Raw genomic sequence first — 228,952 nt, forward strand, 5'->3', positions numbered from 1 at the left:
CAGCTGCGGAGGAGCGATTTAAGAAGGCTTCTGAAGCGTACAGCGTGGTGGGGGACAAGGAAAAGCGCGCTGAGTACGACGAGCTCAAGCGGATGCTCGCCAGCGGGGCTTACTCGGGCTTTGGCGGCTCGGGCTTTGGTCGTGCAGGCGGTGCAGGTGGCTTCAGTAGTAGCGGCTTTAACGTCTCTGATCTTTTTGGGAATGACGCCACCAGCGGCGGATTTGGGGACGTCTTCAGCGGACTCTTTGGCGATGATCCGACCGCCGGCGCCTCCCGCAGCCGCTTCGGAGGCCGGGGTGGTCGGGCTGGACGCCGCACCCAGCGCAGCCGCGGGGCGGACGTGGAGACAGAGCTGACCCTCGAGTTCCGCGAAGCTACCAAGGGTGTGACCGTGCCGATCCGCCTGACCAAGCCCGAGCCGTGCGAAAGCTGCCACGGCTCCGGTGCTAAGGCGGGCACTTCGTCCCAGAACTGTGGCACCTGCAACGGCAGCGGCATGGTCAGTGAGAACAGGGGAACCTTTGGGTTCTCCCGCCCGTGCGCGGACTGCTCCGGCACTGGCTCGGTGATTAAGGACAAGTGCCCGGATTGCTCCGGCACGGGGCGGACTACCCAGTCCCGCACGATCACCGTGCGCGTGCCTGCGGGCGTGGTCGACGGGCAGAAGGTGCGCTTGGCCGGGCAGGGCTCGGCGGGGCAGCGCGGCAAGCCGGCGGGTGACCTCTTTGTGACGGTGCACGTGAAGCCCGACAAGGTGTTCAGTCGCGACGGTGACGACCTGAAGCTAACCGTGCCAGTGAGCTACCCCGAGCTGGTACTCGGCGGCGCGGTGACGGTGCCGACTCTGGCCTCCAAGGTGCGGGTGCGCATTCCTGCGGGCACGCAGGACGGCACAACGCTGCGCGTGCGTGGCCACGGTGTGAACAAGCGCAACGGCGCTAGCGGAGACCTGCTGGTGACCGTGAAGGTGGCCGTGCCGAAGAACCTGGACGAGGGTGCGATGAGCGCGCTACGCAAATACTCGGAAGAGGAAAAGCGATCCGGATTCGACCCCCGCGAAGGATGGGAGGGCAACTGATGAGTACTAGTAAGAACGGCGGCGAGCGCGAGGTTTTCGTTATCTCCGTCGCCGCGCGGATCACTGGAATGCACGCCCAGACGCTGCGCACGTATGACCGGATGGGTTTGGTGACGCCCCAACGCACCAGTGGCGGCGGCCGCCGCTACTCGCGCGAGGATATTGAGCAGCTGCAGGAGATCCAGCGCCTCTCGCACGAAGAGGGCGTGAACCTGGCGGGCATCAAGACGATCATCGCCCAGCAGAACCGGTTGGACGAGCTGGAAGAGGAAAACGCGGCGCTGCGCCGCCGCCTGGCGGAGATGCAAGCCCGCGTGGAGCGGGGCGAGGGCGCGGGCGGACGCTCGCGTGGTGAGATTGTGCACGTCCCGCGCTCTACCTCTGTGGTCCTGTGGGACCGGCAGAAGCGGCGGTAGCTTGCGCTAGCTACAACGGCGGTAGCTAGAGGCTGATCTGCCCGGTGACGATCAGGTACAAGGCGCCGATAGCGGAGGCCACGACGACGGCGCTGATGATCCACTCGAAGGTGTTGAATACGCGCCCGCCGGCCTTAATACGGGTGACGACATAAACCACCAGGCCGGGCACGATAAGTAGCGTGCCGAGCAGGACGAACTGCAGCTCGGCGGCGTACAGCAACCACAGGGAGTAGCCGAAAGCCACGGCGCTGATGAGTAGGTGTCCGCGGTTGGTCCTCTTGCCGACCTCGGGCCCGGAGATGTCGAACTTCGAGCCCGCGTCCGGGTGCTTGAATCCGTGGCCACGGGTGGCCAGGAACAGCAGGTACAGGCTGGAGAACACGTAGGGCACCAGGTACAGGGACGTAGCCAGCTGCACCATCGTGGTGTAAGTGGATTCATTCAAGTAGAAGACGATGATGAACGCCTGGATAACCACGGCGGACAGGAACTGCGAGACGTACGGGGCGCCCATGTCGTTGGTGCGTCCCACGGCCTTCGGCAGCAGCCCATCCTGGGCCATCAGGGTGATCGGCTCGGCGCATAGCATCTGCCAGGAAACGTACGCGCCCAGCACGGAGATGCACAGGCCGACGGAGATCAGGCCTGCGCCCCACGGGCCGACAACGTGCTCCAGGACGGTACCCATGGAGTTATCGCCCATAGCGGCGAGCTCCTCGCGGGAGACCACGCCGAAGGACAGGAAGCTCACGGCGGTCAGCAGGAAGAACACGGAGACGAATCCCAGGAAGGTAGCTAGGGAGACATCCTTGCGGTGGCGTGCGCGCTTCGAGTACGTGGAGGCGCCCTCCACACCGATGAAGGCCCACACGGTGAACAGCATCATGCCCTTGACTTGGTCGCCGAGGGAAAGTGCCTGATCCTGGTTCTCGCCGAAGGTGGCGGCGCGACCCCAGAAATCAGAGGTGAACACGTCTGTGTTGAAGCCGACGAAGGCCACCAGCACCAGGAACGCCAGGATCGGCAGGATCTTCGCCACAGTGGTGATGACGTTCATGATCGCCGCTTGGCGCACGCCGCGGGAAAGAACCAGGAAGATTCCCCAGGTAAGTGCCGATACGCAGACCGACTGCACCAGCGGATGATCGCTGCCGAAAATGGGGAAGAAGAAGCTCAGCGAGCTGAAGAACAGCGTCGCGTAACCCACCTGGGCGATGATGGTGCCCAGCCAGTAGCCCCACGCGGAGGCGAAGCCGACGAAGTCGCCCAGGCCGGCGCGCACGTAGGAGTACACGCCCGAATCCAGGTGCGGCTTGCGCAGTGCTAGGGCCTGGAAGACGTAGGCGATGCACAGCATGCCCACGCCGGTGATGCCCCAGCCGATCAGGGCGGCACCCGGCGAGGCGACAGACGCAATGTTCTGCGGCAGCGCGAAGATGCCGGCACCGACGGTGGAGCCAATGATCAGGCTGACGAGCGTGCCCATGCGGACGGTGCGTGGGTCGTCCTTGACCAGCACTTCAGCAGTGGAGGCCTGCGGATGAAAAGCCTCGGCAGCATCCTGAGTAGATGGGGTATCCCCATTATTAGAGATATTCACGGTTAGTACCGTACAACGCACTGGTTGGTTAGGCCAACCTGCTGTCCTCACTCGTGCTCGGCTGCCAACCCAGCGCAGGTGCCACGTGTGTGGCGAAACTCTTCAACAGGCGAACATTGGCCTCTACGCCCAGCTGATTCGGGATAGTGAGCATCAACGTGTCGGCTTCGGCCACTGCGGCGTCATTAAGAAGCTCTTCGATGAGCTGGTCGGGTTCACCAATGTAGGTTCGGCCGAGGGTGGAGCGGTAGCCGTCGATCACGCCGAAGTGGTCGCGGGTCATGCCATGGGTGCCGACGATTGCCCGGTCCTCGGCGCTGGTGATGGGGAAGATGCTGCGGGAGACGGAGGTGCGCGGGGTCCAGCCGTGCCCACTGCTGACGAAGGACTCCTTGAAGACTTGGAGCTGCTGTGCCTGCAGGTCGCCGAAGCTGTCGCCGTTGCTCTCGGTGAGGAGGGTGGAGCTCATGAGGTTGACGCCCACCTGCCCCGCCCACTTGGCCGTTTCGCGCGTGCCCGCGCCCCACCAGACGCGGCGGTCCAGGTTGGGGGAGTGCGGGAGCACGGGGATGGAGGCGCCGGGCTGGTACATGTGCGGGTATTGCTTCTCTGCTGAGGGGGCAGTGGCCATGCCTGCTCCGCGGATGGCGGCTAGGTAGCGCAGGAAGTGCTCGCGGGCGATGTCGGCGCCTCGGGGGTCGGTGGAGCCGGTGTGGCCGAAGGCCTCCCAGCCGCGTTCGACAGCCTCGGGGGCTCCGCGGGAAACGCCGAGGGCGATGCGGCCGTCCGCGATGAGGTCTAGCGCGGCGGACTCTTCGGCGAGGTGGAGGGGGTTTTCGTAACGCATGTCGATCACGCCGGTGCCGACCTCGATGTTCTGGGTGCGGGCGGCGATTGCGGCTAGTAGGGGCATGGGGGCGGCCTGCTGGGGTGCGAAGTGGTGGACGCGGAAGTAGGCGCCGTTCACGCCCAAGTGGTCGGCCTCTACTGCAAGTTCGATCGACTGGTGCAGCATGTCGCGGGCGCTGAGCATGTGTGGGTGAGCGGACTGAGGGTTGAGGGAATAGTGGCCGAAGCTGAGGAATCCGAAGGCTTTCATGGTGCTAGTGTACGTGAATGTAGTTGACGTATCAACTAGTTGGGTGGGGGTTGGGTTGGATTGGCAGAGCTGGGCTGGCGGGGCGGAAAGCGCAGCCGGTATAACAATGATTGTTCTGAAGTGATTAAGAGGGGTGCCTGGTTTGTCGGCTGCAGTAATAAGGAGCAAAGAAGATCCGGAGCGGTATCGGCCGGATCCGTCGCTGAAAGTAGCGCTGACGACCCCGCGGATCCTGGTTCGGGAGATGCTCGCCGGGCTGGTGGTGGGGCTGGCGCTGATCCCGGAGGCGATCTCTTTTGCCGTTATCGCGGGCGTGGATCCGAAGGTAGGGCTTTTCTCGGCTTTCATCATGGCGGTAACAATTGCCTTTGTCGGCGGTCGCCCGGCGATGATCTCCGCAGCGACGGGTGCAGTGGCGCTGGTGGTCGCACCGATTGCCCGGAACTACGGCATGGATTATCTGATCGCCACCGTGCTGCTGGCAGGCGTGTTCCAAATCGTGCTGGCGGTTCTGGGGGTGGCGAAGCTGATGCGCTTCATCCCGCGGAGCGTGATGGTCGGGTTCGTAAACTCCCTGGCAATCCTTATCTTTTCGGCGCAGATCCCGGAGCTGATTGATGTTCCTTGGCTGGTCTACCCGCTGGTGGCGCTGGGGATCTTGCTGCTGGTGTTCTTCCCGAAGTTAACTACGGCCATTCCGGCGCCGCTCGTTTCCATCGTGGTCGTCACGGTGCTGGTGGTGGTCTGTTCCATTTCCGTGCCGACAGTGGGCGACAAGGGTGAGCTGCCGCGCAACCTGCCGGAGTTGTTTATCCCCCAGGTGCCGTGGAAGTTGGAGACGCTGCAGATCATCGCGCCCGTAGCTTTCGCGATGGCGCTGGTGGGGCTGATGGAGTCCCTGATGACGGCGAAGCTGGTGGACGAGATCACCGATACCCACTCCAACAAGACGCGCGAGAGCTTCGGTCAGGGCATCGCAAACATTGCTTCCGGCCTGTTCGGCGGAATGGGCGGTTGCGCGATGATCGGCCAGACGATGATCAACGTGAAGGCGTCGGGCGCGAGGACTCGCATTTCTACCTTCATGGCGGGCGTTTTCTTGCTCTTCCTGCTGCTGGTGCTGGGGGACATCGTGGCGATCATTCCGATGGCGGCGCTGGTCGCGGTGATGGTGATGGTTTCTGTGGGCACTTTCGACTGGCATTCGATTAAGCCGTCGACGTTGAAGCGGATGCCGAAGAGCGAAACCTTCGTGATGGTGCTTATCGTTGTGGTGGTTGTGGCCACCCACAACCTGGCGATCGGCGTGGTGGTAGGTGTGATGATGGCCAGTGTGATGTTCGTGCGCCGCGTGGCCCACCTGATTGATGTGCGTCGCGAGGTTGATGACGCCGCAGCTTTGGTTCGCTACACGGTCGAGGGACAGCTGCTGTTTGCATCTAGCAACGACCTCACCACGCAGTTTGAGTACGCGCAGGACCCAGATCGGGTTGTTATTGATTTCTCGAAGTCCAACATTTGGGACGCTTCTTCGGTGGCTGCGCTGGACACCATTGAGAACAAGTACCGGCAGCGTGGGAAGACGGTGGAGTTTGTGGGGATGAACGAGTTCTCCTCGGCCTTCCATACGCGCCTGACGGGCGAGCTGGGTGGCGAAGGCTAGTGGCAGATCTGACAGGCCAGGAACAGACCGGGGTAGGCGGGGCAGTGCTGAAGTTTGATGCCCTGAAGTCTGAGGTCTTCCCCAGAAGTGAGCTGTTGGCGCTGGCCACGGAGCGAGGCTTGGTGGCCATAGAGTTTGCACACGTGTGGCAGGGGCGAGAACTGCCACCTGCCGAGGGCGCGGCCGCCCAGCATTTGGAGGAGGCTGCGAGGCAACTGGGGGAGTACCTCGCGGGGGAGCGCCGAGAGTTCACCGTGACCGTTGACCTCGGTGGCGTGACCACTCCCTTCCGGCGCCGGGCGACACAGGCCCTGGCGCAGATCCCGTATGGGGAGACCATTACGTATGCCCAGCTGGCGGCATTGGCGGGCAATCCGCGCGCCGTGCGCGCTGCGGCGTCGGCGTGCGCGCGCAACCCACTGCCGATCCTGTACCCCTGCCACCGGGTGATCCGCAGCGACGGGAGGCTCGGTGAGTACCGGGGTGGCGCGGAGACTAAGAGGGCGCTGCTGGAGATGGAGCGCGCGCTCTAATTTTGCACATTCACCTCCGGGGACCACATGTAGGAACTGTGGGCGTCAGTCTCCCCGCGGCTCATGAGGTAGAGGTCCAAGATTCGGCTCCAGCCGTAGCTGCTCCAGCTGCCGGAATCTGAGCTGCCGGAGTCGGGGGCGCCGGAGTTAGGGGCAAAGTCTGGCGACGCCGGATCCTTGCCGTGAACCCCAAACCCCGGGGTGGTGGTCAGCCGGATCATGTCGCCGGGCACATGTTCGTTTGTGACCTGGCCGTGGCTGCTGTGTTCGTTCGGCGGTCCATCTGCCTGCGTATTCAGTTGGAGATCCTCTGAGTGCTGTGCGTGTACGCCGGGGCTGCCCCAGAAACGCACCTCGTCGGCGATGAGGCCCTCGCTGCCTTTCGCCGCGGCCTCCCCGACCACGACCGAACCATAGCTATAGCCCACCACCTGCAGCTTTGCGTCCGGGTTTAGCTCGCGCAGCTGGCGCTGGTGCTCCCGCAACGCCGCAGCGCCCTCCTTCGCCGGTGCCCGGGAGATCGCGCCGGGCAGATCCCCCGGAGCCGGATAGCCGTGCCACGCCACGACCGCCACGTTTCTGCCGTGCGCCACCGCATCCGCAGCTGTTGCTCGGGCCCACGCCTCTGTGCGCGCAAGTGCGTCCGGACTGTTCGACCCCACGCCGCTGACCAGCGTAATTACCTCATCTGCGCTCTCGACATCGCCCACGGTTACCACTGGCCCGTGCGGCGTATCCACTCTCTGCACCGGAGGCAGGGCCTGGGGTCCCTTGACTGATGACGCCCCCTCGACCTCACCGACACCAACATCACTTCGGGGCGGCACGACTGTGCTGCTGATCGCGGAGATTGCGGCGCCGGACACCCGATCTAGCACGCTGGCCAGCTGGATAGCCCCACGCAGAATATTGGTCAAGACCAGCGCCAGATTCTGGGCGGCCTCGCCAATGCCGGGGATGAGGGCCAGGTGGCGGGCGGAGACCTCCCCGTCTTGGTGTACCGACATCAATGCCCCGCGGGCCAGCCCCACGGTCATGCGCACTACCAACCGGGTAGGACTCAGAACGTCGGCGTGGGTGCCTGCCACCTGCCCGATGGTGCGACTGCTGAAACCGGCGGTATCCAGTTGGTTTGCGGCGGAGTCGGTGGCGTGGCCGGCAGCGTCCGCAGCCTGGCCGGACCAATCTTCGCCCCATTTGGCCTGCTCCCGTGCGCTCTCCGCGTGGCGGGACGTCTTTTCTCCATTGCGTGTGAAGAGGTCGGCGGCAGAGCGCAGAGCCTCAACGTTTGCGCCTTTTAGGGCGTCTACTGTGACTGTCATCGGCTAGCCCCCGCGAAGGCATCGGAGCCGTCGGTGTCGGCGGTGGATACGTTGTCGGCGTACACGCTGATGGTGCGGCCCATGTTTGACAGCTGGCGGCCGAACCCAGTTAATGCTGCGTGCAGCCTCTCTGCGGCCGTATCGATGGCCCGCGTGGTGGCGCCGCCCGGAATGTCCGGTGCCGTTGCGTTGGCCACTGAATACCCCGCCGAGGCACACTGCACGCCGTCCTCGTTGATCATTTCGCAGCGCCCGTGGACCGCCCCTGTATCCAGCGCCATCGTGTCCAGATAATTCAAAAACCCCATTGTCGAATAATTCACGTGCTTACCCCCTGAAGATTGCGACCTGCTTTCTGGGAGTGAGTGTAGGGAGGCTAGGGGCGTCAACAAAAGAAAAAGTTCTAGGGGCTGTGGATAACTCAGCTTTATCCACAGGGCCAGCGAGATGCCGTGATGAAAAGGGGGCGCGATGTCGGCAATGTCGCTAGGGTGGACTACATGCGTATCGCTGTCATCCAGATGAAAGCCGAACCGGACGTGGAAGCCAACCTGGCTCGCATCCTGAAGTACATCGCGTCCGGCGCGGCAAATGGTGCCGACCTGGTCGTTTTCCCTGAAGCGGCCATGTTCCCCTTCGATAACGGGCGGCTGGATACTGTCGCCCAGCCGCTGGATGGGCCCTTTGCCCAGGCGATTATCGATACGGCTAAGAAGCATGGCACCACCGCCGTCGTGGGCATGTTCACCCCGGCCGACACGGTCTACCGCACCCCGAGTGGGCAGCTGGTGGAGGAGCAACCCAGCGACTCCCCGGAGGCCAACCAGTTCCGTCGCGTGAACAACACCTTGCTGGTCGCCGGACCGGACTACGTGACGCACTACGACAAGATTCACACCTACGACGCCTTCGGCTACCGCGAATCCGATACCGTCAAGCCGGGTAAGCGCCGGGTGGTTATCGACGTCGGCGGCGTGGGTGTGGGCCTGGCGACCTGTTACGACATCCGCTTCCCCGGCCACTTCGTGGCGATGGCAGCGGCGGGCGCGAAGGTGATGGTTGTGCCTTCTAGCTGGGCCGATGGCCCGGGCAAGCTGGAGCAATGGCGCGAACTCACCGCAGCCCGCGCGCTGGATTCCGCCAGCTACCTGATCGCTGCGGGCATGGCGCGTCCGGGCTCGCCGGAGCGCTACGGTACTGCGGATGGGCCCACTGGCATCGGCCACTCCGTGGCCATCGGGCCGAACGGCGCCCGACTGGCAGAGACCGGTTACGCAGCCCAGGTGCTGACCATCGACATCGACCCGAACTACGTGGACAAGGTGCGCAAGACCCTGCCCGTTCTGGAAGGCCACCACACCGACCGCGAGCTCGGCGTGGGCGTTGATCTGGTCGGTGATGTGGAAGAAGCGAAGTAGCTGAAGTAGCTGAATTAGTTAGGCACGTCGAAGCGCAGCTGCTCGCGCTCCGCGCCCGCACGGAGGAAAGCCTCCACAGTGTGGCGCTTCATCTCCGGGCCACCCGTAATAAGCACCTCGGCATCGCGCCACGAACCGCGCTCGGCGGCCACATCCCCCACCAGGCCGCGGGCGGTGTAAGCCTCAAAGCCCTCCGGGGCAGGCGTATCCTCCTGCACCACCAGGTACAAATCCAGCCAGTCGAAGGCATCCTCGAAGCCCACCAGCCCCTGCCACTCGTAGAGCTCGTCCGGGTTCTGCGCGCCGAAGAACAGCTGCACCATCGGCGGGCGCTCCTCCGACTGGATCAGGTCCAGCAGGATCGCTCGCGCCGGCGCCAGACCCGTGGAACCGGCCACCATCACCACCGGCTTCTCACCGGAAATCTGCAGGTCGCCATATGGATTGGCCACCACCCACTGCTCGCCGGGCTGGGAACCCTCCACGATCGCGCGGGAAAACGGCCCGACAGCGCGGACGTGAAACTCGACCAAACCGTCTTCGTTGAAAGGAATCGCGGGGGAAAGTGCCCGCCACAGCTGCGGAGTGTGCGGCGTGCGGACCTCCACATGCTGGCCGGACCAATACGGCAGCGGCGGATCCATCTGCGCGCGGATCACTGCGATGGCGTCACAAGGATGAACCACCTCAAGCACCTGCGCGGCAGAGGTCGCAGGAACGTCGGCTTCCTCGTCCTCTAGTGCACCGTAGGCAAGCAGGCTACATCCGAGGTTGATTGTGTCGCTGAGCTTTTTTGTGACGCCCATATACTCCCCAACAGCCTCCACCAACGCGGACTCTAGCGCCTCATAATGCTTAGACCCCACGCCGAACTTTCGGAAATCCTTGCCGGTGGCGACCAGGAACTCGGCTTGGTCGGTGGCGAACTCGCCGCCAGTGGTGATGCCGCGCAGGACGAAGCGGATGGTGCGGTCCAGGTAGGCCTCGTCCAGCTCCATCGTCTGCGTGAAATCCGGGGTGGGGTTGGCGTACTCGGTGCCCGCGACGTGGGGAAAGTGTACCGCCCGGGGTTTAAGATCCATTGCGCGCAACTTCGTGCGGGTGAGCTGAACCAGGTCGTGGCGGTGTTCTTCGATGAGCGCGAGGAACTCTGCGAAGGTGTATTCGTCGGACGAAGAGTGGCGTGCCACGAACTCGAAGTCTCCTTGTTCTACAGGGGGTTCTACAGGGGCGGGCTGAGGCAACCGGGTGAGGGGCCGGTCGGTTGTTCCTCATTGTCGCACCCGAACCTGTGAATTGGAACTCCCCTATTGGAAAGCAGGATTGCCGAGCTGTTGCGGGGCAGTGTGGTACTCGATCGGGGTATCGGAGAAGTTGATCGGGTTGCGGACGCTGCGCATGCCCTCGACCTCGACGATTGGATCCAGGCCCAAGGATTCTGCGAACTCGAAGGCCTGCTTGATGTTGTTCACCGGGCCGGCGGGAACCCCGGCGGCGCGCAGCTTCTGGAACCACTCCTGGGCGCCAGCCTGTGCCAACGCACCCTCGATAATCTCGGCCAACTCGGCACGGTGAACGACACGGTCGCTGTTGGTGGCGAAGCGGGCGTCATCAATAAACTCCTCGAGCCCCAGCACCCGACAGGTCCGGTGATACAGCGAGTCGTTGCCTGCGGCGATGGCGAGGTCGCCCTCCTGGGTCTTAAAGACCTGGTAGGGGGAGATGGAGGGGTGGGTGTTGCCCATTGCCTTGCCGATAACGCCCGCGCCGACGAACGCGCTGGCCTGGTTGGCCAGGGAAGACAGCAGGGTGTGCAGCAGGTTGATCTCGATGTGCTGCCCCTTGCCGGAGGAGGTACGGGAGTGCAGGGCGGCGAGGATGCCCATGCCCATGTGCAGGCCGGTGAGGACATCCACCAGCGCCACGCCGACTTTGACGGGGTGGCCCTCCTCGCCGTTGATGGACATGAGGCCGCCGACGGCCTGCACCATCAGGTCGTAGCCGCCGATGTCCGCACCCTTGCCGGAACCGAAGCCGGAGAGGGAGGCGTAGATTAGGCCCTCGTTGTGCTGGCGGAGCGTTTCGTAGTCCAGCCCCATGCGCTGCATCGTTCCGGGGCGAAAGTTCTCCACCAGGATGTCGGCCTCCGCGGCGATGCGGCGGGCCTGCTCGCGGCCCTCGTCGGTGGAGAGGTCGATCTCCACGGACTTCTTGTTGCGGTTCACGCCGGCGAAGTAGGTGGACATGCCCTGCGCGTTGACGGGCGGTGCCCACGAGCGAGTGTCGTCGCCGACGCCCGGGCGTTCGATCTTGATGACCTGCGCGCCCATGTCCGCCAGCATCATGGTTGCGTAGGGGCCGGCGAGGACGCGGGAGAAATCGGCCACGACGATGCCTTCGAGGGGGCCCATAGGTTCCTTTCTGGTTGGGGGTTGAGGGAGGAGTGGGTGAGGGCTGGGGGAGTTTGGCTTAGCGGAATGCGCCCTTGCCGGTGAGAGCCTGGCCGATGATCAGCTGGTGCATCTCGGCGGTGCCCTCGTAGGTCAGCACGGACTCCAGGTTGTTGGCGTGGCGCAGCGGCGAGTACTCCAGGGTGATGCCGGAAGCGCCCAGCAGGGTGCGGCATTCGCGGGCGATCTCCAGGGCGACGCGGGTGGAGTTCAGCTTGCCGACGGAGACCTGGTGCGGGGCGAGCTCGCCCTTGTCCTTCAGGCGGCCGAGCTGCAGCGCAAGCAGGACGGACTTGTTAAGCTCGACGGACATGTTGGCCAGCTTCGCCTGGGTGAGCTGGTAGCTGGACAGGGACTTGCCGAACACCTCGCGGGTCTCGGTGTAATCGATGGCAGTCTCCAGGCTGTCGCGGGCGGCGCCCAGAGCACCCCAGATGATGCCGTAGCGGGCCTCGTTCAGGCAGGTCAGCGGGCCGCGGAGGGTGTCGATCTTCGGCAGGCGCTGGGAATCCGGCACGCGGCAGTTGTCCAGCACGATCTCGCCGGTGATGGAGGCGCGCAGCGAGAGCTTCTTGTGGATCTCCGGAGCGGTGAAGCCCTCCATGCCCTTCTCCAGAATGAAGCCGGCGAAGCCATCCTCGGTGCGAGCCCACACGACGGCCACGTCGGCGACGGGGGAGTTGGTGATCCACATCTTGGTGCCGTTGAGGACCCATTCGTCGCCGTCGCGGGTTGCGCGCGTCTTCATGGACGCCGGGTCGGAGCCGGCATCGGGCTCCGTCAGGCCGAAGCAACCCAGGTACTCACCGGCGGCCATCTTCGGCAGGTACTTTTCCTTCTGCTCCTCGGAGCCCCAGTGGTGGATGGCGAACATGGCCAGGGAGCCCTGGACGGAAACGAAGGAGCGCAGGCCGGAATCCACGGCCTCGATCTCCATGCAAGCCAGGCCGTAGGCGACGGCAGAGGCGCCGGGGCACTCGTAGCCTTCCAGGTGCATGCCCAGTGCGCCGAGCTGTCCGAACTGCGGGCCGAGCTCCTTGGCGGGCAGGGTGCCGTTGTCGAACCACTCTTGCACGTTGGGCTTGAGGGATTTGTTGGCGAAGTCCGCCATGGCTTCTTGCAGCATGCGCTCTTCATCGGAGAGCAGGCTGTTGAAGGAGGTGAGGTCAAGCGGGGAGGAAGTCATGCCAGTTGGTTCCTTACGTATATAGGTAGCTGTATACTGATTTGCGTAGTCTTGAGTGTAGGGGAAGTTGTTTCGTTCCGAAAGGCTTTTGCGAAAATTCTTTCATGCCCCGCATGGGAAGGCGCGCGCGTTAGGGGTTGCGTATGTCGTGGGGCTGACTAAAATCAGAGCCATCAGCCTTAGCCGTTGACCCTCCATTGATCAGGAGAGCGCCGATGACTAAGGCTTTCATGCTCCTGGGGGATTAGTGAAGGGGAGGAAATGGGGGCTCAGCGGCCAGTGGTGACTGCAATCTCGGTAAGAGCGAAGAGTTCTGGTGGAACTCTGAGTTTCTCAGAGAAATTGTCAAGAAACGCAAAGTTGCTCTCCGGCGAGGTGAAGAATTAGAGACGCAAAACGGCTACATGTTGAAGTCCGCGCCTTTGAAGAAGTTATGCCGTGGCACGATCAGCGTCGATGATCTACGGCTTGAGGATTTCTATCTGGATATCATCCAAAAAGGCGTGGATATGAGGATCGGTCTCGATATAGCCACCATGGCAGAACGGGGCATTGTCACACAGATAATAATGATTTCAGGAGACAGTGATTTTGTGCCTGCGGCGAAGCATGCCCGACGTGCTGGCATTGATTTTATTATCGATCCACTATGGGCACGTATTTCGGATAGCTTAAATGAACACGTCGACGGAGTCCGAGAATGTGTAAGACGTCCGCCTTTAAATGAAGAGGATCCACTACACACCGAGTGTCGTGAGAAGCGGCAACCACAGGATTCCGAAGACTTGGAGTTGTGACGTTTAGCTGTGAAACTGAGTTTCTCAGCTATCGTCCTGAGCAGCCCTGCCGCCCAAGCCGAAAGGAACCCCCAATGCCCGACGCGCCCCACCCAGAGTCCGCGCCGCGGTTCCCCTTTCCCGTCGACCAGCAGCCCGGTAGATCCCACCACCGCACCGTCGACCGGATCGCGAACATCCTGGAGTTCGTGGCCCGCAACCCGCAACCGCGCGGACTCACGGACATTTCCAAGGCCATCGGCGCCCCGGTAAGTTCCACCCAATCCCTGGTGAATGGCCTGGTCGCGGCCGGATACCTGGAGGAACGGGATAAAGCCTTCCGCCTGGGGCTGGCCCCGTACCTGCTGAGCACCCTCGCCGGTAGCCGCCCCGTGGATCAGGTCACCCACGAGATGCTGGAAGACGTGGTGGAAGAGACAGGCTATATCGCCGTGTTGGCGTCATTGGTAGGCGACAATGTCTACTACCTCGACTACGCGCTGTCGGACCCCGAGTTCGAGTACCTGGCGCAGAACCGTCTGCAGCGCCCGCCGCTCGAGACGTCGGCGGGATGGGCGATCCTCTCCGGTCTGGGGCACGAGCAAGTGTGGGGGATTCTGGCGGCGTCTGAGAGCTCGCAGGAGACCATCAATAAGTTCCAGCGTTGGTACCCAGACATGCGCGCGACCGGCGAATGCGTGGCCCCCGGCGTGGCTTTGAACGGCGCGGATGGTGTGGCCGTGCGCGTCGAGAGCCAGGGAGTGGCGGTGGCCTCGGTGTCCGTCATTGCCTCGACCGAGCAGATCGCGCGCGACGCGGATCGGATTATTGAGGTCTTAAGACGCCACAGCGCCCGCTGGAACCGTTAGCGGCTTAAGCTGAGTTCGTCGTTGAAGAAGTGGCGGTGATTCGCCAGTCCTCTCCCTGGGGGAGGGCGTGCAAGATGGTTTCAAAGGCGCTGGAGATTAGTGCGGGGCGAAAGCTTTCCGCGTAGTACGCCTCCTTGGAAACCTCTTTTCCACCGGAGAATGCGGTGATCTTCCCTCGTTGCTTCATGTGGTGACGAGAGGTGGTCTGTTCGAGCAATTTGACGGAGCTGGCCCAAGGTTCGTCCTGTTCATATGCGTTGACGCTTCGCTCGCAAGCGGAGATAGCTTCGATATCGGAAACTGAAGGTATGCCGAAGTCGGAAATCGCGCTCATACTGATGGAGTGGAGAGCTGAGAGCGCGGAACTTGGCAATGCGGAGTCCCACACGGCAAATAACGGGCGAAGAGGGAAGCGATCCTCTTTCGATCGCACGGTTAAGTGTGCGCGAATAGTCTGCAGATCTTCAATAGTGTCGTGGGTAGCATCATTAATTTCCCAAAGGCTAAGAGGGATTACCTTTCCGTCGGAATCGCCGGTGTAGGAAAAACTCAGGGATAATTCGGCCCAGCGAAACCGGTCGAAAAAGAGGTCGGGATCCACCTTCTCTTCGGTGAAGGTGGATGCTTGCAGGACAACGTAGCGATCCTTGTACGGTTGCGTCCCTTAGTGTGGTGTAACGCTTGCTGATGGTGGATCCCGGAAAGTAGTGGGCGGCCACCGCCAGTTAGCCTTTCAACTCAACTACCACATCTCACCGAAAGGCCTATGACGATGACCGCTGCACCGTATTCTATCGACCCGACAACCTATCTGGATGATTTGCTGGCCCAAGCGTCTCCGGATTTGATGCGCCAGATGCTGCAAGGGTTTATCAACCAGATCCTCTCCGCCCAGGCTGACACCGTCTGCGGCGCCGAATACGGGGTTGTATCCACCGAGCGGGTCAACCACCGCAACGGGTATCGCCACCGCGACCTTGACACCCGTGTCGGCACGATCGACGTGGCGGTGCCGAAACTGCGCCACGGCGCGTTCTTCCCAGACTGGCTGTTAGAGCGCCGCTCACGAGCAGAACGAGCCTTATCGACTGTGATCGCCACGTGCTACCTTAAGGGGGTTTCCACCCGCAGGATGAATGATCTGGTGGCTACACTTGGGATTTCCAGCATGTCGAAATCGCAAGTCTCACGCATGTCAGAAGAACTCGACGACATGGTCGCAGACTTCAAAAACCGCCCACTAGACCCCGGCGGGTACGCCTTTTTATCGTGCGATGCGCTCACGATCAAAGTCCGTGAAGGCGGCCGGGTGGTCAAATGCTCAGTGCTGCTTGCCACCGGAGTCAACGCCGACGGGTATCGCGAAATGCTCGGCATGCACGTCGCCACCGCGGAATCCAACGCGTCGTGGAAAGGCTTCTTCCAGGACTTAAAAGCCCGCGGACTTACTGGGGTATTCCTTATCACCAGTGATGCCCACGAAGGCATCCAGCACGCCATTTCCGAAGTGCTGCCCAATGCGTCGTGGCAGCGGTGCCGCACCCATTTCGCGAAGAACCTCTACGAAAAGGTCCCGAAAACACAATGGCCGATGGTCTCTGCGATGTTCCAGACAATCTTCCAGCAACCTGACGCCACATCCACTTGGGCTCAAGCCCGCGAAGTTGTCGACCTACTGGAGCCGAAATTCCCTCACGTCGCGGCGTATTTGGAGGAATCACTCGATGAAGTACTGGCGTTTACCGCAGTGCCGAAACCAGTCTGGACGAAGGTGTGGTCAAACAACCCCACAGAACGGTTAAACCGAGAGATCCGCCGGCGCACCGACGTCGTCGGCATTTTCCCAAACCGTGAATCCATCATCCGGCTTGTCGGTGCGGTCCTAGCCGAGCAACACGACGATTGGATCCAACAAAAACGCTACATGTCACTGACCGCACTCGAACACACCAAGCACCTCATGCACCACCCAGGAGAACATCGTGACGACCACCACCAGCTAACCGCCTAACCAAGCCCCGAACTTCATATCGAGCCGAAAGCACAAACGGCTACACCACTACACCGGACTTGACCTCCTTGTACATGGACTAAACGCTAATGGATGCTCTGCAGCTTAAACAGGTTTGACGGGCACGCGCCAGCCTAAGCGGCCAACTCCGGCACCCACAACACCAGCTGGGGCCACAGTAGGAAGGCCAGGGCGATGACCAACATGATCACGACATAGGGGAATGCTCCCTTGAACACAATCATGGGGCTGATGCGCACGGCCTTGGAGACCACGAACACGTTCAGGCCCATGGGCGGGGTGACCATGCCGGTCTCTGCCAGTAGGACGATGAAGATGCCAAACCAGACGGGATCGTAACCCAGGGCTTCGACGATGGGCAGAGTTACCGGCACGGTCAGGGCGATGATGGCGATCTGGTCCATGAAGAACCCCAGGATCAGGTACACCGCGCCGATCAGAGCCATGATTACCAGCGGGTGCAGAGAGGACTCGCCGATGGCGCTGACCAGCTTCGGGGTGACGCGCGTTTCGGTGAGGAAGTGGCCCAGCACGTGCGCGGACATGATGATGGCGAAGATCATGCCGGTGGTCTTCACCGTCTCCAGCACAGTTTCGCCGAACTTCTTGGTATCCCAGCGGCCCTTCGCGATCACCAGGATCAGCGCGGCCAGCACGCCCAGGGCGGCAGCCTCTGTGGGCGTGGCGATGCCGGTGAAGATGGACCCGACTACCGCCAGGAAGATCAGCAGCAGTGGGGAAGCCTTCAGCAGCTGCAGCCCCTTCTCTGAGAGGGGAACCGGCTCGCCCTGCGGGGCGCGGGAGCGGTCCTTCAGGAAGCCGATGTACATCACCATCACCAGGCCCAGCGCCACCACCACGCCTGGAAAGAAACCAGCGATTAGAACGTCGCCCACGGGAGCCTCCGCGGTGATCGCGTAGAAGACCAGGATGATCGACGGCGGGATCATTGCCGCCAGCGTGCCGACAACTGCAACCAGGCCGGTGGCGGTGCCTTTGTGGTAGCCCTCCTCGATCATGCGGGTGGAGGACGTCTGCGCCAGCGTGGCCGCGGCGGCGGTGGACGAACCCGAGACGGCCGCGAACGCGGTGCCCGCGCCGACGGAGGCGATGGCGGTGCCTCCGGGGATGCGGCCGACGAGCGCCTTGGCGGCGTCAAAAACAGAATCCAAAAGACCCGACATCAGCATCAGCTGCGCCATCAGGATAAACAGCGGCACGGCGGACAAAGAGTTGGAACGCACTGCAGCGAACGGTGAGGTCTCCATGGTGGCGATGGCCAGCTCGACTCCGCCAAGAGCGATCAGGCCGACCGTGGCCGTGCCGAAGATGGCGAAGCTGACGGGGACGCGCAGGATAATCAGCGCGACCAGCAGCACAACGATAGTAAGCGCAAGCATGGTTTAAACCTCTTCCTCGCCGGGGTCGTAGTCGGTGTAGGGGCGATCCCACGGGGTGATCAATTCGCGCACAAAGTCCAGCGCGGCGACGAAGGCGCACAGGGCGGCGGCGATGGGCACGATCACGCGGTAGGTCCAGTCGGGAGTGGCCAGGTCAGCCATGCCGGGCAGGGTGGCGTGGCCCAGGGAAAACGCCATGTAGGTTTCGTTCCACCCGCCGATGAAGACGAAGATCATGGAGATCACGACGGCCAGGTGGATGAGCAGCAGGATGGCCTTCTGCACCTTGGGCGCGAACTTGCTGAACAGCGACTCCACTGCGATGTGCGTGCCCGTGCGATACGTGGTGACCAGCCCGAAAAACGCGGTGATCGGCAGGAGGTAGCGTTCGGTGACGGAAATATTCCAGCCCAGGGGAGCGCCGAAGAACTCGCGCGCTACGATCTCCGCCAACGTGACTAGCGCCAGCCCGAGGATGGCCGCGCCGGCGATCCAGGCGCACACTGCGGAGACCGCGTTCTGGATCTTGTCGAAGCCCGGGTGGTCCTCGGTGTGGTAGCCGTATGTGCTGCGTTCGGCGGTGCCGTGGTGGCCGATGCGGATGAAGTTGCTGCTGGTCATGATTGCTGCTCCTTTGCTTCCGCTCGGGCCTTCGGGTCGGTGACGCCCGCACCCGCGCGATCTGCATGGCGCTTCAGCGCGTCCTCGAAGTCGTCGACGACCCGCTGGGCGGGGTGCCCCTTGGATTCGGCGACTTCGATCCACTTGTTTAGGACGGGCTGAGATATGTTCTCCCACTCCTTGGCCGTTTCGCCGTCGGTGACGTCGTAGAAGTGCACGCCGGCATCCTTCATCTTCTGCACGGACTTTTCGCGCGCTGCGTTGAGCTCTTCGCAGACGGACTGCTGGGACTTGTCTGCAGCGTCGGTGAGCGTCTTCTTCTGCTGGTCGTTCAGCCGGTTCCAGGTATCCAGGTTGATGCCGTAGAAGAAGGTGAAGTTGCCCTGTTGAGCGCCGTAGGTGCTTGCGTGGACCACGTCCTCCAGCCCGTAGGGGGTGATGGAGATCGGGCTGGCGAGCGTGCCTTCGACGGTGCCGCGAGACATTGCCTCGTACATGTCGCCGATGGGCATGCTCACGCCGGCGGCGCCGATCTCGTTGATCACGCGGTCCAGGGCGCCGCCGGTGGAGCGGAGCACCGCACCCTGGAAGTTGTTCGGGTGCGACGGATCCTGGCCGGCCGTCATGGCCTCGTAGCCGGGGATGGAGCCGGTCCAGAGCGGCATGAACTTCATGGGCTCGAGCTCTTCTTCATAGAGGACGCCCCCTGGCTTCACCAGGTCACGCAGTGCATAGGCGGTCACGCATGCATCGGAGCTGAACCCCGGAAGGTCGCCCACGCTGCTGAGCGGGAAGCTGGAGCTGACGTAGGAGGGGGAGATGACCGCCATGTCGACTACGCCGCTGCGCACGACGGAGGGGATGTCGGCCTGCTTGCCCATCTGCCCGGAGGCGTAGTACTCGATATCCACGGAGGGGTCTTCTTCGAGCCGGTCGAGGAATGGTTTGGTGCCGCCCTTGCCGACGGGGTGGGTAAGCGAGTAGCTATCCGCCATCTTTAGTTCTGCGATACTGCCAGGGGCGTAAGGTTCCGCGGAGGAGCTGGAGCAGGCGGTGAGCGCGCCGGGCAGAGCGGCCGTCACGGCGACTGCCGCGATGGCGGAGGCGACCCGGCAGGTGGGGCGGTTTTTGTGGAGTCGGAGCATGGTCCCTTCACCCTCTCGATACGGATACTTGTTACGGATATAGGTAAACTATTCCCGATTTGGATAAGCTTCATCTAACCCTCTATGTCGACGAAAGGCGATAGTTTTCGTCGGGAAAAGTAGATCGGGGGTGGTCTTGTGGGGTAAATCACACTGATATACGTAAATTGAGCGGAATAGACTCAAGGCTGTGGTGGTTGAGTCAGGTGTACTCAAGTAAAGTCGGGAGCGTGCAATCGCGACCGGCATGAAGCCGTAGGAGGTAGATGTAGAAATGACGAGCTTCAACCCCACCACAATGACCCAGTCTGCAATGCAGGCTGCACTCCAGGATGCCTCCGCCAAGGGCAACCCGGACATTCGACCGGCGCACCTGCTCGTTGCGCTGCTGGAGCAGGAAGATTCCATCGCCCTGCCAGTGCTGCAGGCCGCAGGCGTGGAGCCGCAGACAATCTCGGTGAAGGCTAAGAACCTGGTCGCCGGATACCCGCAGGCCACCGGTAGCGAGATGGCAAACCCGCAGTTCAACCGCGATGCGCTGAACGCGCTGACCGCTGCCCAGGAGCTGGCGGAGCAGCTGGGCGATACTTATGTTTCCACCGAGGTCCTGCTGGCCGGTATTGCCAAGGGTAACTCCGACGCAGCCAAGGTGATGCACGACGCAGGGGCCACCTTCGAAGCTATCCGCGGTGCTTTCGAATCTGTTCGCGGCAACCGAAAGGTCACCACCGAGGAGCCGGAAGGGCAGTTCCAGGCACTGGAGAAGTACTCCACCGACCTGACTGCACGCGCCCGCGAAGGCAAAATCGACCCCGTGATCGGACGTGACCAGGAGATCCGGCGAGTCGTCCAGGTGCTCTCCCGTCGCACGAAGAACAACCCTGTGCTCATTGGCGAGCCTGGCGTCGGTAAAACCGCAATCGTCGAAGGCCTGGCGCGCCGCATCGTCGCCGGCGATGTGCCCGAGTCCCTGCGCGGCAAGAAGCTAATCAGCCTGGACCTGGGCTCCATGGTCGCCGGCGCGAAATACCGCGGCGAGTTCGAGGAACGACTGAAGGCTGTGCTGGACGAGATTAAGGAAGCCGAGGGCGAGGTCATCACCTTCATCGACGAGCTGCACACCATCGTCGGTGCCGGTGCGGGCGGCGATTCCGCCATGGACGCCGGCAACATGATCAAGCCGCTGCTGGCCCGTGGTGAGCTGCGGCTGGTTGGCGCAACCACCCTGGACGAGTACCGCAAGTACATCGAAAAGGATGCCGCACTGGAGCGCCGCTTCCAGCAGGTATACGTCGGTGAGCCATCGGCGGAGGACACCATCGGTATTCTCCGTGGCCTGAAGGAGCGCTACGAGGTGCACCACGGTGTGCGCATCCAAGACTCCGCGCTGGTGGCGGCTGCGACTCTGTCGGACCGCTACATCACCAGCCGCTTCCTGCCGGATAAGGCCATCGACCTGGTGGACGAGGCTGCTTCTAGGCTGCGCATGGAGATCGATTCGCGCCCCGAGGAGATCGACAATGTGGAGCGTGTGGTTCGCCGTCTCGAGATTGAGGAGATGGCGCTGGAGAAGGAGACCGACGCTGCCTCGAAGGACCGTCTCGAGCGCCTGCGTAGCGAGCTGGCTGACGAGAAGGAAAAACTGGCCGGCCTGACTGCCCGCTGGGAAAACGAAAAGGGCAGCATCGACAGCCTGCGCGAGCTGAAGGAAGAGCTGGATAACCTGCGCCGCGAATCTGAGATCGCCGAGCGCGAGGGCAACTTCGCCAAGGTTGCCGAGCTGCGCTACGGCCACATCCCGGACGTGGAGAAGAAGCTGGCCGAGGCCGAAGAGACCGTGGCCGAGCAGCAGGAAGGCATGATGCTGACCGAGGAGGTCACGCCGGATACTATCGCCGACGTGGTTTCCGCCTGGACTGGCGTGCCCGCGGGCAAGATGCTGCAGGGCGAGACTGAGAAGCTGCTGAACATGGAGCTCGTGCTGGGTGGTCGCGTGGTTGGCCAGCATCGTGCGGTCGATGCAGTCTCTGACGCGGTGCGCCGTGCGCGCGCCGGCGTGGCGGACCCGAACCGCCCGACTGGTTCCTTCCTGTTCCTAGGCCCGACGGGCGTGGGTAAGACGGAGCTGGCGAAGGCTCTGGCCGACTTCCTGTTCGACGACGAGACCGCCATGGTGCGCATCGACATGTCGGAGTATGGCGAGAAGCACTCCGTCGCCCGCCTGGTCGGTGCCCCTCCGGGATACGTCGGTTACGACGCCGGTGGCCAGCTGACCGAGGCCGTCCGGCGCCGCCCGTACACGGTGGTGCTGTTTGACGAGGTGGAAAAGGCTCACCCGGACGTGTTCGACGTGCTGCTGCAGGTGTTGGACGAAGGTCGCCTGACCGATGGCCAGGGCCGGACCGTGGACTTCCGCAACACGATCCTGATCCTGACCTCTAACCTTGGCGCCGGTGGCACCGACGAGGAAGTTATGGAGGCGGTGAAGCGCGCCTTCAAGCCGGAGTTCATCAACCGACTGGACGACGTGCTGATCTTCGACCCGCTGTCTGCTGAGCAGCTGAAGTCCATCGTGTCTATCCAGGTGGGAGCTCTTGCTGAGCGCCTTGCGGCCCGTCGTTTGATCCTGGATGTTACTGATGACGCCCAGTCGTGGCTGGCTGAGCATGGCTACGATCCTGCCTACGGCGCCCGACCGCTACGCCGCCTGATTCAGAAGGCAATCGGCGACCAGCTGGCCAAGAAGCTGCTGGCCGGCGAGGTGCGCGATGGCGACACGGTGCGCGTGGACATTGACCGCAGCGGTGATGCTGGTGCGGATGCTGGCATGGCTGGCGCTAACAGTGCTGGCGCGGCTGATGCTCCGGGGCTGGTCATTACGTCGCTCGGCGCCGTTGGAGATGAGGGCTAATGTCTAACGCTTTTGACAGCCCAAAGCTACTCTGAGCGTCTGGTTTGTTTTGAGTGAGGTTGGGAAAGCCAGGGGATTCCGGCGCGAAAGTTGGCAAACGTTTGGCTGCAAAACTAGAGTGTGAGGCACGCCACAAGGCGACCGAGGTGGTGCGCCTAGCGTGGCCACCCTTGTGCACACCCGACCTCGACTCAAAGGAGTACTCACATGACCGTCTATGCTGATCCCGGTACCGAAGGTAGTATCGTCAATTTCAAGGAGCGCTACGGCAACTTCATCGGTGGCCGGTGGGTGCCACCTGTCGATGGCGAGTACTTGGACAACGTTTCTCCCATCAATGGCGAGGTATTTTGCCAAGTCCCACGCTCAAAAGCTGCGGACATTGAGAAAGCAATCGACGCGGCAGAGAAGGCTCAGCCCGGCTGGGGAGCGACCTCCGTACAGGACCGCGCCGCCGTCCTATTGGAGATCGCCGACCGCCTGGAAGAAAATCTAGAGATGATGGCCGTCGCTGAGACTTGGGATAACGGCAAGGCGGTGCGCGAAACCCTCGCCGCCGACCTCCCGCTCGCGGTCGACCACTTCCGCTACTACGCTGGTGCTCTCCGCGCCCAGGAAGATCGCACCTCCCAGATCAGCGAAGACCTCATCGCCTACCACTTCAACGAGCCACTTGGTGTGGTCGGGCAGATCATCCCCTGGAACTTCCCGCTGCTGATGGCTGCGTGGAAGCTTGCCCCCGCCATGGCCGCTGGCAACGCCATCGTGCTGAAGCCCGCCGAGCAAACCCCGGCCAGCATCCTGCTGTTCGCAGAACTCATCCAGGACATCGTTCCGGAAGGTGTGCTGAATATCGTCAACGGCCTGGGTACAGAGGCGGGCACCGCGCTCACTGCCTCCGACCGTATCGACAAGATCGCGTTCACTGGCTCCACGGAAGTCGGCAAGATCATTAACAAGGCGGTTGCGGAGAAGCTCATCCCCGTCACCCTGGAGCTCGGCGGCAAGTCCCCGTCGGTGTTCTTTAGCGACATCATGGACCAGGACGACAAGTTCCGGGAAAAGTGCGTTGAGGGCTTGGCCATGTTCGCGCTGAACCAGGGCGAGATCTGCACCTGCCCGTCCCGAGCTCTGGTGCAGGAGGATATCGCCGAAGATTTCCTAGCCCTGGCCATCGAGCGTGTGAAGTCCATCAACGTCGGAAACCCACTGGACACGGACGTTATGATGGGCGCACAGGCTTCCCAGGAGCAGATGGACAAGATCACCGGCTACCTGCAGTCCGGCCCCGAGGAGGGTGCGCAGGTGCTGTGCGGTGGTGGTGTAAACGAGATCTCGGGCCGCAGCGGCGGTTTCTACATCGAGCCCACCATCTTCAAGGGCACCAACGACATGCGCCTATTTCAGGAGGAAATCTTCGGCCCGGTCCTGGCCGTGACTACCTTCAAGGACTTCGATGAGGCCATGCGCATCGCCAACGACACGGAGTACGGTCTGGGAGCGGGCGTATGGTCCCGCAACGGCACCACTGCATACAAGGCTGGCCGCGCGATTCAATCGGGCCGCGTGTGGGTGAACAACTACCACAATTACCCAGCCCACGCGGCCTTCGGTGGCTACAAGAAGTCCGGTTTGGGGCGTGAGACCCACTTGATGATGCTCGCGCACTACCAGCAGACCAAGAACCTGCTGTGGTCCTATTCGGATGAGCCGTCGGGGCTGTTCTAGCTCTTTTCTTATGGACGCCACCCCGGCCCCCACCGCACTCGTTGTCAGGGCGGGAGGCCGGGGTGTGTCGTATTTGGCGAATTATTCCGCCTGGTCAGCAACCTCGACGTTGTAGTGAACGTCGTTGCCATCGACCTTGTCTGCGGTGACGTCAACGCTGTACGTCTCGCCAGAGTCGTGCAGCTTGCACTCAATCTTCGCGCCCTCTTCGGCCTTCAGGCCACTGGGGCATTCGATGCGCTCGGGCTTGCGGCCAATCTCCTTCTCCAGGGAATCGGAGATGCCCTTCTCCACGTCTTCTTGGGCTACTTCTCCTCCTCCTAGCAGCGAGCAGGCGCTCAGGCCGGTGACAGCCAACGCGCCGGTCAGAAAAGCTGCGCCGAGACGCTTGGAGAAGCGGGCGGAGTCAGCGGAAGTGCGGATGTTCTTCATGTAGGGCAGTCTCTTTCTCTCGTTTGCGATGACTGTTGACGGCTAGCGCCATGCTGTTGTGCCTCATCAGGAATCCGGGGTGGAACTATCAGGCATCCGGGGAATGGAATGCCGCCCGTCGGCGAAATGTTCCCAAGCGTGCAGCACGCTGCACAGTTCGAACTTAACCGATGCTGAGTATTTTTGTCTGGGAAACGCAGGCGTCAATAAGAGAGTGCGATAAAATACCCAGAGCAACGGAGCGCACACGGCAAAAAGAGAATGAATAGAGAATAGAAGAGGGAGCCTCCATGGACTTTACGGTCTTTGACCTGCTGATGGATGTCGGCATGATTTCGGTGCTGCTGATTATCGGCACGTTTATGAGGCGCCACTTCGAATGGTTTCGCAACCTGCTGATCCCCGCGCCGATCACTGCGGGTCTGCTTGCGCTGCTCCTCGGCCCCGAAGTGTTGGGTCTGCTGCCGTTCTCCGGCGCGCTGGGCGATTACTCCACCCTGCTGATCGCTGTGGTGTTTGCCTCCATGCCCTACAGCATGAACTTTGCCTCCAACGATGCCTCGAAGGCGAAGAACATGTGGGGCTTTTCCACCTCCATGTTCCTCGGCCAGTGGGGCATCTTCATGCTGCTTGGCCTGCTGGTTTTCGCGCCGGTTTTCGATACTCCAGAGTGGTTCGGCATGATGCTGCCCGTCGGTTTCGTCGGCGGGTTCGGCACTGCCGCGGCCGTCGGTGGCGCGTTTGGGGATATGGGTGCGGACGCCGCCATGTCTCTGGGCTTCACCTCAGCGACTGTCGGTACGTTGGCCGCGATCATCGGTGGAATTATCTTCGCGAACTGGGGTATCCGCACCGGGCGCACGTCCACCCTGCCAGAGAAGCTGCCATGGGAGCTGCGTTCCGGGCAGATCGAGGACGAGGCCAAGCAGCCCTCCATCGGCCGCGCCACCACGAACCCCTCCTCGATCGAGCCCCTGGCCTTGCACGCCGGCTTCATCGCCGTCACCGTAATGTTTGCTTACATCGGCCAGCAGATCATTGGCCACTTCTTCCCGGAAGTATCGGTGCCGCTGTTCGCCCTTGCCTTCGTGGTGGGCATCGGCGGCAAGGTATTCCTGCACGTCATCAAGCGACCGAAGTACTTGGACCAGCAGACGGTGAAGTCCATCTCCGGCGCGTCGACGGACTTCATGATCGCCTTCGGTATTGCCTCCATTAAGCCGGACGCGGTGGCGAGCTACCTAGTTCCGCTGGCGATCCTGTTCGTGCTGGGTATTGCCTACTGCTGCCTGTTCTTCTTCGTTATTGCGCCGATGTTTTTCGGCGATCAGTGGCTGGAGCGCGGCATCTTCGGCTGGGGCTGGGCCACCGCCGCTGTGGCTACGGGTATTGCGCTGCTGAAGATCGTGGACCCGGATCTGAAGTCCGGCACGATGAACGAGTACGGCATTGCCTACGTGGGCTATGCGCCGATCGAAATTGGCATGAACATCCTCGCCCCGATCGCCGTGATAGCCGGCCTGACCTGGGGTATCGGAGGCATAGCGACAGTCGCCGCGGTGGGTATTATTATCTTCGCTGCAGTGCGGGGCTGGTTCCCGGAGAGAACAGGGAAACGGCCGGGCAAGGGGAAACGTTCCGGCAAGGCGGCCGCGGCGGGATAGCGTGCGCAACATCGGCGGGCGCGAGGTTCTACACTAAGCAACTATGAGCAACTCTTCTGCCCAACAGCAGCCCGCCAGCCCCTTCGTCTCCGGTGAGGAGATGCTGGAGGCTTTCCAGCGGGGCGAACGCATGACCGTGATCGACTCGCACTGGGCGCGCACCGAAAACAGCGCCTGGGAGGCATACGTGGGGCAGCACATCCCCGGTGCCATGTTCTGTAACCCCCTGATGCACCTGGCCTCTATCCCGTCCCGCCACAAAGGCCGCAACCCTCTGCCCGAGCCGGAGCGGCTGCAGAAAAGCTTTGACGATTGGGGCATTACGGATGGTCGTCCTGTTTATATTTATGACGCCGGCGCCAACCTCTATGCGGCTCGCGCATGGTTCATTTTCCGTTGGGCAGGTGTGCAGAACGTCCGCATCCTGGACGGTGGCACTAGCTCTTGGGAGTCCGCGGGCGGCGACGTTGCCGGCGGTATCGGAGCCCTGCGCGGCCGGGGTAACGTGGCGGTGCGCCCGGGCAGCATGCCGACCCTCGACCTCGAGGAAGTAGAGCAGTGGCGCGAGGAGCGCATCCTGGTGGATGCCCGCGAGCCCTCCCGCTATTCCGGCAGAAAGGAACGCTTCGACCACCAGGCGGGCCGCATCCCCGGGGCGATCAACGTCCCGGTCAAGGAGCTCTTCAACAACCACAGCGAGCGCGACAGCAGCGCCAGCGGCCATGTGAAGACCCCGGAGGAAATCCGGAAGATCCTCGCCGAGAATGGTGTGACCAGTGGCGATGACGTGTGCGTGTACTCCGGCTCTGGCCTGCACTCCTCCCTGTTTATCGCCGCGATGGAATACGCGGGCCTGCCAGGCGCGAAGAACTTTGTAGGAGGTTGGTCCCAATGGTCCGCTTCCGCCTCGCGCCCCATCGAGCGCGACTAAACTGCAGGAGTATGGATCCCAACTTTTCCCTGGATCCCCGTAGGCCTGGCCAGCAGCGCGAAGTGGCTGCGCAGAACCACTCTGCGAAGTTTCCCGTTGTGACCCCGCTGGCGGGGACAGCCGTCAGCCTCGATTCCGTCCCCGACCCGATCCTCGCCACCGGCACCATTGGCGCCGGTGTGGCGGTGATCCCCGACGCGGGCGTGGAGGTTGTGCAGATCCTCGCGCCCATCGGGGGAGTGATGAAGCGCGTGGCGCCGAACATGTTTGTTATCCAGACGCAGTCGGTGCCCGGCGGTTCTCACGCGGAGACGCTGGCCGACCAGCCGTCGATCTTCATGCAGTTGGGGGTGGATACCGGGCGTCTCAACGGCCAGGGCTTCGACGTGCACGTCCAGGAGGGAGACCTGGTGCGTCAGGGAACTCCCGTGTGCACGTGCGCTCCTCGGGAATTGGGCCGGATGGGGTTCGATCCGGTGGTGATGGTGTTGGGGTTGCAGATGGGGGCGTCAGAAATAAAGCTAGACGTGTTCTCCGGTGAGCCTGTGATGGACGGCGACAACCTGTTCTGGGTGTAAAGGGGGTGCTTGGGCAATGACACGGAGGATTTTTAGCATCCTGTCGGTGGTCGGCATGATTCTGGCGCTGTCGCGGGTGGTGGAGATCTTCACGCCGCAGCAGTTGCAGAGCATCGCCGGGGTTTATTTTGCGGTGTTGGCAGTGCTGCAGGTGTGGCCACTGGCGGCCACTCAGCGCAATAGTTATGGGCACCGGCGGCACCCCGTGAACCGCCTGTACACGCTGATGAGCAGCATCGGGCTGGTCGGGACGGCGCTGCTGGCGATGGTTTTCTATGTGACTTCGCCGTTGTGGTTGATTGTCGTCGCGGGGATGCTGATGATCATGGGGATCGTCGGCGCCGCGGTACTGGCTTTGTTCGCCGCGCCGTGGGACGACTGGTCCACCCGCCGGGGCCGCGATGTCGACGATGAGCTTTTCCTGCGCGACGACGAGCCCGTGGAGGACGTCTGGGACAAGAGCTTCCGGACTTAAGTGGCGCTGGGCGGGAACTGGGCCGGCACTGGGCCGGCACTGGCTGGGTGCGTGCCTATAGCCCGTGCTTCCGGTTGATCAGCCAGTGCATTGTCGCGGTCGGCAGCACGCGCGAGAGCGGGAAGACCACCGGCGCCATCGAGCCGGTTGCGTACAAAGGCTTGGGCCGGGCCGCGGTGATGGGCTTCAGGATTTCCTCGGCCACGCGCTCGGCGGAGATGCCGTTGGCCTCGTTGTTGTCCAGGTTCGTCAGCATGGTGGTGAACTCCGCGCCGTAGGGTCCCTGCAAGTCCACGTACTTCGTGCGCCGCGTGGAAAGCCCGGTGTTGATGGAGCCGGGTTCCACCACGGTTATGCCTACGCCGAAGGGCTGGACTTCGCGCCGGGCGGCGAAGGCGAATCCCTTGATCGCGGCCTTCGAGGCGACGTAGCTGCTGCGGTAGGCCAGCGGGAAGCTGCCCAGCATGGAGCCGACCATCACGATGCGCCCGGCCCCTTGTTGCCGCATTGTTGGAAGGATTTTCTTGGTGACGCCCACTTGTCCCAGAACGTTGATCTCAAATAGACGATGTAGGGCATCGTCGGGGAGCTCTTCCAGGGGGCCAGATTGGCTTTCGCCTGCGTTGTTTACCAGCACGGTCGGTGGGCCGAGGGTGAGGGCGCGGGTGGCGAACTCGTCAATGCTGGCGGGGTCTTCGAGGTCGAGGGGTAGGTAATCCACCCCGTCGATGGGGTCGGTAATGCTGTCGGGGTTGCGGCTAGTGCCGATGATGCGGTCGGGGACGTAAGTTCCCGTGCCGGTGCCGCTTGAGTCGCCGGTAGTTGCGTCGGCCTTGAGCTCCGCGAGGGCGGCGACCGTTGCCCGGCCGATGCCGGAGGAGGCGCCGGTGACTATGGCCACTCTGCCGTTGACGGCGGGCAGTGAGCGAGAAGGGAAGGGGAGGATGCTGGAAAGTTTTGCCATGCTCATTATTTTGGCTGCTGGAATGGGGGGATGCGGGCGGAATGAGATTTTCCGCATTGTCAGGATTCTTTAGTGATCCGTCGCACTACGGCTATGATGTGGGAGAAAACTGCATACATTTTTGCCGCTTTTAGCTGTGGTGGGAGAGGCTCGGCGCTCGTCACGCGCCGGCCGCCGACGGAGCAATTCCTCCCCGGGACACTCTCAGGCCCCAAGTACCGTCACAGTGAGGCAACTCTGGAAAGACCTGCGCGCAGTCGTGTGCACGCGGGCGCCGAAGGAGAAAAGCCGGGTTGACCGGGTGAAGCTCTCAGGCACAAGCGACAGAGTGGGGAGGGCTCCTTTTAACGACCGTGCACTTCCGACCGGAAAGTCCCTATAAAGCTATGTCTTCTGCAGCTACTCGCCGTAATTCAGCCCCCTTCGTTCAGCGCCACATCGGCCCGAACCAGGCCGATACCCAGGAGATCCTCGATTACCTGGGCTACGAATCTTCCGTCGCGCTGGCCGACGATGCCCTCCCGAAGTCCATCTGCCAGGCTGGTCCGATCGGCCTGCCGGAGGCGCTGGATGAAGCGGACACCCTGGCCGCCCTGCGTGCTTACGCTGACAAGAACGTGCAGAAGCAGCAGCTGATCGGCAATGGTTACTTCGACACGATCACCCCGGCCGTGATCCGCCGCAACGTGGTGGAGAATCCGGGCTGGTACACCGCCTACACTCCCTACCAGCCGGAGATCTCCCAGGGTCGCCTTGAGGCCCTGCTGAACTTCCAGACGATGGTGCAGGACCTGACCGGCCTGCCGGTGGCTGGTGCTTCGCTGCTGGACGAGGCCACCGCCGTGGCCGAGGCTGTGCAGCTGATGGCTCGCGGCAATGCGAAGGCCGCCAAGAAGGGTGGCGTGGTGCTGCTGGATTCCTCCCTGCACCAGCAGTCCATCACCGTGACTCTGGCTCGCGCTGAAGCAGCGGGCATCCCGGTGGAGGTCGTGGACCTGGACGGCGAGGACGGCGCCGGTGAGAGCGCTGCCGCTGCTTTCGAGGGCCGCGAGAACCTCGTCGGCGTGGTGCTTTCCAACCCCGGCTCCACCGGCCGCGTCCGCGACCTGTCCGGCCTGATCTCCGCCGCGAAGGAGGCCGGCGCGCTGGTCACGGTTGCCTGTGACCTGCTGGCTCAGGTTCTGGTGACCTCCCCGGGCTCCCAGGGCGCCGACATCGCCGTCGGCTCCGCTCAGCGTTTCGGTGTGCCGCTGTTCTTTGGTGGCCCGCACGCGGGCTTCATCTCCTGCACCGAGGCGCTGCAGCGTAAGTTGCCGGGCCGCATCGTGGGCGTGTCCGTGGATGCCGAGGGCACCCCGGCCTACCGCTTGGCTCTGCAGACCCGTGAGCAGCACATTCGCCGCGACAAGGCCACCAGTAACATCTGTACCGCTCAGGCTCTGCTGGCCGTCGTCGCCGGTTTCTACGCGGTCTGGCACGGCCCGGCTGGTCTGCGCGCCATCGCCGAGGGTGTGCACGCCCGCGCGACCGCCCTGGCCGTTGCCCTGTCCGAGGCTGGCCTGACGCTGGCGCACGATACCTTCTTCGACACCGTCACCGTTGACGTGTCTGGTTCTTCTCTTGGGGACGCCCCCACGGCTCTGCGCGCCGCAGCCGAGGCAGGCTACAACCTGCGCCAGGTTAACGATTCCTTCGTCGGCATCTCTGTCGGCGAGTCCACCACGGATGGGGACATTGCCAAGCTGATCGAGGTGCTGGGCTCCCGCACCGGCGAGGTCAACTCCGCGAGCTTCGACGTCACCGCCGGCCCGCTGGGCGAGGCCGGCGTGCTGCGCGCCGAAGATGAGGAGATTCTGACCCACCCGATCTTCACCGCCATCACCTCCGAGACCCAGATGATGCGCTACATGCGCAAGCTGGCCGACCGCGACCTGGCGCTGGACCGCACGATGATCCCGCTGGGCTCCTGCACCATGAAGCTGAACGCGGCCGTCTCCATGGAGCCGATCACCTGGCCGGGCTTCGCCGGTATCCACCCGCACGTCCCGGCCGAGCAGGCGCAGGGCTGGCTGGAGCTCATCGAGGACCTGGAGGAGCGCCTGGCGAAGATCACCGGCTACGCCAAGGTTTCCGTCCAGCCGAACGCGGGCTCCCAGGGCGAGTTCGCCGGACTGCTGGCGATCCACCGCTACCACCAGTCCCGCGGCGACGATCAGCGTGACATCGTTCTGATCCCGGCCTCCGCGCACGGCACCAACGCTGCCTCTGCAGCGCTGGCGGGTCTGAAGGTCGTGGCTGTGAAGAACGCCGAAGACGGCTCCATCGACGTGCCGGACCTGGAGGCCAAGCTGGAGAAGTACGGCGAGCAGACCGCCGCCATCATGCTGACCTACCCCTCCACCCACGGTGTGTTCGAGGAGCAGGTGCGCGACGTCTGCCAGAAGGTCCACGATGCCGGCGGCCAGGTGTACGTCGACGGCGCTAACCTGAACGCCCTGGTCGGCCTGGCCCAGCCGGGCGAGTTCGGCGGCGACGTATCCCACCTGAACCTGCACAAGACCTTCACCATCCCGCACGGCGGTGGCGGCCCGGGCGTTGGCCCAGTGTGCGTGGCCGAGCACCTGATCCCGTTCCTGCCCACCGACCCGAACGCCGACGTTATCGATGGCGATGCTGCACTGCAGACCGGCCAGCCGGTCTCCGGCGCACAGTACGGCTCCGCTGGCGTGCTGCCGATCACCTGGTCCTACATCGCACAGATGGGCGACGAAGGCCTGACCGAGGCCTCCCGCATGGCCCTGGTGAACGCCAACTACGTTTCCCGCAAGCTGGAGGATTACTTCCCGACGCTCTACAAGGGCGACACTGGCCTGGTGGCCCACGAGTGCATCCTGGACCTACGCGAACTGACGAAGGCCTCCGGCATCACCGCCGAGGACGTATCCAAGCGCCTGATGGACTTCGGCTTCCACGCCCCGACCTTGGCCTTCCCGGTCGCCGGCACCCTGATGATGGAGCCCACCGAGTCGGAGGACAAGGAAGAGCTGGACCGCTTCATCGAAGCGATGATCACCATCCACGGGGAGATCCAGGAAGTTATCGACGGCAAGGTCACCGCCGAACAGTCCATTCTGCGCCACGCGCCGTTTACCGCCTATTCTGTTGTGCGGGACGACTTCGAGGAAGCTGTATCCGGTGGTCACTTCAGCCGTGCCAAGGCCGCATACCCGGTGGCTAGCCTGCGACACACCAAGTACTTCACCCCCGTGCGTCGTATCGACAACGCCTATGGCGACCGCAATCTCGTGTGCACCTGCCCGCCCCTGGAAGACTTCGCAATTAACGAGGACTAGGGTCCGCTGGAGCTAAGGGCGTCACAAAGAGAAGAAGGAGAACAAGACATGACCGAACTTAAGAAGACCGCGCTGCACCTGGTGCACGAGAAGTTGGGCGCGCGATTTACCGACTTCGGCGGCTGGGACATGCCTCTGAAGTACAGCAGTGAGCTGGACGAGCACCACGCTGTACGCAATGCCGTGGGCGTATTCGACCTCTCCCACATGGGTGAGGTTCGCGTGACCGGCCCGCAGGCAGCGGAGTTCCTGGACCACGCGCTGATTTCGAAGCTGTCGGCAGTGAAGGTCGGCAAGGCGAAGTACTCGATGATCTGCACCGAATCCGGTGGCATCATCGACGACCTGATCACCTACCGCCTGGGCGACAACGAGTTCCTGATCGTGCCGAACGCGGGCAACGTGGACAACGTGGTCTCCGCACTGCAGGGCCGCACCGAGGGCTTTGACGTGGAGGTTAACAACGAGTCCGATGCGACCTCCATGATCGCCGTACAGGGGCCCAAGGCCGCGCAGGCGATGCTGGAGATCGTGGAGAACGTCGTGGATGCACCCGAGGCATCCGGCGCGGGCGAGACCGTTGCCGAGGCTATCGAGGGGCTGGGTTACTACGCGGCATTCAGCGGTGTTGCCGCAGGTCAGCCCGTGCTGGTGGCCCGCACAGGCTATACCGGCGAGGACGGTTTCGAGCTGATCGTGGCTAACGATGGTGCGGAGACCGTGTGGACCAAGGCTATGGACCAGGCTGCGCAGCTGGGTGGCCTGCCGTGTGGCCTGGCCTGCCGCGACACCCTGCGCCTGGAGGCTGGCATGCCGCTGTACGGCAACGAGCTATCGCTGAAGCTCACCCCGGTCGATGCTGGGCTGGGCATTCTTGCGGCGACGAAGTCTAAGGACTCTTTCGTTGGTCGTGACGCCATCGTTTCCGCCAAGGAAAAGGGTACCCAGCAGGTACTTATCGGGCTGGCGGGCGAGGGTCGCCGCGCTGCCCGTGGGGGATACGAGGTGTTTGCCGGTGACGGCGAGAAGGCCATCGGTGCCGTGACCTCCGGTGCACTGTCGCCGACGCTGGGCCACCCGGTGGCATTGGCATACGTCGCGAAGTCCGCAGTGTCCTCCGGCGCGGCCGCTGAGGGTGCGACCGTGGAGGTAGACATCCGCGGCAAGCGCTTTGAATACAAGGTTGTGGCGCTGCCGTTCTACTCCCGCGAGAAGTAACGCAAGAAGTAACGAAAAGGGTTGTCTGCCCGCTGGTGTAAGGTTTGGGCAGACAACCACAGAAGTAACCACACAAGGTTTCACAAGAGAGGCTTAAAACAATGACTGCACTGCCAACTGACTTCCTGTACTCCGAAGAGCACGAGTGGGTTAACACCTCCGCTGTTGTTGAGGGCGAGACCGTGCGCGTGGGCATTACCCACATCGCCGCTGAGGCGCTGGGTGACATCGTGTTCGTCGAGCTGCCGGAGGTTGGCTCCGAGGTTGAGGCCGGCGAGGCTTTCGGCGAGGTTGAGTCCACCAAGTCCGTTTCCGACATCTACGCACCGGTTTCTGGCGAGGTTGTGGCTGTCAACGAGGCGCTGGAAGACAACGCTGGTCTGATCAACGAAGATCCATACGGTGAGGGCTGGCTGTACGAGGTCAAGGTGACCGAGGCCGGCGAGCTGATGGAGGCTGAGGCTTACCAGGCGGCTAACGAGTAAAACAAGACCCTATGGTCGGTTCCATGTTCGCATTAATCCTCGGCTTGGCCCTGTTGGGCCTTGCCGTGTGGTTACTCCTGCGCGCAAAAGATAGCACCGGTGAGGGAACCGACGGGTATGCCAGGGGGAACTCCTACGAGGCCGCGGATTGGTCCACGGATGAGGGCTACGTTGATGGCAGCTTCGAGGACGACTCCGAGGGGGAGCCTGAGGGCAACGAATGGCCCGAGGGCGAGGGCGGCGAGTGGTCCGAGCTGGACGACGAAGAATGGTCCGCAGGATGGGATGGCCCGCAGTTTGACTCGTGGTCCGGGGATGATGACGAGTCCGGCGAAGACTACGACTACGAGGATGACGCGGACGATTACCAGGCCGATAGTGCAGACGATGGACTAGGCGAAAGTCCCGCAGACGATTGGGCAGAGGAACCGTCGGAGGATTGGTCCGACGATGAGCCTGCAGAGGGGGAGAGCCCCGTTTCCCCCACGCCTGCGGCTGCGCCTGCGTCCGGGCCCGCGTCAGCAATGGCGGCTTTCGGTTTTCCCCGCAGGCGGCGTCGCCAATGGGCGGCCGACAACGGCTTTGAGTACACGAAGGAAGACAGCGAAGTCGCGCGCGACTGGCCCATCACCATCCTGGGGGATCAGCGGCGCGGGGTGCCGACGCTGCGCGAGGTTGTCAGCGGCTTCGTCGACGGGCACCAGGTGCACATCGGAGACGTGGGATCATCCACTCTGATGGCCATGCGCCGAGTGGAAGAATCACCAGTTCAAGTACTGTATTCCGTTGATGCTGCCCAGCCCGCTGGCATGCGCCGCACCGACCTTCTGGACCAGCCTCCGTTCGCCGCGTACACCACCGACGTCCGCGCGTTGGACCGCATGCTGGACGCCCGCGTGGAGGACTCCCTGGCTGCGCTTTCGCAGGTCGCGCGCGACGTTGCGTGGGGGCAGAACTGGACGGTCGTGCGGATCTCCCGCAAGCTCGACTTCCACGTGTGGCAGAAGATTCTGCCGCGGCTGCGCTCCCTGGTGGATGCAGCGATGGTGCTGCCCCCGGCGCAGACCAGCGCGCCGTTGGAGATGCTGTCTGCCGACCAGTTGCGTCCCCTGCCGGGCGGTCCGCTGCAGGTGAACACCGCCGACCCGGTGAACCAGGAGGAGATCGAGGAACAAGCCGCCGAGACCTCCTCCCGCCGCGCAGCACACCTGCGGGCCGTGCCCGATGGTGCTGCCGATACTAATGCCGAAGGTAGCGACGACACCGCCTCAGCCGCCGCAGAGTTCAACCCCGCGCAAGACAACACTGTCCGCACTGAAGAAGCTGCCGCGCACGCGGAAGTGCCGAACCCGGAGCGGCCCGACATCACCCGCCCCGCCGAGCCGGTGACCTTCCCCTCTCGCACGCACACACGCTGGGAAGGCGGAGACCCGGATAGCTTCGAAAGCTTCGCCGTGGGCGACTACGACGACCCCGCGGAGGATGATGACCTCCACGCGGGACGGCGACGTCGCCGCGACGGAGGCATCCCGCGCCTGGGCGAGGATCCCGAGCACATGAGCTCGCACAACTCGCAATATGCGCAGGTCATCCGCGTCGAGGCGGAAGAGGCCACTATTTTCGAGGAATTCGAGGAGACTAAGTCCACTGCAGTGCGTCTGTCTCCTGTGACGCAGCGTCGGCGGAGCGGTGGGCGTCATCGTGCGCCAGAGGCACGCCACGCCCGCCCCGAACCCATCGAACCGATTGAGTACGAAACCGTCGACGGCGAGGTCGTCGAAGACGACCAGCAATAGCAAAAAGGAGCAACCGCAATGATCGATGAATCCAAGAAGCAGCGCCTCGCTGAGCTCGTAAAGGAGCTGGCGGTGGTGCACGGGCGCGTGACCCTTTCCTCCGGCAAGGAGGCTGACTACTACGTCGACCTGCGCCGTGCGACCCTGCATCACGAGGCATCGCCGCTGATCGGCGAGCTGCTGCGCGAGCTGACCGCCGATTGGGGCTATGCACACGTCGGCGGGCTGACCCTGGGTGCGGACCCGGTGGCGACGGCGATTATGCATGCAGACGGCAACCCTATCGACGCCTTTGTAGTGCGCAAGGAAGCCAAGAAGCACGGCATGCAGCGCCGCATCGAAGGCCCGGATATTGAGGGCAAGCGGGTGCTCATCGTCGAGGACACGACCACCACGGGTAACTCCCCGCTGACCGCCGTCGCCGCTGCCCGCGAGGCTGGCGCGACTGTCGTTGGCGTGGCCACCGTCGTGGATCGCGCGACCGGCGCTAAGGATGTTATTGAGGCCGAGGGAGTCGAGTACCGCTCGCTGTTGGGCCTGTCCGACCTGGGTCTTTCCTAGGTATTTTTGATGACGCCCACCTCCCCCGAACCACACGATAAACCCGGACCGACGGAGTGGCTGGAGCATCCCCGTGGGGTGCGTAGCTGGGAAGAAGAACACCCCGACCAGCCCCGCCCGACGGATGCGCGCTTCGACCCTGAGCTGCTGGATGCCGGGGATAGGCGCAACGTGGTGGATGCTTACCGATATTGGAAGCAGTCCGCGATCATTGCGGATATTGATACCCGTCGGCATGCGCTGCACATTGCCATTGAGAACTTCGAAAACGACTCGAACATTGGCACCGTCGTGCGCACTGCGAATGCCTTCGCGGTGGATACCGTGCACATTGTTGGGCGGCGGCGTTGGAACCGGCGCGGGGCGATGGTTACTGACCGCTACCAGCACTTACAGCACCATGCGACGGTGGGAGAGGTGCTGGAATTCGCTGCCCGGGAAGGGCTCGTAGTGGTGGCGGTGGATAACACCCCGGGGTGCGTGCCGCTGGAAACCGCGGAACTGCCGGAGCGCTGCCTGCTGCTGTTTGGCCAGGAGGGGCCGGGCGTGACCCAGGAGGCGCAGGATGCTGCGCGGATGACGGTCTCTATTGCTCAGTTCGGGTCGACGCGGTCCATTAACGCCGGTGTGGCGGCGGGGATTGCGATGCATGCGTGGATCCGCCAGCACGCGGACCTGTCTCAGGCCTGGTAAATGAGGTGTCTCCACGTCTGGTAAAGGAGGTGTCTCCAGGTCTGGAATGTGGGGATGTCGTGGGCCTGGTAGCTGCGCTTGCCCCAGGCTTGGTAGTTGCGCCCTCCGTGACTCCGCAAATGTCGTTAGAACGGGAATGCATGGGAATGCGCAGGGCGTTGGGGGTAGGAATTGGGGCTCTGGTGAGCAGAATGTCGTTAGAACGGGAATACGTGGGCGCGCGTAGCGGTCTTCGAAAAATGAAAACGCTCTGAACTGCACGTTTGTGTAGTTGGGAATTATGGTCTTTAACGCATTCCCGATCTAGCGACATTTGACTGCTGGGCAGCGCAGTTCCGGGGGAGGACTAGACTGTTCTGCAGAGCGCTACAACCGAGTGAGGTGTGCAGAGTGTTTAATCTTCCCGGCAATAGGAAGCGGGGTAGCAAGTCGTCGCAGGTAGAAGACATTTCTGCGGCGCCGCAGGAATCTGCGGAGGGGGCGGCTGGGCAGGCAGCAGGGGCAGCCGAGCAGGCTGAGGCAGCCGAAGCCTCGCCAGCAGAATCCCCCAACCCCAACCAGGAGCTCATCGAACGCTGGGATCACCGCGCGGACCTCTCCTACCAGGCGGTTCACGAGCGCCACGCCAGCCGCCTCTGGGGTATCCCGCGCACCACGCTGGGAGTTATCGCCTGGCCGCCGACCACTCGCGACCGCATGTTCGTCCGCTGGCACTACTGGTGGCAAGCTCATTACATCGACAACCTCATCGATGCCGCCATCCGCCGCCCCACCCACTCCCGGATTTTCGCCATCCGCCGGCACCTCCGCGCCATGCGCATCCGCAATCTCCGCCCCTTGACCGCCAACCACTACTACGACGACAAAGCGTGGCTGGCTCTGGCCCTGCAGCGGGTGGCGAACACTCCGAAGATCCAGGCAAAACTCGGCACGCCCCGCGAGCTGGAACCCCTGGTGGAGAACATTTTCGAGGGCGTGGATAGCCTCACGGGTGTGCTGCCGTGGCGCACGCAGGAGACTTTCTACAACGTCCCCACCAACGGCCCCGCCGCCATCCTGGCCGCCCGCAATGGCGATATCGAGACGGCGGAGCGCCTGATCGACTGGACCTTCGACAACCTCATCAACGAAGACGGCCTGGTTATGGACGGTATTCACATGCGGATGGCCGGCCCGGAGCCCGTCACGGCGGTGCATCCTTATTGTCAGGGTGTGATGCTCGGCGCTTGTGTGGAGCTCGCCCTCGCGCGCAGGCGTGCGGCTGGGGTGGAGGACCGCACGGTTTCAGATGTGGGCGTCAAAGAAATAACCCGCATCCATGGCCTGCTCCGCGCGATCGAGGTGCACCTTACCGACCGCGACGGTGCGATCAATGCGCGCACTGCGGGCGGTGATGGCGGACTGTTTAATGGCATTCTTGCGCGCTATCTTTCTCTTGTTGTTGAGTGCGTGCCGACGCCAGGTCGGCACGGCACGGAGGCGGTGGCCATAGCTCGGCGGATTGTGTTGGCGACAGCCGAGCAGGTGTGGCGCTTCCGCCTGGAGGTTGATGGGCTGCCGGTGTTCTCTGCCGATTGGTCGAAGGATGCGACGATGCCGCAGGCCGGTGGTCTGGTGGGCGCGACGATTGCGGGGGCGGTAGCGAGCTCCGATATTGCGGAGCGGGATCTATCCGTCCAGCTTTCCGGGTGGATGCTGATGGAGGCGGCGGCGCGCACCATCGCGGCGGAGTGACGCTCGAGTGGTGGGTGAGTAGCGAGAGACGGGTAGACGAGCGGCGGGGGATAGCGTGCAGAGAGGGCACGTGGGCATAAGGGGGAGTGCTCGCCGGAGTGACTGCACGGCGTTGAATTTGTGGGCATAATTGTGGGCGGAGACTTACCTGCCCTATTCCAAGGAATTGAAGGAGCATCGAAATGCCTATTGCAACCCCCGACGTCTACCGCGACATGCTGGATAATGCGAAGGAGAACGGCTTCGCATACCCCGCCATCAACTGCACCTCTTCCGAGACCATCAATGCTGCTCTGAAGGGCTTTGCGGATGCGGAGTCCGACGGCATCATCCAGTTCTCCACCGGTGGTGCCCAGTTCGGTTCCGGCCTGGCCGTGAAGAACATGGTTGCAGGTGCGGAGGCCCTGGCTGCGTTTGCTCACCAGGCTGCTAAGCACTACGGCGTGAACGTTGCTCTGCACACCGACCACTGCCAGAAGGAAGTTCTGGACGAGTACGTCCGCCCGCTGATGGAGATCTCCCGCAAGCGCGTGGAGGCCGGCGAGAACCCGCTGTTCCAGTCCCACATGTGGGACGGCTCCGCTATCCCGATCGACGAGAACCTGGAGATCGCTAAGGATCTGCTGGCTGACGCGCAGAAGGCCAACATCATCCTCGAAGTGGAGATCGGCGTTGTCGGTGGCGAGGAAGACGGCGTGGAGGCCAAGGCCGGCGCTAACCTGTACACCACCGAAGAGGACTTCGCTAAGACCGTTGATGCTCTGGGCACCGGCGAGCACGGCCGCTACCTGCTGGCCGCTACCTTCGGCAACGTCCACGGCGTGTACAAGCCGGGCAACGTGAAGCTGCGCCCGGAGGTTCTGGACATGGGCCAGAAGGTTGCAGAGAAGAAGCTGGGACTTTCTGAGGGCTCCAACCCGTTCGACTTCGTCTTCCACGGCGGCTCCGGCTCCGAGAAGGAGAAGATCGAGGAGGCCCTGCGTTACGGCGTGATCAAGATGAACGTGGATACGGACACCCAGTACGCCTTCACCAACCCGGTTGCCCGCCACATGTTCACCAACTTCGACGGCGTGCTGAAGATCGACGGCGAGGTCGGCAACAAGAAGGTTTACGACCCGCGCTCCTACCTGAAGAAGGCTGAGGAGGCCATGTCCGTCCGCGTGGTGGAGGCCTGCAACGACCTGCACTCCGCTGGCACTTCCGTCGCTAAGTAGGTTTCGCTAGCACGATGGCAGAACAGATTCGTCACAGTCGAGATCTCTTCGGCGCGGAGCACCCGGAGGTGCGCCTGCCGCAGGAGCTGGCAAGCTCCATTCCGGTGGAAGGTGCTGCAGGTGCTGGCGGTGGTGCAAGTACTGCACAGTCGCGTGAGTCGCTGGAGGCCGCGGTCTCGGAGAACCTGAAGGATTCCGGCGCATGGGCTGCCTTGGCCGAGGTGCTGCTGGCCGAAGGTCAGCCCGTGCAGGCCTACGCCTGCGCCCGCACCGGCTACCACCGTGGCCTGGACGCCCTGCGTGGAAACGGTTGGCGCGGCACCGGCCCGGTCCCGTGGAACCACGAGCCGAACCAGGGTGTGCTCCGCGCTATCGGCGCGCTGGTGCAGACCGCCCGCGCTCTCGGCGAGGACGATGAGGTCGTGCGCTGCCTGAACCTGCTACACGACTGCGACCCGGCGGCAGCCCCAGCCCTGGGGCTGGACGGCTCCGGCAAGAAGGCCGAGTCCAAGCCCATCACCGAACCCGGCGCCACCCCGCCCGCCGAGGGCTAACCTGTGCCTGAACGGAAATGAACCAACGCCGTTCTTTCTCTCTGCCAGCCCCGAGCCGCGGAGTGAACCGGAACCTCTGCATCGTCACGCTAGTCGTGGCGATACTTTGGATGTCCAGCATCCTCTGGCCCGCAGAACCCACAGCCGGCTGGCCTTTCGTGGCCGAAATGCAGGCCAGTGCGTGGGTCGCCGGTGTGCTCGCCGCGGCGGGTATCGGCATCCTCCGTTCGGTACGCCGCGCGGCGCTATGCGCGGTACTGGCTCTGCTGGCGGTCTTGATCGTCCCGCGCGTACCGGCGCCCAATTTTTCGGACGCCACCAACCCGACCCGCGTATTCTCCCTGAACACCTACTGGGGCAAGGCCGACGATAAGCGGATTGCCCGCGCGATCGACGAGCTCAAACCCGATGTGGTCTTCCTCCTGGAGACTAATACGGAGGAAGTCGCGAGCGTGGCGGACAAGACCGGCTATCTCCCTATGACCCAGCCGCGACCTGGCAACGATCGGGCGGATAATGTTGTGGCGCTCGTGTCGGCGTCATATAAAGAAGAAACAGGGGCGCACGGCAACATGGTCCGTGGGCTTACTCGCTTCCAGACTCCGCGCGTGAACGCACCGCTGCACGGCAACAGCGAGTTCGTGGGCGTGCATGCGGTAGCGCCGGCGAAGGACGACCGCCCGGCGTGGGAGCGCGACCTAGCGAACCTTAGCGAGTGGGCGAACTCCCGGCGCCACCTGGTGCTGGCCGGCGACTTCAACGCAACGCGCAGCCATCCGCGCTATCGCGACTTCGAGCTCAGCGACTGCACGGGGCACCTGGCGCACACTCCAACGTGGCCGGCGGTGTTCCCGGTGATTCGGCTAGACCACATCATGACCACCGGCGAGTGCCTGGGTGGCGGCACGAAGCGGATTCTGGGTACTGACCATCTGGCCGTGTGGGCGGACGTAACCACCTAAACTGGCGGGCATGGCAGAACCACAACCGCGGCCCCGGACCGCGAAAGAGATGTGGGGCGAGCCGGCCAACCGCCTGCGCCCCGGAGTGCGCGCCGCAGCCCGGAACCTGCGCCGTATCGCGCCGGTGCAGGGTGCAATCCGCGTGCGCGAGGGGATAGTCTTCGCCATCCAGTGCGCTATCGGCGCGGGCCTGGCGCTGCTCATCGCGGAGCAGATTTTCGACCACCAGCAGGCTTTCTTCGCGCCCATCGCGGCGGTGCTGAGCCTGGGTGTGAGCGCCGGCAAGCGCTTGCGGCGTGGCTTCGAGCTGGTGCTCGGCGCCTCCGTGGGCGTGGGCATCGGAGACCTGGTGATCAGCAACATTGGTAGCGGATACTGGCAGGTCTCCGTGGTGGTGCTGTTCGCCATCATGGTGGCGACGTTCGTGGATAAATCGGTCTCCGTGGCTTTCCAGGCTGCAAGTTCCGCGGTGCTGGTGGCGACGATCCTGCCGCCGGGGTCTTCCGGTTCGTGGGACCGCATGATCGATGCGCTGATCGGTGGTGTGATCGGCATTTTGGTGCTGGCGCTGGTGCCTAACTCGCCGCTGCGTCCGGCTAGGCGGGAGGTCTCCACGCTGATCTCGAAGGCTTCGCTGGTGCTGGACGATGTGGCGCAGGGGATGGAGGAGCGCGACACGGCGAAGATCACCAAGGCTCTGGAGATCGCCCGCGGCACTCAGACATACGTGAATGCGCTGCTGACGAACGTGGGCGGCGGGTCGGAGGTTGTGGCTGTTTCGCCGATTTATTGGACGGCCCGGCGGCATGCGAAGTCGATGAACCGCATCCTGGTGCCCGTGGATAACGTGATGCGTAATACGCGCGTGTTGGCGCGCCGGGCGGAGATCATGATGCTGGACGAGGTCGAGCCGCCGGAGGAGATGATCGAGCTGATGCGCGGCATCTCTAACGAGCTGGGCCAGCTGGGTGCGTTGTTCGCCGAGGGCGGTACGCGCGGCACCCGCGACGAGGCGGTGGAGATCCCGGAGATCGTCCGCGCCCTGCAGAAACTCGCAGCGGAGGCGGACCTGGCCATCGCGGAGGGTACAGGTTTGTCGGGCACGGTGGTGTTGGCGCAGTGCCGCTCTATTATTGTTGACGCCCTTCAGGTCTGTGGCTATTCGCGTGAGTCGGCTATGGCGTTTCTGCGGCCGACGGTGGATCGGCCGTGGCAGCCGCCAGAGGTGTGGGACGACCTGGAGGAATAAGCAGGGGCTACGAGTGGAACCTTAAGAGTAGCGATAGTAGATTCTTAAAGAAGTTGGGGAATTGTTCCCCACAACGACTTAACGTCGTCTCGCTCTACTTTGAGGTCCCTCTTATGATGTTTCTTCGTTCCCGCCGCGCCATGACTGCTGTTGCGGCTGCATCTAGCCTGGTGCTGACCGCCACGGCTGTCCCACAGTCCCCGTTCTCCCCAGTAGCCGCTCAGGCTGCCACGGCCAACAAGACGCAGGATACGAACCTGCCGCTGAAATGTACCCTGTTCGCTGCGGGTGGCCCCAAGAATAAGATCCCGTTTGTTGGACGTGGTTTCATGGAGAATCGGGATTTCACGGGAAATTTTCACGTGACGATGCCTGGGCAAGGTTGCGTCCCTTAGTGTGGTGTAACGCTTGCTGATGGTGGATCCCGGAAAGTAGTGGGCGGCCACCGCCAGTTAGCCTTTCAACTCAACTACCACATCTCACCGAAAGGCCTATGACGATGACCGCTGCACCGTATTCTATCGACCCGACAACCTATCTGGATGATTTGCTGGCCCAAGCGTCTCCGGATTTGATGCGCCAGATGCTGCAAGGGTTTATCAACCAGATCCTCTCCGCCCAGGCTGACACCGTCTGCGGCGCCGAATACGGGGTTGTATCCACCGAGCGGGTCAACCACCGCAACGGGTATCGCCACCGCGACCTTGACACCCGTGTCGGCACGATCGACGTGGCGGTGCCGAAACTGCGCCACGGCGCGTTCTTCCCAGACTGGCTGTTAGAGCGCCGCTCACGAGCAGAACGAGCCTTATCGACTGTGATCGCCACGTGCTACCTTAAGGGGGTTTCCACCCGCAGGATGAATGATCTGGTGGCTACACTTGGGATTTCCAGCATGTCGAAATCGCAAGTCTCACGCATGTCAGAAGAACTCGACGACATGGTCGCAGACTTCAAAAACCGCCCACTAGACCCCGGCGGGTACGCCTTTTTATCGTGCGATGCGCTCACGATCAAAGTCCGTGAAGGCGGCCGGGTGGTCAAATGCTCAGTGCTGCTTGCCACCGGAGTCAACGCCGACGGGTATCGCGAAATGCTCGGCATGCACGTCGCCACCGCGGAATCCAACGCGTCGTGGAAAGGCTTCTTCCAGGACTTAAAAGCCCGCGGACTTACTGGGGTATTCCTTATCACCAGTGATGCCCACGAAGGCATCCAGCACGCCATTTCCGAAGTGCTGCCCAATGCGTCGTGGCAGCGGTGCCGCACCCATTTCGCGAAGAACCTCTACGAAAAGGTCCCGAAAACACAATGGCCGATGGTCTCTGCGATGTTCCAGACAATCTTCCAGCAACCTGACGCCACATCCACTTGGGCTCAAGCCCGCGAAGTTGTCGACCTACTGGAGCCGAAATTCCCTCACGTCGCGGCGTATTTGGAGGAATCACTCGATGAAGTACTGGCGTTTACCGCAGTGCCGAAACCAGTCTGGACGAAGGTGTGGTCAAACAACCCCACAGAACGGTTAAACCGAGAGATCCGCCGGCGCACCGACGTCGTCGGCATTTTCCCAAACCGTGAATCCATCATCCGGCTTGTCGGTGCGGTCCTAGCCGAGCAACACGACGATTGGATCCAACAAAAACGCTACATGTCACTGACCGCACTCGAACACACCAAGCACCTCATGCACCACCCAGGAGAACATCGTGACGACCACCACCAGCTAACCGCCTAACCAAGCCCCGAACTTCATATCGAGCCGAAAGCACAAACGGCTACACCACTACACCGGACTTGACCCTGGGCAAGTAGAAGTCGGTGAGGTTTTTGAAGCTAGCGTAAGCATGGATTCGCTTTCCGCCTCGCATTCACTGTTGCGACAGTTGGGCGGTAGCCCCAGTTTCGAAGAAGGTAGCGCGGCCAATAAAGTGCGTTTCGCAGTGAAGGGCGATGTTGATCTGGTCGAATCCAACCCGCCCGCCACGCTAAAGAATGGTGTTCTAACCGTTGAAAAGATGATGCAGCCGAGTAAGTCGGGAGACACGGTAACGATTGCTTTCGCGCCTCTAAAGCTGAAGTTCAAAGCGAAGAAGGCTGGGTTGGTTGAGATCCAGACCCCAGAGGCTTATAAGACACCGGATAGTCATGGTGGTGTCAGGAACAACAACATGTTCCATGGGGAGGGGATTGCAGGCACTGTTTTTGGAAAAACTCCAGGCTTGCGAGTGACTTGTTTGACTGATCGTTTTACGCCGCTGGGTGCGACCCAGGTAGGTAAAGATGCTGAGTTCAATGAGCCTAAATACTCCGCCATTGAAGTGAAGCAGCAGGATACCGCTGCCTCGAAGAACACCGCGCAGGCACCGGAAGGTACCACCTATGCGAAGGGTGCAGAGGCTCCAGAGTGGGCGACCGTCGGTCAGGACGGCACCGTAACCGTAAAGCCGGGACTGGATGTGAAGCCCGGCGACTACACCGTCCCGGTCGTTGTCACCTACCCCGATACCTCCGCTGACAACACCGTTGTGAAGGTGAAGGTCACCGTTAAGCCGAAGAACGAACTGCACACCCCGAAGTACACGGATGTGACGGTGGTGCAGGACAAGGAGGAAACCTCCGCTAAACCATCCGACGCTGGAGAAGGCTCCACCTTCGCTGCCGGAGAAGGCGCCCCGACCTGGGCGACCGTCAACGCCGACGGCACGGTTACCGTCAAGCCCGGCATGGACGTGAAGCCGGGCGAGCACCCCGTTCCGGTCAAGGTGACCTATTCCGACAAGTCCGTCGGCAACGCAACGCTGACGGTCCACGTTAAGCCCAAGCCTGCTAACGAGGTGCACGACCCGAAGTACACCGACATTAAGGTAAAGCAGGGGGATGAGGAAACCGCAGCGGCTCCGAAGGACGTCGCCGATGGCACTAAGTTCGCCCCTGGTGAAGGCGTGCCGGAGTGGATCACCGTCAACGAAAACGGCACCATTGAGGCGAAGCCCACCCTGGAGACCGAGGTCAAGGAGTACACCGTCCCGGTCACCGTGACCTACCCGGATGGGACCTCCGACAAGACTGAGCTGAAGGTGGAAGTCACCAAGAAGCCAGACAACGAGATCCACAATCCGCAGTACGACGACGTGACCGTCAAGCAGTTGGATACCGAGACCGTAGCGGCTCCGAAGGACGTTGCTCAGGGAGCGAAGTTCGCCCTCGGTGACAACGCGCCGGACTGGGCATCCGTCGCAGAGGACGGCACCGTCACCGTGAACCCGGGGCTGGATGTCCCCGAAGGTGATTACACCGTCCCGGTTGTTGTGAGCTACCCGGACAACTCCGCCGATAAGACCGAGGTTAACGTCCACGTAAAGGTGAAGCCCGCCAACGAGCTGCACGATCCGAAGTACACCGATACTTCCGTCGTGCAGGAGAGCACCGCTACCGTGGCTGCACCGGCGGACATGCCAGACGGTACCAAGTTCGCTGCTGGTGAAGGCGTGCCGGAGTGGATCACCGTCAACGAAAACGGCACCATTGAGGCGAAGCCCACCCTGGAGACCGAGGTCAAGGAGTACACCGTCCCGGTCACCGTGACCTACCCGGATGGCTCCACCGACAACACGTCGGTGAAGGTGAACGTGACCAAGAAGCCGGACAACGAGATCTACTCCCCGGAGCTCGGCAGCATCACGGTGAAGGCCAACCGCACCGCGAAGACGTCGGCCATTGAGGGGCTGCCGGCTGACACGAAGTTTGCCCTTGCAGACGGTGCGCCTAGCTGGGCAACCATCGGCGACAAGGGTGTCGTGCAACTAAACCCGGGCGGTGACGTTGCGCCACAGGATTACGACGTTCCGGTCACTATCACTTACCCCGATGGCACCGAGGACACCGCGACCTTGAAGGTCACCGTCACGGAGCGCGATATTGCCGAGGTGCACGACCCGGCCTACGCGCCGATCGAGGTTGTGCAGACCGAAACCGGCACCGTTGCCGCGCCGACGGACAGCACTGCTGATGCGGAATACTCCCTGGGTGCAGGTGCTCCGAAGTGGGCCACGCTGAATAAGGATGGCAGCATCGAAGTCAACCCGGACCTGCACGTCGAAACGGGCGAGTACAATCTTCCCGTCACTGTTGTTTACAAGGACAACTCCTCCGACCGCACCACCGCCGTGGTGACCGTCACCAAGAAGCCTGACAACGAGATCCATGACCCGACCTACTCGGACGTGACCGTGAAGCAGGGCGACGAAGTGACTGCTCCGGCTCCGGCCGATGTGGCTGAGGGTGCGACCTTCGAGGCTGGCGAGGGTGTACCGTCTTGGATCACCGTCAACCCGGACGGCACCGTCACCGCTAAGCCGGGTCTGGAGGTTGAGGCCAAGGAGTACACGGTTCCGGTGAAGGTCACCTACCCGGATAAGACGGGTGACGACACCACCGTGAACGTCACCGTGACCGTCAAGCCGACCAACGAGCTGCACGATCCGACCTACTCGGATGTGACTGTGAAGCAGGGCGACGAGGAGACTGCTCCGGCTCCTACTGATGTGGCCGAGGGTGCGAAGTTTGCTGCTGGCGAGGGTGCCCCGGAGTGGGCGACCGTTAACGAAGACGGCTCCGTAACCGTGAAGCCGGGCCTGGAAGTGGTCGACGGTAAGTACACCGTTCCGGTGAAGGTCACTTACCCGGATACCTCGGCTGACGACACGACCGTGAATATCACCGTGACCGTGAAGCCCGCTAACGAGATCCACGATCCGACCTACTCTGACGTGACGGTGAAGCAGGGCGACGAAGTGACCGCTCCGGCTCCGACTGATGTGGCTGAGGGTGCGACCTTCGAGGCTGGCGAGGGCGTACCGTCCTGGATCACCGTCAACCCGGACGGCACCGTAACCGCCAAGCCGGGCACCGATGTTGAGGCCAAGGAGTACACCGTTCCGGTGAAGGTCTCCTACAAGGATGGTTCCGGCGACGACACGACCGTGAACATCACCGTCACCGTGAAGCCGACCAACGAGAAGTACGATCCGACCTACCCCGGTGCCGACGTGAAGCAGGGTGGCGAAACCACCGTCGCCCCGCCGGCTGACGTGGCTGATGACGCAGAGTTCGCTCTTGGTGAGGGCGCCCCGGAGTGGGCCACCGTCAACGAGGACGGCACCGTCACCCTGAAGCCGAGCAAGGAAGTTGAGCTGGGCGACTACGACGTCCCGGTTGTCATCACCTACCCGGATGGATCGACCACTACCACGACGCTGAAGGTGACCATCAAGGAGCAGGACAAGCAGAATGACAACACCGGCAGCACCGGCTCCGGCGATGGCCTGTTCGGCTCCTTGGAGGGCTCCAGCAGCATCACCGGTTCCAGCCCATTCGGTACGTTCCTCGCGGCCCTGTTCGGAACGATTGCCATCGGCGCAGGCCTGTTCGGCCTGTACAACTGGGCCCGCGACCACGGTTACGTCCGCTAACCGCGGGCGCGCTTAATTGCGCACGAACTGTCCATCCCGCAGGTGGCGGTAAAACGTCACCGACTTCAACGGGCGGGGATGGCGCACCCCATCACGGGTAACCGCCAGATCCACCCCACCGGCCTGTAAGGCCCGCCCCCGCAGCACCGTCGGAGAGACGGTACTGCGGGGCTTCTTTATGCGCCCAAACCAACCCTTACGGGGCAACGGCGGACGCTGCACCGCAGCCAAACCCGGAGCATCCGGGGTGGGAACCAGGCGCACACCATTGTTGAAATCGCTGGTGCCCGCCTTTGCCTGCTCATACAGGATCTCGGAATCGACGATCACCTCGCCGATCATCTCCGTCGCATTTTCGGATGCACTCGCCGAGCTTGCCGCGCCTTCTGAATCCGCCGAGCCAGCCGGGTTAACCGGCCCGGTGACCTCCGCCGCTCCCAACGTCACCACGCCATGGTCGTCGCGAATCACCGGAGTCGGCACAGCCGGGGAAGCCAGCGCGAAGGTGAGGTGTTCGGCGGGGGAGAAGGTGGCGTCCAGACCCCACGAAAGAGCAACCGCCGAAGAACCAGAAGGGATAAAACCGACCTCAACCCACAGGGCATCGATGCGCATCAACTTGGAAACCACGGCGGCCAGAGCAGCGTCGCTACCCTGCACGATCACGCGCACGCGCTCGCTGACCTCGTGCGGATCCGGCTGCGGGGCGCCCAAGTGGGGAGCGTCGGGGCGCTGCATCATCTCCTCCAGCGACGGAGTGGAACCTACCACGAACCGCTCCAGATCATCCAGGAAACGCAGCTCCTTGCGCTTCGGCACAGCGGACAGATCGAGGCACTCCACGGCCTCGCCCGGCAGTACAGGATCGCGCAGCCGATCGCTGGCGGGAACATCGCAACGCAACATAAACAACATAGAAACCCACCATAGCCGTGCCACAAGCACCGGCGAGGTACTAGAATGGAGAAACGTCTAGGTGCCCCGCCCGATTTCTAACTGAAGCTACAGCAGCGACAGAAGATGCAGTGAATGCATGGCGCGGGGCTACACCCATGAGTACAGAAGTACCAACGCAGAGGACGTGTTTTAGTTTCCATGGCATCGATCATCGTCGTAGGCGCCCAGTGGGGCGACGAAGGTAAGGGCAAAGCTACCGACATTCTGGGCGGGAAGGTCGATTACGTAGTCAAGCCCAACGGCGGCAACAACGCCGGCCACACCGTCGTCGTCGGCGGCGAAAAGTACGAACTCAAGCTGCTGCCCGCAGGTGTGCTTTCCGAAAACGCCACGCCCATCATCGGCAACGGCTGCGTGGTGAACCTGGAGGCACTGTTCGAGGAGATCGACGGGCTGGAGGCTCGCGGCGCAAACGCCTCCCGCCTGCGCGTTTCCGCCAACGCGCAGCTGGTGGCGCCCTACCACGTGGCCATCGACCGCGTGGCCGAGCGCTTCCTGGGCAAGCGCGCCATCGGCACCACCGGCCGCGGCATCGGCCCGACCTACGCAGACAAGGTCTCCCGCGTGGGCATCCGCGCCCAGGACCTGCTGGACGAATCCATCCTGCGCCAGAAAATCGAATCCGCACTGGATCAGAAGAACCAGATCCTGGTGAAGATCTACAACCGTCGCGCCGTCGACGTGGACGAGGTCGTGGAATACTTCCTCTCCTACGCCGATCGCCTCAAGCCGATGTTGATCGATGTGTCGACGGAGCTGAACCAAGCTCTGGACGCCGGTAAGTCTGTGCTGATGGAGGGCGGCCAGGCCACGATGCTAGACGTGGACCACGGCACGTATCCCTTCGTGACTTCCTCTAACCCCACCACTGGCGGCGCATGCGTGGGCACGGGCATTGGTCCGACGCGCATTACCGCATCGCTGGGCATCATCAAGGCCTACACCACCCGTGTGGGTGCGGGCCCGTTCCCAACGGAGCTGTTCGACAAGTGGGGCGAGTTCCTGCAGACCACCGGCGGCGAGGTTGGCGTGAACACCGGGCGCAAGCGCCGCTGCGGCTGGTATGACTCCGTGATCGCCCGCTACGCCTCCCGCGTGAACGGCTTCACCGACTACTTCCTGACGAAGCTGGACGTGCTGACTGGCATCGGCGAAATCCCGATCTGTGTAGCCTACGACGTGGACGGTGTGCGCCACGACGAGATGCCGATGACGCAGACCGAGTTCCACCACGCAACCCCGATCTACGAGACCATGCCCGCGTGGGACGAGGACATCACCGACTGCAAGACCTTCGAGGAGCTGCCGCAGAAGGCGCAGGATTACGTCAAGCGTCTGGAAGAGCTGTCCGGCTGCCGGATCTCCTACATTGGCGTGGGCCCGGGCCGCGACCAGACCATCGTCATCAACGACGTCGCGGAGAGCTAGGGCAGGGCTAGGGCGCTGCGCTAGAGCGCGCTAGAGCGCGCGCAGGAAGTCGGCCAGCAACTCCGCCGCCCGGGTGAGGTTGGCCTGGAACTGCTCCGGCTGCTCCGCCTTGTCGCGGCTGAAGGTCAGGCAGTACTCGATGCTGGTGGCCTTCGGCGTGTAGTTCACGCCGAAACCATTGGGGATGGTGGGGGCGAAAACATAGCGGATGATGTGTGCATCGCTGCCGATTGAGGTGGTGGACAGGAAGTCCGTGCGGGCGGCTTTGACGCCCGGATCCGCCAGCAGCGCCAGGGGAGCGCCGGACTGCTTCTCCGAGGTGAAAGACAGCGCCCACAGGTGGCGATCGATGCCACGACCAGTCTTGCAGCCAATCACCCAATTGCGGTGGGCATTCAGTGCCTCCTGCAGGGCCTCGACGGTCGGCTTGCCGGCAACGAGCTGCTTAGAGAAAGCCACGGCCTCCGGGGTGACCGCGCGCAGGCATTCCGTGCGGCCGGCCTTGTACTCGCGCATATCCACGGCCTCGTACACCGCACGGATGCGGCCGAAGGTCAGCTGTTGAGCGATGGAGAGAATCAGCTGGCTCATCGCATCGGCGCTGAACTTGAAAGGCAGCTCCTCCTTCGCCAGTTTCGGCACCTCGATGATTTCTACGGCGTATTCGTCGCCGGTGGGGATGGAGGCGGCAGGCGCAACCGGGGATAGCTCCAGCGGGGCGACATCGGCTGGGGTGGCATCCGCGTCGGCGTTTGCGGCCGTAGGGGCGTCACTATCCACAGCCTCCTGCACCCGGCGCACCGCCTCCACGAGCGTGGCTCCATCGACCGTCGAATGCTCCACGTGTATGGCCGCAAAATTGCTGGCCAGGTTGATTTCATACGTCAGCGGCTTGTACACCCAGGCGTGGCCGGGGGCGAAAGTGAGGTCGCGCAGCAGGTCGGCCTCGGTGGCCTGCGCATCGTCGATCAGGTGCAGCGCGAAAAGTTGATCGCGCAGGGTGGCTTGAGTCTCCGCGGGGAGCGGGAGCTCGGCCAGGGCCGCGGAGCCGAGGTAGGAAAGGCGGGCGTCGAGGGCGGGCTCGGCAGTCTCGCCGGTGCTGGCGGCGCTCCCGGCGGTGTCGGAGTTAGTACGCAGCACCTCCAAGGTGGCGCGCAGCTGCTCCCGAGAGGCTAGGCGCCCCTGCTCGTCCGTGATGCGCAGGTCGAACACGTGGCCATCCACGATCACGCCGATGCTGCGGGATGCGGTGCCGAGCTCGCTGAAGGTGACCTCATCGCAGTCTGGGCGGGGGATGCGCAGCGCGCCGTTGAAGCAGCGCCACTGGTTGGCGTCCAGCGGATTGCCGCGGCCGTCGACCTCCTCCGGCATCGAACCATCGGCCTGCTTCAGGTGCACCAGCGCCAGGGCGCGCAGGATGTCCACGGCACGATCCAACCCAGAGGTCCCCGTGCGCAGGTTGATCTGGAAGCCCACGTTGGAGGTGGTCTGTAACGGCGTGCGAACGGTCAGGTAATCGCGGAGCCAGCGGTCTGCCAGCCAGCTGCTGTTCGCGGCGTCGCGGTCGGCGGCGAAGGCCTCCAGGGCGGACTGCAGGGCGGGGCCCTGGTTGGCTTGGAAGTCCTCGATGGCTCGCTCCGTGGCGGCCAGCATATCGGCATCCGCGACGGCAGAGACCGCATGGCGGAGCGCGGGCAGCGTGGCATCCAGCGGTGGTACGGGGAGAGGCTTGAGGTGAGCGCGATTATCCTGCATGACCTCGAGTCTACTGAGGAGCTACGGGGGTGAACGCCGGAAAGATCTGAATATTTTTAAAAGGAAAATACTTGTTCGACAACGTGATGCACGTCACTCGCTTAAGGTTTGTCTTAAATTTGCAAACGCAAGCCCCGGCTACGAGGAGTGAAACTATGCCGATCCAGAGCCCACAGCAGGAAATCGACATTCCGAACAGCACAATCTACGACGTACTTTTCGGCAACATCGCCGAAGAAGACCTCGGTCGCATCGCCATCACGGACGACGCCACGGGATCGCAAACCACCTACGGGGAACTCAAGGCTCTTATTGACGCCTTCGCGGGCGCCCTGGCCGACCGCGGAGTCAAGCCAGGCGTAGTCGTCGGGCTGCACTGCCCGAACAGCCTCGCCTTCGCGGTCGCCTTCCACGGCATTCTCCGCGCCGGGGCAACTGTTACTACCTTGGGGTCACTACTGAACGCTCACGACGTGGCAAAACAGCTTAAGGACTCTGGTGCGACGTTTGTGCTGACGACCAAGCTGCTGGGGGAAGCGGGCGTCCTAGGTGCAGAAGAGGCAGGGATCGACCCGAGCAACATCATCGACCTCACCGACGAAGCAACTGGCCTCAAGGCGCTCGTGAGGGAGGGCCGCCCCGCGCCCGAAGTCACCATCGACCCGGCGACCCACGTGGCGGTGCTGCCGTACTCGTCGGGCACCACGGGCGTGCCGAAGGGCGTGCGGTTGAGCCACCGCAACCTCGTGGCGAACATTCTGCAGATCGGCGTGCGGCTCGGCCCCAACGGCCTGGACCGCGACTCCGTGGTGATGTGCGTGCTGCCGTTCTTCCACATCTACGGCATGAATGTCCTGCTGAACTCCTGCCTGTACGTGCGCGCCCACGTGGTGACCATGCCCAGCTTCGACCTGGAGAAGTTCCTGGCGGCACATCAGAAGCACGGCATCACGTTTACCTTCATCGCCCCGCCGATCGCCGTGGCGCTGGCCAAGCACCCGCTGGTGGACAAGTTCGACATCGGCTCCCTGGAGACCGTACTTTCCGGCGCGGCGGCCCTGGATGGGCAGCTTGCAAACGCGGTAGCCAACCGCCTGGGCGTGCGCATCCTGCAGGGCTTCGGCATGACGGAAACCAGCCCCGTCACCAGCGTGAGCGACGTCGGAGTTACGCCACTGGATTCCATCGGCCTGCCGGTCTCCAACACGGAGGTGAAGATCGTGGACATCACGACAGAAGACCTCGCGGAGATCCACCCGCCCGCGAACGAGGGCGAGCGTTCCATCGAAGGTGAAATGTGGGTGCGCGGCCCGCAGGTGATGCTCGGTTACCTCAACAACGAGGAAGCCACCGCCAACACCATCACCCCCGACGGATGGCTGCGCACCGGCGACATCGCAAACCTAGACCACCTGGGCAACGCCTACGTGGTCGACCGCATGAAGGAACTGATCAAGTACAAGGGCTACCAGGTTGCCCCGGCCGAGCTGGAAGCGCTGCTGATGACGCACGAGGCCATTGCCGATGCGGCCGTGGTTGGTTACCTGCGCGAATCGGACGGCGAAGAGCTGCCGCGTGCATTCCTGGTGCTGCAGCAGGGCGTGGACCCGAACGACCCGGCCGTGAGCGCGGAGGCGCTCATGGAGTGGGTTGCCGAGCGCGTGACCCCGTACAAGAAGATCCGCATGGTCGAGTTTATTGACGCGATCCCGAAGTCCAGCACGGGCAAGATCCTGCGCAAGGATCTGAAGAACGTGCCCGTGGCAGCTAAGGCCTAGCAGCGCTAGAAATCCCAGTCGTCCTCCTCCGTTGATTCCGCCCGCCCGATCACGTAGGAGGATCCGGAGCCGCTAAAGAAGTCGTGCGTTTCGTTGGAATCCGGCGCCAGGGCGGCGATGATTTCCGGCTCCGTTTTCGCCGCTTCTTCTTCGTATTGCGGCGGATACCCCAGATTCATCAGCGCCTTATCCGCGTTGTAGTGCACGAAGGCCATCACGCCGTCGATCAACGATTTCTCGTCGGGTAGGGTCCCGCCGTACAGGTCTCCGGAATACTCCTTCTCCAGCTCCAGAAGTTCCTCCACTAGCGCGAACGTGAACTCCTCGAGTTCCGCCGAGCGCTCCGGGTGGGCCTCCAGCCCTCGCTGGAATTTGTATCCCGAGTAGTACCCGTGGACGGCCTTGTCCCGCAGGATCAACCGGATCATGTCGGCTGTATTCATCAGCGTGCCCCGGCAGCTAAACCAAAGCGGTAGGTAGAACCCGGCGTACAGCAGCAGGGAGGACAGTAGCGTGGCGGCGACCTTCCGCTTGAGTGGGTCGTCCCCGTAGTAGTGCTGCATCACTGCCGTCGCTCGGCGCTGCAGGGCTGGGTTACCGATGGCCCAGGTATAGGCGGCGTTGATTTCCTCGCTGCTGCACATCGTGCTGAACACACTGCTGTAGCTGCGCGCGTGAACGGCCTGCATAAAGGCGATGTTTGCGTAGACCGCTTGTTCGTGTTCGGTGCGGGCATCCGGGATCTGGCTGATCTCACCAACGGTCGCCTGCACAGTATCCAGCAGCGTGAGCCCGGTGAATACCTTGGTGGTCAGCTCGCGTTCTGCGTCCGTCAGTGCGTTCCAGGTTGGCAGGTCGTTGGACAGCGGTACTTTCTCTGGCAGCCAGAAATTGCTGGTCAGCCGCTGCCAGATCTCCAGGTCCTTCTGGTCGTCCAGCCGGTTCCAATTCACCGGCCGCAGTGGCCGGGCGGGGTCGTGCGGCCATTGGGGTGGGGTTTGGGAGCGCATGAGGTAGCTCATTGTTTCCTTTCTGATTCTTCTCGATCGTGTCGTTCTGCTTGTGTCTTATTGCTCTGTCTTATGGACGCCACATCTTCCCGCCAGTCCGATCCCAGAACTCCCGGATGCCTTCCCGAACACGGGCAACATCGCGGGCTGTGCCGAGCAATTCAAAGCGATAGAGCTCCGGCACCTGGCACTTGGCGGCGATTGTTGGTCCAGCGCAGCAGTATGCCGTACCGAAATTCCTGTTTCCGCTGGTGATCACACCCCTGATGAGAGAGCGGTTATGTGAATTGTTGAGGAAGGTGATGACTTGCCTGGGCACCGCCTTCCGCGGGTCGCCTCCGCCATAGGTTGGGGTGATGAGCACATAGGGCTCGTCGACGATGAGCTCCGGCTCCTTGCGCCGCAAGGGGATGCGGCGGGCGGGAATGTCCAACTTGTCGACGAATCGGCGGGTGTTTTCGGAGGCAGAGGAGAAGTAGACGATGCGCGGCTGCGAGACCGCGATTGGTTGCATTGGGGGAGAGGTCCTTTACAGCTTGTTGCTAGTTGGAGCTGGTTGTTCGTTGGGGTGAATATCCATAAAACTAGCTCCAAAAGTTCAATGACACGAACTTTACAACAACAATGTATTGAACTTTTGTGTAGGGTGCCTGGTGTAGCCAACTTCACATCGCGCGACCGACAGCGCGGTGCGGAAAAACCGCCAGAGAAAACCAGAAAAAGAAAGGACAGAGCTCATGGCGAAGCTAACCCAAGAAATGAAAGACATGATCGATGCACAGCTGCCCTACCTGGCAACTGTCACCGATGGTGAAACGCTGCTGCCGGACATTGGTCCGAAACGCAGCCTGCGCGTGTGGGATGACGAAACGTTGATCTATAACGAAAACACCGGCCGGCAACACCTGGAAAACCTACGGGCCGGTTCAAAGGCCGCTGTGGCGGTCGTGGATTGGGCAGAGCTAGACGGGTACCGGTTTATCGGTCCAGCAGAACTGTTCCACGAAGGGCCGGTGTGGGACGCGGCGGTGAAGTTCGCCGAGGAAAAGGGGCACAACCCACCGAAGATGGCGGTGCTGATCCACATCGAGCAGATCTACACCCTCATGCTCGGCAAGAACGCTGGCCGGTTACTGGCCAGCGATGACGAGTCCCTGATGGTGGACTAAAAACCGTACTCGCGGGCGGTGATAGCTGCCTGGTTGACGATCCACTCCACCATCTCCTGGGTCGGAGCTCCGGAAATCGCCTGGTTGGAGGGGTTGTTCATCACTCGGCGGACCACACCCTCGACGATGATCGCCACCTTCCACAGACCCAGGACGTGCCAGTAGGCCAGCGCCTGCCGCTCGCGGTCGGAGGTCTTGCCCGTCTTCTGCAGGTAGCGCTCCGCCAGAGCCTCGGGGGCGGGGAAGCCCTCGGCCAGCGCGGCCTCGAAGCCGGGCAGCTGCAGGCCGTTCTTCACCGGCCAATAGGCCAAGAGGGAGCCGATATCCGCCAGCGGGTCGCCGAGTGTCGTCAGCTCCCAGTCCACAACCGCGTTGATCTTCCCGGTCGCCGGGTCCGCGATAACGTTGCCGATGTGTAGGTCGCCGTGCACCAGCACGGTCTCATCCTGCTCGGGGATCTTCGCCACCAGCAGCTTCGTCAGCTCGTCGAGCGCGGGAAGTTCACGCGTCTTCGTCTTGTCCCATTGCCCCGTCCAGCGCCGTAGCTGCCGTGGGGCGTAGGGCTTATGCGACGCCAAGTCGTCCAAACCAACCGACTTCAGATCGACACTGTGGATCGCCGCCATCGAGTCGATCAGCCCGTCGGCGATCTTGCCGCGCACCTCGGGCGTAATGCTGTCCGCAACCTTCATGGAGTTGACGGTCACCCCGTCGATAGCGGACATGGCGATCACCGGCACGTCGGCTACCTGCTCTTCGCGGTTTTCCTCCCAGTCGGTCGAGCTTCCGTAGATCTTCGGCACCGGAACATCCGTGTTTTCCAGCGCTGCCATGATCTTGCCCTCGCGGACAACGTCGTGGGCGCTGGCGGTTAGTTTGCCCAGGGGCGGACGGCGCACGACCACACGCTTGCCCTGGGAATCTGTGGCCAGGTAGGTCAGGTTCGATTGCCCTGCGCCGATCCGCTGCAGGGAGATGCCGTCCGCGCCGCCTTCCAGTCCGGCTACGTCGTGCAGCCAGCTGGCCAGGTGGGCGTCAGAAAAAGAGCTAGAGTTACTTGTCACGGTACTTCCTCAATTCTGCTCGGGCGATGGTCATGCGGTGGACCTCATCCGGGCCATCGGCTAGGCGCAGAGTGCGCAGGCCCGCCCACATGGCGGCCAGGGGAGTGTCGTCGGTGACGCCCTCCCCGCCGTGCACCTGAATCGCTTGATCAACGATGCGCAGCGCCATCGCCGGGGCGGCCACCTTGATGGCGGCGATCTCCTGGCGGGCAGCCTTGTTTCCAACGGTGTCCATCATCCAGGCGGCCTTCATGGTCAGCAGGCGAGCCTGCTCGATGTCGATGCGGGCCTGGGCAATCTGATCGCGGATATTGTCACGGCTGGCCAAAGGCTTGCCGAAGGCGGTGCGGGATAGGGCGCGGGTGCACATGAGCTCCAGGGCACGTTCGGCCATTCCGATGGCGCGCATGCAGTGGTGGATGCGGCCCGGCCCCAGGCGATCCTGGGAGATCTTAAAGCCCATGCCCTCGCCGCCGAGGATGTCCTTATCCGGCACGAAAACGTCCTTGAAGTGGACCTCCGCGTGGCCTTCGCGGTCGTGGTAGCCGAACACCGGCAGGTTCCGCACGATTGTCACGCCGGGCGCGTCCGCGGGCACGGCGAGCATGGACTGCTGGCGGTGGATCTCCGCATCCGGGCTGGTCTTGCCCATCACAATCATGACCTTCAGGTGCGGGTGCATGCCGTTGGAGGTAAACCACTTGCGGCCGTTCAGCACGTAGCCGCCGTCGGTGCGTTCCATGCTCATGCGCACGTTGGTGGCATCGCTGGAGGCTACGCCCGGCTCCGTCATGGCAAACGCGGAGCGGATTTCGCCGTTGAGTAGCGGTTCCAGGTACTTCTCCCGGTGCTCGTCTGTGCCGTAGAGCTCGAAGACCTCCATGTTGCCGGTGTCCGGGGCGTTGCAGTTGCAGGCCTCGGGGGCCAGGTGCATGGAGCGGCCCATGATCTCCGCCAGGGGCGCGTATTCGGCATTCGTCAGGCCCGGGCGGTTGCTGTCTCCGCCAGCGCTGCCATTGTTACCAGTGCCACCAGCGCCGCCAGTTCCGAGGTGAGGGTGGAAGAGGTTCCACAGGCCGCGCTTCTTCGCCTCGGCCTTCAAATCATCGAGAATGGCGGGGAAGTGGTGCGGGTCGCCGGATTCGCGCATCTGTTGCTCGTACACGGCCTCGGCCGGGTAGATGCACTCGTCCATGAATTCGGTGAGCTTGCCTTGGTATTCCAAGGACCGTTCGCTGTGCTGGAAGTCCACTGTTTTCTTACCTTTCGACGCCAGATTGTCCGCCAGCGGGCTTATCAGCAGCGCCGGACTTTCCGGGGGTAGTCACGTCGATGGTCTTGTTGCCCACGAGCATTCCGCCGTCGACTACGAGGTTCTCGCCGGTGAGCCAGGAGCTGGTGGGTGCGGCCAGGAAGGCGATGGCGTCGGCGATGTCTTCGGGCTCGCCGATGCGGCCAGCGGGGATCAGAGTGGAAGTGGAGTCTTCGTTTTCCTTCCACAGCGCCTCCGAGAGCTTGGTGCGCACTACGCCGGGGGAGACGCTGTTTACGCGGATGCGTGGCGCCAGTTCGCGAGCCATCTGCTTGGTCAGGTGTAGCAGGGCGGCCTTGGAGGCGTTATACAGGCCGATGTAGTCCTCCATGGTTAGGGCGCCGATGCTGGAGACGTTCACGACTGCGCCGGCGGGGCCGCGGTCAGCGCTGCCAGTGCCGGCAGTGTCGGCAGCCTTACCGAGGCCTGCCTCGATGGCGGCGCTGGTCCAGATGACTGGCCCGATGGTGTTGATCTGGAAAACCTTCGTCATGATTTCCGCGGACTGCTTGTGCACGGGGCCGAAGGCGGGGTTCGTGCCCGCGTTGTTGATGAGTACATCTAGACGACCGAATTCCTCGACCGCTTGGGTGCAGGCCTTCTTCGCTGCCTCCGGGTCCGCAACGTGGGCGGCGATGCCGATCACGCGGCCAGCGTCGGGGTTTTGTTTCCGGGCGGCTGCCTGCAGTTCCTCGGCGGCGGGGCCGACGGTTTCTGGCTTACGGCCGGTGATGACCACGTTCGCGCCACTGGCCGCGAGCTGCAGCGCGGTGGCGTGCCCGATGCCGCGGGTACCGCCGGTGACAATGACGGTCAGGCCGGCGTAATTGTACTTACTCATTCAGGGGTCCTTTGCGAGGGTTGGTATGGGAGTTGGGATTGAGCTTGAGCTGTGACTTGCATCATAAGCAGGTGGTGGGCTGCAAATGTGAAGGATCGCAAAACTAAAGACATTCGGGTGTGAGTGAGGGAGACTGGCCTGAGGTCTTAGAAAAGTTTGGAGTTCTAGAAAATGGGGATTTTGTACCTGGTTCGCCATGGGCAGGCGAACTCTGGCGGCTTGCACACCAGCGATGTCGCAGACGGCGCGATGGAGGAAACCTACGACCGCCTGACACCCCTCGGGCACGAGCAGGCTGTAGCGACCGGACGCAGCTTGGCTGTGCGCATTGGTGGGGCGGGGGAGAGTGCGGCGCGACCGGTGGTGTTGTCTGGTCCGCTGGGGAGGCAGCTCAGCACTGCCGAAGGCGTTCACGCGGAACTGAAGGCCGCTGGCCTGGAGCCGCAGGGTATCCGCACTGTGGAGCAGTGGCGCGAGTTTAGTTCCGACGACGTGCTGGCCCCGTATTTTCGCGCCCACCCCGACAAGCTCGCGGAGATCCGCCGGGCCTACGAAGCTGCGCGCGACACCCCTGGGGGAATGAAGGAGCACAACCGCCTGCTCGGCCGTGCTATTGACACCGCCTTACGAGAGTGGCGCTTTACCCCGGCATTCGACTCCTTCGCCGCGCAGGTAGAGCACGGTTTTTCGGACGCCATGTCCCTTGCCATGGGCGATCAACCAGTTGTGGTAGTTACTTCCGGCGGGCCGATCTCCATATGCGCGGCGGAGCTCATCGGTGCCGATTGGACGCGGCTGATTAACAACATCTTCACCGCCTCGGTGAGTGTGTTTAGCGTCCGGAGTGTGGGCAAAGCCCAGCTTCTGAGCTTTAATGAACACGCGCACCTGGACATTCCGGACGCATCGGGGAGCCGCCCGCTGCGCCGCTATCGTTAGAGACGGCGCCGGCTAGGGGATTCCGGCTAGGGGGGCGCCGGGTTTGCCTTATAGCTCCCCGGGTTTCGTGTCCTCCATGCCGACCATGCGGAAAGTCATGAGGCTCAGAGTCTTGATCGTGCGCTCCACAATCTCGTCACGGTTTTCATCGGTGACCTCGTAGAAGCCCTGAATAAAAGTGGCATGGCAGAAGCGGGTGAACATCGCAGCAATAGCGGCAGCGGTGTACTCCACATCCTCCAGCGGCGGAATCATGCTTTTAGCAATCATCGCCTCCAGCATCCGGCGGTTGCGGCCAACCATCTGCTTAGCGATCTGCATCTGACGATCCGCGAGTTCCGGGCTGAACTGGGAAGATTGCGCAACCAGGTTCATAGCCCCTGCGTTGTTCGCGTAGAAGCGCACGAACTCACGGTTGCTGTGGATCACCGTAGCGCGGGCGTCATCAATGCTTAGCAAGCTATCGTCGAGCGTGGGGTTCAGATCTTTCTCGACGCTGGCTAGCACGTTCATGAGGAGGTCCTGGCGGTCCTCGAAATACGTGTATAGGGTGCCGACAGAACAGCCGGCCACCTCCGCAATCTTCGTCAGCTTAGTGTGGTGGTAACCATCGGTAGTGAACACCTTGCGGGCGGCATCTAGGATATCTGCGCGACGGGCCGCAGCTTTGGGAGAGAGTGATTCTTTTGAGTGAGTAGCTGCGGTGCCACGTGGGTAATTATTTGAAGCTTCTCGCGAGCTTCCATTGTCGTGGGCCATAGGCTTCATTGTATAAGACTTAAACCCTATTAACTAAACAATAATGAAAGATTTTCGGACTTCGATGAGTCAAGATATTAACTCGGCGAAAGCAGATAAACCGCGCGTTGTTGCGGATGTAGATACGGGGATTGACGACAGCCTGGCGCTGATCTATCTGGCTGGTCTGCATTCCGCCGGGGAGATTGATTTAGTGGTCACGACCAGCGCGGGGAATACAACCGCACGGCAGGCAGCCGTGAATTCCATGGAGGTTCTGCGGCTTGCCGGGGTGGGGGAGGTGCCCGTGGTGGCGGGAGCGCGGTCGCCGATGGAAGTTCCATTGACGACGACTCCGGAAACCCATGGAGAAAAAGGTTTAGGCTATTATTTACCTCTGGATAAGGGGGTTGTGACAGGCGCAGTTGAGAGCGCGCAGGCAGCGGTGGATGCGTGGCGTGGGGCGTCGCACATTCTGATTGCCGGTCCGGCTACGAACCTCGCCTGGGCGCTGCGGCATGCGCCGGAGGCTTTGGGCGGCAATCGGGAAAGCGAGGCTGGGGGTGGCACGGCTAGAGGTGGCGCGGCTGGTGCCGAGATCACCCTGATGACCGGTGCCTTTAATTACCCCGGCAACACAACACCGACGGCTGAGTGGAATGCCTGGGTCGACCCCCACGCGCTGAAGGAAGTTTTCGCCGCTCCCGCCACCACTCCTGCGTCCGCCGATGCTCCCGCCTCCACCCGCCCGCTGCCGACGATCTGTCCGCTCAACGTTACCGAGCAAGTCCTTCTCTACCCCGAACGTTTACACAGGTGGCAACAGGCACTGCGCCCCACGCGCCCTGAGCTGGCCGCCCTCCTCGGCGACGCCCTCCGCTTCTACTTCGAATTCCACCAGTCGGTCGGCGTGGGCTATTGCGCGCAGATCCACGACCTCGCCGCAGCCATGGTGATGCTGCGGCGCGTCCCTTGTTCCTTTTATGACGCCACCGTGGACGTCGAGGCAGACTCTTCCCTCATGCGCGGCACCACCGTGGCCGACCGGGTTGCAGAGGTTCCCGTCGGTGAAGGAGCTGCGACCAGTGGGGCAGCAGAGGCTCGCGGTCCGTACTGGGATCGCCCGGCGAATGCCCGGATTCTCGAGTCTCTGGACCCGGCTGATGTTTTTGCAGAATTCGAGCGGGTGGTCTGCGGACGGAGTTCGTGCGGATGATGTGCGGACAGTATTTAGAGGGCTGTAGCCAGGGCTAGAAGGCCGGTAATTAAGGGCTTTGAGGGGGTAAATGTCGCTAAAACGGGAATACGTTAAAGGTAATAATTTGCATTAGTCAAAACTCGCAGGTCAGAGCGTTTTAAATTTTCCGGCTCCGCGCTGAGAGCTTGCGTATTCCCGTTCTAGCGACATTTGAGTGACATTTGGACGACATTTGGAGCCGGAGGGGGTTGTTCGGCGGGCCGATGACGTACGTATTCCCCGTTCTAGCGACATTAAGGGGAGATTTGGCCGAAATTTGGCGCTGGAGGGGGCTGAATTGGCTTGGAAAAGCAAAAGCGCCGCGCCGGGACTTCGAAAAGTCACTGACGCGGCGGGTACGCGGCGGATCTGTGGGTTGCGTCCCTTAGTGTGGTGTAACGCTTGCTGATGGTGGATCCCGGAAAGTAGTGGGCGGCCACCGCCAGTTAGCCTTTCAACTCAACTACCACATCTCACCGAAAGGCCTATGACGATGACCGCTGCACCGTATTCTATCGACCCGACAACCTATCTGGATGATTTGCTGGCCCAAGCGTCTCCGGATTTGATGCGCCAGATGCTGCAAGGGTTTATCAACCAGATCCTCTCCGCCCAGGCTGACACCGTCTGCGGCGCCGAATACGGGGTTGTATCCACCGAGCGGGTCAACCACCGCAACGGGTATCGCCACCGCGACCTTGACACCCGTGTCGGCACGATCGACGTGGCGGTGCCGAAACTGCGCCACGGCGCGTTCTTCCCAGACTGGCTGTTAGAGCGCCGCTCACGAGCAGAACGAGCCTTATCGACTGTGATCGCCACGTGCTACCTTAAGGGGGTTTCCACCCGCAGGATGAATGATCTGGTGGCTACACTTGGGATTTCCAGCATGTCGAAATCGCAAGTCTCACGCATGTCAGAAGAACTCGACGACATGGTCGCAGACTTCAAAAACCGCCCACTAGACCCCGGCGGGTACGCCTTTTTATCGTGCGATGCGCTCACGATCAAAGTCCGTGAAGGCGGCCGGGTGGTCAAATGCTCAGTGCTGCTTGCCACCGGAGTCAACGCCGACGGGTATCGCGAAATGCTCGGCATGCACGTCGCCACCGCGGAATCCAACGCGTCGTGGAAAGGCTTCTTCCAGGACTTAAAAGCCCGCGGACTTACTGGGGTATTCCTTATCACCAGTGATGCCCACGAAGGCATCCAGCACGCCATTTCCGAAGTGCTGCCCAATGCGTCGTGGCAGCGGTGCCGCACCCATTTCGCGAAGAACCTCTACGAAAAGGTCCCGAAAACACAATGGCCGATGGTCTCTGCGATGTTCCAGACAATCTTCCAGCAACCTGACGCCACATCCACTTGGGCTCAAGCCCGCGAAGTTGTCGACCTACTGGAGCCGAAATTCCCTCACGTCGCGGCGTATTTGGAGGAATCACTCGATGAAGTACTGGCGTTTACCGCAGTGCCGAAACCAGTCTGGACGAAGGTGTGGTCAAACAACCCCACAGAACGGTTAAACCGAGAGATCCGCCGGCGCACCGACGTCGTCGGCATTTTCCCAAACCGTGAATCCATCATCCGGCTTGTCGGTGCGGTCCTAGCCGAGCAACACGACGATTGGATCCAACAAAAACGCTACATGTCACTGACCGCACTCGAACACACCAAGCACCTCATGCACCACCCAGGAGAACATCGTGACGACCACCACCAGCTAACCGCCTAACCAAGCCCCGAACTTCATATCGAGCCGAAAGCACAAACGGCTACACCACTACACCGGACTTGACCGATCTGTGGCCATCCAGCAGCCAGCCGGATAAGCAACGGCTAGCTGACCAGCCGGAACGGCCAGGTAGATGAAGCGGCCAGCTAACCAGCGGGTGGTCTGCGGGCGCTAGACGAAACTAGACGCGCTCGCGGGCCTTCTTAGCGGCAGAAACCAGAACCTCCAGGGAGGCGGTGGTCTCTTCCCAGCCACGGGTCTTCAGGCCGCAGTCCGGGTTAACCCACAGCAGGGAGGGATCGACGGAATCCAGGGCGGCAGTCAGCAGGTCATCGACCTCCTGCTGCTTTGGAACACGCGGGGAGTGGATGTCCCACACGCCCGGGCCAACGCCCAGCTCGTAGCCCTCGTCCTTCAGCGCAGCCAGAACCTGCATGCCATTGCGGGCGGCCTCGATGGAGGTCACGTCGGCGTCCAGGTTGGAGACCGTGTCGATCAGCTCGTTGAACTCGGAGTAGCACATGTGGGTGTGGATCTGCACCTTGTTCTCCGCGCCGGAGGTAGCCAGGCGGAAGGAGCCAACGGCCCACTTCAGGTAGTCCGGCTGCTGCTCCTTGCGCAGCGGCAGTAGCTCGCGGATGGCAGGCTCGTCCACCTGTACCACGCGGGCGCCAGCGGCGATCAGGTCGTCGATCTCGTCGCGCAGAGCCAGCGCAACCTGGTCGGCGGTCTCGCCCAGCGGCTGATCGTCACGCACGAAGGACCAAGCCAGCATGGTCACCGGGCCGGTCAGCATGCCCTTGACCGGCTTGTCGGTCAGGTCGGCTGCAACCTTGTACCAGTCGACAGTCATAGCGTGCGGGCGGGAAACGTCACCGAAGATGATCGGCGGGCGCACGCAGCGGGAGCCGTAGGACTGCACCCAAGCGTGCTCGGTGGACAGGTAGCCGTCCAGCTGCTCGGAGAAGTACTGCACCATGTCGTTGCGCTCCGGCTCGCCGTGCACCAGCACGTCCAGGCCCAGCTCTTCCTGGCGCTTGATAACGTCCGCGACCTCGTCCTTCATGGCCTGGGTGTAGGCTGCGTCGTCGATCTCGCCCTTGCGGTGCTTCGCACGCGCTTGGCGGATCTCCGTGGTCTGCGGGAAGGAGCCGATGGTGGTGGTCGGCAGCGGCGGCAGGTTCAGCTCTGCCTTCTGCGCCTCGCGGCGGGCCTCGATGGAGTCGCGGCGACGGTCAGCGTCGGTCACGGAATCCTGGCGCTCGCGCACGGCGGCGTTGTGGGTCAGGGTGGAGTTCTTGCGATCCTCGATGGCCTCGCGAGTCTCGGCGAACAGCTGCTCGTCGGCCTCGGTCTGCTCGCCGCGCAGGGTGCGGGACAGGGCAGCGACCTCGCGGATCTTCTCGGAGCCGAAAGCCAGCCACTTCTGCACCTCGGGGTTCAGGTTCTGCTCGCGCTGCAGGGAGTAAGGCACGTGCAGCAGGGAGCAGCTCGTGGAGACGGCAACCGGGCCGCGCTCCTTGAGTCCCTGCAGGGTCTTCAGTGCTGCGTCCAGGTCGGTGCGCCAGACGTTGTGGCCATCCACAACACCTGCGGCCAGCAGTTCCTTGCCGGTCCAGGCGGGCAGCTCGGCGGCGGCAGCACCACCGGTGACCAGGTCCACGCCGAAGGCAGCCACACCGGAACCGCCCAGCAGCTCGATGGCAGCGTTGCCGTCGCCGAAGTAGGTCTGGATGAGGAGGTTGACGCCCTCATCGCCAGCACCCGCAGCCTCAACCAGCTTCTCGTAGCCAGCGCGGGTGCGCTTCAGCAGATCCTCGTTGGCGGTCGCATCAGCGTAGGCGAAGTCGGTGACCAGGATCGGCTCGTCGAACTGTACCCACTTAACGCCGCGGTCCGCGATGCGCTTGAGCAGGCGGGAGTAGGCGTCAAAAATTTCCTCGAGGTGAGCAAAGGCATCAGAACCATCGACGGTACGAGACAGCGCCAGGTACGTCAGCGGGCCAACCAGCACGGGGCGAACGGCCTCGCCTGCGCGGGTGACCTGGTCGCGGATGTCCTCGAGGAAGGCGGAATCGTCCAGCTCCACGCGGGAGTCCTTGGCCAGCTCCGGGACGATGTAGTGGTAGTTCGTGTCGAACCACTTCGTCATTGCGGATGCCGGCAGCTCCTTGGTGCCGCGGGCGGCGGCGAAGTAGCGGTCGATGAAGCGCGGCAGGCCGTCGTTGTCGTGGTCTGCGATATCGGCAACGCGCTCGGGCAGCAGGCCCAGCAGGGCGGTGGTGTCCAGCACTGCGTCGTAGAAGGAGCGGCCGGAGAACGCTGCGGAATCCAGACCCGCGGCCAGCAGCTCGTCGGTGTAGTCGTTGACCAGGCGAGTTGCGGTGGTAGCCAGGTTGCGGCCGGTGGAGTTATCGCGCCAGTAGCCCTCGAGAGCCTTCTTTAGCTCGCGGTCGGGTCCGATGCGCGGTACCCCGGCGACGGTTGCGTTGAAAGTCATTGTCTTTCCTGTCTTCCTTTTCCTATTGGCCCCGCCTGGCGGGGCTGTGTCTAGCTGTAAAGCTGTATGGAATTCTTGCCAGTGCGGTTCCCGCGCGGGTGCGCCTTTCCCGGGGCTCCAGAAGGCGCACACAAGTGGCGAGGCATTGCCTTTGCCGGTGCGTGGGTCGCTTGCTCAACTATTTAAGAATAGACAGCTTGGTCTGTCAACTAGATCACTTAAATCGGGGTTCCATAACCCCCGCCCCCGCGCCCGAAAGTCCACCGAATTGCCCTGCCGGAAGCCCTGCGATTTGTGCATCGGGTCCGCAGGCTGTAAGCATTTAACCAACATCAAAACCACTGGCCACGCGGGGTGATGCGCGGGTGGAACGTCGAGGTGACATAGACGTTGCACCCAGCCCGCGCCGGCCGGTATGAAAGCTAGCGAAAATTGAGGTTTCACCCCATGCGCCCCCTGTCACAAAAAGCCACTTATGTACTGCTCGGTCTAGCCGCAATCATCATTGTTGCCACCTGGCTGACCCTCGTCATCTGGCAGCCCAGCGACTCCAACTACGAGTCCCTCGCAGACTCCAAGAGCTCCACCATCGCCCTGGTCGGCTTCGTCGTTCCCGCCATCCTCGCGCTGATCGCCGTGATCCCGCGCCTGCCCGTGCGCACCCTCGCGCTCCTGCCGGTCGCCCTGGCCATCAACGTGATCCTCGGCCACATCATCGGCAACATGGGCCTGCCGCTGCCGCTGTATTTGGATTCCATCGGCACTGTGCTGGTCGGCGCCCTGGCTGGCCCGTGGGCGGGCCTGGTCACTGGCGTGCTGTCCGCCCTGGTGTGGGGCACGTTCAACCCGACGGTCGTGGGCTTCGCTGCGGCCTATGCCTTCGTCGGCGTCTGCGCTGGCCTGCTGGGCAAGTGGTGGGCCGGCGCGTATTGGAAGATCGCCCTGTCCGCGCTGGTTATCGGCTTCCTGACGGCCCTGCTCTCCGCCCCGATCGCCTCCTTCATTTTCGGCGGCACCGCAGGCACGGGCACGGGTCTGCTGGTCACGGCCTACCGCTCGCTGGGCTTTGAGCCGATGACGGCTGTTTTCCTGCAGTCCTGGACGTCCGACCCGATCGATAAGCTGATCGTGTTCACCATCATTTACCTGGTTATCCGCGCCCTGCCTCAGCGCACGCGCCGCACCTTCGCACCGGCGGGCAAGGATGGCAGCACTGCTGCCGACAACACCGCCGCAGCAGACAAGGCCGCATGAACCCACTGACCTACCTCACCCTCGCCGCCAGCGGGGTGATTTTCGTCCTCGTCGCCGATAGTCTCGCCGTGAGCGCTATCGCGTGGGGTTTGTGCGCCCTAGTGGCTCTTTTCTTCGCGACGCCCCGTCGTCCCTTCCTAGCAGCCAACCTTTTAGGGCTACCGGCCTTTATCGGCTTCGGTTTGATGTACGCCCCCTTCGGCCAGGAGCCGGGCTGGTGGATCATCACCCGCGACGGCCTCCACATCGCGCTGTCCCTCGGTAGCCGCTTCCTGGCTGCCACCACTATCGGACTCACCATCGGCAGCTTCGTAAACCTTGATCAGCTGATGCGCACCGTCCAGCCCCGCTTGCCCGCCAAGCTGGTGTACGTCGTCGGCGCGACAGCCCGGCTGCTACCACTGGCCCGCGCCCGCTGGCTGACAATCCAACAGGTCCGCGCCTCCCGCGGCGTGGACGTTTCCACCTTGGGGGCGAAGTGCCGCATGATCTTGCCGCTGATTGTCGGCATGGTGGACGATGCTGCCACTCGCGCCCGCCCGCTGCAGCGCACAGGCATCGGCGAGCCCGGTCCGCGTACCGTACTGCGCCCCGTCCCGGATACGGCCCTGGACTGGGGCGTCCGCCTACTGGCCATCGCTGCCCTGGTGGTGGGATGCTGGTGGGCAGTGCACTAGCTGGGCTGTGGGCACCAGCAAACGACCAGAAAGATCCTGTGCGAACAATGCCTTTGAATACCTTCATTTGGGGAGATAGTGGCGTCGGACTATCCGAACATGCCTGGGCGCACGCAGAAAAGACGGGCGCGGCGTGGGTTGGCAACGAGGCCAGCGCGCACATCTCCCTGCTGCGCAACACGGTCGCTGAAGAGCTCGCGTTCCCCATGGAGCAGCGCGGGGTGCCACGCGCCGAGATGCAGCAGCGCGTGGAGGCCGCCCTGCGCTTGTGGGGGTTGGAGGGCCAAGCCGAGCAGAATCCCGCCGCCCTATCCACCGGCCAGACCCGCCGCGTGGCCATCGCCGCAGCTCTGCTGGCTCGTCCCGACACGCTCGTGCTGGACTGCCCCCTCGATGGCCTGGACGCCGCCGCCGTCGACACCCTGCGCCGCACCATCGCGGACTTTCCGGGGTCCGTCACCGTTTATGATCGTGCGGGTTCGCCCTTAAGTGATGACGCCCCCTCGCACCAGCGCCTTTTAGCTGATGGCACCCTGACCGATGCCCCCGCACCGAAACCTGCCGCCGAATCGGCGGCTCCGGATAACACCAAGCAGGGGAGCACGGGGACGGCCCTGCTGGCACGGGATGCGGTTTTCCGCCGGGGTGGCGTCGGCCCCATAAACCTGGAGGTCCCCACGGGGCGGGTAGTACACCTGGCCGGGCCGAACGGGTGCGGCAAGACGACCCTATTTTTGGGCGCGCTAGGGCTGCTGAAGTACCGGGGGACGCTGCGCGCGGAAGGACTGAAGGGCTGGGCGCCCACGCAGATGGATCAGGCAGTGACCTGCCGGACCGTGGCAGAGGAATTGGCTGTGGGAGCAGGCGAGGAGCTGGCCGCAGCGGCAATTGACTTCGCCAGGTTGGGCAAATGGGCGGGTACGCATCCGTTGGACGTGCCCGCGGCGAAGCGGCGGATCGTCCTAGTAGCGGCGGCTATGGTGCGTGGCGCGGACCTGGTGATGCTGGATGAGCCGACCGTGGGGCTAGACGCGCCGGGCTACAGCGAGCTGGCGGAACTGATGCACCGCTATGTGGACGGCGAGTATGCCCGGCTAATCGGGAGAGGCGGAGCGGGCGCGCCGACGGTGCTGTGGACCTGCCATGATGCGCGCTTCGCAGCGCAGGTCAGTGACCTGCGGATTGATATGGCTGGCTAGTCCGTAATTTCGATCGAGTCGCCATTGCGCTCGACCTTCTTGGCGGGGGTCATCGGATCGCGCGAAGGACCTTCCACTACGTCGCCCGTAGCGACGTCGAACTTGGACATGTGCTTCGGGCAGACCGCTACGGTGACGTCCCCGGACTTCTCAATCGAGTTGATGGTGCCGCCGGCGTGCGGGCAAGTGGTAGAAAACGCCTTGTACTCGTTCTCACCGGGGCGAGAGAGCACCCAGCCGTCTAGGATCGTCGCGCCGCCGACCTCCAAGTCCGCGGCATCGGCCTTCGCCACAACTTCCTCACTAGCGCAGGCAGCCAGCAGGGCGCCGGAGGCGGTGGCAGCAGTAGCTACTGCCACGCCGCGCAGAAAAGAGCGGCGGGAACAAGGCAGGGAGCTGTGACGCTGGAGGTTCGGCTGCATTTCACTCATAAAATAGATCATTCCATCAGGTCGCACGGGCTACAAGCCCGCGCGCGGCGGGGCTAGCAGCGTAAATATGTGGGCATAAGTAAGGTGAAAGACTATGTACACTCCCGAGGCAATTGGCACTCCACTGACACCTTCCTCCCTAGAGGTTCTTCTGCTCGGCGCCAGCGAGCTGGGGCGGGAGCTCGCCATCGCTCTGCAACGCCTGGGCGTGGAGGTGCACGCTGCGGACCGCTACGCCGGCGCGCCCGCACACCTTGTGGCGAACAAGGCCCACGTGTTGGACATCCACGACGGCGATGCCATCCGCCAGCTGGTTCGCGAGGTCGGCCCGCACTTCGTCGTCCCGGATTCCGAGACCATTCCCGCCGATGTACTCCAGGAGCTAGAGGCCGACGAAGTGGCCTCTGTTGTGCCGACAGCCCTGGCCAACCGTCTGACCATGAACCGCGAAGGCATCCGCACCTTCGCTCACGACAAGTTGGGCCTGCCGAACAGTGCTTTCCGTTTCGCCTCCACCGCCGACGAGCTCGCCCGCGCCGCCGAGGAAATCGGCTACCCGTGTGTGGTCAAGCCCGTCATGAGTAGCTCCGGCGCAGGCCAAAGCTACGTCGGGGGAGTAGACGAACTAGAAGCAGCCTGGAACGCGGCGCTGAAGCATTCCCGCACCAACGCCCAGCGGGTCATGGTCGAGCAGTACATCCCCTTTGACTATGAAGTCACCATCCTGGCCGTGCGCTCCATCGACCCCGCCACCGGTCGAGAGGCCACTTGGTTCTGCGAGCCCATCGGCCACCGCCAGGACCGCGGCGACTACGTGGAATCCTGGCAGCCCGCGCACATGTCCGAGGACGCGCTGGATACCGCTCGCAGCATCGCCGCCCGCATCGCCACCGCCTTGGGGGGCCGCGGAGTGTACGGCGTGGAGCTGTTCGTCAAGGGCGATGACGTCTACTTCTCCGAGGTCAGTCCCCGCCCGCACGATACCGGCATGGTTACCCTCGGCACCCAGCGGTTCTCTGAATTCGATTTGCACGCACGTGCCATCCTTGGGATGCCGATCGATACCACGCTGATCTCCCCGGGGGCCTCCGCGGTTATCCGCTGCGAGGATAAACATGACGGCGATATCGAATACGTGGGCGTCAATAAGGCAATGGCAGTAGAAGAAGCCAACGTCTACCTATTCGGCAAGCCCCGGGCACTCACGCGGCGGCGAATGGGAGTGGCAGTAGCCACCGCCGAAGACATCAACCAGGCCCGGCAGCGCGCCGAAGAAGCCGCCGGGTACATCGAGGTGCGCCCGACGGTTTTCGCAGAAGGCGGGCAGTAGACCTAAAATCCGAGGTATGGGACATAGCGCAACCGACCTCAACGAAACTCGAATTCTGCTGTACTACTGCTTCACCCCGATCGACGACCCGACCGCGGTGATGCTGTGGCAGCGTGCGCTATGCGAACAGCTGGAGCTTAAAGGCCGCATCCTCATCAGTAAGCACGGCATCAATGGCACTGTTGGTGGATCGCTGGCCAGCTGTAAGCAATACGTGCGCCGCACTCGCGAGTTCCCTGGATTCAAGAAGATGGAGTTCAAGTGGTCCGCGGGATCTGCGGACGACTTCCCGCGCCTGTCCGTGAAGGTACGCGACGAGATCGTGGCCTTCGGCGCTCCCGATGAGCTGAAGGTGGACGAGAACGGTGTGATTGGCGGCGGTGTGCACCTGAAGCCGGAGGAAGTGAACAAGCTGGTGGAGGAGCGGGGCGACGAGGTCGTCTTCTTCGACGGGCGCAACGCCATGGAGGCGGAGATCGGCAAGTTCAAAAATGCCATCGTGCCCGATGTGCGCACCACCCACGACTTCATCAGCGAGATTGAATCCGGAAAGTACGACGACCTGAAGGACAAGCCAGTCGTCACGTACTGCACGGGCGGTATCCGCTGTGAAATCCTGAGCTCGCTGATGAAGAACCGCGGGTTCGAGGAGGTTTACCAGATCGACGGCGGAATCGTCCGCTACGGCGAAAAGTACGGGGACAAGGGCCTTTGGGAAGGTTCCCTGTATGTTTTCGACGGGCGCATGCACATGGAATTTAGTGATGACGCCGCTACGCTGGGCCGCTGCCGGGCATGTGGGCACGCGACCAACGACTTCCACAACTGCGTGAACGAACAGTGCCGCGAGCAGATCCTGCTGTGCGAAGAATGCGCCGCGGACCCGGAGAGCGCGACGTGCGGGCGCAAGGAGTGCGCCGAGGTCGCGGCGGAGATGGTGGCGCGGTAGTGGCGGGGTGCCGGCGGGGATAGGGGAAATGTCGCCGCTGGGCGGGGGAATGTCGCTAGAACGGGAATACGTGCCGCCCCGTGGGAGGTAATTCCCCGTTGGGTGGGGTAAATGTCGCTAGAACGGGAATACGTGCCGCCCCGTGGGTAGAAATGTCGCCGCTGGGTGGGGGAATGTCGCTAGAACGGGAATACGTTAATAGCAATGAGTGTCGAAAATGTAAATCTGCAGTTCAGAGGCTTGTGAGAATTTGAGGAGGCCAGCGCGCGCTGACGTATTCTCGTTCTAACGACATTCACGCCTCCACGCGCGCGGTTGAACCGCTGTGGAGAGGTGGCGCGGTAGAAAAAGTGCGCCGAGTTCGCGGCGGAGATGGTGGCGCGGTAGCGGCGGGGTGCCGGGCTAGAGTTTCAGCTCCATAGTGACGTGGGGGATGCCCTCCTCGTCGAAAGGCTCGCCGACCGGCTGGAAGCCGAACCTCGCGTAGAAGTCCTGCGCCTGTGTCTGGGCGTTTAGGGAAACGCGGGCGACCTGAGTGGTCGGGTCTAGAGCGGCGGCGCGGCCCTTGCAGACCTCTAGGGCCTGCTCCATGATCTGGGTAGCGATGCCACGCCCGCGGACATCCTGGGCCACACACATACGGCCAATGTGCTGGTCATCCGGCTTGCCATACACGCGCGCCGTGCCCACCAGGCGCAGGGGAGATCCCGGATCCGGCTGACCGAAGGGGTACTCCGGGCCGCTGCCTGGGTGGATGTATGCCAGCACGTGGTGGGTGTTCGGGTGCGGGTCGATGTCGTCGATCTCCGCGAAGGGGGTTTGCTGCTCGTGGACGAACACGTCCACGCGCAGCTTGTACAGCGGGTGCAGCTGCTGAGCGGGCATCGCTAGCAGCGCGCGCCCGGTGAAGTGAACATCCGGGAACTCGGCGGCGCCAGAGGCTGAGCTGGCGGCGGGGGAGGGGGTGTTGGCCACAGTCTTCGGTGTCCTTGCCTAGTGTCTTTGCAGAGAGTCCGTATTCAGACGTTCTTGCCCTGGGAGTGGCGCAGCATCTCGTCCCACTCGCGCACCTTCTTACGCTCGCGGCCTTCTGCCTCGCCGAGCTCGCGCTCGTGCTTATCCAGGCTGTACCAGCCTTCCCACGTGGTGTGGGCGATGCCCTTCTCCTCGAGGAAAGCCTCGACGGCCTCCAGATCCGGCTTCTCCGGGTTAAAGCCGATGCCGTTGGCAGCATCCTCCAGCAGGTTGGCGACGGCCTCGTTGGCGTCACCCTTCGTGTTACCGATCAGGCCGACCGGGCCACGGCGGACCCAGCCGGTGGTGTAGACACCGGTCAGGCGCTCGCGCTTCTCTGCCTCCGGGTCGGCGGAACCCGGAACGCCAGCGATTCCATCGGCGGTCGGTCCCTCAGTTAGCACGCGGCCACCGACGTTCGGAAGCACGTTCTGACGCTCATCCCACGGCAGGCCCGGCTGCTCGTCGGACTTGTAGCCCACGGCGCGGTAGACCGCGCCGACCGGCCACTCGGTGAGCTTGCCGGTGCCAGAGACAGAGCCATCGCCATTGAGCTCGGTTCGTTCGGTGACGAATGCGGTCACGCGGCCTTCGGCGTCAGTCTTAACCTCAACCGGGGACTCGAAGAAGTGGATGTAGAGCTTGTGCGGAGCGCCCTTCGGGTCGGCGATGGCGTACTGCTCCAGGCGGGTGCAGACCATGTCCTGAATCTTGGACGCGCGGCGGGCCTCCTCGGAACCCTCGTCGTACTGGATGTCCTCCGGGTCGATAACGATCTCGATCGTGTCGGAATCGTTGAGCTCCTTCAGCTCCAGCGGGGTGAACTTAGCCTGCGCCGGGCCACGGCGGCCGAAGACGTGGATTTCCTTGGCCTGGTTCTCCTTCAGGGAGTCGTAAACGTTGTCCGGGATCTCGGTGACCTTCAGCTCCTCGCCGGTCTTAGCCAGCACGCGGGCGACGTCCAGGCCGACGTTGCCCACGCCGACGACGGCGACGGAGTCTGCGGACAGGTCCCACTTGTCCTCGAAGTACGGGTTGGCATCGTAGAAGCCGACGAACTCGCCGGCACCGATGGTGTGCTCGCCGCCGGGGATGTTCAGCGGGCGGTCGTCGGTGGCGCCGGTGGCGTAGATAACCGCATCGTAGAACTGCTTGAGCTCGTCGACGGTGATGTCCTCACCGACGTTGATGTTGCCGAACAGTCGGATCTCGGGCTTATCCATCACCTTGTGGAGGGACTTGATGATGCCCTTAATGCGCGGGTGGTCGGGGGCAACGCCGTAGCGGATCAGGCCGAAGGGGGCCGGCATGCGCTCGTAAATGTCGACGCTGACGTCGGCCTCAGACTTCGTCAGCGCGTCGGAGGCGTAGATGCCTGCCGGGCCGGAGCCGATGACTGCAATGCGAAGAGGGCGATTCTCGGGCATGTCAGGTGAAAATCCTTCTTATTCGGGTTGTACTTCGGTTATTGGGTAAACCGCGGTGCTGAGCTCGCGCGGTGCGGTTTGTCGCTGCGCCGCGTGAACCGCATAAAGCGTTCGAACTGCTCATGAATTTACACATTCTAATGTAGCGAAATTCCACGCAGGGTCGCTAAATCGGGTCACCGCGGGTAACTCCCCGAACTATAGACAACTCTGTCTATAAAAATCAACATTTCGCTTGAATTTGGGCGAGAACCCATCTAGGCTGAACCGGGCAATGTAGACAGACAGATCAGTCTAGACGGAATTTGAGGCACCATGAGCACCGGAACGAGCACCGAGGAAAAGCCAGCGCGCCCGCGCCGCAAGAAGCAGCGCAAGCCACAGGGGCAATGGGCTGTGGACGGCCGCGAGCCGCTCAACGACGACGAGCGGGTAAAGCAGGAAGATCCTGGAATTAGTGTGATGCAGCGCATCCGCGACATCTATTCCAAGGAGGGCTTCGACTCGATCCCCGCTGAGGACCTCGCGCCGCGCTTCAAGTGGGTTGGCATGTATACCCAGCGCAAGCAGGGGCTCGACGGTGAGAAGACGTCGACCCTGACCAACACGGAGCTGCAGGACAACTACTTTATGATGCGCATCCGCCTGGATGGCGGCGTGGTTAGCTCCGAGGGGCTACGCACCATCGGCGAGATCTCCGAAAAGTACGCGCGCAATACCGCCGACTTCACCGACCGCCAAAACGTGCAGCTGCACTGGATACGCATCGAAGATGTGCCGACTATCTGGGACGAGCTGGCGAAGGTCGGCCTGGATTCCTTCTTTGGATGCGGCGACGTCCCGCGCGTCATTCTCGGCTCCCCGGTCGCGGGCATTGCCAAGGATGAAATCATCGACGGCCGCCCGGCTATCGAGAAGATTAAGAAGGAGCTGCTGCCGGACCCCGAGTTCGGCAACCTGCCGCGCAAGTTCAAGTCCGCGATCTCCGGCCACGCCCGCCAGGACGTAACCCATGAGATCCAGGACCTCGCCTTCATCGGCTCCGAGCACCCGGAGCACGGCCCCGGCTTCGACGTCTGGGTCGGCGGTGGTCTGTCTACCAATCCGATGCTCGCCCAGCGCCTGGGCGTGTGGGTTCCGATCGACGAGGTTCCCGAAGTCTGGGCTGGCGTGGTTCGTATCTTCCGCGATTACGGCTACCGCCGCATGCGCAACCGCGCCCGACTGAAGTTCCTGGTGGCCGACTGGGGTGTAGAGAAGTTCCGCGAGGTTCTGGAAAACGAGTACCTCAAGCGCCCACTACTGGACGGTCCGGAGCCGGAAGAGTATCCGGGCTACCGCGACCACGTCGGCCTGCACGAGCAGAAGGATGGCCGCTTCTACCTGGGTGTTAAACCCACTGTCGGTCACACCGATGGCAAGCAGCTGCAGCAACTGGCCGACCTGGCGGAAAAGCATGGCACCACCAACATTCGCACCACCCCGGACAAGGAGCTGCTGTTCCTGGATCTAGAGCGCGAGGCTGCGGAGGCGCTAGCTGCAGACCTGGAGGAACTCGGCCTGTCCGCCAAGCCCTCGGCCTTCCGTCGCGACATCATCTCCTGCACCGGTCTGGAGTTCTGCAAGCTCGCACACGTCGTCACCAAGCAGCGCGCCATCGCCCTGGTGGATGAGCTGGAGGATCGCCTGGGTGACCTCGACGTGCCGCTGAAGATTAGCCTCAACGGCTGCCCGAATTCCTGTGCTCGCACCCAGGTGGCGGATATCGGCCTGTCTGGCAAGATCCTCACCACCGACGAGGGGGAGCGCGTGGAGGGCTTCCAGGTGCACCTCGGCGGAACCATTGGTCTGGAGCCGCACTTCGGCAAGAAGGTGCGCGGCAACCAGGTCTTTTCCAAGGATCTCGGTGACTATGTGGTGCGAGTGGTGGAGAACTTCAAGTCTCACCGCACCGAGGGCGAGGAGTTCCGCGATTGGGTTGTCCGCGCCGACGATGAGCTGCTGGTGTAGTTGATGAGTGTTCCGGATAAAGACTCTCTGCCGAGCGTGAACGAGCAGGTCGGCGGCCGTGTGGGGCACCCGAATGCCCGTCGCGCGACAGTGAACAACTGCCCCTACTGCATGTCTCAGAACCTGTTCCCGGATGCGGAGACCGACAATGCCTGGCAGTGCCGCGAGTGTATGCGGGTGTTCTCCGTCAAATTCCACGGACAGCTTCTGTAGCAGACCCTTTATTGACTCACTGATTTATTGACGCCCCCAGCCCCCACTCCTGAGGGGTTGTTCGTGGCCTTTGTGCAGGTCGCGGTGGTGTGGCGTCACAAATAATCCTGAACCCGGTTGTAGGGATGGACAGATTGGTCTATTGTGGTGAAAGCCATAACAGACCGATCGGTCTGTCTAGGGAATAGCTAAGAGTTCCCCCGAGTTCTTAAGAAGCACACTTCGACAAATTAGACATCAACCCCGAGAAGAGGAGCTCATGAGCCTGGTAGATGCGACCGGCCTGCTCGGCGGGAATTCGGATGACTTCCGAGACCCCGCCGAGAGTCCGCAGGGTGCGCCAACCAAGACCACACCGCTGAGCGACGAAGAGAGAGCCGCTAACGAGCAGCTCGTCGCCGAGTGGAACGACAAGCTAGAAGGCGCCAGCGCTGAAGAGATCATGGAATGGGTAGCCGAGCACGTGCCCGGCAAGGTTGCCGTGACCATGTCCATGCAGGACACCGTCCTGGCTGAGCTGGCGGAAGGCCGCCTGGCAGAAGACCGTGCAGAGCTGGTGTTCCTGGATACCGGCTATCACTTTGCCGAAACGCTCGAGACCCGCGATAAGGTCCAGCAGCGCTACAACCTGCCGCTGGAGAACATCACCCCGGTCCTCAACCGCGAGGAGCAGGACAAGGTCTACGGCCCGCGCCTGTACTCCCGCGACAACACCGCCTGCTGCCGCATGCGCAAGGTCGAGCCGTTGGCCCGAATGCTGAACCCCTTCAACGCCTGGATCACCGGCGTGCGCCGCGTAGACAACGCCCTGCGCGCCAACACCCCGGTGCTGGACGTGGACCGCACCGGGCGGCTGAAGATCAACCCCATCGTCGCCTGGAGCGACGAGGACGTGGAGGCGTACATCAACGACCACGACCTGATCATCAACCCCTTGACCAAGCAGGGCTACCCGTCGATCGGCTGCGAAACCTGCACCTTGCCAGTTGCCCCAGGACAGGACCCCCGATCCGGCCGCTGGGCCGGCTCCAACAAGACAGAATGCGGACTTCACACATGAGCAATGAAAACACCACCGCCCTCTCGCCGCACCTGGCGAGCCTCGAGGCGGAAGCAATCGAGATCCTGCGCGAAGTAGCAGGCCAGTTCGACCGCCCCGCGCTGCTGTTTTCCGGCGGCAAGGATTCCGTCGTCGTCCTGGAGCTAGCGAAGCGCGCCTTCCACCCCGCACCGGTTCCCTTCGAACTGGTGCACGTGGATACCGGCCACAACTTCCCGGAGGTCATCGAGTTCCGCGACAAGATCGCCGCGGACCCGAAGGTGACCCTGCACGTAGCCGCCGTCCAGGACTGGATCGACAGCGGTGCCATCCAGGAACGCCCGGACGGTACCCGCAACCCACTGCAGACCGTGCCGCTGGTGGAGACCATCCAGAACCGCGGCTACGACGCGGTGCTCGGCGGCGCCCGCCGCGACGAGGAGAAGGCCCGCGCCAAGGAGCGCGTGTTCTCCGTGCGCGATAGCTTCGGCGGCTGGAACCCGCGCCGCCAGCGACCCGAGCTGTGGGGCCTGTACAACGGCCGCCACCAGGTGGGCGAGAACATCCGCGTGTTCCCGATCTCCAACTGGACCGAAGCCGACGTGTGGGACTACATCCGCGACCGCGACGTTGAGGTCCCGGCGATCTACTACTCCCACCAGCGCGAGGTCTTTAACCGCAACGGAATGTGGCTGACCCCGGGCGAGTGGGGTGGCCCGAAGGAAGGCGAGGAGCTCGTCGAAAAGACCGTGCGCTACCGCACCGTCGGCGACATGAGCTGCACCGGCGCCGTCCTTTCCACCGCCACGACCATCGAGGACGTGATCGACGAAATCCGCCAATCCACCACCACCGAGCGCGGCGCCACCCGTGCCGACGACAAGCTCAGTGAGTCCTCCATGGAGGATCGCAAGAAGGAAGGTTACTTCTGATGTCCACCAACCTGCCGACCCTCCGCCTGTGCACCGCCGGCTCCGTCGACGACGGCAAGTCCACCTTCGTGGGCCGCTTGCTGCACGATACGAAGTCCATCCTGGCCGACCAGTATGAGTCCGTAGAGCGCGTTTCCAACGCCAAGGGCCTGGAGAACCCGGATCTGTCGCTTCTGGTCGATGGTCTGCGTGCCGAGCGCGAACAGGGCATCACCATCGATGTGGCCTACCGTTACTTCGCCACCGACAAGCGCAGCTTCATCCTGGCCGACACCCCGGGGCACGTGCAGTACACGCGCAACACCGTCACGGGCCTGTCCACCTCGGAGCTCGTCATTGTTCTGGTTGACGCCCGCAACGGCGTGATCGAGCAGACCCGTCGCCACCTGACCGTGGCTGCGATGATGAAGATCTCCCACGTTATCGTGGCCGTGAACAAGATCGACGCGGTCGATTTCAGCGAGCAGGTCTTCAATGATGTGAAGTCCGACGTGGATGCGCTGGTCTCCGAGCTGGGTCTGGCGCACGTCGACGTCATTCCGACCTCCGCGCTGCTGGGCGATAATGTCGTCGAACGCAGCCAGAACACCCCCTGGTACACGGGCCCGTCCGTGCTGGAGATCCTGGAGACCACCGAGCCGGCGAAGAACATCGCTGACGTGGAGCGCGGCCTGCGCTTCCCGATCCAGATCGTCATCCGCGACCACGCCACCGACCACCGTGGCTACGCAGGCCGCATCACCGCGGGCAAGGTGTCCGTCGGCGATAAGGTGCTGGCCGATGGCCGCGAGGCGATCATCGAGGGCATCGACGGCCCGGCAGGGGAGCAGCAGACCGCCACCCGCGGCGAGTCCGTCTCCCTGCGCCTGGACCGCGACATTGACCTGTCTCGCGGGGACATCATCGCCGCCTCCGACCTGCCGGAGCCTCAGCAGTCCTTCACTGCAACGGTCTTCCACCTGTCCGAGACCCCGGTGCGCCTGCGCAGCAATGTGCTGGTGCGTTACGGCACCGCGCTGGTGCGCGGCCGCGTGGATGAGGTCATCCGTCGCGTGGACATCTCCGGCCGCAACCGCAGCGAGGAGGAGATCGCCCACGGTAGCGCCGACGAGCTGGCCCTCAACGACATCGCGGAGGTGCGCGTGACGGTGGCCGAGCCGCTGCCCGTCGAAACCTACCGCCGCGGCGGTCGCGTGGGTTCCCTGCTGCTGATCAACCCCGGTAGTGGCGACACCCTGACCGCAGGTCTGGTGAACTAACATGACTCGGCCGGCACCCATCATCTGCTTGGCGCATGGATCCCGCCACCCGCAGGCGGACCAGGCGGTCTTCGAGATCGCCGAGCGCATTTCCGAAAGCACTGGGCTGCCGGCCTTCGCCGCCTTCCTGGACTTCCACCCCGCCACCCTCACGACGGTCGCCCACCGCGTTGTCGCGGCCGGCTACTCGGAGGCGGTAGTGGTTCCTTTGCTGTTCACGCAGGCTTTCCACGCTCGCTTCGACGTTCCTGCCGCAATTGCTGAGGCCGTTGACTCTATTGACGCCACCTCGTCCGCCCGCCTGACCCTCCACCTCACTGATGGCTTGGGAACCGGTGCGGACATGGAGGAGCTGGTTGCCGACTTCACGGCCCAGTACCTCGCTGGCAGTAGTGCTGACAGCACTGACAAGCTCGCGCTGTACTCCGTGGGCTCCAGCCAGCCGGGTGCGAACGAGGCCGTCGCCGAGTTCGCCGGCCGCGTCGGCGCCCGCCTGAACATGCGCAGCACCCGCGCCTTCGTCGCCACCGGTAACAACCCGGGCTGCGACACGGAGGCGCTGCTGAAATTCGCAGATGAACGCACCGTCACCGTCCCGCTGTTCGTCAGCCCCGGCCTGCTATGGGACAAGGCCAAGATCCGAATGCCAAATGGCTGGAAGTGTACGCGCCACCTCGGTGACGCCGTAGCCCCAGTCGTCATCAACCGCGCCTGTCGCGCCCTGCAATAAGCGCACTAGTCGCTCTAGCCCTTCTACCACTCACAGATAGCCCTCATAGACAGCAAGGACTAACCCCTCATGAAGATCTTGATTTTTGCCCTCGTTGGCGTGGCCGCCCAGTTGGTCGACGGCGCACTGGGCATGGCATTCGGCATCACCGCAACCACCCTGTTGATTTTCTCCGGCCTGGGCCCCGCCCACGCCTCCGCCGCTATTCACTTGGCAGAAGTCGGTACCACGTTGTTCTCCGGCCTGTCTCACTGGCGACTGAAGAATGTCCACTGGCCGACCGTACTGGCTCTCGGCGTACCGGGCGCGATCGGCGCATTCATGGGCGCCTACGTGCTCAGCAACCTTTCGACCAAGGCAGCCGAGCCGGTTGTGTCCACCCTCCTGGTGCTGCTCGGCTCCTACGTCCTAGTACGCAGTGTGGCCGTGCCGTGGAAAAAGAACGAAGATACCCAGCCGGTATCCACCACCCGCCGCTCCCGCTTCGGCCTGGCAGGGCTGGGCTTGGCCGGTGGTTTCCTGGATGCCTCCGGTGGCGGTGGCTGGGGGCCGGTTACAACCTCCACCCTCATGAGTGTGGGCAAGGCCGAGCCGCGTCGCATCATCGGCACGGTGAACACTGCCGAGTTCCTGGTCGCAATCTCCGCCACCGCTGGCTTCGTTACCGGCATGGGGTCGGAACTGGCGGACAACTGGCAGCCAGTCGTCGGCCTGCTGGTCGGCGGCGCCATCGCCGCACCGATCGCCGCGTGGATCGTAACTATTATGAAGCCAGAAGTGCTTGGTGGAGTTGTCGGCGGCTTGCTGATGCTGCTGAACTCCAGCCGCCTGGTGAACTACTTCGGCTTCCTCGGCGTGGTCGCCGTCATCCTGATCGGCCTGGCCGTGATCGTCGCCCTCGTCGTCGTGCGCAAGCGCTCCCTGCTGGAACGCTCCCTGACCGGGGACGATGCACCGGAAGACTCCCAACAGGCCACCGCGGAAAGCGATGTGGAGGCCACCTCGGGCCGGACAAGTGGGCGTCACTACGAAGGAGAGGGAACGAAGGTACAACAGCGCGAGAAAGAACGCGCCAGGGGGTAGGACGAGGGCGAATCTTCCGTGTAGACCTCGCCACCTAGGGGCTGCCAAGGCACAATGGAAGTGAACTGAAACTCCATTGAGGAAGGTATGTGATCTGTGTCTATCGCGTCGTCTACTGCGTCCCGAGGAACTGGCACGAACGCCGTCATCTCACCGATAGCGAGCGCAGCCGCGCGCCGCTCTGACATCTTGGAGGCGCTGGGGGAGGCAGAGGCAGTCGACATCTTCGACACCATCCGCCCTTCCGCACCCGACTTTGCCGCTGCCCTCGACGCGGCCTACGGCGCTCAAGCCAGTGCCAGTGCCAGTGCAGGAGCTGGCGCCGTGCTGCTCGGCACCGGCGAGATCAACTTCGACTCGCGCCTCGCCGCCGCCGCGGGTGCCTCCCACTACCTGCTCGCGGGCAGCCCGGCGGATGCCACGGCGCTGCAATTGGCCTCCGGGCAGCTCGTCCGCTCCGGCCGTAAGCCTGCCGGTATCTCTTTTATTGACGCCAACGCCTCCGCAGGTGCCGCCGCAGCGAACGCCGTCGAGGCGGAGGGGCAGGCGATTCGCCACATCGCGCTGGAAGGCATTGCGGAAGCAGCTGCCGGCACCAATGGGGAGAGCGCTGCTAAGGAGCCGGTGATTGGTCCGGAGCTTTTCGAGCGCAACCTGCTTATAAAGGCCCGCGAGAAGGATGCACACATCGTGCTGCCGGAAGGTGACGACGACCGCATCCTCACCGCTGCTGACCAGCTGCTGCGCGCCAAGGTATGTCGGCTGACCATTCTGGGTAACCCGGACGAGATTGCCGGCCGTGCCAAGGAGCTGGGGTTGGACCTGTCCGGCGCCACGCTGACCGACCCGAGCGAAGACAACCAGTTGGAGGAGTTTGCCACCGAGTTCGCCGAGCTGCGCAAGCACAAGGGGATCACGCTGGAGCAGGCGCGGGAGACGATGCAAGACATCAGCTACTACGCCACGATGATGGTCCACAAGGGCATCGCCGACGGCATGGTTTCTGGCGCGGCCCACACGACCGCACACACCATTAAGCCCTCGTTCCAGATCATCAAGACCGCACCGGGAGCGTCGGTGGTCAGCTCCATCTTCCTGATGGTCATGGATGGTGTGCTGTGGGCATTTGGCGACTGTGCCGTGAACCCGAACCCTACTTCCGACCAGCTGGCAGAGATCGCCGCCGTGTCCGCCAAAACCGCCGCGCAGTTCGGCATTGAGCCAAAGGTAGCGATGCTGAGCTACTCCACCGGAACCTCCGGTGCAGGCGAGGACGTGGAGGCAGTCGCCGCCGCCGTGAAGAAGGCTCAGGAGGACAACCCGGATCTGCCGCTGGATGGTCCGCTGCAGTTCGATGCCGCAGTGGTGGAATCCGTCGGCCAGAAGAAGCTGCCGGGCTCTGACGTGGCCGGGCAGGCAACCGTGTTCGTGTTCCCGGACCTGAACTGCGGAAACATTACCTACAAGGCGGTTCAGCGCACCGCCGACGCATTGGCTGTGGGGCCGATCCTGCAGGGGCTGAACAAGCCGGTGAATGACCTCTCGCGTGGCGCGACCGTGCCAGACATTGTAAACACCGTGGCGATTACGGCAATCCAGGCCAACTAGCCGGAACGTCGGCGATCGAGGCGCGAACCACCCCGCCCCCGCTGGCCGAGCGGCAAAGGTGCCAACAGAAGAAGAGAAAAGAAGAGAGAAGAATCGTGACCAAGTACGTACTCGTCCTTAATTCGGGCTCTAGCTCCATCAAATTCCAAGTCCTCGACCCGGAGGCAAACGCGACGGCGGACCCGTTTGTCTCCGGCATCGTCGAGAAGATCGGCGAGAAGAAGGGGCACATCCAGATTCAGACTGAAACGTCGAAGATGGAAGACAATCGCCCTATCCTCAGTCACTCTGTTGGCCTAGAACGCGCCTTCGGCATGATGACGCTACTGGGCGTCGGTCCCCAAGACCTAGACCTGGTAGCAGCAGGGCACCGCGTGGTCCACGGTGGCGCGACGTTCACAGAGCCCGTGCTGATCGACGACGAGGTGATTGAGCAGCTCAAGGAGCTCATCCCGCTGGCGCCGCTGCACAACCCCGCCAACATCGACGGCATCGAGAACGCCCGCGCGCTGCTGGAACACGTTCCGCACGTGGCCGTGTTCGATACCGCGTTCTTCTCCACGCTGCCGGAACACGCTGCGAACTACGCCATCAAGAAGGACATCGCTGACGAGTACAACATCCGCCGCTACGGCTTCCACGGCACCAGCCACGAGTACGTCTCTTCCAAGGTGCCGGACCTACTGGGCAAGCCCGCCGAGGAAATCAACCAGATTACCCTGCACCTGGGCAACGGTGCCTCGGCCGCCGCGATTCGTGGCGGGGAGGCTGTAGATACGACGATGGGATTGACGCCACTAGCCGGTCTGGTGATGGGCACCCGTTCCGGCGACATTGATCCGGGCATTATTTTCCACCTGGCGCGCTCCGGCGGGATGACGGTGGATCAGGCGGATAAGCTGTTGAACCGCGAGTCCGGTCTGAAGGGTATGGCTGGCGTGAACGATTTCCGCGAGCTGAAAACCTTGATCGAGGACGGCGATGAAAATGCTCAGCTGGCCTACGACGTGTACATCCACGCGCTGCGTCGCTTCATTGGGTCTTACATGCTGATCCTCGGTGGCGTGGACGCGATTGTATTCACCGCAGGCGTGGGCGAGAATGCGGTGCAGGTGCGCCGCGATGCAATGGCTGACCTGCAGAACTTTGGCATTGAGATCGACGAGGCCCGGAATGAGAACTCTGAGGGTATTGTCGGCGCGCGAGAAATCTCGACCGACGATTCCAAGGTGAAGGTTTACGTGGTTCCGACGAATGAGGAGCTGGCGATCGCGCGCCAGGCGACTGCGCTGGCCGAGCAGCAGTAGGGGGGGCTGCCTGGGCTAACCTTGGCCTGCTGGGGCGCTGGGATTTGGGTGTCCGCTGGGGCTGAAATGTCGTTAGAACGGGAATACGTTAATGCAGATAATTTGCATTAATGTAAAAGTGCAGGTCAGGAGCTTGCGATTTGTGGAGACTGTATTTGCGGCTTCATGGATTCCCGCTCTAACGACATTTGCCGTTCAGGGGAGGGGCAAGTGCGGGGCGTGGCGTGGGACCCAGGCGCGCAGCTGGAAAGGGAGACCAGACGCGCAGCTGGAATGAGAGACTAGGCGCGCAGCTAGAACCAGGTGCGGGGGCGGATCTGGTTTGCCATGTCCACCAGGTCATAGCGGTGCCGGGCGAAGGGAGCCTGGCGAGCCAGTTGGCGCAGGCTCGCTTCCAAGCCGGTGCGCAGGCCGCGCTCGGTAAATTGCACGTCGAACAGGGGAGCCGCAGCTGCCTTCCGGTTGACCTGAGAACCTACGTTTGCCCTGTTCACGGCACTGCGCTTGCGCTTGCCCTTGGACTTGCGAGAGCCGCGGCCACTGCCGGCCCCAGCATCACCACCCTTAGCGCCACCAGTAGCCCTAGCACTGCCGGCGCCAACACTCGCGTCACCAGTTCCAACTCCGGTAATCCCCGCCGCGCCGTCCGAGCCATCGCTAGCGCCGCGCAGCCAATTCAACCCCGCGCTCAGCACAGCGATGCGGACCTGTGGCAGGCGCGGCTCGTTGGTCGGCAGCGTCTCCAAACGTCTAGCCGCACGGCGGATGCGGGACTCGGTGAGGCTGTTGGCGTCAGAAATAAGCAACAAAATGGACGTCAACCGTGCCAGACGATTGTGCCGCGAGGCCTGTGGCAGCCGGTCCAACGCAGCCACCGCCGAATCGACCATACCCTCCGCGCGCAGCTGCCTGGCCAGGCCAAACGCGCTGGAAACAGTGGACTGGTTCGTGGCCCACACCAACCCATAAAGGCGCATGGCGTGGAAGCGCAGAGAAACCGGATCCAGCGTGACGTGCTCCCAACCGGGTACCCCGGTGTAATCCTTCACCGGCAGCTTCTGCGCATAAGCAAGGGCGGAAGCGGCGCGGGAAACGTGCTCGCTCAGCAGCTTCGTGGAATTCACACCCTGCTGTTGCAGCAACAACTCATCGGTGGCGGCCAACGCCAACTTCGGCGCAGGCTCACCAGGCAATATGTAAAGCACTCGGTTGAAGAACTTCTGTGCCTCCGCGAACTGCCCCGTCAGCAGCGCCGCCACGCCAGAGTGCCACTGGAAGCGCCAGTCTTTCTCCAACCACGGCTTCAGCTCGTCCAGTAGATCGTGGGCCTCGCGGGTCTGGCCCACGTCCAGCAGCGCACGCACCATCGTCAGCGGAATCTCCACGGAGTGCTTCAGCTCCGGCTGGGCATAAGCAGCGCGCAGGGTATCCAGCAGGTCCCCGGCCTCGGTGAAGCTGGTGGCGGAAAGCAGCCCATACCCCGGGTCCTGCGAATCGGCCAGCGGGGTCGGCAGGGCGCTCACAACCTCCGGCACGGAGATCTCCACGGAGCGCACCACGCCGTCGACCAGCTGGTCGGTGCGAAACACAATGTGCTTGGTGCCGAACGTACTGCGCTGCGCGGTGAACCGAGTGTACAGGTGCGGGTAGTGGCGGCCGTCGCGGATGGCCAGGATCTCCCGCAGCACGCCGATCAGCTGGTTGGCCATGGCGGTGGCGGAACTAAAGCGAGCCTCCGGATCCTCGTCCGTAGCCCGCAGCAGCAGGCGGTACAGGGATAAGTACTCGCGGAACAGCGGCTCCTCATCCGGGGTGGGCAGCCCCGGGGCGTAAACCCCGTCTTCCACCGGCAGCTTCACAATCAGTGCGGCCAGGGTGCGGCCGACGGTGTAGATGTCACTGGCCACAGTCGGGCCGGTCTTGGCGATCTCCGGAGCCTGGAAGCCCTTGGTGCCGAATATGTGCCCGAACGCGCCGATGCCCGTCACCGCACCCAGGTCGATCAGCTTCACCTGATCCTCGGTGATCAGGATGTTGTCCGGCTTCAGGTCGTTGTAGACCACGCCGCGAGAGTGCAGGTAGTCCAGCGCGGGCAGGATCTCCAGGATGTAGCCAATCGCCACGTCCAGGTCCAGTACCCCGGCCGCCAGCTTCCGTCGCTGCCCGCGTAGCGATGGCCCGCCGACGTACTCCATCACAATGAAGCCGCCGGGGGAGCGCGGGTCGTCGATGAAGTTGAAGATCTTCACGATTCCGGGGTGCGTGATGTCCGCCAGGAACGCCCGCTCGGATTCCGCGACCGCGCGCTCTTGTTCGTTTTCCGTGGCCATCATGCCCTTGAGCACCACGTAACGGTCGGCGACGTTGTGGTCGATGGCGATGTACACCCAGCCCAAACCGCCGTGCGCGATGGGGCCCAGGATCTCGTACTGGCCTGCAATGATGTCGCCCGATTTCAGCGTCGGCGCTTCCACGCCTTTCTCGATCGCTGCGCTGGGGTCGATAACTGCATCCTCGGGGTTCGTCGGCGCGATGAACGGCAGTTGCACCATGCCGTCGGCCACGGAAGCGCCGGAGCGGTACGTGCCGCGCCTCTTGCGGAACGTCGATAGCGCCTCGATGCGCGAGCGCTCGCCGGAGTCCATGGCGTTCGCCGGGGTGCCCACGGGGTCGGTGTGTTGCTCCGTGGCGTCGGTATCTTCGTCGTCGGCAAAAGGGTCGAAGGGAACGGCTTCGGTGTGCTCTTCCGGCTCGCTGTCGGCGAAGGGGTCAAATTCTACGGCTTCGGTGCGCTCTTCCGGTTCACTGTTGTTGTTACTCTGCATCGCCGTTCGCCGCCTTTCGCCGAATCTTGTTGAGCTCCTTCGTCTCTTCCTCGGTGCGGTACTTGATCGGTAGTGATGACGCCGGCCCTAAGTAATCCGCCAGCCACGTGTTATAGAGGTTCTTCCACGTTCCGTCGCGCCGAATCCTCTCCATGGTGGAGTTCACTTGCATCACCAGTCCGGTCGTATTCTTGGGGAATCCCGGCGGGGAAATAGCCACCGAGTAGTAACTGGTTTCCGGCGCGTCTGCTACCAGGGTCGTATAGGGGTCCTGGGCTCGTAGGCCGGTGAGGATCGCGTCATCGGTAAAGATGGCATCGGCTTGGAAGCGCTGCATGGCCATCAGACAATCCGTCCACGCCTGGGTTAGCAGCAATCGCCCCACGTCGTACTGTTTGACCCGCACCGCGGAGGTCGAGTCGCGAGTCACACACACGGTCTTGTTGTGCAGGTCGTTGAAGCTCTCGATCTGAGAGTCGCTCAATACCAGCAGGCGCGAGTGAACCTGCAGATAGGGGATTGAAAACTCTAGCTTCGATTGGCGGGAAAGAGTCGGCGACATTGTGCGCACCACAATGTCCACGTCGCCGCTCTTCAGCGCCTCGGCGCGCTCGCGGCTTTCGACGTAGCGGAATTCGATTCTGTTCGGGTCACCGAAAATGTCTCGTGCGATCTCCCGTGCGAGGTCCACTTCGAAGCCTGCGACGTCGCCAGAGACCGGGTCGCGGAAACCCAGTCGGTTCAGAGACTGGGCCACGCCCACCACCAGACGACCCCGGCGCATGATTTGCGGCACGCGCTCCTTCGGCTCGCGGGTGTCTGGCTTGATGGAGCCAAAGGGTTCTTCGTCGCCAGTGTTGTCGATGTCTGTGTTGGTATCCGCTGCGGCGTCACCGTCGCTGGGGACCTCGTGAGGTTGCACATACGTCGCGCCGTAGGGCAGATCGTCGCTGGCATTGTGCTGTACGGAGGGCCATTCTGGTAGGCGGGGACTATCCGTGGAGCAGGCCGAAGTGAGGGTGATTGCCGCGGTGGATAGGGCGGCGACTACAGGTTTGAACGCTTGTTTTCTCATTAGAGGAACTCCTGCAGTCGGGGCCTAGTGCCGAAGAACACGCACAGTGCGGATAGAACCGTCAGAGCTAGCACGAGGTTGGTCACGTGCCCCGCGGCTGTGCGGCCTTCCACCAGGATGTCGCGCAGTTCGGCGCGGGTGCTGCTAATGAGCTCCTGCATTTCGTTGTCCACGACTGTGAAATCGGACGTATCCTCACCGGTGGTGAGCGGGTCATCCTTGCCGTCTCTGCCGTCACTGTCGGTCTTGTCTTTGCCGTCCTTGTTTTCTTCGGGGACCTTCGTATCCAAAGCCGCAGCCAGTGCCTCGGTGTAACGGCCATTCTTCAGCTCGGAAACCATCTTCGCGTGCGATTCATCCCACGAGCGCAGTGCTTCCCGGGCGGTATCGATGCGCTCGGGATGGCTCACTTGGTTGCGCAGACCTTCTAGCTTGCTGTCGATGTCGGCCATGGAATCCGAGAACTCCTGCTGGCGGTCTTCGCCATAGTCGCGCTGAATCAGGCCCAGTGCTTCCTGGGTGCGCGACTGCTGCACAGAGATACGCACTGCCGTGAGCTGCTCGAGCGGTCGCACGGTCCCCTGAACGTTTTGGTTGCCCGCGTGCCATGTCAGGGCAGCGCTTAGTGACGCCCATACGAGGGCGAACAGCATAAGCCCAGTAGCCCCCACATATCCCAGGTTGAGGCGCCTATTGGTTAATGCCGCGAGCCAGAATTGGGCGATCACCAGCATGATGATTGCCGCCACGATGCCGGAGAGCGGGAACCATAGGGGAGAGGAGAGCTTCGCTTGCTGAGTGGAGACCTCCTCCGAGGTGCGAGAGTAGAGCTCCTGGGCAGCTGGCAGCATGGTGTCCTGCATCAGCGTGGACGCCTGAGCCAGGTAGGAGGCGCCGACGGGGTTGCGCAGACGGTCGTGCGTCTGCGCGTTGGACATCAGCTTCAGATAGTCCGGCATGGAGTTCTGGATCTGCAGCACCAGTTCCATTTCCCGGGACTCGATGTCATCGATGCCGCTGGTGGCGCGGATGATGGCCATCGAGGCGCTGGACATTGCCGCGTCGTAGTCCCGAGTGGCGGCGTTGGTGGTGGACTTGCGCAGGAAACTGGTGGTGGCCACCGAGTCGGCCACCGAAAGGGAATTGAAGAGTTCCTGGGCTGCATCCGATAACGGCTCGGTCCGGCTGACCAACGTGTTTAGTTGCGCCTGGCGGTTCTGCGAGCTGTAGACCATTGCCCCACCCGCAGCGAGGATGGCCAAGACCAGGATCGTTGAGACGATGGTGAGCAGACCGGGGGAGGTGGAGGCGAACTTGAAGAAACGGCGCGGTGCCTCGAGCGCCGGGTTCATTACCCCTTTGAACGAGATCCCCTTGAACGAGCTGCCACGACCGGTGGGGTGCTCTTCGCTGTCCATCCACCGGTCTGCCTCAAACGCAGTCACTGGGGGCATAGCCATAAAGTATATACAGCCTAAGGAAACGTGTGCCCACAAAGTCTGCTTAAACTCCCCTTATTGTGGCAAACTAGAACGCATGATTACGGTCAGTTCCCTAACCAAAGCCTATAAAGGCAACACGGTAGTCAACGATTTGAATTTTGAGGTCACTCCCGGAATCGTCACCGGGTTCCTAGGCCCCAACGGTGCCGGCAAGTCCACCACGATGCGAATGATCGTGGGGCTGGATGAGCCGACCAAGGGAACTGCCCGTATCGATGGCAAGGCGTATTCCGAGTACCAGCGCCCGCTGGAGAAGGTCGGCACGCTGCTGGACGCCAAGTGGGTTCACCCCAACCGCAGCGCCGCAGCGCACCTGCGGTGGGTCGCTGCTGCCAATGGCTTTTCCAAGAAGCGCGTTGATGAAGTCCTGGGCATCGTGGGCCTGAGCGATGTAGCGGGCCGCAAGGCCGGCAAGTTCTCTCTGGGTATGGGCCAGCGCCTAGGCCTGGCCTGTGCACTGCTGGGCGACCCGGAGGTGCTGATCCTAGACGAGCCTGTAAACGGCCTGGACCCAGAGGGTATCCGCTGGGTGCGCGATTTCGTCCGCGCCCTGGCGCGGGAGGGGCGCACCGTGCTGATTAGCTCCCACCTGCTCAGTGAGATGGCACAGACCGCCGACCACCTGATCGTCATCGGTAAGGGGCGCCTGGTGGCAAACCAGAGCACCCACGAGTTCATCAAGTCCACTTCCGAGGTATCCACCGTCGTGCGTACCGACCACATCGCGGAGATGAAGGCCGCGCTGACGGAGGAGTCGGTGGCGTTCCAGGAGGGTAAGGATCTGGATGGTCGCCCGACACTCACCATCCCGCAGCAGGAAAGCGACTGGATTGGTGCCCTGGCCTACAGCTACGGCCTGCGCCTGCGCGAGCTGTCGGAGAAGCGTCCGAGCCTGGAGGATGCATACCTGCGTATGACGCAGGAGCACGTGGAGTACCACGCCAGCGTGGAGCCCGAGAAAACCGAGGCAAGCAAAACTGAGCCTGCAGGTGGGCGTCATAAAGAAAAAAGCGCACCAGAAAGCAGCGCTAAGGAAAACAGCGAGGCAACCGGCAACGCCGTGCGCGTGCAGAAGGAAGGGGACAAGTAATGGTGAACCTGATCAAATCGGAGCTTATTAAGATCCGCAGCACCAAAGCCCTGTGGTGGACCTCCGGGCTGATTCTGTTCTTCTCGCTCGGCTTCGCGCTGCTAAACGGCGCCATGACCGGCTCGCTGCTGACCAGTGATGAAGCGAAGAAGGACCCAGAGCTTTACATGTCCGTCGCGGCGGGCATCGGTTCCGACATGGGACTTAGCGGCTTCCTTTCCTTCGGCATGATGATCGTGATGATCCAGGCCGTGATGCTGGTGACCACCGAATACGGCGCGAACACCAGCAAGACCACTCTTCTGGCGACCCCGACGCGCTGGCAAGTTCCTATCGCAAAGTTTCTGGTCTACGGCGTGATCGCCTCGATCCTCGCATTGATCTCCAACGTTCTAGGAACGATTCTCGCCAGCTGGTCGCTCGGCTGGAAGCTGGAGGAGGAAGAGCTGCTGGGCAAGGTGGGCCTCGGCGCCGATGGTCTGTGGGAGCAGATCGGGCGCATCGAGCTTTACCTGCTGCTAACCATCGCCGCTGCCATCGGCGTGGGCTACTTGGTGCGCAACACCGCCGGTGGCATCGCAATCATGCTGCTGTGGAACCTGGTGATCGAGGGCACGCTGGTGCAGCTGGTACCGAAGATTCGCGACTGGCTGCCACCGTACATGCCGTTCACCAACGCTGACGCCTACACCGGCATGCGGGATCTCGACGGGGCGCCGTGGGGTCAGACCGGCTCAATCTTGTACTTCGCCGCCTGGTGTGTGGTGCTCTTCGTTGTTGGCCTAGTGACGCTGAAGAAGCGGGACGCCTAACGCGCTTTTTCTTAGTGACGCCCCTTCGCCCCACCGGCTCTGAGATGCCAGGTGGGGCCTTTATTTTTGCGGGGACTTTTGGGGTGCTAGTCCGGGTTGCGCTGCAGGTCGTCGACGAGGGACTCCGCAGCTAGGGAAAGATTTCGCAGGGCGGGCACACCACGGCGTAGTTTAGCGATATCGCGCGCGTCCATCCGGTCTGTGGCCTTGGTGATGATGAGCGCCCACTCGTCGGTGATGGAGTTCATCATGTCCACGCCCTCATCCGTGAGGTAGAGATCCTGAGCGCGCTTGTCCTCTGGGTTGGCCTGCCGGCGGATCAGCCCGCCGTTGATGAGGCGGCGCACCGTCGCCGAGACGTTAGAGGCACGGAGGAAGCGCAGGCGTGCAACATCGGAAACACCGCAGCCCGGGTGCTGGGAAATAAACTGCAGGACCTCGATCTCCGATTGGGAGATTTCCAGCGACTGGTTGGGTCGCTCCATCAGGCGGCGGGTGGCGGAAAGAAAGTCATACACTGCCGTGGCAATCTCGGAGACGTCGATCTCCGGCAGAATTTCGGGTGCCTTACGGCCGCGTACCGGGGGATGGGAAGGCGTCTGTGGCGGCTTCTGGGGTGACGGGGTCATCGGGCGAAACTTTCTTTTTAGCGTGCGTATGTAAGTAACTTGTGATTCACCCTATATGACGGCAAAAGTGCTATTGCACTAATCGGCGATAATGAAAACAATGAACGCGCAAACCTCGTGAAAACCTTGCGCAAACCTAGTGCTTTGCCGCAGCTTTCTTACTGCAGCGCACTCGTCAGGCGAGCCACGTTATCCACGTACTGCTTGTGCAGAGGCCGGGTGCTCCACTGTTCGGCGGTCAGCAGCGCGGAGCGCTCCCGGTAGTCGTCGGTCAGGGAGCGCAGGGCGTCCAGTAGCTCGCCCTTGCCGACCATCAGCGAAATCTCGTAGTTCAGGCCGAAGCTGCGCATATCCATGTTGGAGCTGCCCATTACGGCTACCTCGCCGTCGGCAATGGCGAACTTAGAGTGCAGGACCTTCGGATAGGGGTACAGGTACATGTGCACTCCGGCCTTCAGTAGTTCCGAGTAGTAGGAGGCCTGTGCGTGGCCCACCATCGGCTGATCGGATTTCTCGGAGACATAGAGCTCCACCCGAACTCCCCGATAGCAGGCGGTGGTCACGGCCTCCATGAGGGACTCGTCGGGGATGAAGTAAGGGCTAATCAGCTTGAGGGTGTGCTTGGCGTGGTGGGCAATGGAGGTGAACAGGCGCAGGTTCGGCTCCGTGGTGAAGCCGGGCCCAGAGGGCACGATCTGCATGATGTCCGCACCTGTGTCTTCGTTGTTGGTATCCAGCCGCTGTTTGACGTCCGTTGGGTTGATGAGGTCCAGTTCCTCGTTTGTTTCGGTGTACCAGTCCACGGCGAATACTGAGTTGATGGTGGTGACGATCGGCCCGGTCAGTTCCGCCATCACGTCCACCCATTCGCGGCCGATCTTGTGGTTCTTCGCCTTCTGGTACGGGGCCTCAATCATGTTCTGCGAGCCCATGAAAGCCACCCGGCCGTCGACGACTACCAGCTTGCGGTGGTTGCGCAGATCGGGGCGGCGGAAGCGCCACTTGAAGGGTTGCAGGGGCAGCATGACCTGCCAGTCCACTCCCATGGCCTTCAGCTTCTTGCCCAGCTTTTTGTTGCCCTTGTACTTGTGCGCGCCGATGTGATCCCACAGCACGCGCACGGTCACTCCCCGTTGCGCTGCTCGTCCGAGCGCTTCGAAAAAGGGGTTGGTCGTATCGTCCCAGGCCATGATGTAAATTTCGACGTTCACGTAGTCTTCGGCCGAGTCCACTGCACGGGCCATCGCGGCAATAGATTCTTCGTAGTCCGAATGCAGGGCTTGCATGGTGCCGTTCACGGCGGGCAGTGCCGTGAGTTCCCGGTTGAGCCGCACCAAGGAACGCAGCTCGTCGCTGAGCTCGCTGCCCTCGGGAACGTCAGGCTCGTCAGCACTCATCGTGCGGATCAGCTCATTCGCCTGATTCTGAATGCGGTGGCGCCGTCGGTTGATCGCTGGGGATCCCATCAGCAGGAATAGGAAGATGCCGATAAAGGGGATCAGGAAGATGGCCAGCAGCCAGGCCATGGCGGACGTTGGGCGTCGTTCCTTAGGAACCCAGCCCAGCGCAAAGATTTTCAGCGCGTAGTCCAGAACAACCAGCGTGACCTGCCACCACTGCAGGTCGTCGGTGAACTCGCTAAACAGGCCGAGGAGGTCGGGGAAGGGCATAGCTTAGTCCTCGCCATCCACGTTGTAGTCCACGATCACTGGCGCGTGATCGGAGGCGCCCTTGCCCTTGCGCTCGTCGCGGTCCACACGTGCGGCGGTAGGCGTGATGCCGCGGGCATATTGCAGGTCAATGCGCATGCCTTCGCCCTTTTGGAATCGCATGGCCTGGTAATCCCAGTAGGTGTACTCGTCGGCGATCAGGTCCGTCGCAGCGGAGAGTCCCGCGTCCTCCAGAGCGCGCAGCCGAGCGCGCTCGTTGGGTGTCACGTGCGTGCGGCCGTCGAAGTAGCTGCGATCCCACACGTCCTCGTCGCGCGGGGCGATGTTGTAGTCGCCGACCAGGCACAGCTTTTCACTGCTCTTTCTTTGGGACGCCCCTACGCCCGAACCCGCCGCATACGCAGCGAGGGCGTCCAGCCACCGCAGCTTGTAGGAGTAGTGCGGGTCCGCGATCTCGCGGCCGTTTGGAACGTACAGGCTCCATACCTCCACGCCTCCGCAGATGGCGCCGATCGCGCGGGCCTCCAGAGCTTGTTCGGCGTCCAGATCCTTGTTGAATCCGGGCTGGCCGAAGTCGGTCTGGACGTCCGTAAGCCCCACGCGCGACAGAATGGCCACGCCGTTGAAGCTGTGCAGCCCGAAGTGGGCCTGCTCGTAGCCTGTGTCAGTGAAGTCGGGGAACTGCTTGTCCGTGCATTTGGTCTCCTGCAAGCACAGCACGTCCACGTCGCTGCGCTGCAGAAACTCGCGCACCCGATCCTCACGGGTGCGTACGGAATTAATGTTCCAGGTCGCGATGCGCATGGTTAAGCATTCTAGCGCGTGCGCAGACTACGGCTGCGGTGGTGCTCACTGAATCCAAGCTTGTGGTACAGCGCTTTTCCAGCGGTGTTGGAATCGATAACGTCCAGGTAGGCGCGCTCGGCGCCGTTGTCCGCGCCCCAGCTGAGTAGGTGCTGGCACAGGAGGGTGCCCAGCCCGCGGCGGCGAAATTCCGGGGCGACCGCCACGGCGGAATAGCCCAGCCAGCCGTCAGTGATGGTGGCGCGGGTGATGGCCGCGAGTTGACCGTCGACCATGAGGCGGGCGAAGCCGAGCTGGCCGTCGATGCGGTGGCACAGCAGATCCAAGGCCTTTTTGGGCAGAGGTTGGCCGCGGAATTTGTACATGGACAACCAGTCGGCATCCGGGGTGTCGTCGACGGTCAGCTCGATCTGCGCGTCGGCCAAGGAGGGGGCCAGAGTTTGGCTTTCCGTCGGGGTGCCAAGCTCCTTGCTCATCACCAGAATCTCCGGACCGCGTACACCCGGCAGATGCTCGGCAGGGCGGCCGATTCGGTCGGGGATCATCAGCTGGCACGGCAGGTCGTGGGAGCGGTAGAACTCCTCCAGTTGCGCCAGCGGGACCTCCTGCAATCCGGCGCTTGGACCGATGGGTACGGCGGAGTTGCTGCGTTCGGTGATGCCATCGCCCGCGCGCGCCAGCCACCCGCCGATCATCTGGTTATCGATGCCGGGGAAAGCTGCAGCCTTGGCGGCCTCGAGGGTCCGAATGTCGCTATTGCGTACTGGTTTCGCACTGAGGGTTTTTAGCACCACTACATCCTCGTCGGCGATCACCACGTCTTCTACCTGCAGCGGATTTGTGCTGCGCAGTACGCCGATCGCGTCGGTGACGGCGCCGGTCGCGCCGTTGGAGGCGGCATCACTCGGCACACGGTAGCGCACGACCACTCGCGTGCCCGGGCGGATACTCACGGGGTCGGTGCGGCGGCTGATGGGGAAACCGAAGCCCTCCACATACCGCGCACCTGCGTGGGCGGCGGAGAACGTCGTGTCTTTATTCATGCCCGAAAGGATCCTCGTCCACGCCGGGAGTCCAGGTGTTTCCGGCGTGGTCCCAGCCCTCGGCCTTGACAGCCTTCTTGGACTTGCGCTTCCACCGGCCGATCAGAGTGTCGATGTAAAGGAAGCCGTCCAGGTGGCCGACCTCGTGCTGCAGGCAGCGGGCGAAGAAGCCGGTGCCCTCGACGGTGACCTCCTCACCGTTTTCGTCCAGGCCGGTGACTCGCGCCCAGTCCGCGCGGCCGGTGGGGAAGGAGTAGCCGGGGACGGAGAGGCAGCCCTCCTCGTCTTCCTCTTCGTCCGGCATGGTCTCTGGGATCTCGCTGGTCTCCAGGACGGGGTTGATCACGCAGCCGCGGCGCATCTCGCCGCGCTCGGTATCGGGGCAGTCGTAGACGAAGAATCGTTTGTTCACGCCCACCTGGTTGGCTGCCAGTCCCACGCCGTTGGCAGCAGAGAGCGTTTCGTACATATCCGCGATCAGCGGGGCGAGGTCGGGAATCTCGCTGGGGTCCACCTTGGTGGTGGGGTTGTGCAGTACAGGGTCGCCACAGATGACGATAGGCATGATGGTCATAACAGACAGTCTAGAATCTAGTTCCATGTTGTCAGACCGAGAGATCGCCATTTTGGAGTTCGAGCGCCGTTGGTGGCTGGATACTAGCGCGAAGAACGAGCATATTCGTGGCGAGTTTGGGGTTGATCCGGTCCGCTATTTTCAGCAGCTCAATCGTTTGATCGAGCGCCCAGAGGCGCTGGACTTCGACCCTGTTTTGGTGCGTATGTTGCTGCGTCGTAGAGATGAAGAGCTCTGACGAAGAATAAGGCACAGCGCGTGTCAAGCTTGTTACTAATGTTGCAGAAGTTAAAATCTGTGGCGTGACTGAACCCAATCGACCACGCCATGCACTCGACGACGACACGGACAACGAGAACCTGGGCCTCCCGCTGCGCGGCCTGGCCATGATTCTGATTGCCGTAGCCGTTCTGCTGATCGGCTGGGGTGTATTCTCCCTGACCGGGAAGGATTCCGACGAGTCCTCTCAGGCCAGCCAGACCCAACAGGCCCAGCAGACCCAGGGGCAGCAAGGTCAGCAGCCTTCTGCTTCCAATGAACAAGACAAGGGCACGGCGATCGATGATGCCGAGCAACCGAAGCCGGAAGACGGGCGCGACACTCCGGAAGGTGATCGTACCGACGCTGGTCGCGAGGGTGACGCTGCAGCGGCGGAAGGTGGCGTCAAAAAAGAAGACACCTACGTAGCCGTCCTCAACAACAGCCCCATCGCCGGGCTCGCCGGCGACGTTGCCAACAAGATGCGCGACCAGCAGTGGAACAAGACCGGTGTGGGTAACCTACCGGACGAGTCTGGTGTCTTCCCGACGTCTGTAGTGCTCTACTCGAAGGGTAATGACGCCGAGCGTCAGCTGGCCGAGCAGCTCGCCAAGGACCTGGGGATCCAAGCACGCGAGCGTGACGAGGCTACCGACCGGGCCATCGAAGGCGTAGAGATGCTGGAGGGGGAGCGCCCCGCGGGTGTCGTTGTTGTGACAACAAATGACATGCCCCGCTAAAGTAAAAGCGTTCTTCTAACTTCTGTCTACATATCTTCTAAGGGGCCACAATGGACTTCCCGGGTTCCGCACCTTCCGTCGGTATTGAGTGGGAAGTCGCGCTCGTCGACCCCGAAACCCGCGACCTGGTCCCACGCGCCGCTGAACTGATAGCGCGGATGGACGAGGTACACCCCGGCCACAAGGTCGTCCGCGAATTCCTGGCCAACACCGTGGAAATGGTCTCCAGCGTGCACGACACGATCCCGGAGGCGGTCGAGGACCTGCACGTCCAGGCGAAGCAACTAATGGAATGCGCGGATGACATCGGCGTGAACCTGTTTTCTGCGGGCACGCATCCTTTCGCGCACTGGGGGGATCAGAAGCTCAGCGAAAAGGGCAGCTACCAGGAGATCATTGAGCGCACCCAGTACTGGGGGCGCCAGATGCTGATTTGGGGAATCCACGTGCACGTGGGGGTGGGCTCCAAGGAAAAAGTGTGGCCCATCATCAATGCGTTGATGACGCACTACCCGCACATCCTGGCCATGTCCGCCAGCTCGCCCGCCTGGGAAGGGCTGGATACCGGCTACTCCTCCAACCGCACCCTGCTGTACCAGCAGCTGCCCACCGCGGGCATGCCTTACCAGTTTGAAAACTGGGAACAGTGGGAGGAGTTCAACCGGGATCAGGACCTATCGGGAGTGATTAACCACACCGGATCCATGCACTTCGACGTGCGCCCGACAAAGTACGGCACGGTGGAAACCCGTTTTGCGGACGCCACGATGGAGCTGTGGGAGCTTGCCGCCATCGCCGCCTATACCCACTGCCTAGTGGTGTACTTCGAGCGCCGCCTGGACGCCGGTCACGAGCTGCCGACCCTGCAGCCCTGGCATGTCGCGGAAAACAAGTGGCGCGCGGCCCGCTACGGCCTGGACGCACTGATTATTACCGACCGGGAGACCAACGAGGCGCTGGTCACGGACGAGCTGGACGCCTGGGTAGATAGGCTCGCTCCGCTGTCCGAGGAGCTGGGCTGTGCGGCAGAGCTGCAGGATGTGCGCAAACTGATTGCCCGTGGTGGGGATTACGCTCTGCAGCGCGCCGCGGCTCGCAAGCACGGCGCAGCACCGGAACCCGGCACCCGCACACGTGGAGACGATGGGGTAGAGGGCGGCTTCACGCAGCCGGAGGCGTGGATCGCCGCAGTGGACCTGACTGTCGATTCCCTGCGGAAGTCGCTGTAGCTTCGCGCTCCTAGAAGTGCAGGCGGGCAGCTGCGTTGCACAGGGCGTTAGCGATGGAGGTATCGCGGTCCGCGCCGAAGCCAACTGCCCACACGCGCTTGGACTTGTGTACCGCGTAGATGAAGGTAACGGTGGCCTCGAAGATGTCGTACTGGTGGAACTCCACGACCTCCACGGGGAAGCCGTGGTCGGCCAGGATCTCCGTCATGGCAGAGGAAGCACCCATTGCGGTGATCTCCACACGGGTGGACTGCCCATCGGCGCGCAGGCCGCTGACCTGCATGTCGAAGTCGTGGCGCCCCAACGAACGGCGAGTTGCCTTCAGGTAATCCACGCGGATCGCGCCGGGGGCATAGGTGCGGATGAACTTTTTCCACTCCATGCCGCGTGCTTCCTGGCGCATGCCCACTGGCAGGCGCTGGCCAAAGCGGGCGCGGAAAGGATCCTCTGCGAAGGTGCGGGTGCGCTGGCGGCGCTTCTCAATGCGGGTGTGCGCCGGCTCGCTGTAGGTCTTCGCGGTGGATCGGCGACCGCTGGGGAGCGGGGTGTATACAGGCGCGTCTAGATTCAGGTCCTGGTCCGAGCTGGCGAAGCGGATCAAGGTTGTGGTGTTCGTAGAGGAAACGTTCATGGTGACTCGATTTTCTGGAACAAGATCTAGTTGGCTGTAGGCACCCGCCGAACGGGTGCCTAAAAAATATTGGGTACCTATATAAAGTACTGCTAGTTAGATAATGTAATCCGTCTCACTCTGAGAATCAAACTGTTGCTTATTTCTCATTATGTGAGATTTTGGGCGCCTGGCTGTGCGCCTCGGCGGTGCGCAACAGGAACAGTAGCTCTGCCGTCGCGATGGCCTCGATCTCATCCGGATCTACGGATTCGTCCGCGGAGTGGATGGCGCACTTCGGCTCCTCGATGCCGTATAGCGCGAGCTCCGCCTGCGGGTACGCACCCAGCAGCTTGTTCGTTAGTGGGATTGACCCGCCGGAGGCGACCTCCATTGTCTCCTTGCCGTACACCTCGCCCAGCGCCTCGCCGAGCCGCTGCAGTGCCGGGCCGGAGGTATCCGCCTGGAATGCCTCTGCCAAGGAGCCGCGTTCGATCTCCACTAGTGCGTTTGTCTTCTGGCTTTCCAGGTGCTTGACCAGCAGATCCTGGCACTCCTGCGGCTCGCGTCCCGGCGGTACTCGCAGGCTCACCACGGCCGCGGCGGTCGCGGGCACGGAGTTCACCGAGTCCGCCACCGACAGCGCATCCAGGCCTGTGATCGTAATCGATGGGTTCATCACCGTCAGGTCGTTCGGCTGCCATTCGCCGGCTCCGTATAGCTCCACGCCGTCGGTTACTCCGGCGTTGTCGCGGAATTCCTGTTCTGTTGGTCCGACGCCACCCCAGCGCTCCTTGGGCTCCAACCCCGGGACGGCCACTAGGCCGTTTTCGTCATGGAGAGTGGAAAGGAGTTGCACTAGCTCAACCAGGGCATCCGGTGCCGAGCCACCGAACTGGCCGGAGTGCATCGGCTGCGCCAACGTGCGGGTGCGCACCGTGACCGGCGCGGAGCCGCGCAGCGCGGTGCACAGGCTCGGCTCACCCAGGGCGTCATTGCCGGAGTCGGCAATAAGGAAGGTGTCGGCCGCGAAGAGCTCCGGCTTTTCGGCTAGCAGGTCCTCCAGGCCATATCCGCCGCGTTCCTCCGAGCCTTCGACGACGATCCGGATGCCGAGGTTCTTGGCGGCGGGGAAGTGGGCGTCCGAAAGGATAGAAAGAGCACGCAGCACAGCAACGTGCATGGCGACGTGACCCTTGCAGTCGGCGGTACCGCGGCCGTACCAGCGGCCATCGCGTTCGGTAAGGGTCCAGGGGTCATTGGTCCACGCCTCGATGTCGCCGGCGGGCTGCACATCGAAGTGGGAGTACAGAAGGATGGTTGGGTAGCCCTCAGCGGGCTCGCGCAGACCGATGACGGAGGTGGAGCCGTCGGTGGTGACGTGACCTTCGACGGGGATGCCCACGCTGGTGAATGCGTCGATGACCCACTGCGCGGCAGCGGCATTGGCATCTTCCAGGCCCGGGGTGGAGTGGACCGACTCGAAGGAGACCAGGGTGGTGAGGTCTTCCTTCAGTTGTGGCATCTGCTCCGCGATGGCGGCGCGGGCTAGGTCTAGCTGTGAGGTGTTGGATTCACGGTTGGATTCACTGTTGGTATCGCTCATAGCTAACTACTGTAGCGATCGGACGAGACAGCCGATATAGCCGATATGCATGCACGGCACCTTGCAGTCGATGGGGGAGAGTGCTAAAAACGGGATTAGCACTTGAACTAAGGGAGTGCCAGAAAATAACCGTCAGATGAAGTGAGGGTGAATGTCGCGACATTCATTCACCCGTGCCGTCGCGGGCGCTTGATCTGAGCCGTATGTGTCGCCAACTCTAAACGGAGGATCGAAAAGCCTCATGGCTAAGATGATTGCATTCGACGAAGAAGCACGCCGCGGTCTGGAAAAGGGTCTAAACACCCTGGCAGACGCGGTTAAGGTAACCCTCGGCCCGAAGGGACGCAACGTCGTCCTGGAGCGCAAGTGGGGCGCCCCGACGATCACCAACGACGGTGTGACGATCGCTCGCGAAATCGAGCTGGAAGACCCCTACGAGAAGATCGGCGCCGAGCTGGTTAAGGAAGTCGCCAAGAAGACTGACGACGTTGCTGGCGATGGCACCACCACCGCTACCGTCCTGGCCCAGTCCCTGGTTCGCGAGGGTCTGCGCAACGTTGCCGCTGGATCCAATCCGATGGGCATCAAGCGCGGCATCCAGGCTGGCGTGGAGAAGATCACGGCAGAGCTGCTAAGCCACGCTAAGGAGATCGAGACCCAGGAGCAGATCGCTGCTACCGCCGGCATCTCCGCTGCTGACGAGAAGATCGGCGAGCTGATCGCCGAGGCTATGTACAAGGTCGGCGACGGCAAGCTGAACAAGGACGGCGTGATCACCGTCGAGGAGTCCAACGCCTTCGGCGTGAACCTCGAGGTCACCGAGGGTATGCGCTTCGACAAGGGCTACATCTCCGGCTACTTCGCCACCGACGTGGAGCGTGGCGAAGCTGTGCTGGAGGATCCGTACATCCTGCTGGTTAGCTCCAAGATCTCCAACGTGAAGGACCTGCTGCCGCTGCTGGAGAAGGTTATGCAGTCCGGCAAGCCGCTGCTGATCGTTGCCGAGGACATCGAGGGCGAGGCTCTGTCCACCCTGGTTGTTAACAAGATCCGCGGCACCTTCAAGTCCGTCGCTGTGAAGGCACCGGGCTTCGGCGACCGCCGCAAGGCACAATTGCAGGACATCGCGATCCTGACCGGTGGCCAGGTCATCGCCGAAGAGGTTGGCCTCTCTCTGGAGACCGCAGACCTGCCGATGCTGGGTACCGCCCGCAAGGTTGTAGTGACCAAGGACGATACGACCATCGTCGACGGCGCAGGCTCCGCAGAGCAGCTGGCTGGCCGCATCAAGCAGATCCGCCAGGAGATCGAGAACGCGGACTCCGACTACGACGCTGAGAAGCTGCAGGAGCGCCTGGCTAAGCTGTCCGGTGGCGTTGCAGTGCTGCAGGTCGGCGCTGCCACCGAGGTTGAGCTGAAGGAGCGCAAGCACCGCATCGAGGACGCTGTGCGCAACGCTAAGGCAGCCGCGGAAGAGGGAATCGTCGCCGGCGGCGGCGCAGCCCTGCTGCAGACCGCCAGCGTGCTGGACGACAACCTGGGCCTGGAAGGCGACGAGGCTACCGGCGTGCAGATCGTACGGGCAGCCCTGGCAGCTCCGCTGAAGCAGATCGCTCACAACGCTGGCCTGGAGCCGGGCGTGGTTGTGGACAAGGTTGCCAACCTGCCGGTAGGCGAGGGTCTGAACGCTGCAACCGGCGAGTACGTGGACCTGCTGGGTGCTGGCATCTCCGACCCGGTGAAGGTCACCCGTTCCGCACTGCAGAACGCCGCTTCCATCGCAGCGCTGTTCCTGACGACCGAGGCTGTCGTCGCGGACAAGCCGGAGCTGGAGGCACCGGCAATGCCGGGCGCCGACGAGATGGGCGGCATGGGCGGCTTCTAAGTCCCGTGTGAAACAACTAAAAATAGCCTAGTTTTCCTAGAGTTAACCTAGGTGGATTTGCTGTAAAAACAACCCCTGAGCTGGAGCTTTACCAAATCGTTACCCCCTGGTGGGGGTGGATTTAAAGAAGGCCTCGCCCAGGGGTTGTGGCTTTTCGCAGATCCGCTACTCTATTCTCAGACGGCCTAGAGGGGGCGTCACTACCACAAAAGTTTTGGGCCCAGGGAACCTGGCGCCCCCGATCTCTTAAGAGGAGAACACAATGATCGATCAGATTACCGAGATCTTCGGCCAGCTGGGCACCTTCCTGGGCGGCTTCGGCAACATCTTCAAGGGTCTGAAGGACGTTATCGAGACCATCGTTAAGTGGACCGCTGCTAAGTAAGCTTCCGCTTAAAAGTTAAAACCCCGGCTTCGGCCGGGGTTTTTTCATGCTCTTCCTACCCCGTATGGTTCCGGCACATCTGTATAGCCGGACTAAAAGCACTAGAATGGAAAGTGCTAATAGAGTTTTAGAATCTTCAGGCGAAGGAGAACCCAGGCACATGGCCGAAGAAGAATTCCACATGGTTGATCTTGCCGCTACCGAGGGCTACTTGGTGGACGACTCGGATGAAGACGATCCGGTACTGATCACTCCGGACGGCCATCGGGTTGATACCTGGCGCGACCAGTACCCTTACGACGAGCGCATGAGCCGTGAAGAGTACGAGACCACCAAGCGCGCCCTGCAGATTGAGCTGCTGAAGTTCCAGAACTGGACCAAGGACACGGGCCAGAAGCACATTATTATTTTCGAGGGCCGTGACGCCGCCGGTAAGGGCGGCACCATCAAGCGCTTCAACGAGCACCTGAACCCCCGTGGTGCCCGCACCGTGGCCCTGGAGAAGCCTTCCGAGCGCGAGTCGACCTCCTGGTACTTCCAGCGCTACGTCCAGCACTTCCCGTGCGGCGGCGAGATCGTCTTCTTCGACCGCTCCTGGTACAACCGCTCCGGCGTGGAGCGCGTGATGGGCTTCTGCACCAACGACCAGCACGCAGAGTTCCTGCGTGAGGTTCCGATGCTGGAGAACATGATTATGGGCTCGGGCATTTCCCTGACGAAGCTCTGGTTCTCCGTCACCCAGAAGGAGCAGCGCACCCGCTTTGCCATCCGCCAGGTGGACCCGGTCCGCCAGTGGAAGCTCTCTCCGATGGATCTGGCCTCCCTGGACAAGTGGGATGACTACACCCGCGCCAAGGAGGAGCAGTTCCGCTACACGGACACCAACGAGTCCCCGTGGATCACCATTAAGTCCAACGACAAGAAGCGCGCCCGCATCAACGCGATGCGCTACGTCCTGTCGAAGTTCGAGTACGCAGACAAGGACCATGAGGTCGTCGGCGAGCCGGATCCGAAGATCGTCAAGCGCGGCCGCGACCAGATCGGCGACTAATACTGACTAGCCAGCGACCGCTGTTTTCGCCCATCGGTTGAAACCCTACGCAGAGGTTCAGCCGGTGGGCGTTCTTGTTGCGCGCTAGAACGATGTTCCTCGAGGCATGCCGATGTAGCGGGTATCCATGTAGTCGTGGATACCCTCTGCTCCGCCCTCGCGGCCCATTCCGGATTGTTTTAGCCCGCCAAACGGTGCAGCTGCGTTGGAAATTACTCCTACGTTCAAGCCCATCATGCCGGCCTCGAGGCGGTCATTGAAGTCAAGGGCTAGCGCCATGTTCTGTGTGTACAGGTACGAGGCCAGGCCATATTCCGTCGAGTTGGCCATGTCTAGTGCCTCTTCTACCGTTCGGAACGTCGTGATGGGTGCGACGGGGCCGAAGATCTCCTCACGATAAACCCGGGCATCTGCCGGTACATCGATGAGCACGGTCGGCTCGTAGAAGTAGCCTGGCCCATCAACCACCTTGCCACCGCAAAGCACCTTTGCGCCGGACTCGACTGCGTCATCAACTAGGGCGGCCACGCGCTCGCGGGCGTCCTTAGAAATCAAGGGACCGCAGGTTGATTCAGGGTCAAGGCCGTTGGCGCATTTCAGTTCCTTGAATCGTGCGGCGAGCCGCTGGCTGAATTCTGCGGCGAGTGATTCGTGCACCAAGAAACGATTGGCGGCGGTGCAGGCCTCACCCATGTTCCGCATCTTGGCATCAACTGCGCCTTGGACGGCAGCATCCAGATCCGCATCCTCGAGCACGATGAAGGGTGCATTCCCACCAAGCTCCATGGAGGTGCGCAAAACGTTATCTGCGGCAGCTCGCAGGAGGTGGCGGCCAACCTGGGTCGAGCCGGTGAAGGAGATCTTGCGAGTGCGAGGGTCCTGCATGATCGTGTCCGAGACGGCAGGGGCATTCAGGCTCGGAATGATGTTCACGACACCATCTGGCAAGCCCGCTTCGCACAGTAGTTGTCCCAGGCGCAGGGAAGTCAGCGGGGTAGCTTCAGATGGCTTGAGGACGGCGGTGCAACCGGCGGCCAACGCAGGGGCGAGCTTGCGGGTGGCCATGGCTAGGGGGAAATTCCAGGGGGTCACCAAGTAAGCGGGGCCGATGGGGCGGTGGCTGACGATGATACGTAGCTTCCCCTCGGGGCTGTCCGTGTAGTGGCCGTCGAGGTGGGCTGCTTGCTCGGCGAACCAACGGAAGAATTCCGCGCCGTAAGTCACTTCGGTGTAGGACTCGGAAAGGGGCTTGCCCATTTCCAACGTCATGAGTGTGGCCAGCTCGTCCGCGTGTTCGTGAATGAGGTTGAACGTGCGCAGCAAGATGTTTGCACGCTGCCGCGCGGGCGTCTCGGCCCAGGCCTGCTGGGCAGTGCAGGCGGCGTCTAGAGCCGCCGCTGCATCTTCCGCTGTGGCGGATGCAATGGTAGCAATCACGGTGCCGGTCGCGGGGTTTTCCACTTCGAAAGTAGCGCCATTAGACGCGGGCCTTTCTATGCCATCGATGTAAAGATTGGTCGAGGTCAGAGCCAGAATTTCTTCGGTGGTTTGGCTGTCATCGCCCATAGGCAGGTCGGTATTTGTCATTTTTGCACAACTCCTTAGATGAACTGGGTAACGCTGTTTGTTTAGTGTTGTCTAGATCACTAGATTCAGCACTATAGCCTGCGCTATTAGTTGAGGAAAGGAAGCGATGATGGCTACAGCAGCAAACATAGCGGAACCTGGAAACCGTGGAAATAAAGCGGACACTTTAGAGGTTTCTACGCCACGGCAAGGCGAGGCTGCACGCCGCGCTCCTCTGGGGCCAGATTCACTTATGTGGAAGTACGGTGCGGATTCTCGTATTCACCTCCTGCGTGGTTACACGGGAATTCTGCAGAATATGCACCCAGCTATTGGTCAGTCTTTGCTCGACCACTCGAAGTTCTTTGAGGAGCCGTTCGCACGCCTGGAGCGCTCCACTCCACAGATCATCGAATCCATTTACGTTGACGACGAGGACCCACTGCAGGAGCGTATTCGCGATTACCACGTAGACATTCAGGGCAAGCTGCGAGATGGGACTCGCTACCACTCGTTGAAGCCAGACACCTTCTGGTGGGCACATGCCACCTTCGTCTACCGCGTAATCCGCACCCAGGATTTGTTCGGAAAACCTTTTACTGCCGAAGAGCGCGATCAGATCGTCCGTGAAGGTGTTACGTGGTGGGATCGATACAAGATGTCCAACCGACCGGTCATCGACAACTACGACGATCTAGTGACCTATATCGAAGAGATGACTAAGTCGGTGCTTGAGCGCAACGATACGGTTGACTTTGCTCTACGCACGGCACGAGTCGAGCCGGTGAAGGCTCCTGATGGGGTATCCCCTCGAGTCTGGAAGGTCATCTGGAAGCCGATCATGCGTAGCCTGGTCTGGTTGACGATCGGAACTCTAGAGCAGTCGCAGCGTGACATCCTGCAAGTCGGCTGGTCCGAAAAGGATGAAAATCGGTTTACTCGCTTGTGTAACCTCATCCGCAAGATTCACCCGAAGCTGAGTGCTAACGCGCGCTTCATGAACCCAGGCCGTGACTTCATGGATTACCACGGCATGCTTGGTGAGAAGCGCCAGAAGAAGGCCACTGAACACTGGGACGAGCGGGTTTCCACGGCTACGCGCTCCAAGACCAACCCAAAGGATGAATCTGAGAATTCCGAGCCCTTGGCTTCGGAAACGATGTCGATCAAGGAGCGCCGGGCGGCAGGTTGCCCGTTCTAAAACAGACAACTTTGTGCGACCCGGACGGATCTAACATCCGCCGGGTCATGGCCTTTACGTCCATTAAGCGGCGAACAATTTTCTATTTGAACCCATGAAAGTGGAGATTTTCACATGCATACGCGTTTTCCATTTGGTCCGATTCCGAAACGGCTTCACGAGAACTTGCTCAATCTGACCACTAACACCAAGGGGCCGGGCGTACACGAGGCCGAACGTCAGGAAATCACCAATACCTTTAGTGGTGAGGTAATTGGGTCAGTGCTTTTGGGTGCAGAGGAAGATGTTACCCGCGCATTTGATCTTGCTCGTGCTGCTCAAAGGCGCTGGGCGGAGACCCCTTTTTCTCAGCGGCAGGAGATCTTCCGTGATTTTCACGATCGGGTTTATAAAAACCGCGAGCTGATGATGGATATTGTCCAGATGGAGACTGGAAAGAATCGTCTCTCTGCGTTGGACGAAGTACTGGATGTGCTGTCGAATGCCAGGTACTACGCCAATAAAATGCCGGATCTAATGTCCGAAAAGAAACGCCCTGGTGCTCTGCCTGGTTTTACTCGTACCGTTCAGCAACAGGTTCCAAAGGGCGTGGTTGGGCAAATTACTCCATGGAACTACCCATTGGCTCTGGGGGTATCTGACGCTATAGCGGCGCTGCTTGCTGGTAATGGTGTGGTTGCAAAGCCAGATTCCAGTACCCCGTTCTCTATGTTGATCGCGGTCTTGTTCCTCTACGAATCGGGGCTCCCGCGGGACCTCTTCCAGGTTGTTACTGGTTCTGGCCGGATTGTCGGTTCTGCAATTGCCGATCACTGTGATTACTTGATGTTCACCGGATCTACGGCGACCGGAAAGATTCTTGGACGCCAGGTTGGTGAGCGCCTCGTAGGCTACTCGGCCGAGCTCGGGGGCAAGAATCCGCTGATTGTTACCAATGACGCCAACCTCGATGTTGTCGAGCGTGAATTGCCCAGTGCGTGCTTTTCGAACTCCGGGCAACTGTGTGTCTCTATTGAACGCATTTACGTTGAAGAGGGAGTTTACGACGAAGTTGTCAGGCGGTTCCAGCGTGCTGTGAGCAAAATGAAGATCGGCGCTGGCGACGCCTGGGATATCGACATGGGGTCTCTCATCAACGAGACGCAGTTCAATACGGTCAACAAATTCGTGGATGAAGCCCGTGCCGCCGGTGCAAAGGTCTTGTGTGGTGGAAAGCCGCGCCCTGATTTAGGCCCTTACTTCTATGAACCGACTGTGCTTGTTGACGTGCCCGAAGGCACGCCTGTGCTCACCGAAGAAGTATTCGGCCCTGTCGTGTTTATTCAAAAGGTCTCTTCCACAGAAGAAGCTATCCAGAAGGCTAACGACACTTCCTATGGTTTGAACGCATCGGTGTTCGCGGAATCGGGTACGGGAAGAAAGGTTGCTTCGCGTCTCCTAGCTGGCGGCGTCGGAATCAATGACGGATACGCGGCCACCTGGGCGAGCGTCGCGGTTCCTCTCGGCGGTATGAAGCAGTCCGGTATGGCACGTAGGCACGGCCCAGAAGGTTTGCTGAAGTACACGGAGACTCGCAACGTGGCTGAACAGCGACTGCTGTCTATGCGTGGGCCTAAGAACGCTCCACGAAAGCTCTACGCCAACCTGATGGCGAACGCGCTGCAGATGGGGAAGAAGCTTCGCTTTCTTCCTTAGTAACCCACGGGGGTTGGAAAAAGCGCCTATTGCGTGACGGGTATGTCGGTACCTTTAACGGGATAGGCGCTCAAGAGTATCTGGGGAAGAAGGAGAGGACGAGAGAAGAAAACCCTGTCCCACCTCGGATTTGAGGGGCAGAACAGGGGTGGGGGAACGGCTCTTTAGCGGCCAGCGTTAGTGAAGGCACGGTCGGCAATTCCGACCATGCGGAGCTTGCGTGGCAACCGGTTAAAAGTGTGCCGAATGGTGGTGTACAAGAGCTTGAAACGGCGCTGATCCTTAGCGGTCCATTCCCAGCCAATGACGTTTCGCATATGCTCCGGCATCAGACCGTTGTTCACCCACACAAGGAACCTCGCTACGTAAGGGGCGAGCGGGCGCCAAATGAAGTTTGGGACAGCCGGGGTGGGCCTAGGGATATCCAATCGGCGAAGAATACGAGAGCGCTCCACGGTTTCTGTCTTGGACAGCTTTTCTGTGATGTACTCGTTCATGTACGCCTCGTACTCCTTGTAGGAGGTAGGAGCGTCAGCCGGCTCAGCTACACCGTAGTAGGAGTACCAGGTGCGCGTCTCTTGGAATAGCTGTTCCTTTTCTTCGTCGTTCAGAGGATCCATGAAGGTCCCCGCGAGGGCGAAAGGCATTGCAGCGAAGGTAGCGTGCGCCCAGTAGTAGTTGTCGGGACTTAGCGAATGCCAGCGAGACCCGTCATCGTGAACTCCCTTTACGTCATGGTGGTAGTCACGAATCATGTGTCCAACTTCTTCGCCTTCATACACCGTGCGGATGATCGGAAATGCTGACCGGATTAGGCGGGCAACCTCGTTGTCGAAGAAGTTCGATTGGCGAACAAGTGCGGTACTGATGTCACGTTGGGTCGCTTGGAAGGTAGCGGCATAAAGCGCTACGAACATCGAACGCCAGTCACCAAAACGCTGCCACAGGATAGAGTCCGGTCCGAGCGGGGGAAGATCTTTAGGGGCGGTGTCCGGGTTGGGAAGAAACTCCGGATTGATCTTCGAGTGGGATTGAATGTTGTTGGAGTGGGACTGCTTAATGGTCATTGGTATCTCCTTTGGCTGTGGGGTTGGGGTGTATTCCCGACGGCGTTATTTCGCTGGGGCAGTGCGATTGTGTTCCGATGTCTGCTTCTTCTTCGGTTGCTTTCCCTTGTCCTCAGGGAAAATGAACTCGTGGTTCCCCTGGTTGAAAGCGCCCAAGCTCGCAATGAATGAACGCCAAGTATTGGGTGTTGCCGTCCACATCGATTTGTTGATGAAGAGAGCTGCCGGGCCGATAACCTCGAGTTGTCGCACATAGTCTTGGCAGTGGTTGGCCTTTGCTTCGACCAGGTCTAAGGGGCGGGCGAAGAATCGCGGTTGCGGTGGCTCCGGACCGTCAATGACAAGGATGTTTGGAACACCAATTGGTTCCACCCCAAGGTGATGATGTGTGTCGTTCAAATCAATGTCGTAACCTTTGCCGGTCGTTACATTCTCGATAGTGCCGGTGCCGTTGGCTACGATGACGACGTCCGCTGTGTAGGTTTGGCCTTCATCGTCTTTTACGTTCCACTGGGAATCAGAGTTGTCGAAGGCGATTGCCGTAATGCGTGTGTTCAAGTACACCGTGTAATCGCCGTCAGTGAGCGCCGCAGCGATGTGCTGACAAGCTTCTTCGGCGTTTGGGTTCCGAACCTTGGTATGACGGAGATTGTTCTTTCGGAACCCGAAACCGCGCGGTGGAGTGGCTGGGTGTGACCCAGCGTAACGCCCGCCGAGCCTGTCCTTCTCGTCGAACAGAAGCACCTTAAATCCAATGAGCGCGCATTCTGCAGCTGCGGCGACTCCAGCTGCGCCTCCGCCAACGACAGCGACGGTAGGGAGGCGATAGGTACTCTTGCCGTTTGGGGCATTTCCAAAGTTGTATTTTTCCATAGTCCCAGTTCCTTTCTAGGAAATCGATTTTCTGTCTTTCTTATTGGAAGGCGCGTAGGGAAACTTTCGGCGCTTCAAGGCGTTGGGCTCGCACCCCGTAGGCATCCATCTTCACGTCTCGTAGGGAGACGAACTGGAGAACCTCGTCAGGAACTAGTGCTTTAGTGAAGCCAAGTCGTTCTAACTGTGGGATCGCGTCTCGTAGGTTTCCCTGGGCGTCGATGGTTACGGGAATAGTTGGTACACCAGCAACCGTTGGCGTGGCCGTCAGCGCGCGAGTTCTAATGACTACAGGGTCGCCTTGGAGAATGGACCTTTTTCCTGGCGAAGAACTCAAAGTTGCCAATTGCTGGCCTTCGCCGAAATCGAGCTTGATGTTATTAACGACTACGGAGTTACCACTCAACTCGATCATGTTTTCTGGACCAGTAGGAGTCTGGACGGAAATGAACTTCACCTGTACATTGCCGTTGATGGTCACTTCATCAGCGGTGACCGGCTGAGTTCTGCCTGCCAGTGCCACGTTATTCAGCTCCGATCGCGCTTTTGTGACGAGTGGTGCCTTGGCTGTTGGAGTTTTAGGTGCCGACGGAGTATGCCGAGGCGGCGCTGGCGTGGAAAGCTCGGGCTGGGAAGCCTTCGAGGGCATGGTAGGGGGGACTGGCGGCTCTGGTATCTGAAACGGCGGGCTCGGCAAAGCAGGAAGCGGTGGCAACGGGGCCGCCTCAGCGGCTGAGGCCGGACGAGTAGCGACGCCACCAATGCTGGCCGCCACTGTGAAGACGAGAACGAGAATAGCGGTGGTACAGCGTGCCCCAGCACTATCGTCAAATGGGGAGGCGGCGTCTTGTGTTTCTACGTCTTGTATGCCGTCTTTTTGGGCTTTCTTCCGGGCTTTCCTGTCCTTTTTCTCGCGCTTCTTTAGGTTTATTTGTTTCACTCGAGGATGGTCGGCAGACTCCCATCCAAGGGCGGTAGCCCCACCGACAATGGCGAGCAAGGTGCCAATGATGAACCCGCCGAAGTTTGAAGCTGGAAGCGCGACAACACCGAAGATGATTGAGAGGACGCCTAAGTAGGGCGCTGTGGCTGGCTTCAACCATGTACCAATCCCGAACATGATGAGGCAAGCGCCGAGAGTGAGGGTGGATACTCCGGAGATAGTGGAGATAACAACCAGCAGATCAAGAATCTTCAAAGAAAGATATGCCGGTACAAGGATCACTACTCCGGCGCAGATCATCAGCAGACCAGGGATGAAAGGTCGTTCGGAACGCCAACCTTTGAATTTGGAGGTCTTCTTGGAGGGCTCGGCTCCAGGATTAGCCTCCGCACTCATTGTGTTCTCCTTCCTTCACGTCGGCGTGCAGATTTTTCACTGAAAGCTTGCTTGCAGAAACGGAAGTTGCGGTGATGTGCTCAGCTTGGATGCTGGTGGACTTCGTAACGAGTCCCCACGCGCCGGATGGAGCGGCTGGATTAGCTTTGTGTACATCTGCCCCGAGAACGACATCGTCCACAGCCAGATCTGCGTCGAGGTCCTTCGCGCCTACCACGAGATGCTTGGCATCTACGGTATTTTGACCCGGTGATTTTAGAGTGAAAGTGATCGGGCCAATCTTTGGCACATTGCCAACCTTGGCGGAAATGCAAAGATCGGAGGCTTTGGCTGTATCGAAGGTAAGTCGAGCGACCGCCTCTTCCTTTTTGTCCTCTCCCATATTTTCTTTATCAACAAACAAGTTGAAATCCTTACCCTGGACATCGCCGATTGCAATGTCGAAAAGGGTTCCGGAGAGTGCAAGGTTGGCGGAGACTCCTCCTTGGGCTAGTGCGACACCAGCGCCGGCGCTAGCCACCAGCCCGACTGCTAGCGCGATGGATGTTTTCCATGGGTTAATCCGACCCATTCGTCTCCTCCTCTGATTGTGACATATAGGTCCAGGGCTTCACCGACTGCTGAAATGCGTTTTTGCTGCAATCGGTTTTGCAACGCTCATCCCGGGATGAGAGCTGTATCACACACGATTTTGGCTTATGCTACATACATAGCTGACCAGTTCGAAGCTGGTTATGGCGATTTTGGCTAAAATGCTTTAGTTCAGTCCGGTTTTCGGCCGGAATGGCTAATGGGTGGGCTGGTTAGATTGAGTACACCCAGGAACTACTACAAAGGTGCCGGAATGGACGAGTTGATAAGGAAGCGGTTCGCTCAAGAGCTTGGTCGATCCAGTGAATACTTGGCCGAACGAGTTTATGAGGAAGTAAGTAGGGACCTTCCCGGCCTCGTAAACCCCGCTTTCGAGGAGGCTTTTCGGGCAAGCTCACTGACCAACGTCGCCTTATTTAGCGAATATGTCTTAAGCAATGGCGATCGCCGCACCGTGCGGGTGGGGCAGACCTTGCGCAATCTCGTTAGAGATTTTGTCGTGCGCGGACGTACCTTGTCCGCACTTTTGATGTTGTTTCATCGAGGGCACAACGCTTTGGAATCCGGGCTTTTGAACGTCCTGAATCGCATAATCTCAGACTTGGATACCCCCGACGTTATCCAAACTGTTGCGGATCTGCGGTTACTATCTAACGGCTACGCGGCTCTACGTACTGATCAGTTGGCTGCGATGTTTGCGGAGGAAAGTTCGCGTCTGCAAGTTCCGGGGGATCCCGGGCTGTTACAGGCAGTGAAGCGTGTACTCAGTGACCAATCGGATCAAGCGATGGTTGAAGGGATTGGGGACTATGCATTGGATGCACCCCACGTGGCATTCCTAATGTGGAAGACCCAGGGGAGTGCGGATAAAGGTGATGTCCTTAAAGAAGGCGCCTTAGTCTTGCCCCAACTACTTGGTGCCACGCAACGTCCTCTGATGGTTTTTAACTCAGTAAATACTCTGTGGGGTTGGTTTGCCCCGCAAGCGTCGCAGCCTGGAGATGCTAAGCAGATCGGCAACGCCAGGGCGCACCCTTCCGGCAAACAAGGCTTCAACCAGGATGGGGCGCTGCAGGGCAAATTTCCGGACAACGTCAATATTGCGATTGGCCCCGCGATGTACGGCGTTGAAGGGTTTCGCAAAAGTCACGCCATCGCGAAGAAACTCCGTCGCGTGATGGAGCTAAGCAATGATGAGCCGGAAGCTCGCCAGCTGATCACCACGGCCATGCCCGGAGCCCTTTCCGCAGCCGCTTTCGTAGATCGACTGCCCGCGGCGCGAGAAATCGTGGAACTCTCACTCGGAGAGTTAGCCACAGACGACAAAAATTCGGAAACAATCCGCGCTACCGCAAGGATATTTCTTTCGCACAGTATAGCCGGTACTGCTACAGAATTGTCTGTGCACCGTAACACGGTGAAATACCGCCTCGAGAAGTTCCGTGCAGTCGTGGGTGAGGCGGGGGAAATGGACGCGGATGTCCGGTTAGCTCTGGAGCTGGCGTATTGGCTGGGCGGAGAGGTTCTCGCCCGCAAAACCCGGTAGCTCAAGTCGGACACCGGGTTCGCAAACTAACCTTCCACGATCTCGATCGGGTTGCCTTGCCACCTTGTCGCGGCTGGAACATGGTCGCCGCGCATTACTAGTGACGCCGGGCCGACTGTCGCCGCCTGTTCGATCGCTGCGGCGGGCAGGGCCACGCTGTGGGGGCCCATCGTCGCGCCGTCACCCAGGGTGACGGTATCCAGGCTCATCACGCGGTCCTGGAACAGGTGCGTCTGCACCACACAACCCGGGCCCACGCTGGCACCCCGGCCAATGCTGACCAGGTCCGCCTCCGGCAGCCAATAGGAATCCAACCAAGCGCCCCGGCCAATCTTCGCGCCCAGCGCGCGCAAGAACATGTTCAGGCTGCCAGTGCCCATTGTGTGCGCCAGGAACCAGGGGCCGGCCACGGTCTCCACGAACTGATCCTGCAGTTCGTTGAGCCACACGAAGGCCGACCATAATTCGTGCTCGCCCGGCTTGATGCGCTGCACGCACAGCCACTTCATCAGTACCGTCACCGCCGCAGCCACGAACCCAGCGCCGACCAGAACCAGGCCGGAAACCGCGAAGGTCTGCCAGATGCCCTGGTTTACCAGCATCCACTGCAGCGCCAGTACCACACCTGCGGCAATCGCGGCGGAGGTCATCGGGGCGAGCAAGCGGAGGGTCTCTACGATGCCGCGGGCCACCTTCAGGCCGAAGCCCGGGTTGTAGGTACGGGACTCGCCGCCGGCCTCCACAGCCACGCGGCGCAGGCGCTCCGGTGGGGAGCCTAGCCAGTTGCTGCCGGACTTCGTTTTCTCTGGGGTGGAGGAGAGCACGGCCACCAGAGAGTTCTTCTTAAGTGTGCGATCCGGACCGGCGATACCGGAGTTACCGAGGAAGGAACGCTTACCCACCTTCGTGTTACCGGTAAGCATCCAGCCGCCACCGCCGAGCTCGTAGCCGCCGACCATCGTGTCGTCTGCCAGGAACGCGCCCTCGCGCACCTCGGCGAAGCGCGGCACCATCACCGCCGTGGAGATTTCCGCATCCTTGCCTACCTTTGCCCCCAGACTGCGGAACCACAGCGGGGTGAGCTGTGCCGCGTACATCGGGAACAGTTGAGTACGGGCGCTATCCATCAGGCGCTCGACAGCCCAGACGCGCCAGCCGCTGAGGCTGCGCACAGCCACCACTCCCGGTTTCAGACCTGCGGACAGCAGACGAACGGACAGCCACGTCAGTGCTGCGTATGTTGCGAATGCCACCAGGCCACCGACTGCGGCGATGGGAAGTGCTAGCAAGGGGGCGTCAACAGGAACGAGCCACAGCACAAACGCCGCAGCGACGAACAGAGCCACTAGGGGCAGGAACGACATCGCGATGGCACTCAGTGCGTAGAGCCAGAACCACATGGTACGGCGCGGTGCGGCCTGCTGCGGGAAACGATTGCGGGCCTTGCCGACCTTCACCGCAGGCGAGCCCGCCCACTGGGAACCGGCCTTGACTTTCTTGGCTCCCGTGACGGCCGAACCGGGCTCGATGTGAGCGCGGGCGCCGATGCGGGCACCGGGGAACAGGGTGGAGCGGGCGCCGACGGAGGCATCCTTGCCGACCTCGATGCGCCCGACATGCAGCACGTCGCCCTCCAGCCAGTAGCCGGAAAGATCCACCTCCTGCTCGATGGAGCAGTGCTTGCCCAGAGTGAGCAGGCCAGTGACGGGCGGCAGGGTGTGCATCTGCGCGCCCTTGCCGACCTTCGCGCCCAGCCAACGGGCATAGGTGGTGATCCACGCGGCACCGGAGACATCGCGCGCGCCGGAGGAATCCGCCACGCGCTCCGCAGCCCAAATGCGCAGGTGAACAGAGCCGCCGCGCTTATAGTCGCCCTCGCTGATACCCGCCGTAATCAGGCGGATCAACAGCGCGGACAGTGGCAGGCGGCCCAGCGGGGTGGCGAAGACGATCACCGCGGCGATGACCACGGCCCAAGGCACGTCGACCACCCACGGCAGGTCGCCTGCCCACGAGGAACCGTGGAACAGGATCGCGTTGAACACCAGGATCCAGGTGACCCACTGCGCGCCCGCGAGGGTGAGCGCCGGAACCTGGATCAGGGCTTGCGCAAGGCGGGTGCCGATGCCCACCGGCTTGGCGGGCTTGACGTCCTTGGCCTGTGCGGCCTGGCCGGAGCCCGTGCCGCCGGTCTTTTCGCGCAGAGAGTCGATGTGCTCGGCCAGTGCACCCAGGCGGGAGTGATCGTAGAGATCACGCACGCTGACGGTCGGAACCTCTTGGCGCACGCGGCTGATCAACGTAGCAGCGCCCAGGGAGGTGCCGCCGAGGTTGAAGAAATCCGCATCCGGGCTGGTCACTGCCGTACCGAGCGCGTCGGCGAACAGCCCCGCCAACCACTGCTGGGTCGGGTTGTCGAACTCCGCGTGGCCGCTGGAAGGCAGCGGCCACGGCAGGGCCTTCTTGTCCACTTTGCCGGAGGTTGTTACCGGCAACTCGTCCAGCGCGCACAGGCGCGGAACCATGGCAGCGGGCATTGAGTCGCGCAGCTGGTCCAGCGCTTGCTGCTGGTCGAAATCCTCGACGCTACCCTCGGTGGAGACGTAACCTACCAGCACCTTGTCCCCGCCGCCGGTGGTCTGCACCACGACGGTGGAGCTGCGCACTCCGGGGAGGGCGGACAGCGCGGCGTCTACCTCGCCGAGTTCGATTCGACGCCCACCGATCTTCACCTGGTCGTCGATACGACCGACGAAGTACAGGCCGTCTTCCTCGAGGCGCACATGGTCACCAGAACGGTAGGCGCGCTCCCAGCCGAGCTCCGGCATAGGCGCGAACTTCTCCGCATCCTTCTCTGGATCCAGGTAGCGGGCCAGGCCGACGCCACCGATGATCAGCTCGCCGGTCTCGCCCCAGCTCACCGGCTGGTTGTTTTCGTTAACGACTGCCAGATCCCAGCCACGCAGGGGAGTGCCAATTGAAACCGGGCGAACCCCATCCATGGTGGTACCGCAGGCCACGACGGTGGCCTCGGTAGGACCGTAGGTGTTCCACAGCTCGCGGGAATCGGTAGCCAGGCGGGCAGCTAGCTCTGGCGGGCAGGCCTCGCCGCCGAAGATCAGCAGACGCACGGCATCCAGGGCCTCATCGGGCCAGAGACCGGCCAGGGTCGGCACAGTGGAAACTGCCGTGACGCTGCGGGAAACCAGCCAAGGCCCTAGGTCCACGCCGGAGCGCACCAGGGCGCGCGGGGCGGGCACTAGGCAGGCGCCGTGGCGCCAAGCCAGCCACATCTCCTCACAGGAAGCGTCGAAGGCCACGGACAGGCCGGCCAGCACGCGGTCACCCGGAGCCAGTGGTTCCTCCTGCAGGAACATCTCTGCCTCCGCGTCCACGAAGGCAGCCGCGTTGCGGTGGGTGACCGCCACGCCCTTCGGCTTGCCGGTGGAACCGGAGGTGAAAATGATCCACGCATCAGTTTCCAAGTCCGGGCCGAACGATTTAGTGGCGGCTGCCCCAGTATCTGCCTGCAGCTTTTCGTCGACCAGCTGCAGCCCGTCGGCGCCGTAAATTGCGGCCACGTTCGCCTCGCCGAAGACGAGGGAAGCTCGTTCTTCGGGGTCGTCGGCGTCAACAGGTACATAGGCAGCACCGACGGCCAAGGTGGACAGAATAGCGATGTAGAGTGAGCGATCGCCGCTGGGCATGCGAATGCCGATGCGGTCGCCGCGCCCGAGGCCACGGCTATGCAGCCACTCGGCGGTTTCGTCGATCTCGTCGAGCAGCTCGGAATAAGTAATAACCCCCTTGCCGTCGTCGATGGCGGGGGCTTCAGGGCACGTCGAAGCCGTCGCACGCACAATATCGATGAGCGTGCGAGGCTCCGGTGCCTCGTGGGAGCGGAGGTACCGGGAAGGAATCTGCACTTTTGGCCTAGGCCTCCTCGGTAGAGATGATGGCCTTGGCCAGCTTGCTCAAGTGCTTAAGCTGCTTGGAAGTGGATTCGTCCAGCGCCTTATCTTCCGCAGAAGCGACCAGAGGGGAGAGATTGTTGTAGGTCTTAGTGCCCTTCTTGGTCACCGAGATGATCTGGCGGCGACGATCCTTCGGGTCCTTAACCCTCTTAGCGAGGGAGCGCTTTTCCAGGGAGTCAACCAGGCGAACCATGTCGGAGCGATCCACTCCGAGAATTTCGCCTAGCGTGGCCTGGCTTGCTGCATCGCCATCGACGAGGCACGCAAGAACCCAGAATTCGCGCAGGTTGAAGCCCTCTTCCGCGAGCGCGGTCTCTACGAAGTCGCGGGTGCGGCGGCGTAGACGCTCAAGCTGGAATGAGGGCGAAGACAACAAGTCAGCGGGTAGCGGCGTGTTTTCGGACATGCCATAAATATAACGCTGACTATGGGGCTTGTCTAATTGTGGGGCTGCCCCACGATAGGTAGTCCGGCGTCTCGCCAACCGGCCGTGCCATTGGCAACGTTGATCGCGTCGATGCCGTTCTGCTCCAGCCACTGGCAGGCGCGTGCGGAGCGGCCGCCGGACAGGCAGATCAGGTAAATATCCTCATTCAGATCCAGCTCGCCGTAGCGAGCCTGCAGCTCGGAGAGTGGCAGGTTGGTCGCACCTTCGGCGTGCCACTGGTTGTATTCATCCACCTCACGGATGTCGATTAGCTGGGCGCCAGCAGGAACATCAGTGGGCTGTACCGTTTCGAATTCACTCATGGCGCCCCATTGTAGGCAAGGCGGCAAAGATGGGCAGCCAGCGAGGTGGCGTTGGTTGGCATGGCGTTGGTTGGCCTGGCGTTGGATAACACGGAGTTAAATAACGTGGAGTTAAATGGGGAGGGGGCACCCCGGCGACAATCGTCGGCCCGTCTATGCAGGAGGTTGAATTGGCGCACGCCAGCGAGCAAGCCAGCGCCGAAGAGCAGGCAGACCTTTCGCGGGGTCTCACGGCTGCCGAAGTAGAGGAGCGCACGCAGCGTGGCGAGGTGAACGTGCAGCGCCGGGGAACCGGCCGGAGCGTGGCGCAGATTCTGCGCGCCAACATCTTCACCCGTGTCAATGCCATCCTCGGCGTGCTGTGCGCGATCGTTCTGTCTACCGGTTCGGTGATCAACGCAGCCTTCGGCTTGCTCATCATTGCCAACTCCGCAGTCGGTGTGATCCAGGAGCTGCGCGCGAAGAAGACCCTCGACAAGCTGCGCATCGTCGGCGAATCGGAACCCAGCGTCATCCGCGATGGCGAAGAAAGAACCATCCCGCAGCACGAGGTTGTCCTCGGGGACATCATTAAGCTGCGTAGCGGGGACGAGGTTGTGGTGGATGGCACGGTGGTGGCTGGCTCGCTGCGCGTCGATGAGTCTCAGCTGACCGGTGAGGCCGATGCCGTGAGCAAGGGCGAGGGCGACGAGATCCTCTCTGGGGCCTTCGTCAATGAAGGCTCCGCAGTCTTCCGCGCAGACAAGGTCGGCGACGAGGCCTATGCCGCACGTCTGGCCTCGCAGGCCAGCGAGTTCTCGCTGACCGACTCCGTGCTTATGAACGGAATCAACAGCATCCTCAAGGTCATCACCTGGCTTCTTATCCCGACCGGCATTCTTACGATCTGGACCCAGCTGGTCCGCTCCGATACGGGTCTGCGGGAATCCATCCTTTCCATGGCCGCGGCGATCGTCCCGATGGTGCCGGAGGGGCTGGTACTCATGACCTCCATCGCCTTCGCCGCGGGCGTGATCCGCCTCGGCAAGTACAAAGCCCTGGTCAACGAGCTTGTCGCCATCGAAGGGCTCGCTCGCGTGGATACGGTGTGTACCGACAAGACCGGCACCCTCACCACCAATGAGATGGAGCTGGATTCCATCGTTGCTGCCGACGGCAGCCCTGCTGACGGTAGCCCCGCCGACGGTCGAGATGCTAACGAAACCTGGGCACGCAACCTCGCCTCCATGCTGAACGCCCAGGACAACCTGAACGACACCGCCCGTTCCATCGTGGCCGGACTGCGCGAGCGCGGCGTGGAACCCGACCAGTGGCAGGGCCACGAGATTCCCTTTAACTCGCGCTACAAGTTCTCCGGGTTCGCCTGCTCTGACGCCACGGCCTGGATCATGGGCGCCCCCGACGTACTTCTGCGGGAAGGCGGCCGCGCCGCAGAAACGGCCAAACAGCTGGGCGATCAGGGACTGCGCATCCTCGTGTTCGGCAAGCTCGAAGGCACCGACGGGGAGGCCTGGTCCAACACGGAGGATCTCAGCATGGATTCCGCCCCGCAACTGACCGAGCCGGTGCTGGTGGTGCTCCGCCAGCAACTGCGCACTGATGCCCGGGAAACGCTTGCATACTTCGACGAGCAGAACGTAGACATCAAGGTAATCTCCGGCGATAACTCGGATTCCGTGGCGGCGGTCGCGCGCAAGGCGACCGACCGGGAGCTCGTGGCGGTGGACGCCCGCACGCTCAGCGGCCTGGACGACGACGCATTCGATGCCGAGATCAAACGCGGAAACGTGTTCGGGCGCGTCAGTCCTGAACAGAAACAGCAGATGGTGGAATCTCTGCACCGCCAACACCGCACGGTGGCTATGACCGGCGACGGGGTCAACGACGTGTTGGCGCTGAAAAAGGCGGACATTGGCGTGGCCATGGGGTCGGGCGCACCCGCAACGCGCAGCGTGGCGCAGCTAGTGCTGCTGACGAATAAGTTCTCTGCGCTGCCGCGTGTGGTAGCTGAGGGGCGCCGGGTGATCGGCAACATCGAGCGCGTGGCGCATCTATTCCTGACGAAGACGGTGTACTCGGTGGTGCTGGCGTTGGTGGTGGCGGTGCTGGGGATCTCTTTCCCCTTCCAGCCGATTCACGTGACGATCACCGGCTGGTTCACTATCGGCATTCCAGCGTTCATACTTTCGCTGGCCCCGAACACGGAACGACCGCGGGACGGTTTTGTCAGGCGCGTGCTGTCGTTGGCAATTCCCTCCGGCGTGCTTATCGGTGGCATCTGCGTGACGTTGTGGATCGTCATTTACCCCGGTGCGGAGGTGCCGGAAATTCAGCGGCAACAGGCTGGTACTGCCGTGCTGCTGGCGCTGATCGTCATGGGTTTGTGGGTGCTGGGTATTGTGGCGCGACCGCTGAATTGGTGGAAGGTAATTCTGCTGGCCGGCTGCGTGGGCGGCTACCTGGTGATCTTCCTGGCGCCGCCGCTACGCGAATTGTTGATTCTGCAGACGGGCAACCTCAAGCTGATGCTTACAGGGTTGGCCGTGGGTGCGGGCGGGGCTGTGCTCATTGAGGTTGCGCACCAGGTCGCCGCCCGTCGGCAAGCGGCTGTGCGCTAGCCCTAGCTCGCCGGAGCTAGTGGGCGCTAGCCCTTGTAGCGCTCGATGGCCTCGTCGAGGATCTTCACAGCTTCCTCGGCGTTACCCCAACCGGAGCCGTTGACTTCCTTGCCTGGCTCCAGGTCCTTGTAGTGGACGAAGAAGTGTTCAATCTCGTTCTTGGTGAACTGGTCGATGTCCTCGATGTCCTGGAACTGCTCGAAACGAACGTCGTCCAGCACGCACAGCAGCTTGTCGTCGCCGCCAGCCTCGTCGGTCATCTTGAACACGCCAACCGGGCGGGCCTTAACAACCACGCCGGGGAAAACCGGCTCCGGCAGGATCACCAGTGCGTCCAGCGGGTCGCCGTCTTCGCCCAGGGTGTGGTCGATGAAGCCGTAGTCGGCGGGGTACGCCATCGGAGTGAACAGGTAGCGGTCGAGGTAGACCTTGCCAGTCTCGTGGTCGACCTCGTACTTGTTGCGGGAGCCCTTCGGGATTTCAATGGTTACTTCGATTTTTTTGCTCATGGGCACCATTCTAACTGAGTGCCTTTTTTTCGGCTAGGGTGAAACGAGTGAGTGAGCAGAAGTCCCTGAAAGTATGGCTGTGGAGCATCCTCGCCTTCGTGGTCGTTGTTGCGGTCGTGGTGGGGGCTGCTGTGATGTGGTCGCTAAACGGACGCTATGAGGTGCAAGCCGCAGAGCCGTTGGCGGAACCCTCCCCGGTGATGCTTCCGCCCGAAGGGGACGTGCCGGACGTGCAGGCCGCAGTTCAGCGCGCAGCAGCGGATCCGGCATTGGGCGTGCTGTCTGCCTCCGTCACCGATGTCGAGACTGGCGAGGTGCTGTGGGCGAAGGATGAGAACCGGAAGCTCACCCCGGCCTCTTCCACCAAGCTGTACACGGCCGCCGCCGCGATCCTGGCGCTGGACGAAGATAGCCGTTGGTCTACGGATCTATTGCAGGATCCCGACGATCCAGGTCGGTTGATCCTGCGTAGCGATGGCGATGTTTCGCTGTCCCGCGATGGCGATGGCTTCTTTACCGATGCTGCCTCGGTGGCTGAGCTCGCTGCGAAAGCGAAGAAGAAGCTGGGCGGCCAGGCGGTCACCTCCATCGTTGTGGATAACTCGGTCCGCTCCGGAGATCTTTTTAACAAGACCTGGGATAGTGCAGACATCGACGGTGGCAACGTCGCCAACCTGGATGCTGTCATGCTCGACGCCGGTCGCCTCAACCCTTATAAGTCCGATTCCGCCCGCTCTCACAACCCCGGCGAGGATGTGGGGCGCGCTCTCGCTGATGCGCTCGGCGCGGATGCGGAGGTCACTGTTGCTAAGGAAGTGACGCCCAGTCTCAGCGACCAAGATCCCATCGCAAGTGTCCAATCTGCGCCGCTGAACGTGCGCCTGCGCGACATGCTGGTGCACAGCGACAACATCATGGCCGAGGCCATTGGCCGAGAGATTGCGAAGTCCCAGGGCGAGCCGCATACCTTCGAGGGCGCCACGAGCGCGACCCTCGACGTGCTGAAGGAGCACGGGATCGATACCAAGGACGCAACGCTCTTTGATAACTCCGGCATGAGCGAGAAGAACCGCCTAACTGCCCACGAACTAGACGGGGTGCTCTCCAACAAGGAGGTGCGCGACATCCTGGATATGCTGCCGGTCGCCAGCGTGGAGGGCACGCTGGAGGCGCGCTATGGTTCCGGCTCTGGTTCGGAAGACTCCGCCGGTTGGGTGCGCGCCAAGACCGGCACCCTCTCCGGTGTGAATGCCCTGGCCGGGACGGTTATGACGGATTCGGGGCGGGCGCTGACGTTTGCGTTCCTCTCCAATGAGTCCGACCCCAACTCCGCCCGTCCGGCGCTGGACAGGCTGGCGAACGCGGTGCGCTCAGCCAAGTAAGCCATGAGTGTGCAGTCCCAGATCCGGGCCTGGCTGCGAGAGCTGGAAACCGGGGAAGCCACCGGAACTAGCCGAACTGGCGAAAACCGCCGAGCGGCTACCACACGCGCGGAACAGGTTCGCGCCGGGGTGGCAGTGGGGCTCTCCGGCGGGGCGGATTCTCTGGCGTTGGTGCACGGCCTATTGCGCTGCGGGGTGAAAGTGCATGCGGTAGTGGTGGACCATCAGCTACAGGAGGCCTCCGCGCAGGTGGCGCGGCAGGCCGCCGAAACCGCGATGTCCCTCGGGGCGAGCGCGGAGATCCGCACCGTCGAAGTGGAAGGCCTGGGGGAGGGGCCGGCGCGCCAGGCGCGCTACCAAGCCCTGGGTACGGCAGCCGCCGGGCGGCCCCTCCTGGTAGCCCACACAGCGGATGACGATGCGGAAGGGTTGCTCATCGGGCTGGTCCGAGGCTCCGGGGCGGAAGCCATCGCCGGGATGCGGTCCGTTCACACTGACCACGCGGCCGTGGACGCAGGGGCCGCGTGGCTCGGCCGCCCGCTGCTGAACTGCACCCGCGCGGAGACGGAGGCCGAATGCCGCGCTGCTGGCCTTAACTGGTGGGAGGATCCGCACAACTCCAGCGATGCCTACCTGCGTAGTCGCATCCGCACCCGCGTGCTGCCTTATCTACAGGATGCACTCGGGGAGCACATCGGTGCGAACATGGCTCGCACGGCACGGATGCTCCGTGAAGACGTCGAGCTACTCGACGAGCTCGCTAGACGGGAACTCCAGGCGGCGGAGGAGGGGGCGTCATTAAACTGCACCGAATTACAACAACAGCCAGCTGCACTTCGGCGCAGGGTTTTCAAACAATGGCTGGCAGACAAAACCGGACCGCTCACGAGCGCGCACCTCAATGCGATAGACGCGCTGGTCATCGCATGGAAGGGGCAGGGAGGGGCGGCGGTTCCGTGGCCACAGAGTCCACCTACACCCGGCCAGCAACGGCGCACCCACAGGCTCGTCGTGCAACGCCGCGATGGGTACCTACAGTTAGCGACTGTTCCCAGGTAGCAGCTGCGCGCTAGAATGCCAGGCAGGCATTAAAACGGTGAAGCCAAAACTGCGAAACAAACGAGGAAAACGAGGTCTGCGATGCACAGCGAGAAGAACTTCAATGTCCCGGAGAACCCTTATGGCGACGATCTGGAAAGTATCCTCATCGACGAGGAAACGCTGCACGCCCGCATCAACGAGCTGGCCAAGGCCACCGCTGATCGATTCCGCGACGAGGAAGACGACCTCATCTTGATCTGCGTGCTGAAGGGCGCGGTGTTCTTTATCACCGACTTCGCACGGGCGATCGACATCCCGACGCAGCTGGAGTTCATGGCCGTGAGCTCCTATGGAAACTCCACCAGCTCTTCCGGTGTGGTGCGCATCTTGAAGGACCTGGACCGCGACATTGAGGGCCGCAATGTGGTAATCGTCGAGGACATCATCGACTCCGGCCTGACCCTTTCTTGGCTGCTGAAGAACCTGCGCAACCGCAACCCTAAGTCCCTGTCCGTCGTTACGCTGTTGCGCAAGCCGGAGGCACAGAAGGTGCAGATTGATCTGGCCGAGGTCGGCTTTGACATCCCCAACGAGTTCGTTGTGGGCTATGGCCTGGACTTTGCCGAACGCTACCGCGACCTGCCCTATGTGGGCACCCTGCACCCGCGCGTTTACCAGTAAAGCGCTGGCCCCAATCCAATAAGCTCCAAATGGCAGCGCTGTTCGCACGGCATTTAGAACCAACAACACTCTAGGAAATATGGAAAAGAAGAAGGTACTGAGGATCGCGGGCATTGTCGCTGTGATCCTCATCGCGATCTATGCGTTCGGTGTTTTAACTGATGACGCCCGCGGCTACGACGAGGTCGAGACTTCGGTAGCCCTGAAGCAGCTGGAAGACAAGAACGTCAAGGAAGCTCAGATCAACGATCGTGAGCAGCAAGTCCAGCTGAAGCTGAAGGACTCTATCGAGGTCGAAGGCAAGGAGGGCATCGAGCAGGTCATCGCGAAGTACCCCGGCCGGGCGGCGCCAGAGATCTTCGACGCGGTAAAGAAATCCGAGGCGGAGAAGTACAACACCAAGGTCACCGAGGATAGCTTCCTGGGCAGCCTGCTGGTGATGCTGCTGCCGATGCTGCTGATCTTCGGCCTGCTGATGTTCATGCTGTCCCGTATGCAGGGCGGCAGCGGCATGGGCGCCTTCGGCTTTGGTAAGTCCACTGCCAAGCAGCTGAATAAGGACAACCCGGACACGACCTTCGACGACGTCGCCGGTGCCGACGAGGCTGTGGAGGAGCTGGACGAGATCCGCGACTTCCTGACCGACCCGAGCCGCTACGAGGCGCTGGGGGCGAAGATCCCGCGCGGCGTGCTGCTGTACGGCCCGCCCGGTACGGGTAAGACGCTGCTGGCGCGCGCAGTGGCCGGCGAGGCAGGCGTGCCCTTCTTCACCATCTCCGGTTCCGACTTCGTAGAGATGTTCGTCGGTGTGGGTGCGTCTCGCGTGCGCGACCTGTTTAAGCAGGCGAAGGAGAATTCGCCGTGCATCATCTTCGTCGACGAGATCGACGCGGTCGGCCGTCAGCGTGGCGCCGGCATGGGCGGCGGCCACGACGAGCGTGAGCAGACCCTGAACCAGCTGCTGGTGGAAATGGACGGCTTCGGCGACCGCGACGGAGTGATCCTGATGGCCGCCACCAACCGTCCGGACATCCTGGACCCGGCGCTGCTACGCCCGGGCCGCTTCGACCGCCAGATCCCGGTGACCAACCCGGACCTTGCGGGCCGTGAGCAGATCCTGAATGTACACGCGAAGAACAAGCCGTTGGCCAAGGACGTGGACCTGAAGTCGTTGGCCAAGCGAACCGCGGGCATGTCCGGTGCGGACCTGGAGAACGTTCTCAACGAGGCCGCCTTGCTGACCGCTCGCGTGGACGGCAACGTGATTACCGCCGACGCGCTGGAAGAAGCCACCGACCGCGTGGTGGGTGGACCGCGCCGCAGCTCGAAGATCATTTCCGAGCACGAGAAGAAGGTCACTGCCTACCACGAGGGCGGCCACACGCTGGCTGCCTGGGCGATGAAGGACATCGACCGCGTCTACAAGGTGACGATCCTGGCTCGCGGCCGCACCGGTGGCCACGCCATGACCGCACCCGAGGACGACAAGGGCATGTACAACCGTTCCGAGCTGTTCGCCCGCCTGGTCTTTGCCATGGGTGGCCGTGCAGCGGAGGAGCTTGTTTTCGGCAACCCGACCACCGGCGCTTCTGCGGATATTGAGATGGCCACGAACATCGCCCGCGCGATGGTGGTGGAATACGGAATGAGCCCTGTTGTGGGTGCCGTGAAGTACGGCCAGGACGACGGCGACCCGTTTGTCGGGCGCGGCGGCCAGGGCGGCAACCAGCCGTCCCAGAACGTGGCTAACCAGATCGACGAGCAGGTGCGCATGCTGATGAACAAGGCCCAGCAGGTGGCCTACGATGTGCTGCGCGAGAACCGGGACTACCTGGATACCCTGGCTTCCAAGCTGTTGGAGAAGGAGACTCTGCGCCGCCCGGACCTGGAGGCCATCTTCGAGGGCATCGATACCCGCGAGGTCTCGGACATCTTCCCGATGCAGGATCTGGACCGTCCGTGCGACCACCGCGAGCCGGTGAAGACGCCAGTCGAGTTGGCCCGCGAGCGTGGAGAGGAGCCGCCGGAGAAGACCAACTTCTTCTCCGCTGCTCGTCGTGCACGCATGGAAAAGCGCAAGGCGCAAAACGAGCAGCGTCAGGCCGAGCGCTTGCAGCAGGGACAGCAGCAGTTCCCGCAGACCCAGCAGACCCAGCAGACACAGCAGACCCAGCAGACCCAGCACGGTCAGCAGGGTCCAATGGGGCAGGGCACTGCCCGTCCGGTGCCGCCGGAAGAGGAGCGTGGCTTCCGCCTGCCAGACAATGAGCAGCCGGATCACCAGCCGGAGAAGCCCGCGCAGCAGAAGCAAGCTGTGCAGCCCGAGCAGCAGCGTCCGCAAGACTCACAGGAATCGCAGGTGAGTTACCGTCGCGGCGAGATGCCGGAGCAGACGTTCCCTTGGGATAAGCACAATGGTGGCTACAACGGCAATGAGTCCGGTGGCCAGCACAGGCAGGAAGACAACTAGTGAATAACCCACAGCAGCCGCTCGACCCTGGTTCCTTCGACCAGGAGCGCGCAGAGGCGGCCATCCGCGAACTCCTTTTCGCCATTGGCGAGGACCCCGACCGCGAGGGTCTGCAGGAAACTCCGGCCCGCGTGGCCCGCGCCTACCGTGAGACGTGCGCCGGGCTATACGAGGACCCGACGGAGGTTCTCAACAAGACCTTCAGCGAGGATCACCGCGAGCTGGTGCTCGTGCGTGACATCACCTTCTACTCCATGTGTGAGCACCACCTGGTGCCCTTCTTCGGCAAGGCGCACATTGGATACATCCCCGGCGAATCCGGCAAGGTCACAGGACTGTCCAAGCTGGCCCGCCTGATCGACGGTCTCGCGAAGCGCCCGCAGGTCCAGGAACGCCTGACTTCGCAGGTTGCCGATGCGTTAGTCGAGAAGCTGGACCCCTCCGCAGTGATCGTTGTTCTGGAGGCCGAGCACCTGTGCATGGCCATGCGCGGTATCCGCAAGCCCGGTGCCAACACGGTGACCTCCGCGGTCCGCGGCGGATTCCAGAAGAACGCGGCCTCCCGCGCAGAGGCAATGGCGCTGATTCGGCCGTGATGGGCTCTGCTGTGACTGGCACCAACGCGAACGACCCCCAGCGCACCCTCGTGATGGGCATCCTCAACGTCACCGAGGATTCCTTCTCCGACGGCGGGGATTACCCAGACACCGCGGCCGCGCTGGCACACGCCGAGGCGATGGTCGCTGACGGTGCGGACATCATCGACGTCGGCGGGGATTCCACCAGCCCGGGCGCCACTCGCGTTGCCCCGGAGGTCGAGGCCGCCCGCGTCACCCCCGTCATCGAGGAGCTATCCCGCCGGGGAATCGCCACCAGCATCGACACGATGCGGGCATCCACGGCGCGGGCCGCCTGGAAAGCGGGCGTCACCTACCTCAACGACGTCTCCGGCGGCCTGGCGGACCCCGACATGCTTCCGCTGGCCGCGGAATCCGGCCTGCCGATCATTCTGATGCACTGGAACAAGGGAAACGCCGCGGACTTCGCCGGAGCTGAGGGCTACCACGACCACGGCGAGGACATCGTCGGCCACGTCATCGGTTGGCTCGAGCAGAGGATCGAAGCGGCGGAGGCGGTAGGCGTCACAAAGAAACAGATCTACCTGGACCCCGGCATCGGGTTCGCGAAGACTCCGCAGGAAAACTGGCAGCTCCTCGGAGCGACCGAACGGCTGGTGCAGATGGGATATCCGGTGCTGGTGGGGGCCTCGCGCAAGCGCTTCCTCACCGCGCTGCGCCCCGCGAGCGACGGCAACCCCGGCACCCCGGAATCGGCGGACGATGCGACGGCGGCCACCTCCGCGCTGGCGGCGGCAGTTGGCGCATGGGCCGTCCGGGTGCATAAAGTAGCCCCGACACGGGCTGCAGTGGACGTCGCACACGCAATGGCCACCGGATGCGGCCCCGACATCGACGAGCAATGGAGGGCGCGACGTGGCTGACCGCATCGAGCTCATTGGCGTGGAGGCTTTCGGCCACCACGGCGTGTTTTCGGACGAAAAGAACACCGGCCAAAAGTTTATCGTGGACATGGTGGTGTGGACGGACTTCCGCGCCGCGGCGGATTCGGACTCGGTGGAAGACACGATCAACTACGTGCAGCTGGCCGACATCGCGGTGAACGCGGTCGAGGTGCAGGAGGGCCACGACCTGATCGAAACCCTGGCCTCGAACATCGCCGATCAGATTGCGGAGCTGGGCGGGGTGTACGCGGTGGAGGTCACGGTGCATAAGCCGCAAGCGCCGATCGCCCACCCGTTCGCCGACGTGCGGGTGGTGGCGCGGAGGTCCAAGCGATGATCACCGCCTTCTTGGGGATCGGCTCGAACATGCCCGGCGACGTGGGTAGCCCCACCGCGCAGATCGAACGCGCCTACGAGCTGCTGGCGATGCACCCGGACATCGAGATTGTGGAGAAGTCGCGGATCTTCGTCACCCCGCCGTGGGGTGGGGTGGAGCAGCAGGAGTTCCGCAACTCCGTGGTGGCCGTGCGCACGTCGCTGGACCCGCTCGCGCTGCTGCACCACTGCCAATTTGCCGAGGCCGTCGCGGGGCGGGAGCGCGAGGTCCGGTGGGGCCCGCGCACCGTCGATGTGGACATTCTTTTTTGTTTTGACGCCCAGTCCCAGCCCCTGCAGTCCCAGGGAAAGTGGGGGTTTGAGCTGGTTATTCCGCACCCCTACGCCCACGAGCGGGCGTTTGTGCTGGTACCGCTGAGTGACCTGCAGCTGGCCCGGGAACCCTGGTGTACCTTGGGCGGGCGAGGCATCCTGGAGTGGTTGGAAGATGTTGATCCGGCCGAGCGGGAGGCTATCGTCCCGGCGGATCGATCCGAACTATCGGACCCTGGCGAGAACTAAAGACGAGGGATAAAGAGGCAGCACATGAGCCCGCTGAAGCGCACGAAGATCTCCACGCTGGCTGTCGTGGCGATCGTGTGCGCCCTCATCGCCTGGGTCAGCACGCTGAGTTTCTATGGAAGCTTCCCGCCAATTAAGACCACCGGCTCCGTGCTGCTGTGGATCTTCGCAATCGTGTGCGCCGTGGCGGGCTGGATGATCCGCAAGCGCATCGGCAGCAGCAGCGGGGTGGGGATGGATCGCACACAGATGCAGCCGACGACGGTGGTTCAGTGGCTGGCGCTCGGCCAGGCCACGGCGTGGGCCGGGTCGGTGTTCCTGGGAGTGTTCGTCGGGGTGGGACTTTATGTTCTGCCGAACGCGGGGCATCTTATGGCCGCGGAGGCCGATGTGCCGGGCGTGATCGCCGGGGCTCTGGGGGCTTTGGCAGCCGTAGTGGCCGGGGTTTGGCTGGAACGCAGCTGCGAAGCGCCACCGCCGGATGCGCCATTAACGCCCAACGGGCTCGACGTTGGGTAGTGTGTTGTCCATGAGCTTCCAGCAGTCTCCTAAGCCACAACAGTCTCACCAGCCGCAGTCGCAGCCCTTCGATGGGCACCAGTCCCCGGAATCCCTGGGATACGATGACGACTCCGCCCGTCAGGGCTCCAACTTCCAGGGCTCCGACTTCCAGGGATCTTCTGTGGTTTCCAACGAGCCTTCGGGACTCTCTCGCTTCCTGATGTTTGGCCTGGTGGTCCTGGCGCTGCTGGCCAGCGTGCTGATGCTGTTCATGGATTCCGATGGCTGGTTGAAGGTGGCCCTTATTGCTGCCCTCTGGGCTGCCTTCTTCGGCGTGGTGTTGGTGCTGCGATACTCGGGTGCTTTGAAGCTGGCGCGCGAGCAGGCCGAGAACCAGGAGAGCTACTTCCAGTCGCAGTTGGAGCACGAGCGCGCACAGCTGGAAAAGCGCGAGGCTGCGACGCAGGCAAAGTACGCGGCGGAGGCCAAGAAGTCCCAGGACCAGCGGGATAAGCACCTGGCGGAGCTGCGTGCGGAGCTGGCTCACATGCGTAAGCAGCTCTCGGAGCTGACCGGCGAGGACTTCGACGAGGGCGAGCAGCGTGCGGTGCGCGCGACCGCAGAGCGAGTTCGCGAGTTGGGGCACAGCACCGGCGAGCAAACGCCTCAAGCCGCAGGACGCCCGGCGGGCCAGCAGGAGGCGCAGCCGCACAAGGCACAGCACCGCAGTAAGCCGAAGTTCAACACCGGCACTTTCGCTGCGGTGAACTGGACCGGCCAGGATTCCGAGGAGACCTCCCAGCTGCCGCTGGTCGTGGACACCACCGCGATGGACGAGGCCAAGCGCGCTAAGGCCGCAGGGTCCAAGGTTGCCCAGCCGAAGCCCGCGCAGAAGCGCCGCGCCCAGATGCCGAGCGCGGAGGCCGTTCGCCCCGGCCGTGCCCGTGCCGGCGCCGCCCAGGAAGCTGGCGCCCAGGAAGCTGACGCGAAGCAGGCTGAGCAGGCAAAGGAGCAGGCTGGGTCGACGGGAACCACCCACGGTCGCCGTCGCGCAGACGAGGTAGAAAACGGCCTCACGGTCGCAGAGCTGATGCAGCGCTTCAAGAATCGAGAGAAGTAACAACCACCTGTGACAGGCCCGGAAACTAACTCGGACATTCAACAGCCACGCCTCTCTGTCGGCATCATCTCCGCCGGGAAAGTAGGCGTGGCTCTGGCGGAGGCCTTCGCACGCGCCGGTCACCACGTGCATGGCATCTATGCACATTCGGCACGTTCGGAAGAGTTGGCGTCCCAAAGAATCCCGAACATCCCCCGCATCAACCTAGACAGCACCGCCCATGCCGCGCTCGTGGTGCTGGCGGTGCCGGATCCGAAGCTTCCCGAAGTCGTAGAAGAAGTTGCGCAGCACACGCGCGATGGGCAGATCGTGGCGCACGTCTCCGGGGCGTTTGGTTGTGAGATCCTGCAGCCGATCACTGATACCGGCGCGCTGCCGCTGGCCCTGCACCCGGCGATGACCTTCACCGGAACCCCCGTCGATAGCGAGCGGCTTGACGGCTGCGCATGGGGGGTGACCAGCGATTCCGAGGTCGGTGATGTGGTCGCGCAAACACTCGTGGCCAGCCTGGGAGGGGTCCCCGTTGCCATCCCCGAACACCACCGGGCGGCCTATCACGCGGCGATGGCGCACGCGGCCAACCACCTGGTGACCCTTCTTACGGACGCCCAAGAGATCCTGGACCGCGTGATGGAAGCGCCAGGGGAGAGCCCCGACAGTGCCCTGCTGCTGCGCCGCATCGCCCACGCCGCGGTGGATAACGCGCTGGAAAAGCGGATGGACGGGCTGACCGGTCCGGTGGCCCGTGACGACGCAGAGGCCGTGATGCGCCATCGCGCAGCGCTGCGGGAGCTGGGGGACGGGACAGATTCAGCCGAGGAAGGTCCAGCCGAGGCCGCCTACACCGCGATGGCTCGCCGCACCGCACTTAAAGCGGGGGCTATTGAGGTCGAAAGACTGCTGGATCTAGAGTAAGAGCCATGACGTTCACACCTGGCCAAGCAGAGGTTTTCACCGAAATCGAGAAGATCGGGCAGCTCACCCGCGCCATGCGCAAGGCAGGCCGCCCCGTGGCGCTGGTGCCCACGATGGGCGCGCTGCACGAGGGGCACCTCTCACTGGTGCAGGCCGCCCAGCAGATACCGGGCGCACTGGTTGTGGTCAGCATTTTCGTGAACCCCCTGCAGTTCGCCGAGGGGGAGGACCTGGATGCCTACCCCCGCACCCTCGACGAGGACGTCGCGAAGCTAAAGGCCGCGGGCGTGGACGCGGTATTCGCCCCCAGCCCCCGCGAGATGTACCCCAACGGGCCGCGCACGACGATCCACCCGGGCGAGGCCGGACGGATCCTGGAGGGAGCCCACCGCCCGACCCACTTCGCGGGCGTGCTGACGGTCGTGAACAAGCTCTTCACCATCACGCATTGCGACCATGCCTTCTTCGGTGAAAAGGATTACCAGCAGCTGTTGCTGATCCAGCAGATGGTCACGGATCTGAATATGGAGGTGCAGGTCCACGGCGTGCCGATCGTGCGCGAGGCCGATGGCCTGGCGAAATCCTCCCGCAACGTTTACCTCTCCGACGAAGAGCGCGAGCTCGCCCTCACCCTGTCCGCCGCCCTAACCGCCGGCGCTTTCGTGGCCGAGCAGGGGCCTGCGGCGGTTCTGCAGACTGCCGGATCTATTTTGGACGCCGCCTCGGGCGTGGAAGTCGACTATCTTGAGCTGCGCGGTACGGACCTTTCCGATACCCCGGAGGACGGCGAAGCCCGCCTGCTGGTGGCGGCGCGCGTTGGGACCACGCGCCTGATCGACAATGTGGGCGTGCCGCTGGGGACAGGCTTTAAAGGTCTGGACGAAGGCGGCGAAGGCAGTGCACCCGCCGAAAACGCAGGTGAGTAGAACAATGAGCGACGAGCTAGACAACCTGAAGCGACACTCGCACCCCTTCGTGGACATCTCCGCAGGGGAGTACCGCGCCAGCATCTCCACCTTCGGCGGCGGGCTGCGCAGCCTGGAATACTCCGGCAAGCCGCTGGTGGTTTCTTACCCTGAGGGCGCCTACCCGCCGCTGTCCTCCGGCATCATCTTGGCACCGTGGCCGAACCGAACCGCCGACGGGGTCTTCGCCCACGATGGTGTGCTGCACCGCCTGGACATTACCGAGCCGGCCCGCGCCACCGCGATCCACGGGTTTGTGGGCCAGATGGCCTGGCACGTCGCTGACAAAGCCGAGGATTTCGTGGCGCTGGAGCTATCCACAGGCCTGCGTCAGGGGTGGCCGTGGCCGCTACGCATGCGGGTGACGTGGTCCCTCGACGCGAAGGAAGGATTGCGTGCCTCCTTCGACGTCCGCAACGAGGCCGATGCTTCCTGCCCCTTCGGACTGGGCTGGCACCCATACCTGAGCGCCCTGGGAGCCCCGCTTGATGATTGCGTGTTGCACCTGCCTGTCGGCACGAACTTGCCTCTGGATTCCGTGCGTAACCTGCCCGCCGGCCCGGAGTTCCCAGCTCGCCGGGTGCTACCAGATGTAGAAGTCGGCCAGCGCATGGCCGGGGTGTGGCTGGATCACTGCTTTGGTGAGATCAGCGCGCAGGAGGAGACGCTGGCGGAGGCGCGACTGTTAAACCCTGACGGCGAGGGCGTGCGTCTATGGGTAGGCGAGGGCTTCAATTGGTTCCAGGTGTTCACTGCCGACCCGGCCCGCCGCGAGGGCTACCCCGGCGTGGGGCGGGCCCTAGCCGTCGAGCCGATGACGTGCCCGCCGGATGCTCTACGCTCCGGTAGGGACCTCATTCGCCTGAATGCGGGTGAAGAGCGCAGCTTCGAGTGTGGAATTTCTCTTGCTTCGAGTGAGGGCGTCACAACTTAGAAGAAGTACGTCTGAGAATAGAAAAAAATTTCCGTTAGTGCACGCCGCGGCGTTAGAATTGAAACGCATTAAAAGCCAATAGTTCTCGTCGCTGGTAGTTGAAAAATAAGACGATTGGCACCTGGGACGGGAACATGACGTTCCTGGAGGTTCGCAGCTATGACAGCTGAAGGACTACGCCTGGACGCAAGCTGGGTAGACTACGCGCTGGTCGCCCTATACTTCGCGTTCGTCCTGGGCATCGGTTGGGCCGCAAAGTCCAAAGTGTCCAGCTCAATCGACTTCTTCCTCTCCGGCCGCTCGCTACCCGCATGGGTGACGGGCCTGGCCTTCATCTCCGCCAACCTGGGCGCCGTAGAAATCGTGGGCCACTCGGCCAACGGCGTGCAGTATGGCTTCGAAACCATGCACTATTTCTGGATCGGCGCGATCCCAGCAATGGTGTTCCTCGGCATCGTGATGATGCCCTTCTACTACGGTTCTAAGGTGCGTTCCGTGCCGGAGTTCATGCTCCGCCGCTTCGGCAAGGGCGCACACCTGGTCAACGGCCTCTCCTTCGCCGTAGCCCAGCTGCTGATTGCCGGCGTGAACCTGCTGCTGTTGGCCAAGGTGGTTAACTCCCTGCTCGGCTGGCCGCTGTGGGTCACGCTGGTGGTGGCCGCGGCAATCGTGCTGTCGTACATCACCCTCGGTGGCCTTTCCGCCGCCATTTACAACGAGGTGCTGCAGTTCTTCGTGATCATCGCGGCCCTGCTGCCGCTGACGATGATTGGCCTGCACCAAGTCGGCGGCTGGTCCGGCCTGCAGGAGAAGGTCGCGGACCCGTCGCACTTCCACACCTGGCCGGGTACTGAAATCTCGGGCTTCGACAATCCGATCGTCTCCGCCATCGGCCTGGTCTTCGGCCTGGGCTTCGTGCTGTCCTTCGGTTACTGGACCACCAACTTCGTGGAGGTGCAGCGCTCCATGGCAGCCGATTCGCTGTCGTCTGCACGCAAGACCCCGATCATCGGTGCGTTCCCGAAGATGTTCATCCCGTTCCTGGTGGTCATCCCGGGCATGGTTGCAGGTGCAACCGTCACCCCGATCATGGATGGTTCTGCCGAGCCGAACGACGCGATCTTGTACCTGATGCGTGACCTGCTGCCGAACGGCCTGCTGGGCGTGGCTATCGCAGGTCTGCTGGCCGCGTTCATGGCCGGCATGGCGGCTAACATTTCCGCCTTCAACACCGTGTTCTCCTACGACATTTGGGAGTCCTACATCGTCAAGGATCGCGACGACGAGTACTACCTCAAGGTCGGCCGTATCGCGACCGTCGGCGCCACCGTCATTGCCGTGTTCACCGCCCTGCTGGCCTCCAACTTCGGCAACATCATGGACTACCTGCAGACGCTGTTCGGCTTCTTCAACGCGCCGCTGTTCGCCACCTTCATCCTGGGTATGTTCTGGAAGCGCATGACGCCCACCGCAGGTTGGGTGGGCCTCGTTTCCGGTACGGGTGTGGCAATCGTCTACTGGGCTGTGGCCACCTTCGGCAGCACCGACGCAACCTTCTTCAACCTGCCGGGTCAGGGTACGGCCTTCGTTGCCGCCTCCCTGGCGTTCGTCACGGACATCATCGTCTCCGTCCTGGTCTCCCTGGTCACCGAGCCGAAGCCGGACGAGGAGCTGGTGGGCTTCGTCAAGTCCGTCACCCCGAAGGAAAACCTCACGGACGCCGCCGAGGCCACCCTGCCGTGGTACCGCCGCACCGTCCCGCTGGGCATCCTCTGTCTGGCAATGGTGCTCGTCCTCAACATCGTGTTCGCCTAAGAGCGCTTAAACTTTCAGAAAGGAGTGAACGGACACAATGGCTAACAACACGGCTAAGAACACGGCTAAGAAAACCAAGCGTTCCCACATGGCCGGTGCTTTCGACATCCGCAACGTCATCGGCTCCCTCATGGGGCTGTACGGACTTGTGCTTTTGATCAGTTACTTCCTGCTGGACCCGGGCATGGATGTGACCACCGGCGAGCCGAAGAACGAAACGTATAACCTGGTCTGCGGGCTTGCCATGGTCGTCGTGGCGGCGGTCTTCTTCCTGTGGACCAAGCTGGATCCGATCAAGATTGACGAAACAGTTGAAACTGCCGAGTCTGCAGATCCCGCCGACTCCGCCGACTCACCGGCCTCGCAATCTAAGTAACCACACTTGCCCGCCCCACCTGGAGGCGGGCATTTTTAAACTAAGCACCATCCCCACCCAAGGACCTTTTAGGAAGTGATCCACGCTGTGCAGCACGAATTTAAAGTAACCCGAACCACGCTGGCGGACGGCCGCGAGCTGCTGTACTTCGACGACGAACCGGCTTATGTTGTGGGGGAGAAACAGCGCGAGCTGCACGATTCCCGCGACCTGCCGCAGGCCACCACGGAATCCGAGATGCGCCAGGATCCCCTGACGGGCCAGTGGTACGTCTACGCTGCGCACCGCATGAACCGCACGTTCATGCCCCCGGCCAACGAGAACCCACTGGCTCCCACCAAGCCCGGCGAGCTGCCCACCGAGGTGCCCGCCGACGACTACGACGTGGTGGTCTTCGAGAACCGCTTCCCGTCCCTGTCGGTCCACATGGAGGTGTCGGAGGACTTCGCCACCAACGTCGACGGCCAGGAGCTATTTCCCCGCAAGCCCGCCATCGGCCGCTGCGAGGTCGTGTGCTTCACCCCGGACGTGAACTCCTCGTTTAGGGATCTGCCATACGAACGCGCCCGCACGGTCGTTGAGGCCTGGGCGCACCGCACCGCCGAGCTTTCCGCCATTGAGGGCATTCGCTACGTTTTCCCCTTCGAAAACCGCGGTAAGGAGATCGGCGTGACCCTGCAGCACCCGCACGGCCAGATCTACTCTTATCCTTTCGTCCCACCGCGCGCCGCCGAGGTGGCTGCACGCGCTCGGGCGTTTAGGGAGCAAACCGGAAAGGATCTTTTTGACGCCACCTTGTCCGCCGAAAAGGCATCCGGCACCCGCGTACTCTTGGCCGGTGAGCACTTCACGGCCTATGTTCCGGCGGCAGCGAAGTGGCCGGTGGAGGTCATCCTCATGGCTAACCGGGCGGTCCCGGATTTCGCGGCGCTGAGTGACGAGGAGAAGGACGAGCTGACCCGCTTCTACCTAGATCTGCTGGGCCGCATGGATCGCTTCTTCGAGGGCGTGGAGCGCACCCCCTACATCGCCGCCTGGAACCAGGCGCCGGTGGGGGAGGACCGGGAGAACGGTCGCCTGTACTTGCAGCTGTATTCGATGATGCGCTCCCCAGGCCGCATGAAGTTCTTGGCCGGTAGCGAGTCGGGCCAGGAGGCCTGGATCTCCGACACCACCCCGGAGAGGATCGCGGAGCGCTTCCGGGAGGTCGCCGACAATGCCAACTAACGAAACCCCAACTAACCAAACCAACGCAGCACAAAACGCCGCTACTCGACACTGGCTGCAGACCCGCTCCGAGGAGCAGGGCACTGCCGACGCACAGTCCCTGTTCCAGCAGGTCTACGGCTACGAACCGGCGGGCGTGTGGTCCGCGCCGGGGCGCGTGAACCTGATCGGCGAACACGTCGACTACGCCGATGGCATCAGCCTGCCCTTCGCGCTTTCCCAGCGCACCTACGTGGCAGCCGCCAAGAACGACGATGGCGTGTACCGCGTGGCCTCCCGCTTCGGCGACCCCGCGGAGGTTGTCCACTTTGAGATTCCCGTCGCCGAGGTCGGCCCCGGTAACCCCGCCAACTGGGCGGGGTACGCCGTCGGCGCCATCTGGGCCGCTACCGAGGCTGGTCTGATGCCCGCCGGAGGACTGGACCTCGCCATCGAGTCCGACGTTCCCGTCGGCGCGGGGCTCTCCAGTTCCGCTGCACTGGAATGCTCGGCGGCCCTCGCGGCCTTCGACCTATACGGCGGCGCGCACCTCGATGATGCGGCTCGCAACGGGCTCATGGGGGCGTCCATAAGAGCAGAGAACGAGGTAGTCGGCGCCTCGACGGGCGGGCTTGACCAGCGTATTTCGCTGTTCGGCCAGGCTGGCCACGCGCTGGCCATCGACTTCGCCGAAGACAGTGCCACCCAGGTGCCTTTCGACATCGCGGCGCGGGGGCTGGCGATCCTCATCATGAATACGAATGCCCCGCACCAGCTGAACGATGGGCAATACGCTGCGCGGCGCGCCGTGATCGACGGGGTGACCGCCGACCTGGGCGTCAGCAGCCTGCGCTTCGCCGAGGAGGCCGAGGACGCCTCCGTGGGCTGGGCCAAGTCCAACGACATGGATCCGGTGGTGGTGGCCGCCCGCGTGCGCCACGTGGTCAGCGAGATCGACCGCACGGCCGAGGCGATCCGCCAGGTCAGTGCCGGGGACATGGAGGCCTTCGGACGGTCGATGCAGGGCAGCCACGCCTCCCTGCGCGATGACTACGAGGTCACCGTTCCGGAGCTGGATACTGCTGTGGACGTTGCGATGGCCGAGGGCGCGCTGGGTGCCCGCATGACCGGTGGCGGCTTCGGCGGCTCCGCGATTGCGCTGCTGCGCGAGGATCAGGTGGAGGCCACGGCCGCAGCGGTGGCCAGGGCCTTCGCGGAGAAGGGATTCAACGAGCCCGAGTTCGTGGTCGCCCTGCCGAGCGACGGCGCGCACCGGAACGCTTAAGCGGCTAACTTTGAGCAACGCTTGCGCGCTGCCTGGGCGCCGAGCAAAGTAACAGCTAAATAGCTTATTTGGTTAGCCCCGAGTAAGGTGTTCACCCGTGTTGCGAACCATGCTGAAATCAAAGATCCACCGTGCAACGGTCACTCAGGCCGACCTGCACTACGTCGGCTCGTGCACCATCGACGCTGATCTGATGGAAGCTGCCGACATCCTCGAAGGCGAGCAGATCGATATCGTCGATATTGATAACGGCAATCGCCTGACGACCTACGCCATCACCGGCGACCGGGGCACCGGCGTGATCGGCATCAACGGTGCCGCCGCGCGTCTGATCAGCCCCGGCGACCTCGTCATCATCATCGGCTACGCCCAGTACAGCGAGGAAGACCTGAAGAACTACGCCTCGCGCGTGGTCTTCGTGGACGAAAACAACAAGCAGGTGGAGCTCGGCGGAGATCCGGCCCACGTGCCGGACGGCTCGGGGCTAAAGAACCCGCGCCACCCGGAGGCCTAGCTGATCTCGTAGTTCCCGTCGTCGTTGCGCTCTACGTGGATGCGCCATAGCGGGATTCCTTCTTTCTTTAGAGCTTCTTTAGTCGCCGAGAGCGTCTTCAGACCGGTAACTACGAAGTCGGTGTTGCCGAATCGTAGGCCAACCTCCGAGCAGTAACGCTGGCTGCCTTTGCCTTCATCGGACAAGGCTTGCAGAGTGCCTTCCGCCCTCAACACCTCGAACTCACCGTTGGGAGCCTGTACGCCGATCTCGGTCGGCGGAATGATCGGTGCCCTGTCCTCGTAGTCATACTCCACCTCGACACAGAGCTTGCTGTAGTCCCGCGGATTGTCGATGAGGATCTCAGAGTCCTTCAGTTTCATCTCCACCTTGCCGATTCCCACCTCTTCAGTGGTCGACTCGTCCTTGCCCTTGGCCTTGTCGCGGGCTTCGCGGAAGCTATCGTCCACGAGATCCATCTCGACGCGATCACCGATCTCCAGCGGACCGTCAGCTTCGCCGATGTTCGCTTCCTTGCCTTCGAGCTCCTGGTAGCGGTTTGCCAGGTTTGTCAATGAACGCAGCAGGGGTTTGACGGAATCACAGGTGAAGGTGGAGATAACCTCCGCGTATTCCAGTGGAGTGCCCTCCGGGCCGGCAAGCACGCACATATCTTGCATCTCGATGGATTGCCACCCCTTAAGGCCCTCATCGGATAGATCGTTCCATTCGGCATCGTTGGGGGCCATGTTGTCGAGGTTGGAGCCGTGCTTAGTGGCGGATAGTCCGGCATAAATCGACGTATCTTTGAGCTCTTCTGGCTGGTCGCCGCTTACCTGTGGCATTACATAACCAGAACAAGTCTCCTCGTTGACGTAAACATCGGCCGAATCTAGCGGAATCATCTTCGCGCCATCCACGTAGGCGCTGTCGTAAAACTTCTGGTCCAGCTTGCAGTCGCTGAACTTGCCATCGGCGAAGATCTCTCGCAGCTGGTCGTCGCTGATCTCCGTGGAAACCTCCGAGTAGCTGCTCGGAGCTGGTTGACCCTTGTCGCCACCGGAGTCGCCGTTCTGGCCCCCGTAGGAGATCTCTTCACTGGCGCCCTCCGGGCGCTGGAAAGCAGAGCAGCTGGCGGTGAAAGTCAAAGCTCCCGCAGCTAGACAGGCTGTCAGAGCGCGGGCGTAAGCACGAGCATGGCTGCGGGTAGTGGGGCGTGAAGAAGACATGTCGAGTGCTTCCTTTATTTTCTGGTTGTGACTATTTCCGGTTATGGCTGGTGAAACTAATTGACTGGTAGAAGTTACCTAGGAGTAAGGGGAACAAAACGTCTTATGTTCCCTAAAGCTAACACCCTCGGGCGACCTGCATGCCTCAATCGATTACCTGTCCGCCCCATGCGCTAGGCTTTGTAAGCGTGACTGACGCAGCAAATACCCCCGCACAAGACCTGCCCGAACAGCTACGCATCCGCCGTGAAAAGCGGCAGCGCATCCTCGAATCCGGCAAGGACGCTTACCCGGTAGAGGTGCCACGCACCCACTCCCTGGCCGAGGTGCGCGCAAAGTGGGCAGTGAAGAAGACTGACGGTGAAGCTGAAGAGCAGCCGGTTGAGGCAGAGGGCGTCACTTACCTCGCCGCAGGCGACGAAACCCAGGACGTAGTGAGCGTGACCGGGCGCCTGATCTTCATGCGCAACACCGGCAAGCTGTGCTTCGCCACCCTGCAGGATGGCGACGGGACGCAGCTGCAGGCCATGCTTTCTCTGGCGGAGGTCGGCGAGGACGCACTCGCGGCCTGGAAGGCCGACGTGGATCTCGGCGACTTCATCGGTGTGACCGGTCGCGTGATCGCTTCCCGCCGCGGCGAGCTATCCGTCATGGCCAGCGAGTGGGTCATGGCTGCCAAGGCCCTGCGCCCGCTGCCCGTGGCGTTCGCAGAAATGAACGAAGAAACCCGCGTGCGTCAGCGCTACAACGACCTGATCGTGCGCGAGGAGGCCCGCAAGAATGCAATGACGCGCGTGAAGGTCATCCGCGCGCTGCGCGACTACATGGAGGGCGAGGGCTTCGTAGAGATCGAAACCCCAATGCTGCAGACTCTGCACGGTGGCGCGGCGGCTCGACCGTTCGTCACGCACTCCAACGCGCTGGACATCGACCTGTACCTGCGAATCGCGCCGGAGCTGTTCCTGAAGCGCGCCGTGGTGGGCGGCATCGACCGCGTCTTCGAGATCAACCGCAACTTCCGTAACGAGGGCGTGGACAAGTCCCACTCCCCGGAGTTCGCAATGCTGGAGACCTACGCTGCATGGGGCGACTACGACGACTGCGCCCGCACCACTCGCGAATCCATCCAGTACATCGTGGACCAGCTGACCAAGGGCACCGACCTGGAGGGCACCGGCAAGGTGCGCCTCGCCGACGGCACCGAGTTCGACTTCGGCGGGGAGTGGAAGGAAATCGAGATGTACCCCTCGCTGAACGAGGCGCTTGCGCGCAAGTACCCCGGCCAGCCAGAGGTGACGATCGACTCCACCGTTGAGGAACTGCAGAAAATCGCCAAGGTCATCGGCCTGGACGTTCCCGCGAAGGGCGGCTGGGGTCACGGCAAGCTGGTGGAGGAGATCTGGGAGGTCCTGTGCGAGGATCAGCTGGAAGGCCCCATCTTCGTGCGTAACTTCCCCGTGGAGACCTCCCCGCTGACCCGCCAGCACCGCAGCAAGCCGGGTGTGACAGAGAAGTGGGATCTGTACGTTCGCGGCTTCGAGCTGGCCACCGGCTACTCTGAGCTAGTCGACCCGGTTATTCAGCGCGAGCGCTTCGAGGATCAGGCACGCCTGGCGGCCAATGGCGACGATGAAGCCATGCGCCTGGACGAGGACTTCCTGGCTGCCATGGAGCAGGGCATGCCACCGACAGCTGGCACCGGCATGGGCATCGACCGACTGCTGATGGCCCTGACCGGCCTGGGCATCCGCGAGACCGTGCTGTTCCCGATCGTGAAGCCGGAGCGCGAGAACTAGCGGCCAAACACCGACAGTCGACTGGCCACGAGGGCTGGCCGACTGGCCACGAGGGGGAGGGGCGCAGGAGTAGGGGCGCAGGAGTAGACGGCTGCGCGCCTGCGAAAAGCGGGCGCAGGCAGCTCGAAAACTAGGGGAGTAGCTGGCGTGCAGCTCGCCCGTGTGGGTGTAATTCAATCTATATTTTGGCCCAAAGTGTGATGCGCGCCATTATCCTGGTTTATGCTACGTACATAATTATCCGCACATGCAGATATGAGATTTGCGCTGACAACCAGTGAAAGGTGGCCGCACGAAATGAGCGACCGAAGCAAGCGTGCCGATTCAACTCCTGGCCTGAACAACATCAAGCGAGACGCAATCGGTACCGTCATGGGAGTCCTGACGAAGTTCACCGGCTCCGACCTGGCAGAGAAGTACGGTCTGAGCAAGAAGGTGGACCGCGTTGCCTACCAGTCCACCAAGACCGGCATGCGCACCCTCGGTGCCGTGAACCGCCAGTTCAAGAAGATCAAGGGCTCCGGCAAGCCGGTACGCCTGGCCAACCAGACCACCGACGAGAACAACCAGCCCGTCCCGACCGAAGCACCGGCACCGGGCAAGGCACCGTTCGACCTGACCCCGACCGAGGATCAGGAAATGATCGTCGCCGCCGTGCGCGAGTTCGCTGAAGAGCGCCTGCGCCCGACCGGCCACGACCAGAACGAGGCATCCGAGCCGGCAGAAGGCCTGCTGGAAGCTGCCGCCGAGCTGGGCGTTGCCCTGATCAACCTGCCGGAAGAGTACGAGGGCATTGCCTCCGCCTCCGGCGCTACCACCAACGCTCTGATCGCCGAGGCCCTGGCATTCGGCGACATGGGCCAGGCCGTCGCCATCCTGGCACCGGCCGGTGTGGCCAACGTCATCACCAACTACGGTGACGACTCCCAGCAGAAGACCTACCTGCCGGAGTTCGCGGGCGAGTCCGTCCCGGCTTCCGCAGTGGTCGTCTCCGAGTCCCGCCCGCTGTTCGACCCGTTCACCCTGCAGACCACCGCCGTCCGCGAGGGCGACGACATCGTCATCAACGGCGTGAAGACCATGGTTCCGAACGCAGGCAAGGCTGAGCTGTTCGTCATTGCAGTAAACCTCGACGGCGAAAACACCTTCGTTATCGTCGAGTCCGACACCGAGGGCTTGGTCGTCGAGGCTGACCCGTCCATGGGGCTGCGCGCCGCTGCTCTGGGTCGCGTCCTGCTGAAGGACGTCCGCGTCCCGGCCAGCCAGCTGCTGGGTGGCAAGGACCTACCCGCCGACGAGCGCAAGGAAAACTACGCGGAGATCATCCGCCGCTCCCGCCTGGGCTGGGCCGCACTGGCAGCCGGCACCGGCGAGGCAATCCTCGAGTACACCAAGAAGTACGTCAACGAGCGCGAAGCATTCGGCGAGCCGATCTCGCACCGCCAGGCAGTGGCCTTCATGGTCGCCAACCTGCGCATCGAGCTCGATGGCCTGCGCCTGATCCTGCTGCGCGGTGTTTCCCGCCTGGATCAGGGCCTGTCCTTCAACCGCGAAGCTGGCCTTGCCCGCCGCTACGCATCCGACAAGGGCATGGTTATGGGCCTCGACGGCGTGCAGCTGCTCGGTGGCCACGGCTTCACCAAGGAGCACCCGGTCGAGCGCTGGTACCGCGACATGCGCGCCATCGGCATCGCCGAGGGCGTAGTCGTCGTCTAACCCCGCCACAATTCGAATCCATATCGAATAAGCACAAGGAACTTCAAGGAACCACATCATGATTAATCTGGAACTCCCCAAGCGTTTGAAGGCGGGCCAGAACCAAGCGCACCAGGCCGCCGCCGAAATCTTCCGCCCCATCTCCCGCAAGTACGACCTCGCGGAGCACGAGCGCCCCGTCGAGCTGGACACCATGGCCAGCCTGGTCGAAGGCATGGCAGACGCCGGCCAGGCAATGGCTGGCGCCTCCGGTGGCCGCGGCGATGACAAGAAGAAGACTGAGGGCGTCAAGAATGGCGGCAACATGGCCTCCATCCTCAACGTCCTCGAGACCTGCTGGGGCGACGTGGGACTCACCCTGTCCATCCCCTACCAGGGTCTGGGCAACGCAGCCGTAGCAGCCGTCGCCGACGACGAGCAGCTCGAGCGCTTCGGCAAGATCTGGGCCGCCATGGCCATCACCGAGCCGCAGTTCGGCTCCGACTCCGCAGCCGTCGCCGCCACCGCCAAGCTGGATGGCGACGAGTACGTGCTGAACGGTGAGAAGATCTTCGTCACCGCCGGCGAGCGCTGCACCCACGTTGTCGTCTGGGCATCCGTCGACAAGTCCGCTGGCCGTGCAGCCATCAAGTCCTTCGTCGTCCCGCGCGACACCCCGGGCTTCGAGCTGGTCCGCCTGGAGCACAAGCTGGGTATCCGCTCCTCCGACACCGCGCACTTCATCCTGGACAACGTCCGCATCCCGAAGGAGAACCTGCTGGGTTCCCCGGAGGTGGACACCAAGAAGGGCTTCGGTGGCGTGATGGCCACCTTCGACAACACTCGCCCGATGGTTGCCGCCATGGCCGTTGGTGTCGCCCGCGCTTCCCTGGAGAAGCTGCGCGAGATCCTCACCGACGCAGGTGTAGAGATCGATTATGACGCCCCCGCGTGGAACCAGCCCGCAGCTGCCAGCGAGTACATTCGCCTGGAGAGCGACTGGGAAGCTGCATACCTGATGACCCTGCGCGCAGGTTGGATGGCCGACAACAAGCAGCCGAACAGCAAGGAAGCCTCCGAGTGCAAGGCGAAGGCCGGCCGCATGGCTACTGACCTGACCCTGCGTGCGGTTGAGATCGCCGGCGCTTATGGCTACTCCGAGCGTGACCTGCTGGAGAAGTGGGCTCGTGACTCCAAGATCCTGGACATCTTCGAGGGCACCCAGCAGATTCAGCAGCTGGTTGTTGCCCGCCGCGAGCTGGGTCTTTCCTCCAAGGAGCTCAAGTAGTAGCTGGCTGCGCGAGAGCGCGGGCAGCGGCTACTTTGCTAGCCGCCGCTCGTGCCTGCGCCTAGCTGCCTAGCGTCGAGCAGCGCGCTTGCACCCGCGCTTAGCTGCCTAGAACAGGCGCACCGAGTGATCAACGGGGCCATGGCCTTTACCGACTAGCAAACGGTCGGCATTGGCGATGGCCTCGTTGAGCCATTTAGTAGACCAATCCAGCGCATCCTCCAGCGAATCACCCGCGCCCAGCCGAGTGGCCAGCGCAGAAGACAAAGAACACCCCGTGCCGTGGGTGTTTTTTGTTTCCACGCGCGGGGAGCTGACCTTATGCGTCTTCCCGGCAGGGGATACTGCAATGTTGCCGGCTTCCAGCCCGGCCAGGTGCCCCAGTTTCACGATCACGGTGGTGTCGGTTTCCTGCGCCCACTTCGCGGCAATGTCCACTGCCTGCTGCTCGCTGGTGGCCAGTTCGGTCTTGGTCAGGAGTGCTAGTTCGGGGAGATTCGGCGTCACAACCGAAGAAGAAGCAGCGAAGTCCCGCAGTGCGTCCTCTGCGTTCGCAGTGAGCAGCCGGTCTCCCGAGGAAGCCACCGCCACCGGGTCCAGCACCGTCGTGACCTGGTGATTCTGCAGGTATTCGCGGACGGTCTGGATGGTCTCCGTGTCGCCGAGCATGCCGATCTTTACGGCATCGACGGTGACGTCGTCGAACACGGAGTCCAGCTGTGCTCGGAGGAAGTCCAGCGGGGGAGTGTGGATCTCGCGCACACCCTGCGTGTTCTGCGCGACCAGCGCGGTAATGACGGACATGCCGTAGCCGCCCGCTGCCATGATGGACTTCAGATCTGCCTGTGCGCCCGCCCCGCCTGTCGGGTCGGTGCCGGCGATGGACAGCACGCGCGGGCGGAGGGGGCTGGGGCTGCCGGGGTTTGTGTTGCTGGGGCTGGCTGGGGCGGCCGAGTTGTTGGAGCTGTTGTCGGGACTGTTGTTGGTCATGCCCCTCATTATGGCGCATCTGCTTGTGCCCGCCGCCCTGGTTGGCTTTGCACGGTGCTAAATGTCGGAAAAGTTGCAAAACTGCAAACTTGCTACTTTCAGCCCTTGTTGCGCACCCTTCTGACCGGGGCTTTTCCATTAGCGAAAATTGTGCCCAATAACGTTTTGCAACTTTTCCGACATTTAGTTCAGCTGGGATGCCCTCTACGGGATGGGCGACTACGAGCGGACTACTGGCTAAGGCTGCGGCAGTTCGCGCGGAACCACCTTGCCCACGGCGTTGCGGGGGAGCTTGTCGAGGTAGACGAAGTGGCGCGGCACGCTGTGGCGGGCTAGGTGAGCCTTGACCTCCGTCTTTGCCTTCTGCTCAAACTCCGCCTTCTCCTCGTCAGTCAGTTCGGCAGCGCTCTTGCCCTCCGGCACGACCCATACGCACAGTGCCTGCCCAAACTCCGGATCCTCTACGCCACGCACGGCGGACTCGGCGACGCAGTCCATGGAGTTGATCACGTCCTCGGTCTCCTGCGGGAAGACGTTCTCACCGCCGGAGACGATCATGTCGTCGCTACGGCCAGAGATGAACAGCAGGCCTTCGTCGTTGTAGTAGCCCAGGTCTCCAGTGGCGACCATGCCGTCGATGATCTCCTTGTCGGAGCCGGGGCGCGTGTAGCCCTCGAACAGCATGTCGTTCTTAACGAAGATGCGTCCGATTTCGCCGTTCGGCAGCTCCTTGCCATTGTCGTCCAGGACCTTCAGCGTCGTTGCCATCGGCGGCTTACCGGCAGTGTTGATGTGCTTGCGCAGATCCTGCGGGGTGGCGATGGAAGCCCAGCTGACCTCCGTAGAACCGTAGAGGTTGTACAGCACATCGCCGAACTTCTCCTGCGTCTCGCGCACTACCTTCGGCGGCAGTGCTTCGCCGGAGGTGGCGATGATCTTCGTGCCCGAGTTGAAGTTCTCTGGCACAACCTCCAGCATGCGGCGGAGCATCGTTGGCACCATTGCGATGGTGTATGGACGGTTCTTCTCAATTAGCTTCACCGCGGCTTCGGGGGAGAAGCGGCGCTGCATGATCATTGTGTTGCGCAGCGCTAGCGCAAGCTGGATCTGCGCGAAGCCCCAGGTGTGGAACATTGGTGCGGAGAGGAACGAAGGCCGGTGGTGGCGCATCGGGATGCGGCTCATGATGGAAGACGCCGGCATGTACGTCTTCGGCTCCGGTCGGCGCGCACCCTTTGGGGTTCCTGTGGTTCCGGAGGTCAGGATGATCGTACGCCCTTGACGCGGACGGGCGGGGATGGAGAGATTCTCCGGGGTGGTGCTCAGCACTTCGTGCAGGGAGGGCCAATCTTCGCTGCGGGTAGCGTAGTCGCCGCTATCGATGGCATCTCGGACATTGGAAGCCCGCTTCAGCGCTTCTTCGGCCTCGCGGGTGAGACCCAGTGTGTCGCCGTTTTCCCAAGCGACAACGACGGGGCAGGCGTCGAAATCCTTCGGCAGCAACGGCAGGAACTCCTCGTCAATGAACAGGATGTCGATCTTTTGTTCATGCAGTACGGCCTGGGTCTGCTTTGCTGACGCCCCAGTGTTGAATAGCACAATGTCCGTGCCCAGCCGGCCGTGTGCGCACAGGGCGAGGATGAATCCGCGGTGGTTACGGCACAGTACGCCGATGCGGTCACGTTCGCGGACGCCAGTGCGGAATAGAGCTTGTGCTAGGGCGGTGGACTGTTCGTGGAGTTCTTGGTAAGTCATCGAGCCGGCGTCGTCGATGATGGCCGTGTGGTAGGGGTCCCGCGCGGCACCGATGGCTAGCAGGCCGGCGGGCAGGAAGCTCCACTGGATGATTCCTTTGAGGGATTTACCGGCAGCAACGGGACCCATGGAGCCGAGAACACCCGATTTAAACAAAGGCAGTGTGCCTTTAAGAAGTGTGCCGGCGGTCCCGATCTGCTCGGTGAGGGAGGGCTTGGGCAACTGGGCTGCTGCGGCGTTCATTTCTGGGTGACTCTCCTTGGGCTGGTCTCTCGGAGCTGGTTTCTCTGGTCTGGTTGCTCTGAGTTTTAGTGGCCTACATCACCTTAATGTTTCCGAATGAAAAAGTTCTCGGTTTGAAAAAAATAACTATGAAGGGGCAGGTTGTGGGGGAGTCGGGAAATAGGGGCTTTAAGGGAGCGTTCGCTGACGGCGTACAGCGGGTAGAAGTGAGTTAGTAATGCGTGTTGACCTGCTGATATGTGGGTTATTGGGGCTGAGGTGGCGTCGGAATAAGGCAGCAACAACACGGTGTTGTGTGAAAGGCGATATGAGTTGTCCACACTCACGGCTAAGGTGGGCAACATTGGCGAATACGCAAGCTACATCTTTTGAAAAAGGGAGCACACCATGTTCGAGAGGTTCACGGATCGCGCGCGCCGCGTCGTTGTGTTGGCGCAGGAGGAAGCACGCGCGCTGAATCACAACTACATCGGCACTGAGCACATCCTGCTCGGCCTGATCCAAGAGGGCGAAGGTGTCGCAGCAAAGGCCCTGGAATCCATGGGCATCTCCTTGGATGCCGTGCGCACTGAGGTTAAGGACATCATCGGTACCGGTGGGCACCCACCGAGTGGCTACATCCCGTTCACCCCGCGCGCCAAGAAGGTGCTGGAGCTGGCGTTGCGCGAAGCGCTGCAGCTGGGCCACAAGTACATCGGCACCGAGCACATCCTGCTGGGCCTCATCCGCGAGGGTGAAGGCGTGGCAGCGCAGGTGCTGGTTAAGCTCGGCGCGGATCTGTCCCGCGTTCGCCAGCAGGTAATCCAGCTGCTCAGTGGTTACGAGGGTAACGAGGAAGAAAGTGCTGGTGGCGAGCCCGCTACTGCCGGCGTGGGTAGCAGTCCAGAAGGCGCACCGAGCCGCCCTGGCCAGAAGTCCAACTCTCTGGTTCTGGACCAGTTCGGCCGCAACCTCACCCAGGCAGCCAAGGATGGCAAGCTAGACCCAGTCGTGGGGCGCGAGAACGAGATCGAGCGCGTCATGCAGGTGCTGTCCCGCCGTACCAAGAACAACCCGGTTCTGATCGGCGAGCCCGGTGTGGGTAAAACCGCCGTGGTCGAGGGACTGGCTCTGGACATCGTCAACGGCAAGGTGCCGGAGACGCTGAAGGACAAGCAGCTGTACTCCCTGGACCTGGGCTCCCTGGTGGCAGGATCCCGCTACCGCGGTGATTTCGAGGAACGTCTGAAGAAGGTGCTGAAGGAGATCAACCAGCGCGGTGACATCATCCTGTTCATCGACGAGATCCACACTTTGGTCGGCGCAGGTGCCGCCGAGGGGGCGATCGACGCTGCTAGCATTCTGAAGCCGAAGCTGGCCCGCGGCGAGCTGCAGACCATCGGTGCAACCACCCTGGACGAGTACCGCAAGCACATCGAGAAGGATGCCGCGCTGGAGCGCCGCTTCCAGCCTGTACAGGTTCCGGAGCCCTCCGTGGAGCTGACCGTGGAGATCCTGAAGGGCCTGCGCGACCGCTACGAGGCACACCACCGCGTATCCATCACCGACGGTGCGCTGAAAGCCGCAGCCCAGCTAGCGGACCGCTACATCAACGACCGCTTCCTGCCGGATAAGGCCGTGGACCTGATCGACGAGGCTGGCGCCCGCATGCGCATCAAGCGTATGACCGCCCCGAAGGCTATCCAGGACATCGACGACAAGATCGCTGAGGTGCGCCGTAAGAAGGAGGCCGCCATCGATGAACAGGACTTCGAGAAGGCAGCATCTCTGCGTGACGACGAGCGCAAGCTAGGTGAAGAGCGCGCGGAGAAGGAAAAGGCCTGGCGCGCCGGCGAGCTGGACGAGGTCGCCGAGGTGGGCGAGGAGCAGATCGCCGAGGTTATGGGCAACTGGACCGGCATCCCCGTGTTCAAGCTCACTGAGGAAGAGTCCACCCGCCTGCTGCACATGGAAGACGAGCTGCACAAGCGCATCATCGGCCAGGACGATGCCGTCAAGGCTGTCTCCCGCGCCATCCGCCGTACCCGTGCTGGGCTGAAGGACCCGAAGCGCCCGTCCGGTTCGTTCATCTTCGCCGGTCCGTCCGGTGTGGGTAAGACCGAGCTGTCGAAGGCGCTGGCCGAGTTCCTATTCGGCGATGATGACGCACTGATCCAGATCGACATGGGCGAGTTCCATGACAAGTTCACGGCATCCCGCCTGTTCGGTGCGCCTCCGGGATACGTCGGTTACGACGAGGGCGGCCAGCTGACCGAGAAGGTTCGCCGCAAGCCGTTCTCTGTGGTTCTGTTCGACGAGATCGAAAAGGCCCACACGGAGATCTACAACACGCTGCTGCAGGTGCTGGAAGATGGTCGTCTCACCGATGGTCAGGGTCGCATGGTGGACTTCAAGAACACCGTGTTGATCTTCACCTCTAACCTGGGCACCAGGGATATCTCCAAGGCTGTGGGCATGGGCTTTAGCTCCTCCGGTGAGGCCGACGAGGAGACCCAGTACGAGCGGATGAAGCAGAAGGTCGACGATGAGCTGAAGAAGCACTTCCGCCCAGAGTTCCTGAACCGTATCGATGACATTGTGGTCTTCCACCAGCTGACCCGCGAGCAGATCGTGCAGATGGTGGACTTGCTGCTGGGCCGCGTGCGTACCGCGCTGCAGGCGAAGGACATGGATCTGGAGCTCACCGAGCAGGCGAAGTCCCTGCTGGCCAAGCGTGGTTTCGACCCGGTGCTGGGCGCCCGCCCGCTACGCCGCACGATCCAGCGCGAGATCGAGGATCAGCTGTCCGAGAAGATCCTGTTCGGCGAGATCGGCGCCGGCGAGATCGTCACCGTCGACGTCGAGAACTGGGATGGCGAGTCCAAGGGCGACGATGCGAAGTTCGTCTTCGGCACCAAGCCCAAGCCTCTGCCGGAGGTTGGTGCGGATGACTTCGCCGCCGACGAGGCCCAGGAGGCGGTGTCTGTCGCCGCCGAGGGCAACGTGCCGGAGGATAAGGACTTCGACGCCGCAGACTCCAGCGATGACTGGAACCAGAAAGGCTAATTAAGCCTTTTTGGCTGGGCCTTGTTGTTTAGGCCTTGTTGAACTGCACTGGGCGATCGTGGATCACATTGTCCACCCAGTCCAGTGCAGGCAGCAGGTGCGTCATCATCGGCACCATGTGATCGCCCAGTGGGAACGTGCGCGGGATATTGTGCTCTGCGTAGTTCACCTTGGTGCCGCCCTCCGCCCACTGACGGGCCATGCGGCGGCTCTGCTCTACTGGGATCGTGTCATCGTTCGTGCCGTGGCCGACGTACACAGGGACCTGGGGTGGGCGGCTGCCGATGCGTTGGGCGTCAACAAGCTTCTTGAACGGCTCCTGCTCAAGCAGCTCCGTGAGTGACTCCCCGTTCTTCGTCAGAGTGCGCGAATCTGTGTAGGCGTGCCGTGCGAGCGATTCGGGGATGCACTCGCTGGCGGTTTGGCGGACAAACTCCTTGCCTTTGTCGTTCATCTTCGCCTCCACTGCGCCACGGATCTCCGGGTTGGAGACGAGGAAACCATTCAGGGTGTAGCCCAGGGCGGCTGCCAGCGGGCCGTTGTCGATGGCGGTGGAAGTCATAGCCAAATCTGCCGGCACTCCGCCTGCATAGCCCGCCTTCAGGTTGATTTCAGGGGCGTAGGTGTGAGCCAGCTCCAGAGCTGCAGCGGAGGAACCGCCGCCCTGCGAATAACCCCACACCGCAACCGGCGCGGCCTTCGGAACCCGGGGCATGTTTTTCGCCGCGCGGGCCATATCCAGGGTGGCGTTACCCTGATCCACACGGTTCATGTACGTGTGCTGCGCCGGGGTGCCCAGGCCGTTTAGGTCGGTCAGCGCGACAGCCCAGCCGCGCGACAGGGCAGCGGCGACGGGCGCTGCCTCGTACTCCAAGCCCATGGGCAGTAACTTGCCCGGGGCGCACGCATCGCCGCTGCCCTGGGTGCCCGGAGCTACGACCAGCAGCGGACGCTCTCCGCCGCCGGTGTAGGGAGCACGGGGCACCAGTACAGTGCCGGTGACGGGCACGGTCTCGCCGCGAGAATTGGTGGAAACGTAGGCTACGCGCTGAGCCTCGCTGTTCGTCCAATCGACGAAGGGGATCCCAAGGGCAAAGTTGCTGGGGGCAGTCTTGATGATTTCGCCGGGCTTGCCCTTCACCTGCAAAGGCAGGGAGGAGTAAAAGCCATCCGGGTCGTAGTTGGGCAGGGACCCCACTACGGACTTACCGCTGCCAGTGGCGGCAGCCTTAGAAGCGGATCCCTCGACAGAACCATAGAAGCCGCCGGGTGCAGCGGCGGCTGAAGTAATTCCGGAAGTGGCAATGGCTGCGGGCAGCAGCACTGCGCAGGTGGCGGTTAGGGTGCGGGAGCGGAGGGCACCGAGGGGTCGAAAACGATTAGAGGGGGAGTGATTAGAACTTCTACGAGAAAACGTCATAGGGGAATACTAAGCGTTTTCTCCGCTGGAAGTATTAGGTATTGCTACTTAGCTCTGCGAAACGGGGGCATTGGTAGCGCTATCGGTGCCTGCTTCGGCGCTGTCTTTTGTGCCTTCGGCGTCCACATTTGCTGTGAACGGATCCAACGCCTCCAGGTCGACTTCCTTGTCCTCGTCATTCGGTACCTTGCGGGTCAGGTCGATGACCAGGCCAATGGCGGTGAGGATGATGGTGGGTAGCAGCCAGCCCATGCCTGCATCCATCAGCGGAATCCAGCTCAGGGCATTCTGCAGCGAGTCGACCGGCACGTTAAGGGCGGCCAGGAAGTCGATGAAGGAGAACAGGAAGGCCACGGCCACGCCGATGCGGTAGGAGAACACCAGCTTGTGCTGGCGGCACAGAAGGTGCACGTAGGAAAGTGTGATGAGCACGATCGCCGGCGGGTAGATCAGGCCGATAACCGGGCCAGAGACGCTCAGAATCTTCTCCAAGCCCAGGTTGGCGATAGCAAGGCCCACGAGCGTCAGAATAGTGGCCCACCAGCGGTAGCTGATGTCCGGAACCAACTCGTGGAAGAACGTGGATGACGCTGCGGTCAGGCCAACGACGGTGGTGATGCAGGCCAACAGCACGATCAGCGAGAACACGATCTCGCCTGCGTTGCCCATAGTCAGGTACGCAGCGGAGCTCAGGATTGCCGCGCCGTCGCTGTAGCTTTCCTTGTCCGGCATGCGGGCGCCCACCAGGCCGAGCCCGAGGTAGACCAGCATCAGGAAGAAACCTGCGGTGAAGGCGGCAACTCCGGAGAGTTTGACGATGCGCTTGTGGTCGGTCTCGCCCTTCTGGCTGAAAGCGCTCACGACGATCAACGCGAAGGCCAGCGCGCCAATGGAGTCCATCGTGAAGTAGCCCTGGGAAATGCCGCTAACCAGCGGGTTGGAGGTGTACTCCTCAGTGGCGGGAATGCTGGGGGAGTTCAACTTTTGAAGGCCGACGATAGCCAGCACGCCCAGCAGGATCAGCAGTACTGGGGTGAGGGCCTTGCCTAGGGTATCTACGACCTTGCCGGGCCAGAGTGTCAGTAGGTAGCACACCAGGAAGAAGGCGAACGTGCCCGCCAGGCGCCACCAGCCGCCGGAGAGGTCAAAGGTGGATTCGATGCCCAGCTCGTAGCCGATCGCTGCGGCGCGAGGCACGGCGTAGAGCGCGCCGATGGAAAGGTAGGCAACGATAGCAAAGACCAGGCCGAACAGTGCTCCCGCGCGGGAGGCGAGGTCGCGTACACCATTACCGGAAATTGCGATGGCGATGACCGTCAACACCGGCATGAGCACTCCGGTTAGGAGGAAGCCGATCATGGCGGGGGAGAAATTATCACCGGATTCCACGCCGAGCATGGGCGGGAAAATGAGGTTGCCGGCGCCGAAGAACATAGAGAAAAGCATGAGGCCAACAGCCGCCACGGTGGTGGTTGTGTTTGGCTGCTTAGCGGTCGAGGAGGGTGAGGTCGACATAAATCATTCCTAATGTGATCTGGGTAACGTTTATCACTCTAATGCACACATCCCCGTAAAGCCTAAGCCGAACAAAACTACTTGCGTTGTGCCCCTAATTCGGGCGGAGATTTTGCGGGGTTTTCGCGGTGGTTTTTCGAAGTTTTTTAGTGCGGTAGCTGGTACTTCGCACCGTCGCGGGCCACTAGCCCGTCGTCTAGCAGCGATTGCAGGGCTCGCTCAAGCTGCTCGGTTGCCGGCCAAAGCAGGTCTATCTCTTTCTTTGTGACGCCACCTTCTCCCGCTTCCCGCAGTAGCCCCATAATCTTTCCGCGGACCTGGCGGTCGGTTCCCACGAACTTCTGTACGCGCTGGGCTGCGGCCTGTGCCTCCGCCTCCGTCGGTTGCGGCTTGCCCGCCTGCACCCACGCGCAGTCGTCGATTACGGGGCACTGGTCGCACGCTGGGCTTTTCGCGGTGCAGATCAAAGCGCCGAGTTCCATGAGTGCGGCGCACATCAGGTTCGCGGCGTCTCTATCTGCGTCTCTTGCGGTAGCGGTGCTCCCACCTGCGCAACTATCCGTGCCAGTGCCCGTGTCAGTGGGCTGGGGTTGAGGCGGTGGAAGCAGTTGGCGTCCATCCAAACGAGGGTCCGGATCGACGTGAGGCAGCAACGAGGCCACATCCGCCAGATCGCGCGCACGAGCGGGCCCCTGCAAGTAGCGACCGTCGACGAGACGGCGGTAGACGCGGCGCACATTCGTATCCACAACCGGCACGGCCTGACCAAAGGCGAAGGCCGCGACGGCGCGGGCCGTGTAGTGGCCAATCCCCGGTAGCGCCTCGAGCTCGGCAATGTCGTGGGGTACCGCACCGTCGTGACGCTCCACGCAGGCGATCGCGCATTCCTTTAGCCGCAGCGCGCGCCGGGGATATCCCAGGTTGGCCCACATTCTTAAGATCTCGGAACGAGGTGCCGCGGCCAGGTCAGCCGGGGTAGGCCAGCGTTCCAGCCACGCTCGCCACAGGGGGATCACGCGGGCGACGGGCGTTTGCTGGCTCATGACTTCGCTTAGCAGAATCGCCCACGGGGTGGTATCTGGGTGGCGCCACGGCAGGTCGCGGGCGTTGCGTGCGTACCAGGCATTCAGCTTGGCGGGTAGGTCTGGAGAATCGACGGAAGGGGAGTTCATTGCACGAATCACTGTAGCGCGGTGCACAATGGAACCATGACTTCCAGCCATCATCTGACCCCGCAGCAGGCTTGGGATAGCTTGCGCGAAGGCAACCAACGTTTCATGCGCGGCGATTCCGACCACCCCCACCAGGACCTGAGCCGTCGTATTTCCCTGCAAGAGGGACAGAAGCCCCAGGCTGTGGTGTTGGCGTGTTCCGATTCCCGCGCGCCTGTGGAGATCCTCTTTGACCAGGGGCTCGGCGATGTCTTCGTTATCCGGACTGCCGGCGAGATCACCGATTTGTCTGTTCTGGCCTCTCTGGAGTTCGCGGTGGACTCCCTGGAAGTACCGCTGGTTGTGGTGCTGGGGCATGAGAAGTGCGGCGCGGTTGCTGCGGCCTCCCAGGCGTTGCACGGGGGCGACATGCCTGCGGGCTTCCAACGCGTGCTCGTGGAGAAGGTCACTCCCTCGTTGCTGTCCGCGAAGAAGCACGGCATGGAAAGTAGTGACGCCTTCGAACGCAACCACGTGGCAGAGATCGCCGACCATATCGTGGATCGTTCGCCGGAGATTCAGGCGCGTCTGGCCGACAACCGGTGTGCCGTTGTGGGTCTGCGCTACCGCCTGTCCGATGGGCTGGCTGAGCCACTGGTCAGTTACGGCCTGGATATTGAGGGTGCGCAGCGCGTTCACTAGGAGTTTTGCGACGTCCACCCCGTGTCTATGCGCCGTCTTTTAGCGGGCAGCCTCTAGCATTGGTTGCGTGACTGATGAAGACAACCGGCGCCCGTTGCCACGCGAAGTTTATGTCCGCCGCCGCATCGCTGCGGTGGTGATCTTGGTCGTTGTGATCGGTGTGATCTGGGCTTTGATCAGCCTGGTCAGTGGGGGAGGGGACTCCGAGAACACGGCGTCCACCGAGTCTGCCATCACTACCTCCGAACAGCAGGATATGACCAGCTCGCCGGAGCCGCCGAAGGGTACGGAACCAAGCGAGGCGAAGGACGAGAAGGCGTCCGAAGATAAAGACAAAGATAAAGACACAGACGACGAGAACAAGGAAGAGAAGAAGGACTCTTGCTCGCTCGCCGACCTGCAGGTCACCGCTCGACCGGGTGCTCCGACTTTTAACGCGGAGCAGCAGCCGAACTTCTTCGTGAAGATCGAGAACCCGACGAACGCGGATTGCGACATTAACTTCGATGATTCCCCGTTGAAGTTCGAGGTCTTCACCATGGGCAACTATGAGCGCGTGTGGGGCGACATTGACTGCAACGAGCCGGAGGTCGTAGGCGATACGAAGATCAAGGCCGGCGAGTCCGTGAACTACGAGATGGCCGCCTGGTCCCGTACCACCTCCGCTCCGGGTAAGTGCGAGGACCGCAAGCCGGTCGATCCGGGCAGCTACCTGCTGTACGCCCACGTGGGCGACAATACTTCCCAGCCGGCCTCGTTTAACCTGCAGTAGTTAGGCAGAAGTTCACCGCCTGGCAGAGCGTGGAGACCTCCTTTACCTTCATTTCCTTCGGAGCTTCGTAGTGGCAGTTCTTCGGCACCAGTGCGGTGTGGAAGCCCAGACGGTGCGCCTCTGCGAGCCTTTGAGTAAGTTGCGGAATGCGGCGCACCTCTCCACCCAAGCCCACCTCACCGAGGGCGACCAAGCCTAGGGGAAGCGGAGTACGTTTCGCGGTAGAAGCCAACGCAAGCCCGGTCGCGAGGTCTGCGGAAGGCTCCAGAATTTTCATCCCGCCGACCGTGGCGGCGTAGACTTCCTTATCTGCCAGTGGCAATCCGCAGCGTTCGGACAGGACAGCTAGCACCATCGACACGCGCGAGGCATCCATGCCCGTCATGTAGCGTTTCGGGTTTTTAAATTCACTGTTTAGAGCCAAAGTTTGCAGCTCACCGACCATGGCGCGGCGCCCGTCCATCACGACGGTGACTGCGGTGCCGGTCACGGATTCCGTGCGGTGATGCAAGAACAGTCCGCTGGGGTCCGCAACCTCCTGGATGCCGTGGGCGGTCTGCTCGAAGCAGCCGACCTCGTCCGTGGCGCCAAATCGATTCTTGATGCCGCGTAGAAAGCGCATAGAGGAGTGTTTGTCGCCCTCGAAGTTCAACACCACATCCACCAGGTGCTCGATAGTACGGGGGCCGGCGACTGTGCCCTCCTTCGTTACGTGACCCACTGCGATGACAGGCGTGCCAGACATCTTCGCCAGGGTCGTCAGTGTGCTGGTGACCGCGCGGGTTTGGGCCACGCCACCGGCCACGCCTTCCACCCCAGTGGCCTGCATTGTCTGTAGGGAGTCCACGATGATTAGCTCCGGATTAAGTGCATCGACCTGCGCCAGACCATTCTCCAGGTCGTTTTCGCTGGCCAGATAGAGCTTGTCGTGCAGCGCGCCGGTGCGCTCCGCGCGGTGGCGCACCTGACCTACGGATTCCTCCGCGGTGAGGATCAGAACCGTATGCCCCTTCTTGGCCCACGCCGCAGCAACCTCCAATAGCAAGGTGGATTTGCCCACACCCGGTTCACCCGCCAGCAGAACCGCGCTGCCTGGGACGATGCCGCCGCCCAGTACGCGGTCTAGCTCCCCGATGCCCGTGGGGCGGTGTTTGGCGATTGTCGGATCCACCTGGGTGACCGGTTGGGCGCTGGCCCCAGGAACCAGTCCGGCGGCCCCGCGGCTCCCACCGCGGCGCCCCACGCCACCGCCAGCGCCCGCAACACCGGCGAGCCCCAGTGCACCCAAAGAGCGCGTGTCCCGCTCCTCCAGCGATCCCCATTCCCCACACTGTGGACAGCGGCCCATCCATTTCGACAGCTGGTGGTCGCAGGAGGTGCAGACGAAAACCCGGCTTGCTTTGCTCGACTTACTTGCCATGCTCACAACAATAAACGCCGCCCCGGACAACCAATGTCCGGCGGCGGCGTTTGTTCGATTTTGAGGAAGCCTACGCTGAAGCTTGCTCTTGGGCCTACTTGTCGGTCAGGCTGCCATCCTCGTCGCGGTGCAGCTTGCCAGCCTCTGGAACGTATGCGGAAACCGGTGCGCTCAGTTCGACTTCGCCGACGTTAAGCTTGAAGGTGACCTTCTTGTGGCCGCCGACGTAAACGTCATCCAGTCCCTTGATGGAGGTAGCAGCGTACTGCAGCTGCTTCTGGTTCTTGGCCTCCAGGTCTTCCATGGCGAACTTGCCGTCGGCAACCAGAGATCCGCCAGCCGGAATCTCCTTGCCGCTCAGGCCGGAGATCTCCTTGCCCTCCACCTTCACGGACTCAACCTTGACGGGCTTTCCGTGGTTGTCCTCGTTGGTGATGGTGAACTTCAGCGCCAGGGAGTTGTCCGGGCCGACAACCACGTTAACGTCCTGTACGGCAGCGTGCTCAGCGGTGCCGCTAGCACCGTTGACTGCGGCAACCTGGCTGGAAGTCTGGGAAATCTGACCTGCACCACACGCGGACAGGGCGAGTGCGGAACCTGCTGCGACCAGCGCCAGCGCACCACGGGCAAAGGTCGTCTTCAGCGGCTGGGCCTTGAGGGTCTTCACGATGCGTTCCTCCATCTGAGGCATGTCTTAAAAGCAGTTGAATAAAAACGTCTGCACCCAGCCTAGCTTGAAGGGGGCCGGTACACCTAGCCAAGGAGGGCTTTAGGGCCAATTAGTGCCCCCTAGTGCGCGCTTGCAGGGGATTCTATGCCCCAAATGCGGGTAGCGTGGCTGATTGCGGTAGAATCTATCGGGTATTTACTCGGGTATTTACGCAGTGCCTGTCAGTGCCCGGCACAACCTGTCACAGCCTTTCGGAAGGACGTTAGAGGAATACTTATGGAGTTCGCAGTCGGAGATACGGTCGTTTACCCGCACCACGGCGCCGCCGTTATCGAGGGCATCGAGCAGCGGGAGTTCAAGGGGGAAACCGTCGACTACTTGGTGCTGCGTATTAACCAAGGCGACCTGTCCGTTCGCGTGCCGGCGGCAAACGCCGAAAAGGTTGGTGTGCGTGACGTGGTGGGCGAGGAAGGCCTGCGTAAGGTCTTCTCCGTGCTGCGCGAGACCGATGTCGAAGAGGCTGGAAACTGGTCCCGCCGATACAAGGCCAACCAGGAGCGCCTGACCAGTGGCGATGTGAACAAGGTGGCCGAGGTTGTGCGCGACCTGTGGCGCCGCGATCAGGACCGCGGCCTGTCTGCAGGTGAGAAGCGCATGCTGGCCAAGGCCCGCCAGATCCTCGTAGGCGAGCTCGCTCTAGCCGAGGGTGTGGACGACAAGAAGACTGATGCGCTGCTGGCTGACATGCAGGCCGCTATTAAGCGCCACCGTGAGGCCGCCGCTGCTGCCCGTGCGGCAGGCGTGGACGAGGATTCCAAGTCCGGTGGCTCCATCGATCTGGACGACGAGCTGGACGGCGAAGACTAAGCCGAGCTAACGCCGTGACAGCGAACGTCTATGCACTTGTCGCCGCTGCCGGTAGCGGCACCCGCCTGGGGTTTGACACCCCGAAAGCTTTCGTAGAGCTCCACGGTCGGTCGTTGCTGGAACGATCGTTGGACGGCCTCGCGGCGTCCCAAAGCATCGACCATGCCATCGTGCTGGTTAGCGAGAACATGCGCGACCGCGCCGAGCGCATCGTCGGCGATCCCCTCAACGCCGCAGAATGGGCGCCCATGACCGTCAGCGTGGAGCTCGGGGGAGGGGAACGTTTCGATTCCGTGCACGCGGGTCTTGTGGCGATCCAACGGCGGCTCAGTGCCGCGGGCGAGGCCACTGCGGGGCGCTTCGTCGCCGTTCACGATGCCGCGCGTTGCCTCACCCCACCTGCCATGATCGCTGAGGTCGTCGACCGCGCGCGCCGTGGCGTCGCAGAAGGTTCCTGGTATGGGGCGATCCCGGTGTTGCCGGTGGTAGACACTATTAAGGTTATTGACGCCCCCACCTCCGGCCCGCGCGCAGGTCAGACGGTCGTGGAGCAGACCCCAGACCGCGCTAGCCTGCGGGCGGCTGCTACTCCGCAGGTATTCGACTTGGAGAAGCTGATCGAGGCCAACGAGCAGTACCTGCGCACCACGGAGATAAGTTCTGCACATGCGGTGGATCGAGTGGGCGCCTCGCCGTTACCGCTGGTAACGGACGATGCCTCGCTGATGGAAATGGCAGGTTTCCCGGTGGTGGCGGTGGACGCGGATCCGCTGGCGATGAAAATCACCACACCCCAGGATTACCGCGTGGCGCAGATGATTCTGGATGGCAGCGAAGGCTAACAACCCGCTCCAGACAAGTAGAACGCAAGCAGAGGCGAGAGGCAGACCGTATTGAACACCCCACACATCATTCCCCGCGTAGGTATTGCAACTGACGCTCACCAGGTGCAACCAGGTAAAGACTGCTGGATGGCCTGCCTGCTGTGGGAGGGGCAGGACGGCTGCGAAGGACATTCCGACGGTGACGTGGTGGCGCACGCAGTGGTGGATGCTCTGCTGTCTGCCGCAGGGCTGGGAGATCTGGGTAGTTTCGTCGGTGTGGGGCGCAAAGAGTACGACAACGTCTCCGGCGAACGCCTACTGCGTGAGTGCCGTGAACTGCTGGAATCCAAAGGCTTCGTGATCGGGAACGCAGCGGTGCAAATGGTGGGCAACCGCCCGAAAATGGGAACCCGGCGCGAAGAGGCCGAAAAGGTGATGGGGGAGCTCATCGGCGCCCCTGTCTCTGTCTCCGCCACCACGACCGACCACATGGGCTTCACCGGCCGCGGTGAGGGTGTGGCGGCTGTGGCGACGGCGGTTGTGTGGCAGGCGCAGAATTAGTTATTGACAATCCTTTTATGTCTTCGTAGGTTTGTTCCATCAAACAGAATCTCCGCGCACTAAAGGTCTGGAACTTCCTTGTCGAATAGCTACTCATTTTCTTTTAGCTACCCGCGCTCTGATGAAGGGATCGAGGTCCGCTCCCTCGAGGTTCCCGCTAGCCCGACGGTGATTTTGGGTGTCAATGGTGCCGGTAAGACCACGCTTATGAAGTTGCTTGCCGGGCAGCTAAAACCGTCCAAGGGCGCTGTGCCGAAGTTGGGCCGAGCGGTGTACGTCCCGCAGCATTTCGAAAGCATCAATGGGGCGCGTGTGGTCGACTATGTTTCCTACGTCGCTTGGCTAAATGGTGCCGGTTGGGCGGAGAGTAAGAGGACCGCAGCCTATTGGATTGAATTTGTCGGACTTAAAACACATGCACATAAGCAATGCAGCAAGCTGTCTGGCGGGCAGCAAGCCCGCGTGCAAATCGCTACAGCCCTGAACTCTAACGCGGAGCACATTCTGCTAGACGAACCTAGCGCTGCACTCGACCCGCTGGCGAAACGGGAACTTCAAGTGCTCTATCGATCCATCGCGGAATCGGGCGTTGGCCTTTGGGTTTCTAGCCATCAGCCCTTGGAAGTGGAGAAACCGTTCGAGCATGTACTCGTGTTGCATGAAGGCAAAGTCGAATTCCAGGGACCCATGGGCGATTTTCTACGAATCGGGCGTGAATCACTAGAGCCAGAAAAGTTACTTCGCTATTCCGACACTGTGAGAAAACTTGCGGAAGCATTTTCCAGGAACGGCGGCCATGACGAGGATTAATGCTCTCAACGTTGCTCTGGTACTCGCCGCTTCTGCGCTTGGTTTGCTGAGCATTGCACTCAATGCCAACCCGGTGCCTACGCAGGACAACGCAGTCTCCAACAGTTTGGCCCTCTACTATTCGCTGGGGCCAATCCTGGGCTTTGTCGGTGCCAAAGAGATGGCACGCTTCCGTTCCTTTTTTAAGTCCCGCGGGTCTGTGCGGGATGTTTTTAAAGTCTGGCTCAGATCCTTGGCGCTGCCACTATTACTTGCGGTGGTAGTGGTGCTGGCGTACCTCGCAGTGCAGTTAGCGAATATCGGCTACGTAGAGTCCGGACGGTTCCTTGCAACAGGGTTGGTCTTTATTGCTCTTCACGGCGTGGCATGGCTGAGCTTGGGAGCAACTTTAGGGCTGTACCTACCAGCAATTGTGGCGATCGCCGTCGGCTTGCTTCTTCCTTATATCCTGGTCGCTTACCCGGTGTCGCTCTCAAACGTGGCGTGGCGGCAAATGTTCGGGCAGCCGTTTAGCTCTTGTTGCCAAGTATCACAGAGCGTGGACCCGATTCTGTGGAAGGCTTCGGCGCTGGTGCTGGGAGCCATATGCGTTTGCTCGTTGCTGTTGATCGCGGCTTTTCATGGAAACTGGCTTCCGGGGTTGCCTGCGTGGCCACTCCGCTTGGCAGCCATTGTTCTACTCTGCGTGAGCTGTGGATTAGGTTACGGAATCGCCCAAGGTGGAAACTATAGCTCCGCGGTGCCCCGCCCCCAAGAGCATATGATCTGCGAGGGAGCGGTGTGTTACTGGCGCGAAACCCCATCTGAACAGGTAGATGCTAACCGCAAGGTGTGGGAATCTCTGGGCGTCACTACCTATAGGCTGATTGACGCCGAACCGCAACGGGACGGCGACATCTGGCTCGCTCACTCGAATCAGCAACAGGAAGTAAAGCGCGCGCTCCTGGTCGAGCTCCTCAGCAACGAACCTGCACTTAAGGGGGCCCCATCGTGTTGGGGAACTCCGCAGGAACCCGTATCCGTAGCGGAGTCTCTTCCCGATCTGACGGAAGAAGAGCTGGAACGAGCGACCTTGACGCCTTCCGGACAATGGCGCGGGGTGCATGGAACGAATGAGGGAGTGGACGTGAAGTTCATCCTGAATCGGGCGAACTCCGAGTGTAGGGAGGGATAGTGTCTGCTCAGCATCGAGCACAGATATATTGGCGTGGACATTCCGCGACCTACGCGGTGATGCTTCAGATATTCGGCGTCGTGGGCGCCGTACTGTTCGGCACGACTACTATTCCCATTCCTTGGGCTTCGTGGAGTTCGTCCGGAGTTATCCCGTTTAACTTCGTGTTTTCCATCGCTATCGTTAGCTCTGCGGTGATGTTCTGGGATAACCGGCTTTCCCAGCTGGAAGAACTAACTGTTCGCACGTGGGCGGCCTGCGACTGGCTTTTCCTCGGGCTTTGCCTGGGCGAATGTGGCGTTGTCGCGCTCCTGGGCAACCCAGGCATGTTGCAGTACACGCTCATTGCACTGTCGGTGATTTTCGGCGCATGCCTTGTAGTGAACCTGCGAAAGAGCTTCTATGGACTGCTGCTACTAACTGCCGCCCAGTGCCTGCTCATATCGGTATTGCCTAGTAGATACCTGCCATTGTTCTGGTCGTCCAGGATCAGTGTGATTGTAATTGCGCTTCCCATCTGCCTGTCACTTTTCGCGGCAGTGCGGAGCGCCATCAAGAAGGCCGAGCCGCGTTTGGCTCAGCTCAGCAGTTAATGCGGTTGCAGATTTCCCCGATGCCGTCGATGGCGATACGCACCTCGTCGCCATCGGCCAGGTACTGCGGTGGGGTCATGCCGTGACCGACGCCCTCTGGTGTGCCCGTCACGATGACGTCGCCAGGTGCCAACGAGGCGAAGTTGCTGATGTAATCCACCAGATCCTGTGGCTTAAATACCAGGTCGGCAACGCTGTGCTCCTGGCGGAGTTCGCCGTTGACCCAGGTGCGTAACACCGCCCCTTCCGCAATCGGATCGAAGTGTTCGACCGGCACCATCCATGGACCGAAACCGCTGGAGCGATCCAGGTTCTTGCCCTGCAGCCACTGCTGGGTGCGGTACTGCCAATCGCGCTGGGAGAAATCATTCATCACGGCGTAGCCCGCGATCTGACCGAACTCGCCCATAATGACAGCAAGCTCGCCCTCGTAGTCCGCCTGCGCGGAGAGCTCTGGGGGAACAACGACTTCGTCGAACGGGCCCGCCAAAGCGGAGGCGTACTTCACGAACAGAGTGGGGTGGTCTGGGATCGGGTGCCCCATTTCTGCGATGTGTTCCCGATAGTTAAGGCCGACACAAAAAATTTTCCCGGGATTAGGCACGACCGGCCCCAGCTGGTCGGCGGTGAAGGAAACGGTGGGGAGGGAATCCAGCTCCGTGCTGCTGACCTGCTCCTTGTAGGGGAATTCGGCGAGGAGCTTGCCCTCGCCACCTTCCTCAGAGAAGGAGGTGACTGCAATTGGGCGCCATGCACCCCGATCGTTGAGGCGGATGGTGGCGAATCTCGGGGTGTTTTGAGTGCTCATGTACTCCACGATACTGACACGCATGGGAAAAGAGGCCAGATGCGCATGCCTATACTGTGTGGTGTGACTTTGCGAATTTACGACACTGCCGCCCGCCAGCTCCGCGACTTTGAGCCTATCCGTGAAGGCCATGCCTCGATCTACCTGTGCGGAGCGACCGTGCAGTCGATCCCGCACATCGGACATGTGCGTAGCGGAGTCGCTTTCGACATTCTGCGCAACTGGCTGGAGGCCAAGGGGTTGGATGTTGCTTTCGTAAGGAACGTCACTGACATTGACGACAAGATCCTGACCAAGGCCGCGGAGAACAACCGCCCGTGGTGGGAGTGGGCCGCCACGCACGAGCGTGCGTTTAACTGGGCTTATGACCAGTTGGGCGTCACCCCACCTTCCATCGAGCCCCGCGCTACAGGGCACGTACCGCAGATGATCGAGTACATGCAGCGCATCATCGACAACGGCCACGGCTACGCCGCAGACGGCAATGTTTACGCTCAGCCCGCGACGATCGATAACTACGGCTTCCTTTCCGGCCAGAAGCTGGACGAGATGGATCAGGGTGAATCTGCGGGCACCGGTAAGCGCGACCCGCGCGACTTCACCATGTGGAAGGCAGCCAAGCCGGGCGAGCCGGCCTGGGATACCCCGTGGGGCCGTGGCCGCCCGGGCTGGCACATCGAGTGCTCCGCGATGGCGACGACGTACCTGGGCAGTGAGTTCGACATTCACTGCGGGGGCTTGGACTTGCAGTTCCCGCACCACGAGAACGAGGCTGCGCAAGCGACGGCAGCGGGGGATGGGTTTGCGCGCTATTGGATGCACAACGGCTGGGTGACGATGTCCGGTGAGAAGATGTCGAAGTCCCTGGGCAACGTGCTTTCTATCCCGAATGTGCTGAAGCTGGTGCGGCCGGTTGAGCTGCGCTACTACCTGGGCAGCGCGCACTACCGCTCGATGCTGGAGTACTCCGAGGCTGCGCTGGGTGAGGCCGCTGCGGGTTACCGTCGCATCGAGAAGTTCCTGATGCGCGCCATCGAGTACGTCACCGGCGAGACTGCGGTGGATCCGCAGGCGCTGCCGGTCGGGGAAGTGCCGGCGCAGTTCGCGGAGAAGATGGACGACGACCTGGCCGTACCGCAGTCGCTGGCCGTGATCCACGATATTGTTCGCGAGGGCAACAAGCTACTGGAGGCTAAGCCCACGGACGAGGTAAAGCAGCAGGTCAAGCAGATCGCTGGACAGGTTCGTGCGATGGCTGCCGTGCTGGGCGTGGATCCGCTGAGCGAGACGTGGCTGGAATCCACCAAGGCCGCCGCCGGTGGCTCCGATGTGGCGATGGGAGCCCTGGATGTGCTGGTCAAGGCCGAGCTGGAGCGCCGAGCCGAGGCTCGTGCGGCCAAGGACTGGGCCACCGCCGACGAGGTGCGCGATCGCCTGGCCGAGGCCGGCATTGAGGTTACGGATACAGCCGATGGCGCGAAGTGGTCGTTGAAGGGGTAGTCCCATAGACGTACTCGTCGGGCTGTAACTCTGATCCTGGAAGCTTGACCTCGTCGTCATATATTTCTTCGGGTACGAAGTATTCTTCGTCTTTCGACCACATGGGGTTCAGGCCTGGCAAGAACCAAATGGTGGCGGCAGAAACGATGGCAATGATGATGCCGCCCAGTGTTGCGTGCTCCGGCGGGATGTACCAAAAACCGGCCACGATCAGGGCGCCGATGGAGCCGATACATAGGGGGAGGAAGAGGTTCAGATTCAACCTGTTTGCGGTTCTGTATTCGACCCAGTCCTCGCTGGGGAAGCGGCCGCGGGCTTGGGAGCGGATTCGGCGCTGCGTTTTCTGAGAACATACGACGCATGCGATGGCGACTAGTGCCAGCCCGACTCCGGCGATAATGAAGTCGCCGACTACTGCGCCGTATGCCATCACGCCGATCGATACGGTTAGGGCAAAGCGTTCGGTCGCGGAAAGCGGAATTGCCTGGTGGGGGTCTACTTCAGGGTAGAGGTTGGCCAGAGGGGCCGGGGTGTATGCGGTCATTCTTCGCGTCCTTTCTCGGGGGTGAGAGGTGGGGGTGGGGGACGAAACTAAACACAAGATGCTTTCGTCTCTTAGGCTGACTCATGATACTTTCAGCTAAGTCGAGCCTTACCTAATTAAGGTAACACTATCCTAATCTAATGGGTAGAACCTAGGTAGAGGTAAGGCGGCGCAAATCTTTTGATGTTTCAGTTTTGAGTAGGATCAGCATGCATCTTTCACCGTTTGGATCACGTCGAGGCTCCTCGCGACGGTTGTTCGTCCGCGCATCCACGGCTGTGGCTGCCACCTCCGTACTTGCCTTCGCTCCCGTAGCATTTACCACGGTCGCTACCCCCGTTGCCTCAGCGGCAGGAACCTGTGAATTCAATTGGGGTATCAAGCAGAGCTACCGTGCCTATATCCAAGGCCCTGTCGCTAAAGGCGGATGGGGTGGCGACGGTATCGGCTTTAATGGCGATAAGACCGGCCCGAATGGAGCCTTCCAGTTCCGCCCCCAAAAGCCCCAGGTAAACGGTGATACGGTGACGGTTCCGCTCAACGGAGTTCTCCGTTTCAACGGCCACAACTATGGCGGTGATGACCTGTTAGATATGACGCTCTCCGATTGGAAGGTGCGCGCAAAGGGAAAAACCGCCGAGATCCTGGTGGACTATGTCTCCTATGAGTCGGACATGGTCAATAAGAGCAAGCGAGGAGCCAAAATCACTGGCGACGATGAAGTCATCGCCAAGGTGAACCTGTCCACCCCGGTGACCCCTGGCTCAGGGAGCGTGAACCTTTCTGGTTCTACGACACTTACTCAAGGTGGCAGCCGGCTGTTTCTCGCTTACAATGCGGGAACCTCGATGGATCCAACCAGTGGCTCAGTGGCTTTGGACGGCAGCTGTGGATCAGATTCGGGCAGTGGCTCGGGATCGGGCGAAAAGCGCACGCTGACCACGATCGATGGCAACTTCACCGGCTTTAACAAGGAAGCTATGGGAATTCTGTCTGAGACGAACGACACGATGAACGCCCTGACCACTTTCATGGGTAACTCCCAAGCCTTCTTGGACGAGTATGAATCTTTCGTCAATCGCGGGAGCGTAAAGAACGGATCTTCTAGCGGAAGCGACTCCGGAACTAGCTCTACCTCCGGAACGAACTCTAACTCCAACTCCGGTTCTGGTGGTGGATCGGCCTCTGGCGGAACATCGCTTGGAGCAGGGAACAGTGGTGCGCGAAACGGCGGAACAGGCGGCGGGTCGGCCGCCAGCGGAGGCGGAACAACCCGGGGCGGTGCCACAGCAGGTAGAGCAGCTGGTGGCGGTGGAGACCTGCACTGCGAGTCGGTCAAGGCAGTCGAAAGCGCCAAGGCATCGTGGGCTCTGAAGGAATCCTTCCAGTCGTACATCACCGGCTCTATCGCTAAGGGCAAGTGGGATTTGAGCGGGGTCGGATACAGCGGCGGCAAGTATCAGTTCACCGGCAACGGCGGCAACGTCGATACGTCTTCTCAACAGGGAACGATTTCCTATGGTGGCGCGATGCAATTCACCGGTCACAACGGAATTCTCGACCTGAACATTGCGAATCCGGAGATCCAGTTCAACGGTGGAACAGGAAGGCTTGTTGCCGATGTTCGTTCTTCAAACATGGAAGGGGAGAAGCGAGACTTCGGGCGCACAGTGCTGGGAGACCTGAGCTTTAGTTCCCTTGATATCTCGGATAACTCAGTAAGCGGAGAGGCGAGTGTATCGCTGACCCAGGATGGCTCTGTGGCTTTCGCCGAATTTTACGATCCGGGAACTCAACTAGCGCCCATATCTTTCAGCGCCCAGCTAGGTGGCCAGGGTGACTGCGACGCAGTGGGCGGTACGACAGCATCTGGATCGAGTGCGGGTGGATCGGGCGGTGGTTCTTCTGCTGCGCACAATGCTGCCGCCGCGAAGCTCGCCGGCAATAAGGACGGTTCCGGCAATGGCGTCGACGGCGATTCTTCATCGGCGGGGTACGAAAACGGATCGAGCAAATTCAAGGTTAAGCCTGCTGCGGCTGAGGGTCAGGATGAGAACCCGGCTACTTACCTTCTCGGATTGATCGTAGGAGTCATCGTCGCAGGTGGAAGCATCGGTCGACTGGTTGTAAGTAATCCGTCTTAATCCGCCTACTAGGTGGCAAGACACTGCTCAGTTAGAAAGCACGTTTTAATGTCCATTGTTCTTAATCGAACTGTGCGGTTAGCGTTCCGCACCTGTGTGTTGTTTATCTGCACGGCTAGCATCGCTGCGTGTGGCGTTAAGGGCGCCTATGAATCCGAAGCTGATGCTGCTCTGCGAAACGACATCAAGAATGCTGCTGATCTGCAGGATCCTCGTAGCTTTGAGGGCGTTTCGGAGGTCAAGGACTTCACGGATGTGGAGCCTGTGACCAAGAATCCATCCCCGAAGCTGCCGGTGGAGCTGACCGACGCAGACGGCCACGATGTCAAGGTTAATAAGCTCGATCGGATTCTGGCTCTTGACCTGTACGGTACTTACACTAAAACCCTTACTGGCCTGGGTCTTGCCGATCGGATTGTAGGCCGCACGGTCTCTTCTACTGAAAACATCTTGGCCGACAGGCCAGTGGTCACTCAAGGTGGGCACAACATCAACGTGGAAGCCGTGTTGTCGTTGGAGCCGGATATCGTCATCGTGGACCACTCCATCGGGCCACGGGACGCTATCGATCAGATTCGTCAGGCGGGCGTGACCACTGTGGTCATGGAACCGACCCGCACGATCGATTCGGTAGCCGAGGACATCACCACGCTCGGTGCTGTCGTGGGCCTCCCGGAGGATGCGGAAAAGCTTGCGGATCGCACAGTCGAGGAAATAAATCTGGATAAAGAGACCATCAAGAAGATGGTGCCCTCTACACCGATGCGGGTGGCATTCCTTTATGCCCGTGGAAATGGTGGAGTGTTCTTCATCATGGGCGAAGGGACCGGAGCAAAAGACCTGATCGAGGGCGTTGGTGCGGTTGACGTGGGGACGGAGAACAACCTTTCCTACATCGAACCAGCCAATGCGGAGTCGCTAGCTAGGTTAAACCCAGATGCGTTCATCATGATGACCGGCGGGTTGGAATCCACCGGAGGGATCGAAGGCCTGCTCAAACGCCCCGGCATAGCTCAAACCACGGCAGGACAGAAGCGGCGCGTAATCACGATTCCAGATGGTCAATCGTTGGCGTTCGGCCCTATGACTGGGCAAACACTTTTGCGGACAGCGAAGGCGTTATATGACCCACACGGTTAATACGAACGAGTTTCTCCGGGCGCGAACGCGCCGATGGGTAGGGATTTTCGGTGCACTGGTGGTGCTAATGCTTGTTGCTGCGGTGCTATCGATCGTGCTTGGACAGTACTACGTGCCACTGCAGGATTTAGGTTCAATCTTGCTGGGGAAAGACCATCATTCAGGTCTGGCCTCCAGCGTAGTGTGGGATATTCGCTTGCCGCGCATCCTGCTGGGGTTCCTAGTCGGCGCATGTTTGGGTGTGGCTGGAACATTGATGCAGGCGGTGTTTGCCAACCCTCTGGCCGAGCCATCGATTATTGGCGTGACCTCGGGCGCCGGGGTTGGTGCGGCGTTGGCAATCGTCTTTAACCTTGCTTTCTTCGGCACGTTCACCGTTCCGTTCTTCGCCTTTCTTTCCGCATTGGTTGCCGCTGGCCTGATTTACCAGCTAGCACGAAGTCAAGGCCGAGTTGTGGTTATCAATCTGGTTCTCACAGGTATCGCGGTCAATGCCGTGTGTGGAGCAATTATCTCCTTCATGGTCTATTTGGCTCCGACCGCCAGTCGGGAAGAGATCATCTTTTGGCAGATGGGATCCCTAAATGGTGCCCAGTGGAAGCACGTTTGGGCGGTTTTGCCGATCACGATGGTTGGAATTGCCGTAGCCCTACGGATGGGTGGGGCACTAGACGTGCTTGCTTTGGGTGAGAAAGCCGCTGGTCACACAGGGATCAATGTAAGTCAATTGAGAGCGATTGTGATCATCGCTGCGACCGTACTCACTGCAGGTGCAGTTGCCTTTGCTGGGCTCATCGGCTTCGTAGGGCTGATTATCCCGCACCTGTTGCGAACGGTCATGGGGCCGGAGAATTATCTCCTCATCCCTGCTTCTGCGCTTGGCGGGGCGGTCTTGATTGGTCTGGCCGATGTGGCTGCCCGCACGTTGATTGAATTCGCAGATTTGCCGATTGGCATCTTCACTGCCCTTGTCGGCGGCCCGACTTTCTTCGTTCTGCTGCGCCGAATGATGCGAAAGGGGATGCACGCATGAGTGCTCACGGTAGCGATGCGACTACTAACAGTATGGCTATCGGCGATAAGGCCATTGAGGTATCTGGCCTCGCCGTCGACGTTGGTGCCAAGCGGTTGCTCAGTGACATTAGTTTTGTCGCTCGTGCCGGCGAGGTCACAGGGCTCATTGGGCCGAATGGTGCTGGTAAGTCGACGCTGCTCGCCGCGCTGTCTGGGGATATTAAACCTACTGAGGGTGTGGTTTCCGTCGCCGGATTAGACCCCTCTCGGGCCGATGCAAGGGCAATGGCGCAGCGCCGTGCGGTGTTGCTTCAGGATGTCCAAGTCGCGTTTGAGTTTCTTGTTCGAGATGTTGTGGCGATGGGACGGCGACCGTGGCGAGGGACAGTCGATAGCAGTGTGGATGAGCTCATTGTTGACGCTGCTCTGGACGCCACCGGTTCCACTGCGTTGGCAGTTCGTGACATCGTCACTCTTTCCGGTGGCGAACGTGCTCGGGTTGCGTTGTCCCGAGTTTTGGCCCAGCAAACACCGGTGGTGTTGTTAGACGAGCCGACCGCGGCGATGGATATCCGTCATCAGGAACAAGTCTTGAGCTTGATGCAGCAGATCGCTCACAGAGTTGGAACTGCGGTGGTGATTGTGTTGCATGACCTCGACGCAGCTGCGGCGTATTGCGATCACATCGTCTGTCTATCGAATGGGCGAATTGCCGCCGCTGGATCGGTTGATTCGGTCTATACCGACGAGATTCTCTCCAGCGTTTATGACTGGCCCATCGAAGTTGTCCGCAGTGCGGATAATGACGTCTCTGTTCGTCCGCGGCGGAGGGATCCGCCAGCTGCAGTAGCTCGACTGCTTTCTGCATATCAATCCATTCCATTCACTAGGGCTAAGTCCCTAGGATCCATTCATCAGGAGTAATTCTCATGTCTATTAAGTCAACTCGAAATGTCATGCTCGGCACTGTGATGACTTTCGCCCTGGGCACTGCTGCACTTTCCGTACCCGTTGCATCGGCACAGGATGGCGCATCTCAGGCTAAACCTGAATGCAAAACTGTTATCACTGGCGGTACCTTCAACTGGGGATTGAAGGAGAGCTTCCGCAGCTACATCCTGGGGAGAATCGCTCAGGGAAGCTGGGAAACGAAGGGTGAGGTTAAGGAATCTGATCCTGCCAACAAGAAATCCAAGGACTTCCAATTCCAATTCCAGGTAGACCCAAGTGTATCTAGCATTGAGGTCGATTCCGAGGGCAACGTAACCAAGGCAGAGATCGGCACCAAGCCGTCCGATGTCGTTTTTGAAGGCCATCATGGTGCTTTGTACTCGAACTTCAAGTCCCCTTACATCACGGCCGAGGGGGCTAGTATTCAGGGCGGCGCTAGCTATGAGGGATACTACGTGCCTGGCAAGCACATGACTGAGTATACGCCTGAGGACCGTATCGAAGAGAACAAGGTTTCCGGCAGGGACGTGTTCTCGAAGGGGCACGGAAACTGGAAGGTTGACGGGGACACTGTCACGCTTGATGCAAGCAGCATGACCTACGTTCCTAAGCCAGGAACGGATGGGGACAAGAACATTGTGGAGGGTGTAGACGTCCTATTCATGGGCATTTACTCGGCGGACTACAAGCCAGAGCTGGATGACATCAATGTTTCTCTGACCACCGAGAAGAAATGTGCAACGCCAGGGGAGCCGACTCCGGATGATGAAGGTGGTCCTGGCCCGGACAACCCGAGCAACCCAGACAACCCGGATGACCAGGGGCAAGGCCAAGGTTCGCTGGGCAAGTTCGGAAAGGTGTGGAACTACATTCTTGGCACGGTCGGAATCCTAGGCATGCTGGCGATCATTGGCCACGCGATCAACGTGTCTGGCGCTCTCGATGGCATTCACAAGAAGATTGATGAATTCCTACGCCACCACAACTTGCGCTAATAACGAGTTCCCTTTTCTCGTTCAGCGACAAATTCCAGATTCCACGCGGATCTTGAAACTCTTTCGAAAGGAATAACGTGATGGCTTCGACCTCCACACTTTCAAACACAAGCTTTAACACAGCCGAGCCGATCTCTCAGGCACTGCGCAATGCCACTGCGGAGGCGCACGGGCGCGCAGAAGGATCCGAGTTCATGAGCACCCTTTTCAAAGGCGAGCTTGACGCTCAAGCGGTGTATGCGCTTTCGGGACAACTCTGGTTTGTCTACAGCGCTCTAGAGAACGCTGTAGAAAGAGTCTCCGGCACTCCCATCGGGTCGGTTATTGCCGATCCGCGCCTGCAACGTTGCGCTGCGTTGGAACACGATCTGACGTATTGCCTCGGCTCCGATTGGCGCGAACAACTTGAACTACTGCCCGCCACCCGGCGGTATGTAGATCGCCTCGACTCTTTCGGAGAACAAGACGTTGTACGAGTGATCGCTCATCACTATGTCCGCTACCTCGGGGATATTTCCGGCGGTCAGGTCATCGCTGTACGTGTAGCAGACCTCTACAATGTCGCTCCTGAGGCATTGAAGTTCTATGACTTCTCCGCTATTGGCAAGATCCCTCCGTACCGAACCAGCTACCGTCAGCGCCTCGATAGCCTGCCACTCACAGCACAGCAGCGTTCCGCATTGATTGAGGAAGCCATCGATGCTTTTGGTATGAATTTTTCCCTGTTCACAGATCTTTACGGAGTCTGCGCGTGAATACACCATTCTTGTCCAAGTCCAATTCCCGCCACTTCGTTGCCAGCGCCCTGGTCAGTTCCGTCGCGTTAAGCGGCATGGCGGTTCCTGTAGCACAGGCAGAGGAAGTGTCCGCCCCAGTGTTAGGAGCCGGTGCTTTTGCCTGGCCGATCAAAACCTCTTTCCTTAAGCATGTGCAGGGGCCGATCGCCAGGGGAACCGTCATCGGCGATGGAGGCGCGGAGTTTAAGGGAAACCAGTTTGTGTTCCCAGTAAATACCCAAGAAACAAAGCTGGACCCGCAGGGGAATGGCACGATTGCCCTGGACGGCAGCGCACATGTGACCGCATACAAAGGTCTTGGTAAGAACGGCGGGCCAGCTTTGGATGTCTCTTACTTCGACTTGAAGTTGAATGTCACAGGTCAGGCGGTATCGCTTATTGGGGACTACTCCCTTTCCGGTAACACGGCGAACGATCCTACACAGCTAGACAAGCGCGGCGACGATGAAGTAATCGTGACCTTCACCCTGGAAGCCCCGATTGATCCGGGTAAGGATCTCGTTGCCCAGAACCGTCCCACAACGGCCGGTATCGGATTGCAGAGATCTCTACTCCGCTACAACGAGGGCGAGCAGCTGGAGGGCGCGGACGTTGACCTGCTGCTGGACTATGACGATGGCAAGCAGATAGAAGATGTAACCCCGCAGGAACTGCAGGGAAGTGCAAGCGGATTCTCCGGTTCTTCTAGTGGCAGTTCCAAAAGCTCGCCCCTTGGCATCGCGGCCGGTGTGATCGCCGCCATTGCGGCAGTGATTGGGGTAGGGGCACTGGCCTCCGGGCACGTGGATTGGCGCGGAGTTTTAAAGAACTTCGGCATCAACGTCTAGAGGTAAAGCACCACACCACCCCATCTGCGAAGAATTGTTGGTCGTTCCAGCTGCTGCCGACAGGATTGGCAGTGGAAGTAACAAATTCACAGCAGGTGGGGTGCTTTGCTGTCCATGTACTCGTGAGCCTGGTTCCAGTTTCGCGTGCCGGGAAGTAACATACACAAACGCACGTAGTCGACCAGGTAAGAGGGGCAATCACAGTGGCGGGCAACACCCAGCGCAGCGGAGGCGTGCGCAAGAAGAACAAGAAGGGCGCAACCAAGGGCTCCGGCGGCCAGGGGCGCCGCAGCCTGCGGGGCAAGGGGGCCACGCCGAAGGCGGAGGATCGCGTCTACCACGCCGCATACAAGCGCAAGCAGGCTGCCAAGCGCCGGGCTTCCGGCGCACACGACCGCTTCGCAAAGGACGATAACCAGGTGGAGCTGGTGGTCGGCCGCAACCCGGTGATCGAGTGCCTGCACGCCAAGGTCCCCGCCACCGCGCTGTACGTCGCGGAGGGCACCAAGAACGACGAGCGCCTGGCCGAGGCCGTCCACACCTGCGCCGACCGAGGCATTTCTGTGCTGGAGGTTTCCCGCGCCGAGCTGGATCGCATGACCGGCAACGGTATGCACCAGGGGATTGGCCTGCAGATCCCGCCCTACCAGTACACGCAGGTAGAAGACCTGATTCAGCAGGCTGCCTCTGCACCCCAGCCCGGTCTGGTCGTCGCGCTGGATAACATCACCGACCCGCGCAACCTCGGTGCGGTTATCCGCTCCGTAGCGGCATTCGGCGGCCACGGCGTGATCATCCCGGAGCGCCGCAGCGCCTCAGTTACCGCCGTTGCTTGGCGCACCTCCGCTGGCACGGCCGCGCGCCTGCCCGTGGCAAAGGCCACCAACATGGTGCGTTCCCTGAAGCAGCTCCAGCAGGCCGGCTACCAGGTCGTGGGCCTGGACGCCGGCGGCGACCACACCCTCGATACCTACGACGGCACTACCCCGACCGTCATCGTCGTCGGCTCGGAGGGCAAGGGGCTGTCCCGCCTGGTTTCGGAGACCTGCGACACGATCATGTCGATCCCCATGGCCAAGTGGGTGGAATCCCTCAATGCGTCGGTCGCTGCGGGCGTGGTGCTCAGCGAGTTCGCCCGCCAGCGTCGCGCTGCTAAGTGACGCCCCCTCGTCTTCGCCTCTGCGGATTCCTCAGCAGGGGCTTCTAGTTTCTAAGGCTTAAGTCCTCGAATGTATGTCTCCACGAGCCAGGGCTGGTAATCGGGTACGAACTGTTGAGCTGTGTCTGGCAGCGGGCGGGTGATTGCCGCCAGGCCGAGGTGGAAATGTAATGCGTCCACGTCCTCTCTGAGGAGGTTCCAGCGGCGTGCACGGTGAAGCACCCTTTCTAACTGTTCCATCAGTTCGTTCATTCGAGGGACGAGGTCTGCCTCAAAATCCAAGTTTTCCACAATGGTCGGCACTACCTGCGTGGCGATGGCTCCCAGCTGGAGCTCTGCGACGCTATGGACGAAACTGCTCCACGCTTCGGTGGCTTGTTGAGCGTTCTCCCATCCCGCCGTGTGGCGGTCGATGATGTCGATGAGGCGCTCGCGCCCGTAGTCGAAAAGCCCCGTCAGCAAGTCCTGCTTGGTGGGGAAGTGGCGGTAGAGGGTGCCGATGCCCACGCCGGCTTCGCTGGCAATAGTGCGCATTGAAACGTCGATCCCGACGGTGGAAAACATCCTCCAAGCTGCAATGAGTATTGCCTGCCTGTTCTCGTGTGTGTCCGCGCGCATAGCCAACCTTTCGCAATTTGTTGCTCTATCGCTTGCATTTTATCTAAACGGAACGTTATGATCCATTTTGTTAAAACGGAACACAACGTTCCGCTTTATGGGTCTCAGAAAGGGGAAACCCAATGTCCAACGCTGTAGATGCACAGAAGAATCCACCAACCCAAGCGCCTCCGGCTTCTGAGCGCAGTGGCAACGGTCGCCTCGCCGCCATCGTCGTTGCCCTCACGGGAATTATCACTCTGATGCTGTTGGCGTTCCTCACCCCGAGCATGAACTCCGGTCCGGAAGATTTGCCTCTTGCGGTTTCTGGCCCTGCGCCTGCAGTCCAGAAGGTTGAGGGAATGCTCGAGCAGAAGCAGCCCGGCGCCTTCGACGTCACCGCCTACGACAATCCAGACGAGGTAAAAACGAAGGTCCTGGAACGCGAAGCGATCGGCGGCATCACTATCGGCAAGGATGGCACCGTCGTCACCATCGCTAGCGGCGCCGGTTCCACATTCAAACAGATCATGACCGGCCTTGCCGATGGTATGAAGCAGCAGGGACAGAAGGTCACCGTGGAGGACGTCGCCCCGCTACCCGAAGGCGACCCGAACGGAATCGGCCTGAATACCCTTGCCCTGCCGCTGGCTTTCGGAGGCATGGCCTCGGCCGCGCTGCTGACCTTCGGGCTCAAGGGGCGTCGTTGGGGCCGGGTGGTCGGCGCAGCCGTGTTCTCCATTCTGGCCGGTCTGGTGCTCGGTGCGATCATGCAGTTCGGATATGACCTGTTCGACGGAAACTATCTTGAACTGGCGGGAATCCTCGCGCTGGGTATCGCCGGTACCTCGATGTTCGTACTCGGCATGGAATCCCTGCTCGGCGGCGCAGGTCTGGGCATCGGCGCGATCATCACTCTGTTTGTTTCCAACCCGCTGTCCGGCATAGCGACAGGCTGGCAGTGGCTGCCTAGCCCCTGGGGCTGGTTCGGCCAGTACCTACCCATCGGCGCAGCAGGAACGGCCGTGCGCTCTGTCGCCTACTTCGATGGCCACGGCATTACCCACGCGGTGGTTGTTTTGTTCTGCTGGGTCGCGTTCGGCGTGGGCATGGTCGCTCTGGCTTCGTGGCGGAAGCGTCGCGCTACTAAGTGACGCCCCCTTCGTCCCAGCCGTAGCCGGCTCCAGCGCTAGCCAATAATTCGCGCTAGCCGAACATTTCCTCCTGCTTATCCCACTGAACCTGCGCCCACGCCTCCCGCAACTCGGGCTGTGGGTCGTAGATGGTTTCCTCGCCGGTGGGGAAGTGGGCGTCAAAAACCTGCGTGGCGAAGCCCAGCGAATAAGGATCAAAACCGGGGTCGTGAGAGTGCACGAACTGCCTCCACCGCGACTGCATAGCGACGGTGGTGGCGCGCATCTCGTCACGGCCACCGAGTAGCACGGCAATGCGCCCCTTGTCCTGGTCATAGCGCTGGAAGAGGATCGGCAGATCCAGGGCGTGCATCGCGCCCATGCCGGAATAGCGCAGGAACGGGGTAGTGGTATCCAGTCGGTAAACCCACGCCCGGTCGCTCGGGTGATTCTGTGCCAGGTACCAGGAAGGGCCGGTGAACAGCGCGTCGCCGAAGAAACGCCCCTTGAGTTTGCGGGATTTCGGGCCACCATAGTGCTGCTCCAGAATGTTGGTGGCCTGGGCATCGGTGCCGGAAATCGCGTGGGCGAACGTGCGCGTGCGCGTGTACTGCATGGAGCTACGCTTTGGCTCCAGGTGCATCATGTCGTATTCGTTGCGGTTCGTGCCGATCAGCAGGGGCACGTCCATCATCGCGCCGGGGGAAAGCGGGTGTTCCGGCAACAGGTCGCCATCGATCACCGGGGCGAACGGGCCGGCCTTGGAGATCGGATTGTCCGCGTGGAAGCGCACAATCTCGTCCGAGAGGCGGCCCAGGATCGTGTGCTCGGCGGTAAGGAGGTCTTCGGTGGCGGCTGCAAGCTCCTCGTCGCTGAGCTCCGGCGGCGCCTGGCGGACCGGGGTGCGCTGGTCCAGCGGCAGGGATTCTTCCGCGCGCATGCGGTGCAGCCAGCGGGCGGCGAAGTCCGTCCAATACTTTGCATTCGCGCGGGTGTGGACGATCATCGGGGCGGGGGATTGCGCGATGGCCGCGCTGAACAGCTCCTTCGCGGACGGGGTGGCCATCAGGGCGGTGACCATGGCCCCACCGCTGGATTCGCCCATGATGGTCACGCGGTCGGGATCGCCGCCGAAGGCACGGGCGTTGTCGTGGATCCAGCGCAGAGCCGTCAGCAGGTCGGAGTGACCCGCGTTGCTATCCATGCCCTCCGGCGTGTGCGTGCCCTCGCCCAGAGCTAACTGGCCAAAGATGCCCACGCGGTAGTTCACGGCCACGTACACGCAATCGATGGCCTGGGCGAAGTACTCGCCGGACAGCAAAGGCTTGTTCGCGGAGCCGTGGATGTTCGATCCGCCGTGGAAGTAGACCACCACCGGACGGCCGGCTTCCGGGTCGATTGCGGGGGTAGGTGAGTCCGCCGGGCGGGGGACCACCACGTTTAGCCAGAGGCAGTCCTCCGTGCCCTCCCAATTGCCGGCGGACTTGCGCGCCGGGCGGTACTGCGAGCACGCATCGCCGGAGGTGGCGGCGTTGAACACGCCTTCCCACGGGGCGATGGGTTCGGCACGGCGGAAGCGGCGGGTTCCGATGGGCTTTTCGGCGTAGGGGATTCCGCGGAAGGCGGTCACACCGGTTTCCGCGTGGCCTTTGACCAGTCCGGTGGTGGTACGGACGATCCAGGGGTTGGTGGGTTGTGTGTTGGCTGTCGTCTCGGTAATCACAAGTGCTACCTTAACGAGCTGCGCCGCTGGTGTCCCTCTTCCGGGGGCGGTGGCTATATTTTTATGCGCTTTACGCGCACGGCCTGTTTAGGCGTGGTGTGCGTGGCCTGCAGCCTCGTTGCTGGTCTGTTTTGAGATCGACTCGCCAGCAGCCGAATACTCCCGCGCCCGCACCGCATCCGCCTGCACGTGTCGGGAACGCATCCAGGCGATTCCACGGCAGACCAGGTAGATCACAAAGCTCAAGGTGGTCACGAATACCGAAACCGGCAGCCCCGGCGCCAGCGATGCCACCAGCCCGCCGACCGCCGACACCACGGAGAAAATACCCGACAGTACTACGGCCAACACCGGGTTGCTGGTCACCTTCACAGCCGCCGCGCCGGGCGTAATCAGCAGCGCAATCAGCAGCAGGGCGCCAACGATCTGCACGCCCTGGCTGGCCACTACACCGATCAGCGCGGCGAACACTAGCGCCAGCACGCGCACCTTCACGCCCGAGGCCGCGGCCAGCACCGGATCCACTGTGGCGAACAGCAGTGGCCGCCACAGCAGCGCCATCGTCACCACCACCAGCACCGCCAGCGCCGCCAGGATGCCCAGCGAGGCAGAGCTCACGCCCACAATCTGGCCCGTCAACAGGCTAAAAGCCGCGGAAGACCTGCCGGGGTAGAGGTAGATAAACAGAACAGAAAGGCCCATGCCGAAGCTCAAGATCACCGCCACGATGGCGTCCTGCTCCCTTTGCCCCAACGCCGTCAGCGCCACGGCAGCCAGCACAGCGCCGATCAGCGCGCCCCAGCTCACGCTAAAGCCGAACAGTAGCGCGGCGGCGGCACCCATCAGTGCCAGCTCGCCGGTGGAGTGCGCGGCGAAGCTCATCTTCCGCATCACGATCAGCGGTGCGATCGCGCCCGAGACGATACCCAGCAGCAGCGCTGCCAGCAGTGCGTTCTGCACGAAGTCCACCGAAAGTAGCGCGAGGGTGTCTTCCCACCAGTCGCCGGTGTGGAATTGGCTGCTCATACGACCACCAGCTTTCCGTCTACGTTCACTACATTCACGTCCGTTTGGTACAGGCGGGAGAGCGTCTCGCTGTTCATGACCTCATCCACCGTGCCGATCGTGTGGCCGTGCGGTGCGAGGTATAGCACCCGGTCCGTCACGTTTAGGATCGGGTTGATGCCGTGGGTGACGAACACGATTGCCGTGTCGTGCTCCCGCCGCCTGCGATCCAGCAGCTCCACGGTCTTCTTCTGCGCGCGCAGGTCCAGGGAGAGCAGCGGCTCGTCGCACAGCAGCAGCTCCGGATCCTGCGCCATCGCTTGCGCCTGCCGGATGAGCTGTTGCTGTCCGCCGGATAACTCGCCGACCCGTCGATTGGCCAGGCCGGTCGCGCCTACTTCCTCCAGCGCCGCGTCGATCTGGGCTTTCTTTGGACGTCGATTCTTTATGACGCCCGCTGCGAGTGCGAGGCCAACCAGATCTCTTGCGCGCAGCGGAATGGTCGGGTCGAACATCCTCTGTTGGGGGATGTAGCCCAGCTTGTCGGTCACCTTGACGCTGCCACGGCTGAGTTTACGGGTCCCGAGCGCGACGTTCAGGAGAGTGGATTTTCCCACTCCGTTGGGGCCCAAAATAGCCAAAAACTCCCCCGGCGCGACCTCGAGGTCGAGGTCGCGCCAGAGGGGTTCTACTGCCGCGTCGCGGAGAGCGAGAACCATTACTTGGTTGCATCCTCCAATTGCTTGATCAGGGCGTCGGCGTACTCGAAGTAGTCTTGACCCTCATCGGGGGTTTCGTTGACATTGACTACCTTAATGCCAGCTTCCTTGGCTGCGTTGGTCAGCTGCTCGGCTGCCGGGGTTTCCGACTGCTCGTTAGTGATGAGGATGTCGGCCTTCTTGTCCGTGATCAGCTGGCGGGTGGCAGCCAGGTCGGCGGCGGAGGGCTCGGACTCGTTATTCACCGAGTGGGCAAAGCCCTCCGGGGTGATGTCCTTCAGCTCGGAATCGTCTACCAGCTCAGCGGCGACGGATTCGGTGAGGATGACGTTCTTGCCGCTCAGCTTCTCGATGCGCTGCTTCAGCTCGTCAGTCTTCTTGGATACGTCCTCGTCGGACTCCGGGATGTCGGAGTTCAGCTTGTGCAGCTCGGCGGAGAGGTTCTTTTCGAACTCGGAGACGACGTCTAGGTCGAACCAGACGTGGGGGTTGGCTCCACCGTGGTCGTGACCCTCATGATCGTGACCGTGCTCGTGATCATGTCCCTCCTCACCGTGCTCGTGGTCGTGACCTTCATGATCGTCACCGTGCTCGTGGTCATGACTCTCGTGCTCATCGTGACCGGACTCTTCACCGTGCCCGTGGTCATGGCTGTGCTCGTGCCCCTCCTCACCATGGTCGTCACCGTGGTGGTGTGCCTCAGCCAGTGGCTGGGCCGTAACCAGCGGGGTGCCCTCTTCCACGTTGTCGGTCAGCCAGTTGTCATAGCCCGCGCCGTTGGCGACTACGATGTCTGCGTCCTTGACTGCCGCGATGTCGCGGGCAGTGGCCTCGTACTCGTGCGGGTCGTCGTCCTTGCTGCTGAGGATGGTGGTCACCTCAACGTCATCGCGACCTTCAGTGACGTCTTCCGCGATGCTGCCCCAGATGGATGTGGAGGCGACGAGCTTGATCTTGTCCCCATCGGCGGCGGAATCTTCCGAACCGCCGGCGCAGGCGGTCACGCCCAACGCCAACGTTGCGATACTGAACACTGCTGCGAAATTGGCAACCATTTTCTTCATTCTCCCGAGGTTAGTGGGCACGAAAACGATCGTCAATATGAATCAAAATGAGGTTGAACCATCTACGAAACTCCACGGCAGGCCGGGGAAGGTGGCGTCAACCCCCAAGAAGGAAGAGCTGGCGACTACCCTAAAAAGAATGAACAGACCAGCACGGCGCGGCACCTTGGCCTCCATTGCGGCCGAACTGGGCGTTTCGCGCACCACGGTGTCCAATGCGTACAACCGCCCGGACCAGCTTTCGCCCGAGCTGCGCGACAAGATCCTGCACGTCGCGGCGAAGGTCGGCTACCCAGGGCCGGACCCGATGGCACGCTCGCTGCGCACGCGCCGGGCAGGGGCGATCGGCGTGCTGTTGACTGAAGAGCTGCCCTATGCGTTCGAGGATCAGGCCTCGCTGGAGTTCGTCTCCGGTGTGTCGGTGAGCTGCGGGGCGATGGACGCCTCCATGCTGCTGATCCCGGCGGGCGTGGACGATAATCCTACCGCCGACCGCCCCGCACAACTGGTGAATCAGGCCAGCGTGGACGGATTTATCGTCTACTCCGTGGCGGCCGATGACCCGTACCTCGCGGCCGTCCGCAACCGTGGGCTGCCGACCGTGGTGTGCGACCAACCCGCCGGAGTGGGCGACCCCTTCGTGGGCATCGACGACCGCGAAGCCATCAAGCCCGCCATTCGCGAGCTCGTGGACGCAGGTCACCGCCACATCGGCGTGCTGTGCATCCGCCTGGACCGCACCCCGAACAATGGCCCAGTAAGCGACGAACGCATCCAGGGCGCGCATATGCACGTACAGCGCTCGCGAGTGCTGGGAGTCTTGGACGTGCTCGAGGAGGCCGGGATCTCGCAGACACCTATCGTCGAGCGTCACATCAACAACCCCCAGACCGCCTTCGAAGCCGCCCAGGAGCTGCTGACCAACCACCCGGAGCTCACCGCCGTCGCCTGCACCACCGACTCGCAGGCTCTAGGAGTGATGCGTTACGCAGCGGAGCAGGGAATCGACGTGCCGGGCCAGCTCTCTGTTACGGGGTTCGACGGTATCCCCGAAGCTATTGACGCCCACATCACAACCGTCCGCCAACCCAGCAAAGACAAGGGACTGGAGAGCGGCAATATGCTTGCCGAACTCATCGAACAGCGGTTGAGTGAAAACCCGGCCAAGCCTGCCCGCCGGGCAGCGGCGCCAAGCGTGCTGCTGGAGACTGAGCTAATCCGCGGAACGTCCGTCGCGGCGCCGCAGTAAATCCTGCAGGAAGTCCCGGACGTCCTCCGGGGTATCCAAGCGGTGTGTGGCGCCAGTCTCCCCACCGCCGACGCGGATGCCGATGTCCGGGGCGGGCGCGGTGGCCGGCGGGGTGATCGGTGGGGTGGCAGGGGAGTAACACAGCGTGGAGAGCACCGACTCGTCCGTCGTGTCATCCCCTGCGAACAGCACTCGCAGCTCCCGGCCGTGCTGGCGTGCGTAGGCGCGGCGGAAATCCTCGATGTAGGCGCCCTTGGTGGTCATATCCACCGCAACCTCCAAGATGTCCTTACCCCACGTCACCTGGGATAATTCGCTGGTGGCGGCGAAATCCGCCAGGCGCTTGTTCAATTGCTCGGCCAGCTGCTTATCCGGCACTAGGCGGGTGTGCAACCCCACTGCCAGAGGCTTGACCTCCACCCACGCGCCCTCGTGCTCGGTGGCGATGGACTCCGCTTGGGAACGCAGCTCGCCCAGCCAGGACCGCTGCTCCGGGCTCAAATCCGCCGCGCCACCGTCAGCGGGTTCCGCCCCGTGGCTACCGACCAGGCGCACAGGGCCGTGCGCAGGCAGCATCGTCGCATGCGCAAGCTGCTCCAGGTTGCGCCCGGAGATCACCATTGCCTCCGTGTTCGGCAGCGCCGCCAGCCCTTCCAGAGCCTCCATTGCGCCGGGGACGGCGTGCACTCCCGTGGGCTCGTCCGAGAAGTGGGCCAGGGTGCCATCGAAATCCATTGCTACCAGTAAGTCTGGGGTGGCAGCCAGGCCGGAGAGGTCGGCGTCAGAAAGAAGAGGCAGTAACGAACCATCCATGCGCCTAACCCTCCTGCGGACCGCTAATGAACTCAACCGCCGGGACGGACTGCCAATCCTGCTTGTCCTCCGGTGCGGGCTGCTGCAGCTTCAGCGCATTATCGGAAGGGCGGGTATAAGTGAGGTCTTGGTCATTAAGGACGGACTTCAGACGGTCGGCAGTGTCCTCGTCGCCCGGCAGACACTGGGCGCCGTCGATGCGGGAGGAGGCGAAGTTGGTGATGCGCATGGCCTCGTCCTTCCACTCCACGTGGCCAGTCAAGTGGACACAGCCACTAGCGCCGTTCAGTGAATCTTCACCGAAAATCAAATAACTGCGGCCCTGCTGGGCTTCCGGCAATAGGCCGCCGCGCACGTCTGAATCGTAGATCGCCGAGACCTGCCACTGGGAGTTACCCAGGGGAGCCGCCGGATCGGAGCAAGCCGATAGGCCAGCCATAGCCGCGGCACTTAAACCGAGTGCGAAGAACGTAGCCGCGCGACGCATTATTCAACCTCCCGGAGCTGCTGCAAAAACGCATCGGCCCAACGGTTAACGTCGTGATCCTGCAGGTGCTCCCACATTTGGCGCATGCGGCGAACCTTGTCCGCTGGGTCATCCTCGATGGCCAACTGCAGTGCGTCGGCGATCGAATCGACATCGTGCGGGTTGCACAAATACGCCTGCACCAGCTGCGTAGCCGCGCCCGCGAACTCAGAGAGCACTAGCGCACCCGAACCGTCCGAGTGGCAGGCCACATACTCCTTAGCCACCAGGTTCATCCCATCCTTTAGCGGGGTGATCAGCATGACGTCCGCCGCGGTGTATAGCGCCACGATCTGCTCGAACGGTAGGCCAGAATGCATGTAATGAATCAGCGAACGACCCAGGCTGCCATGGTTGCCGTTAATACGGGAAACGATGGCCTCCACCTGCTGGCGGGTACGCTGATAATCGTCCAGACGCTCGCGCGACGGGGTGGCAACCTGCACCATGGCCACGTCTTCCGGGGCCAGGCGGCCGGAGTCCAACAGAAACTCGATGGCCTCTAGGCGGTGCTGGATGCCCTTGGTGTAGTCCAGCCGATCCACGCCCGCGATCAGTACCTTCGGGTTGCCCAGCCGGGCTCGCAGGTCGCTGGCCTGAGCCAGGATATCCGGCTGGTTGGCCTGCGCGTTTACCTTCGCAGAGTCGATGGAAATGGGGAAAACTCCCACCTTGACCTGACGGCCAGAATCCAGCGTGACGGTGCCGACCACCTGCGCCTCCTCCGGTAGGCGGGCACCGCGCAGGAAGTTCGCAGACTCGGAATCGTCCATAATCTGCACCGCGTAATCCATGGCCCGCAGCGCCACCATGAAGTTCCGCGCGGAATCCTGGGTGTGGAAGCCCACCACGTCCGCACCTAACGTGCCGTCCAACACCTGGCGGCGCCACGGCAGCTGACGGAAAAGCTCCGGGGCGGGGAAGGGGATGTGCAGGAAGAAGCCGATGCAGACATCGTCGCGTAGTTCGCGCAGCTGCCCGGGAACCAGGTGTAGCTGATAATCCTGCACCCAGACGGTTGCGTTCTGCGCGGCCGTATCCGCCGCCGCCTGGGCAAAGCGCTGATTAACCTGCTGATAGCGCTCCCACCAGCGCTTATCGTAGGTGGGATGCACGATCAGGTCGTGGTACAGGGGCCACAGGGTGGCATTGGAAAAACCCTCGTAGAACTGCGCGAAATCCTGTGCGTCCAGGTTCACTGGAACCATCTGGATGCCGGCTTCCTCCGGTGCGGGCATGTCTTCAGCCGCGACCTCGTCCGTTGCCCCCGGCCAGCCGATCCACGCGCCGCGGTTGGATTCCAGCACCGGCTTCAGCGCGGTGACCAGCCCACCCGGAGAAGGAACCCACGTGACCTCCCCGGTGGAGCTATCCACGTTGCGGTCGACGGGAAGGCGATTGGCGACAACCAGAAAATCGGACTGCATGTGTATCACCCGTGTCGGTGCAGTTAGGCGGTTATTCGCTACGTGCTACTCGCTAGCCTTAGTGGCCTTCTTTGCCGTCTTTTTAGTGGTCTTCTTGGCGGCCTTTTTTGTGGTCTTCTTGGTCGTCTTTTTCGCGGCCTTCTTGGTGGTCTTCTTCGTCGACTTCTTGGCAGTCTTCTTTGCGGCCTTCTTGGTGGTCTTGCGGGTGGACTTCTTGGCCTCCTGCTCCGCCTCCTCGAGCTCGGCAACCACGCGGCGGTGGATCAGACCCTCCGGCTCCACGCCCAGCATGCACATCAGCGTTGCAGCGTCGAGGAAGTCCTCGGAGAAGGTCGCGACGATGCGCTGCGCTGCCTGTGCGGTTTCCGCTTCTACCGCGTGCAGGGATTCATTGTTGGCGGAACGGTTGTCGGTGACCTTCGGAGGCACGAGCCTGACCCCATTTCTACAAAGTCGACGTACGGAACTTTAAGTCTCAACTTTAAATATTTTACGCGATTTAGTGTTCGCTCGTGCCCGCTGGGTGGTCTTCGGACTGTTCTTCGCCCTCCGCCGCGCGCATCTCGCTATCCAGCTGCCACGTACTCTTCGACGCGCTCTTGCGGCGCCTACGCCAGTGCAGGGGCTGGCGCACCCGTCCGTCGGCGCCCATCCGGGGCTTGTTCTGGTTCGTCCGTCGGGGATCCACGCGGGGGCGCCGCAACTGCTGGTAACGGTGCAGGATGCGGGGGCGGCGAATGCGGCGGGCGATCCACTCGCCCAGTACCACGCCCGCAGCCAGCGCGGTCGCGGTTGTCAGCGCGAGGCCCAGGTTGGACATACCGACGACGAATTGGTCGTTGAGGACGGAGCTCATGCCCCGGTACAGTGCCAGGCCGGGCAGGAACGGGGTGATGCCCGCGGCAGCGGTGATCTGCGGGGGAATCATGTAGCGACGGGAAAGCAGACCACCGGCCAGGCCGACGACCAGGGCGGCCATTGCGGTGCCGAAGGTGCCGGGCCAGTTGAGCACGTTCGTCACACTGAACAGCGCCAGCGAGGCGATTAAGGCCGTCAGGCTGGCGACCACGGTGGCGCGTCGCTCGCAGAAGCAGGCGCTGCAGAAGAATGCCGTGGCCACAGCGCCCGAGATGATCTGAATGGTCACCGACCCCAGCACGCCCGAGGTATGAGTCGTATCCAGCGGTGGCAGGGTAATGCCCATGACGGCCATCGTCTGAATACCGGCAGCAATGCCGGTAATGATGCCGCCGGTCTGCAGAACCGTCTCATAGAAACGTGCAGCGGAGGTGACCGGGGCGCCCGTTATGCCGTCCTGTAGCGCCTGGACCAGGGTCAACCCCGCAAGCAGGGCGACAATAGAAGAACCAATAATCAACGAGGGCGGCAGGTAGAAATCGATCCGATCCGCAATCGAATACGTCACCGCCGCCGGGATCACCGCCGCGAATCCGCCGAGGACGTTCTGGAAGAACAGCGGCAGGGACTTCGAGGCCAGCCAGGCGTTGGCAAACATGGTGAAGATCGTGGTGATGCCAGCAACAATCGCCACGGCCCAACCGCCGCCGAGAAGCAGGGCGACGGCAGCGGCGAACCCACCCCAGCTGGCCAGCGCGTAGCGGTTGCGGTAGGGCAGTAGGGAAGTTTCAATGTCGAAGAGGATCTTCTGCGCCATCTCCAGGGGGGTGGCGCCTGCGACGATCGAACGGATGAGCCGGTCGACCTCAGTGATGCGGGAAAAATCCGTCGACAGCTGCCGCACTACCCGGAACATGTTCGTCGGCGGGGTGTTTTCGTTGAAGCGCGAGTAGACGTAGATCGTGTTCAACGTGATGTCGACGTGCGTATTGTTCAGGCCGTAGGCACTCATGATGCTTCGGATCTGCGCCTTCGCATCCGAATTGCTGGTGCCCGCGGTGAGGAGCTGGTCGCCGATGCGGCTGGCCAGGTCCATCACTGCGTGGATCTTCACAGGATCGGAAAGATCCACCGGCGCCAAAGGAGATGGCGGCGGCGCTAAGCGGATAGCATCGATCGTTGCCCTGTTGCCGGAAAACAGCAGGTCAGAGCCCTTCCTCAATGCCTTCGACATGAAACTAGACACTCCCACACCGTACATCGGGGCTAGGGAGATTTCACAAGAGCCTGTTCCCCCAGGTGGGATGGGGTGCTGCGGGGAAGTTTTACTGTTCGCAGGTGTGGCTTGCTAGGCTTGGAAAGTCCATCGCCTGTGGGTGAGCTCCGGTCGTCGCCGGTTGCTAATGCTCGCGTTGGAAGGTGGATCGGTGCTGGAGTGGCGCAATCGGTAGCGCAACGGTCTTGTAAACCGTAGGTTGCGAGTTCAAGTCTCGTCTCCAGCTCACCTCATGCCCAGGGAGTTCGCCCGCTTATCGTGGCGGCGGAACCCCTGGTGCTAGAGTATTCGACAGCACGCTAGGGACTGTACCTATGCAACCTGTGTGCTGGAACTGCCGGCGTAGTTTAGTGGTAGAACATCAGCTTCCCAAGCTGAGAGTGCGAGTTCGATTCTCGTCGCCGGCTCAAGTTTTTTATCCCGGTGGTTAGTGGGGGGCTAGCCGTCGAACGTGTACAGCATGACGTGCGCGTGCTCGGCCTCGTCCACACCCTTGTCGACGTATCCGATCTTCTCGTAGACGTGCTTCGCGCGGTCGTTGCCGAAAACGACGCACAGGCTTACGCCCGGCTTGCCGTCAGCCTTCGCCTGATCCAGCACCGCTTGCATCAGCTTCGTGCCCAGCCCCTTGCCCGTGTTGCCGGGCGCCATGGCGATCGCCACCTCCGGGTATTCGGCGGAAACGTAGCCGTAGCCGTGGTTTTCTTCTGTGGAGTCGAGCAGCCATGCTGCGCCGATGGACTCGCCGTTTTCTTCGACGATGACGCCACCTTGTCCCTCTGTCCAGCCATCCACGTAGAAGACCGTGTCCTCGTCGAAGGTGTCCGAGTATTCCCTGTTCGGATCGCCCCAGGTATCAGTCTCAGCGTTCATCTTGTAGATGAATGGACGGTCGGCTTCGACCGCGCGACGGAAGGTGAACTGTTCAGGGGCATCTTTGTAAGAAGTCATAAGAATAAGCGTAGCGAAAGCAACCCCCAGGGCAAGCAGCTCGAGTGAGGTGCTTGCCCTGGGGGTCGGGGTGAACGGGGTGTTGAACCCTTGTGTCGTCGTCCTAGTAGATGTAGATCCGGTCGCCGACGTTCAGTGCATTGAAGAAGTTCTGGGCGTGTGGGGCAGCCAGGTGGATGCAGCCGTGGGACATCACGTTCGGGGAGCCCTGGTGGAAGGCGTGGCCGTTATTGGTGAAGTACACGGAGTAGGGCATCGGGGCGTTGCCGTAGGTGCGAGAAACCTCGTTCTTCACCTTGCGGGTGATCACGTGCCAGCCCTTCGGGGTCTCGTAGCCACGCTTGCCGCTGGAGATCTTCACCGGGCCGTAGCTGGTCTTGCCACCGCGCTGCAGCCAAGCGGTCTGGTTGCGCAGGTCAACACAGCCGCGAGCCTGGGCCGGGCAAGGATTGTTGCGCGGCGCTGGTGCGGGACGGTGCTTCGGAGCTGGACGCGGTGCGGGCTTGTTCGCGCGCTCGCGGGCGGCCAGGGCGCCGGGAGCGAAAAAGTTAGCTGCATCGTCGGCTGCACGGTTGATCTGGCCACGGACGGGCTCTGGAAGACCACGGGTGCTGTTGTGGACGTTGTCGCGGGCGCCCACCACGATGTTGTTGATGTCCTGCTGGGAGGAGCCCAGAGGAGCTGCGGATGCGGCGCCGGTGCCCAGGGAGGCAGCCATCATGGTTGCGAGACCTGCAGCAGCGAGGCCGCGGCGGAGAGAGCGAGAGTTGGATTTCGTCATGGGGCTAGCTTATCGGGTCTTATCGGGAATTTGTGCACTGAATCACGGGTTAATTCTAAGTTTCTCTCCAGCACCCTTGCTGCTTTCGAAGACAGTTGAGTTGGCGTTTGTAGGCAGGAAGCGCTTCTCGAGGGGATTTCGTAGGGGAAGGACGAGATGGGGAAGCTACTAGAAGGTTCACAGCAAGCATCCAGCTATCATGCAGTTAGACGCTAATTCTCTGCAGCACAATAAGGTTCATGACAATGCCAAACGCCCAGCCGGTGAAGGTCCTCGTCGTCGACGACGAGGCTAATATCTCGGACCTCCTTAAAGTAAGCCTGAAGTTTCAGGGATTCGACGTGGAAACGGCCGACAATGGCCAGGACGCGCTGGCGCTGGCGGCAACCTACAAGCCCGACGCCTTCATTCTGGACGTCATGATGCCCGGCATGGATGGCTTCACCCTCCTCAATAAGCTCCGCGCCGCAGGCCACGATGCCCCGGCACTGTTCCTTACCGCCAAGGACGGCGTGGAGGATCGAATCCACGGCCTTACTATCGGCGCCGATGATTATGTGACCAAGCCATTCAGCCTAGAAGAGGTCATTACCCGACTGCGCGTGATCCTGCGCCGGGTGTCCTCCGAAGATGAGCAGGAATCCAGCCTGATCACCTACGAGGACATCACTCTGGATGACGACATGCACGAGGTCACGAAGGCTGGCGAGATCGTCGAACTATCGCCCACGGAGTTCAAGCTGCTGCGCTACCTACTGGTCAACGCCGAAGTTGTGCTGAGCAAGGCGAAGATCCTGGACCACGTGTGGAACTACGACTTTGGCGGCGACGGCAACGTCGTCGAGTCTTATGTCTCCTACCTGCGGCGCAAGATCGACAAGGAAGAGCCTCACCTCATTCAGACGGTTCGTGGCGTGGGGTACGTATTGCGTAAGCCCCGCGCTTAAGACCTGATTCCTATGTCCAACGCGCAAAACTCTAGTGCGCCTGATTCTGCTATGGCTGATGCAGGCTCCGCCGCTCCTGTTCGTTCCGGCCATCCAGGGCATTTTCTGTCTCACTATCCGCTGCGCATCTCCCTGGTGGTGGTGATCGCGGTGCTGGTCGCCATGGGGCTAACAGTTTCCGGTGTTTCCGTGACGACTACCCTGCAGCGCTTCCTCATTCAAAGGGTTGATGAACAGCTGGATCAGGCGACAAATGGTTGGGCTCACCGGTCCGGCCTCGCCGAAGGTAATTCAGAAGACCAGAATGCGCAGAGCGGGAGCGATAGCACCGCTCTGGGGCTGGAAGGCTTCGGTGTGCTGAACCTCCAGCAGCCGCCGAATCCCGTCACCGGTGTTACCCGCCCACCTAGCGACTTCTACATTCTGGTCGTCGATGACCAGGTCTCCTATGAGTACTTCAACTCTCCATTGAAGGCCCGCCCCGAGATCCGCGGACTGGGAAATCCCACCATGCCAGTGACTGTCGGTTCACGCGAGGATTCCGAGCCGCATATTAGCTGGCGCGCCACAAGTTTCCGCAATGACGACGGCACCATCACCATCGTCGCTTTGCCTTTGGCGGAAGAAGAGCACATTATCTCCCGTCTTGTGCTGCTGCAGGCAGTCATTGGCCTGACTGTTGTCGCCTTCGTCATCCTGGCATCGATGTATCTGGTGCGCCGCGCTTTGCGACCACTGAACGAAGTGGAGCTGACGGCGTCAAAAATTTCGAACGGCGACCTCGGGCAGCGCGTGCCGAACTGGCGGCCCAACACAGAGGTCGGGCGGCTTTCGCAGGCGCTCAATAAGATGCTCGCGCAGATCCAAACGGCGTTCGTCGCCATTGGTGCTTCGGAAAGGCAGGCTCGCCGCTCCGAGGCATCGATGCGCCGCTTTATCGGGGATGCTTCGCACGAGCTGCGCACGCCGTTGACGTCGGTGCGCGGCTACGCGGAGCTGTACCAATCGGGTGCTACGGATGACGCCCCCATGGTCATTGACCGGATTTCTGAAGAGGCTGGCCGCATGAGTCTGCTGGTCGAAGACCTCCTCGCGCTGGTCCGCATGGACGAGGGGCGACCGCTGGCGAAGAACCGCGTAGACATGCTGGAACTGGTGCTGGAAACTGCGGAGTCGGCGCGGGCAGGCTTCCCGAACCGCACGGTGCAGGTCGTCAACGAAACCGGGGACGTGCCGATCGTCATCGGCGACGTAAACCGCCTGCATCAGGTGCTGGGCAACTTGGTGACCAATGCGCTGCGGCACGCGGGTGAAGACGCTGAGGTGAAGCTGCGCCTGGACAAGCGAGATGGCCACGTGATCGTGGACGTGGAGGACAACGGCCGGGGAATTCCGGCTGAAGATGTGCCGCACCTGTTTGAAAGGTTCTACCGCCCGGACGTTTCGCGCTCCCGCGCTTCGGGCGGCTCGGGGCTGGGGCTGTCGATCGTCAAGGGGCTGGTGGAGGCCCACGGCGGCACGGTCTCCGTGGACAGTGAAGAAGGCCAGGGCACGCGCTTCCGGATCGATCTGCCCGAGGCCCCCGAAGCGGAATAACACTCCGTGGGGTATGCGAGGGGGGGAGGGGAGAGGGGCTTAGGCCTCCGTATCGCCTTCCTCCAAGCCGTCGAGCAATGCCAGGTGAACGATGTCCTGCACGTCCGGGTTGGTTGGCAGCTCCTCGTGCTTGCACTTGGACACACCCAGGTCCTGCAGGAAGTAGTTCGTGATGATGGCCTCGCCCGTGTCATTCGAATGGCCGTCTTCCAGCTGGAACGAGGTGTGTTCGCTGGGAATCATGGGCTGCCGGTCGCCCAGAAAAGCATTCTCGTGTGGCACTACAGTGGCATCGTTTCGTGTGGCGTAGCAGGTATAGCGAATGTGATTGCGGGTTTCGGGGGAGGCTGCCAGGGTTTCCATCAGCGGCGAACCGATGACCTGCTGCATACCCGCTGCGCCAAAGACCCGGCGAATGGTAGCTGCCGCTACCCGCTGGCTCATATCCGTTGTGAACATTCCGCCCAACATGCCCATGAGCGTAGTGCCCTGGTGTGGGGCGCCGAGTGTGATGAGGTGGTGGACATAATCCTCACCGCCGAGCTCGTTGATCCAATAGCGTGCCAGCAGCCCGCCCTGGGAATGCCCTACGATATCCACGGCCTCCGCACCAGTGGCGGCCAGCACTTGTTCGATGTAGGCGCCGATGTCCTGGGCGGAGGTCGGAATGTCCTGCGTGCCATGGACGCCATAGTCTGGACTGAACACCACAAAGTCATCGTCCCGCAGGCGCAGAACCAAGTTCTGCCACACATTTTTTGAGCTGATCGTCCCGTGAATCAGAATCACCGGGTATGGGCGGTCGATGGTGGGGCGCGCCTGCCAGAGATCATCGGCGTAGCCGGGGGAAACCTGGCGGGCGCCCAGCGGCGGGTCGGGGATGGCGCCGCGCAGCTGTGGTAGCTGTGGGCGGGCCATACGTCCCGGGATGTCCCAGAGGAAGCGCCCGGTGCTCGAAATGCCGCTGGCCATGCCGCTGCCGAGACGGCTTAGCCAGCTGCGGACGTCGGAGTCAGTGCCGATAACGTCGCCCGCGTTGGCGGGGTCGTATCCGTCGAGGCTTTCGGGGCTCTTGAGGTTCTCCGCCACGGCTGTACTTGCCGGGAGGTCGACCTCGGATAGTTCCTCTAGGTCGAGTTCTGGGTCAACCGCGTCGTTGTCGTTGGCCTTGTCTTTAGCTTTGTCGTTTTCCACTGGTTATCCACCGCAATGGCAATGTCGGCAAGGTCGGCAGGGCCGGCAGGGTCGGCAATGCAAATGTAACGAGAGAGAAAGAAAAAAGGGAAGAAAGGGACTGACTTCTAAACCTTCAGGCCTTTAAACGGAAGGGATCTTCGCCTTGTCTACACCCTGAGCTTGCAGCGCTTGGCGAATCTTGGCGGCCGCCTCATCCATCTTCTCCGGATCCGTCTCGTCCATACGCATCACGTTCTGCAGGCTGTAGCCGGACATGTCGGAAGCCGGGAAAATATGGATGTGGGCGTGTGGCACCTCAAATCCAGCGATCAGATAACCGGCGCGGGGGGCGTCAAAAACCTCGACAATGGCCTTGCCCACCAGCTGCGCGACCTCGTTACAGTGAGTCCACGTCGCCGCATCCAAATCAGTCCAGCGATCGACCTCTTCGATAGGTACGACCAGCGTGTGGCCGTATGCCGCGGGTTCGATGGTCAGGAAGGCTGCCGCGGTTTCGTCGCGGTAGACGATGCGACCGGGGATCTCGCCGTTCAGGATTTTCGTGAATACCGTAGCCATGCTGCCGATGTTAGCGCGTTGAGCGTATCTGGTGGTGGGGGTTAGCTTCGCTAGACTGGGAGCCATGCGCATTCTTGTTATCGGCAGCGGTGCCCGCGAGCACGCACTGGCTTATTCTCTGTCCCTGGATCCCTCCGTCGAACAGGTCCACGTTAGCCCGGGTAACGCCGGCATGACGGCCGTGGCCACCCTGCACCCGGACGGCGATCCGGTGGCTCTGGCCCGCGAGATCGAAGCAGACCTGGTTGTAATCGGCCCTGAGATCCCGCTGGTCGCCGGAGTGGCCGACGAGCTGCGCGCGGCGGGCTTTGCCGTATTCGGTCCGTCGGCCGCCGCCGCACAGATCGAAGGTTCGAAGGCCTTTGCGAAGGACATTATGGCCAAGGCGCAGGTCCGTACCGCCGATGCCGTTTCTGTTCCTGTCGGGTCTAGCGATTCTTTTATTGACGCTACCCTAGACAAATTCGGCCCAACTTACGTTGTCAAGGACGATGGCCTGGCTGGCGGCAAGGGTGTCGTGGTTACGGCCGATCGCGCGGAGGCTCTGGAGCACATCCACGCCGTTCACGCCGGCGGCAACCCAGTGCTGCTGGAAAGCTTCCTGGATGGCCCTGAGGTTTCCCTGTTCTGCCTGGTGGATGGCGAGACCGTGGTGCCGCTGCTACCCGCACAGGATTTCAAGCGAGTGGGGGATAATGACGAAGGCCCGAACACCGGCGGCATGGGCGCCTACACCCCGCTGCCGTGGCTGCCGGAAGATGGCGTGCAGCGCATCGTGACCGAGGTTGTAGAGCCGGTGGCCAAGCAGATGGTCGCCGAGGGTGTGCCCTTCAACGGCCTGCTGTACGCAGGCCTGGCGTGGGGCAGCGAAGGTCCGGCCGTAGTGGAGTTCAACTGCCGTTTCGGTGATCCGGAGACCCAGCCCGTGCTGCGCCTGCTGAAGACCCCGCTGGGGGGAGTGCTGAATGCTGTGGCGACCGGCACCTTGGACCAGCTGCCGCCGTTGGAGTGGGAGGACGGCTACGCACTGACGGTCGTGCTGGCCGCCGAGAACTACCCGGCCAGCCCGGTCACCGGCAAGCCGATCACCGGTGCGGAGCCGGGCAACGAGTCTCGCGGCATTCTGGCCGCAGGGGTGGCAGAGCAGGACGGCCAGCTGGTGAGCGCCGGTGGCCGGGTGCTGAATGTCATCGGCACTGGCGCCACCCTGGCGGAGGCACGCAAGCAGGCCTATGAGACCCTGCAGGGCATCCAGCTGGAAGGTTCGCACTACCGCTCCGACATCGCTCTTCCCGCAGTTGAGGGGCGCATTTCCATCTAGCGCCCGAACGCTGTTTTGGCAGCATTTGGGTGTAAAGATTGCATAAGGGTTTCGCGCCTGGGGCAATAGGTTTAATGTAACCATTTGTGATTGCACAACCAGGCGAACGTCGCCAGCGGAGCTGGCAAGGTTTCAGCCCCGCGCAGCTGGTCTCTGTGAGTTTCCTGCTGCTTATCCTCGCAGGCACAGCGCTATTGCTGTTGCCCGTATCCCGCAGTGGGCCGGAGAGCCCGGAGTTCACCACCGCCCTGTTCACCGCCACCTCGGCCACCTGCCTGACCGGCCTCACCGTCGTGGATACCGCGACCTACTGGTCCCATTTCGGGCAGGTCATAATCATGCTGCTGATTCAGGTCGGTGGCCTCGGCATCATGACGCTCGCCACGGTGGTGAGTTACGTTTTGGCCGGACAGATGGGCGTCAAAGGCCGCCTGCGCGCCGCCGCGGAACAACGCGGAAGGGACCTGGGCGAAATCCGCACCGTCATCCTCGGCACCATCGGCTTTTCCCTGGGAATCGAACTGGTGATAGCTGTTGTGCTGACCCTGCGCTTCGCTTTCGGCTACGGCTATAGCTTCTTTCCCGCGGTATGGGAGGGTGTCTTTCACGCGATCTCCGCGTTCAACAACGCAGGCTTCGGCCTGCGCTCCGACAACCTAGTTCCCTACGTCAACGACGCTGGCATTATCCTGCCCATCGCCGCAGGCATCGTCATCGGTGGTCTGGGCTTCCCCGTGCTGCTGGAACTGCGGGCGCGGCGGCGCTCGAAGGTGAAGCGTCCACCGTCGCTGACCTTGATCTTCACTCTCGCTGGTACCGCGATTCTGCTGGTAGTAGGTACTGTCGGCTTCGCCTTGATGGAGTGGACCGGCGCCCTGCGTGGCCTCACGCCGCTTTCGGCGCTGCAGGCGGCGTTCTTCCACTCCGTCTCCTCTCGTACGGCCGGCTTTAACTCGGTGGACCTGACGGAACTGCACCCGTCCTCGCTGATGCTGACGGACTTCCTGATGTTTATCGGCGGCGGTTCGGGCGGCACTGCGGGTGGCGTAAAGGTGACGACCGCCGCAGTGTTGGTGGCGGTGTTGATCGCCGAGGTACGGGGCGACGAGCAGCTCCTGGTCGCCGGGCGGCGCATTCCGGGGCGCATCGTCCGCCAGGCGATGGCGGTGTTCATGATGGCCTTCCTGCTGGTCGGCGGATCAATTATGGCGCTGCAGCTTTTGTTGCCGCAGTACGATTCCCAGCAGATCACCTTCGAAACCGTTTCCGCTTTCGCCACCGTGGGATTGACCACGGGCATTACCCCTGAGCTGCCGGACTTTGCCCGCATATGGCTGGTCGTACTTATGTACCTTGGCCGCATTGGCCCCATCACCGTGGTGGCAGCCCTGGCCGCTCGTACTAATCAGCGCCTATATTCCTACCCAGTAGAAAGGCCGTTCATTGGCTAAATTCTTATCTCGCCCGACCAACCCTCCCGTCGTCATCATCGGTCTGGGCCGCTTCGGCATGGCCCTTGGTGAAGAACTCGTGCAGTCCGGTGTGGAGGTGTTGGGTATCGACGTGGACGAAGCGGTAGTGACAAAGGCCGCTCCACTGTTGACGCACGCGGTCATCGCCGAGACCACCGACCAGGATGCGTTGCGCCAGCTCGGGGTGCAGGACGCCCACCGCGTTGTAATCGGCATCGGTTCAGACATGGGGGCGTCACTACTTACAGCTTCCGCCGTGATGGACCTCGGGGTGCCTAACGTCTGGGCGAAGGCAGACAACCAGCAACATGCGAAGATCCTGACGCAGATCGGTGTGCACCACGTGGTGAGGCCCGAAAGAGATACCGGGCGGCGTGTGGCACACCTCATCGCAGGCCACGTGCAGGAATACATTGAGTTCGACCGCGATTTTGCGATGGCTAAGCTGGCACCCCCGCTACACATGCACGGCCGCAAGGTGGAGGAGACTCCGCAGGGGATCGCCATCGTCGCTGTGCGTTCGGCAGATGGGCATTTTTCTACGCCGCCTGCGGGATATGTGATCCGCTCCGGTGACTTGGTGATTGCCGCGGGGCGCATTAAGGACCTGGATAAGTTCGCAGATTCCTAAAAGTCAGCGGGACGCATAAACTCAGGGACGTGCCTGCTAAGAAAAATATTTCCAACGTCCTTGCCAACCGTTACGCCTCTCCGGAGATGACTGCCATTTGGTCTCCGGAGGACAAGATCATCATGGAGCGCAAGCTCTGGATCTCTGTGATGAAGGCCCAAGCCGACCTCGGGGTAGATGTCCCGGCCGAGGCTATCGAGGCCTATGAAAAGGTCATCGACAACGTAGACCTAGCTTCCATTGCCGAGCGCGAGAAGGTCACCCGCCACGACGTTAAGGCCCGCATTGAGGAATTCAACGCGCTGGCCGGCCAGGAGCACATCCACAAGGGCATGACCTCCCGCGACTTGACTGAGAATGTGGAGCAGCTGCAGATCTTTAGTTCCCTGCAGTTGGCCCGCGACAAGGCTGTCGCCGTGCTCGCGCGCATTGGCCGCCGTGCGGCGGAGAACCAGTCGCTGGTGATGGCCGGACGCTCGCACAATGTGGCTGCCCAGGCCACGACGCTGGGCAAGCGCTTCGCCTCCGCGGCCGATGAGCTGCTGGTGGGGCTCGAGCGCATTGAAGACCTGCTGAGCCGCTACCCGCTGCGTGGCATTAAGGGGCCGATGGGAACCAGCCAGGACATGCTGGACCTGGTGGGCGGCGACGAGTCCAAGCTGGCGACACTGGAAAGCACCATCGCCGAGAACCTGGGCTTCTCCCGCGTTTTCGACTCCGTCGGTCAGGTTTACCCGCGCAGCCTGGACATGGACGCGCTGAGCGCCCTGGCGCAGATCGGCGCCGCCCTGTCCTCGCTGTCGATGACGATTCGCCTGATGGCGGGCAACGAGACAGTCACGGAGGGCTTCAAGGAGGGGCAGGTCGGTTCCTCCGCCATGCCGCACAAGATGAATGCCCGCTCCTGCGAGCGCGTGGGTGGCATGCAGGTGCTGCTGCGCGGCTACCTGACCATGGCCACCGACCTGGCCGGTGCGCAGTGGAACGAGGGCGACGTGTTCTGCTCTGTGGTTCGTCGCGTTGCCCTTCCAGACGCCTTCTTCACCTTCGACGGTATGTGTGAGACCTTCCTGACCGTCCTGGACGAGTTCGGAGTCTTCCCGGCGATGATCGACCGCGAGCTCGAGCGCTACCTGCCGTTCCTGGCCACCACGCGCATCCTGATGGCAGCCGTGCGCGCCGGGGTAGGCCGCGAGACGGCCCACGAGTTGATCAAGGAGCACGCCGTGGCGGTGGCGCTGAACATGCGCGAGAACGGTGGCGACCAGGATCTGGTGCAGCGCCTCGCCGGAGACGACCGCTTCCCGCTGGACGAGTCGCAGCTGGAGGAGGCACTGGCGGACCGCCACGCGTTCATTGGCGCGGCCGAATCTCAGGTTTCCCGCGTGCTTGCGCGCATCGAGGAAGTTAAGAACCGCCACCCGGAGGCCGCAACGTACACCCCGGGCGAGATTCTGTAGCTGTGTACTGGCGCAGCTACCAGTGCTCTTTTAGCTGCGCAAACGCCGAAGTTTCGCACTGTTCCGGCCACAAATAGTCAAATGCCTGGCACAGGGCTACACTGTCTACTCATGCGTCCAGAACTGTGCGAGTACGAGCACCATTCCGCAGGTAAAGTGCGGGAGATCTACGAGGTCGACGAAGACAACCTGCTGATGGTTGTCAGTGACCGGATCAGTGCCTACGACTACGTCCTTGAAACCGAGATCCCAGACAAGGGCCGGGTGCTCACTGCCGTGAGCGCCTTTTTCTTTGACGAGATTGATTTCCCCAACCACCTTGCCGGCGCGTTGGATGACGAGCGGATCCCCGAGTACGTCCTCGGCCGCGCCATGTTGTGTAAGAAGCTGGATATGATCCCCTTCGAATGCGTGGCCCGTGGTTACCTAACCGGCTCTGGCCTGAAGGAGTACCAGGAGACCGGCAGCGTGTGCGGTGTGGAGCTGCCCGAGGGGCTGGTGGAGGCCTCCCGCCTGCCGGAGCCGATCTTCACCCCGGCCACCAAGGCCGAGCTGGGTGACCACGACGAGAATGTGAGCTTCGATGTGGTTGTCGAAGCTTTGGGGGAGGAGCGCGCCAACGAGCTGCGCGAGGCCACCCTCTCGATCTACAAGAAGGCCGCCGCCATCGCCGAGGAGCGTGGCCTGATCCTGGCCGATACCAAGTTCGAGTTCGGCCTGGACGCCGACGGCACCCTGGTGCTGGCCGATGAAGTGCTGACTCCGGACTCCTCCCGCTACTGGCCCGCCGAGGGCTACGAGGAGGGCAAGGTTCAGCCCAGCTTCGACAAGCAGTACGTGCGCAACTGGCTGACCGGCCCGAAGTCCGGCTGGGACAAGTCCGAGGGCACGCCCCCGCCGCCGCTGCCGGGTTCCGTGGTGGAGGCCACCCGTTCCCGCTACATTGAGGCCTACGAGAAGCTATCCGGCAAACGCTTCTCCGACTGGATCGGCCAGTGCGTCTAGGGGGGTGTCCCTATGTTTTTGTCAAGCGTTAGGCCGATGTTGACGAGAACAGTCTTGGGAGTAGGTTCTTAGGCGTGCCTAGGAGCCGACCAGCGTGTGCTGGTCGGCTCCGTCTTTGGGCTTTATGCGGCGACGGGGCGTGGCGGGATCTCGCGGAAGAACTCCTTGTTTTTCAGCATCGCGTAGATGACATTGCATCGGCGTCGTGCCAGGCAGATGACTGCTGCGTTGTGGCGTTTTCCTTCAGCGCGTTTGCGTTCGTAATACCGCCGTGACGGTTCGTGGCTGCGGATAACCGCGAATGCGGAGTAGAACAAGGCATTTTTCAGTCGTTTATTGCCTGACCGTGCTGGGAACTCACCTCTGATCGACGAACCTGATCGTCTAGTGACGGGCGCTATTCCAGCATAAGCAGCTAAGTGGCCAGCACTATCGAAGTCGGAGCCATCACCGATCGCAAGAAGGATCTGCGCTGCGGTCTTGATGCCGACTCCGGGCATACTCATCAAGACCTCACAAAGAGGGAAATCAGCGAGCATCTCTTCAACCTGTTCAGCGATGGTGTTTCGTTGCTCTTTGAGGGCCTTGATGTTTGCAGCCAGTTGAGGAATTACTAACTCGGCGGCATCGCTTCCAGGCACGGTGACTGATTGAGCTTTCAGTGCTGCAAAAATGTCGTCTACCAGCGGGGTGGGGTCTTTACGTGTGTGCTTGATCATCCAGTTCAACACTCGTTGGTATCCGGCTCTTTTTAGCCCCTGCGGTCCCTTGTAATGAATCAATAAATCCAGGATCGGCGTGCGAGTCAGGGTGCTACCAGCAAAAACTCGTTCCAGGCTGGGATAGATCTGGGTGAGGATACTGCGAAGTCGATTGACAGTGCGAGTGCAATCGCGGGCGATGTCATCATCGAAGCCGGACAGCATCTTTAGGGCGGAAAGTACCTCATCATTGCGGTCGACGGCACGTAGCGTGTGGGGCATTGTGCGGGCGGTGTCAGCGATGATGAATGCGTCGCGTTTGTCTGTTTTTGCACGCCCCGGATAGAGATCTGCAGCTTTGCGCATCGCAAGACCTGGCAGGTATCCGACTTCGCAACCGCAGTCCCGGGCTACAGCAATTGGTAGTGCGCCGATGGTGTTGGGTTGGTCGACGATCACGAGCACGGTGCCAAGCTCCTGAAGCTGGTGAAAAACGCCTGCTAGTTCGGATTCGAGTTGGGGCAACGGTTTGTCGAAGACCTTGTTGCCATCACGGTCTAGGGCGCAGGCGTGGTGTTCAGATTTGCCGACGTCTAGGCCGAGGAATATGTCGATGGAATGCTCCGGAGACATGATGAGCTCCTAGAAAACGAGATGGGTATGGCGTTGATCCAGTCGCTGGCGTCATGACCTTCGTTGCAAGCACCCACGTTACAAAGAGACCTAGTTTGAAACTGGCCGTGTCCCTATCAGCTGTCATCGAAAGTCCTGGCACCCGGCGGCAACACCCCCCGGATTATGGAAACTACAGGGCAAGTAAGCCATACCGGGACCAGCGACTATCCCCATTATCAGGGACACTCACAAGGTAACGGGTGTTCCTATATAGGTTGTCAACCTAGCGGGTGGAGAAATTGGGGGCGGATTCTCTCTGCGGGGTTGTTTGGTCGTGTTGTTTTCGGGCATGGCTGCTAGCCGACTGGGATTTTACCCGGTCGGCTATCTTTACTCTTAGTGTCTAGGCTGCTAGGTCTTCCTGTGATGGTGCGGGATCGTGGTAGTGCTCGTGGTTGCGCATCATGGCGTAGAGGACGTTGAGTCGTCTGCGGGCTAGTGCTACTACTGCGGCGTTGTGTCTTTTGCCTTCACGGCGCTTTCGTTCATAGAATTGCCGGGAACGCTCGTGGAATCTGATGGATGCAAAAGATGATTGCCATAGGGCGTTCTTTAATTTTTTATTGCCGGCTCGGTTCAGTGAGTTCGACATGATCGAGGTCCCGGACTGGTTTGTCCGAGGTGATAAGCCAGCGTAAGAGGCTAGGTGCCCAGCTGTCGGGAAGTCGGTCATGTCGCCCGCGGTCATGAGAATTTGTGCTGCCGTCTTTGGTCCGATTCCTGGCATGGATAGCAGGATTTGAGTGTGGGGGATGTCGTTGATGAGCTCGATGACTTCCTGCTCGATTTGTGTGCGGTGCTCGAGCTTTAAAAGCGCGTCCTTCGCCGACATTGCTACGCCCATTTCGGCATAGTGTGCACCAGCAATGGCAACTGTTTGCTCAGAGATGGCAGCGAAAATGGCATCGAGGACAGGTTCAGGATTGCGTGCCTTATAGCGTCGAGCGAAGGCAGTTGCCTTGGCCTTTCCGAGGCGTTTTATCTTGGTCGGTCCGCCGTAGCGTGCAAGTAGGTGCAGAACCCACTTGCGGTGAATTATCTGACCGCGAAGGGCCTGTTCGAATTGCGGGTAGCAGCCTACTAGTGCACTTCGAATCTGATTGATGAGCCTGGTGTAGGAGCGCGCTAAATCTTCGTCGATACCGTTGAGGACCTTCAACTGGAGGAAGGCTTCTTCGACGCGGTCGACGCTGCGGAGGGATTCCGGAAGGTTCTTTGCAGCGTGGGCGATGATATAGGCGTCCCGGATATCAGTTTTGGCATTGCCAGCGTGGATGCGCGAGAGTTGACGCATAGCCAAACCGGGAAGGTAGCGCACGTCGATCCCGAGTTCTTGAGCAACCGCGACAGTTAGTCGACCAATGTTATTGGGCTGGTCCACGACGACAAGGACCTTGTGGTCGTGTGCGCTGAACGCTGAAAACAGTGCGCGCAGGGATTTTTCGTTTTGGTTGATGCGCTTAGATAGCACATGGGTGCCGTCGATATCTAAGACGCAAGCGTGGTGAAAGTATTTACCGACGTCCATGCCGATGACATAGTCGTAGGTCATGCCAGACCTCCTAGCGAATTGAATGAGTATGGGACTTATTTCATCGCTGGTGGTCGGACATACTTCACGCTGGCATCCACATTACTTTGAGACCTCGCACATTCTGTGCGGGTCAGGTTCCTATTAGCAGTCTGGAGTATGCCACTGCCTTCGGCGGCATCACCCCCCGGATCATTTTCAGACAGGGACGAAAACAAGCCATACCGAAGCCAGCGACTAGTTCCACTGCCCCAAGGCAGAAGGAACGCAGACAAACATAACCTGCCCCAGCATGGGGCTAGGAGTACGAATCCTGAGTTCCTTCAAGCGGAACTGCCAACAACGTAATGGGCTGCGACTCTCGCCAACCCCTTACCAACCCCTTACTAATTCTGTCTGAGTAGCATGGCGCGTATGCCTAATAACGACGCGCCTCAGACAGCTAGCAACCCAATCGCGGCTCCGCCGGTCGCCAAGCAGGTACCCCACACTCGCACCTTCCACGGCCGCGAGTTCGTGGATAACTACGAGTGGCTGCGCGACAAGGACAACGCGGAGGTCCGCCAGCACTTAGAGGCGGAGAACGCCTGGACTGCTCAGCAGACCGCCCACCTCAAGCCGTTGGAAGACCGCCTGTTCGAGGAGGTTAAGGCCCGGGTGCAGGAGACGGATATGTCCCTACCCGTGCGTTCCGAGGGCTGGTGGTATTTCTCCCGCACCGAGGAGGGCAAAAGCTATGGCACCATGTGCCGAGTTCCCATCGCCGATCAAGACGACTGGACCCCACCGACCATCGAACCGGGAGTTCCCGCGCCGGGCGAGGAAGCTTTCCTGGATTGCAACGCCCTAGCCGAAGGCAAAGAATTCTTCAGCCTGGGCGCTGCTAGCGTGACCAAGGACGGCACGCGTCTGGCCTACTCGGTGGATGAGACCGGCTCCGAGCGCTTCACCCTGCGCATCCGCGACCTCACCACGGGGGAGGACCTGGAAGACGAGATCGAGGATGTCTTCTACGGCGCCACCTGGGTAGGCAGGGATACCGTGTACTACCAGCGCGTGGATGAAGCATGGCGACCGCACGAGATCTGGCGCCACACAATCGGTGAGGGCGTCGATAAAGACGAGCTGGTGTACCGCGAAGGCGACGAACGTTTTTGGACGGGCGTGGCAACCACCCGCTCCGAGCGCTATCTGCTGGTACACACGGGTTCAAAGGTGACCAGCGAGGTATGGTACCTCGACCTGGAGAATCCGAATGCCGAGCTGACCTGTGTAATCCCGCGCGAGGCCAATGTGGAATACGGGGTGGATCACGCGGTTGTGGGTGGCCAAGACCTGTGGCTGGTGTTGCATAACAAGACCGGTGCTAATAGCGAGCTCGGCTACCACCCGACCGGCCAGATTGCCACCTGGGACGACGTGCAAGCGCTTGTGCCGCACCGCGAGGATGCGCGCTTGGAGGGCGTGGATGTCTTCAGCGACCACATTGTCCTCGAAGCTCGGGAAAATGCGCTGGAGACCAGCTACATCATGAAGCTTGGTGACGCCGACACCTCGACCGGCGACTCTTCCGCCCCGGCCTTCGGCGAGTTTGAGCGGATCGAATTCCCCGGGGAACTCTGCGGGGTTGGGGCCGTGGGCAACAGCGAGTGGGAGAGCCCAGTGTTACGCGTGGCCTACACTGCCTTCACGACACCGCCGCGGATCTACGACATCGACTTGGCGACGGGGGAGAAGATCCTGCGCAAGGAGCAGCAGGTGCTGGCCGACCCGGACGGCCGGGAGTTCGACCCCACGCAGTACACCTCGCAGCGGCTGTGGGTGAAGGCCGAGGATGGCGCGCGCATTCCGGTATCTCTGATTCACCGCACGGATGTGGACATCACTCAAGCGAACCCGGTTTTGTTGTACGGCTATGGTTCCTACGAGAACTGCATCGACCCGGGATTCTCCCTGTTCCGGCTGTCCATGCTGGACCGCGGCGTGGTCTACGCTATCGCGCACGTTCGCGGGGGCGGAGAGATGGGGCGGTTGTGGTACGACCACGGTAAGGGGCTAGAAAAGCGCAACACGTTCACGGACTTTGTGGCCGTCGCCGACCACCTGCTACGCGAAGGCATGACCACCCGCGAACAGATGGTGGCCGAGGGCGGCTCGGCCGGCGGCATGTTGATGGGTGCGGTGGCCAACATGGTGGGGGATCGCTTCGCGGGCATTGAGGCGGTTGTTCCTTTCGTGGACCCGCTGACCAGCATGCTCATGCCGGAGCTGCCGCTGACCGTGACGGAGTGGGACGAGTGGGGTGATCCCTTCCACGACCCGCAGGTCTACGACTATATGGCGGGCTACGCGCCTTATGAGAATGTCTCGGCCGACCTGACCTACCCGCCGATTCTGGCGGTGACCAGCCTGAACGATACCCGCGTGCTGTATGTGGAGCCCGCGAAGTGGGTGGCCAAGTTGCGCGAGGTGGGCGCCGAGAACACGCTGCTGCGCATCGACATGGAGGCCGGCCACGGCGGCGTTTCCGGTCGCTATGCCAAGTGGCGCCAGGCGGCCTTCGAGACTGCCTGGGAGCTGGAGAAGATGGGTGCCACCGAGCTGCTGGTGACTGGTGGGGTCGAGAAGGGCTAGCAGGGACTAAGAGCTTTCAACAATTCGATGCACAGATGTAGGGCGGGCGTTACCTCCCGTTCACCTATGTTGTGCAGGCTAAGTATCTATGAGCCCCGCACAGACCGTCCCCAGCGCCCAGCGTGCCCCCCGCGTTTTGTTGACCATCACAGGACTGCGTCAAGACACAGTAACCGCGGCTGAAAAAATGCGGGATGCAGCGCGGGCGCTGGACCTGCACGCCGGTTTGGTGCTGACAGTGCAGGGGCCGAACTGGCGGCTGAAGGATGACCACGCGGCGCTGGAACTGATCCACGATTCTGCTGCCCGCGGCCACGAGCTGCTGCTCGGCGGGCTGGGGCCGCTGGGCGGGGCGCACGGCAAGGGGGAGTTCCACCGGCTCGGCCGTCACGAGGCAACACTGCGGCTCTCCGCCGCCACCCGCCAGCTGGATGCTCTCGGGTTGAGCCCGAAGGCATTCGCCCCGACCCGTTGGCTGGCGTCGGAGGACGCTCTACAAGCCGCCAGTGAGGTGGGGTTCGCAGTCGCAGCGGATGCGTACACCATCCGAGACCTCACTGACCTCGCTAATGACAAGCGCCATCCGGTGCGTGTGCTCGCGTTCGGCGATGGGTTTGGGTCGGTGAAATGGTGGCGTCGCAACGTCCTCAACAGCGCGCGCCGCAGCGCCGCGAAGGGCAAAGACATCCGCCTTTCCATCAGCGCGGCGAAGGCTAGTAAAGACGACGTGGCAGGCGATATGCTGCGCATTCTCGAGCTGCTGCGGGACAGTGGCTACCAGCCAGCGAACTACTGCGACTACGTCGATCGCCAGCAGGTATCTGTGGCTTAAAAACCTGCCACTTCGCAGTGTTACCATGGGGCGGTAAATACCTTCCGAAAAATACCGCAAAGCTGGGAGAATATAGAAGCCATGGCTCGTGTAGTCGTCAACGTCATGCCCAAGAAGGAAATCCTCGACCCGCAGGGTCAGGCCGTTGTCCGTGCGCTGGGTCGCATCGGTATCAGTGGGGTAGAGGACGTGCGCCAGGGGAAGCGCTTTGAACTGGAGGTCGGCGAGGGTGTCTCGCGCGAAGACCTGGAAAAGATCGCCTCCGACTTGCTGGCCAACACCGTGATCGAGGACTACGAGGTAGTCGTAGAGGGTGCAGAAGCCGTGGCAGGCGGCGCGGATGTGGAGGCAAAGTAAGTGACCAGCCGCATCGGAGTAATCACCTTCCCCGGCACCTTGGATGACGTCGATGCCGTGCGCGCCGTGCGCCTGGCGGGGGCGGAGCCGGTGGAGTTGTGGCACGCTGACGAAGATCTGAAGAACGTTGACGCTGTGGTTGTGCCCGGCGGTTTTTCCTACGGCGACTACCTGCGGGCCGGCGCCATCGCTTCCATCGCCCCGGCCATGAAGTCCGTAGTGGCTGCCGCGGAGCGGGGCACCCCCGTGCTGGGCATCTGCAATGGCTTCCAGATTCTGCAGGAAGCCGGCCTGCTGCCCGGCGCCCTGACTCGTAACGAGGGCCTGCACTTTGTGTGCCGCGATGTTTACCTAGAGGTCGAAAACACTTCCACCGCGTGGACCAACCAGTTCGCCGAGGGATCCAAGATCCTGGTGCCGTCTAAGCACGGCGAGGGGCGCTTCCAGGCCAGCGAGGAGACCCTGGAGCGCCTCGAAGGCGAAGGTCGCGTAGTGTTCCGCTACGCCGTGAACCACAACGGATCCCGCAACTCGATCGCCGGTGTGTGCAGCGAAAACGGCCGCGTAGTTGGCCTGATGCCACACCCAGAGCACGCAGTGGAAACGCTGACGGGCCCGTCCCTTGACGGACTGGGTCTGTTCCAGTCGGTCCTGTCCACGCTCGTTTCCTAAATTTTTCTTCTTACAAGGAGCACCCGATCCCCATGATTCACAACGACACGGTCGCCGACGCTAAGGCCAACCCGGATCTGGAGCAGCCGTACCACGAGCTGGGCCTGAAGGACGACGAGTACGCACGCATCAAGGAACTCCTGGGCCGTCGCCCTACCGATGCGGAACTGGCGATGTATTCCGTGATGTGGTCTGAGCACTGCTCGTACAAGTCCTCGAAGACGCACCTGCGCTACTTCGGCGAGACCACGACGGACGAGATGAAGTCCAAGATGCTCGCCGGTATCGGCGAGAACGCCGGCGTGATCGACATCGGCGATGGCCACGCCGTGACCTTCAAGGTCGAATCCCACAACCACCCGTCCTACGTGGAGCCCTACCAAGGCGCAGCGACCGGCGTGGGCGGCATCGTCCGCGACATCATGGCAATGGGCGCGCGCCCGGTGGCGGTGATGGATCAGCTGCGCTTCGGCCCGGCCGACCTGCCGGATACTCAGCGCGTGCTGCCCGGTGTGGTCGCGGGTGTGGGTGGTTACGGCAACTCTCTGGGGCTGCCGAACATCGGCGGTGAGACTGTTTTTGACGCCACCTACGCGGGTAACCCGCTGGTCAATGCACTGTGCGTGGGCACTTTGAAGACCGAAGATCTGAAGCTGGCCTTCGCCTCTGGCAAGGGCAACCGAGTGATCCTTTTCGGCTCCCGCACGGGCCTGGATGGCATCGGTGGCGTATCCGTGCTGGCCTCCGACACCTTCGAGGAAGGCGCGGAGCGCAAGCTGCCCGCCGTGCAGGTGGGCGACCCCTTCGCGGAGAAGGTACTGATTGAGTGCTGCCTGGACCTGTACCGCGCTGGCGTGGTCGTCGGCATTCAGGACCTCGGTGGCGCTGGTCTTTCCTGCGCCACTGCAGAGCTGGCTTCCGCCGGTGACGGCGGCATGCACATCAACCTGGACAATGTGCACCTGCGCGCTGAGGGCATGACCGCCGCGGAGATCTTGTCCTCCGAGTCGCAGGAGCGCATGTGCGCCGTGGTGGAGCCGGAGAACGTGGATGCGTTCATGGAAATCTGCCGCAAGTGGGACGTGCTGGCCTCCGACATCGGCTGCGTAACCGATGGCGAGCACCTCGTCATCGAGCACTGCGGCGAGATTGTGGTGGACGCTTCGGCACACACCATGGCCGAAGAAGGCCCGGTCTACGAGCGCCCCTACGAGCGCCCGGCGGAGCAGGACGAGCTGAACGAGCCCCGCGGCGTGGAGTTGCCGGAGACCTCCCAGGAGGTCCGTCAACAGATCCTGGACCTGGCGGCCTCCCCGGCGCTGTGCTCCCGCGAGTTCATCACCGAGCAGTACGACCGTTACGTGCGCGGCAACACCGTCGCGGCCAAGGACGCGGACGCGGGCGTGCTACGCATCGACGAGGAGACCGGTCGCGGCATCGCCGTTTCTACCGACGCCTCTGGCCGTTACACCCGCTTGGATCCCCGCACTGGCGCACAGCTGGCGCTGGCTGAGGCCTACCGCAACGTCTCCATCACGGGCTCCACCCCTGTGGCAGTCTCCAATTGCCTGAACTTCGGTTCCCCGGAAGACCCGGGCGTGATGTGGCAGTTCCGTGAGGCCGTGCATGGCCTCGCCGATGGCTGTAAGGAGATGGGCATCCCGGTTACCGGCGGTAACGTCTCCTTCTACAACCAGACCGGCGATACCGCTATTCTGCCGACCCCAGTCATCGCAGTGCTGGGCACCATCGACGACTGCGCCCACCGAATCCCACAGCAGCTGCCGAAGCCAGCTGCCGAGGGGGAGAAGCAGGAGGAGTACCACCTGGTTCTGGTGGGTGCGGAGACCCGCGAGGAGCTCGGCGGCTCCATTTGGCAGCAGGTCGTTCACGACGAACTGGCCGGCATGCCGCCGCAGGTGGATCTGTCCGTGGAGCAGCGCCTGGGTGCTTTCATCACCGATCAGCGCGACAAGATCGTCGCAGCCCACGACCTTTCCGAGGGCGGCCTGTCGCAGGCCGTCGTGGAGCTGGCAATCCAGTCCGGCCGCGGAGTAGCCATCAATCCGATGCTCAGTCAGCACGAGTCCGCCGTAGTGGAAGGCCGCACGCTGGCACAGCAGGCAGCGGTGGGGCTGTTCTCCGAGACCGCTTCTCGCGTGCTGCTGGCCGTAAGCAGCGAGGACTACGGCGACCTGATGCGCGCTCTGGCCGAGACCGGCCTGACCGGTGGCTGGATCGGCCTGACCGGCGTTAACGACGCGGCAGATCAGCCGGTCATTCGCTTCGGCTCCGGCGTATACCCGGCGCTTCCTTTCGGCGGGGAGGTCGAGCTCGACCCGGCCAAGGAACACGATGAAGACTTCGACGTCGTCATTGCCCTGGAAGCAGCCGAGAATGCGTGGAAGTCCACGCTGCCTGCGCTGTTCAGCCACGCGGCAGGGAATAACTCCGTCATCTAAGGTGCCGAAGAGTAAGGCACTGAAGAGCTAGAACGGAGAAAGGGTCCCGCGACCGGGATGGTCGCGAGCCCCTTTTGCTGTGCTTAAACGCAGCGGCAGGCTTTACTCTACGAAGCGGAAATCGCGGTTGCTGGGGCTAACCAACGGCCGCGGCAGGAACTCCTTGCGCAGGTTACGCAGCGTGGAGGCGTGCTCCTCCAGACGCTTATCTTCGCTGGTCACCGGCGTGTACTTGCGGGCTTGCAGCGGGTTACCATCCAGGTCGATGGCGATGTACGTCATGGACGCGTGAATAGCTACCGGCAGGTTGCCCTTGCCCTCGCGCGGGTCGCCAGCGCGCAGGTGCACCATCACTGTCATCGAACGCTCGTCGGTGCGCACCAGGCGTGCGTCCACCTCCACGAGGTCGCCGATGTGCACCGGACGGTAGAAGCGAATACCACCGGCGTACACCGCAGTGGTGCGCTCGCCGGTCCACTGCATCGTGCAAGCGGTGGCCGCCTCGTCGATCCATTCCATGGCGGTTCCGCCGTGGACGTTGCCACCCCAGTTCACGTCCGTTGGCTTCGCCAGGAAGCGGTTCACCAGCTCCGGAGCGGTGGACTTGTCAGTGTAGGTCTGGCGCAGCATCTCCTCTTCGATGGCCTTGCGCAGCTGAATGCGGGAAAGCGCGGCATCTTCTACGCGCTTTTCCTCGTCGGTCGTCGGAACGTAGGAGGGGATTTGCTTGGACTTACCGTTTTCGTCCAAGGCAACGAAGATCACCAGGCAGTCGCAGGCACGGGTGAACACGCCCTCGCGCGGATCTGCGGATAGCACCTCGTTGACGATGTGCATGGAGCTGCGGCCGGTGTATGCAATGCGGCTGCGGACCTCCACCATGTGGCCCGAGGGGATTGGGCGAGTGAAGTGGATGTGGCCCACGTAAGCGGTCACACAATAAGACTGGGCCCAGCCGACGGCACAGGCATAGGCGGCCTTATCGATCCACTCCAGTACACGGCCACCGTGCACGCCCATCGCTCCGGCCATCAGCACGTCCGTCGGTGCGGCGAGGAAGCGCAGCGTCACCTTTGGGCTGCGCTCTGGGGGAGCCTTCGCCGTGTCGTCAGATGCATTGTGCTCGCTGGGGGTGGTGTTTTCTGCGCTGTCCGCCACGGGTCGCTGCCTTCCTTAAATTCCCTGTACTAGAGTCCCTGTACTTCTTTAGTGTTCAACTTCCCAATACTAACGCGCCCTACACTTCGGTGTTCGATATAGCACTACTATTTCAGCAGTACAGTTTTCAGGCATGAAGCGTTTACACGGCCCGGAACTGTCAGCCGCTGCTCGCAGCGCAGTTGAAGCGGTGTTGCCCTGGGTAAAGCATCCCACAGGGCAGCCCCGTCCCCCGCGCGCCGAAGTAGCTGCGGCGGTTCGCCTGTCTGCGGCTGTCTTGGAGGAACTGGCTCCTGGCCATTCCGTTGAGGTGCGGGTTCCCCCCTTCACGGCGATCCAGTGCATCGCTGGTCTGGAGCATCGTCGTGGCACCCCGCCGAATGTGGTGCAGTGTTCGCCGATTACGTGGCTGCGCCTGGTTGTGGGGGCCGAGGATCTTTTGGGTTCGGACGCCGACACCTCCGGAACCCGCGCTTCCGCCGTCGCTGAGCACCTTCCACTGTTTAAAATTTGAGCTCGCTTAGTCAGCGAAAGGGCACCCCTTTGGGTTAGTGCGGATGGGCTAGTAGAGTCGGCATAGTGGCAAACATTCAAGGCCAGAGAAAACAAACAGAGACAGAACCGTTGCTGAGCCCGTTCGACGACCGGGGTGAGACCGAGCCCCGGGAGGAATGTGGCGTATTCGGGGTATGGGCACCGGGGGAGGACGTTTCCAAGCTGACGTACTACGGCCTGTACGCACTGCAGCACCGCGGCCAGGAGGCCGCGGGTATCGCAGTGGGCGACGGCGACCAGATCGTCGTGTTTAAGGATCTGGGTTTGGTCAGCCAGGTGTTCGACGAGCAGTCGCTCGAAGCCCTCAAGGGGCACATTGGCATGGGACACAACCGCTACACCACTGCCGGCGGTAATAGCTGGGAGAATGCGCAACCCATGTTCCGCATGGCTCCCGATGGAACCGACGTGGCTCTGGGCCACAACGGCAACCTGGTGAACCACCGGGAGCTCACTCAAGAGGCCGCTCGGTTGGGTCTGGTTGACCCGAAGGAAAACCCCTCAGATTCGCTGGTCATGTGCGCCCTACTGGCCGCCGAGACCCGTGAAGGTCATGGCGTAGAGGAAGCAGCCATGGAGCTATTCCCGAAGGTCAAGGGTGCTTTCTGCGTGCTGTTTACCGACGGTGACGCACTGTACGCTGTCCGTGACCCGCAGGGTGTGCGTCCGTTGTCTATCGGTCAGCTGGCCGGTGGCGGCTGGGTTGTCGCTTCCGAAACCGCGGCCTTGGATATCGTGGGCGCCCGCTTCGTCCGTGACGTGGAGCCGGGCGAGCTGGTGGCCATCGACGGTGATGGTGTGCGTTCTCGCCGATTCGCAGAGACCAAGCACAAGGGTTGCGTATTCGAGTACGTCTACTTGGCCCGTCCCGATTCAGTGATTCGTGGTCGGTCGGTGAATGGCACCCGCCTGGAGATTGGCCGAAAGCTAGCCGAGGAGGCCCCGGCTGAGGGCGACCTGGTGATTCCCGTGCCGGAGTCCGGCACGCCTGCAGCCGTGGGCTATGCCCAGGCTTCGCGCATTCCCTTCGGTCAGGGGTTGATGAAGAACGCCTACGTGGGGCGTACCTTCATCCAGCCGTCGCAGACTATTCGCCAGCTGGGTATCCGGTTGAAGTTGAACCCGCTGCGCGAGGTCATTGAGGGCAAGCGCCTGGTGGTGGTGGATGATTCTATTGTCCGCGGCAACACCCAGCGTGCGCTGATTAAGATGCTGCGCGAGGCCGGGGCGAAGGAAGTGCACGTCCGCATCGCCTCGCCACCCGTAAAGTGGCCGTGTTTCTACGGCATCGACTTCGCCTCGCCCACCGAGCTGATTGCGAATAATGTTGATCCCTCGGACCCGGTGGAGGGCATTCGCCGGGAGATCGACGCGGACTCCCTAGCATTCGTCTCGACCGAGGCGATGGTAGAGGCGTCACAACAAAGCAGCGAGGAGCTGTGCGCGGCGTGCTTCGACGGTGTGTTCCCGCTGGGCATGCCGAGCGACGACCCGAACGCGGCGTTGGTAGAAACGATGCTGAAGCAGCAGGCGAAGAATTAAGAAAGCTTAGAAAGCAAGGACAAGCCATGAGTGAGCACCCCGATAACTCCCCGAAGCAGGCAGAGGGCGCATCGTACGCCGCTGCCGGTGTAGACATTGAGGCCGGCGATCGCGCGGTAGAGCTTTTCGCGCCCCTGGCCAAGAAGGCCACCCGCCCCGAGGTGCGCGGCGGGCTCGGTGGCTTCGCCGGCCTGTTCGCACTGGGTGATTATGAGAAGCCGTTGTTGGCTGCGTCCTCCGACGGTGTGGGTACCAAGCTGGCGGTCGCCCAGGCGATGGATAAGCACGACACGATCGGCCGCGATCTGGTTGCGATGTGCGTGGATGACCTGGTGGTTTGCGGTGCCGAGCCGCTATTCCTGCAGGATTACATCGCTATCGGCAAGGTTGTGCCCGAGCACGTTGCCAGCATCGTCGCCGGCATCGCCGCGGGCTGCGAGGAAGCCGGTTGTGCGCTGCTGGGAGGCGAGACTGCCGAGCACCCCGGCGTGATGGAGCCTCACGAGTACGACGTCTCCGCCACTTCCGTCGGCGTGGTCGAAGAGGCGAACTTGCTGGGGCCGGATCGCGTGCGCCCGGGTGACGTGGTGATCGCCATGGCTTCTTCCGGCCTGCACTCCAACGGTTACTCTCTGGCGCGCCACGTGCTGCTGGATACCAAGCAACTGCCGCTGGACGGCCACATCGACTCCCTCGGTCGCACACTGGGGGAGGAGCTGCTGGAGCCGACCCGTATCTACGCCCTCGATTGCCTGAAGCTAGCCAGCGAGTGTGACGTTCACACCTTCGCCCACATCACCGGCGGTGGCCTGGCCGCCAACCTGGGGCGCGTGATCCCGGACGGACTGGTCGCAGAGCTAGAGCGTTCCTCCTGGACCCCCGGCCCGATCTTCCGTCTGATTCAGGAGGAAGGTCAGGTCTCGCAGGAGGAGATGGAGAAAACCTTCAACATGGGCGTAGGCATGGTCGCCGTCGTCGCTGAGGACGATGCCGAGCGCGCACTCGCGATGCTGACCGCCCGCCACATCGATGCCTGGCGTCTGGGCGAGGTCCGCCCAGCACAGGATGGACAGTCCGGCGCGGTCCTGGATGGCGAGTACCGCAGCCCGGTGAACTAAAACGGGCTCAGGTTAAGAAAAACTCCCGCAGCTGTGCTTTTCAAAAGCACTAGCTGCGGGAGTTTTTCTACTGAATAGGTTGGCTTTTACCGCGACCCGTTAGAGTATTTGTCCTCGTAGTCGTCGGCGTAATCGTCGCTGTAGTCGTCGTAATCTGCAGCGTAATCGCTGTAGTCATCCTCGTAGTCGTCGTACTCGGTATCGCCGCGGGAACCGGACCCCCGGTTCTGCGACTGGCCAGAGAGTTCCCTCTGTAGCCTCTCCAGATCCATCTCCGGAGCGTTGTACTTCAACTGACGAGCAACCTTGGCTTGCTTTGCCTTGGCACGGCCGCGACCCATGGCCTGACCCCCTTGCGGTGTCCTCGAGTGGCGCGGGAGTTCGGCCACCCTTTTCGTTTACAAGTTAAGTTTCTTCCTGCCCTACACCATAGCGGGTACCAATCATTTTTTCCCAAAAGCCCCCTCCCACAGGGTTCGCAGGCGCGGGAGCTTTCACATTGAATTCCCCTATGACCTGCGCTGTTAAGGCTATGAGAAGGGGGTTGAGCCAAAGTGAGGTTTTCTAATTTTTCCCGCGCAGGCGGTTGATCGCGGCGCGACCCGGTCGGATCGCGTCGTCTTGATCCGCATTGGCAAGGTCGCTGGGATCAATCGATGCGTCGATCCCATCAGCGAGTAGCGGGGGGACGTCGCTATTTTTGGACGCCAACTTCTCCACCACATTGCGCTTCACCAAAGCCAGCGCGATCGGTCCGTAGTCGCAGTCGTGCACGCTGGACCCGACGCGGCCGATTGCGCGACCCCCTGCAGTAAGTTCGGCACCTACTTCGGGCAGTCGGTTGGCGGACCCGTCCAGCTGCAGCATTACCAACACGCGTGGAGATTTGCCCAGATTATGCACTCTGGATACCGTCTCCTGCCCTCGGTAGCAACCTTTGTTCAAGTGCACGGCGGCCTCGGTGGGGCCCGCGGAGACATCGTCTAGTTGGGTGGCGCCGCTGATTCCCCTGCCAATGAAGGCGGGAATCTCGTGGGGGATAGCACGATCGTCGGTATCCACACCCAGCACTGGCTGGCGTGCCTGCACGCGGAATGCGTCGTAGGCCATGCGCCCGGTGGGCTGGGCGATGTTGTTTAGCTCGTCCCAGGAGCGGGTGAAACCCTCGCGGGAAACCCACAGGTCGAGAGCCTGGAGTTCGCCGATAGTTCCGGTCCTCCATAGTTGCAGATCTATATTTTCTGGCACGTTGATCTTCAACTGAGCGGGCAGGGCGGCGGAGGAGGTGGCGTCATAGGTAAAGAGCGAAGAATCCGTGGCGAGGTCCGTGCCAATCACCGTGAGCCGCGCCCACGGCAGGCGCTCGACGGAGACCTGCGACCAGAAAACCATCTTGCTCAGATAATCCTCGAGTGCATCGGCGTGGGTGGCTGGTGTGTCGAGGATCAGCGCGTCCTCGGTGGCGAGGATGCCGAAGAAGTGCTCAACGTGGCCCTTAACGTCGAGGATCAGCCCGAAGGTAGCCTGGCCGGGCTCGATCGCGTTGACTTTCTGGGAGATCAGGTTGTTGAGCCAATCGCGGCGCTCCGGCCCCGAAACGCGGATTGCCACTCGATCCCAGAAGTCCACAAGGCCGGGCTTGCCATCGCCGACCCTGGATTGTTCGGTGAGAGGGTTGCCGTAGTGCCAGGCGGTGGCGGTGCTCTGAGCTTCGGTGGCCTCGCGGCCAGACAGCGCGCTGGCGCTAGGTGCGTGGTCGAGGATCGGGCTGTGAGTCAGATCAAACACACAACCCATCGTAGGACGGGGTGGGCTTGGCGTGCCAATAGCGGCGCTCTATTGGGCTTGAAGAACCTGCGGGATTAGTTCGGGAATAGAATGGGAAGCATGAGCAATCAGGAAGCAAAGTTCGTAGTCGTGGACGTCTTGGGGGAGGGCGGTACGGCAGCCACCGCCCAAGAACCGCAGGTCCGGGACGCGACCGTGCCGATGATCTACGCAGACGACCTGGCTGCCGTGCGCGGCGACGGGGTTTTCGAGACCTTCATGCTGCGCGGTGGCAACGTTCGTAACCGCGAGCGCCACGCCACTCGCTTCCTCAATAGTTCCGCGATGCTGGACCTGCCGGAGCCGGATCTGGAGCGCTGGTTCCGTGCCACCGACATTGCTGTAGCCGCCTTCGAGGCGAAGAACGGGGCGGGGCAGGAGGCCGCGCTGCGCTGGGTTTATTCGCGCGGGCGAGAATCCACGGGCCAGCCGACGGGCTGGGTTACAGTAGCGCCGGTTAGCTCGCACGTGTTGCACGACCGGGAGCGCGGCGTACGGGTGATGACGGCCGAGCGGGGGTTCCGCATCGACCTATCGGAGCGGTCCCCGTGGGCGCTCATTGGAGCGAAGACGCTGTCCTACGCGGCGAATATGGCTGCCCTGCGCAGTGCGAAAGCCCGCGGGGTGGACGATGTAATCTTCCTCTCCGACGAAGGGCTTGTACTGGAGGGGCCGACCTCGACCGTAGTCGTCGCAGAAGTGGATCCGACGACGGGGGAGAATAAGCTCGTTACCCCGCCGGCGCATGTAGGAATTCTGAAGGGAACCTCGCAGGCTGCACTCTTTAAGCTGGCCGAGCAGCGCGGATGGGCGGCGGAGGAGCGGGTGTTGCGAATCGAAGACCTCACCGCTGCCGCCGGTGTGTGGCTAGTCTCCTCGGTGCGCGTGCAGTCGCGGGTGACCGAACTGGACGGTAGGCAGTTGCCCCGTCCGGACATTGCCGACGAGGTAGAAAAAATGGCCTGGGAGGCTGTGACCGGCTAGCCGACCACGCGGGACAGTTGCGCGGACTGCCAGGGCACCATCTCGCCGTCGATGAGGCGCTCGTCGACCCAGCCGAGGTCGTTGTTCGGCATCAGACCGTAGAGGCGCTTGCCGGGGCCCAGGTTCGTCGGGCCGGTGGCCGTCGCCATCGTCGAGGCGCTTTCTAGCTGCCAGGCGCGCTCGTTTAGTGGGCTACCGTACAGGATCTCCACCATGCCATCGGAGTGAGTGAGGATCATCTCGATCTCATCATCATCGTTGATACGCAGGAAGCCGGACTCGCGGCGACCAGGAGTCTCGGTCGGCTGCCCGTCTTCATCCATGCGCCAGGTGCGGGAATCGTAGCTAATGCGGTTCTCGCCGTCGTGGGCGAAGACGACTTGCTGGCCGAAGGTGAACTCTTCCTCGCCGGGATGCGCCGCCTGTCCTTGGCCGCGCCATACGCCGATCAGTGGCAGCAGGGCTAGCAGCCCATCGTGCAGGTTGGGCCCCTTGCGCAGGTTGGCTGTGTCATCTGGGATGGGCATGTCGCCGAACTCCGGCAGGTTCTTGTCACTGGTGGACTTGGACTGCTCGGCGGCCAGGTTTACCGCTTCGTTCGCGTCGACCTTGAACTTCTTCTTTTCTTCTTCAGCCATACTCCTAAGCCTATAGGCTGGGGAGTTCTTCTTCACTCAAGGGTCGGGATCGCGGAGCCAGATCGGACAGGCTGATCTTCGTATACACCTTCGAGGTTTCGACGAATAACGAGCCGCCGGATACGTAGACTCGTTCCGGGTCGCCCCGCATGGGTAGTTCCTTGCCTGGGATGCTGAGGCTAAAGGCGTCAATAATACGATCCGCGATGGCCCCATCCAACGCGGATTCGTCTGTGACATCCTTGGCTTTGATGTCCAGCCCGTCCGGTGCGGAAAGGATCTTAAGTGGAGTGATCTTCATGGTTCCGGCGACGATGCGCAGCTTAACCTCAACTTTTGCAGGTTTGGCGAAGCCCTTTGGCTTGCCTTCGAAGATCGCTTCGGTCTCCCAGCCGCCGCGGGGCGAGATGTCGTCGAGATTCTGGATCTGCAAGGCCTCGATATCCATGCGGTTGCCCAGCAACACGCCGTCCAGCTGTAGACGGGTGAAGACCTTGCGAGCGGGGGCGTTTTCGATGGTGCCGTTGAAGACATCGTCGGCGGAGACCGTAATGTACTGCGCCGAAGTTTGAACGCTCATCAGCCCGAAGCCCGGTACGTCCACGTCATTGGCGACGACGGTGACCGCCTGCAACTCATGGCTTAGTGCTGCGCCGGTGTAAGGGAAGCCGGCTACCTGCACCTTCGGCGGATTGGCCAGGTTCGAATCCGCGTACAGTGCCTCGGAAATCTTGTGCTCGGCTCGTGCCGCAATCACGTTATCGACGAGCATCGCCACGAGTAATACCAGCACAAGGGTAAGCGCACCGCGAATCGCGATCTTCTTCACTTGGCTGGCCCCCTTCTCGAGCGTTTTCCTGTTTTCTTCAGGTTACTAGGTGTTCCTGTTTCTTCTTATTGACGCCACGCTTCCGCCGCTTCAAACTCAGCGAAGCGTCAAGAAACCCTTTAAATCTTCCCCACGACGGGAAGATTTAAGGGACAATCGAGGGCATGGCTATTACCTACGACACATATGAAGACCTGTGGGAGCACTCTGAGGTGTTGGAGGGGGTTCACGAGGTACTGAGCGAAGTCGCTGAGGTGGATGGCGTCCCTGCCATTAGTGAAGCTTTCTTACGTGGCATTGACGAAGATCGTGGACATAAGCATGTGGTGGCAATGAATGGCGACCGTGTGGTCGGTGTGCTGGCGATCGACCCGGACCGCGTGATTGAGCTGGCCGTTGCCCCAGAGGTTCGCCATAGCGGGGTGGGGATTGCCTTGTTTGAGGCTCTACGCGATCAGTTGGGCGTAAGCGGGGCAATTGACGTCTGGGCGCACGGGGATTCCGCGGGCGCGCAGCGCTTTGTGGAGTCGTTGGATGCCCGTCGAACCCGCGAGCTGCTGAAGATGTCCGTGGATTGTCCTCCGGCAACCAAGGCTGCCAAGGCTATTGAGGCTGGCGGAGCGGAAGCGGAGAAGCGCTGTCAGGAACAGGATATTGAAGTCTTGTCCTATGCCGAATCCGTGGCGCGCTTCGATGCGGATTCCGTGGACGCCGAGTGGGTGCGCGTAAACAACGAGGCCTTCGCGTGGCACCCGGAGCAGGGTGGCTGGAACACGGACCATTTGTGTTCCGCCCGCGATACCAATTGGTTCGACCCGGATGGGGTGCTCATGATGTGGGTGCGGGACGAGAATTCCGCTGCCGAGCGAGTGGGGATTCCCTGCGCGGCAAACGGTGGTGCTGGCAATGACGATGTCTTCCGCCTGGTGGGTTTCCACTGGACGAAGATTCCGCTGGCGGAAAAGGAAAAGGATGCCGGTGAGCGGGCAGGCGAAGTATATGTCGTGTGCCTAGCTGACGATGCTCGTGGAAGAGGGCTAGGGCAGGCGATCACTCAATTGGGCATGAGGTCGTTGTTGGAAAACGGTTGTGGGCGCATTGAGCTTTATGTGGAGGGCGATAATGCACCTGCGGTCTCTACCTATAAACACCTCGGGTTCGAAGTTGTGCACACCGATGTGGTCTATCGCGGCTGTCTCTAATGGGGGGCTTTGGTCGGGCTTTGGCCAGGCTTTGGTCAGGCACTGATGGCCTCTGAGGGGGCTCTAGGGGAAAGCGTTGGAGTTACGCTGCTCTTGAGCAGACAGTCTTAATGTTTCTCCAAAATCTCCTGAGAAGACCTGATGTGGCTAGCTAGGCGTCACTAATTGCGAAGAGCGTTCTGCTTCGCGATTGGTGAACTTTAGGTTAAATCAGGTCACCTCACGCCACACGGGGGTAGTGGTTAGGTGTGGTGTTGAGGGTATCTTGGAGCGTCTTTCTGTACCGAGAAAGTTTGTTGTGCTGCATAAATGCTGTTGTTCACCTGGTGTTCACTTACAGCACTCTTTAAATCCATAAGCGGGGATTAATTTTTGGGGTGACGCAAGAGTGGCTCTACAACTGCGAGCTTCTCCTGTAAGACACTTTCTGTACTTCTGACACATTTTCGGAGGAAATCCTCGTGAAGTTCACCATGAAGCGCGCCAGCGCTGCAGCTGCGACTCTGTTCGCTGGTTCCCTGATTCTGACCGGCTGCTCCAATGCTGACAACAACGAAGGCGGCGGCAGCAGCAGCGAAGGCTCTCGCCCGATGGAGGAGGCTACCGGCGAACTGCGTGGCGAAGGCGCTTCCTCGCAGGACAACGCAATCCAGAACATCTTCGGTCCGGCGTTCTCTGAGACTGGCGCAACCCTGGCTTACAACGCGTCTGGTTCCGGTGACGGCCAGAAGAAGTTCATCGCTGGCCAGGCCGATTTTGCGGGTTCCGACTCTCCGCTGAAGGATGACCAGATCGCGGACGCTAAGAAGCGTTGCGATGGAAACGACGCATGGCACCTGCCGATGGTTATCGGCCCGGTTGCAATCGCTTACCACCTGGAGGGCGTGGACGAACTGAACCTGTCCACCAAGACCGTTGCCAAGATCTTCAAGGGCGAGATCAAGAAGTGGGACGACGAGGCCATCAAGGCTGAGAACGAGGGCGTTGACCTGCCGTCCGACCCGATCGAGGTTGTGTACCGCTCTGACGAGTCCGGCACCTCCGACAACTTCCAGAAGTTCCTGGCTGCTTCCAGCGGCGAGTGGGACTCTGAGGGTAAGAGCTTCCCGACCAAGGTTGGCACCGGTGCTCCGAAGTCCAAGGGTGTTGCTGACCAGGTTGCAGCTACCAACGGTGCAATCACCTACGTTGAGTCCGGCTTTGCTGAGGAGCTCGACGCAGTCAACATCGCCAAGATCGACTTCGGTTCCGGCCCGGTTGAGCTGAACAAGGAGAACGTGAACAAGGCTCTGGCTGAGGCTGAGTTCAAGGGCGAGGGTAACGACCTGGTCGTTGACTCTGAGAAGCTGTACAGCATGAACGGCGAGGGCGAGTACCCGCTGGTTCTGACCACCTACGAGATCGTCTGCTCCGCTGGTTACGACGACAACACCTCGAAGCTGGTCAAGAACTTCCTGAACACCATCCTGAACAACCAGAACGATGAGCTGGCTGACCAGGGCTACATTCCGGTGGACGGCGAGTTCAAGTCCAAGCTGGAGAAGTCTGTCGACGCTCTGAAGTAATCAAACGCTGGCATTCAGACAGCAATGTAACCCCCGCTCGTTCTTCGACCGGGGGTTACAGTCTGAATACGGCAACTAGAGTGACGCGAAACACTTTTCATTTTTATTCCGGTACCGAATGGTACTGAATAACGACCTTCTAAGGATCCCTCATGGCAAACGCCAATAAGGTTGAGGTCGCCAAGTCCGCAAAGGCAGAGGGCGACACTCCTCAGCCGAAGCAGGATCACCAGCTGGTGCAAGATAGCCAGCGCTCCGGCGGTGGCAGCGTTAAGCGCCCTGGTGATGTTGTTTTCGAAACGCTAGCGAAGACCTCCTCAATCCTGATCACCGTGATCATCGGTCTGATCGGTTTGTTCCTGATCATGCAGGCAGTGCCGGCACTGAGCCGCCTGCGCGACGGCATCTTCAGCTTCTTCACCTATGGTGAGCGCTGGAACACCGACTACACCAACAACGACGGCGGGTGGATGCAGTTCGGCATCCCGAACCTGTTCTTTACTACCGTCCTAGTTTCGATCGTCGCCCTTCTGCTGGCCATGCCGGTTGCGCTGGGCATTGCGATCTTCCTGTCCAACTACTGCCCAAAGCGCTTCATCAAGCCCCTGGGCTTCATGATCGACCTGCTGGCAGCAGTGCCTTCTATCGTGTTCGGTATCTGGGGCGCTTATGTTCTCGGCCCGGCGCTGGGAGACTTCTTCGAGTGGCTGTCTGGCTGGGCCGGTGGTTTCTTCCTGTTCAACCACCAGCAGGGTAGTTCTCCGCCGTTCTCCACTTCTCGAAACATCTTCACCGGTGGCATCGTTCTGGCAATTATGATTCTGCCGGTCATCGCAGCCACCACCCGAGAGGTGTTTGTGCAGACCCCGAAGGGCCATGTCGAGGCCGCGCTGGCTTTGGGCGCAACCCGCTGGGAAGTTGTCCGCATGACCGTGCTGCCCTTTGGCCTGTCCGGCTACATTTCCGGTGCAATGCTGGGTCTCGGCCGCGCACTGGGTGAGACCATGGCCCTGTACATGGTCATCGCTAGTGCGCCGGACTTCCGCGGCTCCCTGATGGACGGTGGTACGACCTTCGCAACCGCTATCGCTGCAGCCGCGCCGGAGTTCAACGACGAGCTGAAGGCGGGGGCCTACATCTCCGCCGGCCTCGTCCTGTTCCTGTTGACCTTCCTGGTCAACGCTGCCGCCCGCGCCGTTGTGGCGAAGAAGTAGGAGAAGAGAACAATGACTGATGCAGCAACTGTAGAAAACAAGAAGTCCTCTTCGTCCTCCGAGCTGTTTACCCAGATCTCTGGTAAGCGCAAGGCGGTCGACAAGTTCGCCACCGTCATCATCTACTTCGCTATGGCTCTGGCTCTGGTTCCACTGCTATGGGTCCTGTTCAAGGTCCTCAGCGAAGGTCTGCCTGCGGTTCTTAACCCCGACTGGTGGATGTTTGACATGGTCGGCCAGCCTCGTAACAAGGCCGGAGGCGGTGCAGTCCACGCCATCATCGGTACCTTGATGCAGGTTCTGGTTACCTCCGCACTCTCCATCCCGATCGGCGTGTTCACTGCTATCTACCTGGTGGAGTACTCCCGCGGTGGATTCCTCGGCCGAATCACTACCTTCATGGTTGACATTCTGACCGGTGTCCCTTCCATCGTCGCCGCTCTGTTCGTCTACGCAATGTGGATCACCATGTTTGGCTTTGAGCGCTCCGGCTTTGCCGTGTCGCTGGCGCTGGTGTTGCTGATGGTTCCGATCATCGTGCGTAACGCGGAAGAAATGTTGCGCGTGGTTCCAATGGACCTGCGTGAGGCTTCTTACGCACTGGGCGTGCCGAAGTGGAAGACCATCGTGAAGATCGTCCTGCCAACCGCTCTATCCGGTATCGTCACCGGCATCATGCTGGCCGTCGCCCGCGTGATGGGCGAGTCCGCGCCGGTGCTGATCCTGGTCGGCTCCACTACCAAGATCAACTGGAACCCGTTCGAAGGCGGCCAGCAGTCCCTGCCGTTGTACATGGTCGACCTGTACGGCGCGGGTAGTAACGAGTTCGTGCTGGAACGCCTGTGGGGCTCCGCACTGACCCTGGTGCTGCTCGTGGCAATCCTGATGATTGGCGCCCGCCTGATCTCGAAGCGCTATTCGGTGAAGGTCTAAGGCTAACCCCAAGTCTTTGACCCCCACCGGGAACAAACCCCAAACAAAGCCTTTTTCTAGGAGAACAACACAATGGCTAAGCGCCTAGACCTCAACGACGTCAACATCTACTACGGCGATTTCCACGCTGTACAGGACGTCAACCTGCACATTCCGCCGAAGGCCGTGACAGCCTTCATCGGCCCGTCCGGTTGTGGTAAGTCCACCGTGCTGCGCACCCTGAACCGCATGCACGAAGTTATCCCCGGTGCATACGTCAAGGGCGAGATTTTGCTCGACGGCGAGGATATTTATGGTCCGAAGATCGACCCGGTGGCAGTCCGAAACACCATCGGCATGGTCTTCCAGAAGGCCAACCCGTTCCCGACGATGTCCATCGAAGAGAACGTGGTTGCTGGCTTGAAGCTGTCCGGCGAAAAGAACAAGAAGAAGCTCCGTGAGGTTGCAGAGCGCGCACTGCGCGGCGCCAACCTGTGGGACGAAGTCAAGGACCGTCTCGACAAGCCGGGCGGCGGCCTGTCCGGCGGCCAGCAGCAGCGCCTCTGCATCGCCCGCGCCATCGCCGTTGAGCCGGAAGTTCTGTTGATGGACGAGCCTTGCTCCGCACTGGACCCGATCTCCACCCTGGCGGTAGAGGATCTGATCCACGAGCTGAAGGAAGACTTCACCATCGTCATCGTGACGCACAATATGCAGCAGGCAGCCCGTGTGTCCGATCAGACCGCTTTCTACTCCCTGGAAGCAACGGGCAAGCCAGGCCAGCTGGTCGAGGTTGGACCGACCAAGCAGATCTTCGAAAACCCGACGAAGAAGGAGACCGAGGACTACATCTCCGGTCGCTTCGGATAGAACTTCTACCCGTCTATTAAGCGGGTACAGGATTATACGAAAAGTGTCTTCGGCAGGTTCCTGCTGAGCCTGCCACCCACTAGCGGGGTTCCGGTATTAACCGGAACCCCGCTTTTGGCGTCAATAATAAAAATAAACGGCATACTGGAGGGGAATAACGGGTACCGCAAGGAAGAAAGGAGCCACATGTCTAGCCAAGAGACTCCGGCCACCCTACACGTTGTCGTGATGGGGGTCAGCGGCAGCGGCAAGACCACCCTGGCGCGCGCTTTTGCCGAGAAGACCGGCTGGCAGTTGCAGGAAGCCGACGATCTGCACCCTGAGGGTGCGCTGGAGATCCTGCAAGACGGCAAGCTCCCGCCGGAGGAGGGGCGCCGAACGTGGCTAAGGATTGTCCGCGATTGGATTGCGGATGAGGCAGCCCAGGGCAACAACACTGTTACCGCTTGTACCGCACTGCGCATCGACCACCGCGAGATTCTCAATGACGCGGGCGAGAACGCGACCGTGTTCTACGTGCACCTGTACGGTACCGAGGATGTCCTCGCGGAGCGGATGAAGAACCGTGTAGGAGACGCGGACATGCCACGCGAACTGCTGACCGCGCAGCTGGAGGATCTGCAGCGCCTCACGCCAGGGGAGAAGGGCATCCAGCTGGATGTTAGCCGTACTCTGGAACAGCTGCTCGACGATGCGCTGAACGCCGCGATGTTCGCGAAGAAGGCATACGCGCGCTAGCAGGCCAGCGCTAGTAATCGAAGTTCGTGTCGTAGCGGTACCGCAGCTCGTCGAATTGCTCGCGGAAGCGCTTCTGCAGCTCCTCGTCTTCCTGCTTTCGGTGGTACTCATCCGGGGTGAGGCCGGTGATGATGAAGACGATGCGGTTGGCGATTTCCACCGCATGGTCCGAATAGCGCTCGAAGTAGCGCGAGAGCAGCGTGACATCCACGGCCTCACGCACGGTGTGCGACCATTCGCGCTGGGTAGTGAGCTGGAAGATGTGGCGGTGGATATCGTCGACCGCGTCGTCGTCCTCGACGAGCTCGAGGGCGGTGTTGACGTCGAGCTCTCGCAGCAGAGCCTGGACCTTCGCCGCCGAATTATCGCACTGTCGAGCCATCTCCTCGATATAGGGGCGGATGGGTTCGGGTACCGCACGTTCTGGGTGACGCCGCCGCGCCACCTTTGCCACGTGCACCGCAAGCGCGCCCATGCGGGTGAAATCCTCGACAATGTGCTGGCCCGCAACGACGATGCGCAAGTCGCGAGCTACGGGGGCTTCCAGGGCTAGTAGTTGGAAAGCATCCTTGACTGCGGTATCTCGCAGGTCTTCGAGCGTATCTACGCTACTTAGAACCTTTTCAGCAAGGTCCAGGTCGGTTTCAAGCAAAGAACGGGCAGCGGAATTGAGTGCGGTGCGCACGAAGTCCGCCATCAGCGAAATGTCGTGTTTAAATTCCCGGAGTTGATTTCGGTACACCCTACGCATGTGAAAAAACTATAGCCTTTTGGGGGTGGTGGCGCTGTATTTTAGCCCCGCTGTATAACCCCGAGATTCCGTTACTCCGAAAACTATCAGCCACCGCTGTTTTCAATATCGGCACCATCTGGGACAGTTTCGTCCTCCGGGTCGTCTAGCCAGCCTTCCGGCAAGGCTACCTTGGCTGGGGAGCCCTGCCGGCCGCGGGCGCCGTCAGCGTCCTCGGCCAGCGCGGGAGAGTCCCACACTTCGGCGAGCGCGGACTTTAGCTCATCCAGGCTGCTCACTCGGGAGAGGCTCCGTCGCAATTCTCCGCCGGCGGGGAAGCCCCGCAGGTACCACGTCATGTGCTTGCGTAGGTCGCGGCAGGCTTTTTGCTCACCGTCGTGGGCAGCAAGCAGTTCCGCGTGGCGCAAAATGATGCGCGCTACTTCGCCCAGGGTGGGTTCGCTGGGGATTGGCAATCCGCGTAACTCGGCGGAGAGCTCCGCGAAGAGCCACGGTCGGCCCAGGCAGCCGCGCCCCACGACTACGCCGTCGCAGCCGGTTTGCTCCATCATGGCGCGGGCGTCTGTGGCCTTGAAGATATCGCCGTTTCCCAGCACGGGGATGCCGGTGTGGGCCAGGTGTTCCTTGAGGCGCGCGATCTCGTTCCAATCCGCGTGGCCAGAGTAGCGCTGTGCGGCGGTGCGGCCGTGCAGAGCCACGGCGGCCGCGCCCTCTTCCACGGCGATGCGGCCAGCATCCAGGTGCGTGTGGTGCTCGTCATCGATCCCCACGCGCATCTTCACGGTGACGGGAATGTCCGTGCCCTCCGTAGCCTTGACCGCAGCGGCCACGATGTTGCCGAAAAGCTTGCGCTTGTAGGGCAGGGCGGAGCCTCCACCGCGCCGGGTGACCTTGGGCACGGGGCAGCCGAAGTTCATGTCGATGTGGTCGGCGAGGTTTTCGTCGACGATCATCTTGGCAGCCTTGTAGGTGTACTCCGGGTCGGTGGTGTACAGCTGCAGGCTGCGGGGGTCTTCGTCCGGTGCGAAGGTCGTCATATGAAGGGTCTTCGGGTTACGTTCGACCAGCGCGCGGGCCGTCACCATTTCGCAGACGTACAGACCGGCGACGGAGCCCATGCGTTCACGCTCCTGTTCGCGACACAGGCTGCGGAAGGCTACGTTCGTTACGCCTGCCATCGGGGCGAGCACGACGGGGGAGTCGAGCTCCATCTTGCCGATCTTCAGCCCCTGAAATTGTTGGTTGGTCGGGGGCGCATTGTCAGGCGAGTTAGCTGGATGATTTGAATTTCGCAGCGTGGTGGAGGTGGGGGTTGCGGTCGATGTAGTCACGGGCACCATTGTCACACTGGGGAGGGAGGAATACCAAAGGGCGTCAATAAATGAATAGATGGAGCCAAAGTAGCGACAAAGATTGTTCAACAATAGGCTGGAGGGCGAGGGCGATCTACGTCACATTTATGTAGGCTGAAGAAAGAAGCGGAGAAACCGCTAAACAGCTATGGAGGAGGAACCGATGTCTGAGCGCATCGCTAACGAGTTCTACAGGTCCAAGGTTATGTCCGCCGACGAGGCGGCGCAGTTCATCAACCACGGCGACAAGATTGGCATGTCCGGCTTTACGGGTGCAGGCTATCCTAAGGCCCTACCCACCGCCATCGCAGAGAAGGCTAAGGAACTGCACGGTCGTGGTGAGAACTTCCAGATTGACCTCTTCACTGGCGCCTCCACCGCACCTGACTGCGACGGCGTGCTGGCCGAGGCTGATGCTGTGCGCTACCGTACCCCCTACGCTTCCGACCCGGTGATGCGCAAGAAGATCAATGCCGGCGAGATTAAGTACCA

The 228,952-nt window shown here is 61.8% G+C and carries 201 protein-coding genes, 2 tRNA genes and 1 riboswitch (2 of these 204 running past the window's edge); of the genes, 126 read left to right on the top strand and 77 right to left on the bottom strand.

Going from position 1 to position 228,952, the window contains the following annotated elements; genetic code table 11:
* On the top strand, positions 1 to 1,079 hold the 3' portion of the coding sequence (gene dnaJ / locus CJEIK_RS00960; RefSeq protein WP_005297113.1) for a molecular chaperone DnaJ. It extends 136 nt beyond the left edge of the window; only the last 1,079 of its 1,215 coding nucleotides appear in the window; the start codon falls outside the window, past its left edge; its stop codon occupies positions 1,077 to 1,079.
* Positions 1,079 to 1,495 carry a heat shock protein transcriptional repressor HspR gene (locus CJEIK_RS00965; protein WP_011272911.1) on the top strand — a complete coding sequence of 139 codons (417 nt, stop codon included), beginning with the start codon at positions 1,079 to 1,081 and terminating at the stop codon, positions 1,493 to 1,495. The genes dnaJ and CJEIK_RS00965 overlap by 1 nt, the downstream gene beginning before the upstream one ends.
* 25 nt (positions 1,496 to 1,520) lie before the next feature.
* Here CJEIK_RS00965 and CJEIK_RS00970 read toward each other — a convergent pair whose 3' ends face one another.
* Positions 1,521 to 3,017, bottom strand: coding sequence for an amino acid permease (locus tag CJEIK_RS00970; RefSeq protein WP_005297107.1), 1,497 nt, complete (start codon positions 3,015 to 3,017; stop codon positions 1,521 to 1,523).
* Positions 3,018 to 3,126: 109 nt separating this feature from the next.
* Positions 3,127 to 4,197, bottom strand: a complete 1,071-nt coding sequence (locus CJEIK_RS00975; protein ID WP_005297105.1) for an LLM class flavin-dependent oxidoreductase — start codon at positions 4,195 to 4,197, stop codon at positions 3,127 to 3,129.
* 244 nt (positions 4,198 to 4,441) lie between these two features.
* On the opposite strand from CJEIK_RS00975, the gene CJEIK_RS00980 reads away from it, so the two are divergent.
* Both CJEIK_RS00980 and CJEIK_RS00985 read left to right on the top strand, forming a co-directional pair.
* Positions 4,442 to 5,860: a SulP family inorganic anion transporter gene (locus tag CJEIK_RS00980; protein WP_005297103.1), complete on the top strand. Its 1,419-nt coding sequence runs from the start codon at positions 4,442 to 4,444 to the stop codon at positions 5,858 to 5,860.
* Complete coding sequence (locus CJEIK_RS00985; RefSeq protein WP_005297100.1) at positions 5,860 to 6,393, top strand: methylated-DNA--[protein]-cysteine S-methyltransferase; 534 nt, start codon at positions 5,860 to 5,862, stop codon at positions 6,391 to 6,393. Before CJEIK_RS00980 ends, CJEIK_RS00985 begins: the two co-directional genes overlap by 1 nt.
* Here the strand turns inward: CJEIK_RS00985 and CJEIK_RS00990 are convergent.
* Positions 6,390 to 7,715 (bottom strand): alpha/beta hydrolase, encoded by a 1,326-nt coding sequence (locus tag CJEIK_RS00990; RefSeq protein ID WP_005297098.1) that lies wholly within the window; start codon positions 7,713 to 7,715, stop codon positions 6,390 to 6,392. The two genes, CJEIK_RS00985 and CJEIK_RS00990, sit on opposite strands and share 4 nt — an antisense overlap.
* Positions 7,712 to 8,023 carry a hypothetical protein gene (locus CJEIK_RS00995; protein ID WP_005297095.1) on the bottom strand — a complete coding sequence of 104 codons (312 nt, stop codon included), beginning with the start codon at positions 8,021 to 8,023 and terminating at the stop codon, positions 7,712 to 7,714. Before CJEIK_RS00995 ends, CJEIK_RS00990 begins: the two co-directional genes overlap by 4 nt.
* Positions 8,024 to 8,215: 192 nt before the next feature.
* Here CJEIK_RS00995 and CJEIK_RS01000 point away from each other — a divergent pair, with 192 nt between their 5' ends.
* The gene (locus tag CJEIK_RS01000; RefSeq protein WP_011272917.1) at positions 8,216 to 9,133 is read left to right on the top strand and encodes a carbon-nitrogen hydrolase family protein; all 918 of its coding nucleotides are present in this window, start codon (positions 8,216 to 8,218) and stop codon (positions 9,131 to 9,133) included.
* 14 nt (positions 9,134 to 9,147) lie between these two features.
* On the opposite strand, the gene CJEIK_RS01005 is transcribed toward CJEIK_RS01000, so the two are convergent.
* The 3 genes from CJEIK_RS01005 to CJEIK_RS01015 all read right to left on the bottom strand — a co-directional run bounded on the left by CJEIK_RS01005 (position 9,148) and on the right by CJEIK_RS01015 (position 12,769).
* Positions 9,148 to 10,323 (bottom strand): FAD-binding oxidoreductase, encoded by a 1,176-nt coding sequence (locus CJEIK_RS01005; protein WP_011272918.1) that lies wholly within the window; start codon positions 10,321 to 10,323, stop codon positions 9,148 to 9,150.
* Positions 10,324 to 10,440: 117 nt separating this feature from the next.
* Positions 10,441 to 11,544, bottom strand: coding sequence for a CaiB/BaiF CoA transferase family protein (locus CJEIK_RS01010; protein ID WP_005297086.1), 1,104 nt, complete (start codon positions 11,542 to 11,544; stop codon positions 10,441 to 10,443).
* A 58-nt stretch (positions 11,545 to 11,602) separates the two neighbouring features.
* Positions 11,603 to 12,769 (bottom strand): acyl-CoA dehydrogenase family protein, encoded by a 1,167-nt coding sequence (locus tag CJEIK_RS01015; RefSeq protein ID WP_005297084.1) that lies wholly within the window; start codon positions 12,767 to 12,769, stop codon positions 11,603 to 11,605.
* A 404-nt stretch (positions 12,770 to 13,173) separates the two neighbouring features.
* Here CJEIK_RS01015 and CJEIK_RS01020 point away from each other — a divergent pair, with 404 nt between their 5' ends.
* Both CJEIK_RS01020 and CJEIK_RS01025 read left to right on the top strand, forming a co-directional pair.
* Entirely contained in the window at positions 13,174 to 13,566 is a 393-nt protein-coding gene (locus tag CJEIK_RS01020) for an NYN domain-containing protein (protein ID WP_005297082.1), read from the top strand.
* Positions 13,567 to 13,640: 74 nt separating this feature from the next.
* On the top strand, positions 13,641 to 14,414 hold the full coding sequence (locus CJEIK_RS01025; protein WP_005297080.1) for an IclR family transcriptional regulator: 774 nt from the start codon (positions 13,641 to 13,643) through the stop codon (positions 14,412 to 14,414).
* 4 nt (positions 14,415 to 14,418) lie between these two features.
* On the opposite strand, the gene CJEIK_RS01030 is transcribed toward CJEIK_RS01025, so the two are convergent.
* Positions 14,419 to 15,015 carry a hypothetical protein gene (locus CJEIK_RS01030; RefSeq protein ID WP_077536273.1) on the bottom strand — a complete coding sequence of 199 codons (597 nt, stop codon included), beginning with the start codon at positions 15,013 to 15,015 and terminating at the stop codon, positions 14,419 to 14,421.
* Positions 15,016 to 15,186: 171 nt separating this feature from the next.
* On the opposite strand from CJEIK_RS01030, the gene CJEIK_RS01035 reads away from it, so the two are divergent.
* Entirely contained in the window at positions 15,187 to 16,425 is a 1,239-nt protein-coding gene (locus CJEIK_RS01035) for an IS256-like element IS3506 family transposase (protein WP_011113078.1), read from the top strand.
* 134 nt (positions 16,426 to 16,559) lie between these two features.
* Here the strand turns inward: CJEIK_RS01035 and CJEIK_RS01040 are convergent, their stop codons facing one another.
* The 3 genes from CJEIK_RS01040 to CJEIK_RS01050 are packed head-to-tail and all read right to left on the bottom strand — an operon-like array spanning position 16,560 to position 19,612.
* The gene (locus tag CJEIK_RS01040) at positions 16,560 to 17,846 is read right to left on the bottom strand and encodes a TRAP transporter large permease (RefSeq protein ID WP_005297077.1); all 1,287 of its coding nucleotides are present in this window, start codon (positions 17,844 to 17,846) and stop codon (positions 16,560 to 16,562) included.
* Positions 17,847 to 17,849: 3 nt separating this feature from the next.
* Positions 17,850 to 18,467: a TRAP transporter small permease gene (locus CJEIK_RS01045; protein WP_005297074.1), complete on the bottom strand. Its 618-nt coding sequence runs from the start codon at positions 18,465 to 18,467 to the stop codon at positions 17,850 to 17,852.
* The gene (locus CJEIK_RS01050; RefSeq protein ID WP_005297072.1) at positions 18,464 to 19,612 is read right to left on the bottom strand and encodes a TRAP transporter substrate-binding protein; all 1,149 of its coding nucleotides are present in this window, start codon (positions 19,610 to 19,612) and stop codon (positions 18,464 to 18,466) included. Before CJEIK_RS01050 ends, CJEIK_RS01045 begins: the two co-directional genes overlap by 4 nt.
* 274 nt (positions 19,613 to 19,886) lie before the next feature.
* Here CJEIK_RS01050 and clpB point away from each other — a divergent pair, with 274 nt between their 5' ends.
* Positions 19,887 to 22,523, top strand: coding sequence for an ATP-dependent chaperone ClpB (gene clpB / locus CJEIK_RS01055; protein WP_005297070.1), 2,637 nt, complete (start codon positions 19,887 to 19,889; stop codon positions 22,521 to 22,523).
* 207 nt (positions 22,524 to 22,730) lie between these two features.
* Complete coding sequence (exaC, locus tag CJEIK_RS01060; RefSeq protein WP_005297067.1) at positions 22,731 to 24,251, top strand: acetaldehyde dehydrogenase ExaC; 1,521 nt, start codon at positions 22,731 to 22,733, stop codon at positions 24,249 to 24,251.
* 81 nt (positions 24,252 to 24,332) lie between these two features.
* Here the strand turns inward: exaC and CJEIK_RS01065 are convergent, their stop codons facing one another.
* Positions 24,333 to 24,683, bottom strand: coding sequence for a DUF4333 domain-containing protein (locus CJEIK_RS01065; RefSeq protein WP_005297064.1), 351 nt, complete (start codon positions 24,681 to 24,683; stop codon positions 24,333 to 24,335).
* A 290-nt stretch (positions 24,684 to 24,973) separates the two neighbouring features.
* Between CJEIK_RS01065 and CJEIK_RS01070 the strand changes: the two genes are divergently transcribed.
* The 4 genes from CJEIK_RS01070 to CJEIK_RS01085 are packed head-to-tail and all read left to right on the top strand — an operon-like array spanning position 24,974 to position 28,331.
* Positions 24,974 to 26,347, top strand: a complete 1,374-nt coding sequence (locus tag CJEIK_RS01070) for a sodium/glutamate symporter (protein ID WP_005297060.1) — start codon at positions 24,974 to 24,976, stop codon at positions 26,345 to 26,347.
* 43 nt (positions 26,348 to 26,390) lie between these two features.
* On the top strand, positions 26,391 to 27,278 hold the full coding sequence (locus CJEIK_RS01075; protein ID WP_005297057.1) for a sulfurtransferase: 888 nt from the start codon (positions 26,391 to 26,393) through the stop codon (positions 27,276 to 27,278).
* 11 nt (positions 27,279 to 27,289) lie between these two features.
* Positions 27,290 to 27,856, top strand: coding sequence for a PTS sugar transporter subunit IIA (locus CJEIK_RS01080; RefSeq protein ID WP_005297055.1), 567 nt, complete (start codon positions 27,290 to 27,292; stop codon positions 27,854 to 27,856).
* A 55-nt stretch (positions 27,857 to 27,911) separates the two neighbouring features.
* Complete coding sequence (locus CJEIK_RS01085) at positions 27,912 to 28,331, top strand: hypothetical protein (protein ID WP_273658295.1); 420 nt, start codon at positions 27,912 to 27,914, stop codon at positions 28,329 to 28,331.
* A gap of 55 nt (positions 28,332 to 28,386) precedes the next feature.
* Here the strand turns inward: CJEIK_RS01085 and CJEIK_RS01090 are convergent, their stop codons facing one another.
* Positions 28,387 to 29,295: an SDR family oxidoreductase gene (locus CJEIK_RS01090; protein ID WP_034965436.1), complete on the bottom strand. Its 909-nt coding sequence runs from the start codon at positions 29,293 to 29,295 to the stop codon at positions 28,387 to 28,389.
* A 227-nt stretch (positions 29,296 to 29,522) separates the two neighbouring features.
* A riboswitch (glycine riboswitch) is annotated at positions 29,523 to 29,632 on the top strand.
* Positions 29,633 to 29,681: 49 nt separating this feature from the next.
* Between CJEIK_RS01090 and gcvP the strand changes: the two genes are divergently transcribed.
* The 14 genes from gcvP (at position 29,682) to CJEIK_RS01160 (ending at position 48,591) form a co-directional block, all read left to right on the top strand.
* The gene (gcvP, locus tag CJEIK_RS01095) at positions 29,682 to 32,648 is read left to right on the top strand and encodes an aminomethyl-transferring glycine dehydrogenase (RefSeq protein WP_005297048.1); all 2,967 of its coding nucleotides are present in this window, start codon (positions 29,682 to 29,684) and stop codon (positions 32,646 to 32,648) included.
* Positions 32,649 to 32,696: 48 nt separating this feature from the next.
* Entirely contained in the window at positions 32,697 to 33,866 is a 1,170-nt protein-coding gene (gene gcvT / locus CJEIK_RS01100) for a glycine cleavage system aminomethyltransferase GcvT (RefSeq protein WP_005297046.1), read from the top strand.
* Positions 33,867 to 33,967: 101 nt separating this feature from the next.
* Positions 33,968 to 34,351: a glycine cleavage system protein GcvH gene (gene gcvH, locus CJEIK_RS01105; protein ID WP_005297044.1), complete on the top strand. Its 384-nt coding sequence runs from the start codon at positions 33,968 to 33,970 to the stop codon at positions 34,349 to 34,351.
* Positions 34,352 to 34,374: 23 nt separating this feature from the next.
* The gene (locus CJEIK_RS01110; protein WP_231913325.1) at positions 34,375 to 36,147 is read left to right on the top strand and encodes a type III secretion system chaperone family protein; all 1,773 of its coding nucleotides are present in this window, start codon (positions 34,375 to 34,377) and stop codon (positions 36,145 to 36,147) included.
* A gap of 18 nt (positions 36,148 to 36,165) precedes the next feature.
* Positions 36,166 to 36,708: an orotate phosphoribosyltransferase gene (gene pyrE / locus CJEIK_RS01115; protein WP_005297040.1), complete on the top strand. Its 543-nt coding sequence runs from the start codon at positions 36,166 to 36,168 to the stop codon at positions 36,706 to 36,708.
* 9 nt (positions 36,709 to 36,717) lie between these two features.
* Positions 36,718 to 37,401, top strand: coding sequence for a TrmH family RNA methyltransferase (locus CJEIK_RS01120; RefSeq protein WP_005297038.1), 684 nt, complete (start codon positions 36,718 to 36,720; stop codon positions 37,399 to 37,401).
* A 390-nt stretch (positions 37,402 to 37,791) separates the two neighbouring features.
* Positions 37,792 to 39,135 (top strand): glycoside hydrolase family 76 protein, encoded by a 1,344-nt coding sequence (locus CJEIK_RS01125; protein ID WP_005297036.1) that lies wholly within the window; start codon positions 37,792 to 37,794, stop codon positions 39,133 to 39,135.
* 182 nt (positions 39,136 to 39,317) lie between these two features.
* Positions 39,318 to 40,352 (top strand): class II fructose-bisphosphate aldolase, encoded by a 1,035-nt coding sequence (fbaA, locus tag CJEIK_RS01130; RefSeq protein WP_005297034.1) that lies wholly within the window; start codon positions 39,318 to 39,320, stop codon positions 40,350 to 40,352.
* Positions 40,353 to 40,366: 14 nt separating this feature from the next.
* Positions 40,367 to 40,906, top strand: coding sequence for a DUF3151 domain-containing protein (locus CJEIK_RS01135; protein WP_005297031.1), 540 nt, complete (start codon positions 40,367 to 40,369; stop codon positions 40,904 to 40,906).
* A gap of 17 nt (positions 40,907 to 40,923) precedes the next feature.
* Positions 40,924 to 41,868 carry an endonuclease/exonuclease/phosphatase family protein gene (locus tag CJEIK_RS01140; RefSeq protein ID WP_050760850.1) on the top strand — a complete coding sequence of 315 codons (945 nt, stop codon included), beginning with the start codon at positions 40,924 to 40,926 and terminating at the stop codon, positions 41,866 to 41,868.
* A gap of 10 nt (positions 41,869 to 41,878) precedes the next feature.
* Entirely contained in the window at positions 41,879 to 43,117 is a 1,239-nt protein-coding gene (locus tag CJEIK_RS01145; protein ID WP_077536235.1) for an FUSC family protein, read from the top strand.
* Positions 43,118 to 43,230: 113 nt separating this feature from the next.
* The gene (locus tag CJEIK_RS01150; protein WP_077536237.1) at positions 43,231 to 43,512 is read left to right on the top strand and encodes a hypothetical protein; all 282 of its coding nucleotides are present in this window, start codon (positions 43,231 to 43,233) and stop codon (positions 43,510 to 43,512) included.
* Positions 43,513 to 43,616: 104 nt separating this feature from the next.
* On the top strand, positions 43,617 to 44,855 hold the full coding sequence (locus CJEIK_RS01155) for an IS256-like element IS3506 family transposase (RefSeq protein ID WP_011113078.1): 1,239 nt from the start codon (positions 43,617 to 43,619) through the stop codon (positions 44,853 to 44,855).
* Between the two features lie 16 nt (positions 44,856 to 44,871).
* The gene (locus CJEIK_RS01160; protein WP_415538963.1) at positions 44,872 to 48,591 is read left to right on the top strand and encodes a Rib/alpha-like domain-containing protein; all 3,720 of its coding nucleotides are present in this window, start codon (positions 44,872 to 44,874) and stop codon (positions 48,589 to 48,591) included.
* A 12-nt stretch (positions 48,592 to 48,603) separates the two neighbouring features.
* Here CJEIK_RS01160 and CJEIK_RS01165 read toward each other — a convergent pair whose 3' ends face one another.
* Positions 48,604 to 49,506, bottom strand: coding sequence for a hypothetical protein (locus CJEIK_RS01165; RefSeq protein WP_005297017.1), 903 nt, complete (start codon positions 49,504 to 49,506; stop codon positions 48,604 to 48,606).
* Between the two features lie 180 nt (positions 49,507 to 49,686).
* Between CJEIK_RS01165 and CJEIK_RS01170 the strand changes: the two genes are divergently transcribed.
* A complete protein-coding gene (locus CJEIK_RS01170; RefSeq protein ID WP_005297015.1) occupies positions 49,687 to 50,976 on the top strand; it encodes an adenylosuccinate synthase in 1,290 nt (429 codons plus the stop codon).
* Positions 50,977 to 51,006: 30 nt separating this feature from the next.
* Here CJEIK_RS01170 and CJEIK_RS01175 read toward each other — a convergent pair whose 3' ends face one another.
* Positions 51,007 to 52,731, bottom strand: a complete 1,725-nt coding sequence (locus CJEIK_RS01175; RefSeq protein WP_034965433.1) for a choline/carnitine O-acyltransferase — start codon at positions 52,729 to 52,731, stop codon at positions 51,007 to 51,009.
* A gap of 155 nt (positions 52,732 to 52,886) precedes the next feature.
* Here CJEIK_RS01175 and CJEIK_RS01180 point away from each other — a divergent pair, with 155 nt between their 5' ends.
* Complete coding sequence (locus CJEIK_RS01180) at positions 52,887 to 54,509, top strand: AMP-binding protein (protein WP_005297008.1); 1,623 nt, start codon at positions 52,887 to 52,889, stop codon at positions 54,507 to 54,509.
* 5 nt (positions 54,510 to 54,514) lie between these two features.
* Here CJEIK_RS01180 and nrdF read toward each other — a convergent pair whose 3' ends face one another.
* Positions 54,515 to 55,531: a class 1b ribonucleoside-diphosphate reductase subunit beta gene (gene nrdF / locus CJEIK_RS01185; protein ID WP_005297005.1), complete on the bottom strand. Its 1,017-nt coding sequence runs from the start codon at positions 55,529 to 55,531 to the stop codon at positions 54,515 to 54,517.
* Between the two features lie 58 nt (positions 55,532 to 55,589).
* A complete protein-coding gene (nrdI, locus tag CJEIK_RS01190) occupies positions 55,590 to 56,033 on the bottom strand; it encodes a class Ib ribonucleoside-diphosphate reductase assembly flavoprotein NrdI (RefSeq protein WP_005297002.1) in 444 nt (147 codons plus the stop codon).
* A 223-nt stretch (positions 56,034 to 56,256) separates the two neighbouring features.
* Between nrdI and CJEIK_RS01195 the strand changes: the two genes are divergently transcribed.
* Complete coding sequence (locus CJEIK_RS01195; protein WP_005296999.1) at positions 56,257 to 56,688, top strand: pyridoxamine 5'-phosphate oxidase family protein; 432 nt, start codon at positions 56,257 to 56,259, stop codon at positions 56,686 to 56,688.
* Here the strand turns inward: CJEIK_RS01195 and CJEIK_RS01200 are convergent.
* The 3 genes from CJEIK_RS01200 to CJEIK_RS01210 are packed head-to-tail and all read right to left on the bottom strand — an operon-like array spanning position 56,685 to position 59,905.
* On the bottom strand, positions 56,685 to 57,752 hold the full coding sequence (locus tag CJEIK_RS01200) for a phosphotransferase family protein (protein WP_005296996.1): 1,068 nt from the start codon (positions 57,750 to 57,752) through the stop codon (positions 56,685 to 56,687). The genes CJEIK_RS01195 and CJEIK_RS01200 overlap by 4 nt on opposite strands.
* Positions 57,742 to 59,004, bottom strand: a complete 1,263-nt coding sequence (locus CJEIK_RS01205) for an acyl-CoA dehydrogenase family protein (protein ID WP_005296994.1) — start codon at positions 59,002 to 59,004, stop codon at positions 57,742 to 57,744. The genes CJEIK_RS01200 and CJEIK_RS01205 overlap by 11 nt, the downstream gene beginning before the upstream one ends.
* Before the next feature lie 7 nt (positions 59,005 to 59,011).
* The gene (locus tag CJEIK_RS01210; protein ID WP_005296990.1) at positions 59,012 to 59,905 is read right to left on the bottom strand and encodes an SDR family oxidoreductase; all 894 of its coding nucleotides are present in this window, start codon (positions 59,903 to 59,905) and stop codon (positions 59,012 to 59,014) included.
* Positions 59,906 to 60,076: 171 nt separating this feature from the next.
* Here CJEIK_RS01210 and CJEIK_RS01215 point away from each other — a divergent pair, with 171 nt between their 5' ends.
* Complete coding sequence (locus tag CJEIK_RS01215) at positions 60,077 to 60,844, top strand: histidine phosphatase family protein (RefSeq protein WP_005296988.1); 768 nt, start codon at positions 60,077 to 60,079, stop codon at positions 60,842 to 60,844.
* 48 nt (positions 60,845 to 60,892) lie between these two features.
* On the opposite strand, the gene CJEIK_RS01220 is transcribed toward CJEIK_RS01215, so the two are convergent.
* Positions 60,893 to 61,603 (bottom strand): TetR/AcrR family transcriptional regulator, encoded by a 711-nt coding sequence (locus CJEIK_RS01220; protein WP_248623878.1) that lies wholly within the window; start codon positions 61,601 to 61,603, stop codon positions 60,893 to 60,895.
* A gap of 43 nt (positions 61,604 to 61,646) precedes the next feature.
* Between CJEIK_RS01220 and CJEIK_RS01225 the strand changes: the two genes are divergently transcribed.
* The gene (locus CJEIK_RS01225) at positions 61,647 to 62,798 is read left to right on the top strand and encodes a nucleoside hydrolase (protein WP_005296983.1); all 1,152 of its coding nucleotides are present in this window, start codon (positions 61,647 to 61,649) and stop codon (positions 62,796 to 62,798) included.
* 514 nt (positions 62,799 to 63,312) lie between these two features.
* A complete protein-coding gene (locus CJEIK_RS01230; RefSeq protein WP_011113078.1) occupies positions 63,313 to 64,551 on the top strand; it encodes an IS256-like element IS3506 family transposase in 1,239 nt (412 codons plus the stop codon).
* A gap of 181 nt (positions 64,552 to 64,732) precedes the next feature.
* Here CJEIK_RS01230 and metE read toward each other — a convergent pair whose 3' ends face one another.
* Complete coding sequence (gene metE / locus CJEIK_RS01235) at positions 64,733 to 67,051, bottom strand: 5-methyltetrahydropteroyltriglutamate--homocysteine S-methyltransferase (RefSeq protein ID WP_005296978.1); 2,319 nt, start codon at positions 67,049 to 67,051, stop codon at positions 64,733 to 64,735.
* Between the two features lie 447 nt (positions 67,052 to 67,498).
* Between metE and CJEIK_RS01240 the strand changes: the two genes are divergently transcribed.
* From CJEIK_RS01240 to CJEIK_RS01250, 3 genes are read left to right on the top strand one after another with little or no spacing between them, the layout of a single operon-like run.
* A complete protein-coding gene (locus CJEIK_RS01240; RefSeq protein ID WP_005296976.1) occupies positions 67,499 to 68,305 on the top strand; it encodes a hypothetical protein in 807 nt (268 codons plus the stop codon).
* Positions 68,302 to 68,982 carry an energy-coupling factor transporter transmembrane component T family protein gene (locus CJEIK_RS01245; RefSeq protein WP_005296973.1) on the top strand — a complete coding sequence of 227 codons (681 nt, stop codon included), beginning with the start codon at positions 68,302 to 68,304 and terminating at the stop codon, positions 68,980 to 68,982. Before CJEIK_RS01240 ends, CJEIK_RS01245 begins: the two co-directional genes overlap by 4 nt.
* 47 nt (positions 68,983 to 69,029) lie before the next feature.
* The gene (locus CJEIK_RS01250) at positions 69,030 to 70,181 is read left to right on the top strand and encodes an ATP-binding cassette domain-containing protein (RefSeq protein WP_005296971.1); all 1,152 of its coding nucleotides are present in this window, start codon (positions 69,030 to 69,032) and stop codon (positions 70,179 to 70,181) included.
* Here the strand turns inward: CJEIK_RS01250 and CJEIK_RS01255 are convergent.
* Positions 70,178 to 70,612: a Rieske (2Fe-2S) protein gene (locus CJEIK_RS01255; RefSeq protein WP_248623877.1), complete on the bottom strand. Its 435-nt coding sequence runs from the start codon at positions 70,610 to 70,612 to the stop codon at positions 70,178 to 70,180. The two genes, CJEIK_RS01250 and CJEIK_RS01255, sit on opposite strands and share 4 nt — an antisense overlap.
* Before the next feature lie 94 nt (positions 70,613 to 70,706).
* Between CJEIK_RS01255 and purT the strand changes: the two genes are divergently transcribed.
* Both purT and trhO read left to right on the top strand, forming a co-directional pair.
* Positions 70,707 to 71,942 carry a formate-dependent phosphoribosylglycinamide formyltransferase gene (purT, locus tag CJEIK_RS01260; protein ID WP_005296965.1) on the top strand — a complete coding sequence of 412 codons (1,236 nt, stop codon included), beginning with the start codon at positions 70,707 to 70,709 and terminating at the stop codon, positions 71,940 to 71,942.
* Between the two features lie 16 nt (positions 71,943 to 71,958).
* The gene (trhO, locus tag CJEIK_RS01265) at positions 71,959 to 72,891 is read left to right on the top strand and encodes an oxygen-dependent tRNA uridine(34) hydroxylase TrhO (protein WP_005296964.1); all 933 of its coding nucleotides are present in this window, start codon (positions 71,959 to 71,961) and stop codon (positions 72,889 to 72,891) included.
* A 402-nt stretch (positions 72,892 to 73,293) separates the two neighbouring features.
* Here the strand turns inward: trhO and CJEIK_RS01270 are convergent, their stop codons facing one another.
* Positions 73,294 to 73,866 carry a GNAT family N-acetyltransferase gene (locus tag CJEIK_RS01270; RefSeq protein ID WP_005296962.1) on the bottom strand — a complete coding sequence of 191 codons (573 nt, stop codon included), beginning with the start codon at positions 73,864 to 73,866 and terminating at the stop codon, positions 73,294 to 73,296.
* A gap of 44 nt (positions 73,867 to 73,910) precedes the next feature.
* Entirely contained in the window at positions 73,911 to 75,332 is a 1,422-nt protein-coding gene (locus CJEIK_RS01275; protein ID WP_005296959.1) for an FAD-dependent oxidoreductase, read from the bottom strand.
* A gap of 315 nt (positions 75,333 to 75,647) precedes the next feature.
* On the opposite strand from CJEIK_RS01275, the gene CJEIK_RS01280 reads away from it, so the two are divergent.
* The 9 genes from CJEIK_RS01280 to CJEIK_RS01320 all read left to right on the top strand — a co-directional run bounded on the left by CJEIK_RS01280 (position 75,648) and on the right by CJEIK_RS01320 (position 85,513).
* Positions 75,648 to 77,342, top strand: coding sequence for a nitrite/sulfite reductase (locus CJEIK_RS01280; RefSeq protein ID WP_005296958.1), 1,695 nt, complete (start codon positions 75,648 to 75,650; stop codon positions 77,340 to 77,342).
* Between the two features lie 3 nt (positions 77,343 to 77,345).
* Positions 77,346 to 77,555, top strand: a complete 210-nt coding sequence (locus CJEIK_RS01285) for a hypothetical protein (RefSeq protein ID WP_005296957.1) — start codon at positions 77,346 to 77,348, stop codon at positions 77,553 to 77,555.
* Positions 77,556 to 77,814: 259 nt separating this feature from the next.
* Positions 77,815 to 78,615, top strand: a complete 801-nt coding sequence (locus tag CJEIK_RS01290) for a phosphoadenylyl-sulfate reductase (RefSeq protein WP_005296954.1) — start codon at positions 77,815 to 77,817, stop codon at positions 78,613 to 78,615.
* Positions 78,612 to 79,526, top strand: a complete 915-nt coding sequence (cysD, locus tag CJEIK_RS01295) for a sulfate adenylyltransferase subunit CysD (protein WP_005296951.1) — start codon at positions 78,612 to 78,614, stop codon at positions 79,524 to 79,526. The genes CJEIK_RS01290 and cysD overlap by 4 nt, the downstream gene beginning before the upstream one ends.
* The gene (locus tag CJEIK_RS01300; RefSeq protein ID WP_005296949.1) at positions 79,526 to 80,785 is read left to right on the top strand and encodes a sulfate adenylyltransferase subunit 1; all 1,260 of its coding nucleotides are present in this window, start codon (positions 79,526 to 79,528) and stop codon (positions 80,783 to 80,785) included. Before cysD ends, CJEIK_RS01300 begins: the two co-directional genes overlap by 1 nt.
* Position 80,786: 1 nt before the next feature.
* Positions 80,787 to 81,515, top strand: coding sequence for a sirohydrochlorin chelatase (locus CJEIK_RS01305; protein ID WP_005296946.1), 729 nt, complete (start codon positions 80,787 to 80,789; stop codon positions 81,513 to 81,515).
* Positions 81,516 to 81,584: 69 nt separating this feature from the next.
* The gene (locus CJEIK_RS01310) at positions 81,585 to 82,598 is read left to right on the top strand and encodes a sulfite exporter TauE/SafE family protein (protein WP_005296943.1); all 1,014 of its coding nucleotides are present in this window, start codon (positions 81,585 to 81,587) and stop codon (positions 82,596 to 82,598) included.
* 96 nt (positions 82,599 to 82,694) lie between these two features.
* On the top strand, positions 82,695 to 84,206 hold the full coding sequence (pta, locus tag CJEIK_RS01315; RefSeq protein WP_077536143.1) for a phosphate acetyltransferase: 1,512 nt from the start codon (positions 82,695 to 82,697) through the stop codon (positions 84,204 to 84,206).
* 95 nt (positions 84,207 to 84,301) lie between these two features.
* Positions 84,302 to 85,513: an acetate kinase gene (locus CJEIK_RS01320; RefSeq protein WP_005296939.1), complete on the top strand. Its 1,212-nt coding sequence runs from the start codon at positions 84,302 to 84,304 to the stop codon at positions 85,511 to 85,513.
* Positions 85,514 to 85,806: 293 nt separating this feature from the next.
* Here the strand turns inward: CJEIK_RS01320 and CJEIK_RS01325 are convergent, their stop codons facing one another.
* Genes CJEIK_RS01325 through CJEIK_RS01335 form a run of 3 tightly spaced genes read right to left on the bottom strand, consistent with a single transcriptional unit; the run spans position 85,807 to position 90,873 of the window.
* Positions 85,807 to 88,338, bottom strand: a complete 2,532-nt coding sequence (locus CJEIK_RS01325; protein ID WP_005296936.1) for a serine/threonine protein kinase — start codon at positions 88,336 to 88,338, stop codon at positions 85,807 to 85,809.
* Positions 88,328 to 89,413 (bottom strand): transporter substrate-binding domain-containing protein, encoded by a 1,086-nt coding sequence (locus tag CJEIK_RS01330; RefSeq protein WP_005296935.1) that lies wholly within the window; start codon positions 89,411 to 89,413, stop codon positions 88,328 to 88,330. Before CJEIK_RS01330 ends, CJEIK_RS01325 begins: the two co-directional genes overlap by 11 nt.
* On the bottom strand, positions 89,413 to 90,873 hold the full coding sequence (locus CJEIK_RS01335; protein WP_005296932.1) for a hypothetical protein: 1,461 nt from the start codon (positions 90,871 to 90,873) through the stop codon (positions 89,413 to 89,415). The genes CJEIK_RS01330 and CJEIK_RS01335 overlap by 1 nt, the downstream gene beginning before the upstream one ends.
* Before the next feature lie 76 nt (positions 90,874 to 90,949).
* Here CJEIK_RS01335 and CJEIK_RS01340 point away from each other — a divergent pair, with 76 nt between their 5' ends.
* Positions 90,950 to 92,005, top strand: coding sequence for an ABC transporter ATP-binding protein (locus tag CJEIK_RS01340; protein WP_005296930.1), 1,056 nt, complete (start codon positions 90,950 to 90,952; stop codon positions 92,003 to 92,005).
* Entirely contained in the window at positions 92,005 to 92,817 is an 813-nt protein-coding gene (locus tag CJEIK_RS01345; RefSeq protein ID WP_005296928.1) for an ABC transporter permease, read from the top strand. Before CJEIK_RS01340 ends, CJEIK_RS01345 begins: the two co-directional genes overlap by 1 nt.
* 86 nt (positions 92,818 to 92,903) lie before the next feature.
* Here the strand turns inward: CJEIK_RS01345 and CJEIK_RS01350 are convergent, their stop codons facing one another.
* From CJEIK_RS01350 to CJEIK_RS01370, 5 genes are all read right to left on the bottom strand, one after another.
* Positions 92,904 to 93,446, bottom strand: a complete 543-nt coding sequence (locus CJEIK_RS01350) for a MarR family winged helix-turn-helix transcriptional regulator (protein ID WP_005296925.1) — start codon at positions 93,444 to 93,446, stop codon at positions 92,904 to 92,906.
* Positions 93,447 to 93,604: 158 nt separating this feature from the next.
* Positions 93,605 to 95,116: a cardiolipin synthase gene (gene cls, locus CJEIK_RS01355; RefSeq protein WP_005296923.1), complete on the bottom strand. Its 1,512-nt coding sequence runs from the start codon at positions 95,114 to 95,116 to the stop codon at positions 93,605 to 93,607.
* Positions 95,117 to 95,119: 3 nt separating this feature from the next.
* Positions 95,120 to 95,920, bottom strand: a complete 801-nt coding sequence (locus CJEIK_RS01360; RefSeq protein ID WP_005296920.1) for an exodeoxyribonuclease III — start codon at positions 95,918 to 95,920, stop codon at positions 95,120 to 95,122.
* Between the two features lie 11 nt (positions 95,921 to 95,931).
* Positions 95,932 to 96,963 (bottom strand): N-acetylglutamate synthase, CG3035 family, encoded by a 1,032-nt coding sequence (locus CJEIK_RS01365; RefSeq protein ID WP_005296917.1) that lies wholly within the window; start codon positions 96,961 to 96,963, stop codon positions 95,932 to 95,934.
* The gene (locus tag CJEIK_RS01370; protein WP_005296914.1) at positions 96,956 to 97,537 is read right to left on the bottom strand and encodes a peptide deformylase; all 582 of its coding nucleotides are present in this window, start codon (positions 97,535 to 97,537) and stop codon (positions 96,956 to 96,958) included. Before CJEIK_RS01370 ends, CJEIK_RS01365 begins: the two co-directional genes overlap by 8 nt.
* 25 nt (positions 97,538 to 97,562) lie before the next feature.
* Between CJEIK_RS01370 and CJEIK_RS01375 the strand changes: the two genes are divergently transcribed.
* From CJEIK_RS01375 to CJEIK_RS01385, 3 genes are all read left to right on the top strand, one after another.
* Complete coding sequence (locus CJEIK_RS01375) at positions 97,563 to 97,775, top strand: DUF3263 domain-containing protein (RefSeq protein WP_005296910.1); 213 nt, start codon at positions 97,563 to 97,565, stop codon at positions 97,773 to 97,775.
* Positions 97,776 to 97,839: 64 nt separating this feature from the next.
* Positions 97,840 to 98,535 (top strand): LytR C-terminal domain-containing protein, encoded by a 696-nt coding sequence (locus CJEIK_RS01380; RefSeq protein WP_005296907.1) that lies wholly within the window; start codon positions 97,840 to 97,842, stop codon positions 98,533 to 98,535.
* Between the two features lie 50 nt (positions 98,536 to 98,585).
* Positions 98,586 to 99,764 (top strand): glutamate--cysteine ligase, encoded by a 1,179-nt coding sequence (locus CJEIK_RS01385; protein ID WP_005296905.1) that lies wholly within the window; start codon positions 98,586 to 98,588, stop codon positions 99,762 to 99,764.
* Between the two features lie 10 nt (positions 99,765 to 99,774).
* Here CJEIK_RS01385 and CJEIK_RS01390 read toward each other — a convergent pair whose 3' ends face one another.
* Positions 99,775 to 100,395 carry a hypothetical protein gene (locus CJEIK_RS01390; protein ID WP_005296903.1) on the bottom strand — a complete coding sequence of 207 codons (621 nt, stop codon included), beginning with the start codon at positions 100,393 to 100,395 and terminating at the stop codon, positions 99,775 to 99,777.
* A gap of 139 nt (positions 100,396 to 100,534) precedes the next feature.
* Entirely contained in the window at positions 100,535 to 101,980 is a 1,446-nt protein-coding gene (locus CJEIK_RS01395; protein ID WP_005296901.1) for a dipeptidase, read from the bottom strand.
* 241 nt (positions 101,981 to 102,221) lie between these two features.
* Here CJEIK_RS01395 and groL point away from each other — a divergent pair, with 241 nt between their 5' ends.
* The 3 genes from groL to ppk2 all read left to right on the top strand — a co-directional run bounded on the left by groL (position 102,222) and on the right by ppk2 (position 105,301).
* Positions 102,222 to 103,865: a chaperonin GroEL gene (gene groL, locus CJEIK_RS01400; RefSeq protein ID WP_005296899.1), complete on the top strand. Its 1,644-nt coding sequence runs from the start codon at positions 102,222 to 102,224 to the stop codon at positions 103,863 to 103,865.
* A gap of 262 nt (positions 103,866 to 104,127) precedes the next feature.
* Entirely contained in the window at positions 104,128 to 104,250 is a 123-nt protein-coding gene (locus tag CJEIK_RS01405; RefSeq protein ID WP_005296897.1) for a PorACj family cell wall channel-forming small protein, read from the top strand.
* 160 nt (positions 104,251 to 104,410) lie between these two features.
* Complete coding sequence (ppk2, locus tag CJEIK_RS01410; RefSeq protein WP_005296894.1) at positions 104,411 to 105,301, top strand: polyphosphate kinase 2; 891 nt, start codon at positions 104,411 to 104,413, stop codon at positions 105,299 to 105,301.
* Between the two features lie 84 nt (positions 105,302 to 105,385).
* Here the strand turns inward: ppk2 and CJEIK_RS01415 are convergent, their stop codons facing one another.
* Positions 105,386 to 106,888 carry an NAD-dependent succinate-semialdehyde dehydrogenase gene (locus tag CJEIK_RS01415; protein WP_005296892.1) on the bottom strand — a complete coding sequence of 501 codons (1,503 nt, stop codon included), beginning with the start codon at positions 106,886 to 106,888 and terminating at the stop codon, positions 105,386 to 105,388.
* Positions 106,889 to 107,120: 232 nt separating this feature from the next.
* Here CJEIK_RS01415 and CJEIK_RS01420 point away from each other — a divergent pair, with 232 nt between their 5' ends.
* Positions 107,121 to 108,068 (top strand): oxygenase MpaB family protein, encoded by a 948-nt coding sequence (locus tag CJEIK_RS01420; protein ID WP_005296889.1) that lies wholly within the window; start codon positions 107,121 to 107,123, stop codon positions 108,066 to 108,068.
* A gap of 114 nt (positions 108,069 to 108,182) precedes the next feature.
* Positions 108,183 to 109,763 carry a succinic semialdehyde dehydrogenase gene (locus CJEIK_RS01425; protein WP_005296887.1) on the top strand — a complete coding sequence of 527 codons (1,581 nt, stop codon included), beginning with the start codon at positions 108,183 to 108,185 and terminating at the stop codon, positions 109,761 to 109,763.
* A gap of 164 nt (positions 109,764 to 109,927) precedes the next feature.
* Here the strand turns inward: CJEIK_RS01425 and CJEIK_RS01430 are convergent, their stop codons facing one another.
* The 4 genes from CJEIK_RS01430 to CJEIK_RS01445 are packed head-to-tail and all read right to left on the bottom strand — an operon-like array spanning position 109,928 to position 113,613.
* Entirely contained in the window at positions 109,928 to 110,830 is a 903-nt protein-coding gene (locus CJEIK_RS01430) for an oxygenase MpaB family protein (protein WP_005296884.1), read from the bottom strand.
* A 45-nt stretch (positions 110,831 to 110,875) separates the two neighbouring features.
* A complete protein-coding gene (locus CJEIK_RS01435) occupies positions 110,876 to 111,703 on the bottom strand; it encodes an FAD-dependent oxidoreductase (RefSeq protein WP_005296882.1) in 828 nt (275 codons plus the stop codon).
* 40 nt (positions 111,704 to 111,743) lie between these two features.
* Complete coding sequence (locus CJEIK_RS01440; protein ID WP_050760849.1) at positions 111,744 to 113,042, bottom strand: DUF6114 domain-containing protein; 1,299 nt, start codon at positions 113,040 to 113,042, stop codon at positions 111,744 to 111,746.
* Positions 113,026 to 113,613, bottom strand: coding sequence for a DUF6230 family protein (locus CJEIK_RS01445; RefSeq protein WP_005296878.1), 588 nt, complete (start codon positions 113,611 to 113,613; stop codon positions 113,026 to 113,028). The genes CJEIK_RS01440 and CJEIK_RS01445 overlap by 17 nt, the downstream gene beginning before the upstream one ends.
* Before the next feature lie 273 nt (positions 113,614 to 113,886).
* Between CJEIK_RS01445 and CJEIK_RS01450 the strand changes: the two genes are divergently transcribed.
* Positions 113,887 to 115,179 (top strand): helix-turn-helix domain-containing protein, encoded by a 1,293-nt coding sequence (locus tag CJEIK_RS01450; protein ID WP_005296875.1) that lies wholly within the window; start codon positions 113,887 to 113,889, stop codon positions 115,177 to 115,179.
* Between the two features lie 26 nt (positions 115,180 to 115,205).
* Here CJEIK_RS01450 and CJEIK_RS01455 read toward each other — a convergent pair whose 3' ends face one another.
* From CJEIK_RS01455 to CJEIK_RS01465, 3 genes are read right to left on the bottom strand one after another with little or no spacing between them, the layout of a single operon-like run.
* Entirely contained in the window at positions 115,206 to 119,105 is a 3,900-nt protein-coding gene (locus CJEIK_RS01455) for a Pls/PosA family non-ribosomal peptide synthetase (protein WP_005296874.1), read from the bottom strand.
* Between the two features lie 7 nt (positions 119,106 to 119,112).
* The gene (locus CJEIK_RS01460) at positions 119,113 to 119,559 is read right to left on the bottom strand and encodes a MarR family winged helix-turn-helix transcriptional regulator (RefSeq protein ID WP_005296872.1); all 447 of its coding nucleotides are present in this window, start codon (positions 119,557 to 119,559) and stop codon (positions 119,113 to 119,115) included.
* A gap of 32 nt (positions 119,560 to 119,591) precedes the next feature.
* Complete coding sequence (locus tag CJEIK_RS01465) at positions 119,592 to 119,903, bottom strand: rhodanese-like domain-containing protein (protein WP_005296869.1); 312 nt, start codon at positions 119,901 to 119,903, stop codon at positions 119,592 to 119,594.
* Between the two features lie 155 nt (positions 119,904 to 120,058).
* Between CJEIK_RS01465 and CJEIK_RS01470 the strand changes: the two genes are divergently transcribed.
* The gene (locus tag CJEIK_RS01470; protein ID WP_005296865.1) at positions 120,059 to 122,521 is read left to right on the top strand and encodes an HAD-IC family P-type ATPase; all 2,463 of its coding nucleotides are present in this window, start codon (positions 120,059 to 120,061) and stop codon (positions 122,519 to 122,521) included.
* A 26-nt stretch (positions 122,522 to 122,547) separates the two neighbouring features.
* Here CJEIK_RS01470 and CJEIK_RS01475 read toward each other — a convergent pair whose 3' ends face one another.
* Positions 122,548 to 123,030, bottom strand: a complete 483-nt coding sequence (locus CJEIK_RS01475) for an inorganic diphosphatase (protein WP_011272988.1) — start codon at positions 123,028 to 123,030, stop codon at positions 122,548 to 122,550.
* Positions 123,031 to 123,077: 47 nt separating this feature from the next.
* Here CJEIK_RS01475 and dacB point away from each other — a divergent pair, with 47 nt between their 5' ends.
* The 18 genes from dacB (at position 123,078) to panD (ending at position 140,654) form a co-directional block, all read left to right on the top strand.
* Positions 123,078 to 124,412: a D-alanyl-D-alanine carboxypeptidase/D-alanyl-D-alanine endopeptidase gene (dacB, locus tag CJEIK_RS01480; protein ID WP_005296861.1), complete on the top strand. Its 1,335-nt coding sequence runs from the start codon at positions 123,078 to 123,080 to the stop codon at positions 124,410 to 124,412.
* Between the two features lie 3 nt (positions 124,413 to 124,415).
* A complete protein-coding gene (gene tilS, locus CJEIK_RS01485; protein WP_005296859.1) occupies positions 124,416 to 125,471 on the top strand; it encodes a tRNA lysidine(34) synthetase TilS in 1,056 nt (351 codons plus the stop codon).
* A gap of 81 nt (positions 125,472 to 125,552) precedes the next feature.
* Positions 125,553 to 126,134, top strand: coding sequence for a hypoxanthine phosphoribosyltransferase (gene hpt / locus CJEIK_RS01490; protein ID WP_005296857.1), 582 nt, complete (start codon positions 125,553 to 125,555; stop codon positions 126,132 to 126,134).
* A 79-nt stretch (positions 126,135 to 126,213) separates the two neighbouring features.
* On the top strand, positions 126,214 to 128,604 hold the full coding sequence (gene ftsH, locus CJEIK_RS01495; RefSeq protein ID WP_005296855.1) for an ATP-dependent zinc metalloprotease FtsH: 2,391 nt from the start codon (positions 126,214 to 126,216) through the stop codon (positions 128,602 to 128,604).
* Positions 128,604 to 129,200 carry a GTP cyclohydrolase I FolE gene (folE, locus tag CJEIK_RS01500; protein ID WP_005296852.1) on the top strand — a complete coding sequence of 199 codons (597 nt, stop codon included), beginning with the start codon at positions 128,604 to 128,606 and terminating at the stop codon, positions 129,198 to 129,200. The genes ftsH and folE overlap by 1 nt, the downstream gene beginning before the upstream one ends.
* Positions 129,200 to 130,105: a dihydropteroate synthase gene (gene folP / locus CJEIK_RS01505; RefSeq protein ID WP_005296849.1), complete on the top strand. Its 906-nt coding sequence runs from the start codon at positions 129,200 to 129,202 to the stop codon at positions 130,103 to 130,105. Before folE ends, folP begins: the two co-directional genes overlap by 1 nt.
* Entirely contained in the window at positions 130,098 to 130,463 is a 366-nt protein-coding gene (folB, locus tag CJEIK_RS01510) for a dihydroneopterin aldolase (protein ID WP_005296846.1), read from the top strand. The genes folP and folB overlap by 8 nt, the downstream gene beginning before the upstream one ends.
* Positions 130,460 to 131,023, top strand: coding sequence for a 2-amino-4-hydroxy-6-hydroxymethyldihydropteridine diphosphokinase (gene folK, locus CJEIK_RS01515; protein ID WP_005296843.1), 564 nt, complete (start codon positions 130,460 to 130,462; stop codon positions 131,021 to 131,023). The genes folB and folK overlap by 4 nt, the downstream gene beginning before the upstream one ends.
* Positions 131,024 to 131,047: 24 nt before the next feature.
* Positions 131,048 to 131,542 carry a DUF3180 domain-containing protein gene (locus CJEIK_RS01520; RefSeq protein ID WP_005296841.1) on the top strand — a complete coding sequence of 165 codons (495 nt, stop codon included), beginning with the start codon at positions 131,048 to 131,050 and terminating at the stop codon, positions 131,540 to 131,542.
* A 10-nt stretch (positions 131,543 to 131,552) separates the two neighbouring features.
* A complete protein-coding gene (locus CJEIK_RS01525; protein WP_005296837.1) occupies positions 131,553 to 132,644 on the top strand; it encodes an MrpF/PhaF family protein in 1,092 nt (363 codons plus the stop codon).
* Between the two features lie 9 nt (positions 132,645 to 132,653).
* Positions 132,654 to 133,559 carry a Rossmann-like and DUF2520 domain-containing protein gene (locus tag CJEIK_RS01530; protein WP_005296835.1) on the top strand — a complete coding sequence of 302 codons (906 nt, stop codon included), beginning with the start codon at positions 132,654 to 132,656 and terminating at the stop codon, positions 133,557 to 133,559.
* Between the two features lie 5 nt (positions 133,560 to 133,564).
* A complete protein-coding gene (gene panC, locus CJEIK_RS01535; RefSeq protein ID WP_005296833.1) occupies positions 133,565 to 134,485 on the top strand; it encodes a pantoate--beta-alanine ligase in 921 nt (306 codons plus the stop codon).
* Between the two features lie 4 nt (positions 134,486 to 134,489).
* Positions 134,490 to 135,458 carry an aldose 1-epimerase family protein gene (locus CJEIK_RS01540; protein WP_005296830.1) on the top strand — a complete coding sequence of 323 codons (969 nt, stop codon included), beginning with the start codon at positions 134,490 to 134,492 and terminating at the stop codon, positions 135,456 to 135,458.
* A 159-nt stretch (positions 135,459 to 135,617) separates the two neighbouring features.
* Positions 135,618 to 137,273 (top strand): sodium:solute symporter family protein, encoded by a 1,656-nt coding sequence (locus tag CJEIK_RS01545; RefSeq protein ID WP_005296827.1) that lies wholly within the window; start codon positions 135,618 to 135,620, stop codon positions 137,271 to 137,273.
* 37 nt (positions 137,274 to 137,310) lie between these two features.
* Positions 137,311 to 137,649 carry a hypothetical protein gene (locus tag CJEIK_RS01550; protein ID WP_005296825.1) on the top strand — a complete coding sequence of 113 codons (339 nt, stop codon included), beginning with the start codon at positions 137,311 to 137,313 and terminating at the stop codon, positions 137,647 to 137,649.
* A 75-nt stretch (positions 137,650 to 137,724) separates the two neighbouring features.
* Positions 137,725 to 138,876 carry a galactose-1-phosphate uridylyltransferase gene (galT, locus tag CJEIK_RS01555; protein WP_005296822.1) on the top strand — a complete coding sequence of 384 codons (1,152 nt, stop codon included), beginning with the start codon at positions 137,725 to 137,727 and terminating at the stop codon, positions 138,874 to 138,876.
* Complete coding sequence (gene galK / locus CJEIK_RS01560; protein ID WP_005296820.1) at positions 138,866 to 140,140, top strand: galactokinase; 1,275 nt, start codon at positions 138,866 to 138,868, stop codon at positions 140,138 to 140,140. Before galT ends, galK begins: the two co-directional genes overlap by 11 nt.
* 97 nt (positions 140,141 to 140,237) lie before the next feature.
* Positions 140,238 to 140,654, top strand: a complete 417-nt coding sequence (panD, locus tag CJEIK_RS01565) for an aspartate 1-decarboxylase (protein ID WP_034965414.1) — start codon at positions 140,238 to 140,240, stop codon at positions 140,652 to 140,654.
* Here the strand turns inward: panD and CJEIK_RS01570 are convergent.
* Positions 140,651 to 141,862 carry a hypothetical protein gene (locus CJEIK_RS01570; RefSeq protein WP_077536137.1) on the bottom strand — a complete coding sequence of 404 codons (1,212 nt, stop codon included), beginning with the start codon at positions 141,860 to 141,862 and terminating at the stop codon, positions 140,651 to 140,653. The genes panD and CJEIK_RS01570 overlap by 4 nt on opposite strands.
* A gap of 140 nt (positions 141,863 to 142,002) precedes the next feature.
* Here CJEIK_RS01570 and lysS point away from each other — a divergent pair, with 140 nt between their 5' ends.
* The 3 genes from lysS to CJEIK_RS01585 all read left to right on the top strand — a co-directional run bounded on the left by lysS (position 142,003) and on the right by CJEIK_RS01585 (position 146,641).
* The gene (gene lysS, locus CJEIK_RS01575) at positions 142,003 to 143,658 is read left to right on the top strand and encodes a lysine--tRNA ligase (RefSeq protein ID WP_370510485.1); all 1,656 of its coding nucleotides are present in this window, start codon (positions 142,003 to 142,005) and stop codon (positions 143,656 to 143,658) included.
* Positions 143,659 to 143,955: 297 nt separating this feature from the next.
* Positions 143,956 to 145,374: an acyl-CoA dehydrogenase family protein gene (locus CJEIK_RS01580; RefSeq protein WP_005296810.1), complete on the top strand. Its 1,419-nt coding sequence runs from the start codon at positions 143,956 to 143,958 to the stop codon at positions 145,372 to 145,374.
* Between the two features lie 58 nt (positions 145,375 to 145,432).
* Positions 145,433 to 146,641 carry an acyl-CoA dehydrogenase family protein gene (locus CJEIK_RS01585; RefSeq protein ID WP_005296808.1) on the top strand — a complete coding sequence of 403 codons (1,209 nt, stop codon included), beginning with the start codon at positions 145,433 to 145,435 and terminating at the stop codon, positions 146,639 to 146,641.
* Between the two features lie 108 nt (positions 146,642 to 146,749).
* On the opposite strand, the gene thiD is transcribed toward CJEIK_RS01585, so the two are convergent.
* A complete protein-coding gene (gene thiD / locus CJEIK_RS01590) occupies positions 146,750 to 147,631 on the bottom strand; it encodes a bifunctional hydroxymethylpyrimidine kinase/phosphomethylpyrimidine kinase (RefSeq protein ID WP_305954518.1) in 882 nt (293 codons plus the stop codon).
* A 237-nt stretch (positions 147,632 to 147,868) separates the two neighbouring features.
* The gene (locus tag CJEIK_RS01595) at positions 147,869 to 149,629 is read right to left on the bottom strand and encodes an AMP-binding protein (RefSeq protein WP_005296800.1); all 1,761 of its coding nucleotides are present in this window, start codon (positions 149,627 to 149,629) and stop codon (positions 147,869 to 147,871) included.
* 387 nt (positions 149,630 to 150,016) lie between these two features.
* Between CJEIK_RS01595 and CJEIK_RS01600 the strand changes: the two genes are divergently transcribed.
* Positions 150,017 to 152,674: an ATP-dependent Clp protease ATP-binding subunit gene (locus CJEIK_RS01600; RefSeq protein ID WP_005296798.1), complete on the top strand. Its 2,658-nt coding sequence runs from the start codon at positions 150,017 to 150,019 to the stop codon at positions 152,672 to 152,674.
* A 28-nt stretch (positions 152,675 to 152,702) separates the two neighbouring features.
* Here CJEIK_RS01600 and CJEIK_RS01605 read toward each other — a convergent pair whose 3' ends face one another.
* The 3 genes from CJEIK_RS01605 to CJEIK_RS01615 form a co-directional block, all read right to left on the bottom strand.
* Entirely contained in the window at positions 152,703 to 154,094 is a 1,392-nt protein-coding gene (locus tag CJEIK_RS01605) for a lipase family protein (RefSeq protein ID WP_034965410.1), read from the bottom strand.
* A gap of 48 nt (positions 154,095 to 154,142) precedes the next feature.
* A complete protein-coding gene (gene brnQ / locus CJEIK_RS01610) occupies positions 154,143 to 155,609 on the bottom strand; it encodes a branched-chain amino acid transport system II carrier protein (RefSeq protein WP_034965406.1) in 1,467 nt (488 codons plus the stop codon).
* Positions 155,610 to 155,755: 146 nt separating this feature from the next.
* A complete protein-coding gene (locus tag CJEIK_RS01615; RefSeq protein ID WP_034965404.1) occupies positions 155,756 to 156,781 on the bottom strand; it encodes an HhH-GPD family protein in 1,026 nt (341 codons plus the stop codon).
* A gap of 36 nt (positions 156,782 to 156,817) precedes the next feature.
* Between CJEIK_RS01615 and CJEIK_RS01620 the strand changes: the two genes are divergently transcribed.
* Together CJEIK_RS01620 and CJEIK_RS01625 are read left to right on the top strand one after the other, a co-directional pair.
* Positions 156,818 to 157,462 (top strand): carbonic anhydrase, encoded by a 645-nt coding sequence (locus CJEIK_RS01620; RefSeq protein WP_034965401.1) that lies wholly within the window; start codon positions 156,818 to 156,820, stop codon positions 157,460 to 157,462.
* Positions 157,463 to 157,529: 67 nt separating this feature from the next.
* Positions 157,530 to 158,234, top strand: a complete 705-nt coding sequence (locus CJEIK_RS01625) for a hypothetical protein (RefSeq protein WP_034965398.1) — start codon at positions 157,530 to 157,532, stop codon at positions 158,232 to 158,234.
* Here CJEIK_RS01625 and radA read toward each other — a convergent pair.
* Together radA and CJEIK_RS01635 are read right to left on the bottom strand one after the other, a co-directional pair.
* Positions 158,221 to 159,654 (bottom strand): DNA repair protein RadA, encoded by a 1,434-nt coding sequence (gene radA, locus CJEIK_RS01630; protein ID WP_005296783.1) that lies wholly within the window; start codon positions 159,652 to 159,654, stop codon positions 158,221 to 158,223. The two genes, CJEIK_RS01625 and radA, sit on opposite strands and share 14 nt — an antisense overlap.
* 94 nt (positions 159,655 to 159,748) lie before the next feature.
* Positions 159,749 to 160,321 carry a hypothetical protein gene (locus CJEIK_RS01635; protein WP_248623876.1) on the bottom strand — a complete coding sequence of 191 codons (573 nt, stop codon included), beginning with the start codon at positions 160,319 to 160,321 and terminating at the stop codon, positions 159,749 to 159,751.
* Between the two features lie 279 nt (positions 160,322 to 160,600).
* Here CJEIK_RS01635 and CJEIK_RS01640 point away from each other — a divergent pair, with 279 nt between their 5' ends.
* From CJEIK_RS01640 to CJEIK_RS01665, 6 genes are all read left to right on the top strand, one after another.
* On the top strand, positions 160,601 to 161,191 hold the full coding sequence (locus CJEIK_RS01640; RefSeq protein WP_005296776.1) for a CarD family transcriptional regulator: 591 nt from the start codon (positions 160,601 to 160,603) through the stop codon (positions 161,189 to 161,191).
* 14 nt (positions 161,192 to 161,205) lie between these two features.
* On the top strand, positions 161,206 to 162,033 hold the full coding sequence (locus CJEIK_RS01645; RefSeq protein WP_005296774.1) for an IspD/TarI family cytidylyltransferase: 828 nt from the start codon (positions 161,206 to 161,208) through the stop codon (positions 162,031 to 162,033).
* Between the two features lie 51 nt (positions 162,034 to 162,084).
* The gene (gene ispF, locus CJEIK_RS01650) at positions 162,085 to 162,576 is read left to right on the top strand and encodes a 2-C-methyl-D-erythritol 2,4-cyclodiphosphate synthase (RefSeq protein WP_034965389.1); all 492 of its coding nucleotides are present in this window, start codon (positions 162,085 to 162,087) and stop codon (positions 162,574 to 162,576) included.
* Positions 162,577 to 162,654: 78 nt separating this feature from the next.
* A complete protein-coding gene (locus tag CJEIK_RS01655) occupies positions 162,655 to 163,386 on the top strand; it encodes an ATP-binding cassette domain-containing protein (RefSeq protein ID WP_034965388.1) in 732 nt (243 codons plus the stop codon).
* Complete coding sequence (locus tag CJEIK_RS01660; RefSeq protein WP_005296765.1) at positions 163,373 to 164,560, top strand: hypothetical protein; 1,188 nt, start codon at positions 163,373 to 163,375, stop codon at positions 164,558 to 164,560. The genes CJEIK_RS01655 and CJEIK_RS01660 overlap by 14 nt, the downstream gene beginning before the upstream one ends.
* A complete protein-coding gene (locus tag CJEIK_RS01665; protein ID WP_034965380.1) occupies positions 164,560 to 165,153 on the top strand; it encodes a hypothetical protein in 594 nt (197 codons plus the stop codon). The genes CJEIK_RS01660 and CJEIK_RS01665 overlap by 1 nt, the downstream gene beginning before the upstream one ends.
* Here the strand turns inward: CJEIK_RS01665 and CJEIK_RS01670 are convergent.
* Complete coding sequence (locus CJEIK_RS01670; protein ID WP_050760854.1) at positions 165,143 to 165,961, bottom strand: fumarylacetoacetate hydrolase family protein; 819 nt, start codon at positions 165,959 to 165,961, stop codon at positions 165,143 to 165,145. The two genes, CJEIK_RS01665 and CJEIK_RS01670, sit on opposite strands and share 11 nt — an antisense overlap.
* 63 nt (positions 165,962 to 166,024) lie before the next feature.
* Between CJEIK_RS01670 and cysS the strand changes: the two genes are divergently transcribed.
* The gene (cysS, locus tag CJEIK_RS01675; protein WP_172457291.1) at positions 166,025 to 167,461 is read left to right on the top strand and encodes a cysteine--tRNA ligase; all 1,437 of its coding nucleotides are present in this window, start codon (positions 166,025 to 166,027) and stop codon (positions 167,459 to 167,461) included.
* Here the strand turns inward: cysS and CJEIK_RS01680 are convergent.
* Positions 167,418 to 168,005 (bottom strand): hypothetical protein, encoded by a 588-nt coding sequence (locus CJEIK_RS01680; protein WP_005296754.1) that lies wholly within the window; start codon positions 168,003 to 168,005, stop codon positions 167,418 to 167,420. The genes cysS and CJEIK_RS01680 overlap by 44 nt on opposite strands.
* A gap of 209 nt (positions 168,006 to 168,214) precedes the next feature.
* Between CJEIK_RS01680 and CJEIK_RS01685 the strand changes: the two genes are divergently transcribed.
* From CJEIK_RS01685 to rlmB, 8 genes are all read left to right on the top strand, one after another.
* Positions 168,215 to 170,149 carry an HtaA domain-containing protein gene (locus CJEIK_RS01685; protein ID WP_011273027.1) on the top strand — a complete coding sequence of 645 codons (1,935 nt, stop codon included), beginning with the start codon at positions 168,215 to 168,217 and terminating at the stop codon, positions 170,147 to 170,149.
* Positions 170,150 to 170,197: 48 nt separating this feature from the next.
* Entirely contained in the window at positions 170,198 to 171,289 is a 1,092-nt protein-coding gene (locus tag CJEIK_RS01690; RefSeq protein ID WP_005296744.1) for a heme/hemin ABC transporter substrate-binding protein, read from the top strand.
* Complete coding sequence (locus CJEIK_RS01695; protein WP_005296741.1) at positions 171,273 to 172,322, top strand: FecCD family ABC transporter permease; 1,050 nt, start codon at positions 171,273 to 171,275, stop codon at positions 172,320 to 172,322. The genes CJEIK_RS01690 and CJEIK_RS01695 overlap by 17 nt, the downstream gene beginning before the upstream one ends.
* On the top strand, positions 172,319 to 173,227 hold the full coding sequence (locus CJEIK_RS01700; RefSeq protein WP_370510484.1) for a heme ABC transporter ATP-binding protein: 909 nt from the start codon (positions 172,319 to 172,321) through the stop codon (positions 173,225 to 173,227). The genes CJEIK_RS01695 and CJEIK_RS01700 overlap by 4 nt, the downstream gene beginning before the upstream one ends.
* 5 nt (positions 173,228 to 173,232) lie before the next feature.
* A complete protein-coding gene (locus CJEIK_RS01705) occupies positions 173,233 to 174,249 on the top strand; it encodes an HtaA domain-containing protein (protein ID WP_050760848.1) in 1,017 nt (338 codons plus the stop codon).
* An 80-nt stretch (positions 174,250 to 174,329) separates the two neighbouring features.
* Positions 174,330 to 175,004: a biliverdin-producing heme oxygenase gene (locus CJEIK_RS01710; protein ID WP_005296733.1), complete on the top strand. Its 675-nt coding sequence runs from the start codon at positions 174,330 to 174,332 to the stop codon at positions 175,002 to 175,004.
* Positions 175,001 to 175,873 carry an HtaA domain-containing protein gene (locus CJEIK_RS01715; RefSeq protein ID WP_034965368.1) on the top strand — a complete coding sequence of 291 codons (873 nt, stop codon included), beginning with the start codon at positions 175,001 to 175,003 and terminating at the stop codon, positions 175,871 to 175,873. Before CJEIK_RS01710 ends, CJEIK_RS01715 begins: the two co-directional genes overlap by 4 nt.
* 203 nt (positions 175,874 to 176,076) lie before the next feature.
* A complete protein-coding gene (gene rlmB / locus CJEIK_RS01720; protein ID WP_005296729.1) occupies positions 176,077 to 177,033 on the top strand; it encodes a 23S rRNA (guanosine(2251)-2'-O)-methyltransferase RlmB in 957 nt (318 codons plus the stop codon).
* Between the two features lie 50 nt (positions 177,034 to 177,083).
* Here the strand turns inward: rlmB and CJEIK_RS01725 are convergent, their stop codons facing one another.
* Positions 177,084 to 177,650 (bottom strand): TetR/AcrR family transcriptional regulator, encoded by a 567-nt coding sequence (locus CJEIK_RS01725; RefSeq protein ID WP_005296725.1) that lies wholly within the window; start codon positions 177,648 to 177,650, stop codon positions 177,084 to 177,086.
* Positions 177,651 to 177,772: 122 nt separating this feature from the next.
* Here CJEIK_RS01725 and CJEIK_RS01730 point away from each other — a divergent pair, with 122 nt between their 5' ends.
* Positions 177,773 to 178,783, top strand: coding sequence for an ABC transporter permease (locus CJEIK_RS01730; protein ID WP_005296721.1), 1,011 nt, complete (start codon positions 177,773 to 177,775; stop codon positions 178,781 to 178,783).
* Between the two features lie 52 nt (positions 178,784 to 178,835).
* Here CJEIK_RS01730 and CJEIK_RS01735 read toward each other — a convergent pair whose 3' ends face one another.
* From CJEIK_RS01735 to CJEIK_RS01750, 4 genes are all read right to left on the bottom strand, one after another.
* Positions 178,836 to 180,485 (bottom strand): carboxylesterase/lipase family protein, encoded by a 1,650-nt coding sequence (locus CJEIK_RS01735; protein ID WP_005296718.1) that lies wholly within the window; start codon positions 180,483 to 180,485, stop codon positions 178,836 to 178,838.
* A gap of 87 nt (positions 180,486 to 180,572) precedes the next feature.
* Positions 180,573 to 181,511, bottom strand: coding sequence for a metal ABC transporter permease (locus tag CJEIK_RS01740; RefSeq protein ID WP_005296716.1), 939 nt, complete (start codon positions 181,509 to 181,511; stop codon positions 180,573 to 180,575).
* Positions 181,508 to 182,209 (bottom strand): metal ABC transporter ATP-binding protein, encoded by a 702-nt coding sequence (locus tag CJEIK_RS01745; protein ID WP_005296713.1) that lies wholly within the window; start codon positions 182,207 to 182,209, stop codon positions 181,508 to 181,510. The genes CJEIK_RS01740 and CJEIK_RS01745 overlap by 4 nt, the downstream gene beginning before the upstream one ends.
* Positions 182,209 to 183,264: a metal ABC transporter solute-binding protein, Zn/Mn family gene (locus tag CJEIK_RS01750; protein WP_005296710.1), complete on the bottom strand. Its 1,056-nt coding sequence runs from the start codon at positions 183,262 to 183,264 to the stop codon at positions 182,209 to 182,211. Before CJEIK_RS01750 ends, CJEIK_RS01745 begins: the two co-directional genes overlap by 1 nt.
* A gap of 148 nt (positions 183,265 to 183,412) precedes the next feature.
* Between CJEIK_RS01750 and CJEIK_RS01755 the strand changes: the two genes are divergently transcribed.
* Entirely contained in the window at positions 183,413 to 184,522 is a 1,110-nt protein-coding gene (locus tag CJEIK_RS01755) for a LacI family DNA-binding transcriptional regulator (protein WP_034965365.1), read from the top strand.
* Here CJEIK_RS01755 and otsB read toward each other — a convergent pair.
* The 5 genes from otsB to thrE all read right to left on the bottom strand — a co-directional run bounded on the left by otsB (position 184,487) and on the right by thrE (position 189,380).
* Complete coding sequence (otsB, locus tag CJEIK_RS01760; protein WP_005296705.1) at positions 184,487 to 185,335, bottom strand: trehalose-phosphatase; 849 nt, start codon at positions 185,333 to 185,335, stop codon at positions 184,487 to 184,489. The genes CJEIK_RS01755 and otsB overlap by 36 nt on opposite strands.
* Positions 185,336 to 185,339: 4 nt before the next feature.
* Positions 185,340 to 185,822, bottom strand: a complete 483-nt coding sequence (locus tag CJEIK_RS01765; protein WP_005296702.1) for an META domain-containing protein — start codon at positions 185,820 to 185,822, stop codon at positions 185,340 to 185,342.
* The gene (locus CJEIK_RS01770) at positions 185,822 to 187,288 is read right to left on the bottom strand and encodes an alpha,alpha-trehalose-phosphate synthase (UDP-forming) (RefSeq protein WP_005296699.1); all 1,467 of its coding nucleotides are present in this window, start codon (positions 187,286 to 187,288) and stop codon (positions 185,822 to 185,824) included. Before CJEIK_RS01770 ends, CJEIK_RS01765 begins: the two co-directional genes overlap by 1 nt.
* Positions 187,289 to 187,333: 45 nt before the next feature.
* Positions 187,334 to 187,717, bottom strand: coding sequence for a hypothetical protein (locus CJEIK_RS01775; protein WP_005296697.1), 384 nt, complete (start codon positions 187,715 to 187,717; stop codon positions 187,334 to 187,336).
* Between the two features lie 70 nt (positions 187,718 to 187,787).
* Positions 187,788 to 189,380: a threonine/serine exporter ThrE gene (gene thrE / locus CJEIK_RS01780; RefSeq protein WP_115597332.1), complete on the bottom strand. Its 1,593-nt coding sequence runs from the start codon at positions 189,378 to 189,380 to the stop codon at positions 187,788 to 187,790.
* Between the two features lie 195 nt (positions 189,381 to 189,575).
* Here thrE and CJEIK_RS01785 point away from each other — a divergent pair.
* Positions 189,576 to 189,648, top strand: a tRNA-Thr gene (locus CJEIK_RS01785).
* 110 nt (positions 189,649 to 189,758) lie between these two features.
* Positions 189,759 to 189,829, top strand: a tRNA-Gly gene (locus CJEIK_RS01790).
* A 31-nt stretch (positions 189,830 to 189,860) separates the two neighbouring features.
* On the opposite strand, the gene CJEIK_RS01795 is transcribed toward CJEIK_RS01790, so the two are convergent.
* Positions 189,861 to 190,373, bottom strand: coding sequence for a GNAT family N-acetyltransferase (locus tag CJEIK_RS01795; RefSeq protein ID WP_005296692.1), 513 nt, complete (start codon positions 190,371 to 190,373; stop codon positions 189,861 to 189,863).
* 103 nt (positions 190,374 to 190,476) lie between these two features.
* Positions 190,477 to 191,154: a L,D-transpeptidase gene (locus CJEIK_RS01800; protein WP_011273051.1), complete on the bottom strand. Its 678-nt coding sequence runs from the start codon at positions 191,152 to 191,154 to the stop codon at positions 190,477 to 190,479.
* A 239-nt stretch (positions 191,155 to 191,393) separates the two neighbouring features.
* Between CJEIK_RS01800 and CJEIK_RS01805 the strand changes: the two genes are divergently transcribed.
* Both CJEIK_RS01805 and CJEIK_RS01810 read left to right on the top strand, forming a co-directional pair.
* Positions 191,394 to 192,101, top strand: coding sequence for a response regulator transcription factor (locus CJEIK_RS01805; protein WP_005296686.1), 708 nt, complete (start codon positions 191,394 to 191,396; stop codon positions 192,099 to 192,101).
* A 12-nt stretch (positions 192,102 to 192,113) separates the two neighbouring features.
* The gene (locus CJEIK_RS01810) at positions 192,114 to 193,697 is read left to right on the top strand and encodes a sensor histidine kinase (RefSeq protein ID WP_077536135.1); all 1,584 of its coding nucleotides are present in this window, start codon (positions 192,114 to 192,116) and stop codon (positions 193,695 to 193,697) included.
* Positions 193,698 to 193,736: 39 nt separating this feature from the next.
* On the opposite strand, the gene CJEIK_RS01815 is transcribed toward CJEIK_RS01810, so the two are convergent.
* Positions 193,737 to 194,891: an esterase/lipase family protein gene (locus tag CJEIK_RS01815; protein WP_005296682.1), complete on the bottom strand. Its 1,155-nt coding sequence runs from the start codon at positions 194,889 to 194,891 to the stop codon at positions 193,737 to 193,739.
* Positions 194,892 to 195,014: 123 nt separating this feature from the next.
* Positions 195,015 to 195,452, bottom strand: a complete 438-nt coding sequence (locus CJEIK_RS01820; protein WP_011273056.1) for an HIT family protein — start codon at positions 195,450 to 195,452, stop codon at positions 195,015 to 195,017.
* Positions 195,453 to 195,516: 64 nt separating this feature from the next.
* On the opposite strand from CJEIK_RS01820, the gene purD reads away from it, so the two are divergent.
* The 5 genes from purD to CJEIK_RS01845 all read left to right on the top strand — a co-directional run bounded on the left by purD (position 195,517) and on the right by CJEIK_RS01845 (position 201,341).
* On the top strand, positions 195,517 to 196,773 hold the full coding sequence (gene purD / locus CJEIK_RS01825; RefSeq protein WP_005296679.1) for a phosphoribosylamine--glycine ligase: 1,257 nt from the start codon (positions 195,517 to 195,519) through the stop codon (positions 196,771 to 196,773).
* 86 nt (positions 196,774 to 196,859) lie between these two features.
* Positions 196,860 to 198,224 (top strand): TrkH family potassium uptake protein, encoded by a 1,365-nt coding sequence (locus tag CJEIK_RS01830; protein ID WP_050760847.1) that lies wholly within the window; start codon positions 196,860 to 196,862, stop codon positions 198,222 to 198,224.
* On the top strand, positions 198,217 to 198,876 hold the full coding sequence (locus tag CJEIK_RS01835; RefSeq protein ID WP_005296674.1) for a potassium channel family protein: 660 nt from the start codon (positions 198,217 to 198,219) through the stop codon (positions 198,874 to 198,876). The genes CJEIK_RS01830 and CJEIK_RS01835 overlap by 8 nt, the downstream gene beginning before the upstream one ends.
* Positions 198,877 to 198,905: 29 nt before the next feature.
* On the top strand, positions 198,906 to 200,336 hold the full coding sequence (gene purB, locus CJEIK_RS01840) for an adenylosuccinate lyase (RefSeq protein WP_034965361.1): 1,431 nt from the start codon (positions 198,906 to 198,908) through the stop codon (positions 200,334 to 200,336).
* 111 nt (positions 200,337 to 200,447) lie between these two features.
* A complete protein-coding gene (locus CJEIK_RS01845; RefSeq protein WP_005296670.1) occupies positions 200,448 to 201,341 on the top strand; it encodes a phosphoribosylaminoimidazolesuccinocarboxamide synthase in 894 nt (297 codons plus the stop codon).
* Between the two features lie 122 nt (positions 201,342 to 201,463).
* On the opposite strand, the gene CJEIK_RS01850 is transcribed toward CJEIK_RS01845, so the two are convergent.
* On the bottom strand, positions 201,464 to 202,675 hold the full coding sequence (locus tag CJEIK_RS01850) for an IS110 family RNA-guided transposase (RefSeq protein WP_115597295.1): 1,212 nt from the start codon (positions 202,673 to 202,675) through the stop codon (positions 201,464 to 201,466).
* A 385-nt stretch (positions 202,676 to 203,060) separates the two neighbouring features.
* Positions 203,061 to 204,269 (bottom strand): IS110 family RNA-guided transposase, encoded by a 1,209-nt coding sequence (locus tag CJEIK_RS01855; RefSeq protein WP_115597294.1) that lies wholly within the window; start codon positions 204,267 to 204,269, stop codon positions 203,061 to 203,063.
* 384 nt (positions 204,270 to 204,653) lie between these two features.
* On the opposite strand from CJEIK_RS01855, the gene CJEIK_RS01860 reads away from it, so the two are divergent.
* From CJEIK_RS01860 to purL, 5 genes are all read left to right on the top strand, one after another.
* Positions 204,654 to 206,882 (top strand): S9 family peptidase, encoded by a 2,229-nt coding sequence (locus CJEIK_RS01860; protein WP_005296667.1) that lies wholly within the window; start codon positions 204,654 to 204,656, stop codon positions 206,880 to 206,882.
* Positions 206,883 to 206,970: 88 nt separating this feature from the next.
* Complete coding sequence (locus CJEIK_RS01865) at positions 206,971 to 207,714, top strand: DUF2334 domain-containing protein (RefSeq protein WP_005296665.1); 744 nt, start codon at positions 206,971 to 206,973, stop codon at positions 207,712 to 207,714.
* Positions 207,715 to 207,795: 81 nt separating this feature from the next.
* Positions 207,796 to 208,071 carry a phosphoribosylformylglycinamidine synthase subunit PurS gene (purS, locus tag CJEIK_RS01870; protein WP_005296664.1) on the top strand — a complete coding sequence of 92 codons (276 nt, stop codon included), beginning with the start codon at positions 207,796 to 207,798 and terminating at the stop codon, positions 208,069 to 208,071.
* On the top strand, positions 208,072 to 208,743 hold the full coding sequence (purQ, locus tag CJEIK_RS01875) for a phosphoribosylformylglycinamidine synthase subunit PurQ (protein ID WP_005296661.1): 672 nt from the start codon (positions 208,072 to 208,074) through the stop codon (positions 208,741 to 208,743). It begins immediately after the preceding gene.
* Positions 208,744 to 208,775: 32 nt separating this feature from the next.
* Entirely contained in the window at positions 208,776 to 211,205 is a 2,430-nt protein-coding gene (gene purL / locus CJEIK_RS01880; protein WP_005296659.1) for a phosphoribosylformylglycinamidine synthase subunit PurL, read from the top strand.
* A gap of 102 nt (positions 211,206 to 211,307) precedes the next feature.
* Here the strand turns inward: purL and CJEIK_RS01885 are convergent, their stop codons facing one another.
* Positions 211,308 to 212,363, bottom strand: a complete 1,056-nt coding sequence (locus CJEIK_RS01885; RefSeq protein WP_005296657.1) for an acyl-CoA thioesterase — start codon at positions 212,361 to 212,363, stop codon at positions 211,308 to 211,310.
* 133 nt (positions 212,364 to 212,496) lie between these two features.
* Between CJEIK_RS01885 and CJEIK_RS01890 the strand changes: the two genes are divergently transcribed.
* The 3 genes from CJEIK_RS01890 to purM all read left to right on the top strand — a co-directional run bounded on the left by CJEIK_RS01890 (position 212,497) and on the right by purM (position 215,578).
* Positions 212,497 to 212,877 (top strand): sterol carrier family protein, encoded by a 381-nt coding sequence (locus CJEIK_RS01890; protein WP_050760846.1) that lies wholly within the window; start codon positions 212,497 to 212,499, stop codon positions 212,875 to 212,877.
* Between the two features lie 110 nt (positions 212,878 to 212,987).
* The gene (gene purF / locus CJEIK_RS01895; protein WP_005296652.1) at positions 212,988 to 214,460 is read left to right on the top strand and encodes an amidophosphoribosyltransferase; all 1,473 of its coding nucleotides are present in this window, start codon (positions 212,988 to 212,990) and stop codon (positions 214,458 to 214,460) included.
* Between the two features lie 26 nt (positions 214,461 to 214,486).
* Complete coding sequence (gene purM, locus CJEIK_RS01900; protein ID WP_005296650.1) at positions 214,487 to 215,578, top strand: phosphoribosylformylglycinamidine cyclo-ligase; 1,092 nt, start codon at positions 214,487 to 214,489, stop codon at positions 215,576 to 215,578.
* Between the two features lie 86 nt (positions 215,579 to 215,664).
* Here purM and CJEIK_RS01905 read toward each other — a convergent pair whose 3' ends face one another.
* Both CJEIK_RS01905 and ygfZ read right to left on the bottom strand, forming a co-directional pair.
* Positions 215,665 to 215,919 (bottom strand): DUF3073 domain-containing protein, encoded by a 255-nt coding sequence (locus CJEIK_RS01905; RefSeq protein ID WP_005296647.1) that lies wholly within the window; start codon positions 215,917 to 215,919, stop codon positions 215,665 to 215,667.
* A gap of 223 nt (positions 215,920 to 216,142) precedes the next feature.
* Positions 216,143 to 217,375: a CAF17-like 4Fe-4S cluster assembly/insertion protein YgfZ gene (ygfZ, locus tag CJEIK_RS01910; RefSeq protein ID WP_005296644.1), complete on the bottom strand. Its 1,233-nt coding sequence runs from the start codon at positions 217,373 to 217,375 to the stop codon at positions 216,143 to 216,145.
* Between the two features lie 81 nt (positions 217,376 to 217,456).
* On the opposite strand from ygfZ, the gene CJEIK_RS01915 reads away from it, so the two are divergent.
* A complete protein-coding gene (locus CJEIK_RS01915; RefSeq protein ID WP_005296641.1) occupies positions 217,457 to 218,389 on the top strand; it encodes an aminodeoxychorismate lyase in 933 nt (310 codons plus the stop codon).
* Here CJEIK_RS01915 and CJEIK_RS01920 read toward each other — a convergent pair.
* Positions 218,386 to 219,027, bottom strand: coding sequence for a heme-binding beta-barrel domain-containing protein (locus tag CJEIK_RS01920; protein ID WP_005296637.1), 642 nt, complete (start codon positions 219,025 to 219,027; stop codon positions 218,386 to 218,388). The two genes, CJEIK_RS01915 and CJEIK_RS01920, sit on opposite strands and share 4 nt — an antisense overlap.
* Positions 219,028 to 219,037: 10 nt before the next feature.
* Positions 219,038 to 219,856, bottom strand: a complete 819-nt coding sequence (locus CJEIK_RS01925) for an LmeA family phospholipid-binding protein (protein ID WP_005296634.1) — start codon at positions 219,854 to 219,856, stop codon at positions 219,038 to 219,040.
* 164 nt (positions 219,857 to 220,020) lie between these two features.
* On the opposite strand from CJEIK_RS01925, the gene mshD reads away from it, so the two are divergent.
* The 6 genes from mshD (at position 220,021) to CJEIK_RS01955 (ending at position 226,357) form a co-directional block, all read left to right on the top strand.
* Complete coding sequence (gene mshD / locus CJEIK_RS01930; RefSeq protein ID WP_005296631.1) at positions 220,021 to 221,058, top strand: mycothiol synthase; 1,038 nt, start codon at positions 220,021 to 220,023, stop codon at positions 221,056 to 221,058.
* A gap of 461 nt (positions 221,059 to 221,519) precedes the next feature.
* Positions 221,520 to 222,623, top strand: a complete 1,104-nt coding sequence (pstS, locus tag CJEIK_RS01935; protein WP_111712294.1) for a phosphate ABC transporter substrate-binding protein PstS — start codon at positions 221,520 to 221,522, stop codon at positions 222,621 to 222,623.
* Between the two features lie 152 nt (positions 222,624 to 222,775).
* Positions 222,776 to 223,837 carry a phosphate ABC transporter permease subunit PstC gene (gene pstC, locus CJEIK_RS01940; RefSeq protein ID WP_005296625.1) on the top strand — a complete coding sequence of 354 codons (1,062 nt, stop codon included), beginning with the start codon at positions 222,776 to 222,778 and terminating at the stop codon, positions 223,835 to 223,837.
* 12 nt (positions 223,838 to 223,849) lie between these two features.
* Positions 223,850 to 224,770 carry a phosphate ABC transporter permease PstA gene (gene pstA, locus CJEIK_RS01945; protein WP_005296621.1) on the top strand — a complete coding sequence of 307 codons (921 nt, stop codon included), beginning with the start codon at positions 223,850 to 223,852 and terminating at the stop codon, positions 224,768 to 224,770.
* A gap of 72 nt (positions 224,771 to 224,842) precedes the next feature.
* The gene (pstB, locus tag CJEIK_RS01950) at positions 224,843 to 225,619 is read left to right on the top strand and encodes a phosphate ABC transporter ATP-binding protein PstB (RefSeq protein ID WP_005296618.1); all 777 of its coding nucleotides are present in this window, start codon (positions 224,843 to 224,845) and stop codon (positions 225,617 to 225,619) included.
* 186 nt (positions 225,620 to 225,805) lie between these two features.
* Positions 225,806 to 226,357, top strand: a complete 552-nt coding sequence (locus tag CJEIK_RS01955; RefSeq protein ID WP_034965355.1) for a gluconokinase — start codon at positions 225,806 to 225,808, stop codon at positions 226,355 to 226,357.
* Positions 226,358 to 226,367: 10 nt separating this feature from the next.
* Here CJEIK_RS01955 and phoU read toward each other — a convergent pair whose 3' ends face one another.
* Both phoU and dusB read right to left on the bottom strand, forming a co-directional pair.
* On the bottom strand, positions 226,368 to 227,108 hold the full coding sequence (phoU, locus tag CJEIK_RS01960; protein ID WP_005296613.1) for a phosphate signaling complex protein PhoU: 741 nt from the start codon (positions 227,106 to 227,108) through the stop codon (positions 226,368 to 226,370).
* An 86-nt stretch (positions 227,109 to 227,194) separates the two neighbouring features.
* Positions 227,195 to 228,319 carry a tRNA dihydrouridine synthase DusB gene (gene dusB / locus CJEIK_RS01965; RefSeq protein ID WP_005296609.1) on the bottom strand — a complete coding sequence of 375 codons (1,125 nt, stop codon included), beginning with the start codon at positions 228,317 to 228,319 and terminating at the stop codon, positions 227,195 to 227,197.
* A gap of 304 nt (positions 228,320 to 228,623) precedes the next feature.
* Here dusB and CJEIK_RS01970 point away from each other — a divergent pair, with 304 nt between their 5' ends.
* Positions 228,624 to 228,952 carry the beginning of an acetyl-CoA hydrolase/transferase family protein gene (locus CJEIK_RS01970; RefSeq protein WP_011273083.1) on the top strand. The gene runs 1,177 nt beyond the window's last position, so 329 of the gene's 1,506 nt are visible here — the first part of the coding sequence; the start codon lies at positions 228,624 to 228,626; its stop codon lies beyond the right edge, outside the window.

Source organism: Corynebacterium jeikeium, from assembly GCF_028609885.1.
Taxonomy (GTDB): Bacteria; Actinomycetota; Actinomycetes; order Mycobacteriales; family Mycobacteriaceae; genus Corynebacterium; species Corynebacterium jeikeium.

Excerpts from the sequence above, each read along its gene's own strand:
- CJEIK_RS00965 (WP_011272911.1), top strand. The coding sequence starts at position 1,079 with ATGAGTACTAGTAAGAACGGCGGCGAGCGCGAGGTTTTCGTTATCTCC.
- CJEIK_RS00975 (WP_005297105.1), bottom strand. The coding sequence starts at position 4,197 with ATGAAAGCCTTCGGATTCCTCAGCTTCGGCCACTATTCCCTCAACCCT.
- CJEIK_RS00980 (WP_005297103.1), top strand. The coding sequence starts at position 4,442 with ATGCTCGCCGGGCTGGTGGTGGGGCTGGCGCTGATCCCGGAGGCGATC.
- CJEIK_RS00990 (WP_005297098.1), bottom strand. The coding sequence starts at position 7,715 with ATGACAGTCACAGTAGACGCCCTAAAAGGCGCAAACGTTGAGGCTCTG.
- CJEIK_RS00995 (WP_005297095.1), bottom strand. The coding sequence starts at position 8,023 with ATGGGGTTTTTGAATTATCTGGACACGATGGCGCTGGATACAGGGGCG.
- CJEIK_RS01000 (WP_011272917.1), top strand. The coding sequence starts at position 8,216 with ATGCGTATCGCTGTCATCCAGATGAAAGCCGAACCGGACGTGGAAGCC.
- CJEIK_RS01010 (WP_005297086.1), bottom strand. The coding sequence starts at position 11,544 with ATGGGCCCCCTCGAAGGCATCGTCGTGGCCGATTTCTCCCGCGTCCTC.
- CJEIK_RS01015 (WP_005297084.1), bottom strand. The coding sequence starts at position 12,769 with ATGACTTCCTCCCCGCTTGACCTCACCTCCTTCAACAGCCTGCTCTCC.
- CJEIK_RS01020 (WP_005297082.1), top strand. The coding sequence starts at position 13,174 with ATGTTGAAGTCCGCGCCTTTGAAGAAGTTATGCCGTGGCACGATCAGC.
- CJEIK_RS01025 (WP_005297080.1), top strand. The coding sequence starts at position 13,641 with ATGCCCGACGCGCCCCACCCAGAGTCCGCGCCGCGGTTCCCCTTTCCC.
- CJEIK_RS01035 (WP_011113078.1), top strand. The coding sequence starts at position 15,187 with ATGACCGCTGCACCGTATTCTATCGACCCGACAACCTATCTGGATGAT.
- CJEIK_RS01040 (WP_005297077.1), bottom strand. The coding sequence starts at position 17,846 with ATGCTTGCGCTTACTATCGTTGTGCTGCTGGTCGCGCTGATTATCCTG.
- CJEIK_RS01045 (WP_005297074.1), bottom strand. The coding sequence starts at position 18,467 with ATGACCAGCAGCAACTTCATCCGCATCGGCCACCACGGCACCGCCGAA.
- CJEIK_RS01050 (WP_005297072.1), bottom strand. The coding sequence starts at position 19,612 with ATGCTCCGACTCCACAAAAACCGCCCCACCTGCCGGGTCGCCTCCGCC.
- clpB (WP_005297070.1), top strand. The coding sequence starts at position 19,887 with ATGACGAGCTTCAACCCCACCACAATGACCCAGTCTGCAATGCAGGCT.
- exaC (WP_005297067.1), top strand. The coding sequence starts at position 22,731 with ATGACCGTCTATGCTGATCCCGGTACCGAAGGTAGTATCGTCAATTTC.
- CJEIK_RS01065 (WP_005297064.1), bottom strand. The coding sequence starts at position 24,683 with ATGAAGAACATCCGCACTTCCGCTGACTCCGCCCGCTTCTCCAAGCGT.
- CJEIK_RS01070 (WP_005297060.1), top strand. The coding sequence starts at position 24,974 with ATGGACTTTACGGTCTTTGACCTGCTGATGGATGTCGGCATGATTTCG.
- CJEIK_RS01075 (WP_005297057.1), top strand. The coding sequence starts at position 26,391 with ATGAGCAACTCTTCTGCCCAACAGCAGCCCGCCAGCCCCTTCGTCTCC.
- CJEIK_RS01080 (WP_005297055.1), top strand. The coding sequence starts at position 27,290 with ATGGATCCCAACTTTTCCCTGGATCCCCGTAGGCCTGGCCAGCAGCGC.
- CJEIK_RS01085 (WP_273658295.1), top strand. The coding sequence starts at position 27,912 with ATGATTCTGGCGCTGTCGCGGGTGGTGGAGATCTTCACGCCGCAGCAG.
- CJEIK_RS01090 (WP_034965436.1), bottom strand. The coding sequence starts at position 29,295 with ATGGCAAAACTTTCCAGCATCCTCCCCTTCCCTTCTCGCTCACTGCCC.
- gcvP (WP_005297048.1), top strand. The coding sequence starts at position 29,682 with ATGTCTTCTGCAGCTACTCGCCGTAATTCAGCCCCCTTCGTTCAGCGC.
- gcvT (WP_005297046.1), top strand. The coding sequence starts at position 32,697 with ATGACCGAACTTAAGAAGACCGCGCTGCACCTGGTGCACGAGAAGTTG.
- gcvH (WP_005297044.1), top strand. The coding sequence starts at position 33,968 with ATGACTGCACTGCCAACTGACTTCCTGTACTCCGAAGAGCACGAGTGG.
- CJEIK_RS01110 (WP_231913325.1), top strand. The coding sequence starts at position 34,375 with ATGTTCGCATTAATCCTCGGCTTGGCCCTGTTGGGCCTTGCCGTGTGG.
- pyrE (WP_005297040.1), top strand. The coding sequence starts at position 36,166 with ATGATCGATGAATCCAAGAAGCAGCGCCTCGCTGAGCTCGTAAAGGAG.
- CJEIK_RS01120 (WP_005297038.1), top strand. The coding sequence starts at position 36,718 with ATGACGCCCACCTCCCCCGAACCACACGATAAACCCGGACCGACGGAG.
- fbaA (WP_005297034.1), top strand. The coding sequence starts at position 39,318 with ATGCCTATTGCAACCCCCGACGTCTACCGCGACATGCTGGATAATGCG.
- CJEIK_RS01135 (WP_005297031.1), top strand. The coding sequence starts at position 40,367 with ATGGCAGAACAGATTCGTCACAGTCGAGATCTCTTCGGCGCGGAGCAC.
- CJEIK_RS01140 (WP_050760850.1), top strand. The coding sequence starts at position 40,924 with ATGAACCAACGCCGTTCTTTCTCTCTGCCAGCCCCGAGCCGCGGAGTG.
- CJEIK_RS01145 (WP_077536235.1), top strand. The coding sequence starts at position 41,879 with ATGGCAGAACCACAACCGCGGCCCCGGACCGCGAAAGAGATGTGGGGC.
- CJEIK_RS01150 (WP_077536237.1), top strand. The coding sequence starts at position 43,231 with ATGATGTTTCTTCGTTCCCGCCGCGCCATGACTGCTGTTGCGGCTGCA.
- CJEIK_RS01155 (WP_011113078.1), top strand. The coding sequence starts at position 43,617 with ATGACCGCTGCACCGTATTCTATCGACCCGACAACCTATCTGGATGAT.
- CJEIK_RS01165 (WP_005297017.1), bottom strand. The coding sequence starts at position 49,506 with ATGTTGTTTATGTTGCGTTGCGATGTTCCCGCCAGCGATCGGCTGCGC.
- CJEIK_RS01170 (WP_005297015.1), top strand. The coding sequence starts at position 49,687 with ATGGCATCGATCATCGTCGTAGGCGCCCAGTGGGGCGACGAAGGTAAG.
- CJEIK_RS01175 (WP_034965433.1), bottom strand. The coding sequence starts at position 52,731 with ATGCAGGATAATCGCGCTCACCTCAAGCCTCTCCCCGTACCACCGCTG.
- CJEIK_RS01180 (WP_005297008.1), top strand. The coding sequence starts at position 52,887 with ATGCCGATCCAGAGCCCACAGCAGGAAATCGACATTCCGAACAGCACA.
- nrdF (WP_005297005.1), bottom strand. The coding sequence starts at position 55,531 with ATGAGCTACCTCATGCGCTCCCAAACCCCACCCCAATGGCCGCACGAC.
- nrdI (WP_005297002.1), bottom strand. The coding sequence starts at position 56,033 with ATGCAACCAATCGCGGTCTCGCAGCCGCGCATCGTCTACTTCTCCTCT.
- CJEIK_RS01195 (WP_005296999.1), top strand. The coding sequence starts at position 56,257 with ATGGCGAAGCTAACCCAAGAAATGAAAGACATGATCGATGCACAGCTG.
- CJEIK_RS01210 (WP_005296990.1), bottom strand. The coding sequence starts at position 59,905 with ATGAGTAAGTACAATTACGCCGGCCTGACCGTCATTGTCACCGGCGGT.
- CJEIK_RS01215 (WP_005296988.1), top strand. The coding sequence starts at position 60,077 with ATGGGGATTTTGTACCTGGTTCGCCATGGGCAGGCGAACTCTGGCGGC.
- CJEIK_RS01220 (WP_248623878.1), bottom strand. The coding sequence starts at position 61,603 with ATGGCCCACGACAATGGAAGCTCGCGAGAAGCTTCAAATAATTACCCA.
- CJEIK_RS01225 (WP_005296983.1), top strand. The coding sequence starts at position 61,647 with ATGAAAGATTTTCGGACTTCGATGAGTCAAGATATTAACTCGGCGAAA.
- CJEIK_RS01230 (WP_011113078.1), top strand. The coding sequence starts at position 63,313 with ATGACCGCTGCACCGTATTCTATCGACCCGACAACCTATCTGGATGAT.
- metE (WP_005296978.1), bottom strand. The coding sequence starts at position 67,051 with ATGACTTTCAACGCAACCGTCGCCGGGGTACCGCGCATCGGACCCGAC.
- CJEIK_RS01240 (WP_005296976.1), top strand. The coding sequence starts at position 67,499 with ATGCGCCCCCTGTCACAAAAAGCCACTTATGTACTGCTCGGTCTAGCC.
- CJEIK_RS01245 (WP_005296973.1), top strand. The coding sequence starts at position 68,302 with ATGAACCCACTGACCTACCTCACCCTCGCCGCCAGCGGGGTGATTTTC.
- CJEIK_RS01250 (WP_005296971.1), top strand. The coding sequence starts at position 69,030 with ATGCCTTTGAATACCTTCATTTGGGGAGATAGTGGCGTCGGACTATCC.
- CJEIK_RS01255 (WP_248623877.1), bottom strand. The coding sequence starts at position 70,612 with ATGAGTGAAATGCAGCCGAACCTCCAGCGTCACAGCTCCCTGCCTTGT.
- purT (WP_005296965.1), top strand. The coding sequence starts at position 70,707 with ATGTACACTCCCGAGGCAATTGGCACTCCACTGACACCTTCCTCCCTA.
- trhO (WP_005296964.1), top strand. The coding sequence starts at position 71,959 with ATGGGACATAGCGCAACCGACCTCAACGAAACTCGAATTCTGCTGTAC.
- CJEIK_RS01275 (WP_005296959.1), bottom strand. The coding sequence starts at position 75,332 with ATGCCCGAGAATCGCCCTCTTCGCATTGCAGTCATCGGCTCCGGCCCG.
- CJEIK_RS01280 (WP_005296958.1), top strand. The coding sequence starts at position 75,648 with ATGAGCACCGGAACGAGCACCGAGGAAAAGCCAGCGCGCCCGCGCCGC.
- CJEIK_RS01285 (WP_005296957.1), top strand. The coding sequence starts at position 77,346 with ATGAGTGTTCCGGATAAAGACTCTCTGCCGAGCGTGAACGAGCAGGTC.
- CJEIK_RS01290 (WP_005296954.1), top strand. The coding sequence starts at position 77,815 with ATGAGCCTGGTAGATGCGACCGGCCTGCTCGGCGGGAATTCGGATGAC.
- cysD (WP_005296951.1), top strand. The coding sequence starts at position 78,612 with ATGAGCAATGAAAACACCACCGCCCTCTCGCCGCACCTGGCGAGCCTC.
- CJEIK_RS01300 (WP_005296949.1), top strand. The coding sequence starts at position 79,526 with ATGTCCACCAACCTGCCGACCCTCCGCCTGTGCACCGCCGGCTCCGTC.
- CJEIK_RS01305 (WP_005296946.1), top strand. The coding sequence starts at position 80,787 with ATGACTCGGCCGGCACCCATCATCTGCTTGGCGCATGGATCCCGCCAC.
- CJEIK_RS01310 (WP_005296943.1), top strand. The coding sequence starts at position 81,585 with ATGAAGATCTTGATTTTTGCCCTCGTTGGCGTGGCCGCCCAGTTGGTC.
- CJEIK_RS01325 (WP_005296936.1), bottom strand. The coding sequence starts at position 88,338 with ATGCAGAGTAACAACAACAGTGAACCGGAAGAGCGCACCGAAGCCGTA.
- CJEIK_RS01330 (WP_005296935.1), bottom strand. The coding sequence starts at position 89,413 with ATGAGAAAACAAGCGTTCAAACCTGTAGTCGCCGCCCTATCCACCGCG.
- CJEIK_RS01335 (WP_005296932.1), bottom strand. The coding sequence starts at position 90,873 with ATGGCTATGCCCCCAGTGACTGCGTTTGAGGCAGACCGGTGGATGGAC.
- CJEIK_RS01340 (WP_005296930.1), top strand. The coding sequence starts at position 90,950 with ATGATTACGGTCAGTTCCCTAACCAAAGCCTATAAAGGCAACACGGTA.
- CJEIK_RS01345 (WP_005296928.1), top strand. The coding sequence starts at position 92,005 with ATGGTGAACCTGATCAAATCGGAGCTTATTAAGATCCGCAGCACCAAA.
- CJEIK_RS01350 (WP_005296925.1), bottom strand. The coding sequence starts at position 93,446 with ATGACCCCGTCACCCCAGAAGCCGCCACAGACGCCTTCCCATCCCCCG.
- cls (WP_005296923.1), bottom strand. The coding sequence starts at position 95,116 with ATGCCCTTCCCCGACCTCCTCGGCCTGTTTAGCGAGTTCACCGACGAC.
- CJEIK_RS01360 (WP_005296920.1), bottom strand. The coding sequence starts at position 95,920 with ATGCGCATCGCGACCTGGAACATTAATTCCGTACGCACCCGTGAGGAT.
- CJEIK_RS01365 (WP_005296917.1), bottom strand. The coding sequence starts at position 96,963 with ATGAATAAAGACACGACGTTCTCCGCCGCCCACGCAGGTGCGCGGTAT.
- CJEIK_RS01370 (WP_005296914.1), bottom strand. The coding sequence starts at position 97,537 with ATGACCATCATGCCTATCGTCATCTGTGGCGACCCTGTACTGCACAAC.
- CJEIK_RS01375 (WP_005296910.1), top strand. The coding sequence starts at position 97,563 with ATGTTGTCAGACCGAGAGATCGCCATTTTGGAGTTCGAGCGCCGTTGG.
- CJEIK_RS01385 (WP_005296905.1), top strand. The coding sequence starts at position 98,586 with ATGGACTTCCCGGGTTCCGCACCTTCCGTCGGTATTGAGTGGGAAGTC.
- CJEIK_RS01390 (WP_005296903.1), bottom strand. The coding sequence starts at position 100,395 with ATGAACGTTTCCTCTACGAACACCACAACCTTGATCCGCTTCGCCAGC.
- CJEIK_RS01395 (WP_005296901.1), bottom strand. The coding sequence starts at position 101,980 with ATGAGCGATACCAACAGTGAATCCAACCGTGAATCCAACACCTCACAG.
- groL (WP_005296899.1), top strand. The coding sequence starts at position 102,222 with ATGGCTAAGATGATTGCATTCGACGAAGAAGCACGCCGCGGTCTGGAA.
- CJEIK_RS01405 (WP_005296897.1), top strand. The coding sequence starts at position 104,128 with ATGATCGATCAGATTACCGAGATCTTCGGCCAGCTGGGCACCTTCCTG.
- ppk2 (WP_005296894.1), top strand. The coding sequence starts at position 104,411 with ATGGCCGAAGAAGAATTCCACATGGTTGATCTTGCCGCTACCGAGGGC.
- CJEIK_RS01415 (WP_005296892.1), bottom strand. The coding sequence starts at position 106,888 with ATGACAAATACCGACCTGCCTATGGGCGATGACAGCCAAACCACCGAA.
- CJEIK_RS01420 (WP_005296889.1), top strand. The coding sequence starts at position 107,121 with ATGTGGAAGTACGGTGCGGATTCTCGTATTCACCTCCTGCGTGGTTAC.
- CJEIK_RS01425 (WP_005296887.1), top strand. The coding sequence starts at position 108,183 with ATGCATACGCGTTTTCCATTTGGTCCGATTCCGAAACGGCTTCACGAG.
- CJEIK_RS01430 (WP_005296884.1), bottom strand. The coding sequence starts at position 110,830 with ATGACCATTAAGCAGTCCCACTCCAACAACATTCAATCCCACTCGAAG.
- CJEIK_RS01435 (WP_005296882.1), bottom strand. The coding sequence starts at position 111,703 with ATGGAAAAATACAACTTTGGAAATGCCCCAAACGGCAAGAGTACCTAT.
- CJEIK_RS01440 (WP_050760849.1), bottom strand. The coding sequence starts at position 113,042 with ATGAGTGCGGAGGCTAATCCTGGAGCCGAGCCCTCCAAGAAGACCTCC.
- CJEIK_RS01445 (WP_005296878.1), bottom strand. The coding sequence starts at position 113,613 with ATGGGTCGGATTAACCCATGGAAAACATCCATCGCGCTAGCAGTCGGG.
- CJEIK_RS01450 (WP_005296875.1), top strand. The coding sequence starts at position 113,887 with ATGGACGAGTTGATAAGGAAGCGGTTCGCTCAAGAGCTTGGTCGATCC.
- CJEIK_RS01460 (WP_005296872.1), bottom strand. The coding sequence starts at position 119,559 with ATGTCCGAAAACACGCCGCTACCCGCTGACTTGTTGTCTTCGCCCTCA.
- CJEIK_RS01465 (WP_005296869.1), bottom strand. The coding sequence starts at position 119,903 with ATGAGTGAATTCGAAACGGTACAGCCCACTGATGTTCCTGCTGGCGCC.
- CJEIK_RS01470 (WP_005296865.1), top strand. The coding sequence starts at position 120,059 with ATGCAGGAGGTTGAATTGGCGCACGCCAGCGAGCAAGCCAGCGCCGAA.
- CJEIK_RS01475 (WP_011272988.1), bottom strand. The coding sequence starts at position 123,030 with ATGAGCAAAAAAATCGAAGTAACCATTGAAATCCCGAAGGGCTCCCGC.
- tilS (WP_005296859.1), top strand. The coding sequence starts at position 124,416 with ATGAGTGTGCAGTCCCAGATCCGGGCCTGGCTGCGAGAGCTGGAAACC.
- hpt (WP_005296857.1), top strand. The coding sequence starts at position 125,553 with ATGCACAGCGAGAAGAACTTCAATGTCCCGGAGAACCCTTATGGCGAC.
- ftsH (WP_005296855.1), top strand. The coding sequence starts at position 126,214 with ATGGAAAAGAAGAAGGTACTGAGGATCGCGGGCATTGTCGCTGTGATC.
- folP (WP_005296849.1), top strand. The coding sequence starts at position 129,200 with ATGGGCTCTGCTGTGACTGGCACCAACGCGAACGACCCCCAGCGCACC.
- folK (WP_005296843.1), top strand. The coding sequence starts at position 130,460 with ATGATCACCGCCTTCTTGGGGATCGGCTCGAACATGCCCGGCGACGTG.
- CJEIK_RS01520 (WP_005296841.1), top strand. The coding sequence starts at position 131,048 with ATGAGCCCGCTGAAGCGCACGAAGATCTCCACGCTGGCTGTCGTGGCG.
- CJEIK_RS01525 (WP_005296837.1), top strand. The coding sequence starts at position 131,553 with ATGAGCTTCCAGCAGTCTCCTAAGCCACAACAGTCTCACCAGCCGCAG.
- panC (WP_005296833.1), top strand. The coding sequence starts at position 133,565 with ATGACGTTCACACCTGGCCAAGCAGAGGTTTTCACCGAAATCGAGAAG.
- CJEIK_RS01540 (WP_005296830.1), top strand. The coding sequence starts at position 134,490 with ATGAGCGACGAGCTAGACAACCTGAAGCGACACTCGCACCCCTTCGTG.
- CJEIK_RS01545 (WP_005296827.1), top strand. The coding sequence starts at position 135,618 with ATGACAGCTGAAGGACTACGCCTGGACGCAAGCTGGGTAGACTACGCG.
- CJEIK_RS01550 (WP_005296825.1), top strand. The coding sequence starts at position 137,311 with ATGGCTAACAACACGGCTAAGAACACGGCTAAGAAAACCAAGCGTTCC.
- galK (WP_005296820.1), top strand. The coding sequence starts at position 138,866 with ATGCCAACTAACGAAACCCCAACTAACCAAACCAACGCAGCACAAAAC.
- CJEIK_RS01570 (WP_077536137.1), bottom strand. The coding sequence starts at position 141,862 with ATGTCTTCTTCACGCCCCACTACCCGCAGCCATGCTCGTGCTTACGCC.
- lysS (WP_370510485.1), top strand. The coding sequence starts at position 142,003 with ATGCCTCAATCGATTACCTGTCCGCCCCATGCGCTAGGCTTTGTAAGC.
- CJEIK_RS01580 (WP_005296810.1), top strand. The coding sequence starts at position 143,956 with ATGAGCGACCGAAGCAAGCGTGCCGATTCAACTCCTGGCCTGAACAAC.
- CJEIK_RS01585 (WP_005296808.1), top strand. The coding sequence starts at position 145,433 with ATGATTAATCTGGAACTCCCCAAGCGTTTGAAGGCGGGCCAGAACCAA.
- thiD (WP_305954518.1), bottom strand. The coding sequence starts at position 147,631 with ATGACCAACAACAGTCCCGACAACAGCTCCAACAACTCGGCCGCCCCA.
- CJEIK_RS01595 (WP_005296800.1), bottom strand. The coding sequence starts at position 149,629 with ATGAACGCCGCAGCAGCCCAGTTGCCCAAGCCCTCCCTCACCGAGCAG.
- CJEIK_RS01600 (WP_005296798.1), top strand. The coding sequence starts at position 150,017 with ATGTTCGAGAGGTTCACGGATCGCGCGCGCCGCGTCGTTGTGTTGGCG.
- CJEIK_RS01605 (WP_034965410.1), bottom strand. The coding sequence starts at position 154,094 with ATGACGTTTTCTCGTAGAAGTTCTAATCACTCCCCCTCTAATCGTTTT.
- brnQ (WP_034965406.1), bottom strand. The coding sequence starts at position 155,609 with ATGTCGACCTCACCCTCCTCGACCGCTAAGCAGCCAAACACAACCACC.
- CJEIK_RS01615 (WP_034965404.1), bottom strand. The coding sequence starts at position 156,781 with ATGAACTCCCCTTCCGTCGATTCTCCAGACCTACCCGCCAAGCTGAAT.
- CJEIK_RS01620 (WP_034965401.1), top strand. The coding sequence starts at position 156,818 with ATGACTTCCAGCCATCATCTGACCCCGCAGCAGGCTTGGGATAGCTTG.
- radA (WP_005296783.1), bottom strand. The coding sequence starts at position 159,654 with ATGGCAAGTAAGTCGAGCAAAGCAAGCCGGGTTTTCGTCTGCACCTCC.
- CJEIK_RS01640 (WP_005296776.1), top strand. The coding sequence starts at position 160,601 with ATGGAGTTCGCAGTCGGAGATACGGTCGTTTACCCGCACCACGGCGCC.
- CJEIK_RS01660 (WP_005296765.1), top strand. The coding sequence starts at position 163,373 with ATGACGAGGATTAATGCTCTCAACGTTGCTCTGGTACTCGCCGCTTCT.
- CJEIK_RS01670 (WP_050760854.1), bottom strand. The coding sequence starts at position 165,961 with ATGAGCACTCAAAACACCCCGAGATTCGCCACCATCCGCCTCAACGAT.
- CJEIK_RS01680 (WP_005296754.1), bottom strand. The coding sequence starts at position 168,005 with ATGACCGCATACACCCCGGCCCCTCTGGCCAACCTCTACCCTGAAGTA.
- CJEIK_RS01685 (WP_011273027.1), top strand. The coding sequence starts at position 168,215 with ATGCATCTTTCACCGTTTGGATCACGTCGAGGCTCCTCGCGACGGTTG.
- CJEIK_RS01690 (WP_005296744.1), top strand. The coding sequence starts at position 170,198 with ATGTCCATTGTTCTTAATCGAACTGTGCGGTTAGCGTTCCGCACCTGT.
- CJEIK_RS01695 (WP_005296741.1), top strand. The coding sequence starts at position 171,273 with ATGACCCACACGGTTAATACGAACGAGTTTCTCCGGGCGCGAACGCGC.
- CJEIK_RS01700 (WP_370510484.1), top strand. The coding sequence starts at position 172,319 with ATGAGTGCTCACGGTAGCGATGCGACTACTAACAGTATGGCTATCGGC.
- CJEIK_RS01705 (WP_050760848.1), top strand. The coding sequence starts at position 173,233 with ATGTCTATTAAGTCAACTCGAAATGTCATGCTCGGCACTGTGATGACT.
- CJEIK_RS01710 (WP_005296733.1), top strand. The coding sequence starts at position 174,330 with ATGGCTTCGACCTCCACACTTTCAAACACAAGCTTTAACACAGCCGAG.
- CJEIK_RS01725 (WP_005296725.1), bottom strand. The coding sequence starts at position 177,650 with ATGCGCGCGGACACACACGAGAACAGGCAGGCAATACTCATTGCAGCT.
- CJEIK_RS01730 (WP_005296721.1), top strand. The coding sequence starts at position 177,773 with ATGTCCAACGCTGTAGATGCACAGAAGAATCCACCAACCCAAGCGCCT.
- CJEIK_RS01740 (WP_005296716.1), bottom strand. The coding sequence starts at position 181,511 with ATGAGCAGCCAATTCCACACCGGCGACTGGTGGGAAGACACCCTCGCG.
- CJEIK_RS01745 (WP_005296713.1), bottom strand. The coding sequence starts at position 182,209 with ATGGTTCTCGCTCTCCGCGACGCGGCAGTAGAACCCCTCTGGCGCGAC.
- CJEIK_RS01750 (WP_005296710.1), bottom strand. The coding sequence starts at position 183,264 with ATGGTTGCCAATTTCGCAGCAGTGTTCAGTATCGCAACGTTGGCGTTG.
- CJEIK_RS01755 (WP_034965365.1), top strand. The coding sequence starts at position 183,413 with ATGAACAGACCAGCACGGCGCGGCACCTTGGCCTCCATTGCGGCCGAA.
- otsB (WP_005296705.1), bottom strand. The coding sequence starts at position 185,335 with ATGGATGGTTCGTTACTGCCTCTTCTTTCTGACGCCGACCTCTCCGGC.
- CJEIK_RS01765 (WP_005296702.1), bottom strand. The coding sequence starts at position 185,822 with ATGCGTCGCGCGGCTACGTTCTTCGCACTCGGTTTAAGTGCCGCGGCT.
- CJEIK_RS01770 (WP_005296699.1), bottom strand. The coding sequence starts at position 187,288 with ATGCAGTCCGATTTTCTGGTTGTCGCCAATCGCCTTCCCGTCGACCGC.
- thrE (WP_115597332.1), bottom strand. The coding sequence starts at position 189,380 with ATGTCGAAGGCATTGAGGAAGGGCTCTGACCTGCTGTTTTCCGGCAAC.
- CJEIK_RS01795 (WP_005296692.1), bottom strand. The coding sequence starts at position 190,373 with ATGACTTCTTACAAAGATGCCCCTGAACAGTTCACCTTCCGTCGCGCG.
- CJEIK_RS01800 (WP_011273051.1), bottom strand. The coding sequence starts at position 191,154 with ATGACGAAATCCAACTCTCGCTCTCTCCGCCGCGGCCTCGCTGCTGCA.
- CJEIK_RS01805 (WP_005296686.1), top strand. The coding sequence starts at position 191,394 with ATGACAATGCCAAACGCCCAGCCGGTGAAGGTCCTCGTCGTCGACGAC.
- CJEIK_RS01810 (WP_077536135.1), top strand. The coding sequence starts at position 192,114 with ATGTCCAACGCGCAAAACTCTAGTGCGCCTGATTCTGCTATGGCTGAT.
- CJEIK_RS01820 (WP_011273056.1), bottom strand. The coding sequence starts at position 195,452 with ATGGCTACGGTATTCACGAAAATCCTGAACGGCGAGATCCCCGGTCGC.
- purD (WP_005296679.1), top strand. The coding sequence starts at position 195,517 with ATGCGCATTCTTGTTATCGGCAGCGGTGCCCGCGAGCACGCACTGGCT.
- CJEIK_RS01845 (WP_005296670.1), top strand. The coding sequence starts at position 200,448 with ATGCGTCCAGAACTGTGCGAGTACGAGCACCATTCCGCAGGTAAAGTG.
- CJEIK_RS01850 (WP_115597295.1), bottom strand. The coding sequence starts at position 202,675 with ATGTCTCCGGAGCATTCCATCGACATATTCCTCGGCCTAGACGTCGGC.
- CJEIK_RS01855 (WP_115597294.1), bottom strand. The coding sequence starts at position 204,269 with ATGACCTACGACTATGTCATCGGCATGGACGTCGGTAAATACTTTCAC.
- CJEIK_RS01860 (WP_005296667.1), top strand. The coding sequence starts at position 204,654 with ATGGCGCGTATGCCTAATAACGACGCGCCTCAGACAGCTAGCAACCCA.
- CJEIK_RS01865 (WP_005296665.1), top strand. The coding sequence starts at position 206,971 with ATGAGCCCCGCACAGACCGTCCCCAGCGCCCAGCGTGCCCCCCGCGTT.
- purS (WP_005296664.1), top strand. The coding sequence starts at position 207,796 with ATGGCTCGTGTAGTCGTCAACGTCATGCCCAAGAAGGAAATCCTCGAC.
- purL (WP_005296659.1), top strand. The coding sequence starts at position 208,776 with ATGATTCACAACGACACGGTCGCCGACGCTAAGGCCAACCCGGATCTG.
- CJEIK_RS01890 (WP_050760846.1), top strand. The coding sequence starts at position 212,497 with ATGAAGCGTTTACACGGCCCGGAACTGTCAGCCGCTGCTCGCAGCGCA.
- purM (WP_005296650.1), top strand. The coding sequence starts at position 214,487 with ATGAGTGAGCACCCCGATAACTCCCCGAAGCAGGCAGAGGGCGCATCG.
- CJEIK_RS01905 (WP_005296647.1), bottom strand. The coding sequence starts at position 215,919 with ATGGGTCGCGGCCGTGCCAAGGCAAAGCAAGCCAAGGTTGCTCGTCAG.
- ygfZ (WP_005296644.1), bottom strand. The coding sequence starts at position 217,375 with ATGGGTTGTGTGTTTGATCTGACTCACAGCCCGATCCTCGACCACGCA.
- CJEIK_RS01915 (WP_005296641.1), top strand. The coding sequence starts at position 217,457 with ATGGGAAGCATGAGCAATCAGGAAGCAAAGTTCGTAGTCGTGGACGTC.
- CJEIK_RS01920 (WP_005296637.1), bottom strand. The coding sequence starts at position 219,027 with ATGGCTGAAGAAGAAAAGAAGAAGTTCAAGGTCGACGCGAACGAAGCG.
- mshD (WP_005296631.1), top strand. The coding sequence starts at position 220,021 with ATGGCTATTACCTACGACACATATGAAGACCTGTGGGAGCACTCTGAG.
- pstC (WP_005296625.1), top strand. The coding sequence starts at position 222,776 with ATGGCAAACGCCAATAAGGTTGAGGTCGCCAAGTCCGCAAAGGCAGAG.
- pstA (WP_005296621.1), top strand. The coding sequence starts at position 223,850 with ATGACTGATGCAGCAACTGTAGAAAACAAGAAGTCCTCTTCGTCCTCC.
- pstB (WP_005296618.1), top strand. The coding sequence starts at position 224,843 with ATGGCTAAGCGCCTAGACCTCAACGACGTCAACATCTACTACGGCGAT.
- CJEIK_RS01955 (WP_034965355.1), top strand. The coding sequence starts at position 225,806 with ATGTCTAGCCAAGAGACTCCGGCCACCCTACACGTTGTCGTGATGGGG.
- phoU (WP_005296613.1), bottom strand. The coding sequence starts at position 227,108 with ATGCGTAGGGTGTACCGAAATCAACTCCGGGAATTTAAACACGACATT.
- dusB (WP_005296609.1), bottom strand. The coding sequence starts at position 228,319 with ATGGAGCTCGACTCCCCCGTCGTGCTCGCCCCGATGGCAGGCGTAACG.